Source organism: Ferrovibrio sp. GW821-FHT12F09 (genome assembly GCF_058806775.1).
In genome coordinates this window covers 1,686,140-1,909,257 of the sequence record NZ_JBXAPZ010000001.1, presented here as the reverse complement: position 1 = coordinate 1,909,257, position 223,118 = coordinate 1,686,140, and the positions used below count along the sequence as shown (strand labels likewise).

Here is a 223,118-nt window from a genome sequence, read left to right as displayed (position 1 = left end):
CGCGCAATGTAGAACAGAATGAACAGCACGGCGAGGCTGTAGCCGTAGGCCGTCTTGCCGAAGATATCGAACTCGAACAGGCCCAGCACCGGGCCCATGGTCACGCCGGTGAGGCCGTCGGCGCCGCCGGTGATGCTGCTGAACTTGTTGGCCAGTTCGCGCAGGATCAGCGCCACGCCCAGCGTGACCATCAGCTTGGTGAGATCCGAACCGCGCAGCAGCAGGAAGCTGGTGACGAAACCGAGCAGGCCGGCCGCAATACCGGCCACGAACAACCCGGCGATGGGATCGGTGAAGCCATGCTTGCCCAGCAGCCCGGCAACATAGGCGCCCAGGCCGAAAAAAGCGCCGTGGCCGAGAGAGACGATGCCCGCATAGCCCAGGATCAGATCGAGCGACAGCACGAACAGCGCAAGGATGGCGATCTCGTTCAGCAGCAGCACCTTGCTGGGGGCCAGCCAAAACAGACTGACCGCAACAAACCAGAACAGGATTTCCAGCAGGCGCCAGCGCGCCGGCGCCAGCAGGACGCCGGTTGCCGTGGCGGTGTCGGGTCTGAAGTAAGACAGCAGAGCGGACATTACAGGGCCTCAGCGCGCATTGGCACGGCCGAACAGGCCCTGCGGCCGCACGATCAGCACAACCACCATGATCGTGTAGATGATGAAGCTGCCCACGGTGGGCACATAATATTTGCCGGCCACATCGGCGATGCCGAGCAGAATCGAGGCCAGCAGCGGACCGGTCAGCGTGGTGGTGCCGCCGACACTGATCACCACCAGGAAATAGATCATGAATTTCAGCGGGAATGTCGGGTCCATGCCGAGGATCTCGGCGCCCAGCACACCACCCAGTCCGGCAAGGCCGGAGCCGAAAGCAAAGGTAAAGGTGAAAATGAGATTCACATTGATCCCCAGGCCGCGGGCGACGCGGGCATCATCCACAGCGGCGCGCAGCTGGCTGCCGAAGCGGGTACGGGACAGGATCAGCTGCAGGGCAACCGCCAGCACCAGACAGATGGCGATGACAAACAAGCGATAAACGCCAAAATTCACGCCGAAGAAATCGATGCGGCCACGCAGGGACGGCGGCAGGGTGATCAACTGCTGCTGTGCGCCCATGAAATAGTCGATCGCGGAAACCGCCATGAACACCAGGCCGATGGAAAACAGAACCTGGTCGAGATGGCTCTTCGTATAGAGGCGGGCATAGAGCGTCCGCTCCAGCACAGCGCCAAGCGCCGCAGATACCAGGAAGCCGGCAGGAATGCAGAGAAAGAAGGAAACTCCGAAACGATTCATCAGCACGACGGTGAGATAGCCGCCAGCCATGGCGAAAGCGCCATGGGCAAGGTTGATGAAGTTCATCAGGCCCAGCGTCACCGACAGGCCGCAGGCCAGCACGAACAGCACCATGCCATAGGCAAAGCCGTCGAAGAGAATTGTAAGCACACCGATCTCTTTTTTAGAGGGGGTCTCTTTCGAAAAACGGCCGGCGGGATGAGCCGCCGGCCGCTGTTACGTCAGGCAGGTTCGCTCAGCGGGCCTTGATGTTCGGAATGTTTGCGAATTCGACGTTGTAGAGTTCGCCATTCACCTTCTCGACCTTGCGGATATAGACCGTCTGGGTCACATCGCGCGTTTCCGGATCAATGGTGACCGGACCGCGCGGGCTGGTCCAGCTCTGGCCCTTCATGGCTTCCAGCAGCTTGGTGCCGTCGGTGTCGCCATTGGTCTTCTTCAGCGCCTGGTAGATCAGGTGCATGCCGTCATAACCGCCAACGCCATGGAAGTTGGCGCGAAGGCCGGTGGCCTTCTTCATGCCTTCGACCACCGCCTTGTTTTCCGGCGAATTATGCGCCGCCGAATAATGGAAAGAAGTGACGACACCCAGGGCCGCATCGCCCATGCCGTTCAGGATGTCGTCATCCGTCACGTCGCCGGTACCGATCAGCCGGATACCGTCCTTGGCGAGCTCACGCTCTGCGAACTGCTTCATCACGGCCGAGCCGATGCCCGAGGGAACGAAGACGAAGAGCGCATCCGGCTTGGCATCCTTGGCGCGCTGCAGGAAGGGTGCAAATTCCGGATTGGCCATCGGCACGCGCAACTCGGCCAGCACTTCGCCGCCGGCCTTGGTGAAGCCTTCCTTGAAGGCCTTTTCGGCATCGAGGCCCGGGCCGTAATCGGCAACCAGCGTGACCACCTTCTTGATGCCGTTCTTCGCAGCCCAGTCGGCCAGCGGCGCGGTAACCTGCGGCAGGGTGAAACCAGTGCGCACGATATAGGGCGACTGGGCCGTGATCATCTGCGTGGCGGCAGCCATCACGATGGTCGGGATCTTGGCCTGGGTAGCAATCGGCGCCGTGGCCAGCGCCAACGGGGTGAGACCGAAGCCGGCCAGCACGGTGACCTTCTCGTTGACCACCAGTTCCTGCGCGATGCGCTTGGTAACATCGGCGACGCCGGTATCGTCCTTGACGATCAACTCCACCTTCTTGCCGGCAACCGTATCGCCATTCTGGGCCATGTAGAGTTTGGCCATGCCTTCGATCTGACGACCGGTCGAGGCGAAGGGCCCGCTCATCGGCAGGATCAGGCCGATCTTAACCGTCTGCTGCGCATAGGCGCCAGCGGAGGCGAAAATGCCGAGCGCCGTGGTGGCAACAGCGGCAAGAAGATGTCTGCGGTTCATTGGTTTCCTCCGGTTTTTATTTTTTTGATGCCTCGTTCGGTATTCGCACACGAGTACACCTGTCCAACACTTGTCACGGACTTTGGCGAAACGCCCAAAAGATGCAAGTGGAATCTAGAATCATTTTACTTCAGAACCCATGAGCCGCCTGCATCACTGATCGGCACGCCAGGCCGTGTCGATAACCACGCCGCCCTGAACCGCACGAGAGACGCAGGCACAGACCCGATGATTCTCCTGTTTCTGGGTTTCGCTCAGGAAAACGTCACGATGGTCGAGCATACCTTCCACAGCAACGACATCCACCGCACACAAACCGCATTCGCCGCGGCGGCATTCCGACATCACCTCGACGCCAGCGGCCTCCAATGCATCGAGCATCGACAGGTCCTGCGGCACAGTGATTTCCAGGCCCAGCCGCGGCACCTTCACCCAGAAACTTTCGCTGGCCTGCAGGCCGCCACTGCCGAACGTCTCGAACCGCAAAGCCGCAAGCGGACGACCGAGCGACGTCCATGCCGCACGCAGACCGGCCAGCAGCCGCGCCGGTCCGCAGAAATAGATATCGGTATCGGCCGGTACGGCAGCCAGGGTCGCCATCAGGTCGAGGCGCTGGCCTTCATCGGAGACGAACACCTGCAGCCGATCGCCCAACTGAATCTGCAATTCGGTCGAGAATGCCAGTTCGTTACGACTGCGGGCGGCATAGAGCAGGCGGACGTCGGCTCCGCGCTGCACCAGAGCCTGCGCCATACCGGTCAGCGGTGTGATGCCGATGCCGCCAGCGATCAGCAGGTATCGCGGCGCATCGAACTGCAGTGGGAAATGATTGCGCGGTGGGGCGATCTTCAGCTTCGCACCCGGCAACAGGTTATGCAGTGCTGCCGATCCGCCGCGGCTGGAATCGACCTTCTTCACCGCGATACGATAACAACGCCGGTCGGGCAGCCCGACCAACGAATAGGACCGCACATCCGGACGGCCGTTGATCTCAACGGCGATATTGATATGGCTGCCGGGCTCGTAAGTCACGGCCGGCCCATTCTGCGGTACAATCTCGAACAGGCGAATTGTCGGACTCAGGTCCTGCGTCGCGGCCAATTCGGCATTGATCCAGGCGTTTGATATCTGCATGGCGGGTCCGTATCAGGCGTTTTGACGGATCAGCGCCATGCCAGGCACCATGTCCCGCACCGTCTGATGCTCCAGAGCAACAACAAGATTGCGGCGAGCGACACGCGAATGTTCGCGCATCAACGCCTCGGCGCGCGTACCTTCGCGGCGCTCGATAGCTTCCACCACACTACGATGCTGTTCCTGGGCTACCAGCAGAATAGCACGCGACTCCGGCAACACGGCCTGCACCTCGACAAAGGCACTGGGCGAGGCAAATGGCAGGGCCGATGCACGCTCGATCTGGCGCGCCACCACCCGGCTGCCCGACAGGTGGATGAGCAGCTGATGGAACCGCTCGTTCAGCTCGACATAGTCAGAGAAGGTATCCCCGCCATGCTCACCCTGTACCAGACCGTCCAGCTTGCGCAGGCAGCCCCTGATCTCGCCCATCTGTCCCGGACTGGGGCCGCGTTCCGCCGCCAGTCGCGCCGCCAGCCCCTCCAGAGTGCCACGCATTTCGATGGCGTCGAAAATATCGGCCTCGGAAAAATGCCGCACCATGTAGCCGCCGGATGGCAGCATTTCCAAGAGACCCTCTTCTTCCAGTCGCACCAGCGCGGTGCGCACCGGCGTGCGCGATACGCCGAGCCGGTCGACAACCGCAAGTTCCGACAGCCGCTCGCCCGGCTTCAGCTCGCCGCTGAGGATCAGTTCGCGCAAAGACAGGATCGTCTTGAGGGACTGCGACATCTTTATTCGGCCGCCGCTGAAAAAATCCGCGCTTGTTCGGCGGCGATCATATGATCGATCTTGCGGCGCGCCCACATCGAGCCGGCATCGATATTCAGGTTGTAGAACAGTCGGCCAGGATTGGCATTGATGGCTTTCTGCTGCGCTTCCAGGATGATCTCGTCCTCGCGGAAGATGCCCGAAACGCCTTGGCGCAATTCCGTGGTCAGGCTCTGCTCACTGAGCCGGTAGTTACGGGCAAAGGCCCAGAAGTAATGACAGGTGGTGGCGGTTTCCGGCGTGATGGTATTCAGCACCTGCCCATTGACGCCGTGGCTGCGATCCCCCTCGGGCGCGCCGCTACCGGCGGGGGCTACCCCGACATCGATCACCACGGTGCAAGGCGCCTCGAAGCGGATGATCTGCCAGCGATCGACCCGGCCGGGCTTGCCCAGTTGCCGCGCCCAGAAAGGCGGTGCCTCGATATCGCGCATCCAGCGGGTGACCGTGGCGAAGCGTTCGCCATGGGTGACATCGAAAGGCGCTTCCGCAACAGCGCGGTTGCCGATGCTGGAGCCATGCACGAAGGTCTCATGCGTCAGGTCCATCAGGTTATCGACCACCAGCCGGTAATCGCAGGCCACCTGGATCAGTTCACCATCGCCGGCCCAGGCCGGATCGTGGTTCCAGTGCAGGTCAGGCACCAGGGCCAGATCGGCGAGCGCCGGATCGCCCATCCAGATCCACACGAAGCGGTGCTTCTCGAGCACCGGATAGCTGCGCACACAGGCCGAGGGATTGATGGTCTCCTGCGACGGCATATGGGTGCAGCGCCCACGCGCATCGTAGACAAGGCCGTGATAGCCGCAGACCAGGCTGCCATCGGGTTGCAGATGGCCCTTCGACAATGGCAGCAGGCGATGCCAGCAGGCATCTTCCAGCGCGACCAGACGATCATCGGGCTGGCGGTACAACACCAGCGCCTGACCGCAGATGGTGCGCGGAAACAGGCTGCGCTTGATCTCGTGATCCCAGGCCGCCGCATACCACGCATTGCGTGGCCAGGGCTGGCTGCCGGCATCCATCGTGAAAGGCTGAGTGCTGGCCATTCCGACGTCTCCTCCTCAATTCTTCCATCATGTATACAGCAAGTGGATAAATTGAACAAATTTTCACCTATTGTTCTAATATTATTGTCATTATGGGATACATTCAGCGAAAGAATTGCCGGAGAAACGGCAAAGCCGTATTCAGGATACAGATGCCGACCATCGACCAACCCTGGCGCCTGAGCGCCGCCGAACTGCAGGCCGCCTATCGGACCGGCATGCTGTCACCCGTCGATGTGACGCAGGCTGTACTCGACCGGATTGCAGCCCTCAATCCCACACTGAACGCCTTTGTGCATGTTGATGCCGAGGGGGCCCTGCGCGCCGCCAGGGCCAGTGCCGCGCGCCACAAGAGCGGACAGCCGTTCGGCCCCATGGATGGCGTACCCGCATCGATCAAGGACAGCCTGATTGTCGGCGGCCTGCCGGCCACCTGGGGCAGCCGGCTGCTGGAGAACAATCTGCCGGTGGAAGACGAACTGCCGGTTGCGCGTCTGCGTGCCGCGGGCGCGGTACTGCTGGGCAAGACCAATGTGCCGGAATTCACGGTGCAGGGTTACACCTGCAACCTCCTCTTCGGCGCCACCGGCAATCCCTGGAATGCCGATCTCACGCCCGGCGGCTCCAGCGGCGGCGCGGTTTCGGCTGTTGCCGCTGGCCTCGGTCCGATTGCGCTGGGCACCGACGGCGGCGGCTCGACGCGGCGGCCGGCCGGCCATACCGGACTGGTGGGCCTGAAACCCAGCATCGGCCGGGTCGCCCGCAGCGGCGGCTTTCCCGAAATCTACAACGACCTGGAGGTCGTTGGCCTCTTCGGCCGCACCGTCGATGATGTGGCGACAACCCTTGGTCTGCTGTCGGCGCCTGATCCGCGCGACCGTCATTCCCTCGCCTTCACAGCGGCGGTCACAATGGCCGAAACACAGGCGACCACACAGCCACGCCGCATTCTGTATGTCCCGCGTTTGGGCACCAATCCCGTCGAGCCGACCATCCTCGCCTCGGTCGACGGTGCAGCCGAGCAGCTCCGGCGCATGGGCTGCGAGGTTGTAGCCGGCATCCTGCCCTTCGATATCGAGGCCGCCACTGCCAGCCTTGCCGTATTGATGCCGACCGGCCTGACGATGATCGTCGATCGTCTGGGTGGTCCAGAGAAGATCTCGCCGGCACTGCTGGGGATGTATGAAACCGGCAAGGCCATCGATGGCAGCGCCTATCTCGCCGCGCTCAATCATGCTGTCGAACTACGGCGGCAGCTGGCCGGCTTCTTTGCCGATTACGATGCGATCCTGACGCCCGCCACCGCGGCGCAGCCCTGGGACAAGACCAAGGTCTATCCCGAGCAGATCGATGGCAAAATCGCAGGCCCGCGTGGCCATGCGGTATACACCGGCTGGGTCAACCTAGCTGGCCTGCCGGGCTTGTCGCTACCGGCGGCACCCGACGCGCAAGGTCTGCCCATCGGCTTCCAGTTGATTGGCGGTTTTGGCAGCGATGCGGCGCTTCTGGCTCTTGGCCGACGCTACGAAGCGGTCGCGCCGGACATGATGCGCTGGCCGCCACTTTTCCCCTGACCGCTCAGGCGGCCGGAACGTCGCGATACAGTTTCGCCAGCTTGGCGCGGAAGTCCGGCCGGGTCTTCTTCAGGCTGCCGGAAACCGGATCGGCCCCCGCCAGCATCGTATCGGTGGCATCGCGGGAGAAATCGATCACGAATTCCACGCGTGCCTGACGGCGCTGTTCGATCTTTTCCAGCACGGCCGCCACACTGGGCGCCGGGCCGGTGAAGGCCGCACGCAGCTCGGCCACGGCAACACAGGCATCCTCGATAGCCTGGGTGGCGCCCTGCCCCAGCGTCGGCACCATCGGATGCGCCGCATCGCCCAGAAGCAGAATGCGGTAATTCGGATCGCAGAAAATCGGCGCGGCCTCCTGCAGCCTGGCCCAGTGAATCTCGCTCATATGGCTGCAGATCGCGTCGATCAGAAATTCGCATTGCCGGCTGGGCTTGACGCCTGGCGGCGTATACAGGCTGCGCAGCACATCGGCGCGCTTGGCTTCCGCCGGCACATCCTCCTCCGGCAGGATCGGGAAAGATCCGGAAATGTAAGTGGCGTTGCCCGGCACACGGAAGGCCAGCAGACGATTGGGGCCGTTGAACCACTGTTCGTAGTCATCGACCAGGTCGGGCTGAGCCTGTTCGATCAGCAGGCGATAGATACAGACGCCAAGGAAATGCGGCCGCGGCTTACCCAGGAATGTTTCCCGCACACGGGAATAACGGCCATCGCCCGCCACCAGCAGATCGATACCGTCGAGGATGCTTTCCTCGCCGGTCGTCTGGTCGGCAACTTCCACCACGATAGGCCCGATTTCGCCGGACCGGGCGTAGCGCATGCTCAGGACTTCCGTGTTGAAGCGAACCTGCTGCTGCACCGGCTGACGCAACAGGGCATAGAGCTGCGACCAGCGGATACGGATACCGGGATTGTCGGCCACATCCGACAGCGGCAGGTTCATCAGCTCCTGCCCGTCGGTGAGCGAAATGCGCCAGCTGGACCAAGGCAGGCTGGAGGCCACAAGCAGATCGGCCAGCTCGGGCAGGAAGCTGCGCAGTGCCTTGATCGCGTTCGGGCCGACATTCAGCCCCGTTCCGGCATCGGCATGATCGTTCGCACTGGCGCGCTCCAGGCAAATCACCTCGACATCGGGGAGGTGGCGCAGGCCATAAGCGAGGATGCTGCCGGCAACACCCGAACCAACGATAACGATACGCGTACGGCCGTTCTTCATATTACTTGCCGCCCCAATGCACGAAGGTTTTCTCGATCGTCAGAAAAATCCAGTTCATGCCATAGCCGAGCGCACCGGCGGCAAAGATCGCCGCATACATGGTCGGCATCTCGAACAGCATCTGCGCCTCGATCAGGCGATGACCGATGCCATCGCTGGAGCCGATGAACATCTCCGCCACCACGATGATGACCAGCGACAGCGAGATGCCGTTGCGCATGCCGATAAAGGTCTGCGGCAACGATTCCCAGAAATAGACATCGGTCAGAACCTGCAGCCGGTTGGCGCCCATCACCTTGGCCGCCAGCACCCGGGTCTTGCGGGCATTCATCACGCCATAGGCGACATTGAACAGGATCACCAGCGAGGCACCGAAAGCCGCCACCGCAATCTTGGTCTTGTCACCAACCCCGAACAGCACAAGGAACAGCGGAAACACGGCCGAGGCCGGGGTCGAGCGGAAGAAATCGATGACGAACTCGACCGAGCGATACAGCTTCTCTGCGGCACCGAGCATGACGCCGAGCGGGATGGCAATGGCCGAAGCGATCATGAAGGACAGCACCGTGCGATAGATGGTCTGGGCAAAATCCAGCAACAGAGGGCCGCCGACCAGACCATCGACCAAGGCCTTGAAGGCCTTCTGCGGGGGTGGCAGCAGAACGGGATCAGCGATCTCAAGCAGCGTCGCGATCCACCACACCAAAATCAGCAGCACGACGCCCAGCACCGGACGTAGGCGACCAAAGACCGACGACCAGACACTCACAGCTTGGCCTCCCGCCGGAAGATTTCCAGACAATGACTTTTGATCGCGACGAATTTCGGGTCGGAGAGGGTTTCGGCTGAACGCGGGCGCGGCAGTGGTACTTCGACAAAATCCGCAATCCGGGTGGGGCGGCGCGTCAGCAGCAGCACATAATCCGCCAGATAGACGGCCTCTTCCAGATCATGACTGACGATCACCATGGTGGTGTTCGTCTCCATGAAAGCCTTCTGCATCTGGTCGCGCATGAACAGCGTCATTTCGTAATCGAGCGCCGAGAATGGCTCGTCGAGGAACAGGACTTCCGGCTCCATCACCAGAGATCGCATGATCGATACGGTCTGCTGCTGGCCGCCCGAGAGTTCGTAGGGATAGCGGTTGAAATCGATCTTGACCTGGAAGCGGCTGAGCAGCTTATCGACCCGTTCCGTCCGCTCCCTTTTGCTCAGTCCCATCAGCTTGAGCGGGTAGTGGATATTGTCGATGGCGCGCAGCCAGGGAAACAGCGCTTCGCGATAATTCTGGAACACATAACCGATGCGGGTTTCGTCGATCGTCTTGCCATCGAACAACACTTCACCGCTGTCCATCGGCAGAAGGCCGGCGATCATGTTGATGATCGTACTCTTGCCGCAACCGTTCGGGCCGAAGACCGAGACCACCTTGCCGCGCGGCAGGTCGAGATCGAACTTGTCGTATAGGGGGCTGCCCTGAAACTGCTTGGACAGGCCACGCACGGTGATATGCGTGCCGGGCGGAAACCAGCGATAGGATTTTTCCACCGGCTGAGCCAAGGAGGCCGGTTCTGCAACCGGCACTCCCTTGACCAGACGCATCGCCGAACGGGCGCGTGAAAGCATCAGCTGGTGGCCTTCTTATCCAGCACCACCAGATATTTTCCTGTCTCGACCGGATCCTTGATCACGCCGCTCTGGATGGTGAAATCGATCACCTTCTGGAAGTCTTTCTTGTCCTGGGCCGACAGTTGGTCGACCATCAGCATGCGCGGCATCGGAATGGTCATCGCCAGCTCCGGCGGCGTGAAGGTATTGCCCTTCAGTAATTCGCGGGTCGTCGGATCCTGTTCGATATCCTTCAGCGCCTTGCGCCAAGCTGCCGAAAAGCGCTTGGCCACATCGGGGCGCTCCTTCATGAACTTTCCGGTGATGGCGCCACCGGCCATATAGGCATAGGCCTCTTCCCGGCCGATGATGTATTTCGACACCACGCCGGCTTCCACCGTACGCGCCGCACCCATGCTGTTCATCACACTGGCATTGGGCTCGAGCGTATAGCCGTAATCGAAGGTGCCGGCCTTCATAGCATCGGCATGCAGGTTCATCGCCAGTTCGGTCAGCGTGTAGTCGGCGCCTTCCTTCATGCCAACCGCGCCCAGCACGGCGCGCGCCATGGCCATATTGCCCGCGCCCGGCGCCGACATGATCTTTTTCGGCGCGCCCGTGCCCTTGATGTCCTTCACCGTCTTGGCGTCGAGGCCGGTCTTGGCCACGAACTGCTCCATCTGGGCGAACTTGTTCTGGCCATAGAGGGACATGTAATAGACCAATCCCTCCTTCTTGGTGTTGGCATTCATGCCGTCGACAGTGACGAGATTGGCGCCGGCATCGAGGTCATTGGTTAGCATGCCCTGCACGATCGGCGGCGCACCCATCAGCTTGACCATCTCGGCGTCGATATTCTGTTCCTTGAAGTAGCCGCGCTCGACGGCGACGAAATACGGCAGCGCCGAAGATACCGGGAAGACGCCGACCTTGACCTTATCGGCGGCTTCGGCTGCCGGACTGGCAGCAAGGGCGAAAACGGCAGCGCCGGCCAGCATGGCGGCACGGAAGAAACGGATGGTCATGGGTCCCTCCTCAGGATCAGGCAAATGCGAATTGAGCTGGTGCAAAAAAGCTGGTGCCCGCGATATAGCGGCGTTCGGCGGACATATCGGGCAACGGCCCCTGTTCGGCACGGCCATCGAAGGTGAGTTCGAGTTGCACGCCGCTCGGGTCGTAGACGAAAAGCTGCCAGTAGGTGGTGTTGGGGACGAGAAATTCGCGCCAATCGAGGCGATGGTCGCGGAAACGCGCGATGAAGTCGTGATACCCGACCGCCGTCAGCGAGATATGATCGATGGCAGCCGTGCCCGACGGCGCCTTACCTTCAGGGCCGAGGGCCGGTCCTCCGGCATAGATATGGATGATCGCCTCGCCTACAGGCGTTGGCACTGCAATCCAGGCGCCGGGATAGCCGAAATCCGGCCGCGCCACTTCTGACAGTCCGAGCACGTCACAATAGAACCAGCGCGTCCTGGCCAGATCCGCCGTCTTGATTGCTACGTGAAACAGGCCTGTGATGAGTGCCGTCATGGCTCCGCTGCGCTTGTATGTCTGCGCATGTAACTGTGCATACAATGTGCCAGCGCCTGTTTGATTGAGATCGTTGGATAATCGGGGCACGACTCGACAGCCCGCAGCTTTACCGGGAAACCCTGCCATGACCGAGGTTGCAGGCCGCCCAAGTGGGCAGCAACCTGCGCCCATTATTTAGGCGGTCGAAGGTCTGAAGGGGCCTGACTACCCCTCCGCAGGCGCGGAATGCATCTTGCTACGCACGACCTCTGTTCCACGGAGTATTCCATGCAGGCCTTTGTCCACCGTCTTACCATGAGCCATCCGGGAGATGTGTCGGCACTGGCGGCATTGCTCGACAGCGGGCAATTACGAGCCGACGAGATCGTGGCCGTGATCGGCAAGACCGAAGGCAATGGCGGCGTGAACGATTTCACCCGCGGCTATTTCACAATGGCCTTCTCTGCGCTTATGACCGAGCGCACCGGCCGGACGCGCGAGGACATCGTCAGAACCGTGCCCTGCATCCTTTCCGGTGGCACCGAAGGTGTATTGTCGCCGCATTACATGGTGTTCAGCCGCACAGATGAAAAGACGAACGCTCCCGACAAGCGTCTGGCCATCGGCGTGGCTTTCAGCAGCAAGACGCCGCCCGAAGCCATCGGCCGCATAGCCCATGTGGAAGCGATTGCAGATACCGTGCGCCAGGCCATGCAGGATGCCGGCATCGATAACCCGGCCGATGTGCATTTCGTCCAGGTGAAGGCACCCTGTGTGACGGTGGCCCGCGCCCAGGATGCCGCTGCGCGCGGCGCCAGTGTTCTGACTGCCGATTCCGGTCGGTCGATGGCCTATGCCCGCGTTGCCGGCGCCTTTGGCGTTGCGCTGGCGCTCGGCGATGCCGCCCCGGAACAGGTCACTGAAGCGGCGATGTTCACTGACTATGCCGTGCAGTCGGATCGCGCCAGCATTTCCTCGGGCGTCGAGGTCGATTGCAACGAGGTGATCGTCCTGGGCAATGCTCCGGGCTGGGGCGGCGACCTGCAGATCGCGCATCGGCCCATGCGGGATGCTCTGGATATCGCCGGCATTGCAGCCGTGCTCAACGATCTGGGAATTACAGCGACACCGCAGGTTTCAGCCGCCGATGCCGCCCGCATTCACGGTGTGCTGGTCAAATGCGAACCGGATCGCCGCGGCCTGATCCGCGGCAACCGCCATACCATGCTGGACGATACCGACATCAACGCCCAACGCCATATCCGCGGCGCGGTTGGCGGTCTTGTCGCCGGCATGCTGGGCGATGGCCGGATTTTTGTTTCCGGCGGCGCCGAACATCAGGGACCCGATGGTGGCGGCCTGATCGCCATCATCGCAAAGACCTGACCCTCAAAGACCGAGGATCAGCTTGGACATGATATTGCGCTGGATCTCGTTCGAACCGGCATAGATCGTCACCTTGCGCTGGTTCAGGTAGCGGGCGGCAACGCCATCGGCGTAATCCGGCCCGATCACCGGCGTATTCGATCCTTCGAACAGTGGCGAGTATGGCGCGGCGTAATAACCGATCGCTTCGGCCGAAAGATCGCTGACCAGCTGCTGCAGCTCGGTCCCCCGGGTTTTCAGCATCGATGAAGCCGCGCCCAGATTCTGACCGCTCTTGGTGCCGCCCAGAACCCGCAGTTCCAGCATTTCCATGGCCATGATACTCATTTCGGCATCGGCCAGTTTGGCCGCGAAATCCGGATCGGCGGCCAGCGGCTGTCCCTGCTTCTGCTCCGCCTTGGCGATCTTGCGCAGATGCGACAGATGGCGCTTCAGATGGCCCGAATAGGCATTGCCGCGTTCGAACTCCAGCAGGTACTTGGCGCAGGTCCAGCCCTGGTTCAGTTCACCGATCAGATTCTCCTTCGGCACCTTAACGTCATCGAAGAAGACCTGATTGACTTCCTGCATACCGGGGGTCGACTCATCGATGGTGATGATCGGTGTAACCGTGACACCCGGCGACTTCATATCGATCAGCAGGAACGAGATTCCCTCCTGCGGCTTCTTGGTTTGCGCCGTCCGCACCAGGCAGAAGATCATGTCGGCATGCTGCGCTTCCGAGGTCCAGATCTTGCTGCCATTGCAGAGGAAATGATCTCCCTTGTCCTCAGCCTTCATCTGCAGGCCGGCAAGGTCCGATCCTGCACCCGGTTCAGAGTAGCCCTGACACCACCAGACATTGCTGGCCAGGATATCGGGCAGGTACTTCTTCTTCTGGGCCTCAGTGCCGAATTTCATGATCACCGGCGCCAGCATGCGCGGGCCAAAGGGCACCGTGATCGGCGCACCTGCCGTGCTCATTTCCTGCTCGTAGATATAACGCTGGGTCGGGGTCCAGCCTGGCCCGCCATACTCAACCGGCCAGTTCGGCGCCAGCCAGCCTTTTTCGTTCAGCGCCTTCTGCCAGCGGATATGCAGATGCTTGGCGATATAGCCGGTACGCGTCCGGACCATGGCCGCCTGCATCTCTGCGTCGAAATTCTTTTTGATGAAGGCGCGGACCTCATCGCGGAACGCCAGCTCTTCGGCCGTGAAATTCAGGTCCATGTCTTTGCCTCCCGGATCGTCTTTGGCCCAGATTATATCAGGCAATTCCCTGCGCAAGCTGTGGCCGCAGACAGCGTGACGGCCCTGCCGCAGCGTCAATCGGCATTTGCCGGTACCTGCGCACCGCTCATCTTGAATTGACGTGGCGCCATGCCGGTACGTCGGGTGAAAAAGCGTGAGAAATAGGCCGGATCCCGGAAACCAAGAGCATAGCCGGCTTCGGCGACACTCATCGACGTATAAAGCAGGTTGCGCTTGGCCTCGATCAGCAGTCGGGCATGGATCACATCGAGTGGCGCCTTGGCGGCAACCCGGCGGCAGGCTGCCGTCAGACGCTTCTCTGTAACAGCCAGATCCGCAGCATATAGGCTGACCGGTCGGTGATCGCGATAATGCGCCTCGACCAGCATGCGAAACCGGGCAAACAGGCCCGCATCGGCATCCTGCGTCAGGGCGCTCTCGCGATCGGCCTGCTTTAAGCGGGCCAGGGTCACAAAGACAAGGCGGAGATGAGCGGCAATAGCATCCATCTGACCGAGTGCATTCCAGCGGAACTCTTCGGCAATGGCGGAGAAATTGTCCTGCAGGCGGGCGGCTTCGGCTGTCCCTGTTCCCAGGGGCAGCAACGCCGTTTCGGTCATTCCCGCAGCCAGGGTGCTTCGGCCCCGGGGGCCGAGAATATCGTCGGCAAAGCTGTCCGAAAGCGTCACCACCCAGCCCTCGGTGCCGGGCCGGAAGCGATAACCATGCACCACCCCGGGCGGCACGGTGACCAGGGTGGGTGCGTTGAAATCCTGGATCAGGCTGTCGGCGCGCAATTCACCGCCGCCGCCGACAGCCAGCAGCAGCTGGAACAGGTTCGAATGACGATGGGGCGCGATATGCCAATCGTGCAAGAGGCTACGGGCTGCAATGGTTTCGACATGCAGAAAATGCAGCTCCGCCTCTTTGTCCGCCTCTCCATACAGAAAGAATCTTGGAATAATTTCAGACATTTATCTTTCTTCTTCGCATCACGACCTACACTCGTTCCGGCAGGTTAGAATGCTATCCGCTTTGCGGAAAAGTACAAGATAAGTGCCGCTGCGTCCATTTCACTTCCGGCATGCTCAAGCCATGGTCCTGCGCAAGTTGCCGGCGCAAGGCGGCAGGCACAGGATGAGGCCGGGAGGAAAGACACCCATGCGTACCCAAGTCGGGATTATCGGAGCCGGTCCGGCCGGACTCCTGCTCTCCCATCTGCTGCATCTGGCCGGCATCGAGTCCGTGATCCTGGAAGCGCGGGATCGCGCTTACGTCGAAGGCCGCATTCGGGCCGGTGTGCTGGAGCAGGGCACCGTCGACGTGCTGAACGATACCGGCCTTGGCGCGCGCATGAACAGAGAGGGCCTGCTGCACCACGGCACAACGCTGCGGTTCCGCGGCCGCAACCATCATATCGATTTCGTTGACCTCACCGGCAAGGCCGTCATGGTCTACGGCCAGCATGAAGTGGTGAAGGATGTGATCGCCCAGCGGCTGGCCGATGGCGGCAAGATCGCATTCGAGGTCAGCGACGTCGCCGTCCATGACATTGCCAGCGACAAGCCGCGCATCACCTGGCGCAATAAAGACGGCACGGCTCAAAGCCTGGATTGCGATTTCATTGCCGGCTGCGACGGTTTCCACGGCATCTGCCGTCCCGCCATACCGGCAGATGTGCTGAAGATCTACGAACGCGTCTACCCCTTTGGCTGGCTCGGCATCCTGGCGCGTTCAAAGCCCGTGCAGGAGGAACTGATCTACAACCAGCATGACCGTGGTTTTGCACTGTTCAGCATGCGCTCGCCCGAGATCACCCGACTGTACCTGCAGTGTCAGCCAGATGAGGATATCGCCAACTGGCCCGATGATCGCATCTGGGAGGAATTGCATATCCGGCTGGCCGGTGAAGACAACCTGAAGCTGGAAGAAGGGCCGATCATTCAAAAGGGCGTGACACCGATGCGCAGCTTTGTCGCCGGGCCGATGCGCCATGGCCGGCTGTTCCTGGCCGGCGACTCTGCCCATATCGTGCCGCCGACCGGCGCCAAGGGCATGAACCTTGCCGTGGCGGATGTGCGCTATCTGTCGCGCGCTCTAGAAGCGCATTATAGCCACAAAGGCAGCGAACTGCTGGATGGCTATTCCGACCTGTGTATGCGACGGGTCTGGAAGGCGCAGCGGTTTTCCTGGTGGATGACCTCATTGCTGCATCGCTTTGACGAACGCAGCGATTTCGAAAATCAGGTCCAGCTTGCCGAGTTGGACTATGTCGTCTCGTCACGCGCCGCCAAGACCAGCCTGGCCGAGAATTACGTCGGCCTGCCGTTCGAGTGATCTGTTACCAAACGCCTGTATGGACCAGCTGCGGTGCATAGGCCGGCGCCGACCAGCGCAACGGCAGCACCTCGTTCAGCCAGAGGCCACGCTCGATGGTGAAGCGCATCAGTCGCAAAGCACCGTCGAATACCGCCACCTCCGGCGCATCCCAGACCACGGCGGCACTGCCGGTCACCGTCAGCACATGGCCGGCGGAAAAATCAACGAACAGCAGGCCGGCACGCGGATTGGCCGCGATATTGCCCAGCGTGTTGAAGAAATTGTTGCCACTGAAATCCGGCACGGTCAGCACGGTATGACCATCTTCTTCCGTGACCTTGACAAAACCGGGACGTCCGCCGCGATGGGATACATCGACGCCATGCACCGGATCGATGCCATCCGCACCGGCCGCCGCCGTGGCGATGAAGAAGGTATCCGACTGGCGGATCAGTGCCGTGGCACGATCTGATAGCACCCCCCGCTCCTCAGTGGCCTCCGGCGCCAGCTCCATGGTGTCCATGAAGAAAGGCTGCCGTGCCTGGATATATTGCGGGCAGTTGCCGAAGCTCTGGTTCACCTGCAGCACGAAGCCGCCGCTATCGACTGACAGCACGCGACCATTGGCGCGGTTGCGCCGGCGGGTTTCCGGCTGGATGCCCAACAGGCCAAGCGGTGCATTCTTCACCAGATTCTGCGCCAGCGGATCGCCCGGCAACGGGGCAGCCGCCACGGTCAGCAGGCGTGGGTCGGGCGAGCCGATGAAGCCGGGCCGGCCGACCAGGATGGAAGCCCAGGGTCGGCGCGCCTCATCCAGGCTGCCGACGACCAGGGTCGGCAGCTGAGTGAAGAATTCGCGATGCTGCTCTGGCATGAATTCCCGCAGCACCTTGCGGCCGGCCATTTCCATACGCTCGCGCACACCAGCGCGCGCCTGCAGCGCCTGCTCACCCGCATGCCAGGGCGAGCCCTGCGACCAACCCGGTAGTCCCTCATTCGGATTCATTACGGCCATGACAGCCTCCCTTCTTGCTTACGCAGCCGCCGGAACGGCGCTGCGCGGCATACCGACGAAACCGGGGAGGGCCTCGATGCGGCCGAGCCAGGCGCGGATCTGCGGATACGGCTCCAGCGACACGCCACCCTCGGGCGCATGCGCGGTGTAGGAATACAGCGCCACATCGGCGATGGTCGGCGCATTGCCAGCCAGCCAGGGCTGCTGGGCCAGATGCGCATCCATCACCGCATAAAGCTGCGCCGCGATCTGCTTGGTGCGCTCATGGTCGAAATTGGCGCCGAACAGCGTCACCATGCGCGCCGCCGCCGGACCGGACGCCAGCTGGCCGGAAGCGACCGAAAGCCAGCACTGCACATGCGCGGCCTGTACGGCATCCTGCGGCAGCCAGGTGCCCGTCTTGTCATAGGTCCTGGCCAGGTAGACCAGGATCGCCGTGCTGTCGGAGATCATCACATCGCCATCCTCCAGCACCGGCACCTGGCCGAAGGCATTGCGTGCGAGAAAACCCGCCGTCTTATGCTCACCGCCCCTCAGATCCACATCGATCAGTTCAGCCGGCAGGCCGAGCAAAGAGAGAAAAAGCTCTACGCGATGGGCATGGCCGGACAGGGCAAAGCGGTGCAGGCGGACGGTCGAAGCAGGAGCGGTCATGGCGAAATCCTCAAGATACATGCCGCTCAATATGCTCTTGCCCTGGATTTAATTAATAACCGTAATTGACAAGTCACTATTTCATATTATGAAATAATAGCCATGGATCGGCTGGACAGCATGCGCGCCTTCGTCGCCGTGGCGGAAGCGCAGAATTTCGCCACGGCTGCGCGCCAGCTTGGCCTCTCCGCCCCCGCGGTTACCCGCGCCATCGCCACGCTGGAGGATCGGATCGGCACGCGCCTGCTGCACCGGACCACGCGTGTCGTGCGGTTGACTGAGGCCGGCGCCACCTTCCTCACCGACTGCAAGCGCATCCTCACCGAGCTGGACGAGGCCGAGGCTTCGGCCGCCGGCCTGCATGGCCAGCCACGCGGCACCCTGAACCTGACGGCCTCCGTGATGTTCGGCCGTATCCATGTGGCGCCCGTGGTGCTGAAATTCCTGGATGCCTATCCCGAAGTGACCGTGCGCACCCTCTTCGTCGACCGTGTGGTGGACATCATCGACGAAGGCTTCGACGTCGCCGTACGCATCGCCCATCTGGCGGATTCATCGCTGAATGCCGTGCGCGTCGGCACCGTACGGCGTGTTGTCTGCGCCTCGCCCCGATATCTGGCTGAGCATGGCCTGCCGAAAACGCCCGAAGACCTACATGGCCACAGCGTCATGCAGTTCTCCAATACATTGGCGCCGCAACCCTGGATCTTCCGCGATGAGGCCATGACGCCGCACAGCCGGATGATCGTCAATTCCGCCGACGTGGGCATCGCCGCAGCCCTTGCCGACAAGGGCATCACGCGGGTGCTGTCCTACATGATCGCGCCGCATGTGCTCTCGGGCGCGCTGCAGATCATCCTCGCGGATCACGAACTGCCGCCGATACCCGTGCATCTGGTGCATCGAGAGGGCCGACGGCCCAACGCCCGCGTGCGCGGGTTTATCGACTTCGCGGCATCGCACCTGCAGGCCGCACTGGCAAGCCTACCCGCCTGATCAGGCGGCAACCAGCTCGTTGATGCGGATGCAGCGCGCCATATGCTGGGCGCCAACCGCCACCGGCTCCGGTGTTGCAGTCATGCAGGCTGCAGCAGCATATTTGCAGCGCGGCGCAAACGAACAACCCGGCGGCAGGTTGGCCAGATCCGGCGGCGCTCCCGGAATGGCATCCAGACGGGCGCCGGACATGGCGTCATGCGCCCGCGAAGCCAGCAGGCCCTGCGTATAAGGATGGCGCGGATTGCGGATGATATCGCGCACGCTGCCGGCTTCAACAATGCGGCCGGCATACATCACCGCGACCCGATCCGCAACTTCAACCGCCACACCGATATCATGGGTCACCAGAATCACCGACAGGCCCAGTTCGCGCTGCAAATCGCGCAACAGCAGCAGGATCTGAATTTGCACGGTGGCATCCAGGGCTGTCGTCGGCTCATCGGCCAGCAAAACCTGCGGATTGCAGGCAAGTGCCAATGCGATCATCGCACGCTGGCGCATGCCGCCCGACATCTCATGAGGAAAGGTCTGCAGCCGGCGCTCGGGCGACGGGATGCGCACCTTCTGCAACAACGCCAGAGCACGGGCATAAGCCTCGGCATTCGAAACCGGTTCATGGCGGCGAATCGCTTCGACAATCTGGGCGCCCACGGTATAAACCGGATCCAGCGCCAAGAGCGGTTCCTGGAAAATCATTGAGGCCGTCTTGCCGCGATAGTCGGCAAGGGCGCGCCCCGAGAGCGCCATTACATCATGGCCGGCCACCGTAATGCCGCCGCTGCTTTTGGCGCGCTTTTTCGGATGCATGTTCAGGATCGAGCGGAGCGTCACGCTTTTGCCTGAACCCGACTCGCCCAGCAATGCCATCACCTCGCCGCGTGCAACACTGAAAGTCACGCCATTGACGGCATGCACAGGCTTGCGACCGGCAGTAAAGGTGACGTTCAGATCGCGGACATCGATCATCGGGACGGCGGTCTCACTCATTGCGCGGCCTCCAGAGCCGGCGGGGATGCCGAATGGCCAGATCCCGGCTGGTACATCAGGCACGATACCTGTTGGGCAGCAGCAGTGATGGCAAGCTTCGGCACTTCGACACTGCAGGCCGCTTCGGCGCGGGTGCAGCGAGTGTGGAAACGGCAACCCGACGGCGGATTGATCGGATTCGGGGGATCGCCGTATAGCGGCGCTTCCAGGGTACGGGCATCCGGATCCATCGCCGGCATCGAGGACAGTAGCGCACTGCTATACGGATGCGCCGGCCGTTCGAAAATATCGCTGGCAGCGCCGATTTCGGCCACCTTGCCCAGATACATCACCATCACACGATCGGAGATAAACCGCACCACATTGAGGTCATGTGAGATGAAGATATACGTCAGTCCGAATTCTTCCTTCAGGTCGAGCAGCAGGTTCAGCACCTGCGCTTCCACCGATTTGTCCAGCGCGGATACGGCCTCGTCCAGGATCACCAGGCGCGGCTCCAGCGCCAGGGCGCGGGCAATGTTGATGCGCTGACGCTGACCGCCCGAGAGTTCATGCGGATAGCGACCAGCAAACCGATTCGGCTCCAGGCCGACGCGAGCGAGCAGGTCATGGGCCCGGCCGATTGCTTCGCGACGCGAGACGCCATGTACCTGCGGGGCGAAGGCAATCGAATCTTCGATGGTCAGGCGCGGGTTGAGCGAGGCATAACTGTCCTGAAACACCATCTGCACCTGACGGCGATAGTCAGGCAGCGGCAGATCATGGCCAACCGCCTCGCCATCAAAAACGATGTCGCCGCGATCCGGCTGGATCAGGTGCATCAGCAATCGCGCCGTAGTCGACTTACCACACCCGGACTCGCCGACAATACCCAGCGTTTCGCCCTTGATCAGGTCGAAATCGATATCATCCACGGCACGGACCACGCTTGTGGTTCGGCCCAGCAGACCCTTTCCGGCGGGAAAATGCTTAACCAGTCCACGGACTGTGAGCAGCGGCTGTCGCGGGCCGCCACGGTCACGCGGATCAATGGCTAAATCCTGATCCGTCACGGTCATGCGCGCACATCCATGGCAGAACGCAGGCTATCAGAGAACAGATTGAAGGAGATCGAGGTGATGAAGATCATCACGCCAGGCAATGCCGCAACCAGCGGATTGACATAGATCGCCGTGCGCAGGGTATTCAGCATCAGGCCCCATTCCGGTTCCGGCGGCCGAACGCCCAGCCCGAGGAAGCTGAGGCCTGAAGCCAGGATCATCGAAACCGAGATCAGGCTGGTGGCATAGACAAAAATCGGACTCAGTACATTGCCCAGCACATGCACCCGCACGATGGTCGGCCCGCCGGCACCGCTGGCCCGTGCCGCCTCGACATAGTCACGATTACGCACCTGGGTGGTGACGCTTTCCGCCACGCGCGTGATCGGCGGAATAAACACGATGGTGAGCGACACCAATGCGTTGGTCAGGCCTGCACCCAGCGCACCCGACAGCGCCACAGCCAGCAGTACAGAAGGAAAAGCGTAGAAGATATCGATCGTACGCATGACGGCCGTGTTCAGCCTGCCACCAACATAGCCGGCAAAAACGCCCAGACTCGAGCCGATCACAAACGCCATCAGCACCGGGGTGACGCCCATGAACAAAGACAGCCGCGCACCAAAGATCAGGCGCGACAGCATGTCGCGGCCCAACTCATCGGCGCCAAGCGGATAACCGGGCGTACCGACCGGACGCAAACGGCGCAGCATCGAACCTTTGATCGGATCGGCCGGTGCCAGATAGGGGGCGAAAATCGCCATAAGAACCAGCGCCACAATGAGCGCCAGTGCAATCATGGCAACGGGGTCACGACTGAGACGCCGGATCACACCACGCCAGTAGCCCTCTGAAGTCTGGATCGGTGCAACTACGGCCTTATCGTCGAAGGTTCCAACCGCCATTGCTCAGCCCCGCTGGATGCGCGGATCGAGCGCCGTTTGCAGCACGTCGACCAACAGGTTGAGCATGACAAAGAACATCGCCAGGACCAGGATTGTGCCCTGCAGCAGAGGCAGGTCACGCTGGAAAATCGCCAGATTGAGGAGGAATCCGGTGCCCGGCCATGAGAAGACGGTCTCGATCAAAATCGAACCGCCGAGCAGATAGCCCAGCTGCAGGCCCATCACGGCCAGCGCAGTCGGCGCGGTGTTCTTCACCACATGGCGGAAGATTCCGCGATCCATCAGGCCTTTCGCACCCAGGGCGTGAATGAATTCCTGCGACAGGATTTCCGCGACCAGGGCCCGAATGGTGCGCGCGATCACGCCCATTGGAATCACCGACATGGTGATGGCCGGCAGGATCAGGTGGCGCATATGCGCCCAGTCCCAACGCCAGTCGGCCGATCCACCCGGCCCAGCGCCGGTGGCCGGCAACCAGTTGAGCTGCACCGAGAAGAAGATCACCAGCACCATACCGAGCCAGTAATGCGGCACGCTGACGCCGAGAACCGAAAGGAAGGAAGCAATGCGATCCACCACCGAATCGCGGAAATAGCCGGCGACAAAACCAAAGAGGCAACCGAAGAAAAAGCCGATCAAGGTCGCCACGGCAGCCAGCATCAGCGTGTTGCCAACAGCCCGCATGACCTCGGTCAACACCGCCCGTCCGCTGGCAATCGACACGCCGAGGTTACCCGTCAGGACATTCCCGAGCCAGATTGCGTATTGCAAGGGTAAGGGTTTGTCGAAGCCATAAATCTTGCGCATCTCTGCCTGTAATTCGGCAGATGCATCGACCGGCATCACCGCAGTCAGCGGATCGCCCGGCGTGATATGCACGAGCATGAAGCAGACTAGGCTGACCCCGAACGCAACGGGCAGCACATAAATCAGCCGTTTGAGGGCATAGATAAGCATGGGGCGCCGGGTTTTGAGAAAGAAAAGGCCGGCCCTGCTGGTCAGGGCCGGCCGTCAACTCACTTGGTTATCGAGATCGGCGAGAAGTCCTGGAACCAGTTCTGCGCCTGCACGAAACCCTTGACCTTCGAGGTCATGGCACGCGGATTCACGTCATGGGTGATCATCAGGAAGATGGCATCATCCACATACTTTTCATGAATCTTCTGCATCACCTTGGTCTGGGCATTCGAGTCGAAGGTGTTTCGCACTTCGTCGAACAGCTTGTCCATATCAGGATCGCAATAATGCCCCCAGTTGGTGCCGGCCGGCGGCGCCAGATTGCACTGCAGATGGCGGATCACGCCCGTGAAGGGGTCCTGGATGAAATAGCTGTAGTTCATCGCCGTGCCGCCGCGCGAGCTCTCATGCTTGGAGCCCGCACGCCAGATGTTGATCAGCGTATTCCACTCGACCACTTCGAAGTCCACCTTAAGACCGATTTCAGCCAGGTTCTGCTGGACGAATTCGTTCATCGGCAGCGGCAGCATCTGGCCCGAACCCGAGGGCGAGATCAGCACCTTGGCGGTCAGCGGCTTTTCGGGGCTATAACCGGCCTCTTTCATCAGCTTCTTGGCTTCGGCCAAATCGGTCTTGACCTTGAAACTGGGATTGCCGAACCACTGGTGCCCCGGCGGGAAGAATCCGGTGGCCGGGATCATCAGGCCGCTCAGCAGTTCTTTCATGCCTTCACGGTCAACCGCCAGGTTGGCGGCCTTGCGCACGCGAATGTCGTTCCAGGGCGAACCCTCGGCACGCGACAGATGCCAGGTCCAGTTATGCGGATAGGCATTCGTGATGATGGTGAAACCGCTGCTTTTCAGCGACGCGACCGTGTCCGGTGCCGGCGCCTCGATCCAGTCGACCTGGCCGGAGCGCAGCGCAGCAACGCGGGCATTGGGCTCCGGCAGCGGCAGCAGCACCATCTTTTCCAGTTTCGGCACGCGGGCCTTATCCCAGTAATCCGGGTTCGGCACCAGTTCGGCGCGTTCGCGCGGCACGAAAGCGGCCAGTTTCCAGGGGCCGGTGCCCGACGGAGTCTTGGCGAATTCGTCCCAGGTTTTCACCTTCTCGAACTGCGCCTTGGACGAGAACATGATCCAGGCCAGCTGATAGGGCAGCGTGGCATCCGGCGCCTTGGTGATGATTTCCAGCGTCAGCTTGTCGACAGCCTTGTAGCTGGCAATGGCGGGAATGCGCGAGCGGCCCTGCGCCGACTGCCGCGGATCGAATTGCGGCGCATCCTTGTTCAGCAGCTTTTCGAAATTCCAGACGGCGACTTCAGACGTCCATTCGCTGCCATCATGGAATTTGACGCCCGGGCGGAGCTTGAAGGTCCACTTGGTCTTGTCCGTGGCATCGACGCCCCAGCTTTCCGCCAGACCCGGCGTCAGGTCGGAGGGCTTGTCGAACTTGCTCAAATCCCAATTGATCAGCGAGTCATAGACCGTATAGCCCATGAAGCGCATGCCTTCACCGCCATTGTCGGTCTGGCCGGTGGTCAGCGGAATATCGGAGGCCGTCATACCGATGCGCAGGATACCCTGCGCCTGTGCCTGCATGCCGGTCAGTCCGCATAATGCGGCGGCGGCCAGCAGGCCGAGAACTTTGGGAGCAACTTTTTTTGAGACCATGACCTTCACCCCAGGTTGGACGATAGGAGCGAAGACGCAAGGTCCGTGCCACGGGCAAAAGAGTTGATTCTGTGTGCACAAACAACCCCGGCAGCGGCTGATGCTTATCTGAAGCCAAAACCTGCCTTTAAATTAAGCAGTGCCTCTGCCGGGGAAACAGTCATGAACAGTTAACGAGGCAACCTTTCATAGGTCGGCTGCTTCGCTTCATATGCCCCGCCCAGACGGTACAGCGTCGCCTCGTCAAAAGGCTTGCCGATCAGCTGGAAACCAACCGGGAGGCCGCCGCGGACGAAACCCGCAGGCACGGTCATGGCCGGCAGGCCGAGATAATTGATTGGCCGGGTCAATCGGGTCAGCGAGGCAATCGTCTTGGCTGCTTCCGGTTTGCCGGCTACATCGGTCTCTTCCAGTGTCGGCGCCGGTTTATCGGCCACCGGGGCAAAGACCGCATCGGCTACACCCATCGCCTGCAGGAAAGCGGCTGTCGCCTCGCCGCGCCAGCGCTGTGAATCGATGTAATCCACGGCGCTGAGAGCAAGCCCATTCTCCAGACGACCGCGCACCTGGTCACTGTACAGACTGGGGCGCGTCCGCAGCCATGGCGCATGCAGGGCCGCCGCCTCGGCGGAAACCATGACGAAAGATGCCGCCGTGATCATCTCCATGTCCGGTGGCGTCATCTCGATGATTTTCACGCCCAGCTTGGCAAATGTCTTGAGGACAGCCTCCAGGCATTCGGCACTCGGCTTGTTCAGCTTGTCCCAGAAATAACGGCGCGGCACAGCCAGTTTCAGACCACGGACAGCGCCCGACTGCACGGCCTTCACATAGGCATCGACCGGCCGGTTGCTGGCGGTCGGGTCGCGCGGATCGGCGCCGGCCAGAATCTCCATCAGCAGTGCGCTGTCTTCCACCCGCCGGGTCAGCGGCCCGACCGTATCAAGCGAATAGCTGAGCGGCATGGCAGCCGCGCGACTGACCCGCCCCCAAGTCGGTTTCATTCCGACAAGGCCGCAATAATGCGCCGGCTGGCGAATTGAACCACCGGTATCGGAGCCTAATGCACCAAAAACCATGCGCGCTGCCACGGCGGCGGCAGACCCACTGGACGAGCCACCCGTGATGCGGCCGGTATTCCAGGGGTTATGGGCATGGCCATAGTGATAGTTGTGACCAGTCGGGCCGAAGGCGAACTCGGCCATATTGAGACGACCAAGATCGAGCGCGCCTTCCGCATCCAGTCGCTGCAACGCAGTAGCCGTCTCTGTGGCTTTCCAGTGCCGGCGGATGGCCGAACCGCAACTGCTTTCCTTGCCCGCCCGGAAATACATATCCTTGTGTGCCAGTGGCACACCGGCCAACCGGCCCAGCTTAGCGCCGCGCTTGCGGGCACGGTCGACAGCTTTGGCCGCCTTCAGTGCGGCTTCGGCCTCCAGCTTGAGAAAGGCATTCACCTTCGGCTGCCATTCGGCGATGCGCGCAAGGCTGGCTTCGGTCAGCGCCTGGGATGTCACCTGTCCCTTGGCGACGGCGCGGACGGCTTCGGCCAGACCCAGATTGATCAGCGAGTCACCTGGCAGCTTCTTGCTCATTTGCGCGAGACTTTCTTGCTTTCGGCAGTTGCCGAAGGAAACAGGCCCGGCTCGCGCTCAAAGGCAAGCTTGTGGGCCACAATGCGGAATTTGGCAACGGCAAGACCAAGGCTGCCAGCGATGATATCGGCGCGTCCGGGGCGCAATTGCACACCAGCCTCGGCAAACAGGCCAGCGACCAGTGGCGGCTGCAGAGCCGCGGCCGGCTTTGCCGCCGGAGTGATCGGTGTAACGACAGCCTTCTTCGGTTTCATGGCGGTGGCTCGGCTCCCTTGCGCGCAGTGATCAGCCCATAATGCTGCGGCATGCGATGGGCCGCAAAGTTGAAAGTGGTATTCTTGTAGCTGGCGCAGGCATCAAGGTCACAGACAGCCACAGCCAGCTCGTCGCCGTCCCCCGGGGTCGCGGCCACCGTCATGCCCGACGGCGCGATGATCTGCGTCCCGCCGATCATCGGCACCCCTTCTTCATTGCCTGCCTTGGCCACGCCGACGACCCAGCAGCCATTCTGATAGGCGCCCGCCTGCATCACCAGCTGGTTATGAAACAGGGAATGCGCATCATGGTCCGGGGCCGGCGGGTTATGGACCGGCGTATTATAGCCAAGCAGGATCATCTCTGCGCCCTGGAGACCCATAACCCGATAGGTTTCCGGCCAGCGTCGGTCATTGCAGATGCACATGCCAAGAATGCCGCCAAAGGCTCGCCACACCTGGAATCCGGTATCGCTGATGTCGAAATACCGCTTCTCCAGATGCTGGAATTGGCGCCAGGGCTCATGCTCGGCATGACCGGGCAAATGCACTTTCCTGTATTTACCAATAATGGCGCCGACCTTATCGACCAGAATCGATGTGTTGTAACGCCGAATCTGGCCATCCTGCTCGGTGAGTTCGGCATAGCCAAGAGAGAATCCCAAACCGAGGCGGCGCGCCTCATCGAACAACGGCTGCGTTTCCGGACCCGGCATGCGGCGTTCGAAAAAAACATCAATCTCTGCCTGATCGGCCATGAACCAGCGCGGGAAGAATGTTGTCAAAGCCAGTTCGGGGAAAATCACCAGATCGCAACCCATCCGTGCCGCCTCGCGCAGATGGGCGATCAGGCGCTCTATCACCTGTGCGCGCGTGTCGTTGCGAGCAATCGGACCAAGCTGCGCCGCGCCAACGGTTACCAACCGCGCCATATCACAGCCTCCCCTGCACGGCTTCTGCCGATCGCCCGACGATTTTTTCATAGAGTGCCGGATCCGTAGCGCCCTCACTGCCAAAAACCAAAACGCGGGACGTCGCATCAAGCCGCAAGGCTGCAGCCATCCCCGAAACAGATCGTGCTGCCAGCGCACCCGCTAAACCGGCAACCGCGGACTCACCGGCAACAACCGGCACATCAGCAGCGGTCGACGCAGCCAACAGCCGCATCAACGCAACGGCTGATTCATCGTCAATGGTCATGAATGCATGCGCGCCAATCGACAGAATATCCCAGGCAATCAGCGATACCTCGCCACAGGCCAGGCCCGCCATAATGGTATCCAGCCTGCCTTCAACCGTGACTGGCCGGCCGGCCCGGGCACTACGATACAGGCAATCGGCGTTATCTGGTTCGACGACCACGAAAACGGGGTGATCTGCATCGCTTTCCCATAAATAGGCCAGCGCGGCAGCCGCCAGGCCACCGACCCCGCCCTGAACGAAGACATGCGTCGGTTTATCCGGGCATTGCGCCAGCGCTTCCCCCACCATGACCGAATAGCCCTGCATCACATCGCGCGGAATATACCGATAGCCGGGATAGGAGGTGTCCGAAATGACAATCCATCCGTTCGCTGTGGCATCCTGCTGGGCCTGACGCACGCTGTCATCGTAATTGCCGCGCGTCCTTACGACACGTGCACCGTAGGCGGCAATTGCCGCCTCACGACTGGGACTGACCAGAGCGTGGATGTAGATGACACAGGCGCAGCCGAACAGCGATGCCCCCCAAGCAACCGAACGCCCATGATTGCCATCCGTGGCACAGGCTACTGCGACACTGGCGACAACATCACGATACCGCCCGGACAGAAGATCGTCACTGCTGATATCGGACGGACTCCGCCCGATTGTCGATGCAACGATACGCTGCAGTTGACGCATCACCGCATAGGCGCCGCCCAGGGCCTTGAAGCTGCCCAGGCCAAATCGGCCACCCTCGTCTTTATACCAGACCGCGCCAAGGCCATGCGAAGCGGCCAGGCCTTTAAGGTCGTGCAACGGCGTCAGCGCGTAGGATGGCCAGGAAGCAATCTCGCTGCAGGCAACATCATGAGCTGCCAGAGATTGTATGGCTTTTAGATGGTCGGGGTATGGCCTGCCGGTCTGGCAACGCGGATTGACGAAACATTCAATGGACATGGTTTTCGATCAAGCAAGTTATCTGCCAAACTGAAAGCCGCCCGGCAGCGGATCAATGACGACGACCGGTTCATCGCCCTGCTTAAACGTTATGCAAGCGCCTCCATAACAGGCGCACCTCGCCAGCATCGTCAAGCGGGAAAACTTTCCATCATTGCAACGATCACTTTAGACACGCGACGAAGGTCAGGGCAAGCCCACGGCTAAAGCCCGTAGAACCTCACGGCATTGCCGCCATAGATGGCTGCCTGTTCGCTCGCGCTCAGAACACCCAGAACCTCGTCGCTGACCCTGAGCCAGTCAGCATAGCTGCCGGCCAGTGTCATGACCGGCCAATCACTGCCCCAGATCAGGCGTTCGGGCCCGAACAGGTCACGCAGCACGATCAGGTATGGCATCAGGTCGGCAACCTGCCAGTCGAGGCCTGCTTCCGTTAGCAGGCCGGAGAATTTGCAGCAGACCTGCGGATGTCGGGCCAGAGCCTGCAGGCCGGCGCTCCAGGTCTCTGCGCCCGCCGGCGCCGCCTTCCAATGCGCGATTTTTGGCTTGGCAGCATGATCGATCACCAGCTTTAGATCAGGATAGCGGCATGCCAGAGTTTCTATTGCGCCCAGATGCTGAGGATGGATCAGGGCGTCGAAGCACAGACCGTGCCTGATCATGGCGCGAAACACCGGGTCGAATTGCGCCTGCAGAATCCAGTTCGGATCGTCGATGAATTCCAGCATTGGTCGCAGGCCACACAGAGCAGGTTCGGCCGCGCGGCGGTCGACTTCGGCAACGGCATTCCTGGCTGTGAAGTCGACCCAGCCCACCACACCCCGAACTGAAGGCGTTGTGGCCGCGATTTCCAGCAGCAGGTCGGTTTCGCGGGTCGTATTGTCGGCTTGAACCAGAACGGTGCCGGTTATGCCCGCCGACACCAACTGCGGCGCCAGATCCGCTGGCATGAAATCGCGACGTATTCTTGCATGCGCGCTGTTCATCCAGGCATAGTCGCTGCGATGCAATTGCCAGTAATGCTGATGCGCGTCGATCCGGAGCATGACCCTTACATCGGTACCGGCGCATCATGCGGTAACAGATCTGCGGCCTTAAATTCGGCCCACAACGCCACTGGAATGGGCTGTTCATACAGATCAATGTTCAAGGTAATTTCTTTAGCGCTTCTTGCTCCCGGCACGACAGAGACCACGGCCGGGTGAAATGCCGGAAACTGAATGGCGGCTGCCGCGAGTGAAACATGGTAACGGTGACACAGCGCTTCCAGTTGCGCCGCACGTTCCAGAATAGCCGCCGAAGCCGGTAAATAGTCGTAATAGGCACCCGGGACTGGCCCGCTTGCCAGGATACCGGAATTGTAAGGTCCCCCGATCACGACGCCGATCTGCCGCTGCTGACAGGCTGGCAGAAAGCTTGTCAGTGCCGACTGGTCAAGCAGCGAATACCGACCCGCGAGCAGAAAGCAGTCGAAGTCGGCATGTTGCATGGCTTGTTCGCATATCTGCCATTCATTGACCCCGAAACCAATGGCCCCGATCAAACCCTGGCGGCGCAACTCGGCCAGGGCCACGTAAGCGCCATCCATCGCTTCACGATAGCGCTGTGGCAGAGCTTCTCCGTGACAAGCTGTATCAAGATCGTGGATATATACAATATCGATCCGATCGACGCCCAATCTTTGCAGGCTGGCATCCAGCGAACGTTTCACCCCATCGGCGCTGTAATCGCACCGGCGGCGCTTGCCCTGCAGCCCGACATAAGGTCCGTCCTGCCGGATACTGGCATCGTCATCCAGCAGCCAGCCGACCTTGCTCGAAAGCACATAGTCGCCGCGCGGAATACCTGAAAGAGCATGGCCCATCCGGCTTTCGCTGAGCCCGCTGCCATAAAGCGGTGCCGTATCAAAGTAACGAATGCCACGATCATGGGCGGCCTGAACCACGGTCATCGCTTCTGTGGCATCGACAGCCCGATAAAGGTTGCCAAGCGGTGCCCCGCCCAACCCCAACCCGGTCAGCGTCAGAGCCGTCCGACCCAATGCCCTGCGACGCTCCACACGATGATCCTGCATCAGTTCAAGCGACATAACCCGGCTTGCCCTGGGCGATAACACCCTTCTTGATAATCAAATTGGCATACGGCCGCGCGTCTCCTGTGGCGACAATCGCAAATGCCCTGGCGGAACGGTCATAAAACTCTTCACGCTTCACCTGCTCCACAGCAAAACCCGGAACGATCCGTGCCAAAAGCTGGGTCAGATCCTTCAGGGCCGGAGCATCCTGATCCTGTGGCCTGACCGGCTGCATAACTGCGAGGGGTGACGGCACAAAATCGTCCAACGGCAGTAATTTTAGAATCGCTTCGGCCAGACGCGATACGTCAACACCAGCCGCCGGCATAAGCCGCCGCGCCAATCGAGCCGCGGGGAAATTCGCATCCGCCAATACCAGTTCATCCCCGTGGCCCATGCTGGCCAGGGTATGTAAAAGATCGGCATCAATAACAGTCGGGATACCCAGCAACATGAAAAGGCTCACTTGTTGGCCGGTCGCCTGCCGGGCTGACTCCAGTCCGGCAGGCTTCCGATGGCTCAATTGCTCTTCTTGATGTTCCAATAAACCGGAATGGCAGCGTTCAGAATGCCATCCACTTTGGTGGAAACACCGCGCACCAGCGATAGCTGGCCGAGCGGAACATAGGGTACAGTTTCTTCCGCTCGCAGCTGCAATGCCTTGGCGATTTCCTGACGCTTGGCCAGGTCAGGCGTTACGGCGAACTCGCTCCGCATCTTTTCGATCTGCTCGTCGCAGGGCCAGCCGAACCATGCCGCGTCGCAGTTGGAGCGCAGGCCGAGATGGCCAAGCGGATCCATCATATCCGCACCGGTAGGCGCCGAAATAAACAACGACCAGCCACCTTCATTCATCGCCTTCTTGCTGGTGCGCCGCGCCGTCAGCGTGCCCCAATCCATCGACTGTGGCTCGACCTTCAGGCCGATGTCGCGCATAAGCTGTTCGGCCACCGAACTGAAGGTGTTGGTGATGCCAGCCTCGGTACCATGGAGCACCACCACCGGCGAACCATCATAATTGGCTTCTTTCACCAGCTGCCGGGCCTTGGCCAGATCCTGTTTTACCCAGCCGGCATCCGTGTAATAGGGCGAGGTGCACATGTAGAAAGACGGGCAGTCCTTATACAGCTTGGGATCTTCCACATAGGCGCGCAGGAAAATGTTCTGATCGACCATGTAGCGAATGGCCTGCCGGATTTTCGGATTGTTGAACGGAGGCTGCAGGCTATTCATACGGAATACCACCTGCACACCGAGCGAATCCTGCGGCAGCACTTTGACTTTGTTGTTCTTGGCCAGAAGGCCAAGCATATCCGGCGGTACTTCCTCGAAGATATCGACTTCACCGGCCTGCAGAGCATTCAGTGCCGTCTGCGCATCGGCCATATAAAGCCACTCGACCCGGTCGACATTGGCTTGCTTGCCACCGGCGAGACCCGAAGCCGGCTCGCTGCGTGCCTTATAATCCGGATTGCGGATGTAAACGACCTTGGATCCCGGCACCCATTCATCCTTTTTCATGATGAACGGCCCCGAACCAACCGGGTCGGTGAGTGACTCCGTCGCCGGCGTCTTGGCGATACGTTCCGGCATGATGAACGGAACATTCGAGCTGGGCTTGCCCAGCGCATCCAGCACCAGGCCCCACTTCTGCTTGAGCACCAGCTTGACTGTCTTGCTGTCGGCGGCCTCAAGGGTTGCGGTATTCGCCATCAGCTGTTGACCCAGGCCGTCGCGCTGGCCCCAACGCTGCAGAGAAGCGACCACATCCTTCGCCGTCACGGCCTGACCGTCGTGGAACTTCAGGCCATCGCGCAGCACAAAGGTCCAGGTCATGGCGTCCGTGCTGACCTCATACTTCTCCAGCATCTGCGGCTTGATCGCCAGTTTTTCATCCATGGCAAACAGCGTGTCGTAAATCATGTAGCCATGATTACGCGCCATGTAGTCGGAATTGACGATCGGATCGATCCCCTTGAGATCGCCGAACGGCCGGATGCGCAGGACATTGCCCTGCGCTGCCGCCAGTCCGGTTTGCAGGAGCACGGCAGCCGCAGCCGCAAATGCGAGGCCCCGCCATTTGAAAGCGTTTTTCATAAGATTCCTCCCTCTGTTTATCTGCGTTTGTTTTACTGACTTCATGGTGAAATGATCGGGTGATGACAGGCAACGCGATGCTGTGGCGCCAGTTCAATCAAGGGCGGCGGCGCTTCGGCACAGACCGAGGTTGCGCGCGAGCATCGTGTACGGAAGCGGCACCCGCTTGGCAGAGCGCTGGCGCTTGGCACCTCGCCTTCCAGCAGGCTGCGCTTACGACGGGCACGAGGATCCGGCGATGGCACAGCTTCCAGCAAAGCTCTCGAATACGGGTGCGCCGCAGCGGAAAAGAAGCGTTGCCGCGGCGCCATCTCGACGATGGCACCCAGATACATCACGGCAACAGTCGTGCTGATATATTCCACGACCCCCAGGTCATGACTGATGAACAGATAGGACAGACCAAGGTCGCGCTGCAGGTCGGCAAGCAGGTTCAGAATCTGCGCCTGCACTGAAACATCCAGTGCCGAAACCGGCTCATCGGCCACGACCAGAGACGGATTCAGCGCAAGCGCCCGTGCGATGCCGAGCCGTTGCCTTTGGCCGCCGGAGAACTGATGCGGGAAACGGTCGCGCTGATAGCCGGCCAAGCCGACACGGTCGAATAAGGCATCGACCGTTCGCGCACGCCCCGCACCATCGTCAATGCCATAGTTGATCAGGGGTTCCGCAACAATCTCGGAAGCCGAAAGTCGCGGGTTGAGCGAAGCGAACGGATCCTGGAATACCATCTGAATACGTCTGCGTGCCTGCCGCAGACTTTCGCCGTCAAGATCACCCAGATCGGTGTCATCAAGCAGGACGGCGCCCGCGGTTGGCGTGACAAGGCGCAGGATCAGTTTGGCAACGGTGGATTTTCCGCAACCGCTTTCACCCACGAGTGCCAAGGTTTCCCCACGCGGGATGATGAAGGAAACACCATCGACCGCTTTCACGGCTCCCGCTTCGCCACGCCCGAACCACCCGCGGCGGAACGGGTAATGTTTGACCAGATCACGGACTTCAAGCACAGCTGTCATCGTGCGACAGCCTTCCGCTGTCCGGGAACCGTTGCATGCCAGCAGGCAGTGGCATGCCCGCTGCCATTGGGCAGAAGTTCGGGTGTAACAAGGCATGCATCGTCGGCGCGATCGCAGCGGGGCGCAAAGCTGCAACCGGATGGCATGTCAAAGGGCGACGGGACCATACCCGGGATTTCACGCAGACGATCCGAGGCGGTACGGTGCAGTGCCAGATGCGGCACAGAATCCATCAGCCCGCGGGTATAAGGGTGACAAGGTGCATCGAACAGGTCGTTCACGGCAGCAGTCTCGACACTGTGACCGGCATAAAGAACCATGACGCGATTCGCAACTTCGGCAACGACGCCAAGGTCATGCGTGATCATGATGACGGCCGCACCGGTTTCGGTACGAATTTCATCCAGCAACGCCAGAATCTGCGCCTGGATGGTTACATCGAGAGCGGTGGTCGGCTCATCCGCGATCAGCAATTGCGGACTGCAGGCCAAAGCCATGGCGATCATGACGCGTTGACGCATGCCGCCGGAGAGTTGATGGGGGTACTGGCGCAAGCGCCGCCTGGCATCCGGGATTCGCACCTGCTCCAGCAGACGCACCACCTTTTCGTCTGCTTCATGACGCGTCAGCCCCTGATGCAGGCGCAGCACTTCGCCAATCTGCCGTCCGATGGTCAAAACCGGGTTCAGCGACGTCATCGGCTCCTGAAAAATCATCGCAATCCGGTTGCCGCGGATGCGACGCATGGCCGGCTCATCCAGCGTCGTCAGGTCCACACCGTCGAACATAATCCGACCAGCGGTGATGCGGGCGATGCGTTTTGGCAGCAGCCGTAGAAGGGCCAGCGCCGTGATGCTTTTGCCGCAGCCGCTTTCGCCAACCAGGCAAAGGGTTTCCCCGTGATCGACCGTAAAAGAAAGATCGCGCACCACTGGCAACGTGCCATGTGGCAGCTCAAACGATACCGTAAGGTTTTCGACGGTCAGCAGGGGTTGAGTGTGACGTGTCATGGCCTCAGCCCTGCCGGCGAGCGAGGCGGGGATCGAGAGCGTCTCGCAGCGCATCGCCCACCAGATTGACCATCAGCACGAGCAGCGCCAGGAACACGCCGGGAAACGCCACGATCCAAGGGGCGCGTTGCAGGTATTGCCGCCCCTCCGCCATCATGTTGCCCCAGCTGGGCACTTCCGGCGGCGTACCGGCGCCAAGGAAAGACAGCACGGCCTCCAGGATCATCGACGAGGCAAAGACATAAGTTGCCTGCACCAGAACCGAGGCAACAGTATTGGGCAGCACATGCCGCAGCAGCAGTCGGGGCAGGCGAGTGCCGTTGGTAATGGCAGCGTCGATATAGGGCTGCTCACGAATACTAAGGACAGCGCTTCGCACCAGGCGCGCCATGCGCGGGATTTCCGGAATGCTGATGGCGATCACCACATTCTGCAGGCTGGAGCCAAACAGCGACATCAATGCAATGGCCAGCAGAACGCCCGGTATGGCCATAATGCCATCCATGATCCGCATCACAATGCCATCCAGTCGCCGCAGAAAACCGGAGACCAGGCCGATTGTTACCCCGAGAATGGTAACCAGCACTGCGACCAGAGTGCCCACTGACAGCGAGACACGGGTACCGTGAAGGGTGCGGGACAGGATCGACCGGCCAAGGTGATCGGTACCGAACCAATAGTCCTCGCCCGGCGGGCGCAACCGATAGATCGGGTTGATCGCCTTCGGATCCGGCAACAGATAAGGCGCTGCAGCTGCGACTGCGATCAGAGCCAGCAGGGCCAAAGTGCCGAACAGGATGATTGGGTGACGACGCAGGAACGCCACGACATGGTTTGCCCGACGCATCCAGGCAGGAGCAGCTACAGCACCAACGGTATCACTAACGGTCATGACTAGTACCGGATCCGCGGGTCGAAGAGCATATAGCTCAGGTCGACCAACAGATTGATTACCACGTAGACGGCCGCAAACAGCAGGATCAGCCCCTGCACCACCGGATAGTCGCGGCGCAAAATCGCGTCGGCCGTCAACCGGCCAAGCCCCGGGATGTTGAACACGGTCTCGGTGACCACGACACCGCCCAGCAGCGCCGCAACACCGACACCAATCACCGTAACGATTGGCACGGCAGCATTCTTGAGAGCATGGCCGACCAGGACCGGCTGCGGCGCCAACCCCTTGGCATGAGCGGTGCGAACATAATCCTCCGCCAGCACTTCCAGTACGCTGGCGCGTGTAACGCGCGCCAGCAAAGCTGCGTAAAGCAGCGCCAGCGTTATTGCCGGCAGGGTCAGGCTGCGCAGGGAGCCGAACAAGCCGTCTTTCAAAGGGGCATAGCCCTGGGTCGGGAACCAGCCAAGTGTCAGCGCGAAGACATATGCGAGCAGAAAGCCGACCACGAAAACCGGCGTGGAGAATCCCAGTACGGCAAAGCCCATGACGGCACGGTCAACCCATCCGCCTGCGCGATAGGCGGCAAGAACGCCCAGCGGAATTGCAAAAGCGACTGAAAGCAGGATGGTGTACAGGGTCAGCAGCGCTGTCGGCTCTATGCGCTGGGCGATGAGACTGGTTACCGGCAGACGCGAGAAGATCGAGGTGCCGAGATCTCCCTGGGCCAGACGGCCGAACCAGCCGACCATCTGCTCCAGCACCGGGCGATCGAGCCCCAGTTGCTGGCGGATCGCTTCGATCTGCTGCGTGGTGGCGTAATCACCGGCAATCACGATGGCCGGGTCGCCCGGGGTCATCTGCAGCAGCAGGAAAACGAATACTGCCACCAGCCCCAGCACCGGAATTGTGGCCAATACCCGGCGCAGCAGATAGCCAATCATGCCGCCTCCATGGTCAAAGCCCCATACTGCGCAACCACTATTCCCTCCAGCACGCCATGCGGCATTATGTAAAACGTTTTACAAACCTGTGCCAGATTCGATTTGCTTTGGCAAGAGCGATTCAGAATTTTGACAGGATGGCGCATCTTGCGATGCAGCAAAATCCTTCGCTATTGCAGTATTAGTGGGTGTTTCCGGCCGCGTATGGATGCAACCTCTTGTCAGCCCTAGAGGCCTCTGCCATAACCTAATACATATATTAAACGTTTCAATCTGAGCAGGATCATGGCGACAATCCGCGATGTGGCACGACTGGCCGAAGTTTCGGTGGCAACCGTGTCCAATGCGATCAACGACCCCAACCGGGTCAGTGACGAATTGCGGACCAGGGTGCTCAAAGCTGTCGAAACCCTGCAATACGCGCCACGTGCAGCGGCGCGCAGTCTGCGCAAACAGTCCAGCGGGCTGATCGGCCTGATCGTCGCCGATATCACCAACCCCTTCTTCACCGAACTGGTCCAGGCGGTTGAGGTGCTGGCCAGCCAGCGTGGTTATTCCGTCCTGCTATGCAACAGCAACGAGGAACCGGCCCGCGAGGAAAAACATCTGCAGGTACTGCGCTCGCAGTGGGTGGACGGCGTGATCCTTGCCACCACCGGTGAAGCCTCGCTTAGTCGCACGGCTTTGCTGTCACAGATGCGCTTTCCCATCGTGCTGGTCGACCGCGCCTTCGAGGACTTCGGGTTCGATGCTGTGGTATTGGACAACCGCCTTGCTGCTTACCAGGCGACAGAGCATCTGATCCGCCGCGGCCATCGCCGCATTGGCTTGATCTCAGGCCCAGCCAGTGTCACCACCGGCGCAGACCGTCAGCGTGGTTACCGCGAGGCCTTGCATGCCAGCGGCCTGCCCTTCGACCCGGCGCTGGTCTGTGAAGCAGGGTTTCGTGAGCAACAGGGGCATGACGCCACTGTAACCCTGATGCGCCTGTCGCAACCGCCGACCGCCCTGTTCGCGGCCAACAATCTCATGGCCATCGGCATGATGCGGGCTTTAAGCGATCTGGGTCTGCGCTGCCCGGACGACGTCTCGGTCATCAGCATCGATGATTTCCCCTGGGCCGATGTGTTCCGCCCCCGCCTGACCACAGTGGCCCAGCCGGTACGCGAAATGGGGGAAACCGCGGTCAGCCTGCTGATGGATCGTATTTCGGGGAGTCGCCAGGGGACCGGCAGCCTGCATGTGCTGGAGTCCAAGCTAGCCATCCGTGAATCCTGTGCGGCGCCGTTATCCTCGTTGGCGCCAGTCGACCTGGTCCGTTGAAGGTCAACATGAGTAACGATCTGATTAAGCTGTCCGCTGTTGCCGTCCACGACTTACTGCATCGGCGCGAAATCAAGCCGATTGACCTCGTGGAAGCCTCCATCCACCGCATTGAAGCCACGGACGGGATGGTGAATGCCGTGCCGACCCACTGCTTCGAGCGGGCCCGCGAACAGGCAGAGAGCCTTAATCCTGCCAGTACACTGCTCGGCGGTATTCCTTTCGTGATCAAGGACAATGCCGATGTGGGCGGCGTGCGCTCCACCGGCGGTACGCCCATTTTTTCTGATCGCGTCGCCATGCAGTCCGACCGAACGATTGCACTGATCGAGCGCAATGGCGGTATCCCGATTGGAAAATCCAATCTCTCCGAACTAGGCGGCGCTAATACCACCAATGCCGTGCTGGGTACGACGCGCAATCCCTGGAACACGGCACTGACCTGCGGCGGCTCCACCGGCGGATCGGCCGTGGCGCTCGCCACCGGCCAGGTCTGGCTCGGCCATGGCAACGATGCCGGCGGTTCGCTGCGCATTCCGGCCAGCTTCTGTGGGGTTGCCGGCTTGCGCCCGTCGCTTGGTCGCGTGCCCCGCCGTAGCGCGCTCAATCCGTTTGAGATGATTTTCGTCGACGGCCCGATGGCCCGTGATGTCAGCGACCTTGCTCTTTTCTTCGACGCCATGGTCGGCTTCGATGCCGCCGATCCGGTATCGGCTCCGTCCGACGACGGCCCTTTTCTCGGCCATGCCCGCCAGCCTTCTAAACCGCTGCGCGTGGCATGGTCCGACGATCTCGGCTGCCTGCCCGTGCAGGACGAGGTCCGCAATCTCGGCGGCCGCTTCGTAAAGCAACTGGAATCCAGTGGCGTTCAGGTACACCGCGACAGTCCGGATTTTACCGGCGCGCTCTCCGCCCTGCTGACGTTGCGTGGGGCTGCCTATGTTACCACCTGGGAGCCGTTCCTCGCGCATCATCGCAGCCAGTTCACGCCGGAAGTGATGAGTGATATTGAGCGTGGCCTGCAGCAGTCGGTTTCGGATACCGGTGCGGCAGAACGTTATCGCGCCGAGATGTATCGCCGCGTGATCGCATTCCTCCAGGACCACGATGTCCTGATCACCCCCAGCGTGACCGCCCTGCCCTTTCCGGTATCCCAGCGCTGGCTGACCGAAATCGATGGCCAGCCCCAGCAGAGCTATATCGACTGGATCGCGATTACCGCCATCACGTCGCTATTGGGCTGTCCGGTTCTGGCATTGCCGGTCGGTTTTTCAAAGGCCGGTCTGCCATTCGGCGTACAGATCATTGGCCGGCCGCGTTCAGAAGCCCAGTTGTTTCGCACCGCAGCATGGATCGAAAAACTGCTCGCCCTGCCGCCCAATATCATTGATCCTCGTGCTCCCGTTTCCGCCGATCAGGACACTATCCATGCGTGATACCGTTCTCGCCGCCTGCCTGCCTGAAGATCATGACCAGGCCACACTGGTCGGACGCGCCTGGATCAAGGGCAACCCGGCAGGCCCCGTCGTCGCGACATTGCGCGGCGAAGATGTTGTGGATCTTTCTGCACTGGCCGCGACCAGCAGCGAACTGCTCGACCGGGACAATCCGGCAGCCGACGTGGCAAAAGCGGCCAAGGCTGCTCCGGTGATCGGCCGGCTCGCCGACCTGCTTGCCAATACGGCTACGCAGACAGTGCCCTATCTGCTGGCACCCTGTGATCTGCAGGCGGTGAAAGCCGCTGGCGTCACCTTCGCCGACAGCCTGATCGAACGCGTCATCGAGGAACAGATTCGCGGCGACGCCAGCCGCGCCGAAGCCGTCCGCGCCGAGATCGCAACCGCCATGGGCGGGGAATTGGCCCGCATCAAACCCGGTTCGCCGGAGGCCATGCGTCTGCGCGAAACCCTGATCAAGCGGGGTGCCTGGTCGCAGTATCTGGAGGTCGGCATCGGCCCCGATGCAGAAATCTTCACCAAGTGCCAGCCGATGGCATCTGTTGGCACAGGCATGGACGTCGGGATCCATCCGGAATCGACTTGGAACAATCCCGAGCCGGAAGTCGTCCTCGCCCTGAACAGCAAGGGACAAATCGTCGGCGCTACACTCGGCAACGACGTGAACCTGCGCGACGTGGAAGGCCGCAGCGCTCTGCTGCTAGGCCGAGCAAAGGACAACAACGCATCCTCGGCCATCGGCCCGTTCATCCGACTGTTCGATGGCCATTTCACGCTGGATGACCTCCGTCGTGTCGAAGTCAGTCTAGTGATCGAAGGACGGGACAATTTCCGCCTGGAAGCCAGTTCACATCTGGCCAAAATCAGTCGTGACCCGCTCGATCTGGCCGAACAGGCTTTCGGCAGCAGCCATCAATACCCGGACGGAGCGATGCTGTTCACCGGCACGATGTTTGCGCCAATCCAGGATCGCGATGCACCCGGCATGGGCTTCACACACAAACCCGGCGATATCGTCACCATCTGGTCACCCCGGCTTGGTGGGCTGGTCAACCGGGTAGATCTCTGCGACCGGATCGCACCATGGGTATTTGGCAGTCGTGCACTGATGCGCAACCTCGCACAGCGCGGCCTGTTGCGTTAAACTGCCGGTCAAAGTCGTGGGAGAGCTGTATGCTGGATCGTGTCTCGACGGTGATCCGTCTGAACGAAAATGACAATGTGGTTGTGGCGCGCAGCGAGATGCAGCCCGGCATGAGCGTGGAAGGTGGCAATGTCACCTGCCGCAGCATCATTCCCCCCGGCCACAAGGTGGCCACTGCGCCAATCGGCCAGGGCGAAGCGGTGCGCAAGTACAACCAAATCATCGGCTTCGCCTCCATGCCGATCGAGCCCGGGCAGCATGTGCATACCCAGAACATGGTCATGGGCGATTTCAGCCGTGATTATGCCTATGGCGCTGACATGCGCCCGACGCTGTATTTCCCCGATGGCCAGCAGGCTACATTCGAGGGCTATATGCGTGAGAATGGCCGCGCTGGCACGCGCAACTATCTGGGCGTCATCACCAGCGTCAACTGTTCAGCTACAGTGGCACGCTATATCGCTGACGCCTTCAAGGGTGACGCACTGCGCGATTATCCCAATGTCGACGGCGTGGTCGCCATCGTGCATGGCACGGGCTGCGGCATGGCGGATACGGGCGAAGGCTATGGCAACCTGCAGCGCACGCTCTGGGGCTATGCCCAGCATGTGAACTTCGCCGGCGTCCTGATGCTCGGCCTGGGCTGCGAAGTGGCCCAGATCGATTTCATGATGGAAGCGCAGGGCCTGAAGCACAGTCCGCGCCTGCAGAGCATGACCATCCAGGACAGCGGCGGCACGCGTAAGACCGTGGAGCGCGGCGTCGCCCAGTTGAAGGATATGCTGCCGGCCGCCAACGCCATCCAGCGCCAGACCGTGCCGGCCTCGCACCTGACACTCTGCCTGCAATGCGGCGGTTCGGACGGCTATTCCGGCATCACCGCCAATCCGGCACTGGGGGCGGCAGCCGACCTGCTGGTCCGCCATGGCGGCACGGCCATCCTGAGCGAGACACCGGAAATCTATGGCGCGGAGCATCTTCTGACCCGCCGCGCAGAAAATCCTGCCATCGGCGAAAAGCTGATCGAACGGATCCGCTGGTGGGAAGGTTATTGCGAGCGCAACGGCGGCTCGATGGACAACAATCCGTCGCCCGGCAACAAGAAGGGCGGCCTGACCACCATCCTGGAAAAGTCGCTGGGTGCGGCGGCCAAGGGCGGCACCACCAACCTGCGCGGCGTCTACAAATATGCCGAGCCAGTGGATACCAAGGGCTTCGTCTTCATGGACACGCCCGGCTACGACCCTTGCTCGGCTACCGGACAGATCGCCGGCGGCGGCAATATTATCTGCTTCACCACCGGTCGCGGCTCAGTGTTCGGTGCCAAGCCGGTGCCCTCGATCAAGCTGGCGACCAACTCGGCCATGTATCGCCGCATGGAAGAGGACATGGACATCAACTGTGGTGCCGTACTGGATGAAGGCATCAGCGTCCCGGATATGGGTCAGAAGATTTTCGACAAGATCATCGACGTGGCATCCGGCAAGCCGTCCAAAAGCGAAGAGCTCGGCTTTGGCGATGCCGAATTCGTGCCGTGGCAGATCGGCGCGACGATGTAACGGCGTAGATCAGTGGGCCGAGGCGCTGTCCTTGGCCTTCTGACGCCGCGTTTCGCCATCGATGCCGCCGGCGACCGCCCATTCGGCAAAGATTTCCGGCTTCTTCTCGAATTCGCGCGGCTGCCACTTCTCGGTCAGGTAATCCTCGTCGGTGTAATATTCGACCAGACCGCCGGCCGGATTCTTCACATACCAGAAGAAAGCTGAAGAGATCGGATGCCGGCCCGGCCCGAGCTGCGTCTCCCAGGCCTGGCGGTTGATATACATGCCGCCGCCAATCACTTCGTGGAAATCACGCACCGTGAAGGCGACATGGTTGATGCCGGCCTGGCCGTTCGGACTCTTCAGCAGGAAAAGATTGTGGTGCCCGCCCTCGGCGTTGCAGCGCAAGAACAGGCCGGTGCCCGGATAGCTGTCGGACAAATGGAAGCCGAGCGTTTCGATGTAGAATTTCTGCATCGGTTCGATCTCGGGCACGAACAGCACGTAATGGCCGATATTCACCGGCTCAGCCCGCTGGTAGATCGGGCTCGGCGTGTCGATACGGCGATGCTGGTCGATGGTATTGCTGGCAGCGCCGGTAACCTGCACCTTGCGACGCCGGGTGACACGGAAAGAGATCGTCAGGCCGCAGGGATCGACACAGGCGAAACCGTCCGGACGTTTGGTCAGGGCAATGCCGGCCGCCTTTAGTTTGGATTCCAGTACCTGCAGGTTCGCCACAGTATCGATGCCCCAGATGCCTTCGCGCAGAGTCGGACCGGTCTCGAAAGCCGGTGACAGCCCGGGATCGTCGGCCGCACGCAGTTCCACCGTGCAGCCGTCCAGGGTCTCGAAACGGCCATCGGTCGTTTCCTTAAGGCCCCAGTCGGCAAAGAAGCGACGGCAGAGCGCCATATCCTCGACGCCGTATACGACGCCATCCACACCCAGAATCGACATCCTGCTACTCCTTGAACTCAGATCTGCACGGGCCGCAGGCGATTGAGGATCGCCCGCACCGTGCTGTAAGCCGCCAGCGACGAGGTCTTGGGGTTGCCCTGCAGCGGCTTGCCCTTGATCACCAGATGCATCTCGCCGAACGCACCCTGCGCCTCGATCTCATGGATATTCGCCTGTACGGCCGGATCAGCGATCATGCGAACTTCCGTTGCATCCAGCCCGATCCCCGCCAGTGCCACTGTGGCGGCGACATTGGCGTTCTTCGGGTAATCGCGCGCCGCCGCACGGGCCGTACCGGTATAGAAGATTGCCGCCTGCTTCAGCTCATCCAGATCGACCGCCTGCTCTGCCGGCGTACCCTTCCAGGCACCCGGCGGCTTGCGGGATATATAGGAAACCCGATCCAGTCCGCCAACCAGGGCTGCGTTCAGGGCATCGATGCCCGGTACCGCGCCAGCCGGCAGGATCAGCTTTGCCTCGCCCTGCCGCGCTGCGCTTTCCAACGCAGCCAGCAGCGCGTCATCGCCAAGAGCCCCGATAGAGGCCACCACCAGATCGATGCCGCGCCTGAGCAATGCCGGGCCATAGGCTTTCACAGCCGAATGACCGGCGCATTCCGCCGCCAGGGCCGGCGTGAAAGCCAGATCGTCCAGGCTGCCGATCACCCGCAGATCCGGCAGCTCGGCCTGAATGGCAGCAACCCGCTCCGGACGCACGAGCACCGCGCCGACCGAGAATAGCCCAGTCCGCTTTGCCGCGGCGCGCACTTCGGCCGCGATGGCGCCGTGGCCGATCAGCAAGATCTGCGGCAGACCGGCCATTACGAGGCCTTGCGTACCGGCGGGCCGGCAAAGGCGCTGGCATAAGGACCGATCGCCACCATATCGACCTCGATCATCCGCGGCCCGGTTTCGGTCATTGCCTGCGCCAGCACGGCCTCCACCTTGCCGATGTCGTTCAGCAGGGTGTGCTTCCAGCCGAGGCTTCGCGCCAGATCGGGGAAGGATGGCGTGTGGAGATCGACGTAATACTTGCGGCCACCGAACTTGGCATCCTGGATATTGCGGATCACGCCATAGCCGCGATCATTCATCACGATCAGCAGCATGTCGGCCTTTTCCTGTGCCGCCGTCGCCAGCTCGCCGACACAGAGCATCAGGCCACCATCGCCCGACAGCACCACGGTCTTGCGGCCCTTGGCGCCGACGGAGGCACCAACACCCATCGCAGCGCCCATGCCGATGCCACCGCCCAATGCATGCACGCCGTTGCGCGGATCGAACAGCTTCAGCATCCGGTTACCCCAGGTGCTGTTCGACACCGTCACGTCGCGTACCCAGACATAGTCGCGCGGCACGGCCTTCTGGAGGGCATCGACCAGCTTTTCATAGGGTCCGAGACCCTTGCGGAGCTGGATTTCCGCTTCGTCCCGTGCGGCCTTCATGTCTTTCGCAAAAGTCGGATCGATCTGCAGCCGACCGCTAAGACGCGACACCAAGCCGGCAAGCGCCACCTTGGCATCCGCGGCCATGAACAGGTCGGCGGTATAGCCGCGGCCGTGGGCCATCGGGTCGGCGTCGATCTGCAGCAACGGTTTGGGCAGGCGCAGGGTGTATTTCAGGGTCTCATTGCCGCGCAGACGCGACCCCACGACCAGCATGGCATCGCAGCTGGCGTAAAAGGCTTCGACCGGCGGCGACAGGTTGAAAGCACCCAGAGTGCGGGCATCGTCTTCCGGCAGCACGCCACGACCCTGCACGCTGGTGACAACCGCAAAGCCAAGATCCGCCAGTGCCTTTATCTCCGCCGCCGCATGCCGCGCGCCGCCGCCAGCCCAGATCAGTGGGCGCTTGGCAGTAGCCAGCCTGTCTGCAAAGGCATCCAACGCGGCCGGATCGGGCTGCGCCACCGGCACCGGCACAGGACCCAGTTGTGCCGGCAAGTCGACCAGCGCTTCCTGCACATCAATGGGAATTTCCACGCTGACCGGACCGGTCGGCGCGGTCAGCGCCACGCGCACAGCTTCCTGCAGGGTGCCCAATGCCGTCTCCGGCGACCAGACGCGGAAAAAGGCCTTCGACACGGCCTTCAGCATGCCGGGCTGGTCGGTCGCTTCGTGGATGTAGCTCCAGCGCTTGTCGAGATAGGCGCGCTCGATCTGGCCGGTGAGGTGCAGCAGCGGCGTACCGGCGGTCTGCGCCTCCACCATGGCGCCGGCAGCATTGCCCGCCGCCGTGCCGGTGCTGGTGATCGCTACGCCCAGATGACCACGCACGCGGGCAAAGGCATCGGCCATGTTGACCGCACCCGCCTCGCCCCGGCTCGGCACGAAGCGGATGGTGTTGCGCTGGCCGAAAGCATCCAGGATCGGCATGTTGTGGATCGAGATGACGCCGAAGGCGGTATCGACACCACAGGCCTCGAGGAAACGGGCTGTCAGCTCGCCGACAGTGATCTGTTCAGACATGAAGCGACTCTCTGATGGTCTTGGCAGCCGACTTGGATTCAGCCGCCGGCAGCGGTTGGGGGTGGCGCGGCGCCTCGCCGCGGATCCACTGGGTTATCTCAGTGGCGGCTTGCAGGATCGAGTCTTTCAGGCCGCCATGCATGGCGGCGGCATCGATATAGGCATCGACAGCGGTGATGTTGATCGCCGCCACGATCCGGCCGGCGCCATCACGCACCGGCGCCGCCACCGAGCTGACGCCGCGCTCGAAAAAGGACTGGCTGGTGGCATAGCCGCGGCTACGGTCCTCGTTCAGCACATCCTTGAGGGCAGACACCGTTGTCGGCGTCTGCTCGCTGTAGCGCGGCATGCTATCTTCCGGAAACAGCTGCTGCAGAGCAGCATCATCATGGTCGATCAGCAGCATCCGTCCCATCACGGTGGCATGGATGGGGAACCGCGTGCCGATATTCACCGTGCTGGAAATCGTGGTGCGTGCCGGGTAGCGCGCCACATAGACGATCTCGCGGCCATCGGCGACCGCCATATGGGCCGACAGGCCGGTTTCATCGCGCAGGCGCTGCAGGATCGGCTGGGCGGCCTCGACGATATCGAGCGAGGCCAGGTATTCGAAACCATGCCCCAGGATCGCCGGACCGAGCTTGTAATGTCGCTCATCTGCCTCACGGCGCACGAAACCCATCGATTGCAGGGTATGCAGCAGGCGGAAGACCGTGGAGCGCGGCAGCTGCAACTCCTGCGCGATATCCGGTGCGGTCAGGCTCGGCCGCTGGCGCGAGAACAGCGACAGCACGGCCAGTCCCTGCGCCAAGGCCGGCACTACATATTTTCCCTGCGGAATGCGATCAGCGCTCATCATGGGCCTCCGCGAATTGCGCCAGAATGCCGGTGAAGCGTTCTGGCTTTTCGAGATACAGCGCATGCCCTGCGCCGGGAATGACATGTACGGGTGCCTGCGGCCGCAATGCTGCCGCACGCTGGTTGGCTGCCGGCGGCGTGATCACGTCGCTGTCGCCATAAATGATCTGCATCGGCATCGCGCCCGGCAGGCGGGCGATATCGGCCAGGGCGTTACCACCGGACAGCATCCGCGAGGCCTGGCCATAGCCTGGCATCTGGACCAGCGCCATGGCATCGATCACCACCTGGCGCATCTCTGGTGTGGCATCCGGCCCCAGCAGGCGCGGAGCGCGCTTCTCGGCCATGGCCCGTGCGCCCATGGTGTTCATATCGTCGAGCCGGCTGTTCAGCAGGCGGTCGCGCTCTTCGGCCGGCAGGTTGGCATGGCCGATGGCAATGCTGCTGAGCGTCAGCGTCTGTATGCGATCCTGATGATCGGCGGCGAACCGCGACGCGATCAGGGTGCCGAGCGAATGGCCAACCAGATGGCAGCACCCGATGCCGAGGGCATCGAGGAAACCGTTCAGCGCCGCGCCATAGCTGCCAGCATCGGGCATATCAGCCGCAAGTGGTGTCGACTGGCCATAGCCCGGCGCATCCCAGGCGATCACGCGGAAACGGTCGGACAGGTCGCCCAGCTGGTTGCGCCAGGACCGCGAAGCTGAGCCGATGCCATGCAGTAGCACAAGCGGCGTCCCGCGCCCGGCTTCCAGATAGGAAATCCGAGCGGCGCCGATGGCCGCGATGCGCGGCTCAATGGAAGACAAAGCCGCCATTGACAGGCAAGAGTTGGCCGGTGACGAAGCCGGCACCGTCACCCAGCAGGTAAACGACAGCTCCGGTAACATCCTCGGGCATCTGGGCGCGCGGCATGGCGCGTCCGTCCACATAGAGGCGCTTGCGCTCCTCCGGTACATATTCCGTGGCTTCCACCAGCACCAGGCCGGGTGCGATGGCGTTGACCGCAATGCGATCCGGCCCCAGTTCACGCGCCAGCGAGCGCGTCATGCTGATGATCGCGCCTTTGCTGGACACGTAATGCAGCAGGCGCGGCGCACCCCAGAGCGCGGTATCGGACGCGAGGTTGACGATCCGCCCGCCAGCTTTCGACTGTCGCAGCAATGGCGCCAGCGCCTTCACCATCAGCCAGGTGCCGCGCACATTTACGCTCATCACCCGATCCCAGGTCTCGATATCGATTTCCTCGAAGGTCTTGCCGCCGATCCCAGTGGCGATGGCGGCATTGTTGACCAGGCCGTCGATATGGCCGTAGCGGGTCTTCACAGCCTCACCGAAGGCGGAAATCGAGACTGGATCGGCCAGATCGACCTTCAGGAAGGCCGCATCCACGCCGGCCTTGCGCAGGGTATCGGCGGTCGCCTCCCCCCATTCAGCATTCAGGTCGGCGACGACAATACGGGCTGCCCCGGCGGCAGCGCAGGCTTCGGCAAAAGCCTTGCCCAGCCCGCGCCCGGCGCCGGTCACCACGATGGTGCGATCCCGCAGGGTCATCTGTTCTCTCTTACTCGGCCGCCGAGGCCTTGGCAGATTCGGCTGCCGCAGCGGCAGCTGCGATCTCGCGGCGACGCTTGCGCAGCTCCATCAGCGGATGGCCTTCCGGATAATCCGGAACGCTCGGCTTGGACACACCCAGCATGACGCACATCAATGCCTCTTCCTGACCTTCGTTCTTCAGGCCGCGGAACACGCCCGGCGGCACCGAAACCACATCGCGATCGGACAGCACCGTATCGAAAGTCTCGCCATCCAGTTCGAAGAACAGCCGCAGCTTCTGCGCCTTCAGCACGAAGAACACTTCTTCGGCGTCATAATGCACATGCATCGGACCTTCGCAGCCGGCCGGCAGGATCATGGTCGAGAAGGTAAAATGCTCGGACGGGATGGTGTTGGTGTCGTTGCCCACGCCGGTGGCACCGGTGCCGATATAGCGGCACTGGGCGCGCCGGTATTTCGGATCGAAGTCGGCCTGGAATTTCAGCGCATTCCAGTCGTACTGGCGGGTCGAGTACCGCGCAATGCGCGATTCGATCCACTGCTGCAGCGACTTTTCCTGCGGCTTCTCCCAGGTCGGGAACCAGTCCTTGGCGAATTTGGCAACCTTCTCAGCGATACTCATGGCAATCCTCCTTCAGGATGCTTCGCTTCAATCCAGAAACTGTCAGGCCACGTCAGCCGCACGCGGCGCTTCACCTGCAGAGGCTTTCGCCGCCGCCAGTGCCTGCACCTGATCGCGGGCCGATTTCAGCAGCACGGTGCGCACACGGCCCAGGCCGGCGTCATGCTGGTAGAGGAATTCACGCTCGCGGGCCTGCGGCGCCATCGCCTCCAGGATCACGCGATCCTGTTCCAGCACGGCCCAGTGCAGGCCTTCCAGGCGGGCGCGATAAAGGAACTTCCAGGTATCGCGCTGCCAGCCGGCGATCTTGCGGATTCGCCAGAAGAAGACGCGGCAGTTCTCTTCATCCACCGGCGCCACCATGCCGACGATGGTGAACGGACCGCCCGGACCGGCCTGCTTGCCATAGGGGATTTCCAGGCGCAGCCAGAGCGAATTGGTGATGCCGAACTCGGTCCAGTCGAAATTGACGCCACGCTGGCCGGCCTTCTCGAAGACAAAGCCGGTATCGGTCTTGCGCAGCTTCATCTCGGCATGCTTGTCGCCGTCGGCCATGGAATGCGATTGCGCATGCAGATAGGCCCCGTGCATCGGGTCCATCACGTTGTCGATGGCGTAACGGTAATTGCACTTCCAGTGCGCCGTGCACAGGATCGGCTCGTAATCGGGCGACACCAGCTCTTCCGGCAGCAGCAGGTCATCGGGTTCGGCATGCAGCGCATCGCCGAACCAGACGAAGATCGTGCTGGCCTTTTCCTGCACATGGTAGCTGCGCACGCAGCGCTTGCCTTCCATCGGCGCATTGGCCTGGGCTGGCACGCGCGGCACGACGCCGTCGCTGCGCACTTCCACGCCGTGATACCAGCAGGCAATCTTGTCGCCGAGCGCCCAGCCCAGCGAGAGCCGTGCGCCGCGATGCGGGCAGCGGTCTTCCAGACAGTGCAGCTTGCCGGTCTCATCGCGCCACAGCACGATATTTTCCGATAGCCGAGTCAGGCCGACCGGACTGGTGCCGACCATCCAGCTTGGCGCGACCGGATACCAGTAATTGCGCAAACCCCGGTTCAGCAGGGCTTCGGCGTCTTTCATCTCACTTGCGGCAGCCATGGGGCGGGCCTCCTTCAGGTCAGACGGGGGCGCGCGAACGCGCCGGCATGTAATGCAACACCCGGCCCTCGACAAGCACGATGATGCCGTAGAGCACGATGCCGATCAGGGTCAGGAGAATGATGGCAACAAAGACCATGGCAGTGTTGCCAGCACCCTCGCCGAAGGTGAGCAGGTAGCCTAGGCCGGTATTGCCACCGACCAGCTCGCCCACCACCACGCCGATCACGGCCAACGTGGCAGCGATGCGCAGGCCAGCAAACAGCGGCGGCAGGGCGGCCGGGAATTCGATCTTCCAGAACACCTGGAAACGGTTGGCGGTGAACGAACGCGCCAACCGCACGATATCGGGGTCGATGGCACGCACAGCGCCCAGCACGTTGATCATCACCGGAAAGAAGACAATCAGGATGCAGACCAGGATCTTCGGATAGACGGTATAGCCGAACCAGATGATGAACAGCGGCGCGAAAGCCACCTTCGGCGCGATCTGCAGCGCCAGGATATAAGGCGACAGCATAAACTCGGCTGTCGGCGACATGCCCAGCACAAAACCGGCCAGGATGCCCAGCAGTGCACCCAGCACGAAGCCGACACCCACCTGCATCGCCGTGATGCCGGTGTGGAAGATCAGCTTGTCCTTGGCCAGCATGCGCAGGAATTCGTCCCAAACCAGGCTGACCGGCGGGATGATGAAATGCGGAATCCCGAACCAGCCCGGCACCCATTGCCAGGCCGCCACGAAGACGACGAACAGCAACAGGCTGCCAGCCATCATGCGGCGAAGATGCGGTTGGGACAGTACGGCTTGCATTCTCATTCACTCCCGCCGGCGCGAACCGGTTGGCTTATTGGACGAACTGGTTGGTGTAGAGGTCCTTGATCGCGGTCTTGTCGCGAATCACGCCTTCCTTGACGTAGAAATCCTGCAGGGCGCCGAGACGGCTCTCGTCGACCGCGCCGAGCTTGGTCTGGCCCGGATAGACATACTGGTTGTAGAGCTTAAAGGACGCGACGATGAAGGCCTCGTTGCCGTTATGCTCCGGCACCGCCTTCACATAGTCGGCCGCGGCGGCAGTCGGATTATCCATGATATCCTTCATGCCCTTCAGCGTGGCGCGCACCAGCTTCTGGATCAGCTGCGGATTCTTCTGGATTACGTCGTCAGCTGCGATGATCGCCTGCGCCATGCTCTTGAAATGCACGTCGGAGGGGATGATCTCGATGTTCATCTTCGCAGCCTGGGCCTGGGCGGTCCATTCCGGCACGGCGGCCATGGCATCGGCCTCGCCCGCGACGAACAGCTTCCAGACGTTGACCGGGCCGGCGGCCTGGGCATTCACGTCATTCTTGGTCATGCCTTGGGTGGCGAGCATACCCAGCAGCGCGAAATAAGTGGTGTCCTGGTAAGCCATCGCGGTGATGGTCTTGCCTTTCAGGTCCTTGATCGACTTGACGCCCTTGTCCTTGTTGATGACCAACTGCATCAGCGAGCCGCCGCCGAGCAGCGCCACCGTCTTCACCGGCACGCCGTTCGGGCGCACGATGATCGAGGTATCGCCGATGCCGCCACCGATCACGGCGTTACCGGCACCGACCTGCTTGGCGACGTCGACGCCGCCCTTGCCGATCTGAAAGGTGACATTCAGACCTTCGGCTTTGAAATAGCCGCGCTGTTCGGCCACCATCCAGGGGCCGAAAGCTGGCAGCGACTTCGGCGCCGGCAGCAGATAGGTGACATCCTGCGCGCGGACATCCTGGACGCCCGCAGCCGCCATCGTCAGACCGAAACCGGCAAGGCCGGCGAGAACAAATTTACGCATCACATTCCCCTCCATGTTGATGAGTCTCAAAATCACGCCGCGGCCTGCTCGACATGCAGCAGGTCCATCAGCCGTTTCACATAGCCGCCGACCTTCGGGTCCTGGCGGCGCGCCATCGGGTTGGCGCGGTCCGGAATTTCCACCACGATCTCTTCGATGATGCGGCCCGGACGATGGCTCATCACCAGGATGCGGTCGGACAGCGCAATCGCCTCGACCAGGTCATGGGTGATGAACAGCGCCGTCTTGCGCGTATCCGCCAGCGTACGGCCCAGATCCTGCTGCAGCACCATCTTGGTCTGCGCATCCAGCGCCGAAAACGGTTCGTCCATCAGCAGTACGCTCGGCTCGACGGCCAGGGTGCGGGCGAGTGCCGCGCGCTGGCGCATGCCACCGGACAGCTGATGCGGGTAATGCTCGACGAAATCGCTCAGACGGCACTTGTCGAGCAGCATCAGCGCGGTTTCGCGCCGCTGCGCCGCTGCCGCGCCCTGGATTTCCAGGCCGAGTTCGACATTCTCGCGAATAGTGCGCCAGGGCAGCAGCAGATCCTTCTGCAGCATGAAGGCGACATGGCGGTTCGGCCTGGTCACCAGCTCGCCATCGACATAGACCTCGCCTTCCGTCGCCGGATCGAGGCCCGAACCCATGTTCAGCAGCGTGCTCTTGCCGCAGCCGGACGGGCCGATCAGCGACACGACCTCACCATCGGCAATGCTGAAGGTGACGTCTTCCACCGCCACCACCACGCCACCCTGCCGCGGATTGGCAAAGCGCTTGGTGACAGTGCGGAATTCAAGCCGCGGCGTGCCGACCTTCAGGCTCATGCGCTGTAACCCTGTGCGAGACGCGCCATCAGGCTCTGGTAGTTGGCATCGGTCCAGGTGCCGTCGGGATGGCGCGGGCCGCGCGCATTCAGCGCCGCCACGATAGCCGGCAGCTCTTCCACGCCTTCGCGGAACATAGCCATTAGCGTATCGGCCAGCGTGCTTTCGAAATCAGTGAGGTCTGCCGGGCGGGTCTGCCACGGGATATTGCCGGTCTTGCCGGGATGTTCGATGGACTCCGGGCCGCCCTTGTTGGGTTCCCCGGCCGTTACCGGGACATCAGCCAGATAAGGATTGAACTCCATCGGACCCTCCGTTCGAATAGGCCTTGATGTTCCACTAATAAAACGTCATTTCCTATATGCAACATCGTAGGGTTCGGCTAGGCTTCTTGTAAAGCTGAATCTGTCTCTTCTCTTTCATCGAAACGCCGCATGACTGTATTGCCGCTTTATCTCGCCGGAGACTGGCGCCAAGGGCGTGGCGCCCCGCTCGTCACCCGCAATCCCTCCGATAACAAGGACTTGGCCACAGTCAGCACGGCCGATGCGGCCGATGTGGACGAAGCCGTCCGCAAGGGTCAAGCCGCCATGCAGGATCCGGCCTGGCGCGACCTGCTGCCGCATCAGCGCGCCGTCTATCTGCATCGCATCGCGAGCCTGATCGAGCGCGATGCCGAGCGACTCGCGCAACTCCAGCGCCAGGACAACGGCAAGCCGATCCTGGAAACCCGCGCGCTGGTCGGCAGCGCCGCCGGCACCTTCCGTTTCTTCGCCGCGGCCTGCGAAACCATGGAAGGCGATGTCACGCCATCGCGCGGCAGCTATCTCTCGCTCAGCCTGCACGAGCCGCTGGGCGTCATCGCCGCGATCACGCCATGGAATTCGCCGATCGCCAGCGAGGCGCAGAAAACCGCGCCGGCTCTTGCCGCCGGCAACGCCGTTATTATCAAGCCGTCGGAATTCTCGCCGCTGCTGGCACTGGAACTGGCGAAGCTGGCCGAAGAGGCCGGCCTGCCGAAGGGCCTGCTCAGCGTGCTGCCCGGCACCGGCGCTGTCACCGGTGCGGCGATCGTGGCGCATCCCGGCGTCGCCAAGGTCACATTCACCGGCGGCACGACGACCGGCCGCGCCATCGGCCATGTGGCGGCTGAAAAGATCATGCCGGTGTCGCTGGAGCTGGGCGGCAAGTCACCGAATATTGTTTTTTCCGATGCCGATATCGAGCAGGCGATCAACGGCGTGCTGTTCGGCATCTTCTCCAGCCAGGGCCAAAGCTGTATCGCCGGTTCACGCATTTTCATTGAAGACAGCATTTACGCTAACTTCCGTGATCGGCTGGTGGAACACACCAAGGCGCTCCGTATCGGCGATCCGGTCAGCGAGCGCACCCAGATCGGCCCGCTGATCACGCCGCAGCAGCGCGACAAAGTCGAAGGCTATGTCGCGCTCGCGCAGCAGGAAGGCGGTCGCCTTCTGTGCGGTGGTACGCGGTCTACAGAGCCCGATCTGAAAGACGGCAACTATTTCGTGCCAGCACTGATCGATGGTCTGGGCAACCGTAGCCGCACCGCGCAGGAGGAGATCTTCGGGCCCGTCGGTGTGCTGCTGCCCTTCCGCGACGAAGCCAGCCTGATCGCAGAAGCCAATGACAGCGTCTACGGCCTTGCCAGCGGCATCTGGACCAGCGATTTCCGCCGGGCCTGGCGGCTTGGCCGCGCGCTCAATGCCGGCACCGTCTGGGTCAACACCTACAAGCAGTTCAGCATCGCCACGTCGTTTGGCGGCAATGGCGAAAGCGGCATCGGCCGCGAGAAAGGCCACGACGGCATCAAGGCCTATATGCGACAGAAGAGTATCTATATCGACATATCGGGTCGCCCGATTCCGTGGGCTGACTGAGGGAGCTTGTAATGGATCTCGGTATCAGGGGGCGCACCGCCATCGTCTGTGCCGCCAGCAAGGGACTGGGCCGCGCCTGCGCCGAAGCGCTGGCCGCTGAAGGTGTCAACATCGTGCTGAATGCGCGCGACGCCACAGCACTCCGGCAGGTCGCCGAACAGATCGCCACCACTCATAGTGTGACCGTCACGCCGGTGGCCGCCGATCTCTCCGCCGAAGCCGGCCGCGCCGCCCTGCAAGCCACCTGCCCGGCGCCGGACATCCTGGTCAACAATGCCGGCGGCCCGCCACCCGGCGATTACAGCAGTTGGTCGGATGCCGACTGGAGCAATGCGTTGGCCACCAACATGCGCGCACCGATCGCGCTGATCGGCCATTACAGCAAGGGCATGGCCGAGCGCGGCTTTGGCCGCATCGTCAACATCACATCCAGCGTGGTGCGCCATCCGATCGATGCCCAGGGTCTGAGCGTCGCGGCGCGCAGCGGCCTGCATGGCTTCGTCGCCACCATCGTGCGCGGCCTGGCCAGGAACAATGTCACCGTGAACAACCTGCTGCCCGGCCCGTTCGCCACCGACCGCCTGCTGTCGAATTTTGCTTTCCGCGCAAAGAAGGAAGGTAAACCGGTGGATGATGTTGTGGCGACGCGCAAAGCCGAACTGCCGGCCGGCCGTTTTGGCGATCCGGCGGAACTGGGACGCCTCTGCGCCTATCTATGCAGCGCGCAGGCCGGCTATATCAGCGGCCAGAGCATCGTGCTGGACGGCGCCGCGCACCCGCAGGCGCTCTGAACGTATCAGTAGCCGCTCTGGCGATCCACGGCGTGCAATGGCCGCTGGCCAGCCATGATGGCTTCGGCCGTCCGCAGGAGAGTCTGCTGCAGGGCCTCAGAACTGACATCGCAGGCATCATGCGGCGTCATCACGATCTTCGGGTGATCCCAGAAGACATGACTCTGCGGCAGTGGCTCGACGGCAAAGACATCCAGAGACGCGCCTGAAAGGTGGCCGGATTCCAGCGCCGCCAGCAGGTCGGCCTCGACCATATGCTCACCACGACCGACCTGGATCAGGTACCCGCCCGGCCGCATGGCCGAGAACAGCCTGCCATCCAGGATGCCGCGTGTCGCCGCGGTCAGCGGCAGCAGATTCACCAGCACTTCGGTTTCCGCCATCATCGCCATCAAGCCATCAGCACCATGAAAACCGCGTACGCCAGCCGCCATCGGCTTCGGCGTGCGGCTCCAGGCCAGCACCGGGAAACCCAGCGCGGTCAGCGCTTGCGCCACGGTCTGTCCGATCTGCCCGTAGCCCAGCAAGGCCACCGGAACATCACGTGCGGCGCGCTGCAGCAAACGGCGCCATATCTTCGCCTGCTGCTGCGCCCGGAAGACATCGAAGCGGCGCTGGTGACAGATCACATGCCAGGCGATGAAGCCCGCCATCATCTGTCCCTGCGCCGGATCAACCACCCGCACCACATCCACATGCGGCGGCAGGCTGGGACAGGCCAGAACGTTGTCGGCGCCGGCGCCGATGGTGCAGACGGCTTTCAGGTTGGGATAATGCGTGAAGGCATCGGCATGCGGATGCCAGGCCAGTGCAATGCGAACATCTTCGGCCGGGGTGACCGGATGATCGATAGTCTGGATGCGGTCGGCGATCCCGTCCAGCGCGTCGCCGTAATAGTCGCGCAGGTTCAGCTTCCTGCTGATCACGGCACAGCGCATCGTCATGCCGCTCCCGCCTGCCGGCCAGGTACAGCCGCCAGAAGCTCGCGCGTATAGGCATGCTCTGGTGCCGCAAATAGCGCGGCCGCCGATTTGAGCTCGACGATCACGCCCTTCTGCATCACGGCGATGCGATCGCAGATCTGCGCCGCCACCCGCAGGTCATGGGTGATAAACAGCATCGACAATCCCAGCCGCTGTTTCAGATCTTCCAGCAGGCGCAGCACTTGCGCCTGCACCGACACGTCCAGTGCCGAAACCGCTTCATCGGCGACCAGGATTTCCGGGTCGAGTGCCAGGGCGCGGGCAATGCCGATGCGCTGACGCTGACCCCCGGAGAATTCATGCGGGAAACGTTCGATGGCACTGGCATCCAGGCCCACCATATGCAGCAACTCGCCGGCGCGCTGCATCGCCTTCTCCGGCGCCATGCCATGGGCAATCGGCCCGTCGGCAATAATGCGACCGACCTTGCGACGCGGATTGAGCGAGGCAAACGGATCCTGGAAGACCATCTGGATACGGCGGCGTTCGGCACGCAGGGCCTTGCCGCCGACCAGCGTCAGGTCGGTGCTGCCCAGGCGCACGCTGCCGCCATCGGGCTTGATCAACTGCATCACCAGCCGCGCCACCGATGACTTGCCTGAGCCGGACTCTCCCACCAGTCCCAGCGTTTCGCCCTGGCGGATGCTGAAGCTGACATCCTTCGCCGCCTCGACCCGCCGTGCCGGCCGGAACCAGCCGCTGCTGGTGACATAAGTCTTGTTCAGGCCGATCACGTCGACGGCCTTTGGGCGATCTTCCAGCGATGCGCGCACCGGCGGCTGCATTGACGGTACCGCGGCCAGCAACGCCTGGGTATAGGACTGCTGCGGATTCTGCAGTACGGCTTGCGCCTCGCCTTGCTCGACCAGCTTGCCATGCTGCAGAACAACGACGCGGTCGGCGATCTCAGCCACCACGCCGAAGTCATGGGTGATGAACATCACGGCCATATTGCGCCGTTTCTGCAGGTCGCGGATCAGCTTCAGGATCTGCGCCTGCGTGGTGACATCCAGCGCCGTGGTTGGCTCGTCGGCCACCAGCACGGCTGGCTCCAGGGCCAGGGCCATGGCGATCATGGCGCGCTGACGCTGGCCGCCGGAGAGCTGATGCGGATAGGCGCGAATGATGCGCTCCGGATCGGGCAGACCGACTTCACGCGTCAGTTCCAGCGCCCGCTTTCGGCGCTCCTTCGGGGTCAGCAAGTTGTGCGCCTCGAACATCTCTGCCATCTGCTCGCCGATACGCATCAGCGGATTGAGCGCCGTCATTGGTTCCTGGAAGACCATGGCGATGCGACGGCCACGCCAGCCGAGCCAAGCCTGTTCGTCCAGCGCCAGCAGATTCTGGCCACCGAACAGGATTTCACCGCCCTGTGGCGTCACCGCCTTGGGCAACAGTCCCATCAGGGCATGCGCGATCATCGACTTTCCTGAACCGGACTCGCCCACCACGCAGAGGATCTTGCCGGCATCGAGGTCGAAGGACACATCGTCAACCGCAAAGCCACGGTCGCCGCCGACGGGTAGCGCCAGCTTCAGGTTCCGGACCGAGACGACCCCACCACTCACGCTCAGCGCTCCTTGGTCATGCGCGGGTTGAGCGCGTCGTTCAACCCCTCGCCAATCAGGTTAAGCGCCAGCACCGTGAGCAGGATGGCGATGCCAGGGAAGACCGTGATCCACCAGGCCTGACGAATGACGGTACGACCGGCGCCGACCATGTAGCCCCAGGACATCAGGTTGGGATCACCTAACCCGAGGAAGGACAGCGAAGACTCCAGCAGGATGGCAGTGGCGATCATCAGCGAGGCCAGCACGATGATCGGCGACAGTGTATTGGGCAGGATTTCGCGCCAGATGATCCAGGCATTGCTATGCCCGGTGACCACAGCAGCCTGCACATATTCGCGGCTGCGCAGTGACAGCACCTCGCCGCGCACCAATCGCGCCACCGGCGGCCAGCTCACAATGGCGATAGCCGCAATAATGGAGAAGATGGAAGGCTGCATGATCGCCACCAGCACGATGGCAAGCGCAAAACTCGGGATGGTCTGGAAGAATTCAGTGAAACGCATCAGAGCGTCATCGACCCGGCCACCGGCATAGCCGGCCACGGCGCCGAGTGGCACGCCGATGATCAGAGCCACCACGGTGGACACCAGTCCCACCATCAAAGACACGCGGGCACCGTGGATAAGACCCGCCGTCACATCGCGGCCCAGCGCATCGGTGCCGAACAGGAAACCATCGACCACCATCGGGGCCAGAAATGGCCGCTGTATCATGCGCCAGGGTGATTGCGGAAAGACCAGCGGGCCGATGATCGCGACGATCAACACCAGTGTCAGGATGACCAAGCCGATCAGACTGCCCGGATTGCGCAACATGGTTTTCCAGAAGTTGCTCATGCGCCCAGCTCGATCCGCGGGTCGACCAGCCGATAGATCAGGTCGGTCACCAGGTTGAAGATCAGCACCATGGCCGAGGAGACGATAAAGACGCCGAGCAGCAGGTTATAGTCGCGCTGCAGCAGGGCGTCGTACATCAGGCGGCCAATGCCGGGCCAGGCGAAGACGGTTTCGGTCAGCACCGCGCCGCCGACCAGCGTACCGGCCTGCAGCCCGGCCAGGGTCACCACCGGCAGCATGGCGTTGCGCAACACGTGCCGGCGCTGGATCACGGCATCCTGCAGGCCCTTGGCGCGCGCCGTCTTGATGAAATCGAGCCGTACAACCTCCAGCATCGAAGCGCGGGTCATGCGGGTATAGGTCGCCATAAAAAAGGAGCCGAGCGTGACCGCCGGCAGAACCAGATGGGCGGCAACATCGGTCACATGGCGCAGGCCGGTATAGCCGGCGCCGACGGTCTCGTAGCCGAAGCTGGGCAACCAGTCGAGATGAACCGAGAACAGCAGCACCAGCATCAGCGCCACCCAGAACAGCGGCGTGGCGTAGAAGACCAGCGACAGCGTGGTGATCACCGTATCGGTCCAGTGGCCTGAGCGCCGCGCCGCCATGCCGCCAAGCAGCACACCGAGCCCGAGCGAGATGACGAAGGCGCTGCCCGTCAGCAGCAGCGTCGCCGGCAGGCGGTCGAGGATCAGTTTCGATACCGGCATCTGCTGGCGGAAGGAAAAGCCGAGATCGAAACTGGCGATGCCCGACACATAGAGGAAGAGCTGCTTGTGCATCGGCTGGTCAAGGCCGAATTTCTCACGCAACTGCGCGACGAACAGCTCGTCGGTGGCGCCGGCCTCGCCGGCCATAACCACGGCCGGGTCACCGGGCGCGGCTCGGATCAGGAAGAAGTTCAGCACGATGATCGCCAGCAGAACGATCACCGCCTTCACCAGGCGTTGGGCAATGAATGACAGCATGATTACTCAGGTCGACAGGGGAGGCCGATAATGCCCCCCTGTGGCAACCAGGGTCGCCGCAGGGGGGAGATAACCTGAGCTTACTTGTCGATCCAGGCGTCGCGGAAACCGTCGTTCACACCGATACCGGTGGTGACCAGATCCTTGACCCTGCACTTGGTGATCGTCGGGAATTCCAGTTCCAGCAGCCAGGCGACCGGAACGTCGTCGATCAGGATCTTCATCACCTGATTGTAGAGTTCCTGGCGCTTGGAGTCCGGATAGGCAGTGGCGGCCTCAGCGAACAGCCGGTCGACTTCCGGATTGGAGTAGCCTTCGACATTGTTGAAGGGCGAGCCCTTGGCGATGTTCGAGGTTACATAGTTACGGCCGACGCCCAGCGCCGGGTCGCCATACTGGTAGAGATAGCTGAAGCCGATGTCGTAATCCCATTCGCCGAGCTTCTGGTTATAGCCCGGCACGTCGGTAGCGACCATCTCGATATTGATACCGACATCCTGCAGATTCTGGCGCACCGCCTCACCCCAGCGGGCCCAGGTCTCACCATAGGGCAACGGCATGAAGCGAACCTTCTCGCCCTTGTAGCCGGCTTCCTTGAGCAGCGCCTTGGCCTTGGCCGGATCGTATTTGTACTTGGCCAGGCTCTTGTCGAAGAACTTGGTGGCCGAGGAGATCGGGCCGACCGCGACTTCACCCAGGCCGTTCCACACCACGTTCTTGGCAAAGTCGCGATCCATCGCGTACATCACCGCTTGGCGGAACAGCTTGTTCGACGTCGGGCCCTGTCGGTTGTTCAGCCACATCCAGGCCAGCGGGCCGAAATACTCCCAGCCTTTGCCGGTGACGCAGACATCCTTCATCTTGCTCAGGCGCGGCACGTCGAAATTCTCGACCGAGCCACCGGGCAGGATGTCGACCTTGCCCGTCTCGAAGGCCACCGAGCGCGCGGCGGCATCCGGGATGACGTGCCAGTAGATCTCGTCCAGATACGGCTTGCCCTTCACATGGTAGTTCGGGTTCTTCACCAGCTTGATGAAGCTGCCCTTCTGCCACTCCTTGAACATGAAAGGACCGGTGCCGATCGGCGTGTTGTTCGCCGGCGCCGTCTTCCAGTCGATGCCATCATAGATATGCTTGGGCACCATCGGCATCGAGCCGACCTCGAAGATGCCGATGAACGGGCCGAAGGCCTGTTTCAGCTTGAACACCACGGTGTAGTCGTCCGGGGCCGAGACGCTGTCGACCTGTACCAGGTTGGCGCGGGCGCGCGGATTGGTCTGCTTGATGAATTCCACAGTAAACAGCACATCGGCCGCCGTGAACGGCTTGCCGTCATGCCAGGTGGCGGTCTTCACCAGCTTGAAGGTATAGGTCTTGCCCTCGTCGGTGATCGCCCAGCTCTCGGCGAGGCCGGGCTGGGGCGCCAGCTTGGCGTCGTAGCGCAGCAGGCCTTCGTAGATATTGCCAGCCACCATCTGGACCGGGCCATTCTGCAGCATGGCCAGCATCAGGCCGGGCGGTTCCGGCTGGATAATGGCGTTGGCGATGCCGCCCGCTTTCTGCGCCATCGCGCCGGTGGCGAGACATGTGGCGATACCGGTGGCAACGAGTAGACCGATCAGGCTTTTCTTCAGCACAGCTAACCCCCTCTGTGTCAGTATCTGTCAGGTGCGGTAGTCGGGATCCGTACGCTCCAACATCCGCTTGAAAGCCTCCCATTCGATGTCCGGCTTGTTGCCGGCTTCTACCCTGTCGTAACCCACGCGGTATTGTTCCGCGGTCTTTTCCGGAATGCCCGGCGGCGCCTGCATGACAGGCGCGCCGGCCGACTGGATCGCCAGCTGCGCCCGGCAGGAGCGTTCCAGGTTGAACATCAGCTTGAAGGCCTCCGCCACCGAGCGGCCGCAGGTCAGCAGACCGTGGTTGCGCAGGATGAATACGTTCTTGTCACCCAGATCGGCGATCAGCCGCTGGCGTTCGTCGAGGTCGAGCGCGATGCCTTCATAGGTGTGATAGGCGACGCGGCCGTGGAATTGCATCGACCACTGGTTCAGCGGCAGCAGCCCCTCTTCCTGACAGGAGACCGCCACACCGGCCACCGTATGGGTGTGCAGCACGCAGACCACGTCGGGCCGGGCGGAATGGATGGCGCTGTGGATAGTGAAGCCGGCCGGATTGATCTCCAGGCCCAGCGGATCCTCGATGACCTTGCCGTCGATATCGACGGTGACCAGGTTCGAGGCCTTCACCTCCTCGAACCGCATGCCATAGGGATTGATCAGGAAGCGGTCATGGCCGCCGGGCAGGCGCGCCGAGATATGGGTGTATATGCTGTCGTCGAGGCCGTGACGGTGGATCAGGCGGTAGGCAGCGGCGAGATCGGTTTTGGTCTGCCAGGACAGGTCGTGACTTTTGTCCAGGCTACGAATGGATGCACTCATGGGTCTTCGCCTCCGCAAACAGGGCGTCATCCTGTCATGGCTTTGAAATGACTCGCAATCGAAAAGTGTCGACAGTCGACGATTTGTGAGATAGACCGCTTCTTCAAGGACATACCCTGATGCGCCTCGCCTCAAAGCCGGTCGGTTTGCCCGCCATCGTGAGCCAGGATCTGGTCAGCCAGATCGCCCGGTCGCTCACCGCTGCGATCATTTCCGGACAGCTGTCGCCCGGCGCCAAGGTGGCCGAGGCCGTCGTGGCGCGCGAACTGGGGGTCAGCCGCGCGCCGGTGCGCGAGGCCGGCCGCCTGCTGGAAAGCCAGGGATTGCTGGTGGCGATTCCCGGCCGCGGCTTTTTCGTCCGCACCCATGCGCCTGACGAGATCGACGACCTGTATGACCTGCGCATCTGCATCGAAAAACACGCTGCCGTCCTCACCGCCGGCCGCCTGACGCCGGACGGCCGCGCGGCGCTGCGCCGCCAGCTCGACGTGCTCTACGAGACTGCCGCCTCCAACGATCCCGCGCGCCAGGTGGAAGAGGATTACCGCTTCCACCGGCTGATCTGCGAGATGTCGGGCAACCGGCGCCTGCTGCGGCTGTTCGACGACCTGGCGTCCGAATTGCGTATCGTGATCGGTCTGATCGGCCGCCTCTACGACGATCCGCACCGCATCGCCGAAACCCATGAACCGCTGCTGGCCGCCATCGAAAGCGGCGATGTGGGGAAGATTCATGAAGGCGTAGAATACCATCTTGGCGACGCCTGGCGCGGTGTGGCGCAACTGGTGCGCACCCTGCCCGCCAATCAGACGACGGAGAGAGTCCCGTGAAAGCCGTCTACAGCGATGCGCATCAGAGCCACGATCCGCAATTCTTCCTGGTCCGCGGGGTGGTCCGCAAGACCACCGAGCAGCCCGAGCGCGCGACGCGCCTGCTCAATGGCCTGAACAGCGGCAAACACACCATCCTTCCGGCCCAAAGTTTCGGCAACGACCCGCGCGCCCGCGTGCACAGCCCCGATTATCTCGCCTTCCTGGAACACGGCTTTGCCGAATGGCAGGCGCTGGGCGATTCCAATGCCGAGATGATCCCCAATATCCATGCCCAGCGCGGCCAGGATACCAGCTATCCCACCGGCATCGTCGGCAAGCTGGGCTGGCATACTTCCGATACCGCCTGCCCCATCGGCGCCGGCACGTTTGCCGCCGCCTGCGCGGCGGCCGATGTCGCCACCACGGCGGCGCAGATGGTGCTGGATGGCGAGGATACCGTCTATGCGCTCTGCCGCCCACCCGGCCACCACGCCTATCGCGACATGGCCGGCGGCTTCTGCTACCTCAACAACAGCGCGATTGCGGCCGCGCATCTGCGCCAGAAGCATGAGCGCGTCGCCATCCTGGATGTCGATGTCCATCACGGCAACGGCACCCAGGGCATCTTCTACGATCGCGGCGACGTACTGACCGTGTCGATCCATGCGCATCCGGGCAGCTATTATCCGTTCTACGTCGGCTATGATCACGAACGCGGCAGCGGCGCCGGCACCGGGGCCAACTTGAACATACCGCTGCCGCTGGGCACCGGCGATGCCGATTACATGGTGGCACTGGATCGCGCCGTGAAGACGATCAAAGCCTTTGCGCCGGGCGCGCTGGTGGTGGCGCTGGGCCTCGATGCTTCCGAGGAAGATCCTCTGCAGGGCCTGAAAATCACCACCAAGGGTTTCAGTCAGATCGGCGCGGCGATTGCCCGCATCGGCCTGCCCACTGCACTGGTGCAGGAGGGCGGCTATCTCTCCGACATCCTCGGCGTCAATCTCGCCGCCGTGCTGGCGGGCTACGAAACCGCGCGCTAGCGGTCATCCCTAACGATCTACCGCGAACAGGTCTTCCGCCCAGTGGCGCTCGCCGGCGACCAGTGACGCCAGCATGTCAGCCGCGATGGTGCTGAAGGTGATGCCGTTGCCGCCATAGCCATAGGCGGCATAGCAGTTCGGATGCGCCGGCACCCGCCCGATCAGGGGCAGGCCGTCGCTGGTGGTACCAAAAAAGCCCGACCACACTGTTGCGATCTCGGTTTCGATGATTGGCAGCAACCGCTTCAGTTTGTCGATCAGGATGGCGGCCTTGCCCGGCGTCAGCGCATCGCGGGCCGGCGCCGCGGTGATCGCCTCGTCTTCGCCGCCCACCAGGATGCTGCCATCCGCCGTGCCGCGCATATAGAGATAAGGATCGGAGGCTTCCCAGATTGGCCCCTTGCCCGGCCAGGGAACGCCGTGCGACTGCGGCGCCGTTGCCAGCGCCCAGGTCGACACGATCTGATGCCTGTGCGCCGGCACGAAGGGCGGCATTTCATAGCCGGTGGCGAGGATCAGGCAGCGCCCGCTAATGACGGCGCCATGATCGGTATGCACCGCGACGCCATCGGCGGAGAAATCGTAATCGACCGCGCGCGACGGCGTGAACAGGCGCGCGCCGCGCGCCACGGCGGCTGACAGCAGGCCATGGGCCAGCGCCATCGGATTGACGTCGCAGGCATCGGCCGACAGCAGCGCCGCTCCGCGATCGATGGCGAACCGATGCACCAGATCGTCACGGACCAGGTATTCCAGCGGCAGGCCGGCGCGATGCCGCAGCCGGTATTCCTCGCGGAGCTGCGCCGCATCGAGCTGGTTGCCGGCAAGGAACAGCGATGGCCGCCAGGCCGCATCGCAGGCGATGCCGAGTCCATCGATGGCCCGGCCGATCTCCTGTACGGCGGCATAGGCGTAATTGAATATCTTCGCCGCCTGCTCATAGCCGATGCGGGTTTCCAGCTCGACCATGGGATTATCGATCTCCCATTGCACGATGGCGGTGCTGGCCGCCGTGCTACCGCGTTGCGCGGCATGCCGGTCGATGAGGGCCACCGCATGCCCGGCGCGGCTCAGCCGCTCGGCGATGAAAGATCCGGTAATGCCGGCCCCGACAATTACGATATCGGTCTTGCAGGATGCGAACGGACTTTCAGGCAGCGACAGTTTCGGGGCCTGCAGCTCCCAATAGGATTGGCCGGAGCGCAGCTTCAGGGACACGGTTTGATCGGACATGAGGACAGCCAAACGCCCGACCCCTGGGGCAAGTTGCCTCGGTCGGGCCCAACCGCGACGTTCCGTTGATGCTCCGGCCATGCGGATAGCAGTGTCTTTTCAAATACTTGCCCAAGAATGCTCCAGACCGAACAGGAACATTAAAGAGAATTAATAAAGAACATATTGCGTCCATACGAGACCGATGATAGAACATGAGAACATTCTTCGGAGGTTCCCATGACCCGCCCCGCCACCATCGAACGTCTGCGCAGCCGTCTGTCCCAGTTCTCCCTGGACGGCACTTTCCTGCGGCCCGGCGGCAACCTGAAATTCGGCCTGGCGGCCATCGACCGCGTGCTGCCCGGCGGTGGCATGGGCTGCAGCGGCCTGCATGAAATGACCGGCGACTACACTGCTATCACGATGTTTCTGGCGGCCCTGACCAGCCGCAATCCGCGTCAGCAGCCGGTACTGTGGATCACCCCGGACCAGCAGCTCCGCGCCACCGACCTGGCGCAGCAGGGCCTGGATCACCGCCGCCTCACCATCGCCTGGACGTCGCGTCCGGCCGACCGCCTCTGGGCCATGGACCAGAGCCTGCGCGAACTGGGCTATGGCGCCGTGATCGGCGAATTCGACAGTCTTGAAGAGTCAGACATCAGCCGCCTGCAGAATGCCGCCGCGCGCAGCAACAGCGTCGGTATCGTGATCCGGCGCGACCGCGTCGCGGCCGCTGCGGCACTGACCCGCTGGCGCATCGAGCCGGCGCGCAGCGACGGCCGCCATACCTGGCTGCAGATCACGCTGGAGCACAGCAGCAACGGCCGCACCGGGTCCTGGCTGCTGGAATGGACGCCGGAAACCCACAGCTTCCGCCTGTTGGCCGACCTGGCCCAGCCCGATCAGGCGGCGGCAGCCGCGTAAGCCTGTTTTCTTAAGTCAGTGCAGCGGCGCTTGCCGCTTCTGGATGCGTCGTTCCAGTGCCGCCTTGATCACCAAGGCGATCAGAGCAATCAGCGCCAGCGTGCTGGCCGCGGCAAAGGCGCCGACGGCATTGTAGTCGTGATAGAGCAGTTCCACCTGCAGCGGCAGGGTATTGGTTTCGCCGCGCACATTGCCTGACACCACCGAGACCGCGCCGAATTCACCGATGGCGCGGGCGGCGCAGAGCACGGTGCCATACAGCAGCGCCCAGCGGATATTGGGCAGGGTTACGCGTAAGAACGTCTGCCAGCCGCTGGCGCCCAGCGTCACGGCCGCCTCTTCCTGCTCGCTGCCCTGCGCCTGCATCAGCGGGATCAACTCGCGCGCCACGAACGGGCTGGTAACAAACAGCGTGACCAGGAAGATCGCCGGCAGGGCGAACATGATGCGGATGTCATATTGCTCCAGCAGCGGCCCCAGCAGCCCCTGCCCGCCATAAAGAAGGATATAGATCACGCCGGCGACGATCGGCGAAATGGAGAACGGAATCTCGATGGCGGTCAGCAGCAGCTTCTTGCCCGGGAATTCGAACTTCGTGATCGCCCAGGCCGCCGCGACCCCGAACAGGATATTCACTGGCACCACGGCCAGCGCGACCAGCACCGTCAGCAGGATCGCATGCAGGGTTTCGCCATGCAGGATGTTGCCGACATAAGTGCCGACGCCCTTCGAGAAAGCCTGGGCGAAGATCACCAGGATCGGCGTCAGGATGAACAGGATGGTCAGCACCACGCCCAGCCCGATCAGCAGGCGCGGCACCCAGTCGACTGATTTCTTTCCGGCAGGAAAGGGCGATTTCTGTGCAGGCATTGATGACATTGCCATCACCCGCTCTTGCGCTTGTAGCGCATATGCCAGGCCTGCAGCACATTGGTCAGCAACAGGATCGTGAAGGCGGCGACCAGCAGCACCACGGCGATGGCCGAGGCGGCGGGATACTCGTATTCCTCCAGCCGGATGAAGATCAGCAGAGCGGCGATCTCGGTTTTCATCGGCAGGTTGCCGGCAATGAAGATCACCGCGCCGAATTCGCCGAGGCAGCGCGCAAAGGCCAGCGAGCAGCCGGTCAGATAGGCCGGAAAGATGGCGGGGAAGATCACCTTGCGGAAAATGGTGCCGCGATAGGCGCCAAGCGTGGCGGCGGCTTCCTCGATATCAGGCTGGATGTCTTCCAGCACCGGCTGCAGCGTGCGCACCACGAAGGGTGCGCTGGTGAAGGCCATGGCGATCGCCACGCCAATCACGGTGTAGACCACGGTGATGCCGGCGGAATCCAGCAGACCGCCATACCAGCCGTTCTTGGAATAGAGCGCGGTAAGCGCGATGCCGGCCACCGCGGTGGGCAGCGCGAACGGCAGATCCATCAGCGCGTCGATGATGCGTTTGCCGGGAAAGTCGTAGCGCACCAGGATCCAGGCCATCAGCAGGCCGTAGGCGGCATTGAACAGCGTCGCCAGCAGGGCCGCGTAGGCCGTGACCTGCAGCGAGGCGAGCGTGCGCGGGCTGGTGATCAGGCGCCAGAAGCCGGCCGGGCCGATCTCGGCCGATTTCAGCAGCAGCGCAGCCAGCGGCAGCAGCACGATCACTGCCAGGTACAGCAGGGTGGTGCCGATGGTGAGGCCAAAGCCGGGAAGGACATGCCGGGGGCGCGGCCCGGCATGGGGAACAACAGCAGTCATGGTGGGGACTATAGTGGAGAACCGCCCTCGGAGAGAACCGTCCCGTCCGGCGTTGATCCGGCCGGGACGGTTTGCGTCAGATCGGCCTCAGCGGTTGACGAACACCTGGTCCAGCGTGCCACCTTCGGAGAAATGCTCCTTGGTGACCTTGTCCCAGCCGCCGAACACATCTTCCACGGTGACCAACTTCACAGCCGGGAACTGGCCCTTATACTTTTCAGCCACTTTCGGGTTGTGCACGCGGTTGAAATTCTGGGCGAGAATTTCCTGACCCGCCTCGCTGTACAGGAACTGCAGGTAGGCCTTGGAAACCTCCTGGCTGTTGCGCTTGTCCGCCACGCGATCAACGACCGCCACCGGGAATTCGGCCAGGATCGACAGCGACGGTGTCACCAGGTCGAAACCCTTGTCGCCATATTCCTTGCGGATGCCGTTGGTTTCGGCCTCGAAGGTGATCAGCACGTCGCCGATCTCGCGTTCGACGAAGGTGGTGGTCGAACCGCGGCCACCGGTATCGAAGACCGGCACATTGGCGAGGAACTTCTTCACGAAGTCCTTGGCCTTGGCATGGTCGCCCTTGTTCTGTTCCAGCGCGAAGGCATAGGCGCCCAGATAGGTATAGCGCGCATTGCCCGAGGTCTTCGGATTAGGGAAGACCGACTTCACGTCAGGACGGGCCAGATCGCTCCAGTCCTTGACGTTCTTCGGATTGCCCTTGCGCACCAGGAAGGCCGGCAGCGAATAGAAGGGCGAGGCGTTGTTGGGGAATTTCTTCTGCCAGTCGGCCGAGAGGAACTTGCGGTCGGCCAGGATCTGTACGTCGGTGAACTGGTTGAAGGTCACCACGTCGGCCTGCAGGCCTTCCAGGATCGAGCGCGCCTGCCGCGAGGTGCCGGCATGCGACTGCTTGATCTCCAGCGTCTGCCCGGTCTTGGCCTTCCACTCGGCGGCAAAGACCGGATTGATCTGGGCGAACAGTTCGCGTGCGATATCATAGGAGACGTTGAGGATTTCAGACGGCTTGTCCTGCGCCATCACAGGCGAGGCGGCGAGAACAAGGGCTGTCGCGAAAGTGGCGAGCCGTTTCATGACGGAAGTTCCTTTTTTCATTCTGGCAGAGGGTCGGGACGGAAATCAGAGGGCGGCGCTGCGGATGCCGCGGGTATCGGCAGCCACAACGGGCACGCGCGGATGCGGCGGAGCGAAGATGCGGCCGCGCAGGATCTGCAGCCGTACCGTGTCGCCGCGGCGCAGCTGGCGGTCGCGCACCGCCTCGCGCGGCAGCTCCACCTCGATCGGGCGGTCGATGCCGGGCAGCGCGATATCGTAGCGGAAGCTCGGACCGTTCGAGGCCGTGCCGGCGATGCGCGCGGTGGCGGCGCTGTCGGGCAGCAGGTCAATCTCATGTGGGCGCACGAACAGGGTCACGTCGCCGTCGCCGGCCGCCATGCGGGCCACGGCGCTGGTATCGGCATTGGGCAGCACCAGGCGGCCGTTCTGCAGCGCGGCCGGCAGTTCGTTCACGCCGCCGAGGAAGCGGGCCACGAACGGGCTGGCCGGATTCTCGTAGATTTCGTCGGGCGTGCCGACCTGCTCGATGCGGCCCTCACCCATCACCACCACACGGTCGGCCAGTTCGAAAGCCTCTTCCTGGTCGTGGGTGACAAAGATGGTGGTGGTGCCAAGCTGGTCATGCAGCTCGCGCAGCCAGCGGCGCAGGTCCTTGCGCACGCGGGCGTCCAGCGCGCCGAAGGGTTCGTCCAGCAGGAGGATTTTCGGCTGGATAGCCAGCGCACGCGCCAGCGCCACGCGCTGCCGCTGGCCGCCCGAAAGCTGGGCCGGATAGCGCTGGCCCAGGCCGTCGAGCTGGACCAGCGAGAGCAGCTGGTCGACGCGGGCCTTAATCTCGGCATCGGCGGGGCGTTCGTCGCGCGGGCGGACGCGCAGGCCGAAGGCGATATTCTCGGCCACCGTCATATGCTGGAACAGGGCGTAATGCTGGAAGACGAAGCCGACCTTGCGCGCCTGCGGGTCGAGCGCCAGCCAGTCGGCACCGTCCACGCTGACCTGCCCGGCATTGGGCCAGTCGAGGCCGGCCAGGATGCGCAGCAGCGTCGTCTTGCCCGAACCCGAGGCGCCGAGCAGCGCGATCAGCTCGCCATCGGCGATATCGAGGTCGATACCGCGCAGCACGGGGGTGCTGCCGAACTGTTTGACGATGCCCTGAATGTCGATGGCCATGATCTGTCTTCCCGTCGCTCCCGGCGGGTGCCAGGAGGTTTTACGAGAATATAAGGCAGGCTTGTATTTTTAACCACAGTATTTTGTTAATTTAATTTTTTAACTAAATAAAATTGTGAAATAAAGTCAAAACCTCATTTAACACATTGAAAAACAAAGGACCTGCCCCGGAGGAGCAGGTCCTGACGCCGCCTGGAGATGCTGGCTTCAGATAAAGGATTTACGGATCCGGGCCGATACGACGTCCACGGCACTGACCAGCAGGATGATCATAATCATCACCGCGCAGGTCTGGGCGAACTGGAAGCCACGGATGACTTCCCACAGCACCACGCCGATGCCGCCTGCCCCCACCATGCCCACCACGGATGCCGAGCGGACATTGGCCTCGAAGCGGTACAGCGAATACGACAGCCACAGCGGCATCACCTGGGGAATCACGCCATAGACGATTTCTTCCAGCACATTGGCGCCGGTGGCGCGGATACCCTCCACCGGCTGCGGGTCGATCGCCTCGACCGCTTCGGAGAACAGCTTGGCCAGCGTGCCAGTGGTATGAATCCACAGCGCCAGAGCACCGGCGAAGGGCCCTAGGCCGACCGCGACCACGAACAGCATGGCGAAGACCATCTCGTTGATCGACCGCAGCGCGTCGAGCACACGCCGCACCGGCTGGTAGACCCACCAGGGCGCGATATTGGCCGAAGCCAGCAGGCTGAGCGGCACGGCGCAGAAGATCGCCAGCACGGTGCCCCAGATCGCGATATGCAGGGTGACGACCAGTTCACTGAGGTAGTAGCGCCACTCGCGGAAATCCGGCGGGAAGAAATCCTTCAGGAAGGTTGCCATGTTGCCGGCATCGTTGATCAGCGCCATCGGCCGGATCTCCGCGCCCTGATAGGACCAGACCAGCATCGCGGCCAGCAGGCCGTAGACCAGCATGCGGCCCAGCGAGGTGCGCAGGCCCGGCTTGGGCGGATGGATCGGAAGATCGGCAGCAGTCAGGGCCGTCGTCGCCATGGCGAAACCTCGTCGATAAAAAAGCACCGGGGCGGCCATCCGCCCCGGTGCGATGCAGTCTTACGAACCGAGCTGCTTGGTCAGCTCGGCCAGCTTGGCGTCGATCTCGGCCAGCTTCTTGGTCTTTTCGGCGGCATCCATGTTGGCGTCGCCTTCCAGCTTGATCTTGTCGCGGAACAACGCGAGCTGGCGGATCGGCAGGAGCTGCTTGTTCGACGACTCCTTGAACGGGCCCCACTGCAGGTCGGTCAGCACCTTGGTCTCGGCCGCCACCTGGTCGGCGGTCTTGCCGGCGGCCTGGGTGCCGTAGGTCATAAAGAAGGTCTTGATCTTGGCCTTGTCACCATCGGCCAGATCCTTGCGCCAGACGATCGGGTCGGACGGGATCAGCGGCGACTTCCAGATCGCCTTGACCTCGGCGGCCTTGGCCGGCTGGGTCTTCTGCAGGCGCTCCATGTTCTCGGTGTTGTTGGTGGCGACATCGACCTGCTTGTTGGCGACGGCCAGCGCATTGGTCTCGTGGTTGGCGGCAACCACACGGCTGAAATGCTTGCGGATGTCGACGTTGTTCTGGCCCCAGGCGTAGAAGCTCGGCACCAGGAAGCCCGAGGTGGAGTTCGGATCGCCGTTACCGAAGGTGTACTTGCCGGGTGCTGCCAGGATGTCCTGCAGCGAGTTGACCGGGCTGTCCTTGTGCACCAGCAGCAGCGACCAGTAACCCGGCGAACCGTCCTTGGCGGTGGTCTGCACGAAGATCTCGCCGTCGGCGCGGTCGACCGCCTGCATGGCGGAGGCATTGCCGTACCACGCCATCTGCACCTTGTTGAAGCGCATGCCTTCGATCACGCCGGCATAATCCGGGGCGAAGAAGGCATTCACCTTCATGCCGGTCTGCTTCTGCATGTCGGCCAGGAATGGCTCCCAGATGGTCTTCAGGTTCGAGCTCGACTCCGTCGAGATGATGCCAAAGTTCAGTTCCTTCAGGCCCTGGGCCTGGACGGCGGCGGTGAAGCCGAGCGCCAGGGTGGCAACAGTGGCCGTGAGCAAGGTGCGACGCAACATGGTCATTCTCCCGATTGGTTCTAGATAAAACTGAAAAGAGGTCAGGCCGGCAGGGCCTGCATGCGCGGCAGCAGGCGTTCTTCAGCCTCTGCCGACGCGGCCGGCAGATCCTCGCCCAGCCCGGCAATCCGGCCACCCGAGAGGGCGCCGAAATCGAGATCGCTGTGCTCGCCATAGATGCCGCGCAGCAGGGCGGCGGTGACGGCCGAGGCCGGGCCATCGAACATCACCCGGCCATCGCGCAGGGCCACCACGCGGCGGCAGAATTTGAGTGCGAAATCCACCTGATGCAGCGACACCACGACCGTGACGTTGTCGGACTGATTGATATCGGCCAGCGCCGCCATGACGCGGCGCGAGGATTCGGGATCGAGCGAGGCGATCGGTTCATCGGCCAGGATCACCTTGGCCTGCTGCACCAGCGCACGGGCGATGGCGGCGCGCTGCTGCTGGCCACCCGAGAGCGTGGAGGCGCGCTGGAAGGCGCATTGCGCGATCCCGACCCGGTTGAGCGCCGCGACAGCCTCACGGCGCTGGTCGTCGGTGAAACGCTGCAGCATCGTGCGCCACAGCGGCATGCGGCCGAGATTGCCGGCCAGCACATTGGTGATCACCTGCATGCGGCCGACCAGATTGAACTGCTGAAAGACGAAGCCGATGCCGGCGCGAGTCTGCCGAATGCCAGCGGCGATGCGGCCTTCCTGCTGCACCATGCGGCCGTTCACGGCAATCTGCGCCTGGGGATCGCGGTCACCCGGCATCAGGCCGGCGATATGCCGCAGCAGGGTGGACTTGCCCGAGCCGGACGCCCCGATCAGGGCCACCATTTCGCCCGGCTGGATAGTCAGAGTCACGGCATCGAGAGCGCGCTTGCCTGTACGAAAGGTTTTCGATAGATGGGCGATCTCGATGGCGGCGCGCATGTGATTCCCTTGGGCTCAATCGCTGGCTTCAGGGCTGATAGCAACGCTATGTGACACTTCGATTGCAGTTGGGCGACGCCGGGGTGAAATCCCCGCTCCCCGGCCCGGCTGGCCCGGTTACCCACAGGATGTTTCCATCTATTGTCTAGGATATGCCGCCGATGGCCCCCCGCTTCGCTCTCTATACGGCCCCAACCGCCGACCATCCGCTGCATGACTGGGCTGCGGAATGGCTGGGGCGCGACCCGGAGTCGGGCATCGATTACCCGCCCGCTCCCGCCGCCGGCCTGCGCGCCGACCGCATCGCCGACCTGACCGCCGACCCGCGACTGTACGGTTTCCACGGCACCCTGAAGCCGCCCTTCCGCCTGGCTAAAGATTACGACGAAGCGCAGCTGATCATGGCGATCGAGCGGTTTGTCGCTACCCGCAAGGCCCCGCGCGGACCGCATCTGGCGGTCGCGGCGCTCGGCCGTTTCATCGCCCTGCGCCCCTCCGGCCCCGCCCCCGACCTGGAAGCGCTGGCGGCAGACTGCGTGCGCGACTTCGACCGCTTCCGCGCGCCGCTGTCGGAAACCGAACTGGCAAAGCGGCGCCGGGCGAAGCTGACCGAGCGTCAGGAGCAGTATCTGCAGACCTGGGGCTATCCCTATGTGCTGGAGGATTTCCGCCTGCACTTCACCCTGACCGGGACGATTGCGGATGACACGGAGCGTTCAGCGCTACTGCGCCACCTGACGCAGGTCTGCGCCCCCTTCACCAATACGGATTATGTGGCTGAAGAGCTGTGCCTGTACGTGCAGCCGCAGGCAGATGCCCCGTTCCGCATCGCCGGGCGCTATCCCTTCGGCGGTTAGGCCGAAGCCCGCAGGGCGGCCGCAACGATCGGCCGGTAATGCGCCAGGTCGGGTGTCTTCAGGCGCGGTGACTTGGCCGCATCGTCCCAGCGCCGCAGCTTCACGGCATCCTCGGCATAGGGCTGCGCGATGAAGGCCGCAGCCTCAACATCGGAATAGATGCCACCCTGCACTTCCAGGCTGGTCTTCGACCCCTGCGACAGGCCGGCCCAGTAGCTCTGTTCGGTGCGGCAGAGATAGCGCTTGGCGTCCACATGCAGGCGCACCGGCGCCACCACCGCTGCGGAGAAATGCCGGCCGAGCCAGTCGGCGGCAATCGTCTCATGCTCGGCATCGATGCCCTTCTCCGCCAGGCCTTCGTCGCCTTCATCGACCAGATGGCCGATATCGTGCAGCAGCGCGGCGGTGATCAGTTCCGGCGACGAGCCCATGCGTTCGGCATGCATGGCGCATTGCAGAGCATGTTCGAGCTGGCTGACGCCTTCGCCGCCGTAGCGCTCGGCGCCGGCCTTCTCAAGAAGAGTCATGATCTGATCGAGTACCACCATGGCGCCGCTCCGTTGCTCCTGCCGTCTACATCACCCGGTTACCGGCACGCCAGACCGCGCGCACCACCGGAGTCTCTTCCACCAGACTAACGCGGATCATGTCTGCCCGGCGTCCCGTCTCCAGTGCACCACGATCGGTCAGGCCGATGGCTTCGGCCGGATTGACAGACACCATGGCAATCGCCTGCGGCAAGCTGATGCTTTCGACCTGCCCGGGCAGCGAGAAAGCCGACTGCAGCATGCTGCTGGGCACGTAGTCGGATGAGATGATGTCCAGATGTCCGGCCTCGGCCAGCGAATGGGCCGAGATATTGCCGGAATGCGAACCGCCCCGAACCAGATTCGGGCCACCCATCATCACCTTCATGCCATGCCGGCGCGACAGTTCGGCCGCTTCATGGGTGGTGGGGAATTCCGCCACCACCATGCGGTCCTGCGCAGCTTCGGTCACATGTTCGGCCGTCGCATCGTCATGACTGGCCAGCGGCAGACCCTTGTCATGGCACAGCGCGACGACAGAGCGGCGATTGGCCTTACCATGGGCCTCGGCGGCAGCGATCTGGTTGGCCATAAACTGGTCCATGGCTTCATCCGACAGGCCGAACTTACCCTGATAATACTGGCGGTATTTCTCGGGCTTCACGAACTGGCGTTGGCCCGGGGTGTGATCCATGATCGAGATCAGCTTCAGCCAGCTCAGGGCTGTCATCGGCTCGACCAGCTGCATCAGGTCCTTGAACGAGACCTCGCAGCGCAGATGCAGCAGGTGTTCGGCTCGCAGCATGCCGTCTTTTTGGGCGGCCTCGATCGCCGCAATCATGTCGCGCAGGATTTCCATGCGCACCGCACCGTCGCGCACGTCACCCACGGCAATGGCGTCCAGCACAGTGGTGATGCCGGCCGCGGCGATCTGGGCGTCGTGGCTGATCACCGCCAGGCGACCGGGCCAGCGTACGCCCGGCCGCGGCGCGAAATGCTTTTCCAGATTGTCGGTATGCAGCTCGACCAGGCCGGGCAGCAGGTAATCGCCGCCGAAATCGACCGCACCGGCCACCGCCACGTTATGATCGTCGATATCGGAAATCACGCCATCGCGAACCAGCAGGCTGCCGGTGATCTCGGTTTCGCGACCGATGATCCGCGCGTTGGTGACAACCAGGTCGGAACTCATGCTGCAACTCCTACCGCTTCCATGGGCAACAGACGGGTGGTGATGGCGGCGCGGGTCTCCGCGTCGTGAACGATGGCCACGATGGCAGTGCCACGCTGCCGCGCATCATTAATCAAGTCTATGACAATTTTGCGATTGCGCTCATCCAGCGATGCTGTTGGTTCATCGAGCAGCAGAATCGGGTAATCCGCGCAGAAGCCGCGGGCGATATTGATACGTTGCTGCTCGCCGCCCGAGAAGGTGGCGGGCGGCAGGGACCACATTTTTTCCGGCACTTGTAGCCGGGTCAGCAGCCCCGCGGCCCGTTCCCGCGCCGCATCGATGCCGGCGCCGCGGGCCAGCAGCGGCTCGGCCACGATATCCAGGGTCGACACCCGGGGAATGACCCGCAGGAACTGCGTCACATAGCCCAGCGTCTGGCGCCGGATCTCCAGCACGATTCGCGGTACGGCGCCGACGATATTCATCTGCTCGCCGTTATGGCGGATCAGGATGCGGCCCTGCTGCGGCCGGTAATTGCCATAGATCGAGCGCAGCAGCGTCGATTTTCCCGCGCCCGACGGTCCGTGCAGCGTAACACATTCACCGGCCGCCACGCTGAGCGAGGTATTGTGCAGCACCGGCAGGGCAATGCCGCCGCGCAGATGCAGGGTGAAGGTCTTTTCCAGGTTCTCGACGCGAATCATCTCGGGATTGCTCATCGCCGCCTCACACGCTCAGGACCGACGAGACCAGCAGCTGCGTATAGGCATGCTGCGGATCGTCCAGAAGCTGGTCGGTCAGGCCGGCCTCCACCACCTCGCCCCGCCGCATCACCATCAGGCGATGAGCCAGAAGACGGGCAACACCCAGATCATGGGTCACCACGATCACGGCAACATTGTATTCCTGCACCAGTCGTCGCAGCAGGTCGAGCAGACGCGCCTGCACCGAAACATCCAGACCGCCGGTCGGTTCGTCCATCAGCACGATACGCGGCCGGGTCACCAGATTACGAGCGATCTGCAGGCGCTGCTGCATGCCGCCGGAGAAGGTGCGCGGCAGGTCATCGACGCGGTCGGGCGAAATCTCCACGGCTTCCAGCCAGTCGAGCGCCGTATCGCGCAGATGGCCGTAATGCTTCTGGCCTACCGCCATCAGCCGCTCGCCGATATTGGCGCCGGCGGAAAAACCCATGCGCAGGCCATCGCGTGCATGCTGCTGCACAAATCCCCATTCCGTGCGCATCAGGTGTCGCCGCTGCGCATCCGACGCCGTTGCGAGATCGACGATGTCGCCGGCCGCCGTACGGTACTGCACACTGCCGGAGTCGATGGAAAGACGCCCGGCGATCGCGTTCAGCAGCGTCGACTTGCCTGAACCGGACTCACCCACGATGCCAAGCACTTCGCCCGGCCAGAGTTCAAAGGATACATCGCGACAGGCAACCTGCCGGCCGAAGTTTTTATGCAGGCCCTCGACGCTGAGCAGCGGCATCTCGATCATTCTGCAGCCTCCGGCTTGGCAGTATAGGGCGCGCTCATGCGACCGGTATGGCCGGCCTCGCGTCGCTCGCCGCAATAATCGGTATCGGAGCAGACGAACATCCGGCCACCCTTGTCATCAAGGATCACCTCATCCAGGAAGCTGTCACTGGCATTGCAGAGCGCGCAGTTCTCCGGCCAGCGTTCGATCTCGAAAGGATGATCCTCAAAATCCAGAGGCTTGACCTCCGTATAGGGCGGCACAGCATAGATACGCTTCTCGCGGCCAGCGCCAAACAGCTGCAGGGCCGGATTCATATGCAGCTTCGGCGTATCGAATTTCGGGATCGGCGAGCAACGCATCAGGTAGCGGCCATTCACCAGAACCGGATAGTCATAGGCCGTGGAAATATGGCCATGCTGCGCGATATCCTCATACAGCTTCACATGCATGACGCCATATTCCGACAACGCGTGCATCTTGCGCGTTTCGGTCTCGCGCGGCTCGAGCCAGCGCAGCGGCTCCGGAATCGGCACCTGGTAGACCAGAATCTGGTTCTCATGCAGCGGCGTTTCCGGCACGCGGTGGCGGGTCTGGATCAGAGTCGCGTCGCGGGTCTTTTCCGTGGTGGCGACCCCGGTCATGCGCACGAAGAAGCGGCGGATCGACACGGCATTGGTCGTGTCGTCGGCACCCTGATCGATCACTTTCAGCACGTCGTCGCGGCCAATCACCGCCGCCGTCACCTGCATGCCACCGGTGCCCCAGCCATAGGGCAGCGGCATCTCGCGGCTGCCGAAGGGGGCCTGGTAGCCGGGAATCGCCACCGCCTTGAGGATCGCCCGGCGCAGCATGCGCTTGGTCTGCTCGTCCAGGAAGGCGAAATTGTAGCCATCAAGCGTGGCAGACGCCTGATAGGTCTGCTGCCCGAAAGACTGTTGAATCGTCATTGGGCGGCCTCCTCGAGAGCAGCATCGTTCTGCGCAACAATCTCGGCACGCATCAGGCGTACCAGCGCCAGCTCGGCCTGGAAGTCCACATGATGCGGCAGCTTCAGATGCTGCACGAAGCCCGAGGCTTCCACATTATCGGCATGATAGAGGACGAATTCCTCATCCTGCGCCGGCGCGGTGATGCCCTCTCCCAGTTCTTCGGCGCGGAGCGCGCGGTCGACCAGCGCCATCGCCATCGCCTTGCGCTCGGCCATGCCGAAGCTGAGGCCATAGCCGCGGGTGAATTTCGGCGGCTCGGTCTTCGAGCCTTTGAACTGATTCACCATCTGGCATTCGGTGATCTCGATATCGCCGATATCGACGGCAAAGCCCAGTTCGGGAATATCGACTACTACGCCGACACTGCCTGAGCGGATTTCACCCACAAAGGGATGCGACTTGGCATAGCCGCGCTGGGTGGAATAGCCCAGCGCCAGCAGATAGCCTTCATCGGCGCGCGCCAGATTCTGCAGTCGCACATCCCGACCGGCCGGGAACATCATCGGTTCGCGGGTAAGATCGCCCACCGGCGCGCTATCGGCATCGGGCAGTTCGCGCTCGATCAGACCCTCGGCATTCAGCAGATCGACCACCTGCGGCAGATGATCGGCGACCTCACCCTTGCCCTGCGCGGCCTGCACCTGCTGGCCCGCCAGCAAGGTGAAATCAAGCAGGCGATGGGTGTAATCGAAAGTCGGGCCGAGCAGCTGGCCGCCGGGCATGTCCTTGAAGCAGGAAGAAATGCGGCGCGACACCTGCATCGCCGTAGTATCGATCGGCTGCGACACGGAAAAGCGCGGCAGCGTCGTGCGGTAGGCCCGCAGGAGAAAGATCGCCTCGACCTGGTCGCCGCGCGCCTGCTTCAGAGCCAGCGCGGCCAGCTCCGGATCATAGACCGAGCCTTCGGTCATCACGCGATCCACACCCATGCTGAGCTGTTCGCGAATCTGCGCCACGTCCAGCTCGGCAACCGAGGTGTCGCCACGCCGGTCTTCCGCCAGCAGCTTGTGGGCATTCTCGATGGCGGCCTCGCCGCCTTTCACTGCCACATACATGTCAGGCTCCCGCGATGGCGATGGTCGTGCTGCGCGGCAGGCCGATCAGGTCATTGCCGCAGGCAAGGTAGATGTCGAGTCCACGCGGAAACGCGCCGCTCAGCATGGCGCGCTGGCGCCAGAAGGAGGCCGGCAGGCCGCAAAATGACATGGCAACGGCGTCCTTGATGCCCGGGCCGCGCCAGATCATGGCATCCGCGCCCTGCAGGCTTGGGGCCTGGATCAGCAGGGTCGCGCCGCGCTCAGGCGCTTCATCCGTGCCGAAGCTGAAATCCTCCAGCGATCCCATCTGCCCTGCAGCCAGCATGGCAACAGCCGCCCGGGTGGATTCGGCCGCGACAGGCGCGCCGGTATGAAAGGCCAGCCAGCTGCGCGTCGCTTCGCTATTCAGCCCAGGCCCGAGCCAGACCGGCGTATCGAGGTCGCAAAGCGTCAGCACCGCACCGGCCAGCGCCGGTTCCAGGCCGGGCGGATGGCCAACCTCTGTAGCAATCGTCGTTTGCTGTCCGGGACGGGCCATCGCGTTCAGCATGGCGCGGAACGCGATCTGGCTCTGCTGCACCGGATCGGCGAAACCGGCGGCGGGCGCCCCCCGTGCATGAAGAGTGGCATTCATGCTCAGTCCTCCCCGCGAACGAGTGTGAAGAAATCGACTTTGGTGGCGGCCACCTTCGCAGCACGCGCCTGACGCGCGGCCTGAAGCCGCTGCTCAGCCGGCGCCACCAGGTCGCGCTCGAGGCGGGCAGCCTGCGTCGGGTCCTGCATCACGGCATCCAGCAACGCGACCAACTCGGACTTGCGGTGATCGCGGCCCTGCACATAGCCGACGCCCATCGCGCCATCCGGCTCCAGCGCGACCACGCAGCGCGTGACGGTCATCTCCCCGAAATTGAACCGCTGACCGACTCCGCCGGCCCGCGCCCGCACCATCGCCAGCCCGGTTTCCGGCTGCTTCAGCCGCCGGTATCCCGGCCGATCCGGAAGAGCCAGCCAGGCAGCCTCCAGGGTCGGGCGGTCAATGCGGGCCAGCAGTTTCAGGCGGCGCTGCCGGGCGGTCTGCTGCGCCAATAATTCGGGCTGGGAGGCTGTCGCGGTCATGTAGACCTCTTGTGCAATTGTCTAAATTGGTCTAGACATCTACATATCTACTCCGACGACCGGGCTTCATCAAGCCATGTCTTCGCGAATCTTTTATGACGTCGGCAGGATGCGAGATGCAGGGCAGTATCGAACGCGGCAGCGGCACCACAGTCTGGCGGCAGATCGCCGCCGTGATGGAACAGGCCATCCGGCGTGGCGATTACAAGCCGGGCATCCAATTGCCAACCGAAAAGCACCTGGCCGGCAGCTTCGGCGTCAACCGTCACACGGTGCGACAGGCCATGAACCGCCTGGCTGAAACTGGTCTCGTGCGGATCGAACAGGGGCGCGGCATGTTCGTCGCCGATGGTTCGCTGGATTACCCGCTGGGTGCGCGGACGCGCTTTACCGAGAACCTGCTGACCAAGCAGAAAAAACCGACCCGCGAACTGATCAGCGCCGACCAGATTATCGCCCCTATCGATATCGCGCGTGCCCTAGGCATTCCCGCAGGCGCCGCACTATGGGAAATCGAAACCCGCAACAGCGCCGATGACCGGGCCGTCAGCGTCAGCAGCCATTTCTTTTCGGTGGAGCGCTTTCCCATCATGCCGGAGTTGTTCCGGCGCAGCGGGTCGATCACCGGCGCGCTGAAAGCCGCTGGCGTCAATGATTACCACCGGCGCACCACACGGGTGATGGCACGCCTGATCACGGCCGGCGACGCCAGATTGCTGAACCTGCCGCGCACGCGCCCGGTCCTGATCAGCGAAACGGTCAATGTCGATGAACGCGGCAAACCCGTGGAATTCGTACGCGCCCGCTTCATTGCCGATCACGTCACGCTGACCATCGAGCATGAGTGAATGCTCGGCATGACGCCCGGCCGTTACAAACTCATCAAAGACTCCCGGATCCGACGCTGAGCCTGGGCCGCCATGCGGACAGGCGCGTTGGCGGCGCCATACTGGTCATACCCGCCGACCCGCTGGCAAACCTCAAAGAAAAACCGATCTTCAAAGGTGTCGGTGAAGACATGATAAAACTCGCCACCCTGGCCATCGCGGTCGTAGAGGATGTTGTGCTGTCGCAGGCGCTCGATCACGTCGTCGGTTAAGGGGAACTTCGCCGACAAGTCGTCATAATAGTTGGCGGGAATAGTCAGGAGCGACACCCCTTTCTCCCGCATGCTGCCGACCGCGTCGAAGATATCCGTGGTCGAGAACGCAATGTGATGAACACCCGCGCCGGAGAAGGTCGATACCGACCGGGCCGTCGCCGTATTGCGGTCTTCCGAGAAACTCAGCGGCAGCCGCACAGCGCCATTGGCACTGCGGACAGCCCGGCTGCGCACCAGGCCGTAAGGATCCGGCAGCACCCAGATGCTTTCGGGATGGAGCCCCAGAACCGAGCGATAGAACAGGACCCAGGAATCCATCTGACCCGACGGAACGGCCTGGGCAATATGATCGATGACGCCGACATGATCCTCGCCACCGGCCTCTTCGAGGATGAAATCCATCGAGAAATCGAAATCCTGATCAACAAAATACAGCAGACTCCCGTCGAGTGAACGGAAGGCCGGAATATTCCGTTCGTTCGGCCCGATGCGTCCTTCATAGCGTGTGCACTGATAGGCATCCGCGCGGCTCTGGATCTGGATCTCGTCATCGACCCGCAGGCAGACCGCACAGATCGATGGGCCATGAACGATATAATAGGAATGCGCGAAGGAATCCGGCTCGGCATTAAGGACGATGTTGGTTTCGCCCTGTTTGTACAGGGACACGTTCTTCGATTTGTGACGCCCTGCCTTACGGAAACCCAGGCCGCTCAGCATGGTGGCCAAAGCATCCTTGCTCGGACCATCCACCGCGAACTCTATGAAGGCGATGCCCTTCAATTCCGGCATTTGCGGTGCGGCAAACAGTTCGACGCGCTTGGCTATCGTCTGCGTTGGCGTCCCGGTTGCGGCTTGAACCTGCAGGCGCATCTGTTCTTCCAGGTAATTGAGCGACCGCATGCCATCAACTGCAGTGAGCCGGGTGGAAGCAGCCCGGAAATCATCATTGAAGATTTCCAGCGACAGCGGTCCGGTATAGCCAGCCTCAAGCGCTTTCAGGGTAAAGGTCGCGACATCGAAATCGCCCTGTCCGGGGAAGCAGCGGAAATGCCGGCTCCAGGAGAGGATATCCATACTGAGCTTCGGCGCATCAGCCAACTGCACGAAAAAGATCTTGTTTCCCGGTATCTCCGTGATGGCATCCGGCGTATCGCAGAGCGCCAGGGTATGGAAGCTGTCCAGCACGACACCGAGATGAGGGTGATTGGCTTTCTTCACCACCTCCCAGGCCCGCCCGTAGGTATTGATATGGGTGCCCCAGGCCAGTGCCTCGAAACCGATTTTCAGCCCCCGCTTCCCGGCGCGCTCTGCCAGTTCGTACATCTGGGCCGCTGAACGCTCGGCATCGCCAAGAGCATCCGGTGCCACATTGGAGCAGACCAGCATCAACGGCGCACCAAGCTCGGCCATCACGTCGAATTTCTTTTCGGCCCGATCAAGGTTACGCTTGAGTTGTTCGTCCGATACGCCCTCGAAATCCCGGAACGGCTGGAACAACACGATTTCCAGGCCGAGGTCGCTGGCAAGACTGCGAACCTGACGGGGCGAGCCGTTAAAGAAAAGCAGATCGTTCTCGAATATCTCGACGGCATGAAACCGCGCCGCGGCCACGGCCTCGAGCTTTTCCGACAGTGTGCCACTTAAAGACACAGTAGCAATGGAACGACGCATGGCATCCTCCGATTGGAATGGTTAGCCGCCAAAGCGGGCTTCAGGCAGGCCTTTAACACCGACATCCAGCGCCAGCACGGCACCGGCCAGCGGCTCGGCCACAAGCTGTTCCGGCGTCAGGAATTTACGAGCCGTGGTTACATACAGGGTGGTCAGGTCAGGGCCACCGAAGCAGACGCAGGTGGGATTGGTAATCGGGACCTCAATGGTACGGTCAATCCGCCCGTCCGGTGCATAACGGACGACGCGACCGCCGGCAAAGATCGCATTCCAGATGTAACCGTCTGCATCAACACAGGCGCCGTCTGGCCTGTCCTTAGCGGCGGAGTGATCGAAAAAGACACGGCGATTGCTGAGATCGCCATCATCGCCGATATCAAAGGCCCAAATGGTGAAGCGACGCGTATCCGACATATAGAGCGTCCGGCCATCCGGTGAGACGCAGATCGTGTTCGTGACAATGATATCGCCAAACAGCCGCGTCGCCGTGCCATCAGGATCGATGCGATAGAAGGAGCCGTTTGGCCTTTGCAGCTGGTTATCCATACTGCCGACCCAGAACCGGCCCTTGGCGTCGCAGCGACCATCATTCAGGCGGTTATCCACCCCGGCCCCTTCGACCTGACTGAATAGCGTCACTTCTCCGGTGGCTGGGTCAAAGAAATGCAGTGCCCGGTCGATGGCGACCATCAAACTGCCGTTCTTTCGCAGGGCCAGGCAGCCCAGGAAATCTCCGGGCATGGAAAACGAACGATGGTTCCCGCTGGCCGGCTGCACGCAATGCAAGGTGGGATTCTCGATGTCGATCCACCAGAGCGTCTGGGTGCGATCACACCACAACGGTGTTTCACCCAACCGGTCCTGCGTGTGAATGACGGTCCGGATTTCAGGAATCATCAGTCGACAACTGCGAGCCTGGCATCGCGTTTGACCACCAGATCGTTGAAGAGACGCGTCATACGCCGCGCATCAGGGACGATGCCTGTGAAGAGCCGGAAAGCCTCTGCGGCCTGATGCACGCACATCCCGGCACCAGTAACAGTCGCACAGCCTTTCAAACGCGCTTTATGGATCAGCTCGGTAATCAGCGGTGTGTAAACGATATCCGCGACCCAATGGCCCGGGGCAATCAACGCCTCATCGATAGCCATACCGGGATACCCCATCATGCCGATCGGCGTTGCGTTAACGATGCCTGAGACTGCACCAGCCACGTCAGCCGCATTGATAACCGCATGGCAGATATCGGTTGACGAAATACGGTTGATATCGGCCACCAGATTGGCAGCGCGCGTCGCATCCTTGTCAAAAATATGCAGATGACGAACCCCGAGGTCGAGCATGGCCCAGGCAACCGCTTTCCCGGCACCACCCGCGCCCAGCAGGAGGACCGACTTGCCCTTTGCGGCATTCACACCCAAAGCCTCTTCAAAGCCCCGCTGAAAACCGATGCGATCCGTGTTGTAGCCCGTGGTCTTGCCGTCCGCATCGACCACCACAGTATTCACCGCACCAATTTCTCGTGCCTGGGGAGAGACTTCGTTCAGATATGGCAAGACGGCTTCTTTGAACGGGTGCGTGACGTTCACACCGGCAAAGCCAATTGTATGAAGACACTGAACCACATCATTCAGCGAGCGCTTCATGATGCCAAGGTCCATCAAGTGATAGAAACCATGCGCACCGGCTGCCACCATCGCATCTTCGTGCAAGGCAGGAGACAGCGACTTCATGATATTCGTGCCGATCAGCCCAACTAGATATCGGTCGGTCATGGCATCAACCTGTTCAAGTTCATCAATAAACGTACTGGTTCGTATATTTTAGAGACCGGGAGTGACGATACACCAACATCATCTATCGCTTCACGAAACGGACGATCTGCTCGACGACGTTATCACGGCGCGCGCGCACCGATTTCACCGATGTCATATCACGATCGAAAATGATCGAGAATGTATGCCGGTTGGAGACATTGAAGAAGCAGAGCGCGCTGATGGCCCAGTGAATATCGATAGGATCAAGGCCCGTGCGAAACACCTTCGTCGTACATCCGCGTTCGTAAATCCGGCGGACCGCTGCGATAGCGGGGACATTAAGGGTCCGGATCTTTTTCGACTGGCCCAGATATTTTCCCTTATGGATATTCTCGTTCATCACGAGATTGATGAAATCCTGGTTTGATCCTTCATAGTCATAGGTGAAGCCGACCAGGCGACGGAGTGCTGCTTCAGGCTCCAGGTGATCCAGGTCGAGCTGCGTCTCGATCGCGCGAATCTTGCTGTAGGCATCTTCCAGGACGGCAACATAAAGGCCTTCCTTGCCGCCGAAGTAATAGTAAACCATTCGCTTGCTGGTATGGGTGCGAGCCGCGATCTCGTCAATACGGGCGCCACTCAGGCCCTTGGCCGAGAACTCTTTGGTTGCAACATCCAGGATATTGCGTTTGACCTTCTCCGGGTCGTTCGTGCGACTGCTCTGACGGACAGTCTTGACGGTCGCGCCCTTGGCCGGCTTGCGGCGCCCGATCTGTGCGCTTGCCCCGGATGCGCCTGCCTTACGCTTCACCATTCGACCGCTGCCCTTTTCCTGAGTATTGGGTGTCATGTCCCTATACCGCATAGAGCTGGTGTAACCAATTGCAAGCCGCATCAAATTCCCGGCGGACCGCCTGGGAATACTGCATGGCTCGCAAATATCCATGAATCAGCCCCTTGCCCATATGCAGGTTCACCGGCACGCCGCTCCGGCTCAAGACCTCGGCATAGGCCAGCCCCTCGTCCAGGAGCGGGTCGTTTTCGGCGACAGCCACAAAGGCCGGCGGAAGGCGATGGTGATTCGGCGCCCGTAACGGAGCAACCAGGGCGCTTTTGTTGCGCACGCCGTCGCTGCCGCAATAGAGGTCCCAGGTATGGCGAACGGCGGCCGTGGTGATGATCGGGGCGTTCGCATTCCTGGTATAGGACGGCCGGGTCAGGTCGGTATCGACCACCGGATAAAACAGCAGCTGGCCCTTCAGGTTCTGGGGCCGGTCGCGAAAGACCAAGGCCATGACGGCAGCCAGATTGGCGCCTGCACTGTCGCCGCCGACACTGACCGCGTCGGATCGGATCCCAAGTTCGGCCGCAATATCGAAGACCCAGTAAACGACCGTCTCACAGTCCATAACTGCCGCCGGGAATGGGCGCTCGGGTGCCAGGGAATAATCGACGCTCACGACCGTCTGACCGGTTTTGGCCACGATCCCGACGGCAATCTCGTCATGGATCTCGGGGCTGCCCTGCACGAAACCGCCACCATGCATATAGATCAGGCAAGGCGCCCGTTCGCTCCGGACCTTGCGAAAGACCACAACCCGGACAGTGCGCAGGCCGTGGCGAGCGACCATGACCCTGGCTTCAATATCGGTTGGAAGCGGCTGCCGGGCATCGGCGGCAATGCGATCAATGATGGCTCTGCGGTCCTGCACCGAGGCATTTGGCGCCAGGCCGGCCCAGGCAGCACGCCACATTTCAAGAAACGGACCAAGTTCGGGGTCAATCATCGCGATGTCGCCGGGAATGGAAGCGGGCGAAGCTAACGGCTCCGCCCGCCCCCGATCTTACTTCTTACGGATCTGGTCAAGCTGACTGTACATCAGCTTGACCAGCTCGGGATCATTGGCAGCAGCATACTTTTCGACGACCGGCTTGGCCGCATCGCGGAAGCGGGCCTTCTCGGCCGGGGCGATTTCATTGACGGTCATGCTGCTCTTCAACTTGGCCATCAACTCGGCCTCGTCCTTGTCGGCAGCGTCACGCAGGTAAGCCTGCGCAGCCGCGGCCGCGTCGGTGATGACCTTGCGCTCATCCGCATTCAGCTTGTCCCAGGTCGGCTTGCCGAAAACCAGGGTGGAGGCGAACTGGATATGCTGGGTCAGCGACAGGAACTTCTGCACTTCGTAGAGTTTGGCCGAAACGATAGTGGTGGCCGGGTTTTCCTGCCCGTCGACCGTCTTCTGCTCCAGCGCGGTGTAGACTTCGGTGAACGGCATCGGCACGGCATTCGAACCGAGCGTGTTGAACAGGTCGATATAGGTCGGAGCCTGAAGCACGCGAATCTTCAACCCCTTCATGTCTTCGACCTTGGTGACCGCCATCTTGCTGTTGGTCAGATTACGGAAGCCGGCACCCCAGTAGGCTACCGGCATCAGACCCTTGTCTGCCGCCAGCTCGGTCAGCTTCTTGCCGAATGGGCCATCCAGGAGCTTTGCCGTCTCGGCATTGCTCTCGAAAACGAAGGGCAGGTCCATCAGGCCGAACTCCTTCACCACGCTGACCATGATGCTGGTGGCGATCAGGGTGGCGTCGACCGTGCCGCCGCGAAGGGCGGCGACCGTCTGCACGTCACCGCCGAGGGTCCCGGCCGGGAAGACCGTCACCTTCAGCTTGCCCTGGCCCTTTTCATTGACCTGATCGGCAAAATACTTGGCGCCGCGTCCCTGGAAAGTATCCAGGTTGACGGCGAACCCGAGGCGCAGGTTGCGCTCGCGGATCTGGGCTTCGGCGGCCGAGGTCGTCAGGCCAGCGGCCAGAATGGCGGTGGCGGCCAGCAGTGTTTTGAAACGCATGGGTAATCCTCCCTTTTTGGTTTTCAATTCCAGTTACCGTGCAAAGAAGAAATTTGCCGGGCCGGTAACAAGCCACGGAAATACGATCAGCAGGGCGAGAACGACCAGCTCGGCGACCATGAAGGGCCAGACGCCCCTGATGATATCGTCCATGCTGATTCTAGAGACGCCGGCAACCACATTAAGCACAGTGCCGACCGGCGGCGTGATCAGGCCGATGGAGTTGTTGATGATGAACAGGACGCCGAAATAGACCGGATCAATGCCCGCCGCCTTGATGACCGGCATCAGGATCGGCGTCAGGATCAGGATGGTCGGCCCCATGTCCATCGCCGTGCCGACGATGACAACCAGCACCATGATGATGACCATGAGCAGCATCGGCTGATCGATGAAGGGCTGCACCAGATCGACCATCGTGCTGGCCACTTCGGAAACCGTAATCAGCCAGGCAGACAGCATGGCGCCCGCGACCAGAAACATGATGACGCTGGTGGTCATGGCCGCCCGCACCATGATTCCGTACAGCGCGGCCAGCTTCACCTCGCGATAGATGACCGTGCCGACGAACAGGGCATAGACTGCCGCCACCACCGCAGCTTCGGTTGGCGTGAAAATGCCAAATTTCAGGCCGAAGACAATGATGAACGGCAGCCCGAGCGCCCAGAAGCCATCGATAAAACTGCGGAGAATCTGCCGGCCGCTCTGCTTGGGCAGGCGTTTGGCATTGTCGGTCTTTGATACCCACCACCAGGCCACGCAAAGGCCAAGGGCCAGCAGGATACCGGGAACGATTCCAGCGAGGAAAAGCTTGGTGATGGAGACGCCGCCGACGACCCCGAAGATAACGAATCCGATACTGGGCGGAATCACGGGGCCGATGACGCCGGACGCCGCAATCAGACCGCAGGACCGCGATTTGTCATGACCCGCCCCGACCATCATGGGAACCAGGATTGCCGACAGAACGGCTGCATCGGCAATGGCTGAGCCCGAAATGGCCGACAGGAAAGTGGCCGCCAGAATGGCAACATAACCGAGCCCGCCCTTCACATGGCCGATCAGCGCTACCGCCACATCGACGATGCGTTTCGACAGACCGCCGACATTCATGATTTCGCCGGCCAGAATAAAGAACGGCACAGCCAGCAGCGGAAAACTGTCGACGCCGTTAATGACATTCTGCGCCACGATCTGCGGATCGAGCAGATCGAGGTAATGCATCAGGGCGGCACCGCAGACCAGCAGGGAGAAAGCCAGCGGCATGCCGATTGCCATCGAGCCCAGCAGGGAGGTAACGAAGATCGTGATGGTCATGGCTGACCGCCCTGCCCCTTTGCCGGGGGCAGATGCTTGTTTAACTCCTCCTGCTCTTCGCTTTCGGTGACCGCGACAAGCTCTTCATCGCTCAGCTTGTTGGCAATGGCCCGATACAGGTCATAGGCAATCATCGGCAACGCCGACGCGCTGAATGCCACGCCCGCCGCATAGAAAACGCCACTCGACAAGCCGGAAACCGGCGCAGGAACATCCATGTTGATCAGCATCTGCGTCCAGCTGCCGGACAACAGCAGCCAGGTGACATACAGCATGAGAATTTCGCTGACGATCAGACACAGCCGTTTTCCGTTACGCGACAGCAGCATGACGACCGATTCGAGGCCGAGATGCTGGCGTTCACGCAGCGCAACGATTGCACCAAGGAAAGTGAGCCAGACAAAGGCCCAGCGTGAAAGCTCCTCGGAGACGCTGATACCGGAATTGAACCCGTAGCGCAGGACCACATTGCCAAAAACCATGATGACCATGGCCGTTAACAAAACGACCAGGACGAGCTTCAGGAATCGAAAGTAATAGTCGGCCACTGCGCTCATTCAGTCCTCGGACAGCAGCTGTTGCAGCCGCATTAACGCGTTTCCTCGACCGCCCCGACGAATGTACGGTTTGGTACATTTTTGTCGGGGCAAAATGTACGAACTGGTTCATTCTGTCAACAGCAGCGCCAATGATGCGGCGCAGCATTCACAACTTTCATTTCTCGATAGTGAATTCGTATGGTAGTTTTCCAGCAGAATGTACCGTTTAGTACATTCCAAGAATGCAAAAAAACCGGAGGAAACATGGTCAGGACATTGCTGCTCGCCGCGATGGCGACGCTGATGATTGGTGCCGTTCACGCCCAGCCGCTTGCCGACAAATCATTGCCGGTGCGCGTGGAACTGCACCCGATTCCCACGCTGACCATCACAGATACCCAGTTCCTGTCTGGCGATACCAAAGGCAAAGACGTGACGCTGGGTGGTGAGCTGAGCATCGCGCAGGGCTCAGGTCGTTTGCCGGTGGTCATTCTCATGCACGGATCGGGCGGCGCCGGATCCAATACGCAATACTGGCGGCGTCATCTGAACGGTATGGGCATCTCGACATTCGTCATTGATGGGATGACGGGCCGCGGTCTGACCGGCGTAGGTGACAATCAGATCCTGCTGGGCCGCCTCAATTTCATTCTGGACATCTACCGATCCCTGGAAATCCTGGCAAAGCATCCCAGAGTCGACCCCAACCGTATTATCCTCATGGGCTTCTCACGCGGCGGCCAGGCAGCGCTTTATGCCAGCGTCGAACGCTTCCACAAGCTATGGAACAAGAGCGGCGCCAATTTCGCAGCCTACATCGCCTTCTATCCGGATTGCGGCACCACTTATCGCGAAGACGGCAAAGTCGCAGCCCGGCCGATCCGCATCTATCACGGCACCCCGGACAATTATAATCCGGTGTCGTCCTGCAAGCCCTATGTCGAACGCCTGAAGAAGGCTGGCACCGATATCCTGCTGACCGAATATCCGAACGCGCCCCATGGTTTCGACAACCCGCTGGGCACCAATCCCGGAGTGCCGACCCGAGCCGATCAGTCGGTGCGTGAATGCAAAATCAGGGAGAACGACCAGGCTGCCCTGATCAACGCGGCAACCAATGCGCCCTTCACCTACAAGGACGAGTGCGTGCGCATCGGCCCGACTGTCGGCCACGATCCGGACGCCACCCGCGCCGTCACTATAGCAGTCAGTGAGTTCGTACAGGGCGTTTTGAAGCCGTAGCACTGCCGTTCAGGCAATCGCAAAGGATATTCATCGTAAAAAGGGGCTCCTGCCATATCGTCAGGAGCCCCATTCCGCGATCTGTGCTTACAAAGCTGGCTGAGGCAAGTGGTGCCCCAGAATACCCCCATCAGATATCGAGATTGACCACGTTCAGCGCATTGCTCTGAATAAAATCCCTGCGTGGTTCGACAACATCCCCCATGAGGGTCTCGAAAACATTGTCGGCATCTTCGGCATGATCCACCCTGACCTGAAGCAGGCTCCGTGCCTCGGTATCCAGCGTGGTTTCCCATAGCTGTTCGGGGTTCATCTCGCCCAGACCCTTGTAGCGCTGCATGGTAATCCCGCGCTTGCCGGTTGCCTGCACGCGCTCAAGCAGGTCGATGGGGCCGCGGATCTTGTGCAATTCGTCCTTGCGACGCAGCTCGGCCAGACTCAGATACGTGGCCTGCAACTCGGTCGCCATCTCGTTCAGCTTGCGGGCTTCCGCCGAGCGAAACAGCTGGCCATCCAGCAGGTAGCTTTCGGTGTAACCGCGCAGGCTCCGCTTCACGCTGAACGCGCCATCGCCCGTCGCTTCGCAGATCCAGCCGCGCTCCAGATCGGGGGCGAGGGCATTCAGTCGCTTGGCCAGCGCTTCGGCCGCCGCTGTGGCCCTGGCCGGATCATTGGCAATATCGGTTTGCAGCATGCCCAGGATAGCCGCCTGCTCGACAATCCAGGGATTGTAGCGTTTGCCGATAGCAGTGAGCAGGGCGCGGGCCATGCGGGCATGCTCCAGCAGCACGCGCAGATCATTGCCGGCGCGCTGGTTGCCGTCCTGCAACTGCAGAACTGCTCCTTCCATGCCTTCATTGATCAGAAACTCTTCCAGCGCCGGCTCGTCCTTCAGGTAACGCTCCGACTGGCCGCGCTTGACCTTATAAAGCGGCGGCTGGGCGATATAGAGATGGCCAGCATCGATCAGCGGCTTCATTTGCCGGAAGAAGAAGGTGAGCAGCAGGGTGCGGATATGGGCGCCGTCGACATCCGCGTCAGTCATAATGATGATCTTGTGGTAGCGCAGCTTGGCCGGGTCGAAGTCGTCATGGCCGATGCCGGTGCCCAGCGCGGTGATCAGCGTGCCAATTTCCTGCGAGGACAGCATCTTGTCGAAGCGGGCGCGTTCCACATTCAGGATCTTGCCGCGCAGCGGCAGCACCGCCTGGAAGGCGCGATTGCGCCCCTGCTTGGCCGAGCCACCCGCGGAGTCACCCTCGACGAGGAAGAGTTCAGCCTTGGCCGGGTCGCGTTCCTGGCAGTCCGCCAGCTTGCCCGGCAGCGAGGAAATATCCAACGCGCCCTTGCGGCGGGTCAGTTCGCGCGCCTTGCGCGCCGCTTCGCGGGCTGCGGCGGCTTCCACCACCTTGCCGATGATGGTCCGCGCATCGGCGGGATGCTCTTCCAGCCAACTCGCCAGCAGGTCGGTGACCATGCTCTCGACTGCCGGACGCACCTCCGACGACACCAGCTTATCCTTGGTCTGCGAGGAGAATTTCGGATCCGGCACCTTCACCGACAGCACGCAGGTCAGGCCTTCGCGCGAGTCTTCGCCGGTGATCGAAACCTTCTCTTTCTTGAGCACGCCGCTTTCGGTCGCGTAATTGTTGATGCAACGGGTCAGTGCGCCACGGAAACCGGCTAGATGGGTACCGCCATCGCGCTGCGGGATGTTGTTGGTGAAACAGAGCATCGTCTCGTGGTAGCCATCGTTCCACTCGAGTGCGACTTCAATGCTGATGCCGTCACGCTCGCCCCGGATGGCGATCGGCGGCTTGTGCAGCGGCGTCTTGTTGCGATCCAGATAGGCGACAAACGCTTCGACGCCGCCTTCATAGCGCAGCTCGATCCGCTTCGGTTCGACGCCGCGCAGGTCTTCCAGAACAATCTTCACGCCATTATTCAGGAACGCCAGCTCGCGCAGGCGATGCTCCAGCGTGGCGAAATCGAACTCGGTCTTGGTGAAGGTTTCCGACGATGGCAGGAAGGTGACTTCGGTGCCGCGCTTACCGTCGGCCGGACCGACTTCAGCCAGCGGCCCTTCGGCATCACCATGACGGAAGCGCATGTGATAGGCCTTGCCACCACGCCAGATGCGCAGATCCAGCGTCACCGACAATGCGTTCACGACCGACACGCCCACTCCGTGCAGGCCACCCGAAACCTTGTAGGAATTCTGGTCGAACTTACCACCGGCATGCAGCTGGGTCATGATGACCTCGGCTGCCGAAACGCCTTCTTCGGGATGGATATCGACCGGGATGCCGCGACCATTGTCGCGCACGGTGACCGAGCCATCCGGATTAAGGCCGACATAGGCCTCGTCGCAATACCCGGCCAGGGCCTCGTCGATCGCGTTGTCGACAACTTCGTAAACCATGTGGTGCAGGCCGGTACCATCATCGGTGTCACCGATATACATGCCCGGGCGTTTACGCACCGCATCCAGGCCCTTCAGCACCTTGATGGCGGAAGAATCGTAATTCTCGCCGTTGCCCTCATTGCCCTGCGGATTCACTGCTTCGCTCATCGCTCTACAACCTCAACTGATCGGGGCACGCGGCGTTACCACGCCATCGGCCACCGTGAAAAACTCGGCCTGGCCGTCGAGCCCTGCAAACAGGTCCTCATCCGTCCCGGTCAACCAAACCTGCCCGCCGATGGCGAGCAATTCCTCGTACAGCGCCGCACGGCGCCGGCCGTCCAGATGTGCCGATACTTCGTCCAGCAGCATCAGCGGCGCCATGCCGCGACGGGCGCGGATCAGACGGGCATTCGCCAGCGTTATGGCGATCAGCAGCGCCTTCTGTTCGCCAGTGGAGCATTGCGCCGCCGGCTGGTCCTTGTCGGCATGCCACACCGCCATATCGCTGCGATGCGGCCCCTCGGTCGCCGTGCCGGCCTCGCGGTCGATGCCGCGCCGCTCGGCCAGAAACCGACGGAATGTCTCTTCCGCCGCCAGCGCCGGTCTGTCTGACAGCCAGCCCTCGATGAGGCCCTGCGCCGCCAGACGAGCCTTGGGGAACGGCCCCGTCGCCAGCACCATGCCCGCTTCCAACCGGGCCAGACCCTCGCGCCGGGCCGCGGCGACCGCCACACCATGCTCGGCCATCTGGCTTTCCAGGGCCGCCAGCCAGGTCGGATCGACCGCACCAGCCTTCAACAGGCGATTGCGTTCCCGTGTCGCCCGCTCATAGGCCGCCACCTGGCGGGCATGCCCGCCATCGAGACCATAGACCAGCCGATCCATGAACCGCCGCCGCGTGGAGAGTCCATCAACGAACAGACGATCCATCTGGGGCGTCAGCCAGACGACATCAAGATACTCGGACAGGCCGTTTGCACTCGACGCCGGCTCACCATTGATCCGCACCACGCGACGCTCACTGCCGTCATCGCCACCGGCGGTGTCCGCCAGTCCGGTGCCGATGGCGACCAGACCGACACTGCTGGCCAGCTCGGCATGGGCAGCCCAGCGGCAGACGGCGACCGTGCTGCGGCTGACTTCGGAAAGGCGCGCACGACGCAGACCGCGTCCCGGGCTGAGAAAGGACAGTGCCTCCAGGATATTGGTCTTGCCGGCACCATTCGGCCCTGTCAGCACCACAGGACGGCCGCTCAGGCGTAACTGCAGCGCGGCGTAATTGCGGAAATCATGCAGGCTGAGCGACAGAACGGCATGACCGCCTGCTGCGCCTTCGTAAGCCTGCTCCGCAACCCGTGCCGTGCTGTGCAACAAATCAGACTCGCATCGGCATCAGCACATAGAGCGCATCATCGTCGCTCGGGTCGCGCACAACGGTGGGCGCCAGTGCATCGGCCAACAGGAACCGCACATTCTCGCCTTCAATCTGCCCCGCGATATCCAGCAGATAGCGGGAATTATATCCGACCTCGACCGGCGCGGAACTGTAGGCGGCCGTCAGCTGTTCGGAGGCCGACCCCTGATCCGGGCTGGTGGCCGAAAGCTCAATCCCATCGGGCTTCAGCGACATCTTCACGGCGCGGCTCTTCTCGGTGGAGATGGTGGCGACGCGGTCGACGGCGGCAGCAAAGGCCTTGCTGTCGACTTCCATCACCTTGTCGTTGTCGCGCGGAATCACGCGCTCGTATTCAGGGAAAGCGCCGTCGATCAGCTTCGACACCAGCACCAGATCGCCGATGGCGAAGCGGATCTTGGTGTCACTCAGTTCGATGCGGGCTTCGCTCGAACCGCCTTCCAGCAGCTTGCGCAGTTCGTTCACCGTCTTGCGCGGCACGATCACGCCCGGCATGCCGGCAGCACCGGCCGGCAGTGGCGCTTCCACGCGGGCGAGGCGATGGCCGTCGGTGGCCACCGCACGCAGCATCGGCACGCCCGCGCTGGAGGCCGCATGCACGTAGATGCCATTCAGATAATAACGGGTTTCTTCGGTCGAGATGGCAAAGCGCGTCTTGTCGATCAGGCGACGCAGCTGTTCGGCCGGCAGGGTGAAGCCATGCGGCAGTTCACCGGCCGCCATCACCGGGAAATCTTCCTTCGGCAGGCAGCTCAGCTTGAAGCTGGAACGGCCGGCGCGCAGGTCCAGGCGCTGCTCCGATGCAGTGAAGGTCAACTCGACCTCCGCACCCTCGGGCAGCTTGCGCACGATGTCGTAGAAGGTATGGGCCGCCACCGTGGTGGCGCCGGGCTTGGAGACCTTGGCCGGCAGCTTCTCGACCACGGCGATGTCCAGATCGGTGGCGGTCAGGGCAAGCTTGTCACCCTCGGCTTCGAGCAGCACGTTCGACAGGATCGGGATCGTGTTCCGACGCTCGACCACGCTCTGGACGTGGCTCAGGGCGGTCAGCAATACGGCGCGCTCGATGGTGAGTTTCATAGCTGAAAAACCGGTCTGTTTTTGTTGTTTTACGGCAGGCTTCTGCCGAGTCCGGCAACTATATCAAACCCCCCTTTTGTACGCGAGGCATTTGCCCCTGTTTTGGTCCGTTTTTGCATGTGCGAAGGGGCCGCCTTACGGCAGCTCCTTTGAAAATATAACTATATGATTTTTATGGATAAAGCTGAAAAATCAGCTTTCCAGTTTGCGGCGCAGCAAATCGATGTCTTCCGCAAAGGCGGCATCGATCTCGCGCAGCTCCTCGATCTTGCGCACGGCATGCATCACCGTGGTGTGGTCGCGACCACCGAATTTGCGGCCGATTTCCGGCAGTGAACGCGAGGTGAGCTGCTTGGCCAGATACATCGCCACCTGGCGCGGACGCGCCACGGCGCGCGCGCGGCGGGGGCTGTGCATGTCGGCAAAGCGGATCGAGTAATGCTCGGCCACGCGCTTCTGGATTTCCTCGATCGTCACCTTGCGGTCATTGGCGCGCAGCAGATCCTGCAGCACTTCCTGGGCCGAACTGACCGTAACGGGCTTGCCTACCAGGCTGGCATAGGCCGAGATGCGGTTCAGGGCGCCTTCCAGCTCACGCACGTTCGACGTGATCCGGCGGGCGAGGAATTCCAGCACATCCTGCGGGATATTGGTCAGGCCGTTCTTCTCGGCCTTGGCCTGCAGGATAGAGAGGCGGAGTTCAAAGTCGGTCGGATGGATATCGGCAACCAGGCCCCAGCCCAGACGCGAGCGCATGCGCTCCTCGATGCCTTCCAGATCCGACGGCGAGCGGTCGCCCGAGACGATGATCTGGCGGTTCTGGTCGCACAGCGCGTTGAAGGTATGGAAGAATTCTTCCTGGGTGCTTTCCTTGCCGGCGATGAACTGGATGTCGTCGATCATCAGCACGTCGACCGAGCGGAACTGCTCCTTGAAGGCCATCGTGTCCTTGAAGCGCAGGGCACGGATGAACTGATACATGAACTTCTCGGCCGAGAGATAGACCACCCGGCGCTCGGGGAAGCGCTGGCGGATATGCCAGCCGATCGCATGCATCAGATGGGTCTTGCCCAGGCCCACGCCGCCATAAAGGAACAGCGGGTTGTAGGTGACGGTCGGGCTTTCGGCCACGCGCAGCGCGGCAGCGCGCGCCAGCTCGTTGGACTTGCCGGTGATGAAGCTGTCGAAGGTGAAGCGCGGGTCGAGCGGCGCGGAAAGTTCGCGCTCGATATCGTCCATGTCGCGCACCTGCAGGGCAGGCAAACCGGCGATCGTGGACTTGGTCGGTGCCGGACGACCGACAGCCGGCGGCGCGATGGCAGACTCCGGCTGCACGATGGCGGCCGAGACCGTCTTGGCCTGCGGAGACTGGGTCGCACCAGTCGGGCGCACATGGATGACCACGCGGCGAACCTCGGCATTCTCCAGCCGCCAGATTTCACGCAGGCGCTCGCTGTAGTGATTGGCCACCCAGTCGCGCATGAAACGGGTCGGAACGGCCAGATGGACGTCGCCGTCCTTGGCCAGGCCCTCATCGGCCAACGCCAGCGGCTTCAGCCAGGAATTGAAAGCAGCATCGCCGAACGATACCCGCAGGCGGGCGCGCACGCGCTGCCACTGCACATCAAGGGGTTCGCCGCCCAGTTGGCGCGGGGCTTCGGAAAGCTCAGGCATGGAGACAGATTGCGGCTGTGGATGCGACGACTTGACCATGTCCGACCTCAGCTCTGAACCCAGGCGAGACCGGCAGCCTTCCAGCCACTCAATCGTCCACGGTGCTTATCTGTATCAAGATCGCCTTCGAAACCGCCGGCGACGTTATAGCAAGGCGCGAAACCGGCGGCCGTCATCGCCTTGGCGGCGGCACGCGAACGGGCACCCGAACGGCAGATGAAATACAGCGGCTGACCGGGCTTGAGGCCCTGGGCGCGCAATTCATCTGCAAAGCGAGGATTAATACTCATCTCAGGATACATCTGCCAGGATACGAGGACAGGACGCTTTCCCAGCTGGCCGAGATCCGGCGCGCCGACAAAGCTCCACTCTGGTTGGGTTCGAACGTCGATCAGTTGGGCGTTCGGATCGTTTGCGAGCTGGTTCCAGGTTTCGGTCGTCGAGACATCGCCTGCATAGTCTTCATCCCCCGCCTTCACCGAAGCCAACATCCCCAACCTCGCGCCACGTTCTATTGTTTGAAATCTGTGTTTTCGTCACGCGTGCTGCAGGCTGTTTCGGGAAGACGTCTACCATCCGTGAAGCGCTTTTTTTGCGCTCTGCGAGGTTTGTCTGAACCCCTTCACTGCGTGCCAGCCGGGGCATTAAAGGGAAATCACAGGGGCCACGCAAGCGGACAGATGAAGACTCCCCGAAAAAAAATTTCTCTGTGGCAGAATTAGAACTTGTCGTTGCGCGTAACGTGGCGGGCGCATAACGCACGGACTAATCCCCTTGGCGTAAAACGTCTGCGAACATGGCAACCGAACGATCAAGTCCTTCGCAGTCGCATAAAAAAACATCGCCCGCTGCAGAACAGACGGGCGATGCTTTTTAAGGGGATTTGATTCCGAGCCGCGCCTGCTGGCGCGGAGGAAATCAAGCCATAGCTTTGACGCGGGCGTTCAGACGCGACAGCTTGCGCGAGGCCGTCCGCTTTGCGACGGCGCCCTTGCTCACGCCCTTGTCCAGGGCGGGCTGGGCTTCCTGAAGCAGGGTCTTTGCCGTGGCCTTGTCGCCAGTGGCAATTGCCGTTTCCAGCTTCTTCACGGCGGTGCGGACCTTGCTGCGACGAGCGCGGTTCACAGCAGTGCGCTTCTTGGTCTGGCGGGCGCGCTTCTCCGCGGACTTGTGCTGAGCCATAGCTTGCAATTTTCCGATAGTTGATACTGCCTTGCGGCGAAATCGAGGCGGGCGTTATAGCCCCGCCCCCGGCACGCGTCAACCCGCAAAGACCGCCTTTTACACAGGCTGCCAGGCCGGCATTTTGCCGCGATTTGCAGGCGCTTAGCCTGTTCGAGGGTGACTTGCAGGCCGCCGCCGCCGCCGGCATAGTTGCCGTCATGCCAGACATCGCCTTGATCGCGCAAGCCATCTATCTGCTCGGCGGCGTCGCCGGCCTCATCCTGATCACACGCAGCCCCCTGCCGGCAGCCCTGTTCTGGGGGACTGGCGCTGTGCTGCATCTGGGCCTCGCCGCCGCAGAATTCGCCGGTCTGGTCGGCTGGTCGGGACTCGCCGGCTTGGAAGCCAACCTGCGCTATCTTGCCTTTACGCTGGGCCTCACGGGACTTGCGCTGGGGGCGGCTTTCAGCCTGATCGTGCCGCCAGGGGCAAAACAAATGACCTTGTTCAGCGGCATCGCTCTGGCCATTCTGATCGCAATAGGCGTCGATCGCCTGCCGATTGGCACATTGCCGCTGCCCCTCATCCTGCTGGGCATCCTGCTTCTGGCCGTGGTGATCGGTTTGCGGCACCGCCCAGTGCCGGCCCGCTGGCTGTTGCTGGGGGTCCTTGGCGTCGCTGTGGCCGAACTGGCCCGCTATCGCTATCTGGGCTTTGTGCCGGTCCCGGCGACCGCTCTCGCCCGCGCCTGTTTCGGCCTGGCCCTGATCGCTTTCGGCCTGACCGCCCATCGCGCCCGGTAGACGGGTTCACCAAGCGGCTTGCCGGAATATATTTTAAATATAAAATATCTCGCGTGACCGGCTTCGGCCATACCAGCGGGGAAGACCATGCGCGTGACGATCATTGGGGCCGGCCCTGCCGGTCTGTATCTGGCCCTGCTTATGAAAAAGGCGGATGCCGGGCATCAGATCACCGTTTACGAGCGTAATCAGCCCGATGACACCTTCGGCTTCGGCGTTGTCTTCTCTGACGAGACGCTGAACCAGTTCCTGGCCGAGGATGCCGCCACCGCCCAGGCCATCCGCGATCATTTCGCCTACTGGCATGAGATCGATGTGGTGGCCGATGGCGAGACCGTCCGTTCGGGTGGTCATGGCTTCTGCGGTCTGGCCCGCAAGAAACTGCTGCAAATCCTGCAGGAGCGTTGCGCCGCGGAAGGCGTGATCCTGAAATTCCACAGCGAGCAGCAGGATTTCGAAGCCCTGCGCCGCGATTGCGACCTGCTGGTCGGCGCAGATGGTATCAACAGCCAGGTGCGCGAAACCTGGAAAGACACCTTCCAGCCGAGCCTGGACTGGCGGCGCAACAAATTCGTCTGGCTCGGCACTACCCTGCCGCTGGACACCTTCACCTTTGTCTTCCAGGCCAACCAGCATGGCCTGTTCCAGGTCCATGCCTACCGCTTCGAAGACGGCCTCTCGACCTGGATCGTCGAAACCACCGAGGAAACATGGCAGCGCGCCGGCCTGGACAAGGCCAGCGAAGCCGACACCATTGCCTATTGCGAAACACTGTTCGCGCAGCAGCTGAAAGGCCACAAGCTGCTCAGCAACCGCTCGATCTGGCGGACCTTCCCCACCATCAAGTGCGGACGCTGGGTGCATGAGAATGTCGTGCTGATCGGTGACGCCGTACACACGGCGCATTTCTCGATCGGGTCCGGCACCAAACTGGCCATGGAAGATGCCATCGCCCTCAGCCGGGCGCTCAATGCCGGGCATCCGTCCGTGCCGGCAGCCCTGAAAGCCTTCGAGGATGCACGGCAGACTGAGGTCTCGATCCTGCAGCATGCCGCCCAGGTCTCGCTGGAGTGGTTCGAGCATACCGACCGTTACCGGGATTTCGAGCCGATCCAACTGGCCTTCAGCCTGCTGTCGCGCTCCAAACGCATCACCTATGAGAATCTGCGCCTGCGCGACCCTGCCTTTACCGGCCAGATGGACCGCTGGTTCGCCGAGAAGACCGCCGATCAGCTCGGCATGGCGCCGCCGAAAGGCAATCCGCCCCCGCCGATGTTCAACCCTTTCCGCCTGCGCGGCATGACGGTGGAGAATCGCGTCGTGGTCTCGCCGATGTGCCAGTATTCGGTTGAAGATGGCGTTCCGAATGACTGGACGCTGGTACATCTGGGCAGCCGTGCCATCGGTGGCGCCGGCCTGCTGATCACCGAAATGACGGATATAGCCGAACAAGCGCGCATCACGCCGGGCTGCACCGGCCTGTGGAACGAGGCCCAGGCCCGGGCCTGGCGCCGGATCACCGATTTCGTGCATGGCAACAGCAGGGCCAAAATTGCCATCCAGCTGGCCCATGCCGGCCGCAAGGGCGCCACCTGCCTGCCATGGGCCGGTGGCTACGATGCACCGCTGCCGGAACAGCAGGCATGGCCGATCATCGCCGCTTCGGCCCTAGCCTATCAGCCGCAAAACCAGGTGCCGCGCGCCATGACCCGCGCCGACATAGATACGGTGCGCGATGATTTCGTGGCCGCAACAAAATTGGCCATTGCAGCCGGCTTCGACATGATCGAACTGCACATGGCCCATGGTTATCTGCTGTCCACCTTCATCTCGCCACTCACCAATATCCGGACCGACGAGTATGGCGGCAGTCTGGAAAATCGCCTGCGTTTCCCGCTTGAGGTCTTCGATGCCATGCGCGCGGTCTGGCCGCAGGACAAGCCGATGTCCGTGCGGCTCTCGGCTGTCGACTGGGTGCCGGACGGTCTTGCCATCGAAGACTCGGTGGCGATTGCGAAAATCCTGAAGACCCACGGCTGCGACCTGATCGACGTTTCAGCCGGCCAGACTACCACCGACGCCAGACCGCAATACGGCCGCATGTTCCAGACACCTTTCGCCGACGCGATCCGCCAGGAAGCCGGCATTGCCACCATGGCTGTCGGCGCCATCACCTCGGCCGACCAGGTCAACACCATTGTGGCATCGGGCCGTGCCGATCTCTGCGCCCTGGCCCGGCCGCATCTGGCCGATCCCTATTTCACCCTGCATGCGGCCGCCGACTATGACTGGCGCGGCATCTTCTGGCCGCCGCAGTATCATGCCGGACGGGACCAATTGTACCAATTGCGCACCCGCGAACGCGAAGAGGCCCAGGCAGCCGATGCTTTCGCAAAGCAGCGCGCGAGGCGCGACGAAGTCTGACCCAGGCCCTGTCGCATCCGGAATAGTCTGGTGTAGGCTCGGCGCTTCAGCCTGTTCGGAGTTCAGCCAGCCATGCGTGATCTGCACCTGCCCGGCCGTTCGGTGGCCATGGGCCGCAACGGCGCCGCCGCCACCTCGCACAGCCTTGCCACAATCACCGCGATCGAGATTCTGCGCCGCGGCGGCAACGCCGCCGATGCGGCGATTGCTGCCTGCGCGGTGCAATGCGTGGTCGAACCCGGCTCCACCGGCATTGGCGGCGACAATTTCGTGCTCTACGCACCGGCCGGGACCGATACCAAGAAGGGCGGCAAGGTCTATGGCTTGAATGGCTCCGGCCGCGCGCCAAAAGGCCTGAGCGCGGATCTGCTCTTGAGGCAGGGCATCAAGGAAATCGCCCTGACCTCGCCGCATGCCGTTACCATTCCCGGCGCCGTCGATGCCTGGAGCAAGCTGAACAAGCGCTTTGGCAAATTGCCGCTGGCCGACCTGCTGCAGCCGGCTATCCGTTTCGCCGAAGACGGCTTCCCCATCACCGAGCGCGTCGCCACGGACTGGGGCCGCAACGAAGCCAAGCTGAAAACCGACCCGAACACCGCGCGCATGTGGCTGAAGGATGGCTTGCCACCCAAGGCCGGCGCGGTCTTCCGCCAACCCGAGCATGCCAAGGTGTTCCGCGAGATCGCGCAGAAGGGCCGCGACGGCTTCTATACCGGCTGGGTCGCCGAGGACATCGTGTCCTACCTGCAGGGCCTGGGCGGCACCCATACGCTGGACGATTTCGCCACCCAGGAAGCCTTCTGGGTCGATCCGATCGCCACCCGTTACAAGGATGTCGAGGTCCTGGAGATTCCGCCCAACGGCGTCGGCATCATCACCCTGCTGATGCTGAATATCCTGAGCGGTTTCGATCTTGGCAAATACGACCCGGTCGGCGTCGAACGGTTCCATATCGAGGCCGAAGCGACCCGGCTGGCGTTCCAGGCCCGCGATCTGTATGTTGCTGATCCGGCCTTTGCCGATGTGCCGATACAGAAATTGCTGTCGATGGGTTTTGCCGATGAACTGCGCGGTCGTATCGATCTGAAAAAGGCCATGCCCGCACCGGGCCCGGTGGGTGGTGCGGCCTATCGCGACACCGTGTATCTCACGGTTGTGGATGCCGAGGGCAACACCTGCTCCTTCATCAACTCACTGTTCTGGCCCTACGGCACCGGCCTGTGCAGTCCGAAGACCGGCGTGCTGCTGCAGAACCGTGGTTGCGGCTTCAAGGTCCAGCCCGGCCATCTGAACTGCGTCGAGCCGCTGAAACGTCCGCTGCACACCATCATCCCGGCCATGACGCTGAAGGATGGTAAGCCCTGGCTCAGCTTCGGTGTGATGGGCGGCGGTTTCCAGCCGGTCGGCCAGAGCCACGTTCTGACCAACATGGTGGATTTCGGCATGAACGTGCAGGAAGCCATCGACTGCGCACGCGGCTTCCATGTCGCCGGAAAATTCGAAGCCGAGCGCGGCATCCGCGAAGATGTGCTGCTTGGGCTTGCCAGTCTCGGCCACGAGATCAAGCAGGCCGAGATGCCCCATGGCGGCGGCCAGGCCATTATGATCGATGCCGTGAATGGTGTGCTGCAGGCCGGCTCCGACCCGCGCAAGGATGGTTGCGCTCTGGCGTTCTAGGCAGCAGGCGGAAATCGCGGGGCATCCGGTTCCAGAGCGACCCCGGTGGCGTTCACCGTGAACGACACCAGATGATAAAAACCGACCAGCGCGATGATTTCGATCAGCTGGTCGGCTTTGTAATGCGCGGCAGCCCTCTGCCATAGCGCATCCTCTACGGTGCCGGTTTCGACCAGCGCATCGGTCATCCCGACCAGCACGGATTCTTCCGGTGCCCAGCTTGACGCATCGCCATGTACGGTGGCGACGATCTCAGCCGCACTGAAGCCGGCCTTAGCCGCGAAGAATCCGACATGCATGCCCCATTCGTATTCCGCCTTCAGCCGCGCCGTGGTGCGCAGGATCACCAGCTCGCGCTGGCGTAAGCTGATCGAGCCCCGATCGAGCAGTCCGCCGCCGGCCCAGCGCGTCAGGACGCGCGGGTTATGCGCAACGGTGCGAAAAAGCGCGATATCGGCCGGCATCTGCGCCAGTGCCGCGGCAGCTTCGGTGGAATAGGGCTGCGGGATCGGATCGAGACGGGCCATGACGGGAAGCTCCTGTTGTGCTACAGAAATCGTAGCAGCAATTTACCGCTATTATTTCCGTAGCGCAAGCGAGGTCGCCATGACGACACCCCTGCCCCGCCAGCTCGTGCGCGGTTCCCGGTCCGGCCGCCCGGTCATGGCCGCCCTGGACCTGCTGGGACGGCGCTGGAGCCTGCGAATCCTCTGGGAGCTGCGTGAGAGCGTCCTGACCTTCCGGGCGCTCCAGACTGCCTGTGGGGAGCTTTCGCCCAGCGTGCTGCAGCAGCGGCTCAAGGACCTGCGGGCGGCCCGGTTGCTGGACCATGACGGCAGAGGCTATGCGCTCACCGCCACGGCCCACCGGCTGATGCCGGTGCTGCTCGCCCTACAGGACTGGGCCGAGGCCTGGTCGGCCGAATTAGAGGAAAAGTAGTAGTCCGGTCAGCACGACAGCGAGCAGGATCACCGTCTCGGCCAAGATCAGCGCCAGCGGCTTCCAGCCCAGCGCAAAGAGCTCGGCGAATGACGTCTTCACCCCGAGCCCGGCGATGGCGACCAGCAAACACCAGCGCGAGACGTCCGACACGCCCTCCACCAGCATCGGCGGCAGGGTCACGATGCTGCCCAGTACCACCAGCGCGACGAAGCCGATCAGGAAATGCGGCAACAGCGGCTGCGTCTGCTTCGTGCTGGCCTCCCCCGCCTTGCGATAGATCAGGCCGATGCCGACCACGACCGGCAGCAGGCAGGCCACGCGCACCAACTTCACGAAGGTGGCGACATCGCCGGCCTGCGGCGACACGGTGAGGCCGGCGCCCAGTACCTGCGCCACATCGTGGATCGTGGCGCCGAACAGCACGCCGGACGCAGTTTCCGACAAGCCGATGGTCTTGGCCAGCAGCGGATAGATCACCATTGCCAGCGTGGACAGCGCGGTCACGCCGATCACAGTGAGCAGTGTCAGGCGTTCGGACTGCGGCGAGCGCGGCAGGGCTGCTGAAATCGCCATGGCGGCAGACGCCCCGCAGATGCCGACGGCGCCGCCCGACAGCAGGCCTTCCGCGCGGCTGCGGCCGGCAAATTTGGCCAGCAGCAATCCGCTGCCGATCGCAACGACCACGCCACTAACCGCCAGCAGCACCGGCACCGGACCCAGATCGGCAATCCGCTCGACCGTGATACGAATCCCCAGCAGCGCCACGCCGACGCGCAGGATGCTGCGCGCCGCCATGTCTATGCCTGGCCGCACACGCGGATCGGCGCTGAGAAAGTTGAAGGCCATACCCAGCAGCAGGGCGAGCAGAAAGGGCGGGCCGCCGTAATGGTCGGCAATGAAGCCAACAGCCAACGCAACCGTGGCTGCCACCGTCAGGCCAGGCAAGGGACGGCGAAGACGATCCATCGGATTGAGACTCAGAAGCCGCGCTGCTGACGGTTCCTGTCGAGCTGCTCGCGCGGCACTTCCAGGCCGACCAGGATTTCGATTTCCGTGGTGCGACGACCGGCCAGCGGGATCACCTGCTCCAGCTCTTCTGCCACAGCGATGCGGCGCTGGCCTTCCTTGAAGGGTACGCGGGCGACGAAACCGGCGCGCGACAGCACAGTCTGCTGCTTATCGACAATGGCGACAAAATACGGCACCAGCGCTTCGGGCGCATTGGCCGCCGGCCCGCGGGCCGCAGCGACCTGCAACGTGAAGCTCACGGTAACGGCCGTGACTTTATCGTCGTATTTGCAGCTGCCGTTGTAGTCGAGGATTTCGGTTTCGAAGGTGACGTCGGTGAGATCGCGACCCGTCCCCTGACGATATTGAACTGCCTTGTAGGCGTCGCCGAGAATTCCAACCCGCGGGCAGGGCGGCAGGCGCTCGCGCTTCGAGCCGCAGCCGGCCAGCAGGGCGCTGAGGAGTATGACCGCCGAGACGGCAAATAGCGGGGAACGGGAGAAACGCAGGGTCATGGCGAAACGCTTACCGATCCGGTGGGTCATGCAGGGCCGGCCGGCAGGCGGCCTTTCCTTCACGCGACGAGTGTATTAGGTTGCCCAGCAGTTTTCCCGGGCTTTCCCTGTATAGAAGAGGGGCCCGCGGGAGACAAGCGACAGGCCAGCAAGCCGTTGATCTGCCATGCCTGATCCGCCATCCCGGCCCCGAATCGAAGCCCTGAGTCCCCCGAAGCGAAGCCCTGAGTCCGATGTCCGCTGCCGCCCTTCCCCCGATCGCCCTCGTGCTGGCTGCCCCGCGCGGCTTCTGCGCCGGGGTAGACCGCGCCATCCAGATCGTCGAGCGGGCTCTGGAGCAGTTCGGTGCGCCGGTCTATGTCCGTCACGAGATCGTCCATAACCGTTTTGTCGTCGACAGCCTGGCCGCCAAGGGCGCCATCTTCGTTGACGAGCTGGATGAGGTGCCGGCCGGCGCTCATGTTGTTTTCTCTGCCCATGGCGTGCCGAAGTCGGTGCCGACCGATGCACAGGCCCGCAAGCTGTCTTACCTGGATGCCACCTGCCCGCTGGTCAGCAAGGTGCACCGCGAGGCCGAACGGCATCACCGTGAGGGCCGCCGCATCATCCTGATCGGTCATGCCGGTCACCCGGAGGTGATCGGCACCATGGGCCAGCTGCCGCCGGGCGCTGTGCTGCTGATCGAAACGATTGCCGATGTCGCCACCCTGCAGGTGCAGGAGGGCGAACCGCTGGCCTATATCACCCAGACGACCCTGTCGGTGGACGATACGGCAGATATTATCGCCGCCCTGAAGCAGCGCTTCATCCAGATCGAAGGGCCGAAGAAGGAAGACATCTGCTACGCCACCACCAACCGCCAGGTGGCAGTGAAGGCGATTGCCGCCCATAGCGATGCCGTACTGGTGATCGGCGCCCCGAACTCCTCCAACTCACTGCGTCTGGTCGAGGTGGCCAAGCGCGAAGGCTGCGCCGTGGCGCAACTCGTGCAACGTGCCGTCGATATCGACTGGGCTGCATTGGCTGGCGTGACGTCGGTAGGCATCACCGCCGGCGCCAGCGCACCGGAAGTGCTGGTCGAGGAAGTGATCGCCGCCTTCCGCGAACGCTATGCCGTCACGGTTCGTGAGATTCATACGGCCACCGAAGCGGTGCAGTTCAAGCTGCCCGCCGCCCTCGACTCTTCTGCCGCCTGAACCCGACACCATGGCTGTCTATACCGAAATCGATGAAGACCAGCTCAATGCGCTGCTGATGCGCTACAAGCTCGGCTGCGCCTTGTCCGTCAAGGGCATCGCCGAAGGTGTGGAAAATTCCAACTATCTTCTGGGCACCGAAACCGGCAGCTATATCCTGACGCTGTATGAACGCCGGGTGAAGCGCGACGACCTGCCCTATTTTCTCGGCCTGATGGATCATCTCGCTGGCAAGGGCCTGGCCTGCCCGACGCCCATCCATGACCGCGACGGCAATATCCTCAATGAAGTCGCCGGCCGCCCCTGTGCGATCATCAGTTTCCTGAACGGTGTCTGGCCCAAAAAACCGACGGCGAAGCAATGTCAAGAACTGGGTGCCGCCACGGCACGCCTGCATCTGGCAGGCAAGGATTTCCCGCTGCACCGGCCGAATGCGCTGAGCGTCGACGGCTGGGACAGGCTGGTGACAGACTGCGAAGCCAAGGCTGATACTGTCATGCCGGGCCTCGCCCACGAGATCGCCCGCGAATACGACGCCCTTAAAGCCGCATGGCCGGAAACCCCCGGCCGCGCCGGCGACAAGCCGCTGCCGCATGGCGTGATCCATGCCGATCTTTTCCCCGACAATGTCTTCTTCATCGGGGAGAAATGCAGTGGCCTGATCGACTTCTATTTCGCCTGCAACGACTACTTCGCCTACGAACTGGCGATCAATCTCAATGCCTGGTGCTTCGAGGCCGATGGCGCCTTCAACGTCACCAAGGCCCGCGCGCTGATTAACGGCTATGAAAGCGTGCGGCCGCTGACCGATGGCGAGGTCCATACCCTGCCGCTGTTTGCCCGGGGATCGGCGCTGCGCTTCCTGCTGACGCGGCTCTATGACTGGCTCAATCAGGTGCCGGGCGCGCTGGTGAAGCCGAAGGATCCGCTGGAATACTGGAAGAAGCTGAAATTCCACCGTCAGGTTCTGGGCGCATCGGCCTATGGCATCGAACGCTGAGCCGATGTCGGACGATTTACTCGATGTCGAGATTTTCACCGACGGCGCCTGCCTGGGCAACCCCGGTCCCGGCGGTTGGGCAGCGCTGCTGCGGCGCGGCGGCACCGAAAAAGAACTGAGCGGTGGTGATCCGGCCACCACCAACAACCGCATGGAACTGCTGGCTGCCATCATGGCACTGGAAGCTCTGAAAAAACCCTGCAGCGTCGCGCTCTATTCCGACAGCCGCTATGTCATCGATGGCGCCACCGGCTGGCTGCGCTCATGGAAGGCACGCGGCTGGAAGACGGCCGACCGCAAACCAGTGAAGAATGTCGATCTGTGGCAGCGTTTCGAGCTAGCAGTCGCGCCGCACAAGGTGAGCTGGCACTGGGTGCGCGGCCATGACGGGCATGTGGAAAACGAGCGTGTCGATGTGCTGGCGCGCGATGCCGCCACCGCCATCGCCGGCGATACGATCAAGCCGAAAAAGAAAAAAACCGGCCCGGTAAATCCGGGCCGGTTTGATCGCTAGAAAGCTGAAACTCAGATCTGGCCGAGCAGAGTGCTGGCATCCGACACTTCAAACGCGCCGGGCTTCTCCAGGTTAAGCTGCTTCACCACGCCGTCATCAACCAGCATCGAGTAGCGCTGCGAACGCACACCCATGCCCCGCGCAGTGAGGTCGAATTCCATGCCGATGGCCTTGGTCAGTTCGCCCGAGCCATCGGCCAGCATCACCACCTTGTCGCCGACATTCTGGGCCTTACCCCAGTTGCCCATGACGAAAGCGTCATTCACCGACAGGCAGGCAATGGTTTCGACGCCTTTCTTCTTCAGGTCGTCAAACTTCTCGATAAAGCCCGGCAGATGCTTGGCCGAGCAGGTCGGCGTGAAAGCACCCGGCAGGGCGAACAGCGCCACTTTCTTACCCTTGAAGAATTCGGCAGCCTTCACCGCCTGCGGGCCCTGTTCGGACATGACATAGAGCGTGGCATCGGGAATGCGGTCGCCAACCTTGATGGTCATGATTTCCTCGTCTTGGTTTGAATCTTTGGCCGATCTGGCCATTGGAACGGCCGGGATAAAATGATCCGCCCGGCCACAGGATACAAGGGTCGGAATGGCCGGCAACCGGCCATTGTTTAGCGCCTCATGGCTGTACGACCAGCTCGGCACTCAGGGCCGGATCGACCAGCGTCAGACGCAAAGGCCGGCCGGTCGAGCCCGGGGACATGCTGACCGGTAATTCGAAGCGTATCTCGCGCCGGTCATTCATCAGGGCCACATGGGGACGCCCGAACCAGCTGTCCGGCGCGCCTTCAACAAACAGGTCCGGACTTTGCAGCGGTATCGTGCTGCGCAGGGCGACAATCAGCAGATCAGGTTTGAGCCGCAGTAGCTGCAGGCGCAGATCGGCAGTCGCTGCGGCCTGGGGTACGCGGGCCTGCCATTTGGCAAGCAATGCCTGATCGGCCAGCACGGACGCGCCAGCGCGATGCTGCACGCGGTCCATGCGTAATATACAGATATCCTTGCACACGCCATATTCGAGCGTCAGGTTCAGCTTGACCGGCTGTGCCGGATCCTGGGGTTCAATGCGGATCGGCAGCACCACTTCGTCGATGTAGCCATAGATGTCGTTATGGCCGAGGGGGATTCGTTGTGGTGCTGGCCACAATACATCCGCACGCGCCAAATTCTGCGAGGCCGACCAGTCGAACTGGGCCGGCACCCCGCCCTCGCCCGGGGTGCGCCAGTAGAATTTCCAGCCCGGGGCGAGTCGCACCGCCAGCCCAATCTCATCGGCGGCGCCCTGAACAAAAGCCAGGCGCACCGGCGCAGACGAGAACTGCAGCTCTTGCGTTGCAGCCGGTCGCGACCAAATGACAAGAAACGCTGCAATTCCAAGGGCGATACAGGAAAAGAGGTGGAAACGTGCGGTATTCATACAGCGACTCTGTCCTCTGGCCCGTCAATTGCAAGGGTTTCAGCAGGCCAGCCGGGTAGACAAGCCGACCGGCTGGGGTAACATTCAGGTGAAACCCGGAGGGTGACGCATGACGGGTACCAGCGAAAGCAAGGCGCTATCAGGTTATCTTGAGCGGCAGCTGCTGATTGCCATGCCGACGATGGGCGATGCCCGTTTCGACCGCACCGTAATCTATATGTGCTCGCACAATGCCGAAGGCGCCATGGGCCTGGTGATCAACAAGCCCTATCCCGGCCTGACCTTTCCCAATCTGCTCACCCAGCTCGGCATCGAACCTGCCGCCGATAACGACATTGTGGTCCGCCTGGGTGGCCCGGTGGAAACCGGCCGCGGTTTCGTGCTGCATTCCACCGACTACATGCGTCAGGGCAGCGTGAAGATCGACGAGGATAACGGCATCGGCCTGACCGCGACGCTGGATGTGCTGCGGGCGATTGCCAGCGGCAGCGGCCCGCAACGCAGCCTGTTCGCCCTTGGCTATGCCGGCTGGAGTGCTGGGCAGCTGGATACGGAAATCCAGGAGAATGCCTGGCTGGCTGCGCCTGCCGACCCGGATCTGATTTTCGAATCCGATCTCGATGCCCTGTGGGACCGTGCCGTGCGCAAGATCGGTATCGATGTGGCCAAACTGGCGACCGTGTCAGGTCACGCCTGACCTCTAGGCCCGTCCGGCAGCGGCGCATCATTGGCCAGCCGTGCATAGAGTTGATGATCGCGCCACACGCCATCGATCTTCAGGTATTCCCGTAACACGCCTTCGGTACGGAATCCGGCATGGGCCAGCAACCGGCGGCTGGGTGCGTTCTCCGGCAGGCAGGCCGCTTCAAGCCGATGCAGCTTCAGGGTTTCGAAGCAGTGCGTGGTCATGACGCGGAGAGAGTCTGTCATAAGGCCCTGGCCGATATGCGGCTTGCCGATCCAGTAGCCCAGCTCGCCGCATTGCGCCGCACCGCGCCGGATATTGGACAACGTGATACCGCCGACCAAACCATCGTTGCGCCGCAGATAGATGAAATAGGCTTCCCCGTGATCCTGCCGGCGCAACCGGTCGAACCATGTCAGCCGACGGCGGAAACCTTCGCGAGTGAGAGAGTCTTCCGCCCAGGTCGGCTCCCAGGGCTGCAGATGCTCGCGGCTGATGGCGCGCAGCGTGGCCCAGGCTTCGTAATCGTTGATTTCGGGCGAGCGCAGATAAATCCGTTCGCCATGCAGACTGGGGATAGCCGGAGGAAGGAAGCGGCCAAACAGCATCTGTTCGCCTCCCCCGTCCCGTCGCTTCAGCCGAACCGGGCCGCGAAGCGCGAATAACTCTCCAGCCGCTCGACCGGCCCCAATGCCGCCACCGTCGGCGGTGCAGAGCGCATGACCCGCTCGGCCACGCTCTGCACGGCCTTGGCATCCACCTGGTCGACCGCCGCCAGAACCTCGTCCAGATCGAGCGGGCGGCCAAACAGCAGCATCTGGCGGCCAAGCTGCTCGATGCGCGCACCGGAGCTTTCCAGCGACATCACCAGCCCGACTTTCAGCTGGGCACGGGCGCGCTGCAGTTCATCGCCATCGACCTTGCCGCAGATCTTGCTGAGCTCTTCGGCCAGAACCGGCATCAGCTCCGGCAGTTTCTCGCCGCCGGTGCCGGCATAGATCGTCATCAACCCGCCGTCGCGATAGGAGGACGGGTAGGCATAAACCGAGTAGGCCAGACCGCGCTTCTCGCGCACTTCCTGGAACAGTCGCGATGACATGCCGCCGCCAAGCACCGTGGCGTAGACCTGCATCGCGTAGTAGCCGGGATCGTCATAGGAGAGCCCGGGCAGCGCAATGGCGACATGGGCCTGCTCCAGATCGCGTACGGCCCGCTTCTCGCCGCCGCCGCCGTAAAGCGCCGTCTGCTGCGCCGGTCGCGCCATGCGGTTCAGGCCGCCGAACAGACGTTCGGCTTCAGCCATCAGCCGGTCGTGATCGACCGCGCCTGCCGCCACCAGAACAAGATTGGGGCCATGATAGAAGCGCGACAGGAAGCCCTGCAGGTCCTCGCGTTTCATGCCGGTGACGCGATCCACAGTGCCAAGGATCGAACGCCCGAGCGACTGCCCCGGGAAAGCGGTTTCCTGCAGATGGTCAAAGATGATGTCGTCGGGTGTGTCTTCCGACTGGCCGATTTCCTGGATGATGACTTCGCGCTCGCGCTCCATCTCGTCCTTGTCGAAGACCGAATGCTGCAGAATGTCGGCCAGGATATCGAGCGCCAGGCCGGTATCTTCGGCCATGACCCGGGCGTAATACGCGGTCTGTTCACGCGAGGTGAAGGCGTTCAGATGACCGCCCACGGCCTCGATTTCTTCGGCGATCGCCAGGGCCGAGCGCCGCTCGGTGCCCTTGAAGGCCATATGCTCCAGCATATGGGCGACGCCGTTGATCTCGGGCGTCTCGTCGCGCGCGCCGGCATCGACCCAGATGCCGACGGAGACGGTCTTGACCTGCGGCATGGCCTCGGAGACCACGCGCAGACCGTTGGAAAGAGTGCCGATACGAACTGTCATGTTTTCACTCTACGCGTTTCGATGAAATCGCGCACCTTGGCATAATCGTTGGCCAGAACGGTCTGTCGTTCGGCCCGGTCGAACAGGTCGGCCAGGCGCGGCGGCAGGGCCGGATGGCGGCCGGTAGCAGCCTCGACAGCGGCCGGGAATTTTGCCGCATCGGCGGTGGCCAGGGTCACCAACGGCGTTTCGGCCGGCAGGGCCCGGGCAGCACGCTGCTCGGCGGCGACCACCAGGCCAACGGCTGTATGCGGATCGACCAGCAGGCCGTTGCCGGCCTCAAAGGCCATCTTCAGCATGGCTTTCGTCTTGGCCTCATCGGCCTTGCCGGCGGCGAACAGTTGTTTGGTCTCGGCGAGCGCATTGGGCGACACCGTGAAACCGCCATTCTTGTCCAGATCGCTCATCAGCCGGCGGATTTCGGCGCCGTCGCGACCATGCATATCGAACAGCAGGCGCTCGAAATTGCTCGCCACCTGGATATCCATGCTGGGGCTGATGGTCGGCTCGACACCGCTTTTGCGGTACTCGCCGCCAGCGATGAAGCGCGCGAGAATGTCGTTGCGGTTGGTGGCGACGATCAGTTTGGCAATCGGCAGGCCCATCTTGGCAGCGCAATAGCCGGCGAAGATGTCGCCGAAATTGCCGCTCGGCACGCAGAAGGCCGGCGCACGATCCGGGCCGCCCAGGCTGAGCGAGGCGGTTACGTAATAGACGATCTGGGCCATCACGCGCGCCCAGTTGATCGAATTCACGGCCGTGAGGCCAACCGTGTCGCGGAAAACGGCATCGTTGAACAGCGCCTTCACCATCGCCTGGGCATCGTCGAAGGTGCCTTCCAGCGCAATGGCATGCACATTGGCATCGGCAACCGTGGTCATCTGTCGGCGCTGCACGTCCGAGACGCGGCCATGTGGGAACATGATGAAGATGTCGAGATTGGCGCGACCGCGGCAGCCCTCGATGGCGGCCGAACCGGTATCGCCCGAGGTGGCGCCGACGATGGTGGCGCGCTTGCCCGACCGCGCCAGCGCCCAGTCGAACAGCCGGCCGAGCAGTTGCAGCGCCACATCCTTGAAGGCCAGCGTCGGCCCGTGAAACAGCTCCAGCACCCAGTCATTATCGCCGCTCTGACGCAGCGGCACGACCGCCTGATGCCCGAAGGTGGCATAGGCCTCATCGATCATGCGCTGCAGATCGGTATCGGGGATGCTGCCGCCGACGAAGGGTTTGATGACGCGGAAGGCAACCTGCGCATAGCTCAGGCCCTGCATGGCGCGCCAGTCCGCCATGGAAAACTGCGGCCAGCTTTCCGGCACATACAGGCCGCCATCGGTGGCGAGGCCAGCCAGCAGCACACCCTCGAAGTCGAGGGTTGGGGCCTGGCCGCGGGTGGAGACGTAGCGCATGGCGGGACTCAGTTCAGGTAGCGGGCTTTGAGATGCGCCTTGAAGGCGGCAGTGCTTAAGGGCTTGCCAGTCGCCTGGCGCAGCAGTTCATCGGTGGTGAGCAGCGCACCCTTGCCATGCACATTCTTGCGCAGCCAACGGAGCAGCGGCTTGAAGTTGCCCTTGGCGATACCGGGCAGGATCGTCTTGTCCTGCTCCTTCGCCGCGGCAAACAGTTGCGCGGCCGACAGCGCGCCCAGCGTATAGGTCGGGAAATAGCCGATCGAACCAACCGCCCAATGAATATCCTGCATGCAGCCGACGCTGTCGCTGGGGACTTCCACACCGAGCAGGGTCTGCATGCCATCGTTCCAGGCATAAGGCAGGTCGGCCAGCGGCAGGTCGTCGCTCAGCATCGCCTGCTCCAGGCGGTAGCGCAGGATGACATGGGCCGGATAGGTGGCCTCATCGGCATCGACGCGGATCAGGTCGGGTTTCACGCGTGCATAGATGCGCTGCAGGTTGGCATCCGACCAGGCCTCGCCAGTGCCGCCAAACGCCTTGCGCAGGACCGGGCCGGCATAGGTGAGAAATTCCATGCCGCGGCAAACCTGCATCTCGACCAGCAGGCTCTGGCTTTCATGCAGGACCATGCCGCGCGCCTCGCCTACCGGCTGGTCGCGCCAGGCCTTGGGCAGGCCAAGCTCGTAAAGCGCATGGCCGGTCTCGTGCAGCACGCCCATCAGCGATTTGGTGAAATCGGCTTCCTCGTAGCGCGTGGTGATGCGCACATCGTCGGGAATGCCGCCCGTGAAAGGGTGCAGGCTGACATCCAGGCGGCCGTGATTGAAATCGAAACCGAGCGCCTTCATGAATTTCAGACCGACGGCGCGCTGGGTCTCGACCGCGAAGGGCCCCTGCAGCGGCAGCGGCTCGGGCCGCTTGGCCTGCTTGCTGAGCGCCTTGTCGATAAACCCGGGCAGGAAGCCGCCCAGGTCGGCAAACAGCTTGTTGATCGTCTCGGAGCGGCCGCCGGGTTCGTATTCATCCAGCAGGGCGTCATAAGCCCCAAGGCCGAAGGCCGCCGACTTCGCAGCCGCCACCTCACGGGTCAGCTCCAGCACCGGCTTGAAGGCTTTGGCGAAACTCTTGAAATCGTCGTTGCGGCGCGCCTTGCGCCAGACCATTTCGCAGGCCATCGAGGCCTTCGAACGCGCTTCCACCAGTTTCGATGTCAGCGCCGTGGCATGGCGCCACTGCCGGCACATCTCGCGCAGGTTGGCGCGCTGCCAGTCGGTCATGCCCTTCTGCTGGGTTTCGGCCTCGCCCAGCATGTCGCCCAGACTGGGGTCGGTGATCCATTCGTGGCGCAGCACATTCAGGGTCGCCATCTGCTCGGCACGCGCCCTGGCGCCACCCTCGGGCATCATGGTCGACTGATCCCAGCCCAGCATGGCCAGCGCACCGTTCACCGCACCGATACGGTGGAATTGCTGCTCCAGGGCCTTGTAGCGCTTCATGGGTTCAAGCCTTCGTGCCGGCGTCGCGTCCCCGCCGCCGATGCCATAGCACATAAATCACCGCCAGCACCACGGCACCGCTGTACCAGGTGAAGGCATAGGACAGGTGATTGTTGGTAAAGCTGAGCCGGGTATGGCCCGGCCGTGGCCAGCCGCCCGGCACGGTCACACTGGCATCGGCATCGATGAACAACTGCGGCGCATCGCTGATGCCCGCCGCCTTCAGCATCCCCGCCGCGTCGCCCGAATACCACAGGTTCCGCCTCAGATCGTTTTCGGGGGTGAAGGCGCCCTGGTTCCACGGGGCCCGGGCAATGCCGGTGATAACCTGCTCGCCCTCCACTTGCCCCTGCAGGCGGCGCGCCGGCTCCTTGTCCTCGGCCGGCACCCAGCCGCGGCTCACCAGCACATGGCCCGGCGCATCGGTGCGCTTGAGCAGGGTGATGATGTGGTAGCCGAAATTGCCACGCTCGGAATGCGCCAGCAGATGGAATTCCCTGTCGTGGTCGAATACGCCTTTGACCACCACGCGACGGTAATTCCAGGCTTCGGCATCGACCTGACCGACCGGCAGCGGCACCGGATCGGCCTTCAGGCCCTGCTCGACGCTTTCAATCAGGTCGAGCTTCCACAGCAGGCGCTGGACCTGCCAGCTGCCCAGGAAGAGCAGCAGGATGAGGGCGGGAATGGTGAAGAGGGTCGGCCAGAAGGCCGGCCGGAAACCAAGAATCGTCAACGGGTCACTCGCGCAGTAATTCGATATCGGACGACGCCTTGTGGCGGTATTGCTGGGCGATCAGCACGCCCTTGAACGGTCGCAGCATACCGATGGCGCCACCCAGAATAAGTGGGGTCCAGAGCGCCATATGCAACCACATCGGCGGCTCGAACCGCAATTCGACCCAGAGCGCCAGGCCGACCACAATGAATCCGAGGATCAGGATGACAAAGACGGCGGGGCCATCGCCGGAATCGACCGTGGCGTAATCCAGGTCGCAGGCCGGGCAGCGCGGTTTGACCGTCAGCAGCCCGTCGAACAACGGGGCCTCGCCGCAGCGCGGACAGCGGCAGCGAAGCCCCGTGGAGAACGACGATAGCGGCGGATAATACGGCACCGCCATCGGACTGTGGCTCAATGGGCGGCCGGTGCGCCCGAACCCCACCAGTAGATGGCGGTGAACAGGAAGAGCCAGACCACGTCGACGAAGTGCCAGTACCAGGCGGCCGCCTCGAAGCCGAAATGATGGTCGGACTTGAAGTGGCCCTTCATGGCGCGCAGCAGGCAGACCAGCAGGAAGATGGTGCCGACGATGACATGGAAGCCGTGGAAGCCGGTCGCCATGTAGAAGGTCGAGGCATAGATGCCATCCGTGAAGCCGAAGGCAGCATGGCTGTATTCGAACGCCTGGCAGGCGGTGAACAGCACGCCGAGGATCACGGTCAGCGTCAGACCCTGGATCAGGCCCTTGCGGTCGTCATGCAGCAGCGCATGGTGCGCCCAGGTCACCGTGGTGCCCGACAGCAGCAGGATCAGCGTATTGACGAAGGGCAGTTCCCAGGGGTTGAAGGTCTCGATCGTCGCCGGCGGCCACTGGTGACCGATCGCCTCGGTCGGATAGAGCGCAGCGCCGAAATAGGCCCAGAACCAGGCAACGAAGAACATCACTTCGGAAGCAATGAACATCACCATGCCGTAGCGCAGATGCAGTTGCACCACCGGGGTATGATGGCCGTCATGCTCGGCTTCGCGGATCACATCGCGCCACCAGGCGGCCATCGTGTAGAGCACGATGACCAGGCCAGGCACGGTCCACAGGTAGCTGTGGCCATGGAAGGCATAGACCGAGCCGATCGCCAGCACGAAGGCGCCCATCGAACCGATGAACGGCCACGGGCTCGGATCGACAAGATGATAATCGTGGTTGCGGGCACTACTGGCCATATCAGACCCCCTGGTTACAAACGCTAGTTGGTGGAGCCGGCCGCAATGCTGCGGTCGGAAAGGCGGGTTTCATCCGGTTTGCGGAAGAAGGTGTAGCTCAAGGTAATCTCGACGACGTCACGGGTCGTCGGATCTTTCAGGATGTCCGGATCGACGAAGAAGGACACCGGCATGTCGACGCTCTGACCGGCCTGCAGGATCTGCTCCTCGAAGCAGAAACAGGCGATCTTGTTGAAATACTGGCCGATCTTTTCCGGCGTTACATTGAAGCTGGCCTGGCCGGATACGGCGCGCGCGGTGGGATTGGTGGCGCGATAGAAGATCAGCGTCTCCTCACCCGGCTTCACCACCACCTGGCGCTGCACCGGCTGGAATTTCCACGGCATCCCCGGCGCGGTATCGGCATTGAAGCGCACAGTCACCGTGGCTTCATCGTCACCGGTCGCGCCCGGCGCAGCCTTGGCACGCAGCGGCGTACCGGCAAAGCCCGTCATGCGGCAGAACAGGTCATAAAGGGGGGCCGAGGCGAAGGACAGCCCGATCATCACGGCAAAGACCGCAGCGCAGCTGAGAGCCACGCGGCGATTCTTGCGTTGCTGTTCAGGCGTCAGGCTCATGCCGGCTGCATCCCCGTCATCTTGGCGATGGTGATGAAATAGAACAGCAGCACCAGGGCGAACAGCACCAGGGCGAGTGCAACATTGCGCGCCCGGCGGCGCTTGGGATCGTTCTGCTGCGACATGGCGCTCATGCTCCCCAGCCAAGCCCGCGCTCGGCAAGCAGCAAGGCGAAGAGCAGGAACAGGTAGAGGATCGAATAGGCGAACATATGCTTGGCGGCCCGGTCGCCCGTGCTGCGCCAGATCCGCAGGGCGAGCGCCAGGAAAATCACCCCGAGCAGCGCCGTGGCGCCACCATAGAGCGGGCCGGCAAGGCCAAGCGCCCAGGGACTGAGCGTCACCGGCACCAGCAACAGGCTGTAGATCAGAATCTGGCGACGCGTCTCGCGGTCGCCGGCCACCACCGGCAGCATCGGCACGCCGGCGCGGGCATAGTCGTCCGAACGATAGAGCGCCAGCGCCCAGAAATGCGGCGGCGTCCACATGAAGATGATGGCGAACAGCAGCAGCGGCAGCAGGGCGAGATCGCCGGTAACGGCAGCCCAGCCGATCATCGGCGGGAAGGCGCCGGCGGCGCCACCGATCACGATGTTCTGCGGCGTACGGCGCTTCAGCCACATCGTGTAAATGAAAACATAGAAGCCGATGGTGAGCGCCAGGATGGCGGCGGCGACCCAGTTGACGCCCAGGCCCATTACAAGGATGGAACCGGCCGACAGCACGCAGCCGAAGCCGAGCGCTTCCTCGCGGCTGACGCGGCCCTGCGGGATCGGACGACCCTGCGTGCGCTGCATCACCGCATCGATATCGGCGTCGTACCACATGTTGATCGCGCCGGACGCGCCGGCGCCGATGGCGATGCAGAGCAGCGCCGTGATCGCCAGGGTCGGATGCAGATGGCCGGGCGCCAGCACCATACCGACCAGGCCGGTGAAGACGACCAGCGACATCACGCGCGGCTTGAGCAGCACGAGATAGTCGGCCGGCCGGGCTTCACCCGTCTTGCCGTAAGCGCCATCGAGGCCGGCATTGCCGGCCTCGTTGCGCTCCGAAATGTAACTGGCGTCGGACACCCGTTGACTCCTGGGGCTGGAGCGCCGGCCTTACTTGATGACCGGCAGCTTTTCGTACTGGTGGAACGGCGGCGGCGAAGACAGCGTCCACTCCAGAGTGGTCGCACCCTCGCCCCACGGATTGTCAGCGACTGCCTTCTTCTTGATGAAGGCATAGATCACCGAACCGACGAAGAACAACGTCGAAGCGAACGAGATATAGGCACCGATCGAGGCGACGTAATTCCAGCCGGCGAAGGCATCCGGATAATCCGGGATACGACGCGGCATGCCCTGCAGGCCGAGGAAGTGCATCGGGAAGAACAGCAGGTTCACGCCAATGAATGTCGTCCAGAAGTGGATCTGGCCTGCCGTCTCGCTCAGTTCGTAGCCCGACATCTTGCCGAACCAGTAATAGAAACCGGCGAAGATGGCGAACACGGCGCCGAGGCTGAGCACGTAGTGGAAATGCGCCACCACGTAATAGGTGTCATGCAGGTAGGTATCGACGCCGGCATTGGCGAGCACCACACCGGTGACGCCACCGACCGTGAACAGGAAGATAAAGCCGATGGCGAACAGCATCGGCACGGTGAAGCGGATCGAACCGCCCCACATCGTCGCGATCCACGAGAAGATCTTCACGCCGGTCGGCACTGCGATCACCATGGTGGCCGCAGTGAAATAGGCGCGCGTGTCAACGGCGATGCCGGTGGTGTACATGTGATGCGCCCAGACGACGAAGCCGACGACGCCGATGGCGACCATGGCATAGGCCATGCCGAGATAGCCGAACACCGGCTTCTTGGAGAAGGTCGAGATGATCTGGCTGATGATGCCAAAGCCGGGCAGGATCAGGATGTACACTTCGGGATGGCCGAAGAACCAGAACAGATGCTGGAACAGGATCGGATCGCCGCCGCCTTCAGGCTTGAAGAAGGCGGTGCCGAAGTAGCGGTCGGTCAGCAGCATGGTGATGCCACCGGCCAGAACCGGCAGCGACAGCAGCAGCAGGAAGGCGGTGACCAGCACCGACCACACGAACAGCGGCATCTTGTGCAGGGTCATGCCCGGCGCGCGCATGTTGAAGATGGTGGTGATGAAGTTGATCGCGCCCAAGATCGAGGACGCGCCGGCGATATGCAGGCTGAGGATGGCGAAGCCGACCGCAGGACCCGGGTGGCCGACATCCGACGACAGCGGCGGATAGATCGTCCAGCCGCCGCCCATGCCGAGACCGCCAGCCGGGCCTTCCACCACGGTGGAGAGCAGCAGGCAGCCGAAGGACGGGATCAGCAGCCAGAAGGAAATGTTGTTCATGCGCGGGAAGGCCATGTCCGGCGCGCCGATCATCAGCGGCACGAACCAGTTGCCGAAACCGCCGATCATCGCCGGCATGACCATGAAGAAGATCATGATCAGGCCATGGCCGGTGACCAGAACGTTGAACAGGTGATGGTTGCCGCCCAGGATGCCGTCACCGGGATTCATCAACTCGGCGCGCATCAGCACCGAGAAGAAACCGCCGATCAGACCCGCCATGACGGCGAAGATCAGGTACAGCGTGCCGATATCCTTGTGGTTGGTCGAATACATCCAGCGGCGCCAGCCGGTGGGCAGATGATGTTCGTCGTGATGGTCGTGGGCCGCGTGGGCGTGAGCCTGAGCCATGACGTTCCCCTACTCTCTCAGTTCAGTGCGGTTACTGGGCGACGCGCGCGTCGGCGAGACGCGGCGACACACCATCGACGGTGGCGAATTTCTGTTTCGCTTCCTCGGCCCACTTCGCGTAGGCGTCCTTGGAAACGACCTGCACCTTGATCGGCATGTAGCCGTGATAGGCGCCGCAGATTTCCGAACACTGGCCGTAATAGGTGCCTTCGCGCTCGGCGCGGAACCAGGTCTCGTTGGTGCGGCCTGGCACGGCGTCCTTCTTCACGCCGAAGGCCGGCATGGCCCAGGCATGGATGACATCGGCAGCGGTGATCAGCAGGCGCACATTGGTGTTCACCGGCACGACCACCACATTGTCGGTCTCGAGCAGGCGATGCTGGCCCGGCTTGATCTCGGCTTCAGGAATGATGGTGGCATCGAAGGTGAAGTTGCCATTGTCGGGATATTCGTAAGACCAGTACCACTGCTTGCCGATCGCCTTGATGGTCAGTTCGGCCTTGCTGGTCTTGTCGCCGAAATACAGCAGCTTGAACGACGGCACCGCGATCACGATCAGGATCAGGATCGGCACCACGGTCCACAGCACCTCGATCAGGGTGTTGTGCGAGGTCTTCGACGGCACCGGATTGGCCGAGGCGCGGAAGCGCCACATCACGTAGATCAGCAGCACCAGCACGAAGAGGGTGATCAGCGTGATGACCCACATCAGCAGGTCGTGGAACCGATGCATGTCGGCAGCGACGGGGCTGACAGCGGGCTGCATGCCGAGCAGCCAGGGGGCCGGAAGCCCCGGGGTCTGTTCGGCGGCCATTGCGGCGCCCGACAGCATGACAGCAAGCGCTGCCCCGAAACCGGCCATGGCCGAAAGACGACGCGCGGCCCAGCGGACGGCCGCAAACGAATTCCACCCCATCGTGCAATACCCTCGCTAATGACTTGGGAGTCTAACTCTTTCGAGGCCGGACCATACACCGGCCCATGACGGTCGCCCAGTCTGCCGGCGGCGGTCCAAGGGCTTTCTGCGACGATTTGTCGCTCCGCCCCGAAAGCCCCCCGCCTGACCCCCTTAAGCATTGATTTGGCTTGCGCTTGCGCCGCCGCGGCTGCCCCCCTAATCTGCCCACTCACGGGGGCCAGAGGCATGCTCGATCCGAACCAGCGGAAACTCACGCAGGACATACTCGACTGGCTCGATCGACCCGCATTTACGGTTGAATATGGGCCAGGTGACGACTACCGTTACGTGTCCTGCAATACCGCTTATGCCGCCCTGACCGAAATGAATGCCGAAGCCCTCACCGGCCAGGGGCTGTCCGCCGGCTTTGCCCTTGGCGAGGTCGACAAGGTGCGCGAGCTGCTCGACAGCACCCGCCGGGAAGGCCGGCGCCAGATCGGCAATACCCTGATCCGCTGGGCCAATGGCTGGCTTTGCCAGGGTCTGACCGTCGCCCCGCTGAACGACAACCACGGCCGGGTCACCGGCCTGATGGTCATCGCCGAGGCCAGCACCCCCGAGAAGATGCACCAGGTCGCCCTGCAGGTGGCCGAATACAAGCTGCGCGACTTTGCCGAACTGGCCTCGGACTGGTTCTGGGAAACCGATGCAGATCATCGCTTTACCTGGATTTCCGATTCCTCGTCGGCCCATACCTCGGCCCTGCGCGCCCTGTTCCTTGGACGCTGCCGCTGGGAAGTCGCGGTGCAGGGCGATTCGGAAGCCGACCTGCTCTTTTGGGAAGAGCATCGTCGTCAGCTCGACCGCCACGAACCCTTCCGGGGCTTCCGCTATTGCACGATCACCGCCGGCACGGAGCTCTGGATCGAGATCAACGGTAAGCCGGTCTTCGATGCCAATGGCCGTTTCATGGGCTATCGCGGCTCGGGCCGCGACATCACCGACCAGTATCGCCAGCAGCGCCGCATCGAGGCCGCGCTGCGCCAGGCCGAAGAGGCCAGCCGCGCCAAGAGCCAGTTCCTGGCCAATATGAGCCATGAGCTGCGCACGCCGCTCAATGCCATCATTGGCTTCTCGGAAATCATCCGCGACCAGATGTTCGGCTCCGTCGGCGTGCCGCGCTATGTCGACTATGCCCGCGACATCAATGGTTCCGGCACGCATCTGCTGGCGCTGATCGGCGACATTCTGGACATGTCGCGCATCGAGGCCGGCTATTACGCCCTCGACGAAAAGGCCGTCGATCTGTCGGCGGTGATTCAGTCAGCGCTGACTATGGTGCGGCCGCAGGCCGAACGCGGCGGCATCACGCTGCGCAACCTCTCCTCGGATACCCTGCCGCAACTGCGTGCGGATGAGCGCGTGGTCAAACAGGTGCTGATCAATCTGCTCGGCAACGCCGTTAAATTCACGCCCGCCAGCGGCACCATCGACGTGGTATTCCGCCAGATGCCGGATGGGACACCGTCGCTCACGGTCATCGACACCGGTATCGGCATTACGCCCGAGCGCCTGGAACATATCTTCGAGCCCTTCCAGCTCGCCAAGGCTGAAGTGGCGCGCCAGCATGGTGGTACGGGTCTGGGCCTGTCGATCAGCAAGCGGCTGATGGAACTCCATGGCGGCTCGCTCATCCTGAGCAGCATGGTGGGCAGCGGCACCCAGGCCCAGATGACATTCCCGGGCTGGCGCCTGCTCAGCGACGTGGACGAGAACTGGTCGCCGCCGGAACTGCCCGTGCCGCCCAGCCCGCCGCCTGAAGCGCCCCCGCCCCTCGCGCCCGCCGCCCGTCGGCAGGAACCGGCCGAGACAACCGCTGGCGCGAATCTGGGCGAAACCCTGCGCGTCTTGCTGGGCACCATGAATGAGGGCGTGCTCGGCATCGATGGTCAGGGAATATTGGTCAATATCAGCGACATCTGCGCCCAGATGTTCGGGTACCAGCCTGGCGAACTGATCGGCCAGAATGTCAAAATCCTGATGCCGGAACCCTTCCGCTCGGGCCACGATTCCTATGTGCGCAATTACCTCACCACCAAGCGCGCCAAGATTCTCGGACTCGGGCGCGATACGCTGGGCCGCAAGAAATCCGGTGAGATATTCCCGATCCATCTGAGCGTCGGCGAATATAACGACGAGGATGGCCCGGGCTTCATCGGCATCGTGCGCGATATCTCCGACCGTCGCGACGTCGAGCTGCGCGCTGAATTCGCCAGCCGCAATGATCCGCTGACCGGCATCCTGAACCGCGCCAGCTTCATCGCCGAGACTGAACGCATGCTGGGCGCCCAGCATCGCCTGGATGGCGGTCTGTGGGTGCTGTTCAATCTCGACATGGATGGCTTCCGCGATATCAATGAAGGCTTCGGCTATCACATCGGCGATATCGTGCTGAAGGGTACGGCCGACCGGCTGGCCGAGATGTTGCCACGTGAAGCGCTGGTCGGCCGGATCGCCGCCGACCAGTTCGCGGCCCTGGCTGTCGTCACCGATCTCAACAATGCGCTCAACCTCGCGCAGGCCCTGCATGCGCATCTGACCAAGCCGATCGCGATCGAGGGCCGCCTGGTGCCGCTGAAGGTCAGCATGGGCGCGGCCATTATCGACGATCCGTCCGAAAAGATGAGCGATGGCCTGGCTAAGGCCGAGCTGGCCATGAAGCTGGTGCGCGCCGCCGGCGGCGATTCCACGCGCTTCTACAGTCCGGAAATGACACGGGCGGCCGAGCGCCGTCTGCGACTGACCATGAATCTGGACGCCGCCATCGCGCAGAACGAATTCCATGTCGTCTACCAGCCGGTGGTGGAAACGACCAGCGGCGCCATTTGCGCCATCGAGGCGCTGCTGCGCTGGCATCACCCAGACCTCGGTGCCATTTCACCCAGCGAATTCATTCCGCTGGCCGAGGAAACCGGCACCATCATCCAGATCACGCGCTGGGTCTTCGCCAGTGTCTCCCAGCAGATTCGCGACTGGCGCGCCAATGGCGTCGAACCGCGTCGCGTCTTCGTCAACGTCTCGGGCCAGCAGTTCATCCGCGACGATCTGCCGGCGCATTTCCGCAAGATGGCGGCGGAAGAACCGGAACTGATCCCCTTCCTTGGCATCGAGATCACCGAGCAGGCGGCCATCCAGAATATGGAAGCCACCGTGGCGGCGATCCGCGAACTGGCCGAAATCGGCATCGATGCGGCGCTGGATGATTTCGGCACCGGCTATTCGTCTTTGAGCTACATCCAGCGGCTGCCGATCCGCAAGATCAAGCTCGACCGCGCCTTCATCGCCGACCTGCCGGGCAACGACCGCGACATCGCGCTGGTCCGCGCCATGATCGGTATGGCCAACGGTCTTGATCTGCCGGTGGTGGCCGAAGGCGTCGAGACGGCGGCCCAGCGCGACTTCCTGCGCGGAGTCGGCTGCAGCGAGCTGCAGGGTTATCTGATCAGCCGGCCGGTGCCGGCCGCCGAGATCACCGAACTGCTGAAACAGAGCGACCGCCGTCGCCGCTAGGCGTGCCTCCCGGCAATTTGCACGACAAGGGCTGTATTTTCGTCGCGACGGACGCCATATAATCTGGCGATACGCTGATTTCCGCCCGTTATTGCCCGCCACGAGGATTGTCATGACCGGTGCCGCCACTGCCCAGGACCTGTTTTTCACCCGCGCCGGGCTCGACCGTGCGCGACTGGATGGCGTGGTGGGCGATGCCCTTCAGGGGGCCGATGACGGCGAACTGTTCCTGGAATACAGCCAGTCGGAAAGTTTCAGTTTCGACGACGGACGGCTCAAAGCTGCCGCCTATGACACCACCCAGGGCTTCGGTTTGCGTGCCGTGTCGGGCGAGCAGACCGGCTATGCTCATGCGTCCGACCTGAGCGAGGAAGCGATCCGCCGCGCCGCCACCACCGTGCGCGCCGTGCGGGCCGGCCATGGCGGCAGCATGAGCGAGGCACCGCCGGCCACCAACCGCCATCTCTACGGCGACGACAATCCGCTGAACGAGATTCCCTTCGAGCAGAAGGTCCAGCTGCTGCAGGCCATCGACGCTTATGCGCGCTCGAAAGACCCCCGTGTGAAACAGGTTTCCGTTTCGCTCGCCGGCAGCTGGCAGGCCGTCGCCATCCTGCGTGCCGATGGCAGCCTGATGCAGGATATCCGCCCGCTGGTCCGCCTGAACGTCTCGGTCGTGGCCGGCCAGGGCGACCGCATGGAAACCGGCAGCCGCGGCGCGGGCGGCCGCGTCGGCTATGCCCGCTTCTTCGATCCGGCACACTGGCAGGCGGAAGTCGACGACGCCCTGCGTCAGGCCCTGGTCAATCTGGAATCGGTGCCCGCGCCGGCCGGCGAGATGACCGTCGTGCTCGGTCCGGGCTGGCCCGGCATCCTGCTGCATGAAGCCATCGGCCACGGCCTGGAAGGCGACTTCAACCGCAAGAAGACCTCGGTCTTCTCCGGCCTGGTCGGCGAGCGGATCGCAGCAAAGGGCGTCACCATCGTAGATGACGGCACCATCGAAAGCCGCCGCGGCTCGCTCAGCATCGACGACGAGGGCACGCCGACCGAGAACACTATGCTGATCGAGGACGGCATCCTGAAGGGCTTCATGTATGACCGCATGAATGCCCGGCTGATGGGGGTGAAGTCGACCGGCAATGGCCGCCGCCAGTCCTTTGCCCATAATCCGATGCCGCGCATGACCAACACCTACATGCTGGCCGGCGACCGCGATCCGGGCGAGATTCTGGCCGGCGTCGACAAGGGCGTCTACGCGGTGAATTTCGGCGGTGGCCAGGTCGATATCACCTCCGGCAAGTTCGTGTTCTCCTGCACCGAGGCCTACATGATCGAAAAGGGCAAGCTGGGCGCCCCGATCAAAGGCGCCACCCTGATCGGCGCCGGCGCCGAGGTTCTTAAAAAAGTAACCGCTGTCGGCAATGATCTGCAGCTGGATGCTGGCATCGGCACCTGTGGCAAGTCCGGCCAGGGCGTGCCGGTCGGCGTCGGCCAGCCGACCGTGCTGATCGATGGATTGACGGTGGGCGGCACCGCAAAAGCCGCGTAAACTGCCGGGAAGACGAGAGAGACCCATGCCCGCCATCGCCAACAAGATCGCCACCCACGACCCGGTCTGGAGCAGCATCCGCGAGGAAGCCCTGCGGGCCGCCACAGAGGAGCCGTTGCTGGCCAGCCTGGCGCATTCCGCCGTGCTGCATCACCAGCGGCTGGAAGACGCCCTCAGCTATATCCTGGCCCAGAAACTGGCCAGCGACGCCCTGCCCGCGCTCGGCATGCGCGAGGTGATCGAGGAATCTTTTGCCGCCGATACCGATATCGGCAATGCCGTGCGTGCCGATCTGGTGGCCGTGAACGAGCGCGATCCGGCCTGCCGCGGCTTTCTCAAGCCGTTGCTGTTCTTTAAGGGCTTCCAGTCGATCCAGGCTCATCGCGTGGCGCACTGGCTGTGGCACCAGAAGCGCGAGACCATGGCTTTCCTGCTGCAGAACCGCTCGTCCGAGGTCTTCGGCGTCGATATCCATCCGGCGACCAAATTCGGCCGCGGCATCATGATCGATCACGGCACCGGCGTGGTGATCGGCGAGACTGCCGTGCTGGAAGACGATGTCTCGCTGCTGCAGAACGTCACGCTCGGCGGCACCGGCAAGGAAACCGGCGACCGCCATCCCAAGATCCGCCGCGGCGTGCTGATCGGCGCCGGCGCCAATATCCTGGGTAATATCGAGATCGGCGAAGGCGCCAAGATCGGTGCCGGCAGCGTGGTGCTGATCCCGGTGCCGGCCCATTGCACCGCCGCCGGCGTGCCGGCCAAGCTGCTCGGCGATTGCGGCTGCGACCAGCCGGCGCGCGAGATGGATCACGGCCTGCCCCCCGAGCTGGATTGATCCCGCCGCCGGCCGTGCGCTACCTTTTGCGCCGTCCCCTTGCCCTGCTCATGGCTTTTACGCTGGCCGGTCCTGCTGTGCCCGCCATGGCGCAGTCGCTGACCGGCGCGCTGGAATGGCTGCCGCCTGGCAGCCTGTCAACGCAGGCGCTCCGCCATCGCCCCGTGGAAGCGCTGGATGGCGGCGAGAGCCAGAGCTTCTACGTCGAATTCGGTCGCCTGGCCTTCCGCAGCCCCGACATCCTGGGCGGCACGGCGCGCAAGGCCGGGCTGTCCTGTCAGGCCTGCCACGCCAATGGTCATGCCACGACTGCTTTCTTCATTCCGGGGCTTTCGGACAAGCCGGGCAGCATCGATGTCAGCCATGCCTTCTGGAATCTGCGTGGCGAGGATGGCCGGCATAATCCGCTGGAAATTCCGAGCCTGCGCGGCGTGAAGACGAAGGAGCGTTTCGGCCAGGACAAGCGCACGGCGTCGCTGCGCGAGTTCACCCGCCGGGTCATCGTTACCGAGTTTGCCGGCGCCGAACCCGATGGCCTGTTGCTGGATGCACTGGTGGCCTATCAAGAAAAACTCCAGCCGGTGCCGGCCACCGACAGCCGGGTGACGCTGGCCCAGGACCTGGCCGACCTGCTGCGCTATTTCGATGCCCTGCGCGTGCCGCTGGCCGAGGAAGAACCGGCGCTGGCCGAACGGATGACCGTGATGATCCGCAGCCAGCTCGGTTTCATCCACGAACGGTTTGCTGAAGACGACATGCGCGGCAGCCGCGGCGCGCTCGAGGAATGGTCGCGCCGGCTGGCCATCATCGCCGGCCTGGCCGAACGCGGACAATGGCCGCAGGCGCGCGAGGCACTGAAAGACCTGCGCCAGGCCGTGGCCGTGCCGCCGCCCGCTTTTGCCGCCGAGGCGCCGCGCTCGCTCTATGACGAGGCGCGGCTGAAAGAATGGATCAGTAAGCCAGTTCGCTGAAGGCCGGATCGACCGACTTGTTCCAGCGGCCATTATACAGCTTCAGCAAGGCTTCCGCCGGCGTTTCACCGCTCTCCACGATGCGCACCAGCGGCTCGAGGAAATGCGTCTCATCCTCGCCGGCCGGCGACAGGCGCGAACGCGCCTTCAGGCCGCCCATGGCGATCTGCAGCATCTGTTCGGCGTAATATTTCAGCGGCCGGCCGCGCAGCGGCGTGTGCAAGCCGTATTTCGGCGTATCGATGCGCAGCTGCTCGCGTTCGGCCAGCGTCCAGTCGCGGCACAGGTCCCAGGCCGCATCCAGCGCGCCCTGGTCATACAGCAGGCCGACCCACAAAGCCGGCAGGGCGCAGAGCCGCGACCACGGGCCGCCATCGGCGCCGCGCATCTCCAGGAAGCGCTTGAGCCGCACCTCGGGGAACAGCGTGGTGATATGGTCAGCCCAGTCGCGCAAGGTGGGCAGTTCGCCGGGCAAAGCGGGCAGCTTGCCGGCCATGAAATCGCGGAAGCTCTGGCCCGAGGCGTCGATATAGGTGCCGTCGCGATAGACGAAATACATCGGCACATCGAGGGCATGGTCGACATAGCGCTCGAAGCTCATCGCATCGTCGAACACGAAGCCCAGCATGCCGGTGCGGTCGGGATCGGTGTCGGTCCAGATCTGGCTGCGGTAGCTCAGGAAGCCGTTCGGCTTGCCTTCGGTGAAGGGCGAGTTGGCGAACATCGCGGTGGCCAGCGGCTGCAGCGCCAGGCCGGTGCGGAATTTCTTCACCATGTCGGCTTCGGAAGAATAGTCGAGATTCACCTGCACGGTGCAGGTGCGCAGCATCATGTCGAGGCCGAGATTGCCCTTCTTGGGCATATAGGCGCGCATGATGCCGTAGCGACCCTTGGGCATCACCGGGATATCGGCGCGGCGCCATTTCGGATTGAAGCCCAGTCCCATCATGGCGAAGCCGAGTTCGCCGCCGATCTCGCGCACCTGCTTCAGATGCGTCGAGACCTCGATACAGGTCTGGTGGATGGTCTCCAGCGGCGCGCCCGACAGCTCGAACTGCCCGCCCGGTTCCAGCGTGATCGACTGGTTGTCCATCACCAGCGCGATGACCTTGCCGTTCTCTTCGACCTTCTCCCAGCCGAACCGCTGCAGCTCGGTGAGCAGGCGCTGGATGCCGACCGCGCCCTCATAGGGCAGCGGCCGGTAGTCGGCGGTGGTGTAGGCGAATTTCTCGTGCTCGGTGCCGATGCGCCAGTCGGCAGAGGGCTTGGAGCCCTGCGCCAGGTATTCGACAAGCTGCGCCTTGGACGTGATGGGCGTCTCTGGGGCCTGGGCGGGACCGGACATGCAATAAACCTCGGTGATTTTTATTATTCGTTTACGCGGGCGGGACGTCAGCGATCCCGGTTACTTCCCCCAGGATGCACAGGTCATAAGTACCGGGCATATGGGGCAGATGGAAACGGATGTCCAGTACCGGAATACCGCCGATGGATGACGGAACGACGACTAATTTCCCCCGGAATTCTCGCGGGCCGATTGTAAAATGGCCATGGCGGCAATCGCCGCCGTCTCGGCCCGCAGGATCGTCGGTCCAAGCGTGACGGGCAAGGCCTGCGGCAGGCTCATCAGACGTTCCAGTTCTTCCGGTGCGAAGCCACCCTCGGGCCCGACCAGCAGCGCCACCTTCGTCGCCGGCGGCAGGGCCTGCACAGCCGTCAGCAGCGGTTGCGCGTCCCCACCGGTATTATGGGCCCGTTCGGCACAGACCAGCAGACGGCGATCCGCCGGCCAGGCCTGCAGCAGTTTCTCCAGCGTGACCGCTTCCGCCACGTCAGGCACCGTCAGCCGCTCGCACTGTTCGGCCGCCTCGCGCGCATGGGCGAACAGCCGCTCGGCATTCACCTTCTGCATCTGCACCCGTCGGGTGATGACCGGCAGCAGACGACCGGCATTCAGCTCGGTCGCCTTCTCGACAATCATCTCGATGCGGCCCTGCTTGATCGGCGCGAAGCAGAGCCACACATCCGGCGCCGCCGGCTGCGGGCGCAGCAGCGCCTCGACGGTCAGCCGGCAGGCCTTCTTGCCGGCTTCGGCAATCGTGGCACGAAACTCGCCGTCGCGGCCGTTGAACAGCGCCACGGCTGCTCCGGCCTCCAGTCGCAGCACATGGCGCAGGTAATGCGCCTGATCCTCGGCCAGCAGGATGCCGCCGCCGATGGTCAGGTCATCGGGCACATGGAGGCGGGCTTTGACGGCGTCGGTCATTGGACTTGTGCGGGTCCCGCGGCTGGACTACAGCAGCGTTATGACAAAGCCGGCCAAGAATGACCATAGGCGCAACGTCACCGATCAGGCACCCGCGGACGCAGTGGCCGGCCACTGGGTCGAGCGCTGGCTGCCGGCCGGCCTGCGGCCCTATGCGCGGCTGTCGCGGCTGGACCGCCCCATCGGCACCTGGCTGCTGCTGCTGCCCGGCTGGTGGGCCATCGCGCTAGCCCGTCCGGCCGAGGCCGATCTGGATGTCTGGCTGATCGTCCTGTTCGGCATCGGCGCCCTGGTCATGCGCGGCGCCGGTTGCACCTTCAACGACATCGTCGACCGCGATTTCGACGGCCAGGTGGAACGTACCCGCCTGCGCCCGATTCCCTCGGGCCAGGTCAGCGTGACCCAGGCCTGGCTCTGGCTGGTTCTGCAGGCGCTGGTCGGCTTCGTCATCCTCATGCAGATGAACGGCCTCGCCATCCTGCTGGGCGTCGCCTCTCTGGGCCTGGTGGCGATCTATCCCTTCATGAAGCGCGTCACCTGGTGGCCGCAGTTCTTCCTTGGCCTGGCGTTCAACTGGGGCGCGGTGCTGGGCTATGCGGCCGTCAGTGGCCGGCTCGACTGGACCACGCTGGTTCTCTACCTGTCCGGCATCGTCTGGACGCTGGGCTACGACACCGTCTATGCGCTGCAGGACAAGGAAGACGATGCCCTGATCGGGGTGAAATCCACGGCCCGGCTGTTCGGCAGCCATGCCCGCCTGTGGATCGCCGGCTTTTACGACCTCACGCTGATCGGCCTCGCCCTGGTCGGCTGGATGGCGGCTTTAAACTGGCCCTTCTGGATCTGCCTCGGCCTGGCCGCACTGCATTTCGCCTGGCAGGTGCTGACGTTAAAGCCTGATGACAGCGCCGACTGCCTCGTGAAATTCCGGGCAAATCGCGATACCGGCCTGATCCTCTTCGTTGCCTTCTTATTGGGCTAGCGCTGCCTCAGCATAATCCTTGGCGAATAACGATGCGCCGCGTATGTTCCGGCCATGACCAAGCGCCGAATCACTCCGCAGGACTTCGCGAGCCTGTACAGCCAATACAACGCCAATCTGGCCTTCGTGGATTGCGGTCGCAAATGCGCCCCGCTGAACGGCGGACAGCCGGTCTGCTGCTCGACCGAGAACGCCATTCCGGTGGTGGACAAGGCCGAATACAAGCTGCTGAAAAGCCGCACCGATCTGTGGTTCGACTACAAGCCGAACGATGCGGTCTCGCGCAAGATCGTCAACGAGCTGACCAGTCATGCCTGCGCGGTCGAGTGCAAGGGCGCCGCCTTCTGCGAGCGCGACAACCGCACCATCGCCTGTCGCTCCTTCCCCTTCTATCCCTACCTGGACAAGGCCGGAAAATTCATCGGCCTGACCTATTACTGGGATTTCGAGGACCGCTGCTGGATCATTTCCAACATGCAGGTGGTCGAGCGCAAGTTCGTCGAGGAGATGGTTGCCGCCTTCGAGCGCATCTTCAAGCTCGACCCGGAAGAATACGAGACCATGAAAAGCCACTCGGCCACCATGCGCCGGGTCTTCAGCCGCAAGAAAAAGATCATCCCGGTGATTCATCGCGATGGCGGCTATTTCAAGATCAAGCCGAAGGATGCCGGCAAGCTGACCGCCTGCACGCCGGATGATTTCAAGAAGTTCGGCCCCTACAAGTCTGAAGCCGCCTATATCAAGGCCGTCAAGGACCTCGGCGGCAAACTCGACAAGGCGCCCAAGGGCGGCTACCTGGCACCGTAATCAGTCCTCGAACAGGAACGTGCCCAGCAGTACCCAGCGGCGGGCATTCGCCTCTTGCTTCGGTTTGGCCCGCAGCGGCGTGGTGTAATGCCAGAACGGCAGGCGATAGGCCGTGACCAGGCCGGGCTTCTGCGTCACCTCCACCATCTCGGTGAAATGCCCGGTCTTCGCATAGACCAGATACTGGTCACGCACCGCAGGCGTGGCAAAGCTGATATGCATGTCGAGATAGCCGCGCGCTGCCAGCGGTTCTTCCGGATGGTGGTCGGTATGCGGCCCGGCATAGTCGCCGGCCGCATAAGCAATCGCCTGCAGGCCATACTTCTTTCTTAAAGTCCGCCCGGCCAGCGCGGCGGCGAAGGCGCGATAGCTGTCCGAGCGCAGGCAGCCGATCAGGCCGATCTCTTTTGCCACCCGGAATGCCGCCGAGCGCGGGTTGTCCAGATGCGCGGTGCGCTGGCGCATCGTCTTGGGCAGGACTTCCGCGTAATTCTGCGTCTGCTCCCAGATCGTCTCCGGCGGGATTGGCTGCGCCATCTCGCGCAAATGCGACAGCAGCGCCCTGTCGAGCAGGGCGGTGACAGCTTTTGCCTGCCGCAGATCGACCAGGCCGTCCAGGGCCAGGAAGCGCATGCGCGGATTGGCCAATGCGCCGGCCTGCGCATGGCGGCCGGCCAGCAGGGCATCGCCCTTCACGGTCAGCAGATCAGCGAATTCAGCGGGAAAGCGGCGCATGCCTGTGGCTTAAGCCGCCCGTGAGGCAGGGTCAAGCACTGGTCTATCCAGGGCCCGCCGCCTAATCTGCCGGCCATGGAAGCCGCCTCCTCGCCGCGCGACCTGCGCATCGCCCAGATCCTGCTGTTCCTGACGCCCGCCATGTTCACCACCAACATGGTGCTGGCGCGCGCCACGGCCGGCCTGATCCCGCCGGTGGCGCTGGCCGAGATGCGCTGGCTCGGCGTTGTGATCCTGCTGCTGCCCTTCTGCTGGGCCGAGCTGTGGCGCGGCCGCGCGTCCTTACGCCGCGAACTGGGCCATCTGTTCGTGCTGGGCTTTCTCGGCATGGGCATCTGCGGCGCTGCCGTCTATTACGGTGCGTCGACCACCACGGCCACCAACATTGGTCTCATTTACGCCACCTCGCCGGTGATGATCATCCTGCTCAGCCGCCTGCTGTTCGGCGAACGCTTCTCCTTGCGCCAGGGCATTGGCACGGCCTTTGCGCTGGCCGGCGTGCTGGCGATCATCCTGCGCGGCGACCTGGCCACCATCCTGCATCTGACCTTCACGCCGGGCGACCTCATCATCCTCGGCGCCGCCGTTTCCTGGGCGCTCTACAGTGTTTTACTGAAGCACTGGCGCAGCAGTTTGAGCGTCACCGCGCGTCTGGCCGCCATCGCCTTTGCCGGCGTGGTGGTGATGCTGCCGGTGCAGGCCTTCGAACTGGCCGTGGCCGGCCCGCCGGTCTTCAACCTGCCCACCGTGGCCGCCGTGATCACGCTGATCGTGGTGCCGGGCGTCGGCGCCTATGCCACCTTCAGCTACATGACCAAGCATCTGGGCCCGAACCGCACCGGCCTGATGCTGTATCTCGCCCCGGTCTACACGGCGCTGATGGCTTGGCTCTTCCTCGGCGAGGCCTTTGCATTCTACCATTGGCTCGGCGCGGCGCTGGTTCTGCCGGGCCTCTATTTCGCCACCCACAAGCCGGACGCCGACCGGACGAAAGCTGTCTGACATGCCTTACGCCTCGCTGCGCGACTTCATGACCCAGCTGGAACAGAAGGGCCGGCTGGTGCGCGTGCGCGAGCCCGTCTCCACCGTGCTGGAAATGACCGAGATCCAGACCCGCCTGCTGGCCGAGGGCGGTCCGGCGGTGCTGTTCGAAAAACCCGTGCGCGCCGACGGCACGCCCAGCGACATCCCCGTGCTGGTGAATCTCTTCGGCACCGTCGAGCGCGTCGCCTGGGGTATGGACCGCGAACCGTCCGAACTGAAGGATGTCGGCGAGACGCTCGCCTTCCTGCGCCAGCCCGAACCGCCCGGCGGCTTCCGCGAGGCGCTCAACCTGCTGCCGCTGGTAAAAACCGTGATGGCGATGCAGCCGAAAACGGTGAGCAGCGCGCCGGTGCATGAGGTGGTGCTGCAGGGCGACGATATCGATCTCAACGCGCTGCCGATCCAGACCTGCTGGCCGGGCGAGCCGGCGCCGCTGATCACCTGGCCGCTGGTCGTCACACAAGGCCCGAGCAAAACGGATAAAACCGACCGCTTCAATCTCGGCATCTATCGCATGCAGGTGCTGAACAAGAACCAGACCCTGATGCGCTGGCTCAAGCATCGCGGCGGCGCCCAGCAGCACCAGCGCTGGAAGCAGGCCGGCAAACGCGAGCCCTTCCCCGCCGCGGTCGTCATCGGCGCCGATCCGGGCACTATTCTCGCCGCCGTGACGCCGATCCCGGAAACGCTGTCGGAATACCAGTTCGCCGGCTTGCTGCGCGGCAAGAAGGTCGAGCTGGTGGATTGCAAGACCATTCCGCTGAAAGTGCCCGCAGAAGCCGAGATCGTGCTGGAAGGCCATGTGTCGCTGGAGGATTACCGCGACGAGGGGCCTTATGGCGACCACACCGGCTATTACAATTCCGTCGAGCAGTTCCCGGTTTTCACCGTCAGCGCCATCACCATGCGCAAGGCTCCGATCTATCTCAGCACCTTCACCGGCCGGCCGCCGGACGAACCCAGCGTGCTGGGCGAGGCGCTGAACGATGTCTTCGTGCCGTTGATCCGCCAGCAGTTCCCCGAGATCGTCGACTTCTGGCTGCCACCGGAAGGCTGCTCGTATCGCGTCGCCGTGGTCAGCATGAAGAAGGCCTATCCGGGCCATGCCAAGCGCGTGATGATGGGCGTGTGGTCTTACCTGCGCCAGTTCATGTACACCAAGTGGATCATCGTGGTGGACGACGACATCAACGCGCGCGACTGGAAGGATGTGGTCTGGGCGATGTCGACCCGCATGGACCCGGCGCGCGATATTACGTTCGTCGAGCATACCCCGATCGACTATCTCGATTTCGCCTCGCCGGAATCCGGCCTCGGCAGCAAGATCGGCCTCGACGCCACCAACAAGTGGCCGCCGGAGACGAAGCGCGAATGGGGCGAGAAAATCCGCATGGATGACGATGTCATCCGCACCGTCACCGAAAAATGGTCCAAACTCGGCCTGCCCGGATCGGGCAAACCGATCTGGAAATGATCAATTCGGGTTGTCCTGTGGCCTAAGTCACAGGGCGGCCGATTGACGGCGGCGCGGTTCGCTGCTGCAATCCGCACCACAGGGACGCTTAAAACAGGGAAGACCGGAGTCAATGGGGCTGTTCCAACGCCTGCATGACTGGATGCACACGCGGGTTTGCGGCGGCTGGCACAAGGCCCAGCCCGATCCCGCCGAAGCCGCGCGTCTGGAAACCGCCTTCCGTGCCGAGGAATACGATGCCCTGCGCATGACCATGGGTCTGCGCTTCGCCGTCTGCTTCGTCGTCGCCTGCATTCTGAGCGTCGAGATGGGCTTCCCGCTGGCGCTGAACTACTACGGCTATCTCGGCGCCTTTGCCTTTTCGTCCTACCTGCAGATGCTGATGCGCAGGCCCGGCATCGACCGGCCCTGGATGCACTGGCTGTTCCCCTTCATCGACATGGCGCTGCTGGTGGCCGCCATCGCGCTGCCCAATCCCTTCGACCTCAACCCGCTGCCGGCGCCGATGCGGCTCGGCTTCGACACCATCCTCTATGTGACGCTGTTCGTGGTGCTCTCGGCGCTCGGCCAGTCGCCACGCGCCGTGCTCGCCACCACCGTGGCCGCCCTGTTCTGGTGGAGCCTGGGCACCGTCTATGTCGTCATGCAGGACGGCGTCACCTTCGGCAGCCGCTTCGACAACATCCTGCATATGCCGGTGGGCGAACGCATTGCCTATATCCTCGACCCCTGGAATGTGCGGCTGGGTGAGTTCCTGCCGCGCCTGATCCTGGTCGCCATGATCGGCGGCCTGCTGGCCGTCTCGGTGCAGCGTGGCCGCTACCTGATCGCGCGCCAGGTGGAAAGCGAACGCGCCCGCCGCAATCTCTCGCGCCATTTCTCGCCGCATATGGCTGAGGAACTGTCGCAGATGGACGATGCCATGGGCCAGGTCAAGCAGCTCGATGCCGCCGTGCTGTTCGCCGATATCGTCGGCTTCACCCAGATCGCCGACGACCATACGCCGGAGCAGACCATCGGCATCCTGCGCGAGGTGCACCAGCGCCTGTCGCGCGCCGTCGCCGACAATGCCGGCACGCTGGATAAATATCTCGGCGACGGCATCATGGCCTCCTTCGGCACGCCGCGTGCCGGCCCGCGCGATGCCTCGGCCGCCCTGCTGGCCGCCCGCGCCATGCTGCGCGAGATGGATCACCTGAACCGCCAGCGCAAGCTGCTGCGCCAGGTGCCGCTGCATCTGGCCGTCGGCGTCCATTACGGCCCGCTGACGCTCGGCAATATCGGCGACGAGACCCGGATCGAATACGCCCTGATCGGCGAGACGGTGAATGTGGCGCACCGGCTGGAACAGATGACCCGCACGCTGAACGCCCAGCTCTGCCTGAGCCAGGCTTTCATCGACAAGCTGGGCGAGGAGACCCGTGGCGATCTGGGCGCCGTGCGCGATCTGGTGGCGCTGAAGCCCCAGCCGATCCGCGGCCTGCGCGACCGCATGGTGCTGTGGATCCTGGCCCGCCCGCCGGTGACTCCCGGGGTGACGCCGGAAGCCGATGCGCCCGACGCGGTGCCGACCATCCACTGACCGGTCAGAAATGGGACCCGCGGATCAACTCCGCGGGTGACTGTTCTTGTTTAGCGGGCCAATTCCATCCATTTGTCATACGCGGGCTTGACCTGCGTATCCCATTCTTGCCAGCCTGCCCCGATGATCTTCCGTCCGCCCCAACCCTCCCAGCGCGACCTGCTGCCCTGGTGGCATCCGGCCAGCCTGATGCGTGCCGCCTGGAATCTGGTGTTTTCCGTGGCGCTGGGCGCCGGGATCGGCTTCCTGCTGCTGGAACTGGCGGCCCAGATCGCGGCCCGGATCACCGGCGAGGACTGGCGCGTCTGGCAGGATGCGCTCAGCCCGCTGGCCTGGGTGGTCGGTTGTTTTGTCGCCATCGTTGCATATATGTCTTACAGGATGGACGATAAGGCCGACTGACCTGTCGGTCCCGCGTCCTGCCTTCCGTCCCCGATCTTCGAGCACCGCACCATGTCCGATACCGCCCAGCGTGCCGCCAAGGCACAGACCATCGTCGCCGACCTGATCGCGGCCGCCCGCAGGGCGGGCGCCGACGGGGCAGATGCGATGTATCACGAGTCCCGCTCGCTCGGCGCCGGCGTGCGGCTGGGCCAGCCCGAGGATGTCGAGAGTTCGGAAAGCCGCGAGCTTGGTCTGCGCGTGCTGGTCGGCCGGCAGCAGGCCTGCGTCTCCACCACCGTTTTCACCGCTGCCACCCTGGACGACCTGGTCGCCCGCGCCGTCAGCATGGCGCGCGCCGCGCCCGAGGACAAATTCTGCGGCCTGCCCGATGCGGCGCAGCTCGCCACCCAGCCGCAGGATTTCGACATCTTCGACAGTGTCGAACTGGAAATGCCGCAGCTGCTGGAACGCGCCCGCGAAGCCGAGGCCGCCGCCATGGCGGTGCCCGGCGTGACCAATTCCGATGGCGGCAGCGCCGGCCGCGCCTTTTCCATGACCGCCTATGCCAACACCGCCGGCTTCAACGGTGCCGGCTGGATCGGCTGGCACAGCGTCTCGGCTTCGGCCATCGCCGGCAAGGATACCGGCATGGAAACCGATTACGATTCCGAAGTGCGCACGCATCTGTCCGACCTGCCCTCGCCCGAGAGCATCGGGCGCAAGGCCGGCGAGCGCGCGGTGAAGCGGCTCAACCCGCGCAAGCTCGACAGCAAGCCGATGCCGATCGTCTACGATCCGCGCGTGGCCTCGGGCCTGGTCGGCCATCTGCTCGGCGCCATCAACGGCGCATCCGTGGCCCGTGGCACATCCTTCCTGAAAGACCGGCTCGGCGAGATGGTATTTGCGCCCGGCATCACCATCGTCGACGATCCGCACCGGCCGCGCGCCTTCCGCTCCTGCTGGTTCGACCTGGAAGGCGTGGGCACCGCCACCCGCAACCTCATCGACGATGGCCGCCTCACCACCTGGCTGCTCGATTGCGCCACCGCGCGCCAACTCGGCATGCAGAGCACCGGCCATGCCTCGCGCGGCACATCCTCGCCGCCCTCGCCCTCGGCCTATAACCTGCACCTGCAGCCCGGCAGCCTGTCGCCCGCCGAACTCATGGCCGATATCAAGGAAGGCGTCTATGTCACCCAGCTGATCGGCATGGGCGTCAACGGCGTGACCGGCGATTACAGCCGCGGCGCGTCCGGTTTCGTGATCCGCGACGGCCAGATCGCCGAGGCGGTGTCGGAAATCACCGTCGCCGGCAACCTGAAGCAGATGTATGCCCAGCTCACCCCCGCGAACGATCTGGTGTTCCGCGGCGGCATCGATGCCCCCACCCTGCGGGTCGAGGGCATGACCGTCGCCGGGCGCTGACGGCCAAAGCCATGACATCCTTCCGGCAGGACCACGAACTGATGACGGCCGCCGTGCGCGAGGCCGGTGCATTGGCGCTCGGCTATTTCACCAATGGCGTGAAGTCCTGGAACAAGAAGCCCAACGACCCGGTCTCGGAAGCCGATCTGGCCGTCGACAAACTGCTGCATGAGCGGCTGGCTGCCGCACGGCCCGATTACGGCTGGCTCAGCGAGGAAAGCGAACGCCGTGCGGCGAAAGCCGGCAGCGTCTGGGTCATCGACCCGATCGACGGCACCCGCGCCTTCATCGAGGGCAAGCCCGAATTCACCGTCTGCGTCGCCCTGCTGCAGGACGGCCAGCCGGTGCTGGCCGCCATCTACAATCCGGCCAGCGAGGAATTCTTCGAGGCCACGGCGGGCGGTGGCGCCAAGCTGAATGGCAAGCCGATCCAGACCTCGGGCCATGCCAGCCTGAAGGAAGCGCGCTTCCTCGCCTCGCGCCGCACCTTCGAGAAGCATGGCTGGCTCAGCCGCGCCGCCAAGGCCGATTTCGGCTACCGCAATTCGATTGCCTATCGTATGGCGCTGGTGGCGGCCGGCAAATTTGACGCCGCCATCAGCCTGACGCCGAAAAGCGACTGGGATATAGCCGCCGCCGACCTGCTGGTGCGCGAGGCCGGCGGTCGGGTCAGCACCGCCGACGGCGTGCTGCTGGACTATGCCAGCGCCGATCACCGGCATCCGTCCGTGATCGCCACCGGCGCCTATGTCTTCGATGACCTTGTCGATCTGCTGAAGACGCGCAAATCGTGACGGCGCGGCGTCAGCCGCTCCTGAGCCCGGGCAGCAGGTCCAGCATCGCCTCCAGCAGGTCGCGGCGGCGGAAGGGTTTGGTCAGCAGGGGCCAGTCCCCGTCGGATCGGTCGCCGCGGGACCTGGTCATGCGCGGGTCGGAATAGCCCGACATCAGCAGCACCTTCATATCCGGCCGGAGCTTTGCCGCCGCCTCGGCGAGCTGGCGACCATCCATGCCGCCCGGCATCACGATATCCGACAGCATCAGGTCGAATTTCACATCGCTCTGCAGATGCACGAGGGCAGTGGCGGCGTCGACCGCTTCCATCACCTCGCAACCGATCTGCCTCAATTGCTGGTTGGCCACCTGCCGCAGATCGGCATTGTCCTCCACCAGCAGAACCATGATTTCCCGAGACAACGCCATGGCACCGGCCTCCACAGGGATTTCCTTGCTTTCGGCGTCGCCATCCGCATAGGGCAGGTAAAGGCGGAACGTGGTGCCTTTGCCAAATTCGGAATAGCAGGTGATGTGACCGCCGGACTGCTTCACAAAGCCATAGACCATACTGAGGCCCAGGCCCGAACCCTTACCCACCTCCTTGGTGGTGTAAAACGGCTCGAATATCCGCTTGAGGACGTCGTCCGGCATGCCGGTGCCGGTATCGGAAACGCAGAGCACGACATAGCGCCCGCGCGGAATTTTGGTTCCATCTTCCTGCAGGCTCTCGGTATCGAGAATCCGGTTGGAAACATCGACCTCCAGGATGCCGCCGCCGGGCATGGCATCGCGGGCATTGACGCCGAGATTGATGACGCTGGCCTGCAGCTGGCTCGGATCCACCAGCACCGGCCAGACCTCGGGCGCCACCTTCGACTTCACCACGATATGCTCGCCCAGCGTCCGTTTGAGCAGGCTGAGGATATTGCCGATCTCGTCGCCCAGGCGCACGACCTCCGGCGCCAGCGGCTGCCGCCGGGCATAGGCCAGCAGGCGCTTGTTCAGTTCCGCACCCTGCAGGGCGGCCGCCAGGGCTGAGTCCGCGTAGCCCTTCAAAACCGGATCGTCCTCCACGGCATCGAGGATGAAATCCATATTGCCGATCACGACACCCAGCAGATTGTTGAAGTCATGCGACAGGCCACCGGTCAGCTGGCCGATCGCTTCCATTTTCTGGGCCTGGGCGAACTGCCGCTCGACCAGCCGGCGATCCGTTTCATCCTGGAAGATCACCACGGCGCCGTCGATATGGCCTGCTTCATCATGCAGCGGCGCGAAAGACGCCCGCACCTCCAGCAGCCGGCCATCCTTGTGCAGGCGATGCAGGTCGACATGGGTCAGCGTCTCGCCGTTGAAAACCCTGGCGACATAGGCCTGCGCCCTCGGGAATTCTTCCGGCGGCACGATGGGCGGAATCTGGCCGATCACCTCTGCGGCCGAATATCCGAAGACTTTCTCGGCGGCAGGACTCCAGAACAGCGCGCGCATGTCCCGGGCCAGGCAGACGATGGGAACCGGCGAGGCCGCGATCAGGGCCTCCATGCGCGCCAGCGTCGCCGCGATGCGCTGCTCGCTGCGGAACAGGGCCTTGCTGCGCTCCTCCACTGCATCCGCCAGCTGGTCCAGCCCCTGGCCCAGCAAGCCGATCTCGCCGCGGATATAGGGCGGTCCCAGCCGGGCCCGCTGGTCGCCGCCCGCATAGCGCCGCACCGATGCCAGCACAGCCTGGATCGGCCGGGTCAGTGCACGCTCGGCAAAAACAAAGCCCAGAACCGCCACGAGAATGGTGAACAGAATGTAAGGCGTAATCAGCGTTCTCAGGGTCTGCAGGGCCTGCTCGGCCGCGGTATCCGCGTTTATCCCGGCCAGCAGGTGGAAGGTCGCCTGCCCGCCGAGGATGATCGGCATGATGTTGAAATGGCGCTCCACACCGTCGACATCCGCGGCTGTGGCCCGGCTTTCGCTGCCTTTCGCCGCCTGCCACAGCGCCGGCGGCGTTTCCCGGTCCAGATTCACGTCGTTATTCGCGCCCGTATGCACCACCATCCGGCCGGCGGCATCCAGCATCATCAGGATCGTGTTGTCGGTATCGGCCGCCTCCAGACGCAGGACACCGGCCAGCCACACCAGGTCGATGGAAGAGAAAACGACGACCGGCCTTTCATTCGGCGTATCGATGCGCATCGCACTGACCAGAACCGGACGCTTGCTCAGTCTGCCATAGGTCACCTGGAAGAAAGACCGGCGCCCGTTCTGCAGCTCCTGGAACCAGTCGCGATCTCCGATCGAGGCCACCGTCTCGCCGGAGCGCGTTCCCACGCACAGGATCTCGCCATCGAGAGACGCGATCCCCATGGTCAGATAACGCGCCTGTTCATGGAGAAAACTGAATATATCGCTCCTGCACTGCTCGGGATTGAAACGCAGACCATGGGCCAGGCGCGCCATCAGGTGAAGATGTCCGACCTGGGCATCGATGATGCGGCTGGCCGAAGCGGTCGCACGGGCTGCCAGATACAACCCGTCCTGGTCGATCTTGCGTTTCAGGGACTGATAGTGAAACCAGGTGTTGCCCATGATGATCAGCAGCGTCCCGGCCAGGACCAGGATGAGAAAGCTGACGACCTTGGCCCGGAGACTGAATATTCGTTCCGACTTGTCGTCCGATGCGACAGGAAAACCGCTCACGTCCCGACCCCCAGCATCCGGATATAGAGATCGTCGAGGCCGAAATGCTCGACCATTTTCAGTCCGGCCGCCGGCGAGGCAACAGGATCGCCCGCGATATAGGTAAAGCCGGCCGCCACGGCGGCGGCGGTCAGGCTGAGTGACGGCGAGCCCTGCAGGTAGGTTTCAAAGCGGGCCTTCTGAGCCGCCGCCGCGAAGCCGTTCAGCAGCGCGATCGTTTTCGTTTCGTCGCTGGGCCGCGCGGCCAGACGCAGGCCGCAGACCTTGATGCCCGCATCCCGCATGATCGTGAAGGGTGTCTCGGTCGGCTGGACCTGCACAATCACAGACCGGCAGAGCTGCTTGATTCCGGTGGTGACATCGATCAGCCGGACGCCGGGAATGCCCTTGGGCAGACCGACGAATTCCACGATCAGGTGCTTGCGGGTATCGGCAGGCAGGCTCCTGATTTCCTGTAAATACTCCGTACGCGTTGCAGCAGATGCGACCGTCTCGTAGTGCACCGGCAGCGAGACCAGCGCGCGCAATCCTGCATTCAGCAGGTCGCCCAGGTCCTGCGCTACGCGCTGCAGGGCCATATGGTCTGCATCCAGATGATGCCGCAGCGCCGAAAGGCTGCCGGCCTCCCCGGCATCACCGCCGGTTACGGCAAGGCCGCGCGTTGTGGCGACATAGGTTGAAATTGCATGCCGTCGTATGTCCCACATCGGCAGATACTGCATTGCCGCATCAGACTCGCTGACCGCTTTATCTGGATTTCCGGGAATTTCGTCTGAGACAACGCGGTCTTCTGCAGCGCTTGCCGCGCCGCACTCTGTCTGGCTTGTGCCAGTATTCTTCTCTGCGCGCGCGCGATCCTGGACCAGGACATTCCCCGTTTATCAGTTTGTTATGGGGCGCTCTCAGAAAAATCATCGTACTGTTTTTTTGAATATTGCAATCTGCAGGGATGAAATCCAGCGAGAATATCAACCGCACCTCGTTGTTACCTGAGGACAAAGAATGAAGGCGCTTGTCATCGACGATGAACCCGGTATGCGCGCGCTGATTACCGCCGTTCTGAAAGAAGCCGGTTACACCGTGGCCGAAGCCGCGGATGGTCGCATCGGCATGGCCCTGATGCAGGCGGATCCGGCCGATCTGGTGGTGACCGATATCATCATGCCGAACCAGGAGGGGGTCGAAACGATCCGTATGATGCGCAAGCAATATCCGGAAACCCAGATCGTCGCCGTCTCCGGCGGTGGCCGCACATCGAATTTCGATTTCCTGCGGATCGCACAACAGTTCGGCGCCGTGGCGACACTGGAAAAGCCGTTCCGGAAACAGCAGCTTCTCGAGTTGATCCGGACGCTACCGGGAAAATCCGTCGAGCCCTGACCCGCAGTCGGGTGATGCCTTGCAGATTTTGCCGGGCGCATCGGCCACAGCGCGAAGGCGGCGGCCGATGCTGACAATATCTGAACCCGGGGTTTAGGACTTGGCGTTCTTGGCCGCAAGCTCGTCGCGCATGCGGTCGAAATGCTCGGCCACCGCTGGGGTCACCGCGTCGCCGAAATCTTCCATCTCGTAGAACGGGCGAATTTCGATCTCGCTCGGCCCCATCATCGGATTGGGGCAGCGCTTCACCCATTCGACGGCCTCGGCCATGTCCTTCACCGTCCAGATCCAGAAGCCGGCCACCACTTCCTTGGTTTCGGCGAACGGCCCGTCGATGACGGTGCGGCTGGCGCCATCGAAGGCGATCCGCTTGCCCTTCGACGAAGGCTGCAGGCCATCGCCGCTCTGCATGATGCCCGCCTTGATCAGCAGTTCGTTGTACTTGCCCATGGCCTCGAACAGTTCGGCCGGGGGCATGATGCCTGCTTCGCTGTCCTTGGTCGCCTTCACCAACACCATCACGCGCATTGTCTGTCTCCTGTTGATCCGTGGCGGCCGTATCGGCGGCCCATGCCCACAGGACGCTGGCGGCCAAACCGATCCGACACCCGGTCTGAAATTTTTGGCCCGCGCACGTAACGCCTGAAGACGCGCGCCTTCCCGGATCTTGACTTTATTCCTTTATAATGTACACTATATGTTCCATATTGTCAATGCGCCGATCTGCCGCTGATGAAAATCGTGAATACGAAGATATGCACGGGTATGAACGGCCCGTCTGGACAACGAGCGCGCGATCAAGACGCGATAAGACGGAATAAGCCCGAATAAGGATCGCATAAGCCGGTTTAAGCCCCGAACAAGACTCAACAGAGGCCGGATAAGACGAAATAAGCACCGAATAAGACGAGATAAGCCGGAATGGCCAAGCCATTACGTCGTGCGGATGCAGATGGCCCGCCGGACGACTACGTCGTCCGGACCCAGATGGCGTTGTCGTGGAAGGCGGCACCGCCATTGGGCTGGGCCGCATCGGCGCCGGTCAGCGCATTGATGCCCATGCCGTCGACGAAGGCTTTGTGCGGCCAGATGCTTTCCACCACGGTCACGCCGCGCTGTACGCCCTTGTACAGCTTGGCATGGATGCGGATATTGCCGCGGCGGTTGCCGATACGCACCAGATCGCCATCGGCGATGCTCAGGCCCGCCGCGTCGTCCGGATGGATGAACAGCGTCGGGCGGTGTTCCTTCTTGGTCGAGGTCGGCGTCTCGGTGAAGCTGGTGTTGAGGAAGTTGCGCGCCGGCGAAGTGATCATGCGGAAGGGATGCTCCGCCGTCGCCGTCTCGATGCTGAGCCAGTGATCGGGCAGCGCCGGCATGCCGGCAGGATTCGGACCCATCGCCGCCCAGTCGGGCTTGAAGCGGAACTTGCGGTCTGGCCAGTTGAACCCGTTGAGGAAATGCGCGGTGTCGAATTCGGGCTGGCAGTCATGCCATTTCTGTGCCCGCAGCGTCGCCACATCGGGCCAGTGTGACGCCTTCAGCGTGGCTTCCACGATCTCCTCGGCGGTCATGTCGAAGCCGGCATGTTTCGCGCCCAGGCGTCTGGCCAGCTCCGAGATGACATAATGATTCTCGCGCGCCTCGCCCGGCGCTTCCACCAGCTTCGGCCCCAGCAGGATATGCTGCTGTCCGCCGGCCTGGTAGATGTCGTCATGCTCGGTGAACATGGTGGCCGGCAGCACGATATCGGCCATCTTCGCGGTCGCGGTCATGAACTGCTCATGCACGCAGACGAACAGGTCCTCGCGTTCGAAGCCCTGCTTCACCAGCCAGGATTCCGGCGCCACTTCCATCGGATTGGTATTCTGGATCAGCAGCGCCTTGACCGGGCCGCCATGCCGTAGCGCTTCCGGATCGCCGGTCAGCACCGGGCCGATCTGCGACTGGTCGAGCAGGCGGACCTTCGGGTCCACCGCATCCAGCCCGTCGATCAGGGTCTTGTTCCAGTTGAAGATGGCGCCGTTGTTGTGGAAGGCGCCGCCGCCCTCGTATTTCCAGGCGCCGGTGACCGAGGCGATGCAGGTGGCGGCATGCATGTTGACCGCGCCGTTGCGGCTGCGGGCGAAGCCGTAGCCGAGCCGGAAGTAATGCCGGCGGCGCTCGCCCAGCAGATGCGCGAAGGCCTCGATCTCGGCAGCCGGAATGCCGGTGATGGCCTCGGCCCAGACGGGATCGCGCGACTGCAGATGCGCCTCCAGCTCGGCCGGCGCATCGGTGTAGCGCGCCATGTAGTCGCGGTCGGCGAGGTTGTCGCGGAACAGCACATGCATCACCGCGCAGGCCAGCGCACCGTCGGTGCCCGGCTTCACGATCAGGGCGATGTCGGCCTGTTCGGCGGTGGCGTTGCGATAGGCGTCGATCACCACGATCTTGGCGCCGCGCTCTTTGCGGGCGCGGATCGCATGGGTCATCACGTTGACCTGGGTATGCACCGCGTTGGTGCCCCAGATGACGACCAGGTCGCTCTTGGCCATCTCGCGCGGATCGGGGCCGCTCAGGTGCCCGGTCGCGGCGATGAAGCCGGCGCGCGCCAATGTGACGCAGATGGTGGAATGCTGGCCGGAGTATTTCTTCACATGGCGCAGGCGATTGATGCCGTCACGCTGCACCAGGCCCATGGTGCCGGCATAGTAATAGGGCCAGACGCTTTCGCTGCCGAAGTCGCGCTCGGCCGCCAGCATGGCCTCGGCCGTGCGGTCCAGCGCCTCCTCCCAGGAGATCGGCGTGAACTGGCCGCTGCCCTTCGGGCCGGTGCGCAGCAGCGGCTGCAGCACGCGCTCCTTGTGGTTGGCGCGTTCGGCATAGCGCGCCACCTTGGCGCAGATCACACCCGCCGTGTAGCTGTTGTCCTCGGCCCCGCGCACCTTGCCGATGCGGCCGTCCGGCAGCAGCTCGATCTCCAGCGCGCAGGTCGACGGGCAGTCATGCGGGCAGGCGCTGTGGCCGACTTTTTTGGCTGGGGCAAAAGGCGCGTTCATCTCAGTCTGGCTGGGCTCAGGTCCTTCTCGGTCAGGCCGAGATCAGTCACATCCTGCGGCAAAGCCCGGCCCTGCGCCAGCGCCGATGCAACCCGGGCCATGGCGGCGGAGGTCTGGATACCATAGCCGCCCTGCCCCGCCAGCCAGAAGAAACCGGATTTCTGTTTGTCGAAGCCGCAAACCACCGTGCGGTCGGCGACGAAGCTGCGCAGGCCCGCCCATTTGGCGGCCAGGCGGCGAACCTGGAGCGTCGACACCGTCTCCAGCCGGTCGACCGCAATGGCGATGTCCATCTCGTCGGGCTGGGCGTCGGTCGGCTCGGAGTCCGTCTCGTCGCAGGGCGACAGCAGGATGCGGCCGGCGTCAGGTTTGAAGTACCACTCCTCGTCGGCATCGATCACCATCGGCCAGGCATGGATGTCGGCACCAGCCGGCGGATCGAAGGTGACGGCCGTGCGGCGCTTGGGCTTCAGGCCGATGGGGGTCGCACCGGCCATCGCGCCGATCACATCGGCCCAGGCACCAGCGGCGTTGATGACCACCGGCGCGCTGAAACTGCCCTTGCTGGTCTCGACCTGCCAGTCGCCATTGATCTGGGACAGACCGGTGACTTCCGCATCGGTGATCATCCGGCCGCCGGCAGCGGTCATGCCGCGCAGCAGGCCGTTATGCAGGGCATGGACCTCGATATCCATGGCGTCGGGTTCGGCCAGCGCGCCGCCGCTGACGGCTTCGGGCTTCAGTACCGGCATCATTGCCTGGGTCTCGGCTGCGCCCAGACGCTTCACCGTCGGCACCAGCTTGCGCATGTCGTCGTATTTGCGGTCCAGTTCGGTGGCCTGTTCGGCGCTGCCGATATGCAGCGCGCCGCGCGGCGTCAGGATCGGCACGGAAGCGAAACCCGCCGGCGGGTTCATCAGGAAGTCGCGGCTGGCCACCGTGAGCGCGCGGATCGGCGCATTGCCATAGGTCTCGGCGAACAAAGCCGCCGAGCGGCCGGTGGTGTGATAGCCCGGCTGGCTCTCGCGTTCCAGCAGCACCACCGTCTTGCCGGCGCGCGCCAGTTCATAACCCGCGCCGGCGCCGGCGATACCGCCGCCGATAATCACAACGTCGCAACGATCCGTCATGCGGTCCTCTTCCAGTCGTGGGGAGCGCCGCGGCCGTCTTTCGCGCCGTCAGCGACTCACCGGACTATAGGACTCGCGGCAGGGCAGTACCAATGCCTTCAGGACATGGCCCGATACTGCGCCGTGTGTCTTCTACTCACACACCGCCAAAGCACAGGTATTTCAGCTCGACAAAGCTGTCGATGCCGTATTTCGAGCCTTCGCGGCCATGACCGGATTCCTTGATGCCGCCGAACGGCGCTTCCGCCGTGGAGATCAGGCCCTCGTTGATGCCGACCATGCCGTATTCCAGCTTCTCGGCCACACGCCAGGCGCGACCGATGTCGCGGCTGTAGAAATAGGCGGCCAGGCCATAGACCGTATCGTTGGCCAGCCGGATCGCATCGGCCTCGTCCTTGAACTTGTAGACCAGCGCGACGGGCCCGAAGATTTCCTCCTGCGCGGAATCCATCTGCGTGGTCGCATCGACGATCACGCTGGGCTGATAGAATGTACCACCCAGTTCGTGTCGTTCACCGCCGACCAACACCTTGGCACCCTTGGCCTTGGCATCGGCGACCAGACGCTCGACCTTGTCCAGCGCATCGGTATTGATCAGGGGGCCCTGGTTGACGCCCTCGGTAAAGCCCGGGCCGGTCTTCAGGGTCTTCACGGCTGCGGTCAGCTTCTTGGCGAAGGCATCGTATACGCCCTCCTGCACGAAGAAGCGATTGGTGCAGACGCAGGTCTGGCCGGTGTTGCGGTATTTCGAGATCATCGCACCGGCGACCGCCGCGTCGATATCGGCATCATCGAAGACGATGAACGGCGCATTGCCGCCCAGTTCCAGCGACAGTTTCTTCAGCGTGTCCGAACTCTGGCGCATCAGGATCTTGCCGACTTCGGTCGAGCCGGTGAAGGAGACCTTGCGCACGATGGGATTGGTAGTCAGCTCGGTACCGACTTCGGCACCATGGGACGAGGTGATGACGTTGAACACGCCTTTGGGGATGCCGGCCTCGGCGGCCAGATGCGCCAGCGCCAGGGCACAGAGCGGCGTGTCCTCGGCCGGCTTGACCACCACGGTGCAGCCGGCGGCCAGCGCCGGCGCCACTTTGCGGGTGATCATGGCGATGGGGAAATTCCACGGCGTGATCGCGGCGACCACGCCGATCGGCTGCTTGATCACGACGATGCGTTTATCCGCCGCGTGGCCGGGGATGGTATCGCCATAGATGCGGCGGCCTTCCTCGGCGAACCACTCGACGAAGCTGGCGCCATAGGCCACTTCACCCTTGGCCTCAGCCAGCGGCTTGCCCTGCTCCAGCGTCATCAGCGCGCCGAGGTCTTCCTGATGCTGCAGGATCAGGTCATTCCACTTGCGCAGGATTGCCGCGCGCTGTTTGGCGGTCAGTCCGGCCCAGCCGGGGCCGGCGGCATGGGCGGCCTCGATGGCGCGCTTCGTCTCGGCCTTGCCCATATCCGGCACTTCGGCGATCAGGGCGCCATCGGCCGGATTGGTTACCTTGAAGCTCTTGCCGCTGTCCGCGCCTACCCAGGCCCCGTCGATATAGGCCTGACGGCGCAGCAGGTCGGCATGTTTGAGATGGGTCATGGCGAGGCTCCTTTTGCTTTGCGCGAAACGGTAGCGTCCCAAAGGCCGCGCTTCCAGAGGCAGGCTGTGACCGGAGCGTAATTTTGCCGGCTATTTCGCCAGGCGCCCGTCGCTCAGGGCGCGGGTCTCAAATGGAAAGACGATGCTGCGGTCAGATTTCAGCGGCGCGGCCTTGCCCTTGTCCTTGTAATCGATGCGGCCGAGCAGGTCGCGGATCAGGTTCAGGCGGGCGGTTTTCTTGTTATTCGCCGAAACGATGGTCCAGGGCGAAGCCCGTGTGCTGGTTTTCGCCAGCATGGCGTCCCGCGCCCGGCTGTAATCTTTCCAGCGTTTCAGCGCCGCTTCGTCGATGGGGCTGATCTTCCACTGCTTGAGCGGATCCTTGCGCCGGTCATCCAACCGTCGTTTCTGCTCGGCACGGTCGATGTCGAGATAATATTTGAACAGGTGGATGCCGGAACGGATCAGCATATCTTCAAAAACCGGGACATCCCGCAGGAATCGCTTGTACTCCTCGTCGCTGCAGAATCCCATGACGCGCTCCACACCGGCGCGGTTGTACCAGCTTCTGTTGAACAGCACGAAATCGCCGCCGGCCGGCAGATGCGCCACATAGCGCTGGAAATACCACTGGGTGTCTTCGCGGTCGGACGGCTTGCCCAGCGCCACCACCCGCGATTCACGCGGGTTCATATGCTCGAGGATGACCCGAATCATGCCGTCCTTGCCGGCACCATCGCGCCCTTCCAGCAGGACCAGCAGTTTCCCGCCCGTATTGATCAGATGGCGCTGCAGCCGTACCAGCTCGATCTGCAGGTTCCGCAGCTGATCGTCGTAGGTCGCCACGGCCGGCTTGCTGCTCACATCCCCTCCGGCAACGGGATGAACTCGGTTTCGCCCGGCACCTTGGCCCAGTTGCCGGCGCGCCAGTCGGCCTTGGCCTGCTCGATGCGGTCCTTGGACGACGAGACGAAGTTCCACCACAGATGCCGTTCGCCATCCAGCGGCGCGCCGCCCAGCAACATCAATCGCGCCGCACCGCGGGCCACGATCTTCGGGTCGGTGCCCGGCTTGAGCACCAGCATGGTGCCGCTTTCATAAACCTGGCCATCCAGGATCACTTCACCGATGGCGACATAAACCGCACGCTCCTCGTAGTCCTGCGGCAGCGGCACGGTCGCGCCATCGCTGAGCTGGGCATCGATATAGAACATCGGCGCGAAGGTCTGCGGCGGTGCTTCGGCACCGAAGGCCTTGCCGGCGATCAGGCGCAGGCGGGCGCCCGGCTTTTCGATCTCCGGCAGGCTGCTCGCCGGATGATGGTGGAAGGTCGGTTCGGTTTCCTCATGGCTCTGCGGCAGCGCGAACCAGGACTGGATGCCATGCAGGCCAGCGCCGCTTTTGCGGATCTCGTCGCGGGTCCGTTCGGAATGGGCGATGCCGCGGCCGGCCACCATCCAGTTGACGTCGCCGGGCCGGATCGGCTGCACCACGCCCAGACTGTCGCGATGCATGATCTCGCCCTCGAACAGGTAGGTGACGGTGGCCAGCCCGATATGCGGATGCGGCCGCACGTCCAGACCCTGGCCGGGCTCGAACCGGGCCGGACCCATATGGTCGAAGAAGACGAACGGGCCAACATGCCGGCGCTTGGCCACCGGCAGGACGCGGCGGACGGTGAAGCCGTCCCCCAGATCGCGCAGGCGCGGCACGATCAGCATATCGACGGAATCAGGCAGGGCGGCTTCGGACATCGGGACCTCATCTGGAGAGCCCCGAGACTAGCGCGATCCGTTCAGCCCTGCCAGCAGTCGCCTCCGGCTGCACCGCCCGTCCGCGCCAGAAATAAAACCATGGGAAACGGTCGGCCTGAATCAGTGGGTGGGGCCGAGGATCAGGTTCGGCAGGAACAGCGAGAACTGCGGCACATAGGTGACCAGGAACAGGGCGGCGATCAGGGCGCCGTAGAAGGGCCAGATCGTCTTCATCACATGGCCGATCGACACTTCACCGATGGCGCAGCCGACGAACTGCGTGGTACCGACCGGTGGCGTGTTCAGGCCCAGCGCGCAGTTGATCAGCATCAGCATGCCGAACTGCACCGGACCCATGCCGTACTGCATGCAGATCGGCAGGAAGATCGGCGTGCAGATCAGGATGGTCGCCGCCATGTCGAGGAAGGTGCCAAGCACGAACAGGATCAGGTTGACCAGGAAAAACATCATCCACGGATTGGTGGTGATGCTGGCCAGCGCCTGGCCGGTCAGATCGGCGACACTGTACAGGCTGATCAGGTAGCCAAAGGTGTTCGATACGCCGATCAGCAGCAGCACGATGCCGGTGGTCTTGACGGCCTTCGCCGCCGCCTTGATCAGCTGCTGCCAGGTCAGCGACTTGTAGAGCAGCGTCGCCAGCAGGATGGCATAGACCACCGCGATGGCCGCAGATTCGGTGGCCGTGAACACGCCGGTCAGGATGCCGGTGATAATGATCACCACCACGAACAGGCCGGGTATCGCCGCCGCACCCGAGCGCAGCACGACAGGCCAGCCCGGGAAGGTGCCGGCCGGATAGCCGCGCTTGATCGCCACCAGATAGGCGGCCACCAGCATGCAGAGCGTGAGCAGGGCCGCCGGGATCATGCCAGCCACGATCAGCGCCGCGATCGATACCTTGCCGCCGGCGGCCAGCGAGTAAATGATCATATTGTGGCTGGTCGGCATCAGCGCGCCGACGAGCGAGGCATGGGTGGTGACGTTGACGGCGTAGTCCGCGTCATACCCTTCCTTCTTCATCATCGGAATCATCACGGCGCCCATGGCCGAGACATCGGCGACCGGCGAACCGGAGACGCCGCCGAACAGCGTGCAGGCCACCACATTCGACATGCCGAGGCCGCCGCGGATATGGCCGACAAGGTTCTTGGCGAATTTCACGATGCGGTCGGCGACGCCGCCGTAGAGCATCAGTTCACCGGCGAAGATAAAGAACGGGATCGCCAGGAAGGAAAAGATGTTCATGCCGGCAGCCATGCGCTGGAACACCACGGCCAGCGGCAGGCCTTCATAAACGATGGTGGCGATGGCCGAGAGACCGATGGCGAAGGCGACGGGAACGCCGAGAACCAGGAAGCCGAAGAAGCTGACGGCCAGAATTGTCAGTGCCATGACGGGCGAACCTCTTTGCCCGCGATCAGGGCCAGGATGTGCTCAAGCGAGAACAGGGTGATCAGCACGCCGGCGAGTGCCAGCGGGATATGGTTGAGGCCTTCGGACAGGCCGAGATTGGGAATCTTGTAGGGCATGACCGATTCCGCCAGCACCCAGGCATTCCACCCCATGACGATGCCGAAGACAGCGACCATGACATGGATGATGATCTCCACCCAGACACGGTGCCGTTCGGGCAGGATCATGATGAACACCGATTCCAGGCCGATATGGCCGGCGTCGCGGACGCCGACAGCAGCGCCGAACATGGTGACATACAGCACGAGGACGAGCGCGAAACTCTCGGCCCAGGTCGGCGTGTCGTTCAGTACGTAACGGCCGAAGACCTGGTAGGTGACGACGGTGACGATGCCCAGCAGGCCCGTCACCGCCACATACATACAAAGCCGGGAGATCCAGGCGTTGATAGGACTTAACCAACTCAGCATGGATACTCCCGGCTTTGCTTGATACTACGCGACTTAGTTGGAGTCCTGGATGCGCTTGACCAGCGCCTGCAGTTTCGCGTCACCAGCGAACTTGGTGTAAACCGGCTGCATTGCGGCCTGGAACGCCTTCTTGTCGATGTCGGTCACGATCTGCGCGCCAGCGGCTTCCACCGTCTTGCGCGAGGCCGCTTCACGATCATCCCACTGCTTGCGCATGAAGGGCACCGACTCCTTGGCGGCCTTGCGGATCACCTCCTGCTCATCCTTCGCCAGGCCGTCCCAGACCCGCTTGGAGAAGACCAGCACTTCCGGCGCCAGCGAATGTTCGGTCATGCTGTAATACTTGGCCACTTCGTAATGACGCGAGCTGTCGTAGGACGGCCAGTTGTTCTCGGCCGCGTCGACAACGCCGGTCTTCAGCGCGGTATAGACCTCGGCATAGGGCAGCGGCGTGGCATTGGCGCCCACCGCCTGCATGATGGCAACCCACATGTCAGATTGCTGCACGCGGATCTTGAGGCCCTTCATATCGTCAACGGTCTTGATCGGCTTCTTGGTGGTGTAGAAGCTGCGCGCGCCGCTGTCATAGAAGGCCAGGCCGATGAAGCCCTGCGGCTCCAGCGACTTCAGGATGTCCTCGCCGATCGGGCCGTCCAGCACACTGCGCATATGGGCGGTCGACTTGAAGACGAAGGGCAGCGCCGGGACGATGGTCTCGGGCGCGATGTTGTTGAAGGCCGAGCTGTTGACGCGCACCATGTCGAGCGCGCCCAGCTTGGTCTGTTCGATCGTGTCCTTTTCCGAACCGAGCGCGCTCTGGCCGAACACCTTCACGCTGTGCTTGCCGCCGGTGCGCTCGCTGATCAGCTTGCCCATCTGGATGACCGCCGTGACGGTCGGATAGTCCATCGGATGCACGTCCGAGGAGCGGAATTCCTTGGCCGAGGCCGCGCCGGCAAAACCGGCGGCCACCGCCAGCCCGAGCAGGGCGCGAGTTGCTACGCGAGTCGTCATTTTTGATCTCCTCCCTAGCGGATCGGTCGATATGCCGATCCGGTTGCGACACTTTGTTAGTCGTCGTGTCATCATACAACACTTCTGCGAATTGAAGTCAACGGCGATCCAGGGGACTGGTAAAATTTTGACAACCGACCTTCGATTAACGGCCAATTATATGGGTATTTTATGTTGCGCCGCAGCGAATCGGTTTTCCTGGGCTCCTATATCCCGGCTCGTGGAAAAACCCATTACCCATCAGTTGTCATACAAGCTGAAGGATGCTAATCCTCGTTTCGACCAATGGAGGACGCCCTGTGACGGCACTGCGCCGACGCGAAACCCTGACCTCGCAGCTGAGCAAATCGCTGACCGAGCGCATCGCCAAAGGCGCGCTCAAGCCAGGCGACAAACTGCCCAGCGAGCAGGAGCTGATCGAGGAATTCGGCGTCAGCCGCACGGTGGTGCGCGAGGCGATCTCGTCTTTACGCGCCGCCGGCCTTGTCGCCACCCAGCAAGGCGTTGGTGCTTTCGTGCAGCCGGGCGCCGCCACGCAGCCCTTCCGGATCGACGAATCCAATCTCGACCTCATCAAAGAGGTCATCAATGTGCTGGAGCTACGCACCGGCCTGGAAGCCGAAGCCGCAGCGCTGGCCGCCCAGCGCCGCAAGCCCGAGCATCTGGAAGCCATGCGTGCTGCGCTCGACCGTATGACGGCCGCCATTGCGGCTTCCGAAGATGCCGTGGCGCCGGACCTGGATTTCCACCAGACCATCGCCGAGGCCACCGGCAACCAGCATTTCACGCATCTGTTCAACTATCTCGGCGCGCTGATGATCCCGCGCGCCCGCGTGCAGACCTTCCGCTTCTTCGCCGATGACCGCACCGCCTATCTGAACCGTGTCAACGGCGAACATGAAGACATCTATCAGGCGATCTTCCGCCAGGACACCGACGCCGCCCGCTCGGCCATGCGCTTGCATCTGAGCAACAGCCGCGAACGCCTGCGCAAGGCGATGGAGCAGACACGGGAACAACCCGCGCCGCGCCGCTGAAACCCCGACATTCGATTGGTTCTTAGATAAGGTGAGATAATGGAACCCAGTGCTCTCAAGGCCGCGATTTCCACCGGCCTGCTGTCTTTCCCGGTGACCGATTTCGACGCCGCCGGCAATTTCGAGCCGAAAGGCTATCGCCGCCGCCTGGAATGGCTCGCCCCCTATGGCGCCACCGCGCTGTTTGCCGCCGGCGGCACTGGCGAGTTCTTCTCGCTGGCGCCCGATGAATACAGTGCCGTGGTGAAAACCGCTGTCGATACCTGCAAGGGCAAGGTGCCGATCATCGCCGGCACCGGCTACGGCACCCGCCAGGCGATTCAATATGCCCAGGAAGCCGAACGCCTGGGCGCTGCCGGCCTGCTGGTGCTGCCGCATTACCTGGTCGAAGCCGATGCCGATGGCATCAGCCGCCATGTCGCCGCGATCTGCAAAAGCGTGAAGATCGGCGTCATCGTCTACAATCGCGGCGTCTGCCGCCTGGGACCCGATCACCTCGCGCGGCTGGCGGACCAGTGCCCGAACCTGATCGGCTTCAAGGACGGCATCGGCGATCTGGAACTCATGGTTGCCGTGCGCCGCAAGATGGGCGACCGCTTCACCTATCTGGGCGGGCTGCCGACTGCCGAATTCTTCGCCGCGCCCTACAAGGCGATGGGCGTGCCGGTCTATTCTTCGGCCGTGTTCAATTTCATTCCGAAGACGGCGATGGATTTCTACCGCGCCATTGCCAAGGATGACGTTGCCACGTCGACCCGCATCCTCGACGACTTCTTCATGCCCTATTCGACGATCCGCAACCGCCGCCCGGGCTATGCCATCAGCATCATCAAGGCCGGCGCGCGCCTGGTCGGTTATGATGCCGGTCCGGTGCGCACGCCGCTGGTCGACTGCAGCGAGGAAGAGCATGCCATGCTCAAGGTGCTGATCGACAAGATGGGTCCGCAGTAAGACGGTCTGGGAGGATCATTCATGAAACGCGTTCTGCTTACCGGTGCCAGCGGCGGTGTCGGCACCCGCCTGCGCCAGCTGCTGAAACCACTCTATCCGGAGCTGGTGTTGAGCGATCTCAAGGCGCCGGCTGATCTGCGCAGCGACGAGGAATTCATCGCCGCCGATCTGGCCGATTACGCCGCCGTCGAAAAAATGGTCAAGGGCGTGGATGGCATCGTGCATCTGGGCGGCTTCTCGGTGGAAGGCCCCTGGGAAACCATCCTGAATGCCAACATCATCGGCTGCTACAACCTGTTCGAAGCCGCTCACAAGGCCGGCACGCAACGCGTGGTCTTTGCCTCGTCCAACCATGTGATGGGTTTCCATCCGCGCAGCGAAAAGATCGGCATCGAAGCGGTGCCGAAGCCTGACACCCGCTACGGCCTGAGCAAGCTGTTCGGCGAAGGTCTCGGCGCGCTCTATGCCCACAAGCATGGCATGGGCGTGCTGTCGATCCGCATTGGCAATTTCGGCGACAAGCCGCTGGACCAGCGCCGCCTGTCGATCTGGCTGCGGCCCGACGATCTGGTGCAGCTCATCCGTCTCGGCCTGGAGAAACCCGATCTGGTTTATGAAGTCGTCTACGGTATGTCGGACAACAAGCGCGCCTGGTGGGATAACGCCCATGCGCTGAAGCTGGGCTACAAGCCGGGCGGCCAGTCGGAAGACTTCGCCGCCGAAGCACTGGAAGCGCAGAAAGCCCTGCCCAAGGATCCGATCGGCGATTACTTCCAGGGTGGTACGCCGTTCTGCAGCCAGGAATTCGACGGCGATTTCGAGAAACTGAAAAAGTAACGCGTTCCATGCGCATCAAAAGCGTCGATACGGTCACGCTGAAGATTCCCTTCAGCGATCTCTACGAGGGGCCACGGGCCAAGCGCCGCGGCTGGACCGAATTCGACACCCTTTTGGTGCGCATCGAAACCGAAGACGGCCTGGTCGGCTGGGGCGAGGCGTTTTCCTATGGCTGCGCCTCAGCGGTGCGGGCGCTGTTGCAGGATACGGTGGCACCGCTGGTTGTCGGGCAGGAGATCGCGGATGTCGCCGCCTTCACCCTGAAGCTGCAGCAGGACCTGCATATCTGGGGCCGTTACGGCATCACCATCTTCGCCATCTCCGGCATCGATATCGCGCTCTGGGACCTGGCCGCGAAACAGGCCGGCAAAAGCCTGTCGGCGCATCTGGGCGGGCGGGTACGCGACAGTGTTACGGCCTATGCCAGCCTGGTGCGCTATGGCGGTGCCGAGCCGATTGCCGCGATGACCCGCCGTGCCGTCGCCGAAGGCTTCCGCGATATCAAACTGCACGAGATCGCCTATGAGCCGATTGCCGCCGCCCGCGCCGCCATCGGGCCGGAAATTCGCCTGACCACCGATGTGAACTGCGCCTGGAGCCTGACGGAAGCCGAAGACCTGCTGCCGAAGATGAAGGCGCTCGATCTCTACTGGGTGGAGGAACCCACCTTCCCGCCCGAGGATTACGAAACCCACAAGGCGCTTAGCCGCTTTGGCGTTGCGCTCTCGGCCGGCGAAAATGCCTGCACCGCGATGGAATTCACCCGGCTCTCGGCTGCCCTGACCTTCCCGCAGCCCAGCGTGATCAAGATCGGCGGTGTCAGTGAATTCATCAAGGCGACCCGGCATGCCGCCAGCTTAAGCAAGACCGTGATGCCGCATTCGCCCTATTTCGGCCCCGGCTACTGGGCAACGCTGCAACTGGCCGCCCATCTCGAAGCCGTCGGCCTGTTCGAATACATGTATGTGAAGCCCGAAGCCTATAGTGGCTGCGACATCCCGCTGCCGCAGCAGGGGCGTATCAGCATTCCCGATGCACCCGGCATCGGCTTCGTTCCCGATGAAGACACCCTGCGGCGCTATCGCGTCGCTTAGAGAATACCTGGAGGATGGATATGGACTATACCCGCGTCTTCACCGGCCCGAAGCCGAAGCTGCAGATGCCCAAGGGGGCCTGCGACACCCATATCCATTTCTACGATGACCGCTACACGACGCTGCCCAACACACCGACACCGCCAGCGGTGGGCGTACCGGAATATCGTCAGGTGATGGACTGGCTGGGCATCGAGCGCGTGATCGTCGTCCAGGCCAACGCCTATGGCGACGATAACCGCCTGGTGATGGATACCACCGCCGAGCTGGGCCACGACAAGGCGCGCGCCGTGGTGGTGGTGAAACCCGGTGTCGCCGATGCCGAACTGCAGCGCCTGACCGCTGGTGGCGCCCGCGGGATCCGCATCATGAACCTGCTGGGCGGCACGCTGGGCCTGAACGTGGCCGAGGAAATGGCCGGCCGCATCAAGCCGTTTGGCTGGAGCATGCTGCTGCAGCTCAATGGCCGCGAACTGCCCGAGCATGAGGCGATGATCAAGCGCCTGCCGGTGAAGATCGTCATCGACCATATCGGCAAGTTCATCGATCCGGTGCCGGTGGACCATCCGTCCTTCCAGTGCCTGCTGCGCCTGATCGATACCGGCAATGTCTGGGTCAAGCTGGCCGGCTGCTACGAGACCTCGCTGACCGGCAAGCCGCATTACGAGGATGTCGGCGTCATCGCCAGGGCACTGATCAAGCACGCCCCCGAGCGCATGATCTGGGCCAGCAACTTCCCGCATGCCCAGGCCAGCAAATTCGGCTACCCCGACGAGTCCAAACTGCTCGACCTGCTGCTTGACTGGGCCCCGAACGAGGCCGACCGGCAGAAAATCTTCACGGCTAACCCCGCGGAATTGTACGGCTTCTGACCATTACTGGTTATTTCGCTTGACGCGGGACGGCGGTGGGCCCATATACCGCCTGCCGTCCACGGACTGATTCCAGCGTCGATGGCCTTTCGCGCCTGGCCGCGTGAACGAAGAGCGCTCCAACTGCTCCTTCGTCCTGCCAGCGCCTTCAGTCTCTTCATATACGACCCAGGTCACGCGGGGCGTTTCATCGGTCCCCGCGTATGACCGTTGCGCTGCTGGCGACTCCCGCCCCGCGCCGTCGTATGCCTTGTTTCAAGGATTCCCCTTTGACCAGTTTCAATGACCTCGGCCTCAACCAGGCCCTGCTCAATGCCATTACCGCCGGCAAATATACCCAGCCCACGCCGATCCAGACCCAGGCCATTCCGCCAGTGCTCGCCGGCCGCGATCTGCTGGGTATCGCCCAGACCGGCACCGGCAAGACTGCTGCCTTTGCCCTGCCGATCCTGCATCGTCTGGCCGCCGGCAACCGCCGCCCGGCGCCGAAGACCTGCCGTGCACTGATCCTGAGCCCGACCCGCGAGCTGGCCTCGCAGATCGCCGACAAGTTCCGCGCCTATGGCCGCGAGACCAACCTGAATGTCGTCACCGTCTTCGGCGGCGTCGGCATGAACCCGCAGACCCAGGCGCTGGCGCGCGGCGTCGATGTGCTCGTCGCCACCCCCGGCCGCCTGATCGACCATATGCAGCAGGGCCACCTGCGTCTCGACCAGGTCGAGACCGTGGTGCTGGACGAAGCCGACCAGATGCTGGACCTCGGCTTCGTGCATGCCATCAAGCGTATCTCGCAGGCCCTGCCGAAGGTGCGCCAGAGCCTGTTCTTCTCGGCCACCATGCCGCAGACCATCGGCCAGCTCGCCGCCGGCTTCCTGAAGGATCCGGTCAAAGTGGAAGTGACCCCGGTCGCCACCACCGCCGAGCGCGTCGAACAGCAGGTGATCTTCATCGAGGCCGAGCGCAAGCGTGCGCTGCTGGCTGAGATCATGACCGATCCGGCCATCACCCGCGCCCTGGTCTTCACCCGCACCAAGCATGGTGCCGACCGCGTCGCCCGCCATCTGGTCGGTGGCGGCGTGCCGGCCGCGGCCATCCACGGCAACAAGTCGCAGAGCCAGCGCGAGCGGGCTTTGGCCGACTTCAAGGCCGGCCGCATCCGCGTGCTGGTCGCCACCGACATTGCCGCCCGCGGCATCGATGTCACCGGCGTCAGCCATGTGGTGAATTTCGAACTGCCGAACGTGCCGGAAAGCTACGTCCATCGCATCGGCCGCACGGCCCGCGCCGGCGCGGCCGGCCAGGCGATCTCGCTTTGCGCCCAGGACGAGCGTCCCTACCTGCGCGATATCGAGCGGATCACCCGCCAGCGCATCGAGTCGACCGACCGTCGCGGCGATGCCAAGCTGGCAGCCGCCACGGCTGCCGAGCCGAAGGGCGAAAACCGCCCGCAGCAACAGCGCCCGCATGGCCAGAACCGCAACAATCCGCGCGGCAACGGTCAGCGTCACGGCGGCCAGCGCTCGGAAGGCGGCCGCGGCGACGGCCAGCGTCCGCAGCAGCAGCGCCAGGGCCAGCGCCCCAATGGCGGTCATCGCGGCGGCCAGCAGGCCAAAGCGACCACCCACTGATCCGCACCTGCATCTGATACGGAAACGGCGCCTTCACGGCGCCGTTTTCATTTGCCCTGCCTGCGTGACGCGGCCTCAGGTCTTGAGGCCGTCCTTTTCCATCTGCACGAACACCTCTTCGGCCCAGTGCATGGCACTGTTGCCGGCCGGCACGCCGCAATAGATCGAAGCCTGCAGGATGACCTCCTTAAGATCGTCGCGGGTCAGGCCGTTGTTGAAAGCGGCCTTCACATGCAGCTTGAACTCGTCCGGGCGATTGAGCGCGATCATCATCGACAATGTCATGCAGCTGCGCGTCTTCCGCTCCAGGCCGGGCCGGGTCCAGACTTCGCCCCAGGCATAGCGGGTGATGAAATTCTGGAATTCCTCGTTGAACGGCGTGATCTTGGCGAGCGAGCGGTCAACATGGGTATCGCCCAGAACCGCACGCCGCACCGTCATGCCGGCGCCGTAACGCTGCTTGTCATCCATTGCTGTCTCCTCAGCCGGCCAGGAAGCCGGTCAGTTCCTTGGTGAAGTCGGCCGCCACTTCCACATTCGACAGATGCGCCGCCGGAAATTCGACATAGCGGGCGCCGGGAATGGTGTCCGCGGCCAGCTTGCCATCGGCGGCCGTTGTGGCCAGATCATGGGTACCGGCGATCACCAGGACCGGAAGGCGGATCGCGGCGATGCTTTCGCGCTGGTCCATGTCGCGCACCGCGCCGCAGGCGGCGTTATAGCCTTCCGGCTTCGTCGCCAGCAGAACGCTGGAGATGCGCTCAACCGCCGCCGGCTGCGTCTTCACGAAGCCTTCGGTGAACCAGCGCTGGATCACGCCGGGCACGATGGCGGCCATGCCGCCTTTCTGCACGGCAGCGATGCGGGTGTTCCAGACATCGGGCGTGCCGATCTTGGCGGCCGTATTACACAGGACCAGTTTGGAGAAGCGCTGCGGCGCATGTACGCCCAGCCACATCCCGGTCATGCCACCCATGGACAGGCCGCAGAACATCGCCTGCGGAATATCCAGTGCATCCAGCAGGGCCACCACATCCTTGCCAAGGCGGTCGACCTGATAGGGCGCCGGTGGCAGGTCGGACTGGCCATGACCGCGGGTGTCGTAGCGCAACACGCGGAAACGCTGTTGCAGCGCCGGCATCTGCGCATCCCACATGGAAAGATCGGTGCCCAGGGAATTCGACATCACCAGAATCGGCGCGTCTGCAGGCCCGTCCAGCCTGTAGTGCAGCGAAACGCCGTCATCGGTCGTGATATGCGACATGACTCCTCCGGATTTTCTTATGGCTTGCGGGCGGCCAGAACGCGATCGACCAGCGCCACCGCAACCCCGCTGTAGCCCAGCGGATCGAACAGACCATCGAGGTCGGCCGGCGTCAGATGCGTCATCACATCCTTGTCCTCGGCCAGGACACTCCGCAGATGCCGTTTTGCCGCAACCGCGCGCTTGGATGCCGCCTCGACCAGCTTATGTGCCGTCATGCGGCCGATCTTCACGCCCAGAGCCATGGTCACAGCCTCGGCCATAATCAGGCCATCGGTCGCATCCAGATTCTCGCGCATGCGATCAGGCTGCACGTCCAGTCCGGTCATTATCTCGGCCATATGCTGCAGAGCGCCGGCGCCAAGTTGCACCAGCTCGGGCAGCACCGTCCATTCGGCATGCCAGCCGCCCAGGCCGCGCTCATGCTCCTGCACCATGCCCGACAGCAGGCTGCCCGCCAGATGCGGCACACGGACAGCCGCCGCCAGCACGGCGGCCGAGGCTACCGGATTGCGCTTATGCGGCATGGTCGATGAACCGCCCCTGCCCTCGCCCGCCGGTTCGAAAACCTCACCCACATCGGTCTGCATCAGCAGCGCCACGTCGCGCGCCATCTTGCCCAAGGTACCGGTCAGCAGCGCCAGCACCGCACCCAGCTCCGCCACGCGGTCGCGCGCGCCATGCCAGGGCGTGGCCGGCAGCGACAGCTTCAGATCGGTGGCCAGAGCCTCGGCCACCGTAAGGCCCTTGTCGCCGAGCGCCGCCAGCGTGCCGGCCGCGCCGCCGAACTGCAGCACCAGCAGGCGCGGCTTCAATTCCGCCAACCGGTCGCGATGGCGTTCAACAGCATCGAGCCAACCGGCCGCTTTCAGGCCGAAGGTGATCGGCAGGGCATGCTGCAGCCAGGTGCGGCCGACCATCGGCGTCTGGCGGTGTTTTTTCGCCAGATCGGCGAGCGCAGCGGAGAGGCGCGACAGATCGGTCTCGATCAGCGCCAGGGCCTTGCCCAGCTGCAAGACCAACCCGGTATCCATCGCATCCTGACTGGTGGCGCCCCAATGCACGAAGCCCGCGGCGTCCTTGTCCCTGGCTGCGACCTTTGCCGTCAGCGCCTTGACCAGCGGAATGGCGGTGTTGCCGCCGCGCGTCGCGCCCTCGGCCAGTTCGGCAATATCGTAGAGCGCGGCGTCGCATTGCGCGGCAATCGGCGCAACGGCAGCCGCGGGAATAACACCCACCTTTGCTTCCGCGCGCGCCAGCGCCGCCTCGAAATCCAGCATACCCTGCAGATGGGCGCGGTCGGTGAAGACCGCGCCGATTGCAGAGCCGTGAAACAGCGGACCGAGCAGGCCCGTCTCTGTGTGAGTCGTCATGCCAGCATGTTGCTGAGCCCGCGGGGGATCAGCAATCGAAAAAGACGGTTTCCCGCTCGCCCTGCATATGAATGTCCCAGCGGTATTCGGCCTTGCCAGCCAGCCGCTCGGCCACGATGGTCGGCTTGCGCGCCGCATCCTCCACCAGGCCCAGAACCGGATCGTTGGCATTGGCCGCCGTCTCGTCCGAGAAATAGATCCGGGTATAGAGGTGCTTGAGCATGCCGCGCATGAACAGGCAGACCACGATATGCGGGGCCTGCAGGGCATTGCCGGGGCCGGGAACCGGGCCGGGCTTCACCGTGGTAAAGCTGTAACGGCCTTCCTTGTCGGTCGGCACGCGGCCGAAACCGGTGAATGCGCCATCCAGCGGCTTGTCCTGCTTATCCTCGGCATGGGCGTATTTGCCATCGGCATTGGCCTGCCAGAACTCGACCAGGGCATCGGGAATCGGCTGGCCTTCGCCGTCGAAAATCCGGCCGGTGATGACGATCTTCTCGCCCTTGGCCGCATCCTTGGCGATGTCGTTCACAGCCAGCGGCACCAGGCCGATATGCAGGTAGGGGCCGACGGTGGCGGAAGCAGTGGGAACAAGAGTCATGTCAAACGTCTCCGGCCGGCTTACTTGTTTTCCATGGGCGTGGCGTCGCGGCCGCGCAGGATGATGTCCCACTGATAGCCCAGGGCGAATTCCGGGATCGTGGTCTCGAAATCGAATTTCGAGATCATGCCGTCGCGCGAGCGCTGGTCCGTGACGCAGTTGAAGATCGGATCATGGGGCAGCAGCGGATCGCCCGGGAAATACATCTGGGTGACCATGCGGGTCATGAAGCTCGGCCCGAACAGCGAGAAATGGATATGCTGCGGACGCCAGGCATTGTGGTGATTCCGCCACGGATAGGCGCCGGGCTTGATGGTGACGAAGCGGTAGCGGCCTTCGTCATCGGTGGCAGTGCGGCCGTAGCCGGTGAAATTCGGGTCGAGCGGCGCGTCATGCTGGTCGGCCGGATGCGGATAGCGGCCGCAGGCATTGGCCTGCCAGATTTCGACCAGGGTATGCGGCACCGGGCGGCCAGACTCGTCCAGCACCCGGCCGGACAGGATCATGCGCTCGCCCAGCGGTTCGCCAGCATGCTGCTTGGTCAGGTCGTTGTCATTCGGGCCGATGCGCTCATGGCCGTAAACCGGGCCTGTCACTTCCGACAGGGTATGGGCCATGCGGATCAGCGGCTTGCCGGGTGCCCGCTTGATCGAGGACTGATAGGGCGGGTGCAGGTAATTGGGCTGGGTGCCAGCCGCCGGCCGTTTGTAGCCGATGATCTCGGACATCGTTTCCTCCTTAACGCTTACGGATACTTATAACCCGGCCTGAGCGGGTTGGCGCTGATCTATGTCAAAAAATCCGACATTTCCTTGACTTATTGTGCGCATAACGCACAATAGTTCTATAAACAAACATTACAGGGAGGCTGGCCGACCTTGTCAACAATGACCATCAATGCGCGCGACTTCTCCACTTCGCTGGCCCGGGGCCTGCGGGTCATCACCGCGTTCGACCGCGACAATGACGAGATGACCCTCAGCGAAGTGGCCCGTCGCGCCGATATGACGCGCGCCGCCGCGCGCCGCTATCTGCTGACGCTGTGCGAGCTGGGTTATGTCACCGGCGACGGCAAATACTTCCGCCTGACACCGCGCGTGCTGGAACTCGGCTTCGCCTTCCTGACCTCGATGCATATCTGGGAACGCGCCCAACCCTTCATGGAGCGGCTGACCGAACAGGTGAATGAATCCTGTTCCATCTCGGTGCTGGAAGGCAGCGACATCGTCTATGTCGCCCGCGTACCGACCAAACGCATCATGTCGGTGGCGCTGGGCATCGGCACGCGCCTGCCTGCCTATTGCACATCCATGGGCCGCGTGTTGCTGGCGGATCTGCGGCCAGGCGAACTGGACCAGTATTTCAACGAGGCGAAGTTCACGCCGCTGACCCCGCATACCGTGACCGACAGCGAAGGTCTGCGCAGCGCCATCGGCGAAGCACGCCGCATCGGCTATGCCATGGTCGACCAGGAGTTGGAAATCGGCCTGCGTTCGATTGCCGTGCCGATCCGCAACCAGGCCGGCCGGGTATTGGCCGCGATGAATGTCAGCGGGCACGCCACCCGCATCACGGCAGAAGAGATGCAGCAGCGCTACCTGTCGCCGCTGCTCTATGCCGCCGAAGGTATCCGCATGGCGCTGGCCTGATCCAATCTGCCGTTCCCCGACAGTCGCAATTACCTGACCAGCACGATACAGCTCAGGCCAAATCCTGGAACAGATCCGCCAGATAGCTGGCCGGATTGGCGAGAAAGCCGCGCATGATGTGCATGTGTTCGGTGTCCGACGGCGTCACCGGCCGGATCGCCCCTCCATTCAACGAGAGCAAGGCCGCGTCTGGAAGATTCATCAGGATTGGTGAATGCGTGGCGATGATCGCCTGAACCTGACCGCTCAGTTGCCATTGCCGTAGAATCCGCATGAAGGCGAGCTGGCGCTGTGGCGAGAGCGCAACTTCCGGTTCGTCGAGGATATAAAGGGCTCGCTGTTTCGCATGAAGGCGGTCCTCGAATGCCTCAAGGAAAGCTTCGCCGTGACTTCGCGCATGCATTCTCGGCGATGGCCAGCCGGACTCGATATGCGCCGTATCAATATAGGTCTGGAAATTAAAGAAACTTTCCGCGCGAAAGAAAAAACCGCGACTGACCTTTGGCAACCAGGACAGACGCAATGCTTTTGTCAGCGCGTTGTCAATTTCAGCCAGTCCTGTCTGGTGATCCTGACTGCCGCCCTGCGCAGAAAATCCTGCTGCCTGGGCGATGGCCTCGATGAGGGTGGACTTCCCCGAACCATTCTCACCGACAATTATGGTGACTGCATGATCGAAGCTGAGTTCGAAATCCTCGGTGAGATAGGGCAGTACATCGAAGGGAAAATCACGCGTCGTCATTTTCGCGGCATCAACTGCGATACGCTTCAGGAATGGCGCCTTTAACATGGAATATTCCTTGGTTCAGAGCCGCGTCGTTAAAGGCCCCAGCGGCCTGTTGGCCAGGCAATTGGCTATCTCCTTTGCGGCCCACGGGGACCGCATTGCGGGAAAAACCGACAGTTACAGGAGCGTTCTCCGTTTAAGGGTTATCCCAGGGTGGCCCCGGGGCCCGACGGGCACTCACAACTATATAGTACAAAAAGGGAACAAAACGTCAAGCAAATAATCCCGCTTTTTTCTGAATACGTTGTTATGACTGCATGAATGGAACGTCCAACAGTCTGATGGGGCCGACACCGTTGGTGCCCGATGCAGCCATCCCGATTATGCGGTTGCCACGTCATACCTGACGGCCTGCTGCCATGAAGAACCGTAGACTCACATGACTGAGCGCATAGAGCGGCGGACTGCACAGGGTCGCGGCGCCGCCAATGTCGATTGTGTCTTGTCGCATCATAAAGCGTGCGCCCGATACCAAGGCCTCGCTGGCAGCAACGTTGTCAGCGACGGCAATATTGTCTAAGCACAGATATGGCCTCTACCCGTCGCAAGCCCGCCCCGGCGGATCAATCCCCACCTGAACAGGATACCGGTGTCGCCGTCGATCTGGGTCCGCTGCAGGATCTGCTCGGCTACCGCCTGCGCCGGGCCCAGCTCGCCGTCTTCCAGGATTTCATGACGGTGATGAAGCCGTTCGATCTGCGGCCGGCCCAGTTTTCCGTGCTGGCCATCATCGATGCCAATCCCGGCCTGAAGCAGTCCCGGGTCAGCGAAGCACTCGGCATCAACCGGGCCAATTTCGTCGCCCTGCTGGACGAACTGGAACAGCGCAAGCTGGCGCGCCGCGCCCCGGCGCCCGACGACCGTCGCTCAAACGCGCTATATCTGACGGCAAAGGGCGAAAGCTTCCTGAAGGAAGCCTATCGCCGCCTGCTGAGTCATCACGAAAAGCGGGTTGACGCCGTGCTTGGCGAAGACAAGCAGAAACTGCTCGCCCTGCTGGAACGCCTGACCGCCCTGGACTGATCGTTTACGGCCGGACAGCGTCCGGATTCTCGATCAGCATGGCGATACCCTGGCCACCGCCGATACAGGCCGACGCCACACCATAGCGCAGGCCCGACCGCTTCAGCTCGCGCGCGACGGTCACCGAGAGCCGGACACCAGTGGCACCGAGCGGATGACCGATAGCAATCGCGCCGCCATTCACATTCAGCTTGTCGCGCGGAATGTTGAGCGCCCGCATGCAGGCCATCACCTGGGCGCCAAAGGCCTCGTTGATCTCGAAACGGTCGATCTGATCGACACTGATACCGGCCTTGGCGCAAACCGCCTGGATCGCCGGCACCGGACCGATGCCCATCACTTCCGGCTTCACGCCGACACTGGCGCCGGCAACGATGCGGCCAAGCGGCGTTTTGCCCTTGCTGCGCAGATAATCGCCCGACACCACGATGGCGGCCGCGGCGCCATCCACCACGGCAGACGAGTTGCCGCCGGTCTGCACACCGCCGAAAGCAGGACGAATCTTGGCCAGGGTTTCCACCGGCGAGGGCCGGACATGGGTATCCTCGCTCACGGCGGGCGTCTTGCGGCTCAGCTTGATGCCGCGGCTGTTGTAACCCGGCAGCGCAAACTCCTCGCTGGTCACCGCGGTAATCTCGTCGCCGAAATAGCCCTTCTCTTTCGCCTTCACGGCGCGGTCGAAGCTTTCGGCGGCATAAGCATCCACCTCCTCGCGCGTGATCTGGTATTCGCGCGCCAGATTCTCGGCCGTGTCGCCCATCATGATGCCTGGCGCCGGATCGATCAGCGCTTCCCACAGGAAGTCCTTGAACTCCACCTGGCCCATACGGAAACCGTTACGATGGGTGTAGGACGCCACCGGATTGCGGCTCATCGACTCCGCGCCGACCACGAGGCCGGCTTCAGTCTGGCCCAGCATGATCTGTCCGGCGGCCTGCATGATCGCCTCGATGCCGGTACCGCAGACGCGCTGCACCAGATGCGCCGGCACTTCGACCGGCACGCCGGCATAAAGGCCGACATGACGCGGCAGCATGTAGGCATCATAAGACGCCTGCGCCATATTGCCGGCCACGACACTGCCGATATCGGCCGCCGGCATATCGGCTTTCTTCAGCACTTCGCGCGCAACCTTGATGCCGAGATCGATCGGCGAGATATCGGCCAGCGGCCCCATATAGTCGGCAAACGGCGTGCGTACGCCATCCAGCAGCCAGATATCCTTGTAGGCTTGGGCGAGACCGGGATTAGGCGACATGGGCGATTCTCTCTTTGGCGGTGATGACGCGGTCTGAGGGGGAAGAGGCGTAAAGATCGTCGACCAGCGGAGCGCGATGATTCAGGACCGCACGCTGGTTGATCGACCCCTTGTCGGTGACTTCGCCAACATCCAGCGAAGGCAGTTCATCCAGGATCACCAGCCGCTCGATACGGCTGGCGCTGCCGGTCGACTGCGCGATGAAACTGGCCAGCCGCTCGGCGAAGGCAGCCCGCACGCCCGGCGCATGGGCGATCTGGGCAATGCCTGCATTGGCCGGCAATTCAGGGCAAAGCGGCCGGCAGTTGTCGAGATCGAGGATCACCAGCCCGGCCAGCATGTCGCGGTCATGCCCGGCAATCACCACATCGCGGACATAGGGTGCGAAATGGGCGATGAAGCGGCCGCGGAGCGGACCGACACTGACCCAGGTACCGCTGGTCAGCTTGAAGTCTTCGGAGATGCGGCCATCGAACATCAGGCCCTTCCCGGGCTGGTCGGGATCGATGAAGCGCGCCGCGTCCCCCATCATGTAGTAGCCGTCCTCGTCGAAAGACTTGGCGCTGACCTCTGGCATGCGCCAGTAGCCTGGCGTGATATTGGGGCCGCGCACGCGCACTTCCAGCTTTTCGCCATTGGGTACCAGCTTCAGTTCCAGACCCGGCACCGGCAGGCCGATGATGCCCGAGCGGTCGACCGGCCAGTTGGCGCAGAGGGCAAAGGGCGCCGTCTCGGTGGACCCCAGGCCGCTGATGATCGGGATGCGCACGCCGATGGTCTCGACCGCGAGCTCTTCCAGCGCGGTCCACACATGCTGTGGCAGGGCAGCGCCGGAAAAGAAGATCATCTTCAGACGGCTGAAAAACATCTCGCGCAACTGCCTGTCGTCGCGCAGGTAAGGCACCAGCATTTCAAAGCCCTTGGGCACGTTGAAATACACCGTGGGTGCAATTTCTTTCAGGTTGCGCACTGTGCGCTCGATCAGCGCCGGCACCGGCTTGCCGTCGTCGATATAAAGCGAGCCGCCGTTATACAGCGTGATGCCGATATTGTGGTTGCCGCCGAAAGTATGATTCCACGGCAGCCAGTCAATAAAGACCGGCGGCTCCTCGGCAAAGACCGGCAGCGACTGCGCGATCATCTGCTGGTTGCTGCACAGCATGCGCTGGGTGTTAATCACGCCCTTGGGCATGCCGGTAGAGCCGGAGGTGAACAGGAACTTGGCCACCGTATCGGGGCCGACGGCATCATGGGCCTGTTCGACAGCTGCCGTGGCCGGCGTTGCCAGCAAAGCCTCGAAGGCGGTGGCAGGCCGACCGGCGGCACCGGCGGTCACTACCACTTCCACATCATCAGACACCGCTGCGGCAATCGACTTGGCAAAGCGCGCACCATCGGCGGCGAAGACCAGACCGGGCTGTAACAGGCCCAGAACATGCTTCAGCTTGGCAAAATCCGTGGAGACCAGCGCATAGGCGGGCGAGATCGCCGCCGAGGGCACGCCGACATACTGGGCGGCCAGCGCCAGTTGCAGATGCTCCAGGTCGTTATCGGAAAGGATGGCGACCGGCCGTTCGGCCGAGAGCCTGCGATCCAGCAGCGCCTGCCCGATGGCGCGCACGCGAGACAGGAGATCGGCATAGGTCAGGCGCCGCCAGGCGCCGCTGTCGTCGCGTTGCGCCATGAAGGTACGATCCGGCGCCACTCTGGCCCAGTGTACCAGTCGCTCGGTCAGCTTGTCCGGATAAGCCTCCAGTGGCTCCGGCGAGTCCATGAGGATGATGCCGTCGGGCTTGCGGGTCAGCCGGGTGTCGGCGCGGCCGTAGCGAACCTGACGATGCGGATGTGCCATACGCGTAACTCCTCCCAAGTCTGCCATTCTGAGGCCGGCATCCGGAAGCCGGTCAGGCAGGAACCCGCCGCGGTATGCGCGGTCGGGCTATTTCTTACAGTTTCAGTCCTTGCCGACCTTACCGGCGCGCTTCTCCAGGAAGTCGCGGATCCGAGTCTTGGCTTCGATATCAGCCTGGGCGATCGACGAAATCATCGCCTCCATCATGTAACCGGCCTCGGGCGAACTGTCGGCGATGCGCGGCAGGGCATGCATGACAGCAAAATTGGTCATCGGTGCATTGGCCGCCATCTTTTTCGCCAGCTCCATAGCTGTCGTCATGCCTTGCCCTTCGGCAACCAGGTAATGCGACAGGCCGATATCATGACCTTCCTCGGCCTTGTAGACGCGGCCGGTCAGCATCATGTCCATCATGCGCGCCACGCCGATCAGTTTCGGAATGCGTACCGAGCCGCCACCGCCAACGAAAATGCCACGCTGGCCTTCCGGCAATGCGTAGAAGGTCGAGGCCTCGGCAACGCGAATATGAGTGGAGGCCGCCAGTTCCAGGCCGCCGCCGATCACCGCGCCATGCAGCACCGAGATCACCGGCACCTTGCCGAACTGGATATGGCGAAAGGCTTCATGCCACATCCGCGAATGGAACACGCCATCCGTCGATGACAGCTCCTGCGTGGCACTGAGGTCGAGGCCCGCGGAGAAATGCTCGCCTTCGCCATCCAGCACCACAGCCTTCACGCCGGGCGGCGGGGCCATGAAAAAGCTCTGCAAGCCCAGAACCGTGACGTTGTCCAGAGCGTTACGTTTTTCCGCACGCTTCAGCGTAAGCACGGCGACCTCGCCCTGCACATTCACGCCCAGGGTGGGCGGCAGGCTGAGTTCGGCTTCGGAACGGTCAACAGGATCGAGACGCATGACGGTTATCTTTTTTGCTCGAGCGATGATTGTTATGAAGCATAACTATTTTGCCGACGATGGCAAGGGGACTGAAAATCCCCGCCGGCCGGCCAGAATGCCGCTGGATTAACCGATATGGCGGTGATCCGGACCGATCTGCCCTGCCGGATGGACCGGCTGCCCTGGGGCCGCTTTCACACCCTTGTGGTGGTGACGCTCGGGATCACCTGGATTCTCGACGGACTGGAAGTGACCTTGGCTGGAGCTGTCGCCGGCATGCTGAAAAGCGAGGCGAGTCTCGGCTTCAGCAATGTGGAGATCGGCCTGGCCAGCAGCGCCTATCTGGCCGGCGCCGTGCTGGGCGCTCTATTCTTCGGCTGGCTGACTGACCGGCTCGGCCGCCGCAAACTCTTCTTCACTACGCTGGCGCTGTACGGACTGGCCACGGCAGGCACGGCGCTGTCATGGGATATCTGGAGCTTCGCGCTGTTCCGCTGTCTCACTGGCGCCGGCATCGGCGGCGAATACACGGCGATCAACTCCACCATCCAGGAGCTGATCCCGGCGCGCTATCGCGGCTGGAGCGATCTGACCATCAACGGCACCTTCTGGATCGGCGCCGGCATGGGCGCTGTCGGCTCACTCGTGCTGCTCGATACGGCGTCTTTCGGGCCCGACTGGGGCTGGCGCATCTGCTTCCTGATCGGCGCGCTGTTGGCGCTGCCGATCCTGCTGATGCGGCTGTGGCTGCCGGAAAGCCCGCGCTGGCTGCTGGTGCACGGCCGCGTGGCGGAAGCCGAGGCAATTGTCGTCGAGATCGAGAAAAACGCGCCGGCGGCGCATCAGAACACCCCCGCGACCATGCTGCATATCCGCCCGCGTGCCGCCGCGGGCCTGCTGGAGGTGGCGCATATTCTGTTTTATCGCCATCGCCGCCGCGCCCTGGTAGGCCTGAGCCTCATGGTGGCGCAGGCCTTTTTCTATAACGCGATCTTTTTCACCTATGCACTGGTACTGACCAATTTCTATGCCGTGCCGCCGGCCGATGTCGGCTGGTACATCCTGCCGTTTGCAGCCGGCAATGTGCTGGGGCCGCTGCTGCTCGGACGATACTTCGACACCATCGGACGACGCCCGATGATTGCCGGCACATTCATCATTTCTGCCGTGCTGCTGGCTCTTACCGGCTGGCTGTTCCAGCAGGACCTGTTGACCAGCCGCAGCCAGACCATGGCCTGGACCATGATCTTCTTCTTTGCATCGGCAGCGGCAAGCTCAGCCTATCTGACCGTGAGTGAAACCTTCCCGCTGGAAATCCGCGCCCTGGCCATTGCCATCTTCTATGCCATTGGCACCGGTCTGGGTGGTGTTGCCGCGCCTGCGCTGTTTGGCGCGCTGATCGAGACCGGTTCGCGCGACAGCGTGTTTGGCGGCTATCTGCTGGGCGCGGCGCTGATGCTGGCTGCGGGCGTGATCCAGGCGATCTGGGGCACGGCGGCCGAACGAAAACCCCTGGAAGAGATCGCCCGGCCGCTCAGCATGGAAGACCCGTAAAGGTCAGCGATCCTGATGGTAATGCGTATTCCGGCGAATGTTGCCCTGCGGGCCCACGCCGGCGTGATCCCTGGCGCTCTGCGCTTTTTGCTGTTGCGCGACATCATCGCCGCGGCGGCGGCGGCGCAGACGCGAATAATCAATCTCCTGTTCCTGCTGCTTGGCGTTTTGCGAACCGGGTTTGCTGTGCTGTCCCATGGAAAAATCCTCCTGACAGTCATAAAACCCGCATAAATCGCGGCAGTTCCTGAAAAATATGTAGCGCGGAAAACAGCCGATATGCGGGTTTCCGGTACACACTGCGACAATCTGACCGGAACGCATCGCCGACCATCCCGTTGGGTTCGCACTACCTCGCCACGCACCAACAGGAGAGTCACATGGACAAGGATCGCATTGAAGGCACGGCCAAGCAGGTCAAGGGCGCCATCAAGGACGCCGCCGGTAAAGTCACGGGCGACGCCAAGCTCCAGACCGAAGGCAAGATGGATAAGGCCGCAGGCAAGATCCAGAACGCCATCGGCGGCGCCAAGGATGCCGTGCGCGACGCTACCAAGCGTCACTGATCATCTACCCCTGAGAAAGCCGGGCAGTCGAAAGGCTGCCCGGCTTTTTCTTGCGACCGGTCTTTTTTGAGCTGTTGGCCAAAAAACAGCAGCACCCTGCCGTAAATTTGACCGTTCCCGCTGGCATACGCGCGTAAATCGCCGCTCGGCCACTGGCATCCTTCTTGCCTGTATACAGACTGCATACAGTCTGGGGCGGGCAGCAATGGGCGTAGGGATTACCGGGGCCAGCGGGTTTATCGGCCTGAATATCGTCGAGCAGGCGCTGCGCGATGGACGGACCGTGACCGCGTTCGATCTGCAGCCCCTGCCGGCCGCTGCCAAAGCCGCTTTTGCCCGCCTGCCCGGTCGCCTGGTCGAATGCGTGGGCGACATCACCCATGCCGCTGACCGCCGCAGCTTTCTGCGCCAACCCGGCATCACGTCGCTGATCCAGGCTGCTGCCATCACACCGGACGCCAACCGCGAACGCGAGGCCCCGGGCTCGATCCTGGCCGTTAACACCGTCGCCGCTCTCGACTGCATCGCCGAAGCCGTGACGGCGGGCATCGGTCGCGTGGTCGCAGTCTCCTCGGTATCGGCGTATGGCGCCGTCTCCGACACGCTCGCCGCGATCGATGAGGATACACCACTCGACCCCTTCAATCTCTATGGCCTGTCGAAACTCGCCTTTGAACGGGGCCTGAAGCGCCTGCACGATCTGAAGCCCTTCGATCTCACCATCGCCCGCCTCGGCCCGCAATATGGCCGCTGGGAATGGCGGAGCGGCAAACGCGACGCGCTCTCCGCCCTGCTGCAATGCCTGGCCGCCGCCACGGCCGGCCGCGAAGCGGTGCTGCCGCGCGAGGTGCAGATCGACTGGCTCTATGCCGCCGATGCGGCGCGCGGCCTGCTGATGCTGACCGATGCCGCGGTGCTGCCATACCCCGTCTTCAACATCGGTTCAGGCACGCGCTTCGGACTGGCGCAATGGTGCGCCGAGATCGCGCAGCTGATCCCGGGCTTCCGCTGGCGCTTCGCTGCCGAAGGCACCGACGACAGCACTATCATTGTCAATCCGGGCTTCAATCGCCCGCCGCAGGCCATCGCCCGCATGGCCGCCATCGGCTGGCGCCCTGGCTTTGAGCTTGCCGCCGCCTTTGCCGACTACATGAGCTTTATCTCCGATCATCCCGAGTTTTCCCCCGAACGGCAGATGCAGACCGCATCGCCGGTTGCCGCCTGACCCTCACGCATGGAGCCTGCTATGACCCTGTTCAGTCGCATCACCCGCCATCTGGCGCTGCCGCTGGCTGCTGCCGCCCTCACTCTGGGCAGTCTGGGCGCCGCCCAGGCGCAGACCACGCTGAAATGGGCCTATGTCTACGAACCCGGCGAACCGCATCACAAAGGCGCCGTTTTCGCTGCCGAGCAGATCGAGAAGCAGACCAACGGCCGCTACAAGATCCAGCTCTTCCCCTCGGCCGTGCTGGGCAAGGAATCCGATCTCAACCAGGGCCTTTCGCTCGGCACCGTCGACCTGACGATCAGCGCGGCGAGCTTCCAGGCCCAGGTCGCCAAGCGCATCGGTGTCGCCTACTTCCCCTTCGTGTTCCGCGATTTCGACCATGTGATGGCCTATGCGCGCAGCGACATCTACAAGGAGTTCGGTGAGGATTACCGCAAGGCCACCGGCAACTACATTGTCGCACTGACCTATGCCGCCGAGCGTCATGTCACTGCCAGCAAACCGATCCTGAAGCCGGAAGACATGCGCGGCCTGAAGATCCGCGTGCCGGACTCCGCTGCTTATATGGCCTTCCCCAAGGCGCTGGGCGCCAACCCGACGCCGATTGCACTGGCCGAAGTGTATCTGGCGCTGCAGAGCGGCGTGGTGGATGCGCAGGAGAATGCCTTCAACACCATCTGGTCGCGTAAGTTCCATGAGGTGCAGAAGCACATCATGCTGACCGGCCATGTGATCGACTCGCTGAACTCGATCATCAGCGGCGGCACATGGGCCAAGCTCTCGGCCGATGACCGCAAGATCTTCGTGGAGGCGATGCAGGCCGGCGCCATGCTGGCCAGCCAGCAGATCCGCGACCAGGACACCCTGCTGATGAACGAGATCAAGAAGCTGAACGTCACCGAAATCCACACGGTGGATCGCGAAGCCTTCCGCAAGGCGGTGCTGGCCAGCTCGAAGCCGGAGGATTTCGGCTACCTGCGCAGCGACTACGACCGCATCCTCGCCCTCAAGTAACCGCGGACAGATTGTGGAAAAACCCAGCCCGACACCTGCTGTTGAGGAGGCCGTGCTCGATGAGCACGGCCAATTCAATGTTTCCGACGCCGAGATCGACCTCAAGCCCTATCGCTTCGAGGACTGGCTTGCCATGGCCATCTTCTGGGTACTGGGCATCACGGTCTTCTATCAGTTCTTCACACGCTACCTGCTCAACAATTCCGCAGCCTGGACCGAAGAGATCGCGCGCTATCTTTTGATCTGCGTGATCTTCATCGGCGCTGCCGGCGCGGTGCGCAAGAACAACCACATCCAGGTCGATTTCTTTTACCACATCCTGCCGGCGCGGGTCGTACGCGGCATGTCGACCCTAGTCGACATCATGCGCATCGGCTTCTTCGGCTACGCCTGCTGGATGACCTGGAACCTGATCCAGCGCATCGGATATCAGCCGATGTCGGTGATCGACCTGCCCATGGGCATTGTTTACAGCGTCGTGCTGCTGGGCTTTGTGCTGATGACCGCGCGCGCCATCCAGGTTGCCGTCATGCATTGGCGCCAGGGTTTCAGCGTGCTCGAGCGCCCCGATACGAACTGAGGTTTGCCGTGACCGCCACCACTTTCAAGCTGATGTTCCTGGCCCTGATGGGGTCGGGCATTCCGGTCGCCATCGCCATGGCGGGCGCATCGCTGATCTATATCAACGTCACCGGCATCGCCCCGGATTTCGTCGTCATCCATCGGATGTTTTCCGGCCTCGACAGCTTCCCGCTGCTGGCCGTGCCCTTCTTCATCCTGGCCGGCAACCTGATGAATTCAGCCGGCATCACCAACCGCATCTACAATTTCGCGCTCGGCCTGGTCGGCTGGATGCGCGGTGGCCTTGGTCATGTGAATGTTGTCGGTTCGGTGATCTTTGCCGGCATGTCGGGCACTGCGGTGGCCGATGCCGCCGGCCTGGGCACCATCGAGATTCGTGCGATGAAGGAACATGGCTACGACGTGGAATTCGCCGTCGGCATCACGGCCGCCTCAGCCACACTCGGCCCGATCATCCCCCCGTCCCTGCCCTTCGTCATCTATGGCATGATGTCCAGCGTCTCGATCGGTCAGCTGTTCCTGGCCGGCATCCTGCCCGGCGCCGTGATGGCCGCGCTGATGATGCTGACGGTCAGCTTCTTTGCCTGGCGCAACAAATGGGGCGGCGACATTCCCTTCGAATGGCAGCGCATCATCGGTGTGTTCACCGAACTGGGTGTGCTGATCCTGATGCCCACACTGGTCTTCTTCGCGATCAACTGGGGCGCCCCGCCGCGCCCGACCGTGATCGTCGCGCTGGCTTTACTGCTGGTGATGGACCGCGTCTTCCGGTTTTCCGCTGTGCTCCCGCTGCTGACGCCGGTGCTGCTGATCGGCGGCATGACCTCGGGGCTTTTCACCGCCACCGAAGGCGCGATTGCCGCCTGCGTCTGGGCGCTGTTCCTCGGCCTGGTCTGGTACAAGACCCTGAACTGGCGGATGTTCGTCAAGGCATCGCAGGAAACCGTGGAGACCACCGCCACGGTCCTGTTCATCGTCTCGGCCGCCTCGGTCTTCGGCTGGGTGCTCGCCGCCTCGCGCACCACCGAGATGATCGCGCAATGGGTGCTGGAATTCACCACCAACCCCTGGCTGTTCCTGCTGCTGGTCAACCTGCTGATGCTGTTTGTCGGCTGCTTCCTCGAACCGACGGCCGCCATCACCATCCTGACGCCGATCCTGCTGCCCATCGTGCTCAAGCTCGGCATCGACCCGGTGCATTTCGGTCTGGTGATGGTGCTGAACCTGATGATCGGCCTGCTGCATCCGCCAATGGGACTGGTATTGTTCGTGCTGGCCCGCGTCGCCAACCTCAGCCTCGAACGCACCACCATGGCGATCCTGCCCTGGCTTGCGCCGCTGCTGGTGAGCCTGGCACTGGTCACTTACGTCCCCGCCATCAGCCTGTGGCTGCCGGCCCTGCTGAAATAACCCCGAGGCTGCGATGCTGCGTACCAACAGTCTGAAACCCCGCCTGCTGGCGGGCGAGAAAGTCCTCGGCCCCTGGGTCACCCTCGATACGCCAGCCACCAGCGAAATCTTCGGCCTGGTCGGCTTCGACTTCATCATCGTTGACCAGGAACATGCCCGCGGCACGCCGGAAACCCTGATCGGTCATCTGCAGGCGCTGTCGCGCACCCAGACCACCTGCCTGGTCCGCGTGCCCTCGCATGATCCGGTCTATCTCAAGCGCGTGCTCGATGTCGGTGTCGAAGGCGTGGTCGTCCCCTCCGTGCAGTCCGCGAAAGAAGCCCAGGCCATCGTCTCGGCCTGCCGCTATCCGCCGCGCGGCTCTCGCGGCTCAGCCATCGGCCAGATCCGCGCCTCCAACTACGGCATCGATGGCGCCGCCTATCGCAAAACCGCGGACGACAACCTGCTGATCGTCTGTCAGATCGAGACCGCCGCCGCAGTTGATGCGATCCCGGAGATCGCTGCGGTGGACGGCGTCGATGCGCTCTTCGTCGGACCCTTCGACCTCTCGGGCTCGATCGGGCATCTGGGCGAATTCGATCATCCCGATGTGGTCGCCCTGCTGGCGAAGACGGAAGCCGCGCTCAAAAAGGCCGGCAAGCCGTTCGGTACCGTGCCGCGCGTCGGCATGACCTGGGCCGACATGTTCGCGCTCGGCTACAGCATGGTGACGGCCGACAACGACACGGCGCGGCTGCGCGATACGGCGATGGCCGATATGGCGAAGTTCAAGGCCATGAAAAGTTGAGGGCGATGAAACTTTAAGGACGCAGCGCGCCGGTCGGATGGTCGTCGGTGGTGCCCCAGGCCGGACTTGAACCAGCACACCCTTGCGGATAACAGATTTTGAGTCTGTCGCGTCTACCAATTTCACCACTGGGGCCCGGCGATTGCGGCCGGTCTTAGGCGCGGGCGGATATTACCGAAGGCGCGGGCTGAATCAACCGCCGGCCATGGCCGAAAAACCGCGGTAAACACTGTTTTGTCATAGGCCTGCGGCCGGTCGACGCATGGACAAGCCCTGATCGCTCCGGCATACACGAAGCCTGCTCCGGAGATTTCGCCGCCGTGTTTCGCAGCCTTTACGACTGGACCATGCGCCAGGCCGCCCGCCCGCGGGCCGACCGCGCCCTTGCCGTGGTCTCCTTCCTGGAAAGCTCGGTCTTCCCGATCCCGCCCGACGTGATGCTGATCCCGATGTGCCTGGCAAACCGGGCGCGCGCTTTTCATTACGCCGCGATCTGCACCGTTGCTTCGGTGATCGGTGGCCTGTTCGGCTATGCCATCGGTTACTTTCTGATCGAGACCTTGGGTCGCTGGATCATCGACCTCTATGGCTATGCCGAAAAGTGGCATGCCTTCGAAGCCGCTTATGACGAATGGGGCGTCTGGATCATCCTGATCAAGGGCCTGACCCCGATCCCCTATAAGATCGTCACCATCGCCAGCGGCGCGGCGCATTTCAGCCTGCCGGTGTTCATAGCCGCCTCCATCGTCACCCGCGGCATCCGCTTTTTCCTGGTCGCCGGCCTGCTGCGCGCTTATGGCGCCCCGATCCAGACCTTCATCGAAAAGCGGCTCAACATCCTCGGCCTGCTGTTCGTGGTCTGCCTGGTTGGCGGTTTCGTCGTCGTGCGCTATGTCTTCTGAGCCATGACCATCGACACCCTGCTCGATCCCCGCCGCTCCGGCCTGCTCGTCGCGCTGGCCGCTGGCGGCACGCTGGCGCTGGTGCTGATCGCGCAATACGGCTTCGGCCTGCCGCCCTGCGAAATGTGCCACTGGCAGCGCTGGCCGCATATCGCCGCCCTGATCTTCGGCCTCGCCACTTTCGTGCTGCCGCGCTGGCGCGCGCAGCTTCTGGCCCTGGCTGCCTTCAGCTTCGCGATCACCGGCGGCATCGGCGCCTTCCATGCCGGCGTCGAATGGCAGTGGTGGCAGGGCCTGACCAGCTGCAGCAGCACCTCCACCGCCACTTCGCTGGACGCCCTGCGCGCCCAGATCATGGCGGCCCCCGTCGTGCGCTGCGACGAGGCCGCCATCCGCGTCCTCGGCCTGTCCATGGCGGGCTGGAATGCCCTGTGGTCGGCAGCCCTGGCGATCTTCGCCCTGCTGGCTGCCAAGAGGGCGGTGTGATGCAGAAGCGACGTCTGGCCGGCGATCCCGATCCGCGGCAACTGCTGGAGCGCATCCTGCGCGTCGACCATGCCGGCGAATACGGCGCCAAGCGCATCTATGAAGGGCAGCTGTCGGTACTGAAGCAAGCGCCCTCGACGCCAACCATTCGCCATATGCTGGAACAGGAACAGGCGCATCTGGATGCCTTCGACCGCCTGCTGCCGAAGCATCATGTCCGCCCCACCCTGCTCTCGCCGCTCTGGCATGTCGGCGGTTTTGCGCTCGGTGCCGCCACGGCGCTGCTGGGCGAGAAGGCTGCCATGGCCTGCACCGAAGCCGTCGAGGACGTGATCGACGCCCATTATGCCAAACAGGTGGAAGCGCTCGGCGAAACCGAGCCCGCGTTGCGCGACATGATCGAGCAGTTCCGCGCCGACGAGGTGAGCCACCGCGACACGGCGCGTGCCGAAGGCGCCGCCGAAGCGCCGGCCTATCCCCTGCTGTCGAAAGGCATCAAGGCGATCACGCGCGGCGCCATCTGGCTGTCCGAGCGAGTCTGACGCGCCATCCGGGACTTACGGCTCCAGCTCGCTGTCCCAGTAGAGAAAATCACGCCAGCTTTCGTGCAGGAAATTGGGCGGGAAGCCGCGCCCGTTGCGCTGCAGTTCCTGTACGGTCGGCATATGCGGCCGCATGCGGGGATGCATGTGGCAGTCGTCGGGCATGCGACCGCCCTTGGTCAGGTTACAGGGCGCGCAGGCGGCCACCACATTGTCCCAGCGCGTCAGGCCACCGCGCGAGCGCGGGATCACGTGATCGAAGGTCAGCTCATGCCGGCTGCCGCAATACTGGCAGGAGAAGCGGTCACGCAGGAACAGATTGAACCGGGTGAAGGCCGGACGCCGGGCCGGGGCGATATAGCGCTTGAGCGCCACCACACTGGGCAGCCGCATGCGCATGCTGGGCGAATGAATTTCCTGGTCGTATTCCGACAGGATGGTGACGCGATCCATACACACCGCTTTCACCACTTCCTGCCACGGCCAGACCGAAAGCGGGAAATAGGACAGCGGCTGGTAATCCGCATTCAGAACCAACGCTGGACAACTCTCTGGGGTCATGTCTCCCTCAGGTCCGTACGCCGAATATCATTACCATATGCGGGGTTACCGCATCATGACAACCACCTTATTTGGTGAACCGGGCAGGTTATCCACACCGGTCGTCCTGATGATCTAGCGCGCCGCGAGATGTTCGGCGAGGAAGGCGCCACCGAGGCTGAGTCCCTGGCCGTCAATGCCATGGCCGAGCCCGGGGCTGACATGGAACCGCGCTGGGCAGCCGGCCTCGTTCAAGGCTGCCAGCGCCGCATGCATCGCCTCGATCGGGACGACCGCATCGGCATCGCCGTGAATCAGGAGAATCGGCGGCCGGGCGTGGATCTGCTTTTTCAGATCCGCCCCGCCCAGCAGCGCGCCGGAATAGCCCAGGATCGCCGCCGGTGCCGGATCGCGACGCAGACCGATATGCAGCGCCATCATGGTGCCCTGGCTGAACCCCACCAGCGCGAGGTCACGCGGCCCAAGACCGTGCCGCTTCAACTCGGCGTCCAGAAACGCATCCAGCGCCGGCGCCACCTGCTCGGCCGCCTGCTGCATGGTCGCATAGATCGCGGCGGTATGTTGCGGATCGCGACGCAGCAGGTTGGGGTCATAAGCGTCCAGCGCGAACCATTGCCGCCCGCCACCCATGCCCGGCGGGAAACCCGGGATCATCGCCGGCGCATGCGGCGCGACAAAGGCTGCATCCGGCAGCTGCCGCTGCCACTGCGCGCCCAGTTCGATCAGGTCATTGCCATCGGCGCCATAACCATGCACCAGCACCACCAGCTTGCGGGCTGGGCCTTTGGCGGGCGAAAGACGGGGGCCATCGATGGTGGCGGTCATACGGGTGCCTTCGCGTTGCTGTCGTCCGTGGTGAGGCGATTGCCGGTCACGGCATAATAGCGCCACAGCAAACGCGCCGCGACACCGCGATGCGGCCGCCAGTTTTCCGCCATGCGATCCATCTTCTTCACGTCCGGGCGGGTCTTCAGGCCGAACAGGCGCTTTGCCGCCTCCTGCAACGCCACGTCATGGGCGGGCCAGATATCCTCGCGGTCGAGCGCGAACATCAGGAAGATTTCCGCCGTCCAGCGGCCGATGCCCTTCACGGCGGTCAACATGGCTATCGCAGCCGCATCATCCAGTCTGGGCAGCAGGTCGAAATCGATGGCGCCGCTTTTTGCCGCCAGCGCCATGTTGCGCACATACCGCACCTTCGGGCCGCTCAGGCCGCAGGCGCGCAGCCGGGCCTCACTCAGTTTCAGCACGCGTTCGGCGCTGAAGGCGCCATTGGCGCGGCCCTGCACGGTGGCCTCCAGCCGCCCCCAGACGGTGGCGGCGGCGGCCACCGAAATCTGCTGTTCGATGACGATGCGGCACAGAGTGGCGAAATCCGCCGGCCGTCGCCGGTCCGCGATGAAGCCGACGGCCGCACGGGCGGCGGCAAATTTCGGTTCACGGGCGCAGAGCTGTTTCACGGCCAGGGCCGTGCGCTTGCGGGTATCGGCCTTTGCGGCGGGGAGAGGCTTTGCCATAAGCTGCCTGCAGAGAGAATCGTATCATGCAGTCTGACACCGTTACGCGCTGTGCGCCAAGCCCGACCGGCTACCTGCATCTCGGGCATGCCTATGCCGCGGGGATGGCATATCTGCGTGCCCGGCAGGCGGGTGGGCGCTTTCTGCTGCGGATCGAGGATATCGACGGCACCCGCTGCCGGCCCGAATTGACAACAGCGATTTTCGAGGACCTGACCTGGCTGGGCCTGCGCTGGGAAGGACCGGTGCGCCGGCAATCGCAGCATTTCGCCGACTACAGAGCCGCACTCGACAGCCTGCGCGATCGCAGCCTGCTCTATCCCTGCTTCTGCACCCGCAAGCAGATTCAGGCCGAGATCGCCGCCGCCGGCCAGGCGCCGCACGGCTTTGAAGGGACCGTGTATCCCGGAACCTGCCGCCATCTTTCAGACGCTGAGCGCGAGCAGCGCATGGCAGCCGGAGACGCCTATGCGCTGCGGCTGGATATCGAAGCCGCCTGCTGCCATGCAGGGCGCTGGCCGCTGACCTGGCAGGACGAATCTGCTGGCGAGCAGACGGTGACGCCGGATCTGCTGATCAGTGGCTTTGGCGATGTCGTGTTGGCCCGCAAGGAAACGCCGGCGAGCTATCATCTCTGCGTCAGCCATGACGACGCCCTGCAGGGCGTCACGCTGGTCACCCGTGGCGAAGACCTGTTTGCCGCCACGCATCTGCATCGCCTGCTGCAGGCATTGTTCGACTGGCCGGTGCCGGCCTATGCCCATCACTCGCTGTTAACCGACGACATCGGCGAACGGCTGGCCAAGCGCAAGAATGCACCGGCTCTGCGCGACCTGCGCGCCAGCGGCCTTGAGGCAGCCGATATCTGGCGCCGGACCGGGCTGGATTTCGCTCCCTGAGATCAGCGCGTGCCGGCGAGGCGTTTACGCGCCTCGGGATCGAGCCAGTCCAGCATGGAATGCAGCCAGGGCCGATCCGGATGAGCCGCGATCAGGCGATTGATTTTTTCCACGACCGCGTCGCTGCCCGGAACACGATTACAGGTTATGCCGCCGCGAATGGCCGCTGGCGCCTCCGCCAGCGGCAAGGATGTGATGGTCGGCATCGCCGCCCCCTCCTTCTGTGCCTGCCGCACCTGCCAGGTGGCCTCGAACGGATACAGCAACAGCCAGTCGACCCGCTTGGCGGTCAACATCGACAGCATCGTGCCGGTTTTCGAGAGCCGCACGACAGGCGCCGAAGGCGGCGCACTGCGCAACTGCTCGTCCAGCGCCGCACCATAGGACCGGCTGTCATGAACTGCGCCATCCAGCTCGCTCTGCTGAAGCAGACGACGTAACTCAATCATGCCTTCGGCATTGCGAAACCCGCGAAACGTATTGACCTCGTCGACCCGCGTCACCAGGGCCAGGCCGGGCATGTGCATCAGATCATGACTGACCAGGAACTGGGCCTCGCGCGCCGGATTGCGGGCCAGACCGCTGGCGCAGACTGTTACATCCGTCCGCTCCAGGGTTTTCAGCAGACGCGCCAGCGGCAGACTGCGGATGTCATGGCTGTAGTCCGGCAGTCGTTCGATCAGCCAGGCGAGGGCATGATCGCCAAAGCCGCCGCCATTCGTCATGAAGACCGGAGGCCATTCGGTTTTCAGCCACAACAACTTGTCCTGAGCCCGCGCCGATAGCGGCAGCAACAGCAGCAGCAGAGCCCCGATCAAACCGAGAGTCAGGGCCGGACGCATCCGCGCCGTATCGATCATTCAGGTGCGGGATGTTTCACCGGAAACACCCCGTACCGAATCACTTGCCGCCGAGCGGCATGGCGTAGGTCAGGAAGAGCGTCTCGGTGCCGGGATTGCTTTTATAGATGCTGGCATTCGACATATGGCTGATGCCGAGGCCCAGCCGCGAGCGGTTATCGAAGCGATAGCTGATTTCCAGCTGCGACTTGAATTCGATGGCGCCGCCCAGATCCTTGCCATCGCCTTCGCGATACACGCCTGGCGCAAAGCTCGGCGTCAGTACCCAGCGGCGGCCCATATACAGATCGACCAGCACACCGGCATAACCGTATACGGCCTGGTCGCTGGTGCCCATCACGCCAATGAAGGGTTTGAAAATCCAGAACTTGTCGCCGTGGCGATATTCGACCCGGCCTTCAAAGGCATCGTGGTCGTCGTTGATGTCATGATAACCGGCGCTGAACGCCAGGAAGGACGGGTCATCGCCATCCTTGCTGTATGCGGCAGGTGCCGAAAAAATGGCCAGCGCGGCCACCGCAAAGCTGACCGCAACACCCCAACACGCGGAATAACGCATCGTCTTGATCCCCCGGATGACCGCCCCTGCCGGCACGGCTTTATTTCAGAAACCCCACTCGTTCCCCCGATCTTAGCCAAAGAAGCGTCATTCCGCCAAGGCCTTATCGGCCGCAGCCGCGCCGGCAGGCGCGCTGAATTGTCGCCACAATTGACAGGCACAAGACCCGTCATGCGCCCCTTCCGCCGCCTTGCCCTCTGGCTCAGCCTGCTGGTGATTGCCGTGCCAGCCTTCTACGCCCTGGCCGTCCTGGGCTTCGGGCTGCTGTCGGCACCGCATCGCGAGCCCATGGCCGGCCAGCCGCGGATACCGGTCTATCTGGTTTCAAATGGCTGGCATGTCTGGCTGGCCCTGCCGGTCCGGCAGGGCACGGTCGACTGGGACGAATGGCTGGCGGGCGAGAGACCGGCCGCGAGCGGACAGGCAGCACGCAGCGCCGAGGGGGATTACATCGCCTTCGGCTGGGGCGACCGGGACTTTTACCTGGCAACCCGCCGGCCGATCGATTTCCGCCCCGATCTTGCCCTGGCCGCCCTGCTGGGCCGGGGTCCTGCCGCCATGCATGTCATGCGGATCGGGCAACCGGATAGGGCATCCCCTCAGGTCCGGCAGATCGACGTCGATTCGCTGCAGTATCATGCCCTGGCCGCCTATATCCGCGCCGGCTTCAGCCCCGCCCCGGACGGGCGGCCCCAGCAGCTTCGCGAGGCCGGGTTCGGTGCCAACGACGCCTTTTACGAGGCCGTTGGCCGCTACAGCCCCCTTCGCACCTGCAACGAGTGGATCGGCGCCGGACTTCGCGCCGCCGGCCTGCCGACCGGCTGGTGGACCCCGCTGCCCTTCGGGCTGATGAGAAACCGGCCATGACCGATTTTTACGCCATGACAGGCCAATGCGGGATTTTCCCCGTTTCAGGTGGATTTTCGCGCCGTGACCAAGCCGTGCTCGCCTTGCGACTCAGGCTCAAAGACGGTAAACCGAGCCCCGAAAAAAGAGTGGTTCCGGGCCACCAGCCCGCCCCTCGTCACGCCATCCCACGGAGACCAGAAAAATGACGGTTCGGGTTGCGATTAACGGTTTCGGCCGCATCGGCCGCAATGTGCTGCGCGCCATCATCGAGAGCGGCCGCACGGATATCGAAGTTGTTGGCATCAACGATCTGGGCCCGGTGGAAACCAACGCCCATCTGTTCCGCTATGACAGCGTGCATGGCCGCTTCAACGGCACGGTCACCGTCAACGGCGACAGCATCGATGTGGGCCGCGGCCCGATCAAGGTGAGCGCCGAGCGCGACCCGGCCAAGCTGCCGTGGAAGGAACTGAAGGTCGACATCGCGCTGGAATGCACCGGCATCTTCACCGACAAGGAAAAGGCCGCGCTGCACCTCACCGCCGGCGCCCGCAAGGTGCTGGTCTCGGCCCCCGCCACCAATGCCGACCTCACCGTCGTCTACGGCGTGAACCACGACCAGCTCAAGCCCGAGCACACCATCGTCTCGAATGCTTCCTGCACCACCAACTGCCTGGCGCCGGTCGCCTTCGTCCTCGACGCCGCAGTCGGCATCGAGAAGGGCTACATGACCACGATCCATGCCTATACCGGCGACCAGCCGACGCTGGATACCATGCACAAGGATCTCTACCGCGGCCGTGCGGCGGCGCTCTCCATGATCCCGACCACCACCGGCGCCGCCAAGGCCGTCGGCCTGGTGCTGCCCAACCTGAAGGGCAAGCTGGACGGCTCGTCGATCCGCGTGCCGACCCCGAATGTCTCGCTGATCGACTTCAAGTTCATCTCGAAGAAGAACACCACGGCCGAAGAGATCAACGAGGCGATCAAGCGCGCCGCCGGCAACCAGCTCAAGGGCATCCTCGACGTCAACGACCAGCCGCTGGTCTCCAGCGACTTCAACCACAGCCCGGCCAGCTCGACCTTCGACCTGAAGCAGACCACGGTCATGGACGGCAATCTGGTGCGCGTGGTGTCGTGGTACGACAACGAGTGGGGCTTCTCCAACCGCATGTCCGACACTGCGGTTGCGATGGCCAAGCTCTGAGCGGGCGCCGAGCATGCCGGAATTTCGCACCCTCGATGACGTCAACGTCGCCGGCAAGACCGTCCTGACGCGGGTCGATCTGAACGTCCCGATGAAGGACGGCAAGATCACCGACGATCTGCGCATCAGCCGCATCCTGCCCACCCTGCACGAACTCTCGCGCAAGGGTGCCAAGGTTGTCGTGCTGTCGCATTTCGGCCGTCCGGACGGCAAGCCGGTGCCGGAAATGTCGCTCAAGCCGGTGGCGGCCGCGCTCGCCACCGCGCTCGGCTCTTCGATCCCGTTCGCCGAGGACTGCGTCGGCGAGCCGGCCAAGGCTGCGATCGCCAAACTGAAGCCCGGCGGCGTCGTTCTGCTGGAAAACACCCGCTTCCATGCCGGTGAAGAAAAGAACGATCCGGCGCTGGCCAGGCAGATGGCCGAGCTGGGCGACATCTACGTCAACGACGCCTTCTCCTGCGCCCATCGCGCCCATGTCTCGACCGAGGCGCTGGCGCATCTGCTGCCGGCCTATGCCGGCCGCAACATGGAAGTGGAGCTGAAGCATCTGCAGGCCGCGCTCGAACAGCCCGAGAAGCCGGTTGCCGCCGTGATCGGCGGCGCCAAGGTTTCCACCAAGCTGGAGTTGCTCGGCAACCTGCTGGGCAAAGTCGACAAGATCATCATCGGCGGCGGCATGGCGAACACCTTCCTGTTCGCCCAGGGCCGTGAAGTCGGTTCCAGCCTGTGCGAGAAGAACCTCGCCGACACCGCCCGTGACATCCTGCGCGATGCCGTGACGCGGGGCTGCGCCATCATCCTGCCCGATGACGTGGTGGTCGCGCGTGAGTTCCGGCAGGGCGCCCCCAGCAAGGTGGTACCGGCCGAACGCGTGCCGGCCGACCAGATGATCCTGGATATCGGTCCGGTGGCCGCGGCCCGCCTGGGCACCATCCTGGCCGATTGCAAAACATTGGTCTGGAATGGCCCGCTTGGCGCCTTCGAGACGCCGCCCTTCGATGCCGGCACGGTGACGGTGGCGCGCACGGCAGCGGCGCTGACCGCATCCGGTCGCCTGCTCAGCGTGGCTGGCGGCGGTGACACAGTCGCCGCCCTGCGTCATGCCGGCGTGGCGGAAGAGTTTTCCTATGTATCCACGGCTGGCGGCGCCTTCCTGGAATGGCTGGAAGGCAAGCCCCTGCCGGGTGTGGCGGCTCTCTCCGCCCCCATTGCAGTGGCCGCCAAGTGATTGCGTGATAAAATCCGGCCCGATTAACAGCGGGCCGGATTTTTCGTTACAACGACCTCGACTTCAGACGTATCGGGAGCTGACACAATGAACCTCAAGGACCTCAACAAGATCGCCGTTGCGATGGTCGCGCCGGGCAAGGGTATCCTCGCCGCCGACGAAAGCACCAGCACGATCGAAAAGCGCCTCGCCAGCATCAACGTGCCGTCGACGGAAGAGAACCGCCGCGATTACCGCGAGATGCTGTTCACCACCGATGGCGCCGAGAAATACATCTCCGGCGTCATCCTCTATGACGAGACGCTGCGCCAGAAGGGCAAGGACGGCACGCCGCTGGTCGACATCCTGAACAAGCGCGGCATCATTCCGGGCATCAAGGTCGACAAGGGCGTGCAGACCCTGATCGGCAGCCAGGACGAGAAGATCACCGAGGGCCTCGATGGCCTGGGCAAGCGCATGGCCGAATACCACCAGCTCGGCGCCCGCTTCGCCAAGTGGCGCGCGGTGCTGAACATCGCCAATGGCAAGCCGAGCCGCCAGGCCCTGGTCGCCAATGCCGAGGCGCTGGCGCGCTATGCCGGCATCTGCCAGGCCAATGGCATCGTGCCGATCGTCGAACCGGAAATCCTGATGGACGGCGACCATGATCTGGCCACCAGCTTCGCCGCCACCGAGCGCACGCTGCATACGGTGTTCGAATATCTGGCGATCCATAACGTGGCGCTGGAAGGCATCATCCTGAAGCCGGGCATGGTGATCCAGGGCGAGAGCAGCAAGAAGACCGCCAGCATCGACGAAGTCGCCGACGCCACCGTGCAGGTGCTGAAGCGCTGCGTGCCGTCGGCCGTGCCGGGCATCGCCTTCCTCTCGGGCGGCCAGTCCGACGAGCTGGCCTCGGCCCATCTGGGTGCCATGAACGCCCGCCACCCGAACCTGCCCTGGGCGCTGACCTTCTCCTACGGCCGCGCCCTGCAGGCCTTCCCGCTCAAGCTCTGGGGCGGCAAGACCGCCAATGTGCCGAATGCGCAGAAGGGCTACCTGCATCGTGCCCGCCTGAACGGCCTGGCCGCACTGGGCAAGTACGAAGCCAAGCTGGAAGGCGAATTCAAGGCTGCGTAACTGCCGCCTCCTCCTCGCGAAACACGAACGGCCCCGGTCTCGCGACCGGGGCCGTTTTCTTTTCAAGAGATGCAGACCTGAACCGTTACGTGGCCCATTAAGCCGCTTTCGGCTGCGCCTCGATCACCGTGCCGCCCAAGGTGCCGCTGTTAGCGGCCGTATTGATCTGGATCTGGCGCGGCTTCTTGGCCTCGGGGATCTCGCGCTTGAGTGCGACATGCAGCAGGCCGTCCTTCAACTCGGCGCCCACCACCTTCACGGTATCGGCCAGCTCGAAGCGGCGCTCGAAGGCGCGGCGCGCGATGCCACGGTGCAGATAGGAAATCTGCTCGCCCTCGTTCGACGGCTGCTCGACCGCCTTGCCGGTAACGATCAGGCTGTTCTCCTTCACCGTGATATCGAGTTCATCCTGGCTGAAACCGGCCACCGCCATGGTAATGCGATAGGCGTCTTCGCCACGTTTCTCGATATTGTACGGGGGATAGCTGGTTGCCGCTTCATCGGCCCGGTTGGCAAGCTCGAACAGGCGGTTCACCTGGTCGAAACCGATGCTGGAACGCAGCAGGGGGGAAAGATCGAAAGCACGCATGAGTCATCCTCCTTCAAGCGATGAGTCGTTTGCGCGGCCCGCTATAAGGCAGGAGGCATTCCCGCGATATCGCCGGGCCGCCGTGACGGCCGGACCTCGATCGAGCATCCGGCACGCCAGACAGTTAGGAAGCGATCAAATCACCTTCAAGAGGGGGGATAATTTTTCCGACGACAAATGTCGGCTGGCGGCCAACCGGTCACCCGATGGAAATCGGGTACCATTTGAATTCTGCCAGCGACCGGCCGCGCAGAACATCGACCACATGTTTGGGCCCGACAAATTCAGGCGCCAGGCTGGGACCCTGGGCCGCCAGGACCAAGGTGGAATTCTTGAACAGCGGCTTCATGGCCCCCAGCGACCGCGCCGCCATCTCATCCGTCGCAATTGCCGAATAGGACACGTAGATCACCGTGATGACCTCGTTGCCGAGCTTGATCGATGCGGACTGGTAGACCTGGGCCATAGGGCGGGCGCGGCTCGTTGAACAGCGGTTTGGCGTATGTCGTCCAGACAGGGGTAACCCGGTCTTGGTTAATGAAACACATGCGATAGCGGGCTCGACAATAAAAAAGGCGGCCACGGGTGTTTCCCGGGCCGCCTTTAAGACCGGGCTTGGCAGCCCGGCAGACAATCAGAGTACGACTTACTTCTTCAGGCCGAAGCTGCCGAAGCGCTTCTTGAACTTGGCGACCTGGCCGCCAGCTTCGTTCAGACGCGCCGGACCGCCGGTCCAGGCCGGATGCGAGGTCGAATCGATATCGAGCATCAGGGTGTCGCCCGGCTTGCCCCAGGTCGAACGGGTGGCATAGACGGTGCCGTCCGTCATCTGCACCTTGATCTCGTGGTAATCGGGATGGATATCGGTCTTCATGACAGTGCTCCTAGGCCCTCACGCACGGAAAGCCCGCAAATTCCTCAATGGGCCGGCGTTATAGCCAGAACCGGCCCCCCCTGCAAGCCCGAAGACCCGGTCGCCGACATTCAATAATAAATCATTGAAAAACAAAATCTTAATCAGGTCCCTCCAGCTGCCCGACGACGCCGGTCGTATTCCGCCTGATCCACCAGGTCGAGTCCGAGCTTGTCCAGGCCATCCAGGATGGGAATGAACAAGTTCAGGCCGATATTGTCGCTGCCATATCCGGCCACGCTGATCCCGACCAGATTGCCCTGCCGGTCGACCAGTGGACCGCCGCTGTTGCCGCCATGGGTTCCGACATCGGCCTGGATCAGGTCATGAGCCTGTCCCCGCCGCGCCGGCCGTAAGGCGCTGACCACACCGCGCGTCACGGTCCAGCCAAGCTGCCGGGACCGCGGCGCGCCGATCGCATAGACCTCCTCCGTCACCCGCACCGGGGTTTCCCGCACCGGCAGGACCGGAAACTGGCTGCCTTCGATCTTCACCAGCGCAACGTCACGGGTCTCATGCCGGTACAGCACTTCGCCGGTGACCGTCTGTCCCGACAGCAAACGCACGCGGACAAACCGTTCGGCGCGAACCACATGATTGTTGGTGACGATCAGACCATCGGCCGACACCAGAAAGCCCGAGCCATGGCCGCCGCCGCCGGTTTCGATCAGCACGGTGGCGCTGCGGATATGATCGACTTTTGCATCGATCCCCTGCGTGAAGATCGGCTGGCGCAACAGTACGCGCCGAGCAGCCTCCGGCTCGTTTTTGCGAGTGCTGGACAGAGCCAGCGGACGCTGTGCAACGAGATCGCGCAATTGCGGACTGGCCGCCAGCTTGTTGACCGCATCGGCAAAGGCCAGTTGCACCGGCAGCTTCAGGTCGAACGGCAGCACGGTGTCCGATTCATATACCCCCTCATCGCTCCAGCGGCCGATCACCAGACGTTTGACCGGATCGAAAACCTGCCAGTCGATTTTCATCCTGACGCTGTCGCGCACGCCTGTAGGCCGGCCGCTTATCACTTCGCAGGTCCAGCGATATACATAGAAGTAATCCGTAATGCTTCCACCGATCTGCAGATCAATGCTGTCTGCCTCTGGCGTGGGAAACATCACGTCACTGCCGCCGGGCACACGATAGCCATGCCCGCTCATCACCTTCTGGAATGTCTGCTGCCATTCGCGCGGACGCGGCACCGCCCGGTTTCCATCATGGTAGTTCGTCGTCAGTCCGGAGGTGCATAATCCTCCGGCGCTACTGCTCATTTCCTTGCCGCGCGGCATGTCGAACTGAAGGTGGGTCAGTTGCAGGATCGGCTCGCTGGTCGTGCCATTGGCAACTCCGCGCGGCACGATCACCTCGCCGCCAGGCAAGGTCACCGGTTTCGCCTCGATCAGCGGCACCACTGCGGCCGGTTGTCCCGTCGTGACACACCCCGCCGATACCAATGCCATCACTGCAATCATTGCCAGCGCACGCATGCGTTCCCCCGTCTTCATGCCTGCCTGTTATCATAGAACACCAATAGAAAATTAAAAGATCATATCATGATCATACAAGTGCATGCGTCGACCACCGGGGCATCCTGAAACCGTGTTCAGCCATCGCGTTGTGGCAGGGCGGTGCGACCGCTATAACCGGCCGGGATTCCAAGCAAAGCCAGAGTCGATGCCGTCTGACGCCATGTCGCCCGATCAAAAACGCCCCAGCCTGAATGCGCTGGGAGCCGTGTTCCGCTTCGTCGCCCCCTATCGCTGGATGGCGGCCGGCGCGGCAGTGGCGCTGATCGTGGCTGCCGCCGCCGTGCTGGGTATCGGCCAGGCGATCCGCCGTGTCATCGATGTCGGCTTCGGCCATGGTAACGGCACCTATCTCGACCTGTATTTCGGCGCGTTGTTCGGCGTGGTGGCCGTGCTGGCCGTCGCCACTTTTGCGCGCTTCTACTGCGTGACCTGGCTGGGCGAGCGCGTGGTCGCCGATATCCGCCGTGCCGTCTATGCCCATGTGCTGAAGCTCAGCCCGGTATTCTTCGAATCCACTCGTACCGGCGAGGTGCTGTCGCGGCTGACGACCGATACCGAACTGATCCAGACCCTGGTCGGCTCTTCCATCTCGGTCGCCCTGCGTAACCTGCTGTTGTTCCTGGGCAGTGCCGTGCTGCTGACAATCACCTCGCCCCGGCTGACCCTGCTGGTCGCGCTGGTCATTCCGCTGGTGGTGCTGCCGATCATCATTCTCGGTCGTCGCCTGCGCAAACTGTCGCGCGAAAGCCAGGATCGCATTGCCGACCTTTCGGCCCAGGCTGGCGAGACCCTGAACGCCATCACCACGGTGCAGGCCTATACCTATGAGGCGCGCGAAACAGCGCGCTTCTCTGCCAATGCCGAGGCCGCTTTTGGCACCGCGGTGCGCCGCATCCGCGCCCGTGCCTGGCTTACGGCGCTGGTGATGCTGCTGGTCTTCGGCGCGGTGAATGCCGTGATGTGGATCGGTGGCAAGGCGGTGTTTGCCGGCGAGATGTCGGGCGGCGAGTTGAGCGCCTTTGTCTTCTATGCCGTGATCGGTGCATCCTCAGTCGGTTCGCTCTCGGAAGTCTGGGGCGACGTGCAGCGCGCCGCCGGTGCCGCGGAACGCCTGATGCAACTGCTGGCCACGGAGCCCAGCGTGCAGGCGCCCGCGACGCCGCTACACCTGCCGGCTATTCCGGCGGGCCAACTGCAATTCGACCAACTGCGCTTCCGCTATCCGGCACGACCCGATACCACAGCCGTGGATGGCCTGAGCCTCGATATCGCCGCCGGAGAAACCGTGGCGATCGTCGGCCCCTCGGGCGCCGGCAAGACCACGCTGTTCCAGCTGCTGCTGCGTTTCTACGACCCGGAATCCGGCACCATCCGCTTCGACGGCATCGACATTGCCCAGCTCGATCCGGTGGCGCTACGTCGCCATATCGGCCTGGTTGCCCAAGAGCCGGCGATCTTCGGTGCCAGCGTGGCCGAGAATATCCGCTACGGCCGCCCGGAAGCCAGCGATGCCGAGGTGCAGGCCGCCGCCGAAGCCGCGGCAGCGCATGGCTTCATCCAGAGCCTGCCGCAGGGTTACGACACCTATTTGGGTGAACGCGGCGTGCGACTGTCCGGCGGCCAGCGGCAGCGTATCGCCATCGCCCGCGCCCTGCTGCGTGACCCGCCGGTGCTGCTGCTGGACGAAGCGACCTCGTCGCTGGACGCCGAGTCCGAGCGCAAGGTGCAGACCGCGCTCGAGCGTCTGATGCAGGGCCGCACCACGCTGGTGATCGCCCATCGGCTCGCCACCGTACAGAAGGCCGACCGCATCGTGGTGATGGACCATGGCCGCATCGTGGCTGCCGGCCGCCATGACAGCCTGATGGCGGAAGACGGCCTCTATGCCCGCCTCGCCCGCCTGCAGTTCATGAACGGAACGGCCGATGCCGCGTAGACGCCGCGACGACAAGCCACTGCCCGGCCGCCTGATGCGGTTCTGGTGGAAGTTCGGCCTTGCCGGATTGCTCGTCTATATCGGCTACACGATCTGGATGGGCGGCGCGTATCGCAGCGCCAAGGCCTTCACCGCCGGACAGTGCATCGCCGTTGAGGCCCCGCCGGGCCCCGAAGACATGGCCATGCTGCCCAATGGCAGCGGCGCCATCGTCTCCAGCCAGGACCGCCGCGAGCGCGACGCGCCGGGCGCGCTCTACCTCTACGACCTGAGCAGCCGGCCGGGCCGCTTTGTCAAACTGGAAACGCCGGCCAGCCTGCCCTTCCATCCGCATGGCATCAGCCTGTTCGCAGCCGCCGACGGACAGCTGTTCCTGCATGTCATCAATCACCGCAGTGCGGAAAAGCATACGGTGGAAATCTTCACGCTGCAGTTCACGGCGGCCGGTGCGGCGCCGGTGCTGCGTCATCGCGGCAGCGTTTCCAGCGACCTGTTCGTGCATCCGAACGGCATTGCCGCGGCCGGGCCGGAGGCTTTCTACCTGACCAACGACCGTGGCCCGGGACCGGGCTGGATGCATATGGTGGAAAACCTGCTGCAGCTGGCCCGCTCCACCGTGGTCTATCACGATGGCCGCGGCGCCCGCGTGGTGGCCGAGGACATCGCCATGGCCAATGGTGTCGAGATCACGGCCGATGGCAGCACGGTGCTGGTCGGGTCCACCCTGTGGCGCATGATGCTGTCATTCACCCGCGAACCCAGCACCGGCATGCTGCTGCGCAATGGCAGCATGACCCTGCCCGGCGGAGCCGACAATATCCGGCGCGACCGCAATGGCGACCTCTGGGTTGCAGCCCATCCCAACGCCTTCGCCTTCATCGGCCACGCCATGAATGCCGAGAAGGAAAGCCCCAGCATGGTGCTGCGCCTGAGCCGCGATCCGCGCGGTGCCGTGCATACCATGCAGGCCTTCGGCGATCCCGGCACGCTCCTGTCAGGCGCCAGCACCGCCGTGCAATATGACGGCCGCCTGTTGATCGGCGCCATCTTCCAGCCCACCATCATGGATTGTCAGCTGGATGGCGCGCAGTTCCGCGAGATCGGCAGCTAGAAGCGATAGGCGCCGCACTGGTCGACGCGCAGCACGCTTTCCTGCTTGAAGCGGAGTTTATAATCAGTCGCTATCTCGGTCAGGCGGCCACTGCTCTCCCGGCTGCCGCCATGCGCCACGGTCAGGATATAGGCCGGTTCCCGCACTGTATTGCCGTCACGGGCCGAGCGGTAAAAGCCATGGCCGTCGTGAATGGTGAAACCGTCAGGGAAACGCGAGACGATCGCGCTCTCGACGAAGCCTTTCCATTCGCCCTCGGTGACATGGGCGATATTGCCATGCTCGTTGATATGGGTGCCGAAATAGAGCTGCGTGGTCTGCTGGCGGCAGAGCGAGAGCGGCGACAGCCAGACATAGACGCCGCCCGCGACGGTGACGGCCAGCGCCAGGATCGCAGCCGCCAGAGCGAAAATCGCCTTCGCCTGCAGGGCTCCCAGGCGCTCGCCCACTTTAAGAAACGCTTCTTCGAACACCGGGCTATCTTTCGGTCAGCTTCAGTTCGATACGGCGGTTGCGGCGGAAGGCGATCTGGTCGTCGCGCGCATCCAGCGGCTGGAACTCGCCGAAGCCGGTGGCGGCCAGACGCTCGACCGGCACCCCCTGCGAGGCCAGGAACTTCACCACCGAAATGGCGCGCGCCGCCGACAGCTCCCAGTTCGACGGGAACTGCGCCGTATTGATCGGCTGCTTGTCGGTATGGCCGTCGACACGCAGCACCCAGGGCAGATCCTTCGGAATCTTGTCGCTGATCTCGATCAGGGTCTTGGCCAGGCGCGCGATCTGCTCGCGGCCCTCGGGCTTGAGCTCGGCGGCGCCGGAATCGAACAGCACCTCCGACTGGAAGACGAAGCGGTCGCCGACGATCTGGACATCGCGGCGGTTGCCCAGCGCCTGCCGCAGGCGCCCGAAGAACTCGGACCGATAGTTGGTCAGCTCATCCACCTTGCGCGCCAGCGCGGCATTCAGGCGCCGGCCCAGATCGCTGACCTGCGCCTGGTTGGCCTTATCCTTCTCTTCGCTTTCCTTCAGGATGCGCTCGATCTGCGCCATCTGTTCGCGCAACGCCATCAGCTGACGATTCAGCAGGTCGACCTGGCTGCGCGCCTCACTGGTCAGACGCTTTTCCTGGTCCAGCTGGCCGGTATTCGACACCAGCTTGCCCTGCAGGTCGATCACGATCTGCTGCTGTTCGGTGAGCTTTTTCTCGGCCTCGTCGGCGCGCGCCTGGCTGTCGGCCAACACGGCGGCGAGCTGGTCGCGCTCGGCATTGGCGCTGCTCAGGGTCGCCTGCAGGCCGCTCAGGTCGAGCCGCAGCTGCGCGTTGTTGCGCTTTTCCAGCGAGAGCTGATCGACCAGGCCGGCCAGTTCGCTGCGCAAGCCATCGATCGCCTTGTCGCGGCCGGAAATCGCATTGGCGAGAAAGAACTGCACCAGCATGAACACCGCCAGCACAAAGACGATCACCATCAGCAGGGTCGACAGCACATCGACATAGCCGGGCCAGGGGCCCGCGCTCTGATGATCGTTGCGCCTGCGGCTGAGCGCCATGGCTCAATCAGCCCCGCCGCTGGGTATCGGCAGAGGCGGCAATCGTGCGCGACAGCAGCTTGATCTCGGCGCGCATCTCGTCGACCAGCTTGGCGCGGCCCTGGGCCGCATCGTCGAGCATCCGGCTGAGCAGGATATCGATATTGCGCAGATGCCCGCGGCTGGCGGAATCGAAACCGCCGCTTTCCGTGCCCTGCGCCAGCTTGGCCATGATCGGCTTCATCTCGATCTGGTGTTCGGTCAGTTTCAGCAGCAGGCCCTGCTCGGCCCGCATCTGCTCGGTCAGCAGGCTCAGCTTTTCGTTCAGCTGCAGCAGCGCCGCGCTGCTCTGGCCGCGATTATCCTCACCGCGCGCCATGGTGCGCTGCAGGTTGTCCAGGCTGTCGGCCGTTTGCTCCAGCAGCGCCTGCACATAGGCCGGCACCGACTGCTCGCCTTCCATCACCGCGCCGCCGCCGACGCGGGTGAAGCCGGCCAGCCATTCTTCCAGGTCGTTATAGAAGCGGTTCTGCGCCTGACCGGCCTGCAGGTCGAGGAAGCCCAGCACCAGCGAGCCGGCAAGGCCGAGCATGGAGGCCGAGAAAGCCAGACCCATGCCGGTCAGTGGCGCTTCCAGGCCGCCCTTCAGCTTGCTGAACATCACATTGATGTCTTCGCTGGCGTTGAGCGACAGGCCGTTGATGGTGTCGCTGACGCCGTTGATGGTTTCGAGCAGGCCCCAGAAAGTGCCGAGCAGGCCCAGGAACACCATCAGGCCGATGAAGTAGCGCGAGATGTCGCGTGATTCATCCAGGCGTGAGCCGACGGAATCGAGCAGCGCCCGCGTTGCCGCCGCCGACAGCGATCCGCGCGGCCCGCGATTGGCCAGCATGCGCGACAGCGGTGCCAGCAGGCTGGACGGCTCGCCGATCTTTCCGGCGCCGGTGCCACGCTGCGCCAGCTGCCAGGCTTCGACCCAGCTGGCTTCCTGGCCGATGATCCAGACCTGGCGGAAGGCATAGAGGATGCCGACCACCAGCACGAAAACGATCAGGCTGTTCAGCGCCAGATTGGCCATGAAGGCGCGCAGCAAGGTGTTGTGCAGCAGCGCGATCACGACGCCCACGGCGACGAGAAACAGCATCATGCGAAACAGGAAACGGCCCGGCTTGGTCATGCGATCACCCTTCCGCGTCTGCCGTAAAGTTGGAATACGGCATTTTCACGGCGCGCGGCCGGAAAGCGCCGCATACCGCGAATCAATCGTATGGTTCTGGAATGATCGCTTAGGCCGCATGGCCGGATCAACCGCAGGATCGCGGTGAAATCCGGCATCGCAAAACCTTAACGTCCGACGGCGGCGACCTCGACACGATCCGCCATCCCTTCGGCAGGCGCGCCAAGCGCGCGCACATCGATGCGGGTCGAACGGATGCCACGATCGATCAGATACTGCCGCACCGCCAGGGCCCGGGTCAGCGACAGGCGCCGCGCGCCGCTGCCGCCATCGCCGGCACTGTTGGCGGCATAGGCACGCACCTGCAGGCGATCTTCGCCATTGGCATACTGACGGGCCAGCGCATCCAGCGCGGCCAGGTCGCCGGCCGGCAGGTCGCCCTGACCGTTGGCGAAGGGAATGGTGACCACCCCGGCCTGGACGCTGGGGGCCGGCCGCGGCGCAACCGGCGCGGCGGCCACCTGGGGCGCCGGAGCCGGAGCAGGCGCCGGTGCTGCAGCCTGGGGAGCCGGCATCGGAGCCGGAGCGGGAGCTGGGGCGACGGGTGCCGATGCAGCCGGGGCCGGCGCGGCCGGAGCAGGGAGCACGGGGGTCGGAGCCGGGGTCGGTGCCGGGGCGGTGGCCTGCGGGGCCGGCATCACGGGCATGGGCGTGCCGGGCGCGACCTGCGGCTGAACCGGGGCCGGCGCCGGAGACGGCAGCGCCGCCACAACAGGAGCCGGCGCCGCGGCAGCGGCGGCCTTGGCCGGAGTCTGGCGGGCGCCGGCCACCCGGGCCGCACGCGGCTTGGCCGCAGCGCTCGGACGACCGGTTTCACCAAGCAATGGTGCCGGGCCGGCGGGTTCGGGATTCAACAGCGGCTGACGGCCCATGGCCGGTACGCCGCGGGCTCCGGTGGCGCCGAGCAGCGGCACATTCGCAGCCCCGCTGCCGCGGCTGCCGCTGAGCTGATCGAGGGCCTGCAGATTGATCTGCACATTGCCGCTGCCGATTATTGTCTGTGCCTGCACAGGCAGGGCCAGACCGGTCGCCAGCCAGACGGCAGCGAGCGATAGCGGAAGCGGCTTGGCGGCCATCGGAATATTCCCCCTAACCCCGGATACGGCGGGAACGATAGCGGAGGCGGGCGTGCCGGACAACCCGGCTACTCCTCGGCGCGGCAAGGAAACACCCTATTGTGCGGTGCCGTTTACGCCTTGACGAGCTTGCTGAGCGGCCCGTGCAGCACGTCGTTGGCTGCGATGATCCGGCCGGTCTCCAGCATTTTCTCGCCGCCGGCAAAATCTGTCACCGTGCCGCCGGCCTCGCGCACCAGAACGATGCCGGCCGCGATATCCCAGGGCTGCAGGCCGGTTTCCCAGAAGCCGTCGAAGCGACCGGCGGCCACATAAGCCAGGTCCAGTGCGGCCGCGCCCATGCGGCGGATGCCGGCCACCTCGGCCATCACGGCGGTCACTTCCTTGAGGAAGGGTTCATGGCCCGGCTTGCCATGGAACGGGATGCCGGTGCCGAACACGGCCTCGGGCAGCTTGCGGCGCGCCGAAACACGAATGCGGCGTTCGTTGATATAGGCGCCCGCGCCCTTCTCGGCCCAGAACAGTTCGTCGCGCACGACGTCCAGCACGATGCCGGCGATGATTTCATCTTCGCGGACCACGCCGACCGAGATGGCGAAATGCGGAATGCCGTGCAGGAAATTGGTGGTGCCGTCCAGCGGATCGATGACCCAGTAGCTCTTGCCGTCCTTGGCCTCGATACGGCCGCCCTCTTCCATGATGAAGCCGAAATCGGGCCGCACCTTGGCCAGTTCCTGCTGCAGGATCTTCTCGGCCTTGCGGTCGGCGGCCGACACGAAGTCAGCCGGGCCCTTCTTCGAGACCTGCAGGTGCTCGACTTCATTGAAATCGCGGATCAGGCTGCGCTGCGCTTTGCGCGCCGCGTTCGCCATCGCATTGATCAAAGCGGATCGCAGGGCCATGGAAATGCTCGTTTGGGAAAGGCCGCGGAACCTATCAGCGCTTCCCGTGCTTGGCAATCGCCCCATGGAAGGCTTTCACGGCCGCGGCCGGGCCCTCCGGGTGGCGCCAGACGCCCGCCGAAACCGCCAGAAAGTCGGCGCCGGCCTCGATCAGGGGGCCGCAGTTCTCCACCGTGATGCCGCCGATGGCGACGCAGGGGACTTCCATCAGGCCGGCCCACCAGTCGATCAGGTCGGGTTCGGCCCGGGTCTTGGGCTGCTTGGTTTCGGTGGCAAAGAAGGCCCCGAAGGCGACGTAATCGGCGCCGGCTTCGGCAGCTTCCATCGCCAGATGGCGGGAGTTGTGACAGGTGACGCCGACAATGCGGTCGGGTCCGAGGATGCGGCGCGCTTCTTCATAGGGTGCGTCGTCCTGGCCGACATGCACGCCGTCCGCACCGAACTTGATGGCCAGATCGGGCCGGTCGTTGATCAGCAGCGCGACATCGTACTCGTGACAGACCGGCAGCAGGGCTTCGGTCGCGCGGCGGAAGGTATTGTCGGAGGCCGTCTGCTCGCCATCCTTCAGGCGCAGTTGCAGACAGGCGACGTCGCCGGCATCCAGCGCCTTTTTCAGGTCTTCCGCGAAGACTGCCGGCTCAATGGCCGGCGGCGTGATCAGATACAGGCGCTGTTCAGATGCTTTTGTCATTCACTCAACCGGCAATAAAGCCCTTCAGGGCATCCAGTGTTTCATCGGGGCGTTCGCCCATCATCATATGGCCGCAGCCCGGCAACACGTCGATGCGGCCGTCTTTAAATTCTTTCGCCCAGCCGCGCGCGGCGCGCAGCGGCGTCATCTGGTCACGCTCGCCCGCGATGATCTGGGCCGGGACAGTGGTGGCGGCGACCGCCTGCTTGCCGGTGTCATAGCCGTTGCAGACGCGAAAGCCCAGCGCCAGCACATTGCGTGGCGCGCGGTCGATCAGGCGGATGCTGCCACCCAGCAGATACGAGCCCGGCACCTTGTTGCCGCCCATCTGGTTTTTCTTGGCGATCATCCAGTCGTTCATCAATTCGACGGTCGTGTAAACGCCACTGTCGGCCAGCGCCTGCAGTTCGGGATTGACCGCCATCGGATAGCCGAAGCCGAGCAGCGAGATCCGGCTCACGCGTGCCGGATGCTTGGCCGCCGTCTCCAGTGCGATCAGCGCGCCCATCGAATGCCCGACCAGTGAAGCCTGCTGTACGCCGGCCGCATCCAGCAGCTGCGGCAGCCAGTCGGCGAAGGCACCAACACTGTCTGGCATCGGCCCTTCCGAGCGGCCATTGCCCGGCAGATCAAGCGCCAGCACCGAATAGCCATGATAGGCGAACCAGCGCGTCTGCATCGCCCAGACCGTATGGTCGCAGGCATTGCCGTGCAGGAACACCACGGTGGGCTTGGTCTTGTCGAAATCCTTGCCACCGGTGGCGGCGAATATCTTCTTGCCCGCGACGTCGAGCCACATCGTACGTTTCCCCTCGCCTTATTCTGCGGCGGCTTTGACGACCTTCTGCGACGCGCGCAGGGCCTGGTTCAGGTCGTCGATCAGATCCTGTGAATCTTCCAGGCCAACCGACAGGCGCACCAGCTCCTCGCCGATGCCGGCCGCCTTGAGTTCAGCCGCGCTCATCTGCTGATGGGTGGTGCTGGCCGGATGAATCACCAGCGACTTGGCATCGCCGACATTGGCCAGATGCGAAAACACCTGCAGCGTCTCGATCAGCGCACGGCCGGCTTCGCGCCCGCCCTTGACGCCGAAGCTGAACACCGCGCCGCTGCCGCGCGGCAGCAGCGTCTTGGCCAGCGCATGATCGGGATGTTCTTCCAGTTCGGGATAGGAGACCCAGGCGACGGCCGGATGGCTTTTGAGGAAGGCCACCACCTTGCGGCTGTTCTCCACATGGCGCGCCATGCGCAAGGGCAGCGTCTCCACGCCCTGCAGCAGATGGAAGGCGTTGGTGGGCGACATGCAGGCGCCGAAATCGCGCAGGCCCTCGGCGCGCGCGCGCATGATGAAGGCCGCGGGGCCGAATTCTTCCGCGAAGTCGAGGCCGTGATAGCCGGCGTAAGGCTCGGTCAGAGTCGGGAACTTGCCCGAGGCTTCCCAGTCGAAACGGCCGGAATCGATCAGCGCGCCGCCGATGGCGACGCCATGGCCGCCGAGGAATTTGGTGGCCGAATGCATGACCAGATCGGCGCCATGCTCGAAGCCCTTGAACAGGTAGGGCGTGGCAAAGGTGCAATCGAGCATCAGCGGCAGGCCGGCATCATGGGCGATCTTCGCCACGGCCGGCACATCCAGAACTTCCAGGCCGGGATTGCCGAGGATCTCGCCGAACACCAGTCGCGTCTCCGGCTTGATCGCCGCCTTCCAGGCCGCGTGATCGCGCGGGTCAACGAAGGTCGTTGTGATGCCGAAACGCGGCAGGGTATGCACGAGAATGTTGTAGCTGCCGCCATAGATGTTGCGCGAGGCGACGATATGGCCGCCCTGTCCCATCAGCGTGACGATGGCGAGATGCAGCGCGGCCTGGCCCGAGGCGGTGCAGACGGCGCCGACGCCGCCTTCCAGTGCGGCCAGACGTTCTTCCAGCACCGCGACGGTGGGATTGGAGATGCGCGAATAGATATGGCCGCCGCGCTCCAGGTTGAACAGCGCGGCTGCATGGTCGGCATCGCGGAAGACATAAGAGGTGGTTTGGTAGATCGGCACCGCGCGGGCGCCAGTCGTCGGGTCCGGCTGCTGGCCGGCATGCAGGCTGAGGGTGTCGAACCGCAGGAATTTCGGTTCCAGCATGATGGGCCTCCCGGTGGTTTTTATGCGTCTGGCCAAAAAAGCGGGCCGCCTTATCCGCATTGGGACCGGGCGACCCGACAATACAACCTCAAACCTCGAAACGGCGTCGATTAATCCATGCCGGCCGACGCCAAGTCAAGACGATGTAACGAAGTGTTTCAGGCGCGCAAAAAGAGGCCGCCGAAGCAGCTCGGCGGCCTGTTTGAGTCGCTAACAACAGGGAGGAAACTATGACCGAACTAAATCTGACTGAGGCCAGTATGGCCGGGCGCACTTAAGATTTCGTGAAGCCGCCGCGATCCTGTATGGTCGCCGCCATGACAAATTCCGCTTCTGTGTCACAGGCCCTGCCCCAGGAGGCTGCCGAGCCGCTGGCCGGGCCCGTGCAGGACCGCCTGCTGGACGCGGCGCTCGTCTGTTTCCGCCGGATCGGCGGCAAGCGCACCCGGATCGAGGATATCGCCGCCGAGGCCGGCATCGCCCGCACCGCGGTCTACCGGCATTACCAGAACAAGCGCGCCATCGTGGCGGCGCTGGCGACCCACTGGCTGGCCGAAGACGAGACCCGCCTGGCCGAGATTGCCCGCGATCATGGCCGCAGCCCCGCCGCCCGCCTGCATGCCTTCCTGCTGATGGATGCTGAAAATACAAGGCGTTACCTGTCCGACCCCTGCCTGGTCGAAGTCCTGGAAGAGGTCGTCCAGACCCGGCGCGCCATCCTGCTGCAGCATCGCAGCCATATCCGGCGCCACCTGGCCGGGCTGCTGGCCGAAGGCACCACGGCCGGCGCCTTCCGCAGCGACCCGGCGGACAAGCTGGCCCAGAGCCTCGACGACCTGATGAGCCGGTTCCATGACCCCCGCCTGGCCGGGGAACTGGATAAGACTGTATGGCGCGACCGTGCGTTGGCCGCCGTCGACATGATCCTGAGAACTGTTCGGGCACGCTGAGCTATTTTGACATATGACAATTTTCGTCATTTGTCGCGATATTGGAGCGCTCTTGACTTTAAACCTTTAAAGTGTTCTTATTATGTTCATATTTTCAGTGAGCTCGCAGACCAACCCGAGCCGCAATGAACACGGACGAAGCGAAACGAAGGCCAGCGAAGCAAAACGAAGACGAACGAACGGCAGCGAAGCCGAATGAACCGCAACGAAGGAGACGGTCTCACTTCTTGAAAAAGGTATCCGCTGCGCCGCGTGCGGCCTGTTTCTGCTTGATCACGCCCCGGATGGTGACGATCTCGGCTTCCAGATCGGCGATACGGCTTTCCAGGTCCTCGATCGACATGACATCGAATTTCGGCAGCGCCGGTTTGCGCGTCTGTGCTTCATCCCAGTCCATGCCGGCCTCCCGTCCATCGCATCGGCCGCATTCTATTCGCCCGGGCAACCGCCGATAAAGCGAAACCTGCCGCCTTGCCGCAGGGCCGGCCGGCCGTTAGATCAGTGGTCGCCATACGGAGAAAACCATGTTGCCGCAGCAAATGACCATTGTCGAAATCAGCCAGCCTGGCGGGCCGGAAGTGCTGAAGCCCGCCCAGCGCGCCGTGCCACAACCGGCAGAAGGCGAAGTGCTGATCAAGGTCCATGCCGCCGGCGTCAATCGCCCCGATGTGCTGCAGCGCGCCGGCATGTATCCGCCGCCGCCCGGTGCGCCGGACTATCCCGGCCTGGAAGTGGCCGGCGAGATCGCTGCTGTTGGAGATGGCGTTCAGAGATGGAAGCTGGGCGACAAGGTCTGCGCGCTGGTCGCCGGCGGCGGTTACGCCACCTACTGCATCGCGCCGGCCGAACAATGCCTGCCGGTGCCCACCGGCCTCGATATGGCTGAAGCCGCGGCCCTGCCGGAAAACTGGTTCACCGTGTGGACGAATATTGCCGATCGCGGCCGCTTGCAGGCCGGGGAAAGCATCCTGATCCATGGCGGCGCCTCGGGCATCGGCGTTGCGGCGATTCAGCTGGCGAAACTGCTGGGTGCGAAACGCATCTTCGTCACCGCCGGCACCGACGAGAAATGCCGCTTCTGCGAAAGCATCGGTGCCGAGAAGGCGATCAACTACAAGACCGAGGATTTCGCCGCCCGCATCGCCGAGCTGACCGGCGGCCAGGGCGTCGATGTCATCCTCGACATGGTCGGCGGCAAGTATTTCGCCCCCAACATCAAAAGCCTGGCCGAGGACGGCCGCCTGGTGCTGATCGCCGTACAGGGCGGGCCGAAGGGCGAAGGCGACCTGAGCGTGCTGATGCGCCGCCGCCTGACCGTCACCGGTTCGACGCTGCGGCCCCGGCCGGTGGCCTTCAAGGCCGCCATCGCCCGGGCGCTCGAGGAGAAAGTCTGGCCGGCCTTTGCCGATGGCCGCCTGAAGGCCATCATCGACAGCCGGTTTCCGCTGGATCAGGCGGCCCAGGCCCATGCCCGGATCGACCATGGCGACCATGTCGGCAAAGTTTTGCTGACGATCTAATTAAAAACAACGACTTAGCAGGCGTCGGGCGGTTGCACCCCCCGTCCGATGCACTATATTACGCCCGATTTTCCAGTTTAAGCCCCGCGGGACGGGCCGCCCTGAAGACCCGGGACGCGGCTCCCGCATGATGAGGATTTACCCATGGCGTTGCCGTTGATGCCGAAAGCCACTGCCGTGTGGCTGATCGACAACACGAAGCTGACCTTCGACCAGATCGGCCGGTTCTGCGGCCTGCATCCGCTGGAAGTGAAGGGCATTGCCGATGGCGAAGTGGCGGTCGGCATCGTCGGCCTCGACCCGGTCGCCAATGGCCAGCTTGCCGCCGGCGAGATCGAGCGCGTGGAAGCCGATGCCTCCGCCGACCTGCGCTTGCTGGCTCCCAGCGTGCCGCTGCAGCGTCAGAAGACCAAGGGCGCCAAGTATACGCCGGTGTCGAAGCGCCAGGATCGTCCCGACGCCATCGCCTGGCTGCTGAAGTATCATCCGGAAGTGCCGACCGCGCAGGTGCAGAAGCTGCTCGGCACCACCAAGGCGACGATCGATCGCGTGAAGAACCACACGCATCCCAATCATGCCAACATCAAGCCGCGCGATCCCGTGTATCTCGGCATCTGCAGCCAGACCGAGCTGGACCGCGTGCTGATCCTGGCGGCCAAGCGCCGCGACAACAAGGAAAAGCGCGACGCGCGTGAAGCCCGTGCCAAGACGCGTGAAGTATCGGCCGCCGAAGCGCCCGCCGCCGAGCCGGCTGCAGCCAGCGACGAATAACTCTGGTTGCATAGAGATTATGGCGCCGCCGATTGCATGATCGGCGGCGCTTCTCGTTTGCGAACCAATCGCACCCGATGGTTCGGCGCTGCGGGGCCATGTCGGCGCGTTATCAGGTCATTCAGCAACAAAACCTAGGCACTGCATATGGATTCCGGTATAGGCTGGTTTCAGGAGAGCCGGCGAATGACCAGAATTTGGCACCGGCGCAACAGGGTTTCGGGGCGTCTTTAAGTCATGCTTGTTTTCATTATCAGACGCCTGATGCAGGCGGCATTGGTCATGGCGGTCATGTCGGTGCTGGTCTTCGTCGGCATCTACATGATCGGCGATCCGCTCGCCATCCTGGTCAGCCCGGAAGCGACCGAGATGGATCGCGAGTCCATCGCACGCGCGCTCGGCCTCGACCGGCCGATGTGGGAACAGTATCTCACCTTCCTGTTCTCCGCCCTGAAGGGCGAGTTCGGCAAGTCCTTCGTCTTCGGCCAGCCGGCGATCAACCTGATCCTGGAGCGCATGCCGGCGACCCTGGAGCTTGCTCTCATCGCCACCTTCCTCTCCGTCGTGATCGGCGTGCCGCTTGGCCTCTATGCTGGCCTGCGTCACGAAACCTTTGCCGCCCGCGCCATCATGGCCGGCTCGGTGCTGGGCTTCTCGCTGCCGAATTTCTGGGTCGGCCTGATGCTCATCATGGTGTTCGCCGTGCAGCTCGGCTGGCTGCCGGCTTCGGGGCGCGGCCCGACCATGGAGCTGCTCGGCATCCAGGTCAGCTTCCTGTCGGCCACCGGCTGGAAATACCTGGCGCTGCCGGCACTGACGCTCGGCCTGTCGAAATGCGCGCTCATCATCCGTCTGGCACGCGCCACCGCGCGCGAGGTGATGCTGATGGACTATGTGAAATTTGCGCGCGCCAAGGGCCTGAACGAGCGGCGCGTCATCGGCGTGCATATCCTGAAGAACATCATGGTGCCGATCACCACGGTCACCGGCCTGGAACTCGGCTCGCTGATCGCCTTTGCGGTGATCACCGAGACGATCTTCTCCTGGCCCGGCATGGGCAAGCTGTTGATCGACTCGATCGTGCATCTCGACCGCCCCGTTGTGGTGGCCTATCTGATCGTCGTCGTCTTCCTGCTGGTCATCATCAGCCTGATTGTCGACATTCTGTATTCCGTGCTCGATCCGCGCGTGCGGCTGGGAGAGGCAAAATGAGCCAGGCTCCTGCTGTCGCAACCGCGACCACCGGCGCCCCGCTGGCCAAGACCGAAGCGCCGTGGAAGCGCATCGTCGCCGAATTCGCCGAAAGCAAACTGGCCGTATTCGGCCTGGTGCTGCTGGTGCTGTCGCTGACCGCCGCCTTGCTGGCGCCGTATCTCTCGCCGCAGAACCCCTATGACCTGGCGATCCTGGACATCATGGATGCACGCCAGGCACCGGGGGAAAAGGCTGGCGACGGCTTTACCTTCCTGCTCGGCAGCGACGGCCAGGGCCGCGACATGCTCAGCGCCATGCTCTACGGCCTGCGTATCAGCCTGATGGTTGGCGTCGTATCGGTGGTTCTGGCGCTCAGCATCGGCGCGGTGGCCGGCCTGCTGGCCGCCTATAGCGGCGGCAAGGTCGACGCCCTCATCATGCGCTTCGTCGATATCCAGCTGTCCTTCCCCGCCATCCTGATCGCCCTGATCCTGCTGGCCGTCCTGGGCAATGGCGTCGACAAGGTGATTGTCGCGCTGATCGCCGTGCAGTGGGCCTATTTCGCCCGCGCCGCCCATGGCGCCGCCCTGGTGGAGCGCAACAAGGAATATGTCGAGGCCGCGCGCTGCCTGGGCCTCAGCCGTACCCGCATGCTGCTCAAGCATCTGCTGCCCAACTGCCTGCCCCCCCTGATCGTGATCGCCACCATCAACATCGCCCGCGCCATCACGCTGGAGGCGACGCTCAGCTTCCTCGGCCTCGGTGTGCCGGTGACCGAGCCGTCCCTTGGCATGCTGATCGCCAACGGCTTCGACTACCTGCTCAGCGGCGTCTACTGGATTTCGCTGTTCCCCGGCGTGGTGCTCACCCTGGTGATCATCGCCATCAACCTCGTCGGCGACCAGCTGCGCGACGTGCTCAACCCCCGTCTCAAGCGCTGATTCATCCATGACCGCTACGCTCCAGGTCGACAATCTCGAAACCCATTTCCCGACGCGAGACGGCATCGTACGTGCCGTCGACGGCGTCAGCTTCTCGGTCGAGGCCGGCGAAATCCTTGGCCTCGTCGGCGAGTCCGGCTCGGGCAAATCCATCACCGGCTTCTCGATTCTTGGCCTGATCGATCCGCCCGGCCGCATCGCCGCCGGCAGCATCCAGTACAAGGGTGAGGAACTGACCACCGCCAGTCCGGAACGCCTGCGCGATCTGCGTGGCGCCCGCATCGCGATGATCTTCCAGGATCCGATGATGACGCTGAACCCGGTTCTGCGCGTCGACACCCAGATGATCGAGACGGTGCAAGCCCATGAGAAGGTCAGCGACAAGGCCGCCCGCGCCCGCTGCATCGAAGCCCTGCAGTCGGTCGGCATTGCCGCGCCGGAAGATCGCCTGAAATCCTATCCGCACCAGTTCTCCGGCGGCATGCGCCAGCGCATCGCCATCGCCACCGCCCTGTTGCACAAGCCCGACCTGATTATTGCCGACGAGCCCACCACAGCGCTGGATGTCACCATCCAGGGGCAGATTCTCTATGAAATGCGCAAGCTCTGCCGCGATACCGGCACAGCCCTGATCTGGATCACCCATGACCTGTCCGTCGTGGCCGGTCTGGCCGACCGCATCATGGTGATGTATGCCGGCCGGATCGTGGAGACCGGCAGCACCGCGACGGTGATCGAACGGCCGCAGCATCCCTATACCCGTGGCCTGATCGGCTCGGTGCCCGGCGCCATGCCGCGTGGCAAGCGCCTGTTCCAAATTCCCGGCATGGCCCCGGCGCCGCTCAATCTGCCGCCCGGCTGCCGCTTCAAGGCCCGCTGCACCCGGGCCGATGCCCTGTGCGACACCATGCCGGAACTGGCGGAACTGCATCCGGGCCATCTGGCGCGTTGTCACCACCCCTTCGATGCCAAGCCGCTGAGCCCGGCGGAGGTCGCCTCGTGACTACCCCCATTCTTGAACTGAAAGGCATTTCCAAGCGCTTCGTCTGGCGCCTGGATATCGCCGCCAGAATCGCCAACCTGTTCGGTGCTGGCCTGAAAGAGCGCGCCGTCCATGCGGTGAACCATGTCGACCTGTCGATCCAGGAAGGCGAAGTGGTTGGCCTGGTCGGCGAAAGCGGCTGCGGCAAATCCACGCTGGGCCGCATCGTGGCCGGCATCATGGAGCCCACCGCAGGTGCCATCAGCTATCGCGGCAAGGTCGTCGCCGACCGGACCGGCGCCGAAGAACGCGCCTACAAACTTGGCGTCCAGATGATCTTCCAGGACCCCTATGCCTCGCTCAATCCGCGCATGCGGGTGGAAGAGATCATCGGCGAGGCGCCGGTGGCGCATGGCCTGATCAAGCGCAGCGAGATGGGGGCATACGTCGAGAAGATCATGCTGCAGGTCGGCCTCGACCCGCGCTATCGCCGCCGCTATCCGCACCAGTTCTCCGGTGGCCAGCGCCAGCGCATCGGCATCGCCCGCGCACTCGCCGTGCAGCCGAAGTTCATCGTCTGCGACGAAGCCGTCGCCGCACTGGACGTTTCCATCCAGGCCCAGGTGCTGAACCTGTTCATGGACCTGCGCGAGCAGCTGGGCCTGACCTATCTGTTCATCAGCCACAACCTGTCGGTCGTCGAGCATATCTCTGATCGCGTGGTGATCATGTATCTCGGCCGCGTGGTGGAAAGCGCGCCGACCGAGCAGATGTTTGCTGCGCCCAATCATCCGTATACCCAGGCCCTGCTGGCCGAAGCGCCGAAGCTGGTGGCCGAGCGCCGCGACTACATGCCGGTGAAGGGCGAAATCCCCTCGCCGCTGAATCCGCCGCCGGGATGCCATTTCCATCCGCGCTGCCCCAAGGCTTTCGACCGCTGCAGAACGGAAGTGCCTGCTTTGAAAGAGATTGCACCCGGCCGGCTCTCGGCCTGCCACCTCAACGACGCGGCCTGATCCGGCCGCGTCCGATTTTGGTCACGGCCGTGTCACGGCACCGGCACCCTTGAAAACGGAACTTTAAGACCCACTGTGTAGTTTGTCGGTGTGAATGAAGCGTCTGCAGGACGTGGGCGTACACACCGCAAGGAGGCCAGCCATGCGCAAGGCCGTCTTTACCAGTGCGTTTATCTTCACAGCCACCATCGCCGCCACCGGCATCAGCATTCCATCCGCTCAGGCCCAGCAGCAACCGATGCTCTGCGGCCTGCGCGATGAGATGGGCAAGATGCTGGAGAAGCGGTTTGGCGAACAGCCTCAGGCCGCCGGCGTCGTCGGCGACCGCATCGTTGAACTGCTGGTCTCGCAGAGCGGCTCCTGGACGCTTCTGATGACCAGCGCTGACGGACGTGCCTGCGTGGTCACCGGCGGCGAGGACTGGACCGATCAGCCCGTCACCACGCCCAGCAAGGTGAAGGCCGACAAGGTCAACATCGAGTCGACCCTGTAGCCTTTCAGCTCAGGCAGCAACTGGCCGCTTCACCCGGAACCAGGCGGCGTACAGCGCCGGCAGGAACAGCACGGTCAGCAGCGTCGCCACCAGCAGGCCGCCGATGATGGTGAACGCCATCGGCCCCCAGAAGTTGCTGGTCGAGAGCGGGATCATCCCTAAGATCGCGGCCAGCGCGGTCAGGATGATCGGCCGGAAGCGCCGCAGCGTGGCATTGATGATCGCTTCCCAGGCCGGCTCGCCCGCCTTGATATCCTGTTCGATCTGATCGACCAGGATCACCGAGTTGCGCATAATCATGCCTGCCAGCGCGATGGCGCCCAGCATGGCGACGAAGCCGAAGGGCACATGGAAGACCAGCAGGCCCAGGGTGACGCCGATCAGGCCCAACGGCGCCGTCAGCAGCACCAGCAGCATGCGCGAAACCGACTGCAGCTGCACCATCAGCAGAGTCACCATGATCATGATCATCACCGGCACCACGGCACCGATCGAGGCGTTGGCCTTGGCGCTTTCCTCGATGGCCCCACCCATGACGATGCGGTAGTTCGGCGGCAGCTGCTTGCGCAGATCGTTCAGTTTCGGCTCGATCTGCAGCGATACGACCGGCGCCTGGATGCCGTCGACGATATCGGCGCGCACCAGGATCACCGGCTGGCGGTCGCGCCGCCAGATGATTCCTTCCTCCAGCGCATAGCGGATTTCAGCCACCTGGCTGAGCGGCACCGGCCGGGTGCTTTCCGCACCGGCCACATTCACATCCTTGATCCCGGTCAGGCTGAGACGTTCCTGAGCTTCGGAGCGTGCCACCACATCAATCAGTTCGCGACCTTCACGATACTGCGTGACCGTGATGCCCGACACGATGGAATTCATCGTGGTGGCGAGATCCTGCGACGAGATGCCCAGCAGCCGCGCCTTGGCCTGATCGACATCCAGAAGCACGGCTTTCGACAGCTCGTTCCAGTCCAGATTCACGTCGCGCGTATTCGGATTGACGCGCATGATATCCGCGACCTGGAAGGCGATGCGGCGCACTTCCATCGGATCCGGACCGCTGACGCGGAACTGCACCGGGAAACCCACCGGCGGGCCGTTTTCGAGACGGTTCACACGCCCGCGCAGCAGGGTGAAGTCCTCCTGGAAGGCCGTGACCAGCTTGGAGCGGACGCGCTCGCGCTCGGCGTCGCCCTTGGTCAGCACGACGACCTGGGCAAAATTATCGGTCGGCAGCTGCACATCCAGCGGCAGGTAGAAGCGCGGCGATCCGCTGCCGACATAGGTCGTGTAATTCACCACGTCGGCATCGCCCTTCAGCAACGCCTCCAGCTTCAGGGCCTCTTCCTCGGTCGCGGCAATCGACGCGCCCTGCGGCAGACGCAGATCCACCATCAGCTCGGGCCGGTTGGACGAGGGGAAGAACTGCTGCTGCACAAAGCCGAAGCCGAACACGCTGAGCATGAAGATGCCGATGGTGGCACCGATAACGATCCAGCGCCGCGCCACGCACCATTCGACCACAGCGCGCACATAGCGATAAATGCCGCGGTGATAGACATCTTCGCTGTGGCCATGGCCGGCCTTTGGCGTCGGCAGCAGGGTATATCCGATATAGGGGGTAAAAATCACCGCCACCACCCATGACACCAGCAATGAAATGGTGACGACGGCAAAGATCGAGAAGGTGTATTCGCCGGCCGAAGATTTGGCGAATCCGACCGGCACAAAGCCCGCCGCTGTGATCAGCGTGCCGGTCAGCATCGGGAAGGCCGTGGTGGTGTAGGCAAAGCTGGCCGCACGCAGGCGATCAAACCCCTGCTCCATTTTCACCTGCATCATTTCCACGGCGATGATCGCATCGTCGACCAGCAATCCGAGCGAGATGATCAGTGCACCCAACGAAATGCGGTGGAAATCGATGCCGAATATCTGCATGCAGACAAATGTGATCGCCAACACCAGCGGAATGCAGAACATCACCACCAGGCCGCTGCGCAGACCGAGGCTGAGGAAACTGACGCCGAGTACGATCACCACGGCTTCCAGCAGCACCTGCATGAATTCCGAGATCGAGCGCTGCACCACGGTCGGCTGGTCGGCCACCTTCTGCACGTCGATGCCGACCGGCATATCGGCCTTCAGCCGGGCCATGGTGGCTTCCAGCTGCTTGCCCAGCTCGATCATGTTGCCGCCCTTGGCCATCGAGATCGACAGGCCGATCACATCCTGGCCATTGAACCGCATATGCGCCGCCGGCGGATCGGCATAGTCGCGCTTGATATCGGCGATGTCGCCCAACCGGATCAGTTTGCCATTGGCCTGGAAGGACAGTTCCTGCAGGGCGCGCGCCGTAGCCAGGTCGCCGCTGACCCGGGTGGCGATGCGGTCCGATGCCGTCTGCACCACGCCCGATGCCGTCTGATCGTTCTGTTGCTGGATCACGCTGATGATCTGCTGCGGATTGATCCCCAGATTCGCCAGCTTCTTGTTGGAGAACTCGATAAAGATGCGTTCGGGCTGCACGCCCAGAAGGTCGGCCTTGCCGACATCGCGGATGCGCAGCAGCTCCTCGCGCACATCCTCTACGTAATCCTTCAACTCGCGATGGGTGAAGCCATCCGAGGTAAAGGCGTAAATAGTGCCGAAGGTATCGCCGAACTCGTCGTTGAAGAACGGACCCTGGGCGCCCTGCGGCAAGGTGTTGCGGATATCGCCAACTTTCTTGCGGACCTGGTACCAGATATCGGGCACCATTTTCGGCGGCGTACTGTCGCGCAAGGAGACAAAGATCGTCGACTCCGCGGCCTTGGAATAGCTGCGCACGTTGTCGAGATACGGGGTTTCCTGCAGCTTCTTCTCGATCTTGTCGGTGACCTGCTGCTCGACTTCACGCGCCGTGGCGCCCGGCCAGTTGGTGCGCACGATCATCACCTTGAAGGTGAAGTCGGGATCTTCGGCACGGCCCAGCTGCATGTAGGACATCGCGCCGGCCGCCAGCAGCAGCACCATCAGAAAGCCGATCAGGCTGCGATGGCCTAAAGCCCAGGCGGAAAGATTGAAACGGTCGTGTCCGGCGCCGGGATCGGCAGGCGTAACGCTCACGACTTGATCCCCACGCCGGCAATGGCGGACTGGTTTTCGGGCAGCAGGCGCACCACCTGTCCGGGGATCAGCTTATGCACCCCGGCGGTGACAACCTTCTCGCCGGCTTTCAGGCCATCGGCGATCAGAACGGCTTTCTCGATATAGGCCGCCACCCGCACCGGGCGCAGCTCTACTTTACCCTGGCCTGCATTGCTTTCACCGACATAGATCCAGACGGCCGGCTTGTCGCCATCCTGGTAGAGCGCCGACAGCGGCAGCGCCACCACAGAGGCATCAGCACGGCGCAGGATGGCCACCGTTGCCGTCATACCCAGCCGCATGCTCGGCGGCGCGGCCTGGACGCTGACCTTCACGGCATAGGTGCGCGTGGCCGGATCGGCGCCGGGCGCGATCTCGCGCACGACGCCGGCATAGTCGCGGTCGGGCTGCGCCCACAGATTCAGGGCAATGGCCGTGGCGTTGCGCAGTTCCTCGAGGCGGTTCTCGGAAACGTTGAACACCACTTCCTTTTCTTCGGGGCGGGCCAGCTTCATCACCGTCTGGCCGGCCGCAACCACCTGGCCGGACTCGACGCCAATCGCCGTGACGACGCCGTCGGCATCGGCATGCAGCTCGGTGTAATCCATCTGGTTCTGCGCAACCCGCATCTGGGACCGCGCACTGTCGAGCTGGGCTTCGGCTGTGTTGTAGGTATTCTGCCGGCGATCCAGTTCGGCCTGGCTGATCACCTTGCTGTCGAACAGCTTCTTGTAGCGGCCGAGCTCGGTCTGCGCCTGATTGAAGTTGGCCTGGGCAGCGCTCATCTGGGCGCGGGCATTCTGGATGGCCAGACGGGTGTCTTCCGGGTCGAGGCGGGCCAGGACCGTGCCTTTTTTCACCTCCGAGCCGATTTCGACATAGCGAGCCACGATCTTGCCGCCAACCCGGAAGGCCAGATTGGTTTCGTAGCGGGCACGGACTTCGCCGGTATAGGTCGAGCGGCTTTCATAAATCTGCGGCGATGCCGTGGTGACCCGCACCGGCCGGATCGGCTCGGGCGGCGGAGCCGCCTGCTCGCAAGCCGCAAGCAACAGAACCGCTGCCAGGGCCGAAGCCGTGGCGGTGAACTTCAGACCGATCGCACTCATAGCCGCCTTTTCTGCGAACGGCCGCGCGGGAGCGCTCAACCTAACAAAATGTGAAACTTCCCCCGAACGCCGTACGCTACTGCTCTTGCTTCCCTGCCGTCGGCGCCGCTCTGTCGGCGGTGTCCTCCGGTGTCAGCAGCCCTTCCTTTGCGCGTTCCAGGACCCACACCCGGATTGCGCTCGAAAGATTGCCCGTCCGCGCAGCATCGATATCGCTGACCATCTGGTTGATGGTCTTGCCGTCGCGCGCCGCCAGAACCTGCATGACCTCCCAGAACGCCTGTTCCAGGGAGATGCTGGTACGGTGGCCGCCGACGACGACGGAGCGTTTTTTTACCGTCGTTGGCATATCGAACCTGCGCGGCCAGATGGCCGCGATGAAGGCTGCTTAGCATCGGCAGATTTCCGCGCCAAGACAGCCTTCCGGGCCCGCGTGACGGCCGTCACCAGTTACCCTTAGGAAAGTTGGGCACAGAACTCCTGGATGCGGCCGCAGGCATCTTTCAGCGCTTCGGTTGACGTAGCGTAAGAAATGCGGAAATGCGGCGCGAGGCCGAAGGCCTCGCCGAAGACCACGGCAACGCCCTTCTCTTCGAGCAGTGCGTTGGCGAAATCCAGATCGCTGGCGATCTTCACGCCACCCTTCGAGGTCTTGCCGATGGTGCCGGCGCAGCTCGGATAGACATAGAAGGCGCCTTCCGGCTTCGGGCACTGGATGCCCTTGGCCTGGTTTAGCATCGACACCACCAGATCGCGGCGCTGCTTGAACACGGCGTTGTTCTTCGGAATGAAGTCCTGCGGACCGTTCAGCGCTTCCACCGCAGCCGCCTGGCTGATCGAGGAGGGGTTGGAGGTCGACTGCGACTGCAGGCCCGACATGGCCTTGATCAGCTGCACCGGGCCGCCGGCATAGCCGATGCGCCAGCCGGTCATGCAATAGGCCTTCGACACGCCGTTCATGGTCAGCGTGCGCTCATACAGCGCCGGTTCGACCTGGGCAGGCGTGGTGAAGACAAAATTGTCGTAGACAAGATGTTCGTACATGTCGTCGGTCAGGATCCAGACATGCGGATGGCGCACCAGCACGTCGGTCAGCGCCTTCAGTTCGTCGCGCGTATAGGCGGCGCCGGACGGATTGGACGGCGAATTCAGGATCACCCACTTGGTCTTCGGCGTGATCGCCTTCTCCAGCGCATCGGCGCGCAGCTTGAAGCCGTCCTCGGCGGCGCCGGTGACGAAGACCGGGGTACCGCCGGCGAAGTTGACGATATCGGGGTAGCTGACCCAGTAGGGCGCCGGGATGATCACTTCATCGCCCGGATTCACGGTGGCGAGCAGCGCATTGAACAGCACCTGCTTGCCGCCGGTGCCGACGCTGATCTGCTCGGGCTTGTAGTCCAGGCTGTTCTCCCGCTTGAACTTGGCGACGATCGCCTGCTTCAGCGCGGCCGTGCCGTCCACATCGGTGTAGCGCGTCTCGCCGCGATCAATCGCCGCCTTGGCAGCGTCGCGGATATTGGCCGGGGTCTCGAAATCCGGTTCGCCGGCGCCGAGGCCGATCACGTCGCGGCCGGCGGCCTTGAGCGCGCGGGCCTTCTGGGTGGCGGCAATGGTGGCAGACGGCTTGATGCGACCGAGAGCTTCGGACAGGAAGGCCATGACGTTTTGCGACTCCTAGGCGCGAGCGTGGGAAAAGGCGGGCGAACCATACGTCCGGCCTATGGGCGGTGCAACATATCAACTTGTCGCCGTGACAATGTTTTGCCGCAAAAGCAGGCAGCGCGGCGGCACGTTGGGCAACTTCACCGATTAACCCCATTGGCAGCTTAATTTCCCACATATCGCCGCCGTAAACAGATTGGACTCAGAATTGCATACAGTTTCCCTCGGGCCTGCGTCCGATTCACGCTTGGCGGGTGTGCATACCCCGGCATAGACTGCCGGGCCTGCTGCGACCCGACTCGCAAAGATCGGCCAGGATAATGTTTACCGGGGAGACTTCTCATTATGACCTTCGCTCGCACGTTTACCTTTGCGGCGGCTGGCCTTGCGCTGGCGCTGGGTGCCGCCGGCACGGCCAACGCCCAGACCAAGCTGAAATTCACGCTCGACTGGGCCTTCCAGGGCCCGACATCGGCGTTCCTGCTCGCTGAGCAGAAGGGCTACTACAAGGCGGCTGGCGTCGATATCACCATCGATGCGGGCCAGGGCTCGGCCGGCGCGCTGCAGCGCGTTGCCACCGGCGCCTATGAAATGGGCTTCGCCGACGTCAACGCGCTGATCGAATACAACGCGAAGAACCCGGACGGCCAGGTGAAGGCCGTGATGATGGCCTATGACGCCGCCCCGATGGGCCTCTATGCGCTGAAGTCCTCGGGCATCAAGTCGCCCAAGGACATGGAAGGCAAGAAGCTCGGCGCGCCGGTCTTCGACGCCTCGTTCAAGCTGTTCCCGGCCTATGCCGCCAAGGTCGGCATCGACAAGAGCAAGGTCACCTTCATCAACCTGCAGCCGCCGCTGCGCGAACCGAGCCTGAAGAACGGCAGCGTGGATTTCATCAGCGGCCACTACTTCTCGTCGATGCTCGATCTCGAAAAGATCGGCGTGCCGGCCAGCGATATCCAGGTCTTTTCCTATGCCGATGCCGGCATGGACTTCTATGGCAACGCCATTGTCGCCTCGCCGAAGTTCATGAAGGAAAATCCGGCCGCCGTGAAGGCCGTGATCAGCGCGACCATCAAGGCCTGGAAGGAAATCGTCGCCAATCCGGAAGTCGGCGTGAAAGCCGCCAAAACCCGCGACGGTCTGGTCGACGAAGCGCTGGAAATGAAACGCCTGAAGATGTCGCTGGAGCGCAACGTGGTGACCAGCTGGGTGAAGCAGAATGGCTTCGGCGGCGTCGACCTGGCCCGCCTGCAGCGTTCTTCGGACGCGGTGGCCTCGGCTATCGGCCTAGACAAGGCGCCGAAGGCGACCGACCTGTTCGAGGAAGGCTTCCTGCCGGCCAAGGCCGAGCGCATGTTGCCGTGATCGGCTCCTGAAAAGCTGATACAATGCAGCGGCGGGGGAAACCCCGCCGCTTTCTTTTTGCCTGTTCGTTACGCTTACCCAGTCCGTCTCATTCATAAAATGCAGCCCACGCACCCGACCCGGACCAACTGGCAGGCGGTTTTCGCCGTCATTGCCGCCGGCATCATTGTTTCCATGCAGATCGGCAAGCTGCCGCCGCTGCTGACCCAGCTGCGCGCCGAATTCGGCCTCGACCTGGTGCTCGGCGGCCTGCTCGCCTCCTCCGTCAACCTGATCGGCGCCAGCCTGGGCATCCTGGCCGGCTTCGCCAGCGACCGCATAGGCCGCCGCAGCGTCAGCCTCGGCCTGCTGGTTGCCGCACTGGGAAGCCTCGGCGGTGCGCTGGCGCCGGATGGGCCCGGCGGCACCATCGCCCTGCTGGCCGCAAGACTGGTGGAGGGCTGCGGCTTCGTACTGACCGTGGTCTGCGGCCCCAGCCTCGTCGCTACGGCGGCCGCACCGGCACAGCGCAGCCTGGCGCTCGGCTTCTGGAGCAGCTACATGCCGCTGGGCGTCGCCGGCGGCCTGCTGGGCGCTTTGCTGGTCAGCCTAGGGCTGCTCGACTGGCGCGGCCTGTGGATCGTCATGTCAGCCATCCTGCTGATCGCCGCCATCGTGATCGACCGTCTGACCGCCGGCGCCACCCTGCCGCGCGCCCGCGCCTTCAGCGTCGCGGCGCTTCGCCGTCCCGGTCCCTGGCTGCTGGCCGGCTGCTTTGCCAGCTACACCACGCAATGGTTCTGCATCGTCACCTGGATGCCGACCTACCTGCATGACAGCGGCCTGATCGGCAGCACCGGTATCGCCATCGGCGTTGCTCTGGTGGTGCTGGTCAATGCCGTGGGTACCACCAGCGCCGCCGCGCTCATGCATCGCGGCCTCCCGCGCTGGGCCATCATCGCCACCGTCAGCCTCGGCATGGGCATCTTCGGCGTGTCCTGTTTCGCACCGGATCTGCCGGTGCTGCTACGCATTGCGCTCGCCATGGCCGCCAGCGGCTTCGGCGGCATGCTGCCGGCCGCGGTGCTGGCCAGCGTGCCGGGTCAAGCCCGCGATCCGTCTGAAATCGCCACCGTGAACGGTGTTGTGGTGCAACTGCTCAACATCGGCTCCTTCATCGGACCGCCGACACTGGCCGCACTCGTCACCCACTTTGGCGGCTGGACGCAGGGCCGCTGGCTGCTGCTTGCCGCCGGTTGCCTCGGTATGCTGCTGGCATTCGGCCTGCGTGCCGTCGAACGGAGGAGCGCGGCATGAAATTCGAGCGCGGCGACGCTTACCTGCTGCTGACGGTCATCATCTGGGGCAACACCTTCCCGACCGCGAAATACGTGCTCGGCATCATGCCGCCCACGGTCTATGCCTCCACGCGCTACCTGCTCGCGGCCGTCACCCTGATGATCGTGCTGGCCTGGCGCGAGGGACTGAAACTGCCGCATCGCCGCGACCTGCTGGCGCTCACCGGTCTCGGTTTCCTCGGCATCACGATGATGCAGCTTCTGTGGACCAATGCGCTGTCGCTCAGCACGGCATCGAAGGGCGCCATTCTGGTCGCGACCTCGCCGATCTGGGCCATGATCTTCAGCAGCCTGCGCGGCCAGCGCCTGCCGGTGCTGGCCTGGTGCGGTGTACTGCTGTCCTTCAGCGGCGTCTTCCTGGTCATCAACAACAGCCTCACCGCGCTTACGCTGGGCGGCGGCCATATCGTCGGCGACCTGCTGTTCCTGGCCGTCGCCTTCTGCTGGGCACTCTTTTCGGTGCTTTCGCCGCCCTATCTGACGCGTCTGGGTCCGCTCTATGTCTCGGGCTGGTCAATGCTGTTCGGTGCGCTGCTGCTGACGCCGGCCATGCTCTGGGGCTGGGGCGACATGCAATGGAGCGCCATGGGCACCGGACACTGGGCGTCCTTCCTCTACACGGCCATTCTCGCCGGCGCCCTGGGCTATCTGTTCTGGTATGAAGGCATCCAGCGGCTCGGCGTTGCCCGGTCGGTGATCTATTCCTACCTGATCCCGGTCTTCGCCATGCTGAGTGCGATTGCCTTTCTTGACGAGCATGTCTCGGCCGCGCAACTGATCGGTGCCGCCGTGGTCATCACCGGGCTGGTTCTGACCCGCGTGGCGACAACCAGATCCGCCGCCGCCTAGCTCTCGGCCACCAGGCAAAGACCGGCGCGTCCATCAGCCAGCGTCACGCTTTCGACAGCCAGAACGATCAGGCCTTCCGCCTTCGCCATCTCGCGCAGCGCGGCTTCTCCGTAAACCTCCGCCGGCAATACGCCGATGAAGGCGCCCGCCACAGCCAGCGCAATCTTCACGGCCGAAAAGAACAGTGGCAGATCCGCCAGTTGCGACTGCATGTCGGCCGCCAGGATCAGGTCGAAGTGATCCGGCCGGCCCTCCAGGAAGGGAATCAGCGCTTCGGTATCGCAATCGTCATAGAGGCCGGCTTCAAAGGCGCGGCGGCTGCGCGCTTCATCCGGCGACACCATGTCCAGATGCTGGCCGATTTGACGCAGAGCGGGAATATGCCGGCCAAGATAGCCGCCCAGATCGACAGCCCAGCCGACCGTATAACCACCGCCGATCACCTGCTGCGCTGCCGCCAGCACCAGTGCCGCACCCGGCGCATCCAGACCGGCAATCAGCTCGTCAGTGGAAAGCGCGACTTCAGCCCCCGGCTCGTCGACCGCCAGCCGGCGGAGCGCAAAGACGAAGCCGCAGACATCCTGGTTCTCTTCCCGCCGCAGCACGATCTCGTCCAGGCTGAGCAGGGCGAAACCGGCCTCGGTCGCGCGCTTGCGCAGATAAGCCTCGCCGTGCTGATAGCGCCCTGTCTTGGCCGCGTGATACCGGGCGCCGGCGCCCTTCTCCACCGTGGCAACAAAAATGCCGTTATCGTGCAGGCTGTCATGCACGGCCGCAAACACCGCGCGCAGATCGCCGAAATACGACAGTACATCAGCGGCACAGGCCAGATCGTAGGTACCAGCGCGCTGCTGCAGCGTGGCGACGATCTCACCCACGATCAGTTCGTCGTAGCCCCGCGCCCGGGCCTTTTCCACCATGCGCGACGACAGGTCGACGCCGTCCAGCCGCCCGCACAGGCTGCGGACTTCAGGACCCAGCAGACCGGTGCCGCAACCCAGGTCGATGGCACGGGCGGCCCGCGCATTCTGCAATGCCGCGCGGACGACGGCCGCCACATGCTGCGGGGCCTTGTATTCCAGCCAGTTGGTCAGCTTGTCGTCGAAACTGTCGGCAAAACTGTCGAACAGTTTTTCCACATAGGCCGCATCGGGCTGGTCGGGCGCATGGCCCGACAGAACGGCGATCATATGCTTGGCTTCGGCCTGCCCCGGCTCCACCGTCAGCAGACGCCGGTAGGTGACCAGCGCGTCGGCGCGGCGGTCCAGGCGCACCTGCAGGCGCGCCACTGCGTGCAGCAGAGCCACGGAATCGGGATGCTCGCGCAACGCCAGTTCCTGTTTCACGAGCTGGGCCGCGAGGGTTTCGTTCAGCCGCAGCTGCGCCAGGGCGGCATGCACGGGATCGACCGGCGCGCCGGTTGCCACCGGCGCTGGCGGAACTGTGGCCTGTACGCCGCCCAGGTTCATCAGCATGTTGCTGATCGCCGTCGGGCCGCGCGCCATCACCGGACGACGAACCGGGCCGGGCCTGAGCGGCCCGCCGCCACCGGCCTTTTTCTGCGCGCGCCTGTCCTTACGATTCATGGGCTGCGCGTGAGGCTCAGCGCCGCTCGAGCGGCTTGTACTTGATACGGTGCGGCTGGTCGGCATCGGCGCCGAGGCGGCGCTTCTTGTCGGCCTCGTAATCCTGGTAGTTGCCTTCGAACCATTCGACATGACTGTCGCCTTCGAAGGCCATGATGTGGGTGGCGAGGCGATCGAGGAACCAGCGGTCATGGCTGATGACGATGGCGCAGCCGGCGAAGGATTCCAGCGCCTCTTCCAGCGCACGCAGCGTATCGACGTCCAGATCGTTGGTCGGTTCGTCGAGCAGCAGCACATTGGCGCCGGTCTTCAGCATCTTGGCCAGATGCAGACGGTTGCGTTCGCCGCCCGAGAGCATGCCAACCTTCTTCTGCTGGTCGGCGCCCTTGAAGTTGAACCACGAGCAGTAGGCGCGGCTCGGCACATCGCGCTTGCCCAGCGTGATCATGTCATTGCCTTCCGAAACCTCTTCCCAGACGGTCTTCTTGTCATTCAGGCTGTCGCGACTCTGGTCGACATAGCCGAGCTTGACGGACTCACCCACGCGCAGCTCGCCCTTGTCCGGCGGCTCGCCGCCGGTGAGCATGCGGAACAGCGTGGTCTTGCCGGCGCCGTTCGGGCCGATGATGCCGACGATGCCGCCGGGCGGCAGCTTGAAGTCGAGATTGTCGATCAGCAGGCGGTCACCGAAGCCCTTGGACAGGCCCTCGGCCTCGATCACCACATTGCCCAGGCGCGGGCCTGGCGGGATGGTGATGGAGACGGCATCAGCAGCCTTGTCATTCTGCTGCTGCAGCATCTCTTCATAGGCCTTGAGGCGGGCCTTCGATTTGGCCTGCCGTGCACGCGGGCTCTGACGCACCCACTCCAGCTCCTGGGCCAGCGACTTGCGGCGGGAATCCTCTTCCTTGCCTTCCTGGGCCAGGCGCTTTTCCTTCTGCTCCAGCCAGGAGGAGTAATTGCCTTCCCACGGAATGCCTGAACCGCGATCGAGTTCGAGAATCCAGCCGGCAACATTGTCGAGGAAGTAGCGATCATGGGTGATCGCCACCACGGTGCCTTCGTATTCGTGCAGGAAGCGCTCGAGCCAGGCGACCGATTCCGCATCCAGATGGTTGGTCGGCTCGTCGAGCAGCAGCATGTCGGGCTTGGACAGCAGCAGGCGGCACAGCGCCACGCGGCGC

Annotated in this window: 218 protein-coding genes and 1 tRNA gene (2 of these 219 running past the window's edge); 73 read left to right on the top strand and 146 right to left on the bottom strand. The window is 63.1% G+C overall.

What is annotated here, in order from left to right; all coding sequences use genetic code 11:
- The 6 genes from AC1ROB_RS09455 to AC1ROB_RS09430 all read right to left on the bottom strand — a co-directional run.
- Window positions 1-581, bottom strand: the 5' portion of a protein-coding gene (locus tag AC1ROB_RS09455; RefSeq protein WP_492971437.1) for a branched-chain amino acid ABC transporter permease. Its footprint begins 445 nt before the window's first position; only the first 581 of its 1,026 coding nucleotides appear in the window; its start codon is at window positions 579-581; the stop codon falls past the left edge of the window.
- A gap of 9 nt (window positions 582-590) precedes the next feature.
- The gene (locus AC1ROB_RS09450) at window positions 591-1,451 is read right to left on the bottom strand and encodes a branched-chain amino acid ABC transporter permease (protein ID WP_492971438.1); all 861 of its coding nucleotides are present in this window, start codon (window positions 1,449-1,451) and stop codon (window positions 591-593) included.
- An 85-nt stretch (window positions 1,452-1,536) separates the two neighbouring features.
- The gene (locus tag AC1ROB_RS09445) at window positions 1,537-2,694 is read right to left on the bottom strand and encodes an ABC transporter substrate-binding protein (RefSeq protein ID WP_492971439.1); all 1,158 of its coding nucleotides are present in this window, start codon (window positions 2,692-2,694) and stop codon (window positions 1,537-1,539) included.
- A gap of 153 nt (window positions 2,695-2,847) precedes the next feature.
- On the bottom strand, window positions 2,848-3,828 hold the full coding sequence (locus AC1ROB_RS09440; RefSeq protein WP_492971440.1) for a PDR/VanB family oxidoreductase: 981 nt from the start codon (window positions 3,826-3,828) through the stop codon (window positions 2,848-2,850).
- Between the two features lie 12 nt (window positions 3,829-3,840).
- Complete coding sequence (locus AC1ROB_RS09435) at window positions 3,841-4,560, bottom strand: GntR family transcriptional regulator (RefSeq protein ID WP_492971441.1); 720 nt, start codon at window positions 4,558-4,560, stop codon at window positions 3,841-3,843.
- Between the two features lie 2 nt (window positions 4,561-4,562).
- Window positions 4,563-5,648, bottom strand: coding sequence for an aromatic ring-hydroxylating dioxygenase subunit alpha (locus tag AC1ROB_RS09430; RefSeq protein WP_492971442.1), 1,086 nt, complete (start codon window positions 5,646-5,648; stop codon window positions 4,563-4,565).
- Window positions 5,649-5,800: 152 nt separating this feature from the next.
- On the opposite strand from AC1ROB_RS09430, the gene AC1ROB_RS09425 reads away from it, so the two are divergent.
- Window positions 5,801-7,222, top strand: coding sequence for an amidase (locus tag AC1ROB_RS09425; RefSeq protein ID WP_492971443.1), 1,422 nt, complete (start codon window positions 5,801-5,803; stop codon window positions 7,220-7,222).
- Between the two features lie 4 nt (window positions 7,223-7,226).
- Here AC1ROB_RS09425 and AC1ROB_RS09420 read toward each other — a convergent pair whose 3' ends face one another.
- The 5 genes from AC1ROB_RS09420 to AC1ROB_RS09400 are packed head-to-tail and all read right to left on the bottom strand — an operon-like array spanning window position 7,227 to window position 11,582.
- Entirely contained in the window at window positions 7,227-8,441 is a 1,215-nt protein-coding gene (locus AC1ROB_RS09420; protein WP_492971444.1) for an FAD-dependent oxidoreductase, read from the bottom strand.
- A 1-nt stretch (window position 8,442) separates the two neighbouring features.
- Complete coding sequence (locus AC1ROB_RS09415) at window positions 8,443-9,210, bottom strand: ABC transporter permease (RefSeq protein ID WP_492971445.1); 768 nt, start codon at window positions 9,208-9,210, stop codon at window positions 8,443-8,445.
- The gene (locus tag AC1ROB_RS09410; RefSeq protein WP_492971446.1) at window positions 9,207-10,067 is read right to left on the bottom strand and encodes an ABC transporter ATP-binding protein; all 861 of its coding nucleotides are present in this window, start codon (window positions 10,065-10,067) and stop codon (window positions 9,207-9,209) included. Before AC1ROB_RS09410 ends, AC1ROB_RS09415 begins: the two co-directional genes overlap by 4 nt.
- On the bottom strand, window positions 10,067-11,074 hold the full coding sequence (locus AC1ROB_RS09405; protein ID WP_492971447.1) for an ABC transporter substrate-binding protein: 1,008 nt from the start codon (window positions 11,072-11,074) through the stop codon (window positions 10,067-10,069). Before AC1ROB_RS09405 ends, AC1ROB_RS09410 begins: the two co-directional genes overlap by 1 nt.
- Before the next feature lie 16 nt (window positions 11,075-11,090).
- Entirely contained in the window at window positions 11,091-11,582 is a 492-nt protein-coding gene (locus tag AC1ROB_RS09400; protein ID WP_492971448.1) for a VOC family protein, read from the bottom strand.
- Between the two features lie 270 nt (window positions 11,583-11,852).
- Here AC1ROB_RS09400 and atzD point away from each other — a divergent pair, with 270 nt between their 5' ends.
- Window positions 11,853-12,950 carry a cyanuric acid amidohydrolase gene (gene atzD, locus AC1ROB_RS09395; protein WP_492971449.1) on the top strand — a complete coding sequence of 366 codons (1,098 nt, stop codon included), beginning with the start codon at window positions 11,853-11,855 and terminating at the stop codon, window positions 12,948-12,950.
- A gap of 3 nt (window positions 12,951-12,953) precedes the next feature.
- Here atzD and AC1ROB_RS09390 read toward each other — a convergent pair whose 3' ends face one another.
- Both AC1ROB_RS09390 and AC1ROB_RS09385 read right to left on the bottom strand, forming a co-directional pair.
- Complete coding sequence (locus AC1ROB_RS09390; protein WP_492971450.1) at window positions 12,954-14,159, bottom strand: acyl-CoA dehydrogenase family protein; 1,206 nt, start codon at window positions 14,157-14,159, stop codon at window positions 12,954-12,956.
- Between the two features lie 95 nt (window positions 14,160-14,254).
- Entirely contained in the window at window positions 14,255-15,055 is an 801-nt protein-coding gene (locus AC1ROB_RS09385; RefSeq protein WP_492971451.1) for a helix-turn-helix domain-containing protein, read from the bottom strand.
- 286 nt (window positions 15,056-15,341) lie between these two features.
- On the opposite strand from AC1ROB_RS09385, the gene pobA reads away from it, so the two are divergent.
- On the top strand, window positions 15,342-16,517 hold the full coding sequence (pobA, locus tag AC1ROB_RS09380) for a 4-hydroxybenzoate 3-monooxygenase (RefSeq protein ID WP_492971452.1): 1,176 nt from the start codon (window positions 15,342-15,344) through the stop codon (window positions 16,515-16,517).
- 4 nt (window positions 16,518-16,521) lie between these two features.
- Here pobA and AC1ROB_RS09375 read toward each other — a convergent pair whose 3' ends face one another.
- Window positions 16,522-17,514 (bottom strand): pyridoxamine 5'-phosphate oxidase family protein, encoded by a 993-nt coding sequence (locus AC1ROB_RS09375; protein ID WP_492971453.1) that lies wholly within the window; start codon window positions 17,512-17,514, stop codon window positions 16,522-16,524.
- Between the two features lie 18 nt (window positions 17,515-17,532).
- Window positions 17,533-18,168: a glutathione S-transferase family protein gene (locus AC1ROB_RS09370; RefSeq protein WP_492971454.1), complete on the bottom strand. Its 636-nt coding sequence runs from the start codon at window positions 18,166-18,168 to the stop codon at window positions 17,533-17,535.
- A 102-nt stretch (window positions 18,169-18,270) separates the two neighbouring features.
- Here AC1ROB_RS09370 and AC1ROB_RS09365 point away from each other — a divergent pair, with 102 nt between their 5' ends.
- On the top strand, window positions 18,271-19,164 hold the full coding sequence (locus AC1ROB_RS09365; protein WP_492971455.1) for a LysR family transcriptional regulator: 894 nt from the start codon (window positions 18,271-18,273) through the stop codon (window positions 19,162-19,164).
- Here the strand turns inward: AC1ROB_RS09365 and AC1ROB_RS09360 are convergent, their stop codons facing one another.
- From AC1ROB_RS09360 to AC1ROB_RS09280, 17 genes are all read right to left on the bottom strand, one after another.
- Complete coding sequence (locus tag AC1ROB_RS09360; RefSeq protein WP_492971456.1) at window positions 19,165-20,154, bottom strand: ABC transporter ATP-binding protein; 990 nt, start codon at window positions 20,152-20,154, stop codon at window positions 19,165-19,167. It lies immediately after the preceding gene.
- Window positions 20,151-21,068 (bottom strand): ABC transporter ATP-binding protein, encoded by a 918-nt coding sequence (locus AC1ROB_RS09355; protein WP_492971457.1) that lies wholly within the window; start codon window positions 21,066-21,068, stop codon window positions 20,151-20,153. The genes AC1ROB_RS09360 and AC1ROB_RS09355 overlap by 4 nt, the downstream gene beginning before the upstream one ends.
- A gap of 140 nt (window positions 21,069-21,208) precedes the next feature.
- Window positions 21,209-22,099 carry an ABC transporter permease gene (locus tag AC1ROB_RS09350; protein ID WP_492971458.1) on the bottom strand — a complete coding sequence of 297 codons (891 nt, stop codon included), beginning with the start codon at window positions 22,097-22,099 and terminating at the stop codon, window positions 21,209-21,211.
- 3 nt (window positions 22,100-22,102) lie between these two features.
- Window positions 22,103-23,056, bottom strand: a complete 954-nt coding sequence (locus AC1ROB_RS09345; protein ID WP_492971459.1) for an ABC transporter permease — start codon at window positions 23,054-23,056, stop codon at window positions 22,103-22,105.
- A gap of 59 nt (window positions 23,057-23,115) precedes the next feature.
- Window positions 23,116-24,729 carry an ABC transporter substrate-binding protein gene (locus AC1ROB_RS09340; RefSeq protein ID WP_492971460.1) on the bottom strand — a complete coding sequence of 538 codons (1,614 nt, stop codon included), beginning with the start codon at window positions 24,727-24,729 and terminating at the stop codon, window positions 23,116-23,118.
- A gap of 170 nt (window positions 24,730-24,899) precedes the next feature.
- Window positions 24,900-26,324: an amidase gene (locus tag AC1ROB_RS09335; RefSeq protein WP_492971461.1), complete on the bottom strand. Its 1,425-nt coding sequence runs from the start codon at window positions 26,322-26,324 to the stop codon at window positions 24,900-24,902.
- Window positions 26,321-26,578, bottom strand: a complete 258-nt coding sequence (locus tag AC1ROB_RS09330; RefSeq protein ID WP_492971462.1) for a hypothetical protein — start codon at window positions 26,576-26,578, stop codon at window positions 26,321-26,323. Before AC1ROB_RS09330 ends, AC1ROB_RS09335 begins: the two co-directional genes overlap by 4 nt.
- Window positions 26,575-27,510, bottom strand: coding sequence for an N-carbamoyl-D-amino-acid hydrolase (locus AC1ROB_RS09325; RefSeq protein WP_492971463.1), 936 nt, complete (start codon window positions 27,508-27,510; stop codon window positions 26,575-26,577). The genes AC1ROB_RS09330 and AC1ROB_RS09325 overlap by 4 nt, the downstream gene beginning before the upstream one ends.
- Before the next feature lies 1 nt (window position 27,511).
- Window positions 27,512-28,720: a diaminopropionate ammonia-lyase gene (locus AC1ROB_RS09320; RefSeq protein WP_492971464.1), complete on the bottom strand. Its 1,209-nt coding sequence runs from the start codon at window positions 28,718-28,720 to the stop codon at window positions 27,512-27,514.
- A gap of 203 nt (window positions 28,721-28,923) precedes the next feature.
- A complete protein-coding gene (locus tag AC1ROB_RS09315; protein ID WP_492971465.1) occupies window positions 28,924-29,766 on the bottom strand; it encodes an amidohydrolase family protein in 843 nt (280 codons plus the stop codon).
- Between the two features lie 5 nt (window positions 29,767-29,771).
- Window positions 29,772-30,809: an aldo/keto reductase gene (locus AC1ROB_RS09310; protein ID WP_492971466.1), complete on the bottom strand. Its 1,038-nt coding sequence runs from the start codon at window positions 30,807-30,809 to the stop codon at window positions 29,772-29,774.
- Entirely contained in the window at window positions 30,799-31,248 is a 450-nt protein-coding gene (locus tag AC1ROB_RS09305) for an RbsD/FucU family protein (RefSeq protein ID WP_492971467.1), read from the bottom strand. Before AC1ROB_RS09305 ends, AC1ROB_RS09310 begins: the two co-directional genes overlap by 11 nt.
- 65 nt (window positions 31,249-31,313) lie before the next feature.
- On the bottom strand, window positions 31,314-32,936 hold the full coding sequence (locus AC1ROB_RS09300; protein ID WP_492971468.1) for an ABC transporter substrate-binding protein: 1,623 nt from the start codon (window positions 32,934-32,936) through the stop codon (window positions 31,314-31,316).
- On the bottom strand, window positions 32,933-33,910 hold the full coding sequence (locus tag AC1ROB_RS09295) for an ABC transporter ATP-binding protein (protein ID WP_492971469.1): 978 nt from the start codon (window positions 33,908-33,910) through the stop codon (window positions 32,933-32,935). The genes AC1ROB_RS09300 and AC1ROB_RS09295 overlap by 4 nt, the downstream gene beginning before the upstream one ends.
- Window positions 33,907-34,920, bottom strand: coding sequence for an ABC transporter ATP-binding protein (locus AC1ROB_RS09290; RefSeq protein ID WP_492971470.1), 1,014 nt, complete (start codon window positions 34,918-34,920; stop codon window positions 33,907-33,909). Before AC1ROB_RS09290 ends, AC1ROB_RS09295 begins: the two co-directional genes overlap by 4 nt.
- 4 nt (window positions 34,921-34,924) lie before the next feature.
- Window positions 34,925-35,746, bottom strand: coding sequence for an ABC transporter permease (locus AC1ROB_RS09285; RefSeq protein ID WP_492971471.1), 822 nt, complete (start codon window positions 35,744-35,746; stop codon window positions 34,925-34,927).
- A 68-nt stretch (window positions 35,747-35,814) separates the two neighbouring features.
- Window positions 35,815-36,756 (bottom strand): ABC transporter permease, encoded by a 942-nt coding sequence (locus AC1ROB_RS09280; protein WP_492971472.1) that lies wholly within the window; start codon window positions 36,754-36,756, stop codon window positions 35,815-35,817.
- Window positions 36,757-37,041: 285 nt separating this feature from the next.
- Here AC1ROB_RS09280 and AC1ROB_RS09275 point away from each other — a divergent pair, with 285 nt between their 5' ends.
- From AC1ROB_RS09275 to AC1ROB_RS09260, 4 genes are read left to right on the top strand one after another with little or no spacing between them, the layout of a single operon-like run.
- Window positions 37,042-38,079 (top strand): LacI family DNA-binding transcriptional regulator, encoded by a 1,038-nt coding sequence (locus AC1ROB_RS09275; protein WP_492971473.1) that lies wholly within the window; start codon window positions 37,042-37,044, stop codon window positions 38,077-38,079.
- The gene (locus AC1ROB_RS09270) at window positions 38,076-39,515 is read left to right on the top strand and encodes an amidase (RefSeq protein ID WP_492971474.1); all 1,440 of its coding nucleotides are present in this window, start codon (window positions 38,076-38,078) and stop codon (window positions 39,513-39,515) included. Before AC1ROB_RS09275 ends, AC1ROB_RS09270 begins: the two co-directional genes overlap by 4 nt.
- Complete coding sequence (locus tag AC1ROB_RS09265; protein ID WP_492971476.1) at window positions 39,508-40,680, top strand: fumarylacetoacetate hydrolase family protein; 1,173 nt, start codon at window positions 39,508-39,510, stop codon at window positions 40,678-40,680. The genes AC1ROB_RS09270 and AC1ROB_RS09265 overlap by 8 nt, the downstream gene beginning before the upstream one ends.
- 29 nt (window positions 40,681-40,709) lie before the next feature.
- A complete protein-coding gene (locus AC1ROB_RS09260) occupies window positions 40,710-42,239 on the top strand; it encodes a UxaA family hydrolase (RefSeq protein WP_492971477.1) in 1,530 nt (509 codons plus the stop codon).
- A 9-nt stretch (window positions 42,240-42,248) separates the two neighbouring features.
- Here the strand turns inward: AC1ROB_RS09260 and AC1ROB_RS09255 are convergent, their stop codons facing one another.
- Genes AC1ROB_RS09255 through AC1ROB_RS09200 form a run of 12 tightly spaced genes read right to left on the bottom strand, consistent with a single transcriptional unit; the run spans window position 42,249 to window position 52,747 of the window.
- Entirely contained in the window at window positions 42,249-43,181 is a 933-nt protein-coding gene (locus AC1ROB_RS09255; protein ID WP_492971478.1) for a VOC family protein, read from the bottom strand.
- A 17-nt stretch (window positions 43,182-43,198) separates the two neighbouring features.
- The gene (locus tag AC1ROB_RS09250; protein WP_492971479.1) at window positions 43,199-44,002 is read right to left on the bottom strand and encodes an aspartate dehydrogenase; all 804 of its coding nucleotides are present in this window, start codon (window positions 44,000-44,002) and stop codon (window positions 43,199-43,201) included.
- Complete coding sequence (locus AC1ROB_RS09245) at window positions 44,002-45,648, bottom strand: thiamine pyrophosphate-binding protein (protein ID WP_492971480.1); 1,647 nt, start codon at window positions 45,646-45,648, stop codon at window positions 44,002-44,004. The genes AC1ROB_RS09250 and AC1ROB_RS09245 overlap by 1 nt, the downstream gene beginning before the upstream one ends.
- Window positions 45,641-46,504, bottom strand: coding sequence for an IclR family transcriptional regulator (locus tag AC1ROB_RS09240; protein ID WP_492971481.1), 864 nt, complete (start codon window positions 46,502-46,504; stop codon window positions 45,641-45,643). The genes AC1ROB_RS09245 and AC1ROB_RS09240 overlap by 8 nt, the downstream gene beginning before the upstream one ends.
- Window positions 46,494-47,324, bottom strand: coding sequence for an alpha/beta fold hydrolase (locus tag AC1ROB_RS09235; RefSeq protein WP_492971482.1), 831 nt, complete (start codon window positions 47,322-47,324; stop codon window positions 46,494-46,496). The genes AC1ROB_RS09240 and AC1ROB_RS09235 overlap by 11 nt, the downstream gene beginning before the upstream one ends.
- Window positions 47,302-48,060 (bottom strand): SDR family oxidoreductase, encoded by a 759-nt coding sequence (locus AC1ROB_RS09230; RefSeq protein WP_492971483.1) that lies wholly within the window; start codon window positions 48,058-48,060, stop codon window positions 47,302-47,304. Before AC1ROB_RS09230 ends, AC1ROB_RS09235 begins: the two co-directional genes overlap by 23 nt.
- A gap of 10 nt (window positions 48,061-48,070) precedes the next feature.
- Window positions 48,071-48,685, bottom strand: coding sequence for a cupin domain-containing protein (locus tag AC1ROB_RS09225; protein ID WP_492971484.1), 615 nt, complete (start codon window positions 48,683-48,685; stop codon window positions 48,071-48,073).
- Window positions 48,686-48,727: 42 nt separating this feature from the next.
- Window positions 48,728-49,792 carry a Rieske 2Fe-2S domain-containing protein gene (locus AC1ROB_RS09220; protein ID WP_492971485.1) on the bottom strand — a complete coding sequence of 355 codons (1,065 nt, stop codon included), beginning with the start codon at window positions 49,790-49,792 and terminating at the stop codon, window positions 48,728-48,730.
- Between the two features lie 19 nt (window positions 49,793-49,811).
- On the bottom strand, window positions 49,812-50,606 hold the full coding sequence (locus AC1ROB_RS09215; RefSeq protein WP_492971486.1) for an ABC transporter permease: 795 nt from the start codon (window positions 50,604-50,606) through the stop codon (window positions 49,812-49,814).
- Window positions 50,607-50,640: 34 nt separating this feature from the next.
- Complete coding sequence (locus AC1ROB_RS09210; protein ID WP_492971487.1) at window positions 50,641-51,615, bottom strand: ABC transporter substrate-binding protein; 975 nt, start codon at window positions 51,613-51,615, stop codon at window positions 50,641-50,643.
- A 32-nt stretch (window positions 51,616-51,647) separates the two neighbouring features.
- Window positions 51,648-52,442 (bottom strand): ABC transporter ATP-binding protein, encoded by a 795-nt coding sequence (locus tag AC1ROB_RS09205; protein WP_492971488.1) that lies wholly within the window; start codon window positions 52,440-52,442, stop codon window positions 51,648-51,650.
- Entirely contained in the window at window positions 52,439-52,747 is a 309-nt protein-coding gene (locus AC1ROB_RS09200) for a recombinase-like helix-turn-helix domain-containing protein (RefSeq protein ID WP_492971489.1), read from the bottom strand. The genes AC1ROB_RS09205 and AC1ROB_RS09200 overlap by 4 nt, the downstream gene beginning before the upstream one ends.
- 129 nt (window positions 52,748-52,876) lie before the next feature.
- Between AC1ROB_RS09200 and AC1ROB_RS09195 the strand changes: the two genes are divergently transcribed.
- Window positions 52,877-54,343 (top strand): aldehyde dehydrogenase, encoded by a 1,467-nt coding sequence (locus AC1ROB_RS09195; protein WP_492971490.1) that lies wholly within the window; start codon window positions 52,877-52,879, stop codon window positions 54,341-54,343.
- 11 nt (window positions 54,344-54,354) lie between these two features.
- Window positions 54,355-55,134, top strand: a complete 780-nt coding sequence (locus AC1ROB_RS09190; protein WP_492971491.1) for an SDR family oxidoreductase — start codon at window positions 54,355-54,357, stop codon at window positions 55,132-55,134.
- Window positions 55,135-55,139: 5 nt separating this feature from the next.
- Here AC1ROB_RS09190 and AC1ROB_RS09185 read toward each other — a convergent pair whose 3' ends face one another.
- From AC1ROB_RS09185 to AC1ROB_RS09160, 6 genes are all read right to left on the bottom strand, one after another.
- Window positions 55,140-56,078, bottom strand: a complete 939-nt coding sequence (locus tag AC1ROB_RS09185; RefSeq protein WP_492971492.1) for a 2-hydroxyacid dehydrogenase — start codon at window positions 56,076-56,078, stop codon at window positions 55,140-55,142.
- Window positions 56,075-57,685, bottom strand: a complete 1,611-nt coding sequence (locus tag AC1ROB_RS09180) for an ABC transporter ATP-binding protein (protein WP_492971493.1) — start codon at window positions 57,683-57,685, stop codon at window positions 56,075-56,077. Before AC1ROB_RS09180 ends, AC1ROB_RS09185 begins: the two co-directional genes overlap by 4 nt.
- A 2-nt stretch (window positions 57,686-57,687) precedes the next feature.
- Window positions 57,688-58,524: an ABC transporter permease gene (locus tag AC1ROB_RS09175; RefSeq protein ID WP_492971494.1), complete on the bottom strand. Its 837-nt coding sequence runs from the start codon at window positions 58,522-58,524 to the stop codon at window positions 57,688-57,690.
- Window positions 58,521-59,492: an ABC transporter permease gene (locus tag AC1ROB_RS09170; protein WP_492971495.1), complete on the bottom strand. Its 972-nt coding sequence runs from the start codon at window positions 59,490-59,492 to the stop codon at window positions 58,521-58,523. The genes AC1ROB_RS09175 and AC1ROB_RS09170 overlap by 4 nt, the downstream gene beginning before the upstream one ends.
- A gap of 80 nt (window positions 59,493-59,572) precedes the next feature.
- Window positions 59,573-61,129 (bottom strand): ABC transporter substrate-binding protein, encoded by a 1,557-nt coding sequence (locus tag AC1ROB_RS09165; protein ID WP_492971496.1) that lies wholly within the window; start codon window positions 61,127-61,129, stop codon window positions 59,573-59,575.
- A 27-nt stretch (window positions 61,130-61,156) separates the two neighbouring features.
- Window positions 61,157-61,933, bottom strand: a complete 777-nt coding sequence (locus AC1ROB_RS09160) for a class II aldolase/adducin family protein (protein ID WP_492971497.1) — start codon at window positions 61,931-61,933, stop codon at window positions 61,157-61,159.
- Between the two features lie 119 nt (window positions 61,934-62,052).
- Here AC1ROB_RS09160 and AC1ROB_RS09155 point away from each other — a divergent pair, with 119 nt between their 5' ends.
- Together AC1ROB_RS09155 and AC1ROB_RS09150 are read left to right on the top strand one after the other, a co-directional pair.
- Window positions 62,053-62,763 (top strand): GntR family transcriptional regulator, encoded by a 711-nt coding sequence (locus AC1ROB_RS09155; RefSeq protein ID WP_492971498.1) that lies wholly within the window; start codon window positions 62,053-62,055, stop codon window positions 62,761-62,763.
- Complete coding sequence (locus tag AC1ROB_RS09150; RefSeq protein ID WP_492971499.1) at window positions 62,760-63,788, top strand: histone deacetylase family protein; 1,029 nt, start codon at window positions 62,760-62,762, stop codon at window positions 63,786-63,788. The genes AC1ROB_RS09155 and AC1ROB_RS09150 overlap by 4 nt, the downstream gene beginning before the upstream one ends.
- A gap of 9 nt (window positions 63,789-63,797) precedes the next feature.
- Here AC1ROB_RS09150 and AC1ROB_RS09145 read toward each other — a convergent pair whose 3' ends face one another.
- Complete coding sequence (locus AC1ROB_RS09145; protein WP_492971500.1) at window positions 63,798-65,021, bottom strand: NAD(P)/FAD-dependent oxidoreductase; 1,224 nt, start codon at window positions 65,019-65,021, stop codon at window positions 63,798-63,800.
- Between the two features lie 219 nt (window positions 65,022-65,240).
- Between AC1ROB_RS09145 and AC1ROB_RS09140 the strand changes: the two genes are divergently transcribed.
- Window positions 65,241-65,927, top strand: a complete 687-nt coding sequence (locus AC1ROB_RS09140) for an ImuA family protein (RefSeq protein WP_492971501.1) — start codon at window positions 65,241-65,243, stop codon at window positions 65,925-65,927.
- Window positions 65,928-65,942: 15 nt separating this feature from the next.
- Here AC1ROB_RS09140 and cysW read toward each other — a convergent pair whose 3' ends face one another.
- The 7 genes from cysW to phnC all read right to left on the bottom strand — a co-directional run bounded on the left by cysW (window position 65,943) and on the right by phnC (window position 72,912).
- Window positions 65,943-66,797, bottom strand: coding sequence for a sulfate ABC transporter permease subunit CysW (gene cysW / locus AC1ROB_RS09135; protein WP_492971502.1), 855 nt, complete (start codon window positions 66,795-66,797; stop codon window positions 65,943-65,945).
- 14 nt (window positions 66,798-66,811) lie between these two features.
- The gene (cysT, locus tag AC1ROB_RS09130; protein WP_492971503.1) at window positions 66,812-67,666 is read right to left on the bottom strand and encodes a sulfate ABC transporter permease subunit CysT; all 855 of its coding nucleotides are present in this window, start codon (window positions 67,664-67,666) and stop codon (window positions 66,812-66,814) included.
- Between the two features lie 87 nt (window positions 67,667-67,753).
- Window positions 67,754-68,755: a sulfate ABC transporter substrate-binding protein gene (locus AC1ROB_RS09125; protein ID WP_492971504.1), complete on the bottom strand. Its 1,002-nt coding sequence runs from the start codon at window positions 68,753-68,755 to the stop codon at window positions 67,754-67,756.
- A 45-nt stretch (window positions 68,756-68,800) separates the two neighbouring features.
- Entirely contained in the window at window positions 68,801-69,907 is a 1,107-nt protein-coding gene (locus AC1ROB_RS09120) for a sulfate/molybdate ABC transporter ATP-binding protein (protein WP_492971505.1), read from the bottom strand.
- 207 nt (window positions 69,908-70,114) lie between these two features.
- Window positions 70,115-70,927, bottom strand: a complete 813-nt coding sequence (phnE, locus tag AC1ROB_RS09115) for a phosphonate ABC transporter, permease protein PhnE (RefSeq protein ID WP_492971506.1) — start codon at window positions 70,925-70,927, stop codon at window positions 70,115-70,117.
- Window positions 70,928-70,987: 60 nt separating this feature from the next.
- Window positions 70,988-71,989 (bottom strand): phosphonate ABC transporter substrate-binding protein, encoded by a 1,002-nt coding sequence (gene phnD / locus AC1ROB_RS09110; protein ID WP_492971507.1) that lies wholly within the window; start codon window positions 71,987-71,989, stop codon window positions 70,988-70,990.
- Between the two features lie 41 nt (window positions 71,990-72,030).
- Complete coding sequence (phnC, locus tag AC1ROB_RS09105; RefSeq protein WP_492971508.1) at window positions 72,031-72,912, bottom strand: phosphonate ABC transporter ATP-binding protein; 882 nt, start codon at window positions 72,910-72,912, stop codon at window positions 72,031-72,033.
- A 161-nt stretch (window positions 72,913-73,073) separates the two neighbouring features.
- Here phnC and AC1ROB_RS09100 point away from each other — a divergent pair, with 161 nt between their 5' ends.
- Window positions 73,074-73,769, top strand: a complete 696-nt coding sequence (locus tag AC1ROB_RS09100) for a DUF1045 domain-containing protein (RefSeq protein ID WP_492971509.1) — start codon at window positions 73,074-73,076, stop codon at window positions 73,767-73,769.
- Here AC1ROB_RS09100 and AC1ROB_RS09095 read toward each other — a convergent pair.
- The 8 genes from AC1ROB_RS09095 to phnG are packed head-to-tail and all read right to left on the bottom strand — an operon-like array spanning window position 73,766 to window position 80,097.
- Window positions 73,766-74,317, bottom strand: a complete 552-nt coding sequence (locus AC1ROB_RS09095) for a phosphonate degradation HD-domain oxygenase (RefSeq protein WP_492971510.1) — start codon at window positions 74,315-74,317, stop codon at window positions 73,766-73,768. The two genes, AC1ROB_RS09100 and AC1ROB_RS09095, sit on opposite strands and share 4 nt — an antisense overlap.
- A gap of 25 nt (window positions 74,318-74,342) precedes the next feature.
- Window positions 74,343-75,488 carry an alpha-D-ribose 1-methylphosphonate 5-triphosphate diphosphatase gene (locus AC1ROB_RS09090; RefSeq protein ID WP_492971511.1) on the bottom strand — a complete coding sequence of 382 codons (1,146 nt, stop codon included), beginning with the start codon at window positions 75,486-75,488 and terminating at the stop codon, window positions 74,343-74,345.
- Window positions 75,485-76,189 carry a phosphonate C-P lyase system protein PhnL gene (gene phnL, locus AC1ROB_RS09085; protein ID WP_492971512.1) on the bottom strand — a complete coding sequence of 235 codons (705 nt, stop codon included), beginning with the start codon at window positions 76,187-76,189 and terminating at the stop codon, window positions 75,485-75,487. Before phnL ends, AC1ROB_RS09090 begins: the two co-directional genes overlap by 4 nt.
- Before the next feature lie 7 nt (window positions 76,190-76,196).
- Window positions 76,197-76,973, bottom strand: a complete 777-nt coding sequence (phnK, locus tag AC1ROB_RS09080) for a phosphonate C-P lyase system protein PhnK (RefSeq protein WP_492971513.1) — start codon at window positions 76,971-76,973, stop codon at window positions 76,197-76,199.
- Window positions 76,970-77,902, bottom strand: coding sequence for an alpha-D-ribose 1-methylphosphonate 5-phosphate C-P-lyase PhnJ (locus AC1ROB_RS09075; protein ID WP_492971514.1), 933 nt, complete (start codon window positions 77,900-77,902; stop codon window positions 76,970-76,972). Before AC1ROB_RS09075 ends, phnK begins: the two co-directional genes overlap by 4 nt.
- Entirely contained in the window at window positions 77,899-78,999 is a 1,101-nt protein-coding gene (locus tag AC1ROB_RS09070) for a carbon-phosphorus lyase complex subunit (protein WP_492971515.1), read from the bottom strand. The genes AC1ROB_RS09075 and AC1ROB_RS09070 overlap by 4 nt, the downstream gene beginning before the upstream one ends.
- A gap of 1 nt (window position 79,000) precedes the next feature.
- Window positions 79,001-79,615: a phosphonate C-P lyase system protein PhnH gene (gene phnH, locus AC1ROB_RS09065; protein WP_492971516.1), complete on the bottom strand. Its 615-nt coding sequence runs from the start codon at window positions 79,613-79,615 to the stop codon at window positions 79,001-79,003.
- 2 nt (window positions 79,616-79,617) lie between these two features.
- Window positions 79,618-80,097: a phosphonate C-P lyase system protein PhnG gene (gene phnG / locus AC1ROB_RS09060; protein WP_492971517.1), complete on the bottom strand. Its 480-nt coding sequence runs from the start codon at window positions 80,095-80,097 to the stop codon at window positions 79,618-79,620.
- Window positions 80,098-80,213: 116 nt separating this feature from the next.
- Here phnG and phnF point away from each other — a divergent pair, with 116 nt between their 5' ends.
- Entirely contained in the window at window positions 80,214-80,945 is a 732-nt protein-coding gene (phnF, locus tag AC1ROB_RS09055; protein ID WP_492971518.1) for a phosphonate metabolism transcriptional regulator PhnF, read from the top strand.
- Window positions 80,946-80,968: 23 nt separating this feature from the next.
- On the opposite strand, the gene AC1ROB_RS09050 is transcribed toward phnF, so the two are convergent.
- The 8 genes from AC1ROB_RS09050 to AC1ROB_RS09015 form a co-directional block, all read right to left on the bottom strand.
- Window positions 80,969-82,873, bottom strand: a complete 1,905-nt coding sequence (locus AC1ROB_RS09050) for a bifunctional sugar phosphate isomerase/epimerase/4-hydroxyphenylpyruvate dioxygenase family protein (protein WP_492971519.1) — start codon at window positions 82,871-82,873, stop codon at window positions 80,969-80,971.
- Window positions 82,874-82,894: 21 nt separating this feature from the next.
- Complete coding sequence (locus AC1ROB_RS09045; RefSeq protein ID WP_492971520.1) at window positions 82,895-83,770, bottom strand: SMP-30/gluconolactonase/LRE family protein; 876 nt, start codon at window positions 83,768-83,770, stop codon at window positions 82,895-82,897.
- Complete coding sequence (locus tag AC1ROB_RS09040) at window positions 83,770-84,648, bottom strand: shikimate dehydrogenase (protein ID WP_492971521.1); 879 nt, start codon at window positions 84,646-84,648, stop codon at window positions 83,770-83,772. Before AC1ROB_RS09040 ends, AC1ROB_RS09045 begins: the two co-directional genes overlap by 1 nt.
- Window positions 84,649-84,730: 82 nt before the next feature.
- Window positions 84,731-85,480, bottom strand: coding sequence for a TetR/AcrR family transcriptional regulator (locus tag AC1ROB_RS09035; protein ID WP_492971522.1), 750 nt, complete (start codon window positions 85,478-85,480; stop codon window positions 84,731-84,733).
- A 4-nt stretch (window positions 85,481-85,484) separates the two neighbouring features.
- Complete coding sequence (locus tag AC1ROB_RS09030; protein WP_492971523.1) at window positions 85,485-86,417, bottom strand: alpha/beta hydrolase; 933 nt, start codon at window positions 86,415-86,417, stop codon at window positions 85,485-85,487.
- Window positions 86,418-86,474: 57 nt separating this feature from the next.
- Window positions 86,475-87,482 carry a DctP family TRAP transporter solute-binding subunit gene (locus AC1ROB_RS09025; protein ID WP_492971524.1) on the bottom strand — a complete coding sequence of 336 codons (1,008 nt, stop codon included), beginning with the start codon at window positions 87,480-87,482 and terminating at the stop codon, window positions 86,475-86,477.
- Window positions 87,483-87,515: 33 nt separating this feature from the next.
- Window positions 87,516-88,799: a TRAP transporter large permease gene (locus AC1ROB_RS09020; protein WP_492971525.1), complete on the bottom strand. Its 1,284-nt coding sequence runs from the start codon at window positions 88,797-88,799 to the stop codon at window positions 87,516-87,518.
- Window positions 88,796-89,356: a TRAP transporter small permease gene (locus AC1ROB_RS09015; RefSeq protein ID WP_492971526.1), complete on the bottom strand. Its 561-nt coding sequence runs from the start codon at window positions 89,354-89,356 to the stop codon at window positions 88,796-88,798. The genes AC1ROB_RS09020 and AC1ROB_RS09015 overlap by 4 nt, the downstream gene beginning before the upstream one ends.
- 246 nt (window positions 89,357-89,602) lie before the next feature.
- Between AC1ROB_RS09015 and AC1ROB_RS09010 the strand changes: the two genes are divergently transcribed.
- Entirely contained in the window at window positions 89,603-90,580 is a 978-nt protein-coding gene (locus AC1ROB_RS09010) for a dienelactone hydrolase family protein (protein WP_492971527.1), read from the top strand.
- Window positions 90,581-90,710: 130 nt separating this feature from the next.
- Here the strand turns inward: AC1ROB_RS09010 and gyrB are convergent, their stop codons facing one another.
- From gyrB to rpsT, 6 genes are all read right to left on the bottom strand, one after another.
- Window positions 90,711-93,152, bottom strand: coding sequence for a DNA topoisomerase (ATP-hydrolyzing) subunit B (gene gyrB / locus AC1ROB_RS09005; protein WP_492971528.1), 2,442 nt, complete (start codon window positions 93,150-93,152; stop codon window positions 90,711-90,713).
- Window positions 93,153-93,164: 12 nt separating this feature from the next.
- On the bottom strand, window positions 93,165-94,361 hold the full coding sequence (gene recF, locus AC1ROB_RS09000) for a DNA replication/repair protein RecF (RefSeq protein ID WP_492971529.1): 1,197 nt from the start codon (window positions 94,359-94,361) through the stop codon (window positions 93,165-93,167).
- A gap of 1 nt (window position 94,362) precedes the next feature.
- Complete coding sequence (gene dnaN / locus AC1ROB_RS08995) at window positions 94,363-95,481, bottom strand: DNA polymerase III subunit beta (RefSeq protein WP_492971530.1); 1,119 nt, start codon at window positions 95,479-95,481, stop codon at window positions 94,363-94,365.
- Between the two features lie 192 nt (window positions 95,482-95,673).
- A complete protein-coding gene (gene dnaA / locus AC1ROB_RS08990) occupies window positions 95,674-97,155 on the bottom strand; it encodes a chromosomal replication initiator protein DnaA (protein ID WP_492971531.1) in 1,482 nt (493 codons plus the stop codon).
- A gap of 47 nt (window positions 97,156-97,202) precedes the next feature.
- On the bottom strand, window positions 97,203-97,646 hold the full coding sequence (locus tag AC1ROB_RS08985; RefSeq protein WP_492971532.1) for a rhodanese-like domain-containing protein: 444 nt from the start codon (window positions 97,644-97,646) through the stop codon (window positions 97,203-97,205).
- Between the two features lie 427 nt (window positions 97,647-98,073).
- Window positions 98,074-98,337, bottom strand: a complete 264-nt coding sequence (gene rpsT, locus AC1ROB_RS08980; protein WP_492971533.1) for a 30S ribosomal protein S20 — start codon at window positions 98,335-98,337, stop codon at window positions 98,074-98,076.
- Between the two features lie 134 nt (window positions 98,338-98,471).
- Here rpsT and AC1ROB_RS08975 point away from each other — a divergent pair, with 134 nt between their 5' ends.
- From AC1ROB_RS08975 to ggt, 3 genes are all read left to right on the top strand, one after another.
- Complete coding sequence (locus AC1ROB_RS08975; RefSeq protein WP_492971534.1) at window positions 98,472-99,122, top strand: hypothetical protein; 651 nt, start codon at window positions 98,472-98,474, stop codon at window positions 99,120-99,122.
- An 87-nt stretch (window positions 99,123-99,209) separates the two neighbouring features.
- Window positions 99,210-101,546: a bifunctional salicylyl-CoA 5-hydroxylase/oxidoreductase gene (locus AC1ROB_RS08970; protein WP_492971535.1), complete on the top strand. Its 2,337-nt coding sequence runs from the start codon at window positions 99,210-99,212 to the stop codon at window positions 101,544-101,546.
- Between the two features lie 72 nt (window positions 101,547-101,618).
- Window positions 101,619-103,223 (top strand): gamma-glutamyltransferase, encoded by a 1,605-nt coding sequence (ggt, locus tag AC1ROB_RS08965; RefSeq protein ID WP_492971536.1) that lies wholly within the window; start codon window positions 101,619-101,621, stop codon window positions 103,221-103,223.
- Here ggt and AC1ROB_RS08960 read toward each other — a convergent pair.
- On the bottom strand, window positions 103,220-103,750 hold the full coding sequence (locus tag AC1ROB_RS08960; RefSeq protein ID WP_492971537.1) for a carboxymuconolactone decarboxylase family protein: 531 nt from the start codon (window positions 103,748-103,750) through the stop codon (window positions 103,220-103,222). The genes ggt and AC1ROB_RS08960 overlap by 4 nt on opposite strands.
- Window positions 103,751-103,829: 79 nt before the next feature.
- Between AC1ROB_RS08960 and AC1ROB_RS08955 the strand changes: the two genes are divergently transcribed.
- The gene (locus tag AC1ROB_RS08955; RefSeq protein WP_492971538.1) at window positions 103,830-104,162 is read left to right on the top strand and encodes a winged helix-turn-helix transcriptional regulator; all 333 of its coding nucleotides are present in this window, start codon (window positions 103,830-103,832) and stop codon (window positions 104,160-104,162) included.
- On the opposite strand, the gene AC1ROB_RS08950 is transcribed toward AC1ROB_RS08955, so the two are convergent.
- Both AC1ROB_RS08950 and AC1ROB_RS08945 read right to left on the bottom strand, forming a co-directional pair.
- Window positions 104,148-105,131, bottom strand: coding sequence for a YeiH family protein (locus tag AC1ROB_RS08950; RefSeq protein ID WP_492971539.1), 984 nt, complete (start codon window positions 105,129-105,131; stop codon window positions 104,148-104,150). The genes AC1ROB_RS08955 and AC1ROB_RS08950 overlap by 15 nt on opposite strands.
- An 11-nt stretch (window positions 105,132-105,142) precedes the next feature.
- Complete coding sequence (locus AC1ROB_RS08945) at window positions 105,143-105,718, bottom strand: hypothetical protein (protein ID WP_492971540.1); 576 nt, start codon at window positions 105,716-105,718, stop codon at window positions 105,143-105,145.
- 203 nt (window positions 105,719-105,921) lie between these two features.
- Here AC1ROB_RS08945 and ispH point away from each other — a divergent pair, with 203 nt between their 5' ends.
- Genes ispH through rnhA form a run of 3 tightly spaced genes read left to right on the top strand, consistent with a single transcriptional unit; the run spans window position 105,922 to window position 108,398 of the window.
- Window positions 105,922-106,884, top strand: a complete 963-nt coding sequence (gene ispH, locus AC1ROB_RS08940) for a 4-hydroxy-3-methylbut-2-enyl diphosphate reductase (protein ID WP_492971541.1) — start codon at window positions 105,922-105,924, stop codon at window positions 106,882-106,884.
- Window positions 106,885-106,894: 10 nt separating this feature from the next.
- Window positions 106,895-107,884 (top strand): homoserine kinase, encoded by a 990-nt coding sequence (locus tag AC1ROB_RS08935; protein ID WP_492971542.1) that lies wholly within the window; start codon window positions 106,895-106,897, stop codon window positions 107,882-107,884.
- A 4-nt stretch (window positions 107,885-107,888) separates the two neighbouring features.
- Window positions 107,889-108,398, top strand: coding sequence for a ribonuclease HI (rnhA, locus tag AC1ROB_RS08930; protein WP_492971543.1), 510 nt, complete (start codon window positions 107,889-107,891; stop codon window positions 108,396-108,398).
- A gap of 11 nt (window positions 108,399-108,409) precedes the next feature.
- Here the strand turns inward: rnhA and AC1ROB_RS08925 are convergent, their stop codons facing one another.
- Both AC1ROB_RS08925 and AC1ROB_RS08920 read right to left on the bottom strand, forming a co-directional pair.
- The gene (locus AC1ROB_RS08925; protein WP_492971544.1) at window positions 108,410-108,892 is read right to left on the bottom strand and encodes a peroxiredoxin; all 483 of its coding nucleotides are present in this window, start codon (window positions 108,890-108,892) and stop codon (window positions 108,410-108,412) included.
- A 124-nt stretch (window positions 108,893-109,016) separates the two neighbouring features.
- On the bottom strand, window positions 109,017-109,814 hold the full coding sequence (locus tag AC1ROB_RS08920; RefSeq protein WP_492971545.1) for a protein-disulfide reductase DsbD domain-containing protein: 798 nt from the start codon (window positions 109,812-109,814) through the stop codon (window positions 109,017-109,019).
- A gap of 109 nt (window positions 109,815-109,923) precedes the next feature.
- Here AC1ROB_RS08920 and AC1ROB_RS08915 point away from each other — a divergent pair, with 109 nt between their 5' ends.
- On the top strand, window positions 109,924-110,511 hold the full coding sequence (locus tag AC1ROB_RS08915; RefSeq protein WP_492971546.1) for a YqgE/AlgH family protein: 588 nt from the start codon (window positions 109,924-109,926) through the stop codon (window positions 110,509-110,511).
- Here the strand turns inward: AC1ROB_RS08915 and AC1ROB_RS08910 are convergent.
- From AC1ROB_RS08910 to coxB, 12 genes are all read right to left on the bottom strand, one after another.
- Complete coding sequence (locus tag AC1ROB_RS08910) at window positions 110,502-111,107, bottom strand: GNAT family N-acetyltransferase (RefSeq protein ID WP_492971547.1); 606 nt, start codon at window positions 111,105-111,107, stop codon at window positions 110,502-110,504. The two genes, AC1ROB_RS08915 and AC1ROB_RS08910, sit on opposite strands and share 10 nt — an antisense overlap.
- A gap of 26 nt (window positions 111,108-111,133) precedes the next feature.
- Window positions 111,134-112,396, bottom strand: coding sequence for a M16 family metallopeptidase (locus AC1ROB_RS08905; protein WP_492971548.1), 1,263 nt, complete (start codon window positions 112,394-112,396; stop codon window positions 111,134-111,136).
- Complete coding sequence (gene thrC / locus AC1ROB_RS08900; protein WP_492971549.1) at window positions 112,393-113,805, bottom strand: threonine synthase; 1,413 nt, start codon at window positions 113,803-113,805, stop codon at window positions 112,393-112,395. Before thrC ends, AC1ROB_RS08905 begins: the two co-directional genes overlap by 4 nt.
- Before the next feature lie 8 nt (window positions 113,806-113,813).
- Window positions 113,814-115,304, bottom strand: coding sequence for a carboxypeptidase M32 (locus AC1ROB_RS08895; protein ID WP_492971550.1), 1,491 nt, complete (start codon window positions 115,302-115,304; stop codon window positions 113,814-113,816).
- A gap of 4 nt (window positions 115,305-115,308) precedes the next feature.
- Window positions 115,309-116,040, bottom strand: coding sequence for an SURF1 family protein (locus tag AC1ROB_RS08890; RefSeq protein ID WP_492971551.1), 732 nt, complete (start codon window positions 116,038-116,040; stop codon window positions 115,309-115,311).
- 4 nt (window positions 116,041-116,044) lie between these two features.
- Window positions 116,045-116,344: a DUF983 domain-containing protein gene (locus tag AC1ROB_RS08885; RefSeq protein ID WP_493000180.1), complete on the bottom strand. Its 300-nt coding sequence runs from the start codon at window positions 116,342-116,344 to the stop codon at window positions 116,045-116,047.
- Window positions 116,345-116,436: 92 nt separating this feature from the next.
- Entirely contained in the window at window positions 116,437-117,246 is an 810-nt protein-coding gene (locus AC1ROB_RS08880) for a cytochrome c oxidase subunit 3 (RefSeq protein WP_492971553.1), read from the bottom strand.
- Between the two features lie 23 nt (window positions 117,247-117,269).
- Window positions 117,270-117,863, bottom strand: coding sequence for a cytochrome c oxidase assembly protein (locus tag AC1ROB_RS08875; RefSeq protein WP_492971554.1), 594 nt, complete (start codon window positions 117,861-117,863; stop codon window positions 117,270-117,272).
- On the bottom strand, window positions 117,860-117,997 hold the full coding sequence (locus AC1ROB_RS08870) for a cytochrome c oxidase system small membrane protein (RefSeq protein WP_492971555.1): 138 nt from the start codon (window positions 117,995-117,997) through the stop codon (window positions 117,860-117,862). Before AC1ROB_RS08870 ends, AC1ROB_RS08875 begins: the two co-directional genes overlap by 4 nt.
- The gene (locus tag AC1ROB_RS08865; RefSeq protein ID WP_492971556.1) at window positions 117,994-118,938 is read right to left on the bottom strand and encodes a heme o synthase; all 945 of its coding nucleotides are present in this window, start codon (window positions 118,936-118,938) and stop codon (window positions 117,994-117,996) included. The genes AC1ROB_RS08870 and AC1ROB_RS08865 overlap by 4 nt, the downstream gene beginning before the upstream one ends.
- A 30-nt stretch (window positions 118,939-118,968) precedes the next feature.
- Complete coding sequence (gene ctaD / locus AC1ROB_RS08860) at window positions 118,969-120,588, bottom strand: cytochrome c oxidase subunit I (RefSeq protein WP_492971557.1); 1,620 nt, start codon at window positions 120,586-120,588, stop codon at window positions 118,969-118,971.
- A gap of 31 nt (window positions 120,589-120,619) precedes the next feature.
- Window positions 120,620-121,504, bottom strand: a complete 885-nt coding sequence (gene coxB / locus AC1ROB_RS08855) for a cytochrome c oxidase subunit II (protein ID WP_492971558.1) — start codon at window positions 121,502-121,504, stop codon at window positions 120,620-120,622.
- A gap of 228 nt (window positions 121,505-121,732) precedes the next feature.
- Between coxB and AC1ROB_RS08850 the strand changes: the two genes are divergently transcribed.
- The 4 genes from AC1ROB_RS08850 to AC1ROB_RS08835 all read left to right on the top strand — a co-directional run bounded on the left by AC1ROB_RS08850 (window position 121,733) and on the right by AC1ROB_RS08835 (window position 128,417).
- Window positions 121,733-125,056: an EAL domain-containing protein gene (locus tag AC1ROB_RS08850; protein ID WP_492971559.1), complete on the top strand. Its 3,324-nt coding sequence runs from the start codon at window positions 121,733-121,735 to the stop codon at window positions 125,054-125,056.
- Between the two features lie 112 nt (window positions 125,057-125,168).
- A complete protein-coding gene (tldD, locus tag AC1ROB_RS08845; protein ID WP_492971560.1) occupies window positions 125,169-126,608 on the top strand; it encodes a metalloprotease TldD in 1,440 nt (479 codons plus the stop codon).
- 25 nt (window positions 126,609-126,633) lie between these two features.
- Window positions 126,634-127,446 (top strand): serine O-acetyltransferase, encoded by an 813-nt coding sequence (cysE, locus tag AC1ROB_RS08840; RefSeq protein ID WP_492971561.1) that lies wholly within the window; start codon window positions 126,634-126,636, stop codon window positions 127,444-127,446.
- A gap of 50 nt (window positions 127,447-127,496) precedes the next feature.
- Entirely contained in the window at window positions 127,497-128,417 is a 921-nt protein-coding gene (locus AC1ROB_RS08835) for a hypothetical protein (protein ID WP_492971562.1), read from the top strand.
- On the opposite strand, the gene AC1ROB_RS08830 is transcribed toward AC1ROB_RS08835, so the two are convergent.
- Window positions 128,398-129,762 (bottom strand): glutamate--cysteine ligase, encoded by a 1,365-nt coding sequence (locus tag AC1ROB_RS08830; protein ID WP_492971563.1) that lies wholly within the window; start codon window positions 129,760-129,762, stop codon window positions 128,398-128,400. The two genes, AC1ROB_RS08835 and AC1ROB_RS08830, sit on opposite strands and share 20 nt — an antisense overlap.
- 162 nt (window positions 129,763-129,924) lie before the next feature.
- Window positions 129,925-130,683: a 16S rRNA (uracil(1498)-N(3))-methyltransferase gene (locus AC1ROB_RS08825; protein ID WP_492971564.1), complete on the bottom strand. Its 759-nt coding sequence runs from the start codon at window positions 130,681-130,683 to the stop codon at window positions 129,925-129,927.
- 40 nt (window positions 130,684-130,723) lie between these two features.
- On the opposite strand from AC1ROB_RS08825, the gene ubiA reads away from it, so the two are divergent.
- Both ubiA and AC1ROB_RS08815 read left to right on the top strand, forming a co-directional pair.
- Window positions 130,724-131,665 (top strand): 4-hydroxybenzoate octaprenyltransferase, encoded by a 942-nt coding sequence (ubiA, locus tag AC1ROB_RS08820; RefSeq protein ID WP_492971565.1) that lies wholly within the window; start codon window positions 130,724-130,726, stop codon window positions 131,663-131,665.
- Window positions 131,666-131,719: 54 nt separating this feature from the next.
- On the top strand, window positions 131,720-132,472 hold the full coding sequence (locus AC1ROB_RS08815) for a hypothetical protein (RefSeq protein ID WP_492971566.1): 753 nt from the start codon (window positions 131,720-131,722) through the stop codon (window positions 132,470-132,472).
- Here AC1ROB_RS08815 and AC1ROB_RS08810 read toward each other — a convergent pair whose 3' ends face one another.
- Entirely contained in the window at window positions 132,473-133,207 is a 735-nt protein-coding gene (locus AC1ROB_RS08810) for a hypothetical protein (protein ID WP_492971567.1), read from the bottom strand.
- A 75-nt stretch (window positions 133,208-133,282) separates the two neighbouring features.
- On the opposite strand from AC1ROB_RS08810, the gene AC1ROB_RS08805 reads away from it, so the two are divergent.
- The 6 genes from AC1ROB_RS08805 to AC1ROB_RS08780 all read left to right on the top strand — a co-directional run bounded on the left by AC1ROB_RS08805 (window position 133,283) and on the right by AC1ROB_RS08780 (window position 139,910).
- Window positions 133,283-134,209: a DMT family transporter gene (locus tag AC1ROB_RS08805; RefSeq protein ID WP_492971568.1), complete on the top strand. Its 927-nt coding sequence runs from the start codon at window positions 133,283-133,285 to the stop codon at window positions 134,207-134,209.
- 1 nt (window position 134,210) lies between these two features.
- Window positions 134,211-135,725: a UbiD family decarboxylase gene (locus AC1ROB_RS08800; RefSeq protein WP_492971569.1), complete on the top strand. Its 1,515-nt coding sequence runs from the start codon at window positions 134,211-134,213 to the stop codon at window positions 135,723-135,725.
- Window positions 135,726-135,837: 112 nt separating this feature from the next.
- Window positions 135,838-137,307 (top strand): adenylate/guanylate cyclase domain-containing protein, encoded by a 1,470-nt coding sequence (locus AC1ROB_RS08795; protein WP_492971570.1) that lies wholly within the window; start codon window positions 135,838-135,840, stop codon window positions 137,305-137,307.
- A gap of 123 nt (window positions 137,308-137,430) precedes the next feature.
- The gene (locus AC1ROB_RS08790; RefSeq protein ID WP_492971571.1) at window positions 137,431-137,709 is read left to right on the top strand and encodes a hypothetical protein; all 279 of its coding nucleotides are present in this window, start codon (window positions 137,431-137,433) and stop codon (window positions 137,707-137,709) included.
- Between the two features lie 51 nt (window positions 137,710-137,760).
- Entirely contained in the window at window positions 137,761-139,116 is a 1,356-nt protein-coding gene (locus tag AC1ROB_RS08785; protein WP_492971572.1) for a TldD/PmbA family protein, read from the top strand.
- An 11-nt stretch (window positions 139,117-139,127) separates the two neighbouring features.
- Window positions 139,128-139,910, top strand: a complete 783-nt coding sequence (locus AC1ROB_RS08780) for a 3'(2'),5'-bisphosphate nucleotidase CysQ (RefSeq protein WP_492971573.1) — start codon at window positions 139,128-139,130, stop codon at window positions 139,908-139,910.
- 10 nt (window positions 139,911-139,920) lie between these two features.
- On the opposite strand, the gene AC1ROB_RS08775 is transcribed toward AC1ROB_RS08780, so the two are convergent.
- Complete coding sequence (locus tag AC1ROB_RS08775; protein ID WP_492971574.1) at window positions 139,921-142,581, bottom strand: ATP-binding protein; 2,661 nt, start codon at window positions 142,579-142,581, stop codon at window positions 139,921-139,923.
- Window positions 142,578-143,303 carry a hypothetical protein gene (locus AC1ROB_RS08770; RefSeq protein WP_492971575.1) on the bottom strand — a complete coding sequence of 242 codons (726 nt, stop codon included), beginning with the start codon at window positions 143,301-143,303 and terminating at the stop codon, window positions 142,578-142,580. Before AC1ROB_RS08770 ends, AC1ROB_RS08775 begins: the two co-directional genes overlap by 4 nt.
- A 280-nt stretch (window positions 143,304-143,583) precedes the next feature.
- Between AC1ROB_RS08770 and AC1ROB_RS08765 the strand changes: the two genes are divergently transcribed.
- The gene (locus AC1ROB_RS08765; protein ID WP_492971576.1) at window positions 143,584-143,961 is read left to right on the top strand and encodes a response regulator; all 378 of its coding nucleotides are present in this window, start codon (window positions 143,584-143,586) and stop codon (window positions 143,959-143,961) included.
- Window positions 143,962-144,054: 93 nt separating this feature from the next.
- Here the strand turns inward: AC1ROB_RS08765 and AC1ROB_RS08760 are convergent, their stop codons facing one another.
- From AC1ROB_RS08760 to AC1ROB_RS08720, 9 genes are all read right to left on the bottom strand, one after another.
- Window positions 144,055-144,489 carry a YciI family protein gene (locus tag AC1ROB_RS08760; RefSeq protein ID WP_492971577.1) on the bottom strand — a complete coding sequence of 145 codons (435 nt, stop codon included), beginning with the start codon at window positions 144,487-144,489 and terminating at the stop codon, window positions 144,055-144,057.
- A 440-nt stretch (window positions 144,490-144,929) separates the two neighbouring features.
- Window positions 144,930-147,002, bottom strand: coding sequence for a molybdopterin-containing oxidoreductase family protein (locus AC1ROB_RS08755; protein WP_492971578.1), 2,073 nt, complete (start codon window positions 147,000-147,002; stop codon window positions 144,930-144,932).
- Window positions 146,999-148,132 (bottom strand): NAD(P)/FAD-dependent oxidoreductase, encoded by a 1,134-nt coding sequence (locus AC1ROB_RS08750; RefSeq protein ID WP_492971579.1) that lies wholly within the window; start codon window positions 148,130-148,132, stop codon window positions 146,999-147,001. The genes AC1ROB_RS08755 and AC1ROB_RS08750 overlap by 4 nt, the downstream gene beginning before the upstream one ends.
- A gap of 136 nt (window positions 148,133-148,268) precedes the next feature.
- Window positions 148,269-149,726, bottom strand: a complete 1,458-nt coding sequence (locus tag AC1ROB_RS08745; RefSeq protein WP_492971580.1) for an NAD-dependent succinate-semialdehyde dehydrogenase — start codon at window positions 149,724-149,726, stop codon at window positions 148,269-148,271.
- 90 nt (window positions 149,727-149,816) lie between these two features.
- Window positions 149,817-150,590, bottom strand: coding sequence for a polyphosphate kinase 2 (gene ppk2 / locus AC1ROB_RS08740; RefSeq protein WP_492971581.1), 774 nt, complete (start codon window positions 150,588-150,590; stop codon window positions 149,817-149,819).
- Window positions 150,587-151,480 (bottom strand): pirin family protein, encoded by an 894-nt coding sequence (locus tag AC1ROB_RS08735; protein ID WP_492971582.1) that lies wholly within the window; start codon window positions 151,478-151,480, stop codon window positions 150,587-150,589. Before AC1ROB_RS08735 ends, ppk2 begins: the two co-directional genes overlap by 4 nt.
- 120 nt (window positions 151,481-151,600) lie before the next feature.
- On the bottom strand, window positions 151,601-152,893 hold the full coding sequence (locus AC1ROB_RS08730; RefSeq protein ID WP_492971583.1) for a TRAP transporter large permease: 1,293 nt from the start codon (window positions 152,891-152,893) through the stop codon (window positions 151,601-151,603).
- Window positions 152,884-153,324: a TRAP transporter small permease gene (locus AC1ROB_RS08725; protein WP_492971584.1), complete on the bottom strand. Its 441-nt coding sequence runs from the start codon at window positions 153,322-153,324 to the stop codon at window positions 152,884-152,886. The genes AC1ROB_RS08730 and AC1ROB_RS08725 overlap by 10 nt, the downstream gene beginning before the upstream one ends.
- Before the next feature lie 93 nt (window positions 153,325-153,417).
- Window positions 153,418-154,398, bottom strand: coding sequence for a TRAP transporter substrate-binding protein (locus tag AC1ROB_RS08720; RefSeq protein ID WP_492971585.1), 981 nt, complete (start codon window positions 154,396-154,398; stop codon window positions 153,418-153,420).
- Window positions 154,399-154,697: 299 nt separating this feature from the next.
- On the opposite strand from AC1ROB_RS08720, the gene AC1ROB_RS08715 reads away from it, so the two are divergent.
- The 6 genes from AC1ROB_RS08715 to AC1ROB_RS08690 all read left to right on the top strand — a co-directional run bounded on the left by AC1ROB_RS08715 (window position 154,698) and on the right by AC1ROB_RS08690 (window position 160,817).
- The gene (locus AC1ROB_RS08715; RefSeq protein ID WP_492971586.1) at window positions 154,698-155,435 is read left to right on the top strand and encodes a FadR/GntR family transcriptional regulator; all 738 of its coding nucleotides are present in this window, start codon (window positions 154,698-154,700) and stop codon (window positions 155,433-155,435) included.
- A gap of 39 nt (window positions 155,436-155,474) precedes the next feature.
- Window positions 155,475-156,386, top strand: coding sequence for a 5-dehydro-4-deoxyglucarate dehydratase (gene kdgD / locus AC1ROB_RS08710; RefSeq protein WP_492971587.1), 912 nt, complete (start codon window positions 155,475-155,477; stop codon window positions 156,384-156,386).
- A 21-nt stretch (window positions 156,387-156,407) separates the two neighbouring features.
- The gene (locus tag AC1ROB_RS08705; protein WP_492971588.1) at window positions 156,408-157,223 is read left to right on the top strand and encodes an NAD-dependent epimerase/dehydratase family protein; all 816 of its coding nucleotides are present in this window, start codon (window positions 156,408-156,410) and stop codon (window positions 157,221-157,223) included.
- Window positions 157,224-157,231: 8 nt separating this feature from the next.
- Entirely contained in the window at window positions 157,232-158,317 is a 1,086-nt protein-coding gene (locus AC1ROB_RS08700; protein ID WP_492971589.1) for a mandelate racemase/muconate lactonizing enzyme family protein, read from the top strand.
- A gap of 20 nt (window positions 158,318-158,337) precedes the next feature.
- Window positions 158,338-159,189: an amidohydrolase family protein gene (locus AC1ROB_RS08695; RefSeq protein WP_492971590.1), complete on the top strand. Its 852-nt coding sequence runs from the start codon at window positions 158,338-158,340 to the stop codon at window positions 159,187-159,189.
- A gap of 269 nt (window positions 159,190-159,458) precedes the next feature.
- Window positions 159,459-160,817 carry a DEAD/DEAH box helicase gene (locus AC1ROB_RS08690; RefSeq protein WP_492971591.1) on the top strand — a complete coding sequence of 453 codons (1,359 nt, stop codon included), beginning with the start codon at window positions 159,459-159,461 and terminating at the stop codon, window positions 160,815-160,817.
- Between the two features lie 75 nt (window positions 160,818-160,892).
- On the opposite strand, the gene pcaC is transcribed toward AC1ROB_RS08690, so the two are convergent.
- The 5 genes from pcaC to pcaH are packed head-to-tail and all read right to left on the bottom strand — an operon-like array spanning window position 160,893 to window position 164,783.
- Window positions 160,893-161,288, bottom strand: coding sequence for a 4-carboxymuconolactone decarboxylase (pcaC, locus tag AC1ROB_RS08685; RefSeq protein WP_492971592.1), 396 nt, complete (start codon window positions 161,286-161,288; stop codon window positions 160,893-160,895).
- A 10-nt stretch (window positions 161,289-161,298) separates the two neighbouring features.
- Window positions 161,299-162,081 (bottom strand): 3-oxoadipate enol-lactonase, encoded by a 783-nt coding sequence (gene pcaD, locus AC1ROB_RS08680; RefSeq protein ID WP_492971593.1) that lies wholly within the window; start codon window positions 162,079-162,081, stop codon window positions 161,299-161,301.
- 17 nt (window positions 162,082-162,098) lie between these two features.
- Complete coding sequence (locus AC1ROB_RS08675) at window positions 162,099-163,454, bottom strand: 3-carboxy-cis,cis-muconate cycloisomerase (RefSeq protein ID WP_492971594.1); 1,356 nt, start codon at window positions 163,452-163,454, stop codon at window positions 162,099-162,101.
- Between the two features lie 28 nt (window positions 163,455-163,482).
- Complete coding sequence (pcaG, locus tag AC1ROB_RS08670) at window positions 163,483-164,055, bottom strand: protocatechuate 3,4-dioxygenase subunit alpha (RefSeq protein WP_492971595.1); 573 nt, start codon at window positions 164,053-164,055, stop codon at window positions 163,483-163,485.
- Between the two features lie 20 nt (window positions 164,056-164,075).
- Window positions 164,076-164,783 (bottom strand): protocatechuate 3,4-dioxygenase subunit beta, encoded by a 708-nt coding sequence (gene pcaH, locus AC1ROB_RS08665; protein ID WP_492971596.1) that lies wholly within the window; start codon window positions 164,781-164,783, stop codon window positions 164,076-164,078.
- Window positions 164,784-164,942: 159 nt separating this feature from the next.
- On the opposite strand from pcaH, the gene AC1ROB_RS08660 reads away from it, so the two are divergent.
- The gene (locus tag AC1ROB_RS08660; RefSeq protein WP_492972207.1) at window positions 164,943-165,704 is read left to right on the top strand and encodes an IclR family transcriptional regulator; all 762 of its coding nucleotides are present in this window, start codon (window positions 164,943-164,945) and stop codon (window positions 165,702-165,704) included.
- A 52-nt stretch (window positions 165,705-165,756) separates the two neighbouring features.
- Here the strand turns inward: AC1ROB_RS08660 and AC1ROB_RS08655 are convergent, their stop codons facing one another.
- Window positions 165,757-166,494 (bottom strand): AAA family ATPase, encoded by a 738-nt coding sequence (locus tag AC1ROB_RS08655; RefSeq protein ID WP_492971597.1) that lies wholly within the window; start codon window positions 166,492-166,494, stop codon window positions 165,757-165,759.
- A 525-nt stretch (window positions 166,495-167,019) separates the two neighbouring features.
- Here AC1ROB_RS08655 and AC1ROB_RS08650 point away from each other — a divergent pair.
- On the top strand, window positions 167,020-167,514 hold the full coding sequence (locus tag AC1ROB_RS08650) for a MarR family winged helix-turn-helix transcriptional regulator (protein WP_492971598.1): 495 nt from the start codon (window positions 167,020-167,022) through the stop codon (window positions 167,512-167,514).
- Window positions 167,515-167,518: 4 nt separating this feature from the next.
- On the opposite strand, the gene AC1ROB_RS08645 is transcribed toward AC1ROB_RS08650, so the two are convergent.
- The 3 genes from AC1ROB_RS08645 to AC1ROB_RS08635 all read right to left on the bottom strand — a co-directional run bounded on the left by AC1ROB_RS08645 (window position 167,519) and on the right by AC1ROB_RS08635 (window position 171,539).
- Window positions 167,519-168,772 (bottom strand): thiolase family protein, encoded by a 1,254-nt coding sequence (locus AC1ROB_RS08645; protein WP_492971599.1) that lies wholly within the window; start codon window positions 168,770-168,772, stop codon window positions 167,519-167,521.
- The gene (locus AC1ROB_RS08640; RefSeq protein ID WP_492971600.1) at window positions 168,762-170,624 is read right to left on the bottom strand and encodes a feruloyl-CoA synthase; all 1,863 of its coding nucleotides are present in this window, start codon (window positions 170,622-170,624) and stop codon (window positions 168,762-168,764) included. The genes AC1ROB_RS08645 and AC1ROB_RS08640 overlap by 11 nt, the downstream gene beginning before the upstream one ends.
- Before the next feature lie 102 nt (window positions 170,625-170,726).
- Window positions 170,727-171,539 carry a crotonase/enoyl-CoA hydratase family protein gene (locus AC1ROB_RS08635; RefSeq protein WP_492971601.1) on the bottom strand — a complete coding sequence of 271 codons (813 nt, stop codon included), beginning with the start codon at window positions 171,537-171,539 and terminating at the stop codon, window positions 170,727-170,729.
- Window positions 171,540-171,656: 117 nt separating this feature from the next.
- On the opposite strand from AC1ROB_RS08635, the gene AC1ROB_RS08630 reads away from it, so the two are divergent.
- Window positions 171,657-173,075 (top strand): MFS transporter, encoded by a 1,419-nt coding sequence (locus AC1ROB_RS08630; protein WP_492971602.1) that lies wholly within the window; start codon window positions 171,657-171,659, stop codon window positions 173,073-173,075.
- Window positions 173,076-173,078: 3 nt separating this feature from the next.
- Here the strand turns inward: AC1ROB_RS08630 and AC1ROB_RS08625 are convergent, their stop codons facing one another.
- Window positions 173,079-173,399: a hypothetical protein gene (locus AC1ROB_RS08625; protein WP_492971603.1), complete on the bottom strand. Its 321-nt coding sequence runs from the start codon at window positions 173,397-173,399 to the stop codon at window positions 173,079-173,081.
- Window positions 173,400-173,455: 56 nt separating this feature from the next.
- Here AC1ROB_RS08625 and AC1ROB_RS08620 point away from each other — a divergent pair, with 56 nt between their 5' ends.
- The 6 genes from AC1ROB_RS08620 to AC1ROB_RS08595 all read left to right on the top strand — a co-directional run bounded on the left by AC1ROB_RS08620 (window position 173,456) and on the right by AC1ROB_RS08595 (window position 178,665).
- Window positions 173,456-173,641, top strand: coding sequence for a CsbD family protein (locus tag AC1ROB_RS08620; protein WP_492971604.1), 186 nt, complete (start codon window positions 173,456-173,458; stop codon window positions 173,639-173,641).
- 205 nt (window positions 173,642-173,846) lie between these two features.
- Window positions 173,847-174,866: an NAD-dependent epimerase/dehydratase family protein gene (locus AC1ROB_RS08615; protein WP_492971605.1), complete on the top strand. Its 1,020-nt coding sequence runs from the start codon at window positions 173,847-173,849 to the stop codon at window positions 174,864-174,866.
- A 21-nt stretch (window positions 174,867-174,887) separates the two neighbouring features.
- Entirely contained in the window at window positions 174,888-175,883 is a 996-nt protein-coding gene (locus tag AC1ROB_RS08610; RefSeq protein WP_492971606.1) for a sialic acid TRAP transporter substrate-binding protein SiaP, read from the top strand.
- Between the two features lie 52 nt (window positions 175,884-175,935).
- The gene (locus AC1ROB_RS08605) at window positions 175,936-176,463 is read left to right on the top strand and encodes a TRAP transporter small permease (protein WP_492971607.1); all 528 of its coding nucleotides are present in this window, start codon (window positions 175,936-175,938) and stop codon (window positions 176,461-176,463) included.
- Window positions 176,464-176,471: 8 nt separating this feature from the next.
- A complete protein-coding gene (locus AC1ROB_RS08600) occupies window positions 176,472-177,875 on the top strand; it encodes a TRAP transporter large permease (protein ID WP_492971608.1) in 1,404 nt (467 codons plus the stop codon).
- A 13-nt stretch (window positions 177,876-177,888) separates the two neighbouring features.
- On the top strand, window positions 177,889-178,665 hold the full coding sequence (locus AC1ROB_RS08595; protein ID WP_492971609.1) for an HpcH/HpaI aldolase family protein: 777 nt from the start codon (window positions 177,889-177,891) through the stop codon (window positions 178,663-178,665).
- A 48-nt stretch (window positions 178,666-178,713) separates the two neighbouring features.
- Here AC1ROB_RS08595 and AC1ROB_RS08590 read toward each other — a convergent pair.
- A tRNA-Leu gene (locus AC1ROB_RS08590) sits at window positions 178,714-178,800 on the bottom strand.
- Window positions 178,801-178,985: 185 nt separating this feature from the next.
- Here AC1ROB_RS08590 and AC1ROB_RS08585 point away from each other — a divergent pair.
- Genes AC1ROB_RS08585 through AC1ROB_RS08575 form a run of 3 tightly spaced genes read left to right on the top strand, consistent with a single transcriptional unit; the run spans window position 178,986 to window position 180,595 of the window.
- Window positions 178,986-179,567 carry a YqaA family protein gene (locus AC1ROB_RS08585; protein ID WP_492971610.1) on the top strand — a complete coding sequence of 194 codons (582 nt, stop codon included), beginning with the start codon at window positions 178,986-178,988 and terminating at the stop codon, window positions 179,565-179,567.
- A gap of 3 nt (window positions 179,568-179,570) precedes the next feature.
- The gene (locus AC1ROB_RS08580) at window positions 179,571-180,053 is read left to right on the top strand and encodes a disulfide bond formation protein B (protein WP_492971611.1); all 483 of its coding nucleotides are present in this window, start codon (window positions 179,571-179,573) and stop codon (window positions 180,051-180,053) included.
- Window positions 180,053-180,595, top strand: a complete 543-nt coding sequence (locus AC1ROB_RS08575; protein ID WP_492971612.1) for a demethoxyubiquinone hydroxylase family protein — start codon at window positions 180,053-180,055, stop codon at window positions 180,593-180,595. The genes AC1ROB_RS08580 and AC1ROB_RS08575 overlap by 1 nt, the downstream gene beginning before the upstream one ends.
- Window positions 180,596-180,610: 15 nt before the next feature.
- On the opposite strand, the gene AC1ROB_RS08570 is transcribed toward AC1ROB_RS08575, so the two are convergent.
- The 3 genes from AC1ROB_RS08570 to AC1ROB_RS08560 all read right to left on the bottom strand — a co-directional run bounded on the left by AC1ROB_RS08570 (window position 180,611) and on the right by AC1ROB_RS08560 (window position 182,673).
- The gene (locus AC1ROB_RS08570) at window positions 180,611-181,156 is read right to left on the bottom strand and encodes an HNH endonuclease (RefSeq protein ID WP_492971613.1); all 546 of its coding nucleotides are present in this window, start codon (window positions 181,154-181,156) and stop codon (window positions 180,611-180,613) included.
- A gap of 114 nt (window positions 181,157-181,270) precedes the next feature.
- On the bottom strand, window positions 181,271-181,981 hold the full coding sequence (locus AC1ROB_RS08565) for an alpha/beta hydrolase (RefSeq protein ID WP_492971614.1): 711 nt from the start codon (window positions 181,979-181,981) through the stop codon (window positions 181,271-181,273).
- Complete coding sequence (locus AC1ROB_RS08560) at window positions 181,978-182,673, bottom strand: DNA-3-methyladenine glycosylase family protein (protein WP_492971615.1); 696 nt, start codon at window positions 182,671-182,673, stop codon at window positions 181,978-181,980. The genes AC1ROB_RS08565 and AC1ROB_RS08560 overlap by 4 nt, the downstream gene beginning before the upstream one ends.
- Window positions 182,674-182,699: 26 nt before the next feature.
- On the opposite strand from AC1ROB_RS08560, the gene gluQRS reads away from it, so the two are divergent.
- Complete coding sequence (gene gluQRS, locus AC1ROB_RS08555; RefSeq protein ID WP_492971616.1) at window positions 182,700-183,572, top strand: tRNA glutamyl-Q(34) synthetase GluQRS; 873 nt, start codon at window positions 182,700-182,702, stop codon at window positions 183,570-183,572.
- A gap of 2 nt (window positions 183,573-183,574) precedes the next feature.
- Here the strand turns inward: gluQRS and AC1ROB_RS08550 are convergent, their stop codons facing one another.
- Both AC1ROB_RS08550 and AC1ROB_RS08545 read right to left on the bottom strand, forming a co-directional pair.
- Complete coding sequence (locus AC1ROB_RS08550) at window positions 183,575-184,432, bottom strand: hypothetical protein (RefSeq protein WP_492971617.1); 858 nt, start codon at window positions 184,430-184,432, stop codon at window positions 183,575-183,577.
- 40 nt (window positions 184,433-184,472) lie between these two features.
- Window positions 184,473-184,991: an acyloxyacyl hydrolase gene (locus AC1ROB_RS08545; RefSeq protein WP_492971618.1), complete on the bottom strand. Its 519-nt coding sequence runs from the start codon at window positions 184,989-184,991 to the stop codon at window positions 184,473-184,475.
- Between the two features lie 171 nt (window positions 184,992-185,162).
- Between AC1ROB_RS08545 and AC1ROB_RS08540 the strand changes: the two genes are divergently transcribed.
- The 4 genes from AC1ROB_RS08540 to AC1ROB_RS08525 all read left to right on the top strand — a co-directional run bounded on the left by AC1ROB_RS08540 (window position 185,163) and on the right by AC1ROB_RS08525 (window position 189,394).
- Window positions 185,163-185,858: a TIGR02117 family protein gene (locus tag AC1ROB_RS08540; RefSeq protein ID WP_492971619.1), complete on the top strand. Its 696-nt coding sequence runs from the start codon at window positions 185,163-185,165 to the stop codon at window positions 185,856-185,858.
- Between the two features lie 184 nt (window positions 185,859-186,042).
- Window positions 186,043-187,047, top strand: a complete 1,005-nt coding sequence (gene gap / locus AC1ROB_RS08535; RefSeq protein WP_492971620.1) for a type I glyceraldehyde-3-phosphate dehydrogenase — start codon at window positions 186,043-186,045, stop codon at window positions 187,045-187,047.
- Window positions 187,048-187,060: 13 nt separating this feature from the next.
- A complete protein-coding gene (locus tag AC1ROB_RS08530; RefSeq protein WP_492971621.1) occupies window positions 187,061-188,275 on the top strand; it encodes a phosphoglycerate kinase in 1,215 nt (404 codons plus the stop codon).
- An 87-nt stretch (window positions 188,276-188,362) separates the two neighbouring features.
- The gene (locus tag AC1ROB_RS08525) at window positions 188,363-189,394 is read left to right on the top strand and encodes a class I fructose-bisphosphate aldolase (RefSeq protein ID WP_492971622.1); all 1,032 of its coding nucleotides are present in this window, start codon (window positions 188,363-188,365) and stop codon (window positions 189,392-189,394) included.
- Window positions 189,395-189,491: 97 nt separating this feature from the next.
- Here the strand turns inward: AC1ROB_RS08525 and AC1ROB_RS08520 are convergent, their stop codons facing one another.
- From AC1ROB_RS08520 to AC1ROB_RS08505, 4 genes are all read right to left on the bottom strand, one after another.
- Window positions 189,492-189,983: an Hsp20 family protein gene (locus AC1ROB_RS08520; protein WP_492971623.1), complete on the bottom strand. Its 492-nt coding sequence runs from the start codon at window positions 189,981-189,983 to the stop codon at window positions 189,492-189,494.
- A 199-nt stretch (window positions 189,984-190,182) separates the two neighbouring features.
- Window positions 190,183-190,566, bottom strand: coding sequence for a hypothetical protein (locus AC1ROB_RS08515; protein ID WP_492971624.1), 384 nt, complete (start codon window positions 190,564-190,566; stop codon window positions 190,183-190,185).
- A gap of 63 nt (window positions 190,567-190,629) precedes the next feature.
- On the bottom strand, window positions 190,630-190,857 hold the full coding sequence (rpmE, locus tag AC1ROB_RS08510; RefSeq protein WP_492971625.1) for a 50S ribosomal protein L31: 228 nt from the start codon (window positions 190,855-190,857) through the stop codon (window positions 190,630-190,632).
- Window positions 190,858-191,000: 143 nt separating this feature from the next.
- Window positions 191,001-192,380 (bottom strand): S1C family serine protease, encoded by a 1,380-nt coding sequence (locus AC1ROB_RS08505; protein WP_492971626.1) that lies wholly within the window; start codon window positions 192,378-192,380, stop codon window positions 191,001-191,003.
- A 202-nt stretch (window positions 192,381-192,582) separates the two neighbouring features.
- Here AC1ROB_RS08505 and AC1ROB_RS08500 point away from each other — a divergent pair, with 202 nt between their 5' ends.
- Complete coding sequence (locus tag AC1ROB_RS08500; RefSeq protein WP_492971627.1) at window positions 192,583-194,358, top strand: ABC transporter transmembrane domain-containing protein; 1,776 nt, start codon at window positions 192,583-192,585, stop codon at window positions 194,356-194,358.
- The gene (locus AC1ROB_RS08495) at window positions 194,348-195,469 is read left to right on the top strand and encodes a hypothetical protein (RefSeq protein ID WP_492971628.1); all 1,122 of its coding nucleotides are present in this window, start codon (window positions 194,348-194,350) and stop codon (window positions 195,467-195,469) included. Before AC1ROB_RS08500 ends, AC1ROB_RS08495 begins: the two co-directional genes overlap by 11 nt.
- Here AC1ROB_RS08495 and AC1ROB_RS08490 read toward each other — a convergent pair.
- The 8 genes from AC1ROB_RS08490 to AC1ROB_RS08455 all read right to left on the bottom strand — a co-directional run bounded on the left by AC1ROB_RS08490 (window position 195,466) and on the right by AC1ROB_RS08455 (window position 203,033).
- Window positions 195,466-195,942, bottom strand: coding sequence for a DUF3574 domain-containing protein (locus AC1ROB_RS08490; protein WP_492971629.1), 477 nt, complete (start codon window positions 195,940-195,942; stop codon window positions 195,466-195,468). The two genes, AC1ROB_RS08495 and AC1ROB_RS08490, sit on opposite strands and share 4 nt — an antisense overlap.
- 4 nt (window positions 195,943-195,946) lie before the next feature.
- A complete protein-coding gene (locus tag AC1ROB_RS08485; protein WP_492971630.1) occupies window positions 195,947-197,017 on the bottom strand; it encodes a peptidoglycan -binding protein in 1,071 nt (356 codons plus the stop codon).
- Window positions 197,018-197,024: 7 nt separating this feature from the next.
- Complete coding sequence (locus tag AC1ROB_RS08480) at window positions 197,025-198,173, bottom strand: flagellar motor protein MotA (RefSeq protein WP_492971631.1); 1,149 nt, start codon at window positions 198,171-198,173, stop codon at window positions 197,025-197,027.
- A gap of 167 nt (window positions 198,174-198,340) precedes the next feature.
- Window positions 198,341-199,309: an OmpA family protein gene (locus AC1ROB_RS08475; RefSeq protein ID WP_492971632.1), complete on the bottom strand. Its 969-nt coding sequence runs from the start codon at window positions 199,307-199,309 to the stop codon at window positions 198,341-198,343.
- 113 nt (window positions 199,310-199,422) lie between these two features.
- Window positions 199,423-200,211, bottom strand: coding sequence for an inositol monophosphatase family protein (locus AC1ROB_RS08470; RefSeq protein ID WP_492971633.1), 789 nt, complete (start codon window positions 200,209-200,211; stop codon window positions 199,423-199,425).
- Window positions 200,212-200,245: 34 nt separating this feature from the next.
- Complete coding sequence (thiE, locus tag AC1ROB_RS08465) at window positions 200,246-200,902, bottom strand: thiamine phosphate synthase (RefSeq protein WP_492971634.1); 657 nt, start codon at window positions 200,900-200,902, stop codon at window positions 200,246-200,248.
- 4 nt (window positions 200,903-200,906) lie between these two features.
- Complete coding sequence (locus tag AC1ROB_RS08460; protein WP_492971635.1) at window positions 200,907-201,701, bottom strand: alpha/beta fold hydrolase; 795 nt, start codon at window positions 201,699-201,701, stop codon at window positions 200,907-200,909.
- Window positions 201,702-201,719: 18 nt separating this feature from the next.
- Entirely contained in the window at window positions 201,720-203,033 is a 1,314-nt protein-coding gene (locus tag AC1ROB_RS08455; protein ID WP_492971636.1) for an O-acetylhomoserine aminocarboxypropyltransferase, read from the bottom strand.
- A 317-nt stretch (window positions 203,034-203,350) separates the two neighbouring features.
- Between AC1ROB_RS08455 and AC1ROB_RS08450 the strand changes: the two genes are divergently transcribed.
- Window positions 203,351-203,983: a TetR/AcrR family transcriptional regulator gene (locus AC1ROB_RS08450; RefSeq protein ID WP_492971637.1), complete on the top strand. Its 633-nt coding sequence runs from the start codon at window positions 203,351-203,353 to the stop codon at window positions 203,981-203,983.
- Window positions 203,984-204,203: 220 nt separating this feature from the next.
- Here the strand turns inward: AC1ROB_RS08450 and AC1ROB_RS08445 are convergent, their stop codons facing one another.
- A complete protein-coding gene (locus AC1ROB_RS08445) occupies window positions 204,204-204,380 on the bottom strand; it encodes a DUF1192 family protein (protein WP_492971639.1) in 177 nt (58 codons plus the stop codon).
- Window positions 204,381-204,507: 127 nt separating this feature from the next.
- Between AC1ROB_RS08445 and AC1ROB_RS08440 the strand changes: the two genes are divergently transcribed.
- The 7 genes from AC1ROB_RS08440 (at window position 204,508) to AC1ROB_RS08410 (ending at window position 210,900) form a co-directional block, all read left to right on the top strand.
- Window positions 204,508-205,503, top strand: coding sequence for an NAD(P)H-quinone oxidoreductase (locus AC1ROB_RS08440; protein ID WP_492971640.1), 996 nt, complete (start codon window positions 204,508-204,510; stop codon window positions 205,501-205,503).
- 144 nt (window positions 205,504-205,647) lie between these two features.
- Complete coding sequence (locus AC1ROB_RS08435) at window positions 205,648-206,274, top strand: cell cycle transcriptional regulator TrcR (protein WP_492971641.1); 627 nt, start codon at window positions 205,648-205,650, stop codon at window positions 206,272-206,274.
- Window positions 206,275-206,511: 237 nt separating this feature from the next.
- Window positions 206,512-207,486 carry an ABC transporter permease gene (locus AC1ROB_RS08430; RefSeq protein WP_492971642.1) on the top strand — a complete coding sequence of 325 codons (975 nt, stop codon included), beginning with the start codon at window positions 206,512-206,514 and terminating at the stop codon, window positions 207,484-207,486.
- Entirely contained in the window at window positions 207,483-208,409 is a 927-nt protein-coding gene (locus AC1ROB_RS08425; protein ID WP_492971643.1) for an ABC transporter permease, read from the top strand. Before AC1ROB_RS08430 ends, AC1ROB_RS08425 begins: the two co-directional genes overlap by 4 nt.
- Before the next feature lie 7 nt (window positions 208,410-208,416).
- Window positions 208,417-209,412: an ABC transporter ATP-binding protein gene (locus AC1ROB_RS08420; protein WP_492971644.1), complete on the top strand. Its 996-nt coding sequence runs from the start codon at window positions 208,417-208,419 to the stop codon at window positions 209,410-209,412.
- The gene (locus tag AC1ROB_RS08415; protein WP_492971645.1) at window positions 209,409-210,407 is read left to right on the top strand and encodes an ABC transporter ATP-binding protein; all 999 of its coding nucleotides are present in this window, start codon (window positions 209,409-209,411) and stop codon (window positions 210,405-210,407) included. Before AC1ROB_RS08420 ends, AC1ROB_RS08415 begins: the two co-directional genes overlap by 4 nt.
- A 142-nt stretch (window positions 210,408-210,549) precedes the next feature.
- Window positions 210,550-210,900: a hypothetical protein gene (locus AC1ROB_RS08410; protein ID WP_492971646.1), complete on the top strand. Its 351-nt coding sequence runs from the start codon at window positions 210,550-210,552 to the stop codon at window positions 210,898-210,900.
- Window positions 210,901-210,909: 9 nt separating this feature from the next.
- On the opposite strand, the gene AC1ROB_RS08405 is transcribed toward AC1ROB_RS08410, so the two are convergent.
- The 4 genes from AC1ROB_RS08405 to AC1ROB_RS08390 all read right to left on the bottom strand — a co-directional run bounded on the left by AC1ROB_RS08405 (window position 210,910) and on the right by AC1ROB_RS08390 (window position 216,791).
- Window positions 210,910-214,002 carry an efflux RND transporter permease subunit gene (locus AC1ROB_RS08405; RefSeq protein ID WP_492971647.1) on the bottom strand — a complete coding sequence of 1,031 codons (3,093 nt, stop codon included), beginning with the start codon at window positions 214,000-214,002 and terminating at the stop codon, window positions 210,910-210,912.
- On the bottom strand, window positions 213,999-215,132 hold the full coding sequence (locus AC1ROB_RS08400) for an efflux RND transporter periplasmic adaptor subunit (RefSeq protein WP_492971648.1): 1,134 nt from the start codon (window positions 215,130-215,132) through the stop codon (window positions 213,999-214,001). Before AC1ROB_RS08400 ends, AC1ROB_RS08405 begins: the two co-directional genes overlap by 4 nt.
- 76 nt (window positions 215,133-215,208) lie before the next feature.
- Window positions 215,209-215,481, bottom strand: a complete 273-nt coding sequence (locus AC1ROB_RS08395; RefSeq protein WP_492971649.1) for a ribbon-helix-helix domain-containing protein — start codon at window positions 215,479-215,481, stop codon at window positions 215,209-215,211.
- Window positions 215,482-215,588: 107 nt separating this feature from the next.
- Window positions 215,589-216,791, bottom strand: a complete 1,203-nt coding sequence (locus AC1ROB_RS08390; protein WP_492971650.1) for a pyridoxal phosphate-dependent aminotransferase — start codon at window positions 216,789-216,791, stop codon at window positions 215,589-215,591.
- 348 nt (window positions 216,792-217,139) lie between these two features.
- Between AC1ROB_RS08390 and AC1ROB_RS08385 the strand changes: the two genes are divergently transcribed.
- From AC1ROB_RS08385 to AC1ROB_RS08375, 3 genes are all read left to right on the top strand, one after another.
- On the top strand, window positions 217,140-218,162 hold the full coding sequence (locus AC1ROB_RS08385) for an ABC transporter substrate-binding protein (RefSeq protein ID WP_492971651.1): 1,023 nt from the start codon (window positions 217,140-217,142) through the stop codon (window positions 218,160-218,162).
- 99 nt (window positions 218,163-218,261) lie between these two features.
- Window positions 218,262-219,458, top strand: a complete 1,197-nt coding sequence (locus AC1ROB_RS08380; protein WP_492971652.1) for an MFS transporter — start codon at window positions 218,262-218,264, stop codon at window positions 219,456-219,458.
- On the top strand, window positions 219,455-220,348 hold the full coding sequence (locus AC1ROB_RS08375; protein ID WP_492971653.1) for a DMT family transporter: 894 nt from the start codon (window positions 219,455-219,457) through the stop codon (window positions 220,346-220,348). The genes AC1ROB_RS08380 and AC1ROB_RS08375 overlap by 4 nt, the downstream gene beginning before the upstream one ends.
- On the opposite strand, the gene AC1ROB_RS08370 is transcribed toward AC1ROB_RS08375, so the two are convergent.
- Window positions 220,345-221,934 carry a class I SAM-dependent DNA methyltransferase gene (locus tag AC1ROB_RS08370; protein ID WP_492971654.1) on the bottom strand — a complete coding sequence of 530 codons (1,590 nt, stop codon included), beginning with the start codon at window positions 221,932-221,934 and terminating at the stop codon, window positions 220,345-220,347. The two genes, AC1ROB_RS08375 and AC1ROB_RS08370, sit on opposite strands and share 4 nt — an antisense overlap.
- 16 nt (window positions 221,935-221,950) lie before the next feature.
- Window positions 221,951-223,118: the 3' portion of an energy-dependent translational throttle protein EttA gene (gene ettA, locus AC1ROB_RS08365; protein ID WP_492971655.1), read on the bottom strand. It continues 515 nt past the right edge of the window; 1,168 of the gene's 1,683 nt are visible here — the last part of the coding sequence; its start codon lies off the right edge, out of view; its stop codon occupies window positions 221,951-221,953.

What these genes read in the sequence shown, in the direction of transcription:
- AC1ROB_RS09445 (WP_492971439.1), bottom strand. Translation starts at nt 2,694, where the DNA reads ATGAACCGCAGACATCTTCTTGCCGCTGTTGCCACCACGGCGCTCGGC.
- AC1ROB_RS09440 (WP_492971440.1), bottom strand. Translation starts at nt 3,828, where the DNA reads ATGCAGATATCAAACGCCTGGATCAATGCCGAATTGGCCGCGACGCAG.
- AC1ROB_RS09435 (WP_492971441.1), bottom strand. Translation starts at nt 4,560, where the DNA reads ATGTCGCAGTCCCTCAAGACGATCCTGTCTTTGCGCGAACTGATCCTC.
- AC1ROB_RS09430 (WP_492971442.1), bottom strand. Translation starts at nt 5,648, where the DNA reads ATGGCCAGCACTCAGCCTTTCACGATGGATGCCGGCAGCCAGCCCTGG.
- AC1ROB_RS09425 (WP_492971443.1), top strand. Translation starts at nt 5,801, where the DNA reads ATGCCGACCATCGACCAACCCTGGCGCCTGAGCGCCGCCGAACTGCAG.
- AC1ROB_RS09420 (WP_492971444.1), bottom strand. Translation starts at nt 8,441, where the DNA reads ATGAAGAACGGCCGTACGCGTATCGTTATCGTTGGTTCGGGTGTTGCC.
- AC1ROB_RS09410 (WP_492971446.1), bottom strand. Translation starts at nt 10,067, where the DNA reads ATGCTTTCACGCGCCCGTTCGGCGATGCGTCTGGTCAAGGGAGTGCCG.
- AC1ROB_RS09405 (WP_492971447.1), bottom strand. Translation starts at nt 11,074, where the DNA reads ATGACCATCCGTTTCTTCCGTGCCGCCATGCTGGCCGGCGCTGCCGTT.
- AC1ROB_RS09400 (WP_492971448.1), bottom strand. Translation starts at nt 11,582, where the DNA reads ATGACGGCACTCATCACAGGCCTGTTTCACGTAGCAATCAAGACGGCG.
- atzD (WP_492971449.1), top strand. Translation starts at nt 11,853, where the DNA reads ATGCAGGCCTTTGTCCACCGTCTTACCATGAGCCATCCGGGAGATGTG.
- AC1ROB_RS09390 (WP_492971450.1), bottom strand. Translation starts at nt 14,159, where the DNA reads ATGGACCTGAATTTCACGGCCGAAGAGCTGGCGTTCCGCGATGAGGTC.
- pobA (WP_492971452.1), top strand. Translation starts at nt 15,342, where the DNA reads ATGCGTACCCAAGTCGGGATTATCGGAGCCGGTCCGGCCGGACTCCTG.
- AC1ROB_RS09375 (WP_492971453.1), bottom strand. Translation starts at nt 17,514, where the DNA reads ATGGCCGTAATGAATCCGAATGAGGGACTACCGGGTTGGTCGCAGGGC.
- AC1ROB_RS09370 (WP_492971454.1), bottom strand. Translation starts at nt 18,168, where the DNA reads ATGACCGCTCCTGCTTCGACCGTCCGCCTGCACCGCTTTGCCCTGTCC.
- AC1ROB_RS09365 (WP_492971455.1), top strand. Translation starts at nt 18,271, where the DNA reads ATGGATCGGCTGGACAGCATGCGCGCCTTCGTCGCCGTGGCGGAAGCG.
- AC1ROB_RS09360 (WP_492971456.1), bottom strand. Translation starts at nt 20,154, where the DNA reads ATGAGTGAGACCGCCGTCCCGATGATCGATGTCCGCGATCTGAACGTC.
- AC1ROB_RS09350 (WP_492971458.1), bottom strand. Translation starts at nt 22,099, where the DNA reads ATGGCGGTTGGAACCTTCGACGATAAGGCCGTAGTTGCACCGATCCAG.
- AC1ROB_RS09345 (WP_492971459.1), bottom strand. Translation starts at nt 23,056, where the DNA reads ATGCTTATCTATGCCCTCAAACGGCTGATTTATGTGCTGCCCGTTGCG.
- AC1ROB_RS09340 (WP_492971460.1), bottom strand. Translation starts at nt 24,729, where the DNA reads ATGGTCTCAAAAAAAGTTGCTCCCAAAGTTCTCGGCCTGCTGGCCGCC.
- AC1ROB_RS09335 (WP_492971461.1), bottom strand. Translation starts at nt 26,324, where the DNA reads ATGAGCAAGAAGCTGCCAGGTGACTCGCTGATCAATCTGGGTCTGGCC.
- AC1ROB_RS09330 (WP_492971462.1), bottom strand. Translation starts at nt 26,578, where the DNA reads ATGAAACCGAAGAAGGCTGTCGTTACACCGATCACTCCGGCGGCAAAG.
- AC1ROB_RS09325 (WP_492971463.1), bottom strand. Translation starts at nt 27,510, where the DNA reads ATGGCGCGGTTGGTAACCGTTGGCGCGGCGCAGCTTGGTCCGATTGCT.
- AC1ROB_RS09320 (WP_492971464.1), bottom strand. Translation starts at nt 28,720, where the DNA reads ATGTCCATTGAATGTTTCGTCAATCCGCGTTGCCAGACCGGCAGGCCA.
- AC1ROB_RS09315 (WP_492971465.1), bottom strand. Translation starts at nt 29,766, where the DNA reads ATGCTCCGGATCGACGCGCATCAGCATTACTGGCAATTGCATCGCAGC.
- AC1ROB_RS09310 (WP_492971466.1), bottom strand. Translation starts at nt 30,809, where the DNA reads ATGTCGCTTGAACTGATGCAGGATCATCGTGTGGAGCGTCGCAGGGCA.
- AC1ROB_RS09305 (WP_492971467.1), bottom strand. Translation starts at nt 31,248, where the DNA reads ATGTTGCTGGGTATCCCGACTGTTATTGATGCCGATCTTTTACATACC.
- AC1ROB_RS09300 (WP_492971468.1), bottom strand. Translation starts at nt 32,936, where the DNA reads ATGAAGTCAGTAAAACAAACGCAGATAAACAGAGGGAGGAATCTTATG.
- AC1ROB_RS09295 (WP_492971469.1), bottom strand. Translation starts at nt 33,910, where the DNA reads ATGACAGCTGTGCTTGAAGTCCGTGATCTGGTCAAACATTACCCGTTC.
- AC1ROB_RS09290 (WP_492971470.1), bottom strand. Translation starts at nt 34,920, where the DNA reads ATGACACGTCACACTCAACCCCTGCTGACCGTCGAAAACCTTACGGTA.
- AC1ROB_RS09280 (WP_492971472.1), bottom strand. Translation starts at nt 36,756, where the DNA reads ATGATTGGCTATCTGCTGCGCCGGGTATTGGCCACAATTCCGGTGCTG.
- AC1ROB_RS09275 (WP_492971473.1), top strand. Translation starts at nt 37,042, where the DNA reads ATGGCGACAATCCGCGATGTGGCACGACTGGCCGAAGTTTCGGTGGCA.
- AC1ROB_RS09265 (WP_492971476.1), top strand. Translation starts at nt 39,508, where the DNA reads ATGCGTGATACCGTTCTCGCCGCCTGCCTGCCTGAAGATCATGACCAG.
- AC1ROB_RS09260 (WP_492971477.1), top strand. Translation starts at nt 40,710, where the DNA reads ATGCTGGATCGTGTCTCGACGGTGATCCGTCTGAACGAAAATGACAAT.
- AC1ROB_RS09255 (WP_492971478.1), bottom strand. Translation starts at nt 43,181, where the DNA reads ATGTCGATTCTGGGTGTGGATGGCGTCGTATACGGCGTCGAGGATATG.
- AC1ROB_RS09250 (WP_492971479.1), bottom strand. Translation starts at nt 44,002, where the DNA reads ATGGCCGGTCTGCCGCAGATCTTGCTGATCGGCCACGGCGCCATCGCG.
- AC1ROB_RS09245 (WP_492971480.1), bottom strand. Translation starts at nt 45,648, where the DNA reads ATGTCTGAACAGATCACTGTCGGCGAGCTGACAGCCCGTTTCCTCGAG.
- AC1ROB_RS09240 (WP_492971481.1), bottom strand. Translation starts at nt 46,504, where the DNA reads ATGAGCGCTGATCGCATTCCGCAGGGAAAATATGTAGTGCCGGCCTTG.
- AC1ROB_RS09235 (WP_492971482.1), bottom strand. Translation starts at nt 47,324, where the DNA reads ATGGCGGCTTTGTCTTCCATTGAGCCGCGCATCGCGGCCATCGGCGCC.
- AC1ROB_RS09230 (WP_492971483.1), bottom strand. Translation starts at nt 48,060, where the DNA reads ATGACCCTGCGGGATCGCACCATCGTGGTGACCGGCGCCGGGCGCGGG.
- AC1ROB_RS09225 (WP_492971484.1), bottom strand. Translation starts at nt 48,685, where the DNA reads ATGAGTATCGCTGAGAAGGTTGCCAAATTCGCCAAGGACTGGTTCCCG.
- AC1ROB_RS09220 (WP_492971485.1), bottom strand. Translation starts at nt 49,792, where the DNA reads ATGGCTGCCGCAAGTGAGATGAAAGACGCCGAAGCCCTGCTGAACCGG.
- AC1ROB_RS09215 (WP_492971486.1), bottom strand. Translation starts at nt 50,606, where the DNA reads ATGCAAGCCGTACTGTCCCAACCGCATCTTCGCCGCATGATGGCTGGC.
- AC1ROB_RS09210 (WP_492971487.1), bottom strand. Translation starts at nt 51,615, where the DNA reads ATGCGTAAATTTGTTCTCGCCGGCCTTGCCGGTTTCGGTCTGACGATG.
- AC1ROB_RS09205 (WP_492971488.1), bottom strand. Translation starts at nt 52,442, where the DNA reads ATGAGCCTGAAGGTCGGCACGCCGCGGCTTGAATTCCGCACTGTCACC.
- AC1ROB_RS09200 (WP_492971489.1), bottom strand. Translation starts at nt 52,747, where the DNA reads ATGGAGTTCAATCCTTATCTGGCTGATGTCCCGGTAACGGCCGGGGAA.
- AC1ROB_RS09195 (WP_492971490.1), top strand. Translation starts at nt 52,877, where the DNA reads ATGACTGTATTGCCGCTTTATCTCGCCGGAGACTGGCGCCAAGGGCGT.
- AC1ROB_RS09190 (WP_492971491.1), top strand. Translation starts at nt 54,355, where the DNA reads ATGGATCTCGGTATCAGGGGGCGCACCGCCATCGTCTGTGCCGCCAGC.
- AC1ROB_RS09185 (WP_492971492.1), bottom strand. Translation starts at nt 56,078, where the DNA reads ATGACGATGCGCTGTGCCGTGATCAGCAGGAAGCTGAACCTGCGCGAC.
- AC1ROB_RS09175 (WP_492971494.1), bottom strand. Translation starts at nt 58,524, where the DNA reads ATGAGCAACTTCTGGAAAACCATGTTGCGCAATCCGGGCAGTCTGATC.
- AC1ROB_RS09170 (WP_492971495.1), bottom strand. Translation starts at nt 59,492, where the DNA reads ATGCTGTCATTCATTGCCCAACGCCTGGTGAAGGCGGTGATCGTTCTG.
- AC1ROB_RS09160 (WP_492971497.1), bottom strand. Translation starts at nt 61,933, where the DNA reads ATGAGTGCATCCATTCGTAGCCTGGACAAAAGTCACGACCTGTCCTGG.
- AC1ROB_RS09155 (WP_492971498.1), top strand. Translation starts at nt 62,053, where the DNA reads ATGCGCCTCGCCTCAAAGCCGGTCGGTTTGCCCGCCATCGTGAGCCAG.
- AC1ROB_RS09145 (WP_492971500.1), bottom strand. Translation starts at nt 65,021, where the DNA reads ATGTCCGATCAAACCGTGTCCCTGAAGCTGCGCTCCGGCCAATCCTAT.
- AC1ROB_RS09140 (WP_492971501.1), top strand. Translation starts at nt 65,241, where the DNA reads ATGACCCGCCCCGCCACCATCGAACGTCTGCGCAGCCGTCTGTCCCAG.
- cysW (WP_492971502.1), bottom strand. Translation starts at nt 66,797, where the DNA reads ATGCCTGCACAGAAATCGCCCTTTCCTGCCGGAAAGAAATCAGTCGAC.
- cysT (WP_492971503.1), bottom strand. Translation starts at nt 67,666, where the DNA reads ATGACTGCTGTTGTTCCCCATGCCGGGCCGCGCCCCCGGCATGTCCTT.
- AC1ROB_RS09125 (WP_492971504.1), bottom strand. Translation starts at nt 68,755, where the DNA reads ATGAAACGGCTCGCCACTTTCGCGACAGCCCTTGTTCTCGCCGCCTCG.
- AC1ROB_RS09120 (WP_492971505.1), bottom strand. Translation starts at nt 69,907, where the DNA reads ATGGCCATCGACATTCAGGGCATCGTCAAACAGTTCGGCAGCACCCCC.
- phnE (WP_492971506.1), bottom strand. Translation starts at nt 70,927, where the DNA reads ATGGCGACGACGGCCCTGACTGCTGCCGATCTTCCGATCCATCCGCCC.
- phnD (WP_492971507.1), bottom strand. Translation starts at nt 71,989, where the DNA reads ATGTTGCGTCGCACCTTGCTCACGGCCACTGTTGCCACCCTGGCGCTC.
- phnC (WP_492971508.1), bottom strand. Translation starts at nt 72,912, where the DNA reads ATGCGCGCCGCCATCGAGATCGCCCATCTATCGAAAACCTTTCGTACA.
- AC1ROB_RS09100 (WP_492971509.1), top strand. Translation starts at nt 73,074, where the DNA reads ATGGCCCCCCGCTTCGCTCTCTATACGGCCCCAACCGCCGACCATCCG.
- AC1ROB_RS09095 (WP_492971510.1), bottom strand. Translation starts at nt 74,317, where the DNA reads ATGGTGGTACTCGATCAGATCATGACTCTTCTTGAGAAGGCCGGCGCC.
- AC1ROB_RS09090 (WP_492971511.1), bottom strand. Translation starts at nt 75,488, where the DNA reads ATGAGTTCCGACCTGGTTGTCACCAACGCGCGGATCATCGGTCGCGAA.
- phnL (WP_492971512.1), bottom strand. Translation starts at nt 76,189, where the DNA reads ATGAGCAATCCCGAGATGATTCGCGTCGAGAACCTGGAAAAGACCTTC.
- phnK (WP_492971513.1), bottom strand. Translation starts at nt 76,973, where the DNA reads ATGATCGAGATGCCGCTGCTCAGCGTCGAGGGCCTGCATAAAAACTTC.
- AC1ROB_RS09075 (WP_492971514.1), bottom strand. Translation starts at nt 77,902, where the DNA reads ATGACGATTCAACAGTCTTTCGGGCAGCAGACCTATCAGGCGTCTGCC.
- AC1ROB_RS09070 (WP_492971515.1), bottom strand. Translation starts at nt 78,999, where the DNA reads ATGTATGTGGCAGTGAAAGGCGGCGAGGCCGCCATCGAGAATGCCCAC.
- phnH (WP_492971516.1), bottom strand. Translation starts at nt 79,615, where the DNA reads ATGAATGCCACTCTTCATGCACGGGGGGCGCCCGCCGCCGGTTTCGCC.
- phnG (WP_492971517.1), bottom strand. Translation starts at nt 80,097, where the DNA reads ATGACCGCGACAGCCTCCCAGCCCGAATTATTGGCGCAGCAGACCGCC.
- phnF (WP_492971518.1), top strand. Translation starts at nt 80,214, where the DNA reads ATGCAGGGCAGTATCGAACGCGGCAGCGGCACCACAGTCTGGCGGCAG.
- AC1ROB_RS09050 (WP_492971519.1), bottom strand. Translation starts at nt 82,873, where the DNA reads ATGCGTCGTTCCATTGCTACTGTGTCTTTAAGTGGCACACTGTCGGAA.
- AC1ROB_RS09045 (WP_492971520.1), bottom strand. Translation starts at nt 83,770, where the DNA reads ATGATTCCTGAAATCCGGACCGTCATTCACACGCAGGACCGGTTGGGT.
- AC1ROB_RS09040 (WP_492971521.1), bottom strand. Translation starts at nt 84,648, where the DNA reads ATGACCGACCGATATCTAGTTGGGCTGATCGGCACGAATATCATGAAG.
- AC1ROB_RS09035 (WP_492971522.1), bottom strand. Translation starts at nt 85,480, where the DNA reads ATGACACCCAATACTCAGGAAAAGGGCAGCGGTCGAATGGTGAAGCGT.
- AC1ROB_RS09030 (WP_492971523.1), bottom strand. Translation starts at nt 86,417, where the DNA reads ATGATTGACCCCGAACTTGGTCCGTTTCTTGAAATGTGGCGTGCTGCC.
- AC1ROB_RS09025 (WP_492971524.1), bottom strand. Translation starts at nt 87,482, where the DNA reads ATGCGTTTCAAAACACTGCTGGCCGCCACCGCCATTCTGGCCGCTGGC.
- AC1ROB_RS09020 (WP_492971525.1), bottom strand. Translation starts at nt 88,799, where the DNA reads ATGACCATCACGATCTTCGTTACCTCCCTGCTGGGCTCGATGGCAATC.
- AC1ROB_RS09015 (WP_492971526.1), bottom strand. Translation starts at nt 89,356, where the DNA reads ATGAGCGCAGTGGCCGACTATTACTTTCGATTCCTGAAGCTCGTCCTG.
- AC1ROB_RS09010 (WP_492971527.1), top strand. Translation starts at nt 89,603, where the DNA reads ATGGTCAGGACATTGCTGCTCGCCGCGATGGCGACGCTGATGATTGGT.
- gyrB (WP_492971528.1), bottom strand. Translation starts at nt 93,152, where the DNA reads ATGAGCGAAGCAGTGAATCCGCAGGGCAATGAGGGCAACGGCGAGAAT.
- dnaN (WP_492971530.1), bottom strand. Translation starts at nt 95,481, where the DNA reads ATGAAACTCACCATCGAGCGCGCCGTATTGCTGACCGCCCTGAGCCAC.
- dnaA (WP_492971531.1), bottom strand. Translation starts at nt 97,155, where the DNA reads ATGCCTGAGCTTTCCGAAGCCCCGCGCCAACTGGGCGGCGAACCCCTT.
- AC1ROB_RS08985 (WP_492971532.1), bottom strand. Translation starts at nt 97,646, where the DNA reads ATGTTGGCTTCGGTGAAGGCGGGGGATGAAGACTATGCAGGCGATGTC.
- rpsT (WP_492971533.1), bottom strand. Translation starts at nt 98,337, where the DNA reads ATGGCTCAGCACAAGTCCGCGGAGAAGCGCGCCCGCCAGACCAAGAAG.
- AC1ROB_RS08970 (WP_492971535.1), top strand. Translation starts at nt 99,210, where the DNA reads ATGCGCGTGACGATCATTGGGGCCGGCCCTGCCGGTCTGTATCTGGCC.
- ggt (WP_492971536.1), top strand. Translation starts at nt 101,619, where the DNA reads ATGCGTGATCTGCACCTGCCCGGCCGTTCGGTGGCCATGGGCCGCAAC.
- AC1ROB_RS08960 (WP_492971537.1), bottom strand. Translation starts at nt 103,750, where the DNA reads ATGGCCCGTCTCGATCCGATCCCGCAGCCCTATTCCACCGAAGCTGCC.
- AC1ROB_RS08955 (WP_492971538.1), top strand. Translation starts at nt 103,830, where the DNA reads ATGACGACACCCCTGCCCCGCCAGCTCGTGCGCGGTTCCCGGTCCGGC.
- AC1ROB_RS08950 (WP_492971539.1), bottom strand. Translation starts at nt 105,131, where the DNA reads ATGGATCGTCTTCGCCGTCCCTTGCCTGGCCTGACGGTGGCAGCCACG.
- AC1ROB_RS08945 (WP_492971540.1), bottom strand. Translation starts at nt 105,718, where the DNA reads ATGACCCACCGGATCGGTAAGCGTTTCGCCATGACCCTGCGTTTCTCC.
- ispH (WP_492971541.1), top strand. Translation starts at nt 105,922, where the DNA reads ATGTCCGCTGCCGCCCTTCCCCCGATCGCCCTCGTGCTGGCTGCCCCG.
- AC1ROB_RS08935 (WP_492971542.1), top strand. Translation starts at nt 106,895, where the DNA reads ATGGCTGTCTATACCGAAATCGATGAAGACCAGCTCAATGCGCTGCTG.
- rnhA (WP_492971543.1), top strand. Translation starts at nt 107,889, where the DNA reads ATGTCGGACGATTTACTCGATGTCGAGATTTTCACCGACGGCGCCTGC.
- AC1ROB_RS08925 (WP_492971544.1), bottom strand. Translation starts at nt 108,892, where the DNA reads ATGACCATCAAGGTTGGCGACCGCATTCCCGATGCCACGCTCTATGTC.
- AC1ROB_RS08920 (WP_492971545.1), bottom strand. Translation starts at nt 109,814, where the DNA reads ATGAATACCGCACGTTTCCACCTCTTTTCCTGTATCGCCCTTGGAATT.
- AC1ROB_RS08915 (WP_492971546.1), top strand. Translation starts at nt 109,924, where the DNA reads ATGACGGGTACCAGCGAAAGCAAGGCGCTATCAGGTTATCTTGAGCGG.
- AC1ROB_RS08910 (WP_492971547.1), bottom strand. Translation starts at nt 111,107, where the DNA reads ATGCTGTTTGGCCGCTTCCTTCCTCCGGCTATCCCCAGTCTGCATGGC.
- AC1ROB_RS08905 (WP_492971548.1), bottom strand. Translation starts at nt 112,396, where the DNA reads ATGACAGTTCGTATCGGCACTCTTTCCAACGGTCTGCGCGTGGTCTCC.
- thrC (WP_492971549.1), bottom strand. Translation starts at nt 113,805, where the DNA reads ATGCGCTACGTCTCCACCCGCGGCCAGGCCCCAACCCTCGACTTCGAG.
- AC1ROB_RS08895 (WP_492971550.1), bottom strand. Translation starts at nt 115,304, where the DNA reads ATGAAGCGCTACAAGGCCCTGGAGCAGCAATTCCACCGTATCGGTGCG.
- AC1ROB_RS08880 (WP_492971553.1), bottom strand. Translation starts at nt 117,246, where the DNA reads ATGGCCAGTAGTGCCCGCAACCACGATTATCATCTTGTCGATCCGAGC.
- AC1ROB_RS08875 (WP_492971554.1), bottom strand. Translation starts at nt 117,863, where the DNA reads ATGAGCCTGACGCCTGAACAGCAACGCAAGAATCGCCGCGTGGCTCTC.
- AC1ROB_RS08870 (WP_492971555.1), bottom strand. Translation starts at nt 117,997, where the DNA reads ATGAGCGCCATGTCGCAGCAGAACGATCCCAAGCGCCGCCGGGCGCGC.
- ctaD (WP_492971557.1), bottom strand. Translation starts at nt 120,588, where the DNA reads ATGGCTCAGGCTCACGCCCACGCGGCCCACGACCATCACGACGAACAT.
- coxB (WP_492971558.1), bottom strand. Translation starts at nt 121,504, where the DNA reads ATGGGGTGGAATTCGTTTGCGGCCGTCCGCTGGGCCGCGCGTCGTCTT.
- AC1ROB_RS08850 (WP_492971559.1), top strand. Translation starts at nt 121,733, where the DNA reads ATGCTCGATCCGAACCAGCGGAAACTCACGCAGGACATACTCGACTGG.
- tldD (WP_492971560.1), top strand. Translation starts at nt 125,169, where the DNA reads ATGACCGGTGCCGCCACTGCCCAGGACCTGTTTTTCACCCGCGCCGGG.
- cysE (WP_492971561.1), top strand. Translation starts at nt 126,634, where the DNA reads ATGCCCGCCATCGCCAACAAGATCGCCACCCACGACCCGGTCTGGAGC.
- AC1ROB_RS08835 (WP_492971562.1), top strand. Translation starts at nt 127,497, where the DNA reads ATGGCTTTTACGCTGGCCGGTCCTGCTGTGCCCGCCATGGCGCAGTCG.
- AC1ROB_RS08830 (WP_492971563.1), bottom strand. Translation starts at nt 129,762, where the DNA reads ATGTCCGGTCCCGCCCAGGCCCCAGAGACGCCCATCACGTCCAAGGCG.
- AC1ROB_RS08825 (WP_492971564.1), bottom strand. Translation starts at nt 130,683, where the DNA reads ATGACCGACGCCGTCAAAGCCCGCCTCCATGTGCCCGATGACCTGACC.
- ubiA (WP_492971565.1), top strand. Translation starts at nt 130,724, where the DNA reads ATGACAAAGCCGGCCAAGAATGACCATAGGCGCAACGTCACCGATCAG.
- AC1ROB_RS08815 (WP_492971566.1), top strand. Translation starts at nt 131,720, where the DNA reads ATGACCAAGCGCCGAATCACTCCGCAGGACTTCGCGAGCCTGTACAGC.
- AC1ROB_RS08810 (WP_492971567.1), bottom strand. Translation starts at nt 133,207, where the DNA reads ATGCGCCGCTTTCCCGCTGAATTCGCTGATCTGCTGACCGTGAAGGGC.
- AC1ROB_RS08805 (WP_492971568.1), top strand. Translation starts at nt 133,283, where the DNA reads ATGGAAGCCGCCTCCTCGCCGCGCGACCTGCGCATCGCCCAGATCCTG.
- AC1ROB_RS08800 (WP_492971569.1), top strand. Translation starts at nt 134,211, where the DNA reads ATGCCTTACGCCTCGCTGCGCGACTTCATGACCCAGCTGGAACAGAAG.
- AC1ROB_RS08795 (WP_492971570.1), top strand. Translation starts at nt 135,838, where the DNA reads ATGGGGCTGTTCCAACGCCTGCATGACTGGATGCACACGCGGGTTTGC.
- AC1ROB_RS08790 (WP_492971571.1), top strand. Translation starts at nt 137,431, where the DNA reads ATGATCTTCCGTCCGCCCCAACCCTCCCAGCGCGACCTGCTGCCCTGG.
- AC1ROB_RS08785 (WP_492971572.1), top strand. Translation starts at nt 137,761, where the DNA reads ATGTCCGATACCGCCCAGCGTGCCGCCAAGGCACAGACCATCGTCGCC.
- AC1ROB_RS08780 (WP_492971573.1), top strand. Translation starts at nt 139,128, where the DNA reads ATGACATCCTTCCGGCAGGACCACGAACTGATGACGGCCGCCGTGCGC.
- AC1ROB_RS08770 (WP_492971575.1), bottom strand. Translation starts at nt 143,303, where the DNA reads ATGCAGTATCTGCCGATGTGGGACATACGACGGCATGCAATTTCAACC.
- AC1ROB_RS08765 (WP_492971576.1), top strand. Translation starts at nt 143,584, where the DNA reads ATGAAGGCGCTTGTCATCGACGATGAACCCGGTATGCGCGCGCTGATT.
- AC1ROB_RS08760 (WP_492971577.1), bottom strand. Translation starts at nt 144,489, where the DNA reads ATGCGCGTGATGGTGTTGGTGAAGGCGACCAAGGACAGCGAAGCAGGC.
- AC1ROB_RS08755 (WP_492971578.1), bottom strand. Translation starts at nt 147,002, where the DNA reads ATGAACGCGCCTTTTGCCCCAGCCAAAAAAGTCGGCCACAGCGCCTGC.
- AC1ROB_RS08750 (WP_492971579.1), bottom strand. Translation starts at nt 148,132, where the DNA reads ATGACGGATCGTTGCGACGTTGTGATTATCGGCGGCGGTATCGCCGGC.
- AC1ROB_RS08745 (WP_492971580.1), bottom strand. Translation starts at nt 149,726, where the DNA reads ATGACCCATCTCAAACATGCCGACCTGCTGCGCCGTCAGGCCTATATC.
- AC1ROB_RS08735 (WP_492971582.1), bottom strand. Translation starts at nt 151,480, where the DNA reads ATGTCCGAAGCCGCCCTGCCTGATTCCGTCGATATGCTGATCGTGCCG.
- AC1ROB_RS08730 (WP_492971583.1), bottom strand. Translation starts at nt 152,893, where the DNA reads ATGGCACTGACAATTCTGGCCGTCAGCTTCTTCGGCTTCCTGGTTCTC.
- AC1ROB_RS08720 (WP_492971585.1), bottom strand. Translation starts at nt 154,398, where the DNA reads ATGACGACTCGCGTAGCAACTCGCGCCCTGCTCGGGCTGGCGGTGGCC.
- kdgD (WP_492971587.1), top strand. Translation starts at nt 155,475, where the DNA reads ATGGAACCCAGTGCTCTCAAGGCCGCGATTTCCACCGGCCTGCTGTCT.
- AC1ROB_RS08705 (WP_492971588.1), top strand. Translation starts at nt 156,408, where the DNA reads ATGAAACGCGTTCTGCTTACCGGTGCCAGCGGCGGTGTCGGCACCCGC.
- AC1ROB_RS08700 (WP_492971589.1), top strand. Translation starts at nt 157,232, where the DNA reads ATGCGCATCAAAAGCGTCGATACGGTCACGCTGAAGATTCCCTTCAGC.
- AC1ROB_RS08695 (WP_492971590.1), top strand. Translation starts at nt 158,338, where the DNA reads ATGGACTATACCCGCGTCTTCACCGGCCCGAAGCCGAAGCTGCAGATG.
- pcaC (WP_492971592.1), bottom strand. Translation starts at nt 161,288, where the DNA reads ATGGATGACAAGCAGCGTTACGGCGCCGGCATGACGGTGCGGCGTGCG.
- pcaD (WP_492971593.1), bottom strand. Translation starts at nt 162,081, where the DNA reads ATGTCGCATATCACGACCGATGACGGCGTTTCGCTGCACTACAGGCTG.
- AC1ROB_RS08675 (WP_492971594.1), bottom strand. Translation starts at nt 163,454, where the DNA reads ATGACGACTCACACAGAGACGGGCCTGCTCGGTCCGCTGTTTCACGGC.
- pcaG (WP_492971595.1), bottom strand. Translation starts at nt 164,055, where the DNA reads ATGACTCTTGTTCCCACTGCTTCCGCCACCGTCGGCCCCTACCTGCAT.
- pcaH (WP_492971596.1), bottom strand. Translation starts at nt 164,783, where the DNA reads ATGTCCGAGATCATCGGCTACAAACGGCCGGCGGCTGGCACCCAGCCC.
- AC1ROB_RS08660 (WP_492972207.1), top strand. Translation starts at nt 164,943, where the DNA reads ATGACCATCAATGCGCGCGACTTCTCCACTTCGCTGGCCCGGGGCCTG.
- AC1ROB_RS08655 (WP_492971597.1), bottom strand. Translation starts at nt 166,494, where the DNA reads ATGTTAAAGGCGCCATTCCTGAAGCGTATCGCAGTTGATGCCGCGAAA.
- AC1ROB_RS08650 (WP_492971598.1), top strand. Translation starts at nt 167,020, where the DNA reads ATGGCCTCTACCCGTCGCAAGCCCGCCCCGGCGGATCAATCCCCACCT.
- AC1ROB_RS08645 (WP_492971599.1), bottom strand. Translation starts at nt 168,772, where the DNA reads ATGTCGCCTAATCCCGGTCTCGCCCAAGCCTACAAGGATATCTGGCTG.
- AC1ROB_RS08640 (WP_492971600.1), bottom strand. Translation starts at nt 170,624, where the DNA reads ATGGCACATCCGCATCGTCAGGTTCGCTACGGCCGCGCCGACACCCGG.
- AC1ROB_RS08635 (WP_492971601.1), bottom strand. Translation starts at nt 171,539, where the DNA reads ATGCGTCTCGATCCTGTTGACCGTTCCGAAGCCGAACTCAGCCTGCCG.
- AC1ROB_RS08630 (WP_492971602.1), top strand. Translation starts at nt 171,657, where the DNA reads ATGGCGGTGATCCGGACCGATCTGCCCTGCCGGATGGACCGGCTGCCC.
- AC1ROB_RS08625 (WP_492971603.1), bottom strand. Translation starts at nt 173,399, where the DNA reads ATGCGTTCCGGTCAGATTGTCGCAGTGTGTACCGGAAACCCGCATATC.
- AC1ROB_RS08620 (WP_492971604.1), top strand. Translation starts at nt 173,456, where the DNA reads ATGGACAAGGATCGCATTGAAGGCACGGCCAAGCAGGTCAAGGGCGCC.
- AC1ROB_RS08615 (WP_492971605.1), top strand. Translation starts at nt 173,847, where the DNA reads ATGGGCGTAGGGATTACCGGGGCCAGCGGGTTTATCGGCCTGAATATC.
- AC1ROB_RS08610 (WP_492971606.1), top strand. Translation starts at nt 174,888, where the DNA reads ATGACCCTGTTCAGTCGCATCACCCGCCATCTGGCGCTGCCGCTGGCT.
- AC1ROB_RS08595 (WP_492971609.1), top strand. Translation starts at nt 177,889, where the DNA reads ATGCTGCGTACCAACAGTCTGAAACCCCGCCTGCTGGCGGGCGAGAAA.
- AC1ROB_RS08580 (WP_492971611.1), top strand. Translation starts at nt 179,571, where the DNA reads ATGACCATCGACACCCTGCTCGATCCCCGCCGCTCCGGCCTGCTCGTC.
- AC1ROB_RS08575 (WP_492971612.1), top strand. Translation starts at nt 180,053, where the DNA reads ATGCAGAAGCGACGTCTGGCCGGCGATCCCGATCCGCGGCAACTGCTG.
- AC1ROB_RS08570 (WP_492971613.1), bottom strand. Translation starts at nt 181,156, where the DNA reads ATGACCCCAGAGAGTTGTCCAGCGTTGGTTCTGAATGCGGATTACCAG.
- AC1ROB_RS08565 (WP_492971614.1), bottom strand. Translation starts at nt 181,981, where the DNA reads ATGACCGCCACCATCGATGGCCCCCGTCTTTCGCCCGCCAAAGGCCCA.
- AC1ROB_RS08560 (WP_492971615.1), bottom strand. Translation starts at nt 182,673, where the DNA reads ATGGCAAAGCCTCTCCCCGCCGCAAAGGCCGATACCCGCAAGCGCACG.
- gluQRS (WP_492971616.1), top strand. Translation starts at nt 182,700, where the DNA reads ATGCAGTCTGACACCGTTACGCGCTGTGCGCCAAGCCCGACCGGCTAC.
- AC1ROB_RS08550 (WP_492971617.1), bottom strand. Translation starts at nt 184,432, where the DNA reads ATGATCGATACGGCGCGGATGCGTCCGGCCCTGACTCTCGGTTTGATC.
- AC1ROB_RS08545 (WP_492971618.1), bottom strand. Translation starts at nt 184,991, where the DNA reads ATGCGTTATTCCGCGTGTTGGGGTGTTGCGGTCAGCTTTGCGGTGGCC.
- AC1ROB_RS08540 (WP_492971619.1), top strand. Translation starts at nt 185,163, where the DNA reads ATGCGCCCCTTCCGCCGCCTTGCCCTCTGGCTCAGCCTGCTGGTGATT.
- gap (WP_492971620.1), top strand. Translation starts at nt 186,043, where the DNA reads ATGACGGTTCGGGTTGCGATTAACGGTTTCGGCCGCATCGGCCGCAAT.
- AC1ROB_RS08530 (WP_492971621.1), top strand. Translation starts at nt 187,061, where the DNA reads ATGCCGGAATTTCGCACCCTCGATGACGTCAACGTCGCCGGCAAGACC.
- AC1ROB_RS08525 (WP_492971622.1), top strand. Translation starts at nt 188,363, where the DNA reads ATGAACCTCAAGGACCTCAACAAGATCGCCGTTGCGATGGTCGCGCCG.
- AC1ROB_RS08520 (WP_492971623.1), bottom strand. Translation starts at nt 189,983, where the DNA reads ATGCGTGCTTTCGATCTTTCCCCCCTGCTGCGTTCCAGCATCGGTTTC.
- rpmE (WP_492971625.1), bottom strand. Translation starts at nt 190,857, where the DNA reads ATGAAGACCGATATCCATCCCGATTACCACGAGATCAAGGTGCAGATG.
- AC1ROB_RS08505 (WP_492971626.1), bottom strand. Translation starts at nt 192,380, where the DNA reads ATGCGTGCGCTGGCAATGATTGCAGTGATGGCATTGGTATCGGCGGGG.
- AC1ROB_RS08500 (WP_492971627.1), top strand. Translation starts at nt 192,583, where the DNA reads ATGTCGCCCGATCAAAAACGCCCCAGCCTGAATGCGCTGGGAGCCGTG.
- AC1ROB_RS08495 (WP_492971628.1), top strand. Translation starts at nt 194,348, where the DNA reads ATGCCGCGTAGACGCCGCGACGACAAGCCACTGCCCGGCCGCCTGATG.
- AC1ROB_RS08485 (WP_492971630.1), bottom strand. Translation starts at nt 197,017, where the DNA reads ATGGCGCTCAGCCGCAGGCGCAACGATCATCAGAGCGCGGGCCCCTGG.
- AC1ROB_RS08480 (WP_492971631.1), bottom strand. Translation starts at nt 198,173, where the DNA reads ATGACCAAGCCGGGCCGTTTCCTGTTTCGCATGATGCTGTTTCTCGTC.
- AC1ROB_RS08475 (WP_492971632.1), bottom strand. Translation starts at nt 199,309, where the DNA reads ATGGCCGCCAAGCCGCTTCCGCTATCGCTCGCTGCCGTCTGGCTGGCG.
- AC1ROB_RS08470 (WP_492971633.1), bottom strand. Translation starts at nt 200,211, where the DNA reads ATGGCCCTGCGATCCGCTTTGATCAATGCGATGGCGAACGCGGCGCGC.
- thiE (WP_492971634.1), bottom strand. Translation starts at nt 200,902, where the DNA reads ATGACAAAAGCATCTGAACAGCGCCTGTATCTGATCACGCCGCCGGCC.
- AC1ROB_RS08460 (WP_492971635.1), bottom strand. Translation starts at nt 201,701, where the DNA reads ATGTGGCTCGACGTCGCGGGCAAGAAGATATTCGCCGCCACCGGTGGC.
- AC1ROB_RS08455 (WP_492971636.1), bottom strand. Translation starts at nt 203,033, where the DNA reads ATGCTGGAACCGAAATTCCTGCGGTTCGACACCCTCAGCCTGCATGCC.
- AC1ROB_RS08450 (WP_492971637.1), top strand. Translation starts at nt 203,351, where the DNA reads ATGACAAATTCCGCTTCTGTGTCACAGGCCCTGCCCCAGGAGGCTGCC.
- AC1ROB_RS08445 (WP_492971639.1), bottom strand. Translation starts at nt 204,380, where the DNA reads ATGGACTGGGATGAAGCACAGACGCGCAAACCGGCGCTGCCGAAATTC.
- AC1ROB_RS08440 (WP_492971640.1), top strand. Translation starts at nt 204,508, where the DNA reads ATGTTGCCGCAGCAAATGACCATTGTCGAAATCAGCCAGCCTGGCGGG.
- AC1ROB_RS08435 (WP_492971641.1), top strand. Translation starts at nt 205,648, where the DNA reads ATGGCGTTGCCGTTGATGCCGAAAGCCACTGCCGTGTGGCTGATCGAC.
- AC1ROB_RS08430 (WP_492971642.1), top strand. Translation starts at nt 206,512, where the DNA reads ATGCTTGTTTTCATTATCAGACGCCTGATGCAGGCGGCATTGGTCATG.
- AC1ROB_RS08425 (WP_492971643.1), top strand. Translation starts at nt 207,483, where the DNA reads ATGAGCCAGGCTCCTGCTGTCGCAACCGCGACCACCGGCGCCCCGCTG.
- AC1ROB_RS08420 (WP_492971644.1), top strand. Translation starts at nt 208,417, where the DNA reads ATGACCGCTACGCTCCAGGTCGACAATCTCGAAACCCATTTCCCGACG.
- AC1ROB_RS08410 (WP_492971646.1), top strand. Translation starts at nt 210,550, where the DNA reads ATGCGCAAGGCCGTCTTTACCAGTGCGTTTATCTTCACAGCCACCATC.
- AC1ROB_RS08400 (WP_492971648.1), bottom strand. Translation starts at nt 215,132, where the DNA reads ATGAGTGCGATCGGTCTGAAGTTCACCGCCACGGCTTCGGCCCTGGCA.
- AC1ROB_RS08395 (WP_492971649.1), bottom strand. Translation starts at nt 215,481, where the DNA reads ATGCCAACGACGGTAAAAAAACGCTCCGTCGTCGTCGGCGGCCACCGT.
- AC1ROB_RS08390 (WP_492971650.1), bottom strand. Translation starts at nt 216,791, where the DNA reads ATGGCCTTCCTGTCCGAAGCTCTCGGTCGCATCAAGCCGTCTGCCACC.
- AC1ROB_RS08385 (WP_492971651.1), top strand. Translation starts at nt 217,140, where the DNA reads ATGACCTTCGCTCGCACGTTTACCTTTGCGGCGGCTGGCCTTGCGCTG.
- AC1ROB_RS08380 (WP_492971652.1), top strand. Translation starts at nt 218,262, where the DNA reads ATGCAGCCCACGCACCCGACCCGGACCAACTGGCAGGCGGTTTTCGCC.
- AC1ROB_RS08375 (WP_492971653.1), top strand. Translation starts at nt 219,455, where the DNA reads ATGAAATTCGAGCGCGGCGACGCTTACCTGCTGCTGACGGTCATCATC.
- AC1ROB_RS08370 (WP_492971654.1), bottom strand. Translation starts at nt 221,934, where the DNA reads ATGAATCGTAAGGACAGGCGCGCGCAGAAAAAGGCCGGTGGCGGCGGG.